Raw genomic sequence first — 230,686 nt, 5'->3', positions numbered from 1 at the left:
TAAAGAACTCGCTTTCAGTGAGGGTTGAATGTTGAAATTCAAGGTATGTTGATGGGTTCTCAAGCACCAAAGGTCGCTCTAAAAAATCCTGTACTTGATCAACACGGTTGATAACGTGTTGTAGGCTTTCGTCAGTTAACGGCATAGGTAGGAGGTCGTGACTATTCAAACCAGCAACGCCTGTCCAACACAAATGATCAGAAATAAGCTGTGGCTGAACAAACTCGCTTAGCGCTTTGAGTTTGCCTAAGTATTCAAAGTTAAGAGGGTCGCTGCTACCAATATTCATTGACACACCATGCATCACTAGCGGGTATTGTTCCTTTAACTGAGCGAGCACATGCCGACCATAGCCGTGATTATCTATATAGTTTTCACTGATGATTTCAAACCAGTCAACATCAAGCGATGCTCCGCGTTCCAATTGAGACATGATAAAGGGATAGTGCTGGCTTCTCAGGCCAACACCAAACCCTAAGTCGGTCAATTGTTCTATAGCGGACGCAGCAAGCTGCTGCGTCCGAATTGGATTTGTCATGCTATCTTTCCTATCAAGTTGATGGAGGAAGTGCTAGACGAATATCTGAAGGTTTTGGCTTCTCTTTAGGTTCGCCATCTTCGTTCAATAAACCATTGGCATTGCAGTATGCTTGCCAAGCAATATCGTATACGGCATCCCCTTGTTTATAAGGCATAAGCACATGATCTGCAGATTGATCTGTTGGGGCTTGTTGGCCTTTCGGATAAGTGTAATCAATAGCAGAGAAGGTGTTATCTTTTAAGTTAAACTTAAATAGTTGCATATCGTATTCTTGGTCTTCACCAGAAAGTTCAGGGAAGAGCTGAGAGGCTGATATAGGCACGGCACACCCACCCAAGTTATTACACTTATTATCAGCAGGGGCACTTTTTGGCCCTGTTGATACGCTACCACCACAGCTACCGCCGGGCGTTGTGCTATGAACAAAGCCGCAACCACCTTGTGCTTTACAATCATTACTGCCTTTACAACTGTGATATACCTCAGGAGGTGGTAAGTCATTCGAACCTATGTTGGTATAGCTCATTCCTTGGCAGGCATGATAAAGGGCGTTCGGATTTTGTGGGGCGATACCCGTTACTAAATCCGGCGCAATTCCCGTGGTTGCCCAGCAAATCGAGATCCTATCGCCAGAGCCACCCATCGCAGGGCCCGGAAATTCACTGGTTTTACCAGACCAATAACGATCAAGTGCAGTAGTTAGACCTTTAATTGTGCCTACCGCAGATTGACTGAATAATTGATGCGTATTGCCAATATTTGATGAGAGTTTAAGGTTGTTAAGCGCTTTTACTACACTGCTGACGCAAGGTAGATTTGGGTTTTGCTTAGCTGCTTCATCATCGCCGTTGGGGTCCAATAACGCCTCATTCCAGCTATTACCCTCAGCAAACCAAGTTGACCAAGTCATGTAACGTTCGTCTGGTTGACTTGAAGACTTCTCAAAGTCGACAATGAGCCTCATGGTATCGGTAAATATTTGAAAGTGATCTTTGTATTTATTAGTGATCCGCGCACACGCCGAACCGGAAATTGGACCCTCACCGCAGCTTGCGGGATAATCCGCCTTCAATGCTTCTGCACTAGGTTGAAACTTCTCTTCTACGGTGCTGAGGTGGGGATCATCCGCTTCATCCGCTTTCGCTGCTAGGAGGTTTTGTGCCCATTTCTCATCAGCCCAGCGTTTACAAATCATTTCTGCCACACCATCACCTTCACCTTGATCAGTAATGGCATTTACATTATTCATTAATGCTTCTTTTAATACAGTATGATCTTCTTTTACGTTGAGAGAGCCCTTAATACCTGGGAATTGTGGCTGATAATCTTTATTACCAGGGCGCTCATTAAAATAGTCGCGCTGAATGGTTGCATAGTCGAGCAAGCTTGTGCCATCGTCATACTGGATCTGGATATAATCCCAATAGCTGAGGTACATGTGTCCAATCGAGCCAAACAGCGGCAGGTTTTTCTCAGTGTAATCTGGTTTCCACCAGTCATAAGGTGCCTGCTCAAAATATTTTGGCCGTTTTGTGTCTTTGTTTGGTTCTAAATATTGCTCTTGGATAATTTTCTTTGCGTTTTCTTCCGTTTCTTCAATCAACATAAAGAGTAGTGTCTGCTCTTTGTTGAGTTCAGTGGCATTAACGCGTAGATCTTGTAACGTTTTACCTGGGAAAATTTGTTTGAAGTAAGCTTGAATCTCAGGGCTCAGTTGCGACAAGTCTTTGGTACAGTCAGCAAAGTCCAAAATATGTGGAATACCACTTTGGTTGTTGTAGCATTTCCAACCATAGTTTTCATCAATCAATGCCGGACTTGTAAAGCTTGGTGTGAGTCCCAACTTACTTGCCATATTGGAAGCAAGCTGTAAATGGAGCATTTCTTCAATGAAAACACTATATACGCCATTAAAAACTTGCTGATTGATAGTTAATCTAAACTTATCCGACAAATCGCTGGGTTTACTATCACTAACTAACGTATTTATATCGAATAACGGCGCGAGATCAACGTCATATTGACTACGGCGCTCTTCCGGGATATATCCAGCTGTTGGACCAAGTCCTGGCCAATAACGTCCTGGATAAAGGTTTGATGAATCAGCGATCGCATGGGTGCCTTGAATGGAATAAAGGCCTGTCATGTATAAAGGGATAGTGAATAATTCTACATTTATTGCGGCTTGTGCTATTGCCCTAAGGCAAGATAAATCAGCGTTCTTGTATTTGCTTGCGCGTGCTTTTATTTGCTTCTTTTGTGTACTGCTGAGGATGATGTTGGTGTTGAGCTCTTTGTTTATTTTTAAAGGCTGACTCTCTTTATTCTGCACATTCATAGCTTGCTCCTTGATGACGGTGGACTTGCTGCATTTTTTCGCCTAATAGCCTGTAGTATTGGATATATATGTCGAACTATTGCAATTCAGTTAATAAAGTTAAGTGATTGGTTCAGGTGAAAACACCACTCTCTTTAGAAAGTAGCTGTAAAAGTAAAAAAAGGCGATTACACAAGATTACGGGGTGGGGATTATATGTTGTGTCTAAACGTAGATCGTTATTAGAAGTGAGTAATCAATAATTACTCACTGAATTTAGCTAGCAAGTCTTACCGTTCGCAATAGTAACCAGGATCCGGTACTGGGAATTCAGGCAAACGTTCACAACCTTCAAACTGTACCTGTGGCGATTCGAAAAGAGGTGCACTTCGATACTTACCTTTGACTGAAAAGCTACTCGGTGCCGTAATTATCCGAGGTTTTGGAGCAAAGTTTATGTCGAAACCATCCGCCACCGCTTCATAGGTCATAGCCCAGTTTGAAAATAATTGAGGGCTATTCAACCTATACATCGAGTCAGCTTTATATACATCAAACCATTTACGAGCCAAAATACTTTGACCTGACTTCAAAATGATAAGAATACGGTTATCTTTAATATCATTTATATTATATAAATTATTTATTTCAAACTCTAACTTGGATGCATCCATATTTGAAAGGTTAATTCGACCATATTGATCGAAAATTTCTGGTGCAAAAGTTTGAATAATTGAGTTGGATGAAGAGGAACCACCAATAATAACTTGACATTGAATAGACACTCTGCCTTGAGCGTGCTCTGCATTCGCTGTCATTTTACATCCGGTTAGTGCAACTAATAAATTTGCAGCGATAATTGAGTTTCTAAATTTACAATTCATAAAATATCCTTTTTAATATGAAATTAGTACTGCAAGGAGGAGATTAGTTAATGTGTACAAAAAGATCAATTTTAATTGTTGTTTTATTTTTTCTTATTAGTTCTGGTTGCACTTCAATAGGTCGAAGTGTTATGAGTAAATCATTGAAATATGAGTTAAAACTAGTTATCGACACAGAGTTGATAAATGTCAAAAAAATTGAAAGGAAATTAAAAAAAGGTGAGTACACGTTGACTTATGACTTTTATCCAAGTGATATTTCAATCAAGGATGACATTGATATGAATGTTGAAATTAATGGTATCAGTGCCGGTTACAAAATAGTGAGAGAAGAGCAGGCTCGGGCTCTCGATTTGAGCGGGCAGCTAACTCTCTTGATCCCCGGTTTTGCCGTGGATAAATCACTACTGACTTCCTACGCGATTTGGTTTTCCTCATTGGGATCAGATGTCATTGTAATGGACTTGAAAAGCGTTGATGAAACTACATTTTCGTTTGGTAGTAAATTGGTCGACTACTATCCTGAATTATCGTCTAATTATAAGTCAGTCAATGTTATCGGATTTTCTATGGGTTTTCTACCGGCATTGCATATAGCTCAAAAGTATAACCCTAGTAATTTGATTGGTGTGGCACCATTTTTAATTAGGGAAGACTTAAATGTTGCTGCCTCAAAAACGGTTTCATATATTGAGTACTTGCCGCAAGGATTAATCGATAAGGTGATAGAGTCATATTTAATTGAAAATGATTTGCAAAAGTACTTCTCAGATGGACTTGAAGTTGTTAATTATTATGAAAATCTATTAGTAATTAATTCAGGTAAAGATGATGTACTTCCAGAGTCAAGCAAGTTGGTATTAAAAAATCACTGTGCACAACAGTTTTTTATACCTAATTATCAGCATCATTTACTTGCATCAACGCCGACAAATGAAACAACAAAGCTACTCGTACAATTTTTGGGAGATTTATCGCGTAGAGATAGGAATAAAGATTGTTCGAAAATATAAAAGGCTGATTGCTCAGCCTTTTATATTTTTATAGTAATTAGAACTTAGACGGCGCAGGAGGCACTGTCAGTGTTTTCTTCGGGCTATCTTTTAACTCTTTCAACAGCTCCTTCACTGCACGCTCGACAGAAGGGTCTTTACCGGCATGAACAAGCTCTGGTCTATCGATCACTTCGATATCAGGGCTCACACCCTCGTTTTCGATGATCCAATTGCCTTCGTTATCTAGAATTCGGAAGGTTGCAGCGATAACCTGACCTCCGTCAACAAGACTTGGATTACCCGAGATACCGATAAGGCCACCCCAAGTGCGAGTACCAATCAGTTTGCCAAGACCTGCCTGACGGAAGTAGTAAGGTAGGGCATCACCACCCGAACTTGAATAACCATTGATAAGCATGGCTTTTGGACCATCGTGGGCAAATTGTGGAGTTTTTGTTGGCTCAACACCACGGCGTTTCCAATAGTTAAGTGGCTTACGAGCAAGCCAAGTGATCATGTGCTCAGGGATAAAGCCGCCGCCGTTATAACGGTCGTCGATGATCAGCGCATCTTTGCTCGTTTGTGGCATAAAGTTCTTAAATAATGAACGGTTACCATCATAATGAGTATTTGGTAGGTGAACGTAGCCAATCTTACCGTTTGATAATTTATCCACGTAGTCAGCACGTGATTGAACCCATGCCATGTAACGCAAGCCTTGTTCGCTGGCAACAGGTTTTACCGTGGTTTTCCAGCTATCATCAGCGCTTGGTGATTTACTCAATACCAACTCAACTTGCTCGCCTTGGGTGTTTTCAAGTAGCTCGTAAAAGTTAACCACGTCTTTTACCGAGCGACCATTTACCGAGATGATGTAATCACCCTCATTGGCATTCACGCCGGTTTCATTGAGTGGTGAACGGTAGTCTTCATGCCAGTTCTCACCTTTGTAGATACGCTCAATTTTAACGTAGCCAGACTGATGAGCGCTTATTTCTGCGCCAAGTAAACCATGCTTTTTGCGCTCGGCTGTTGGCGCATCACCAGATTGTACGTAGATGTGACCTGCGTTGATTTCACCCGCAATTTCACTGAGTACATAGTCTAAGTCGCTACGGTGTGCGACAGCGCTGGCAAGTGGTTGATACTTCTCCAAGATAGCATCCCAATCTTGACCATGGTGATGTTCGTCGTAGAACCAGTCGCGTAATGTGCGCCAGCCTTCTACATACATTTGTTGCCATTCAACTTTCGGGTCGATTTTCAGTGTCATCTTAGATAAATCAAGCTGACTGGCTTTTAAATCTTGCTTTGGCTTTGGTGCAATTACACTGAAGTTGTTACCAGCGCGAGCGATCAGGTGCTTACCGCCAGCAGCAACCTTATAACTGCTTACGCCTTCGGCGACGGTTTCTAGTTTGCTATCTGGCTCTGTGCCGAGGAGCTTTAGTGCACCGCCTGTTAAGGTTAGTACGCCTCCTTCAACACCTGTAAGCGAACCGTAATTACCTGCTGGGGCTGAGAGTGATACAACCCGTGACATAAAGCCGTTGGCCTCAATGCGATTTGCTTGTTTGTCGCTGTCCTTTTTCGTTTCATCGTCTGATTGAATGCTTAACTCATCACTTTCAAAGGCATTAAGCGGCTTGATCTGACTATTCACCGCAACGCTATAAATGCGCGTGGCATTATTAAACATATAATCAAATTCATAGCTGCTAAAGGTGAGGTTATAGTCGCGCTCAGAAGTGAAATAAATGTAGTTACCGTCAGGAGAGAAAGTAGGGTTACGCTCACTGGTCATGTTGTCAGTCAGTCGAGTGACCTTTTTATCCTCAGTGTTATAGTGCCAAAGCGAGGCGTAGCGGTTTTCATTGTTTTTAACAAAAACAATATCTTCACTGTTTGGCGACCAAGTATATTCAGTTAGACCATCTTCGTCGTATTTGGCGGTGTCAATTTTATGCATATCGCCAGATTTCGCATCAACCCACCATAGCGTGTGGTTTTTATCTGCGAAGAGTAGTTTGCTGTTATCAGCGGACCAAATTGGTGTAAAGCGCCAGATGGTACCATTGTCAGTTAACTGGATGGTTTTGTTGTTATTTGCTCTATCTTTGAGATAGATCTCATATTCACCTGTTTTATCGCTCATGTAGGCAATATAACGGCCATTCGGTGACCAGCTTGCTTCAATTTCACGACCTTCTGGTGTGTAAGAGAGGTTACGAGTTGGACCCTGTTTTACTGGGACTGAGAATAACTCACCACGGGCAGTAAACAATGCACGCTTACCATCGTGTGATATATCCATAGAATCAATAAAGTCGCTAACGTTTTTACTATATGGCATGGCATATTGACGTACACCTGCTACATCGATTTTTAGCTTTTTAGTTGTTTTTGTCGCTTCGTCAAAGCGATATAAGTAACCGCCATTTTCGTAGACAATGGCATCTGGCCCGGCTGAAGGCCACAGCACGTCAAAGTCTTTGTGGTCAGTCATTTTAACCGGTGACTTGCCATCGCGATATTTATAAAGGTTGAGCGTGTAGTCGCGATCAGACACAAAGTAAATACTGTCATTCACCCAAGTTGGTTGTTGATCGGTGGCTTTGTCAGTGGTGAGTTGTTTGGACGTATTGTTTTCAAGGTCGTAAATCCATACATCCTGAGCTCGACCACCACGAGAGCGCTTCCAAGTTCTAAACTCTCTGTCGATTGGTGTGTAAACATACTTATTACCATCAGGGGAGAGCATACCACCACCCGTTTCTGGAATGGCCATCGGCTGCTCAAGTCCACCTTCTACTGGTACCATATACGGGCGACCCATACGTTTGCCCCATGGTGTGCGATTTGCTCTAAAAACGATATGTTTACCATCGGGTGTCCAGTCCATCACGCGATAGTCGAACCCACCGCGAGGAGGCATTTGACCAACATCGTTGTAGTAAGTGAGTTGCTTTAATCCTGAACCATCAGCATTGATCACATAGATTTGGCGGCTGCCATTATACTCGGCGGCAAAAGCGATTTTGCTGCCATCTGGAGAGAACTTAGGGAAGGTCTCAAAACCAATATGGCCTGTTAGACGCTGACTTTTACCTGTGTTGGTATCTGCAATATATATGTCGCCAGCATATACAAAAGTGACTTTATCTTTGTGGATATCTGGAAAGCGGAGTAGGCGAGTATCTTCGGTCTGATACGCCGAAACAAAAGGCGCGGCTGCCGCAGCAATGGCGAGCACGAGTGTTTTTATCTTCATCATAATATAGGCATTTCCGTTATTATTTTGATACATAATAACGATTGATAAGTGAAATGCACCCAATTTAGATGAGTAGCTTGTTTCAAAATGTGAAAAAACACCCCACCGCGGAGTGTGGTCGCGATGAGATGTTGAGTAGTTGGGGGAGGTACAGATGTACCTCAATCATGTGTTGATTTAGAACTGAGCAACAAAAGTTAGGTTGCTTGTTTCACCGCCGTCTGTGTCAACCACACTGCCTTTAAGGTAGTAAGTGTCGTTGAAGAAGTATTTAGCTTCTACTGCTAAGTCTGAATCATATGAACCTAGACCAAGCGCAAAGTTGCGAGTGAAGTAGTAGTTTGCAAGTACGTTTGTTACAGAGTCATCTTCAAAATCTGTATCAACACGGTTGTGCTCTACGTCGATTGTGAAGTAGCTTTCACCACCTACGTGCATGAAGTAACGTGCACTTAGGTTTAGATAATCAAATTCGTCTTCAGTTTCAACAGTGAAACCAATGTAATCTGTAGAATTTAGTTCGTGGTTGTACTCAGCTTTGAACCAAGTTACGTCACCAATTTCAAACTCTTCGTGGCGAACGCTTAGTTTTAGGCTGTCGTTGTATAGGTAACCAAAACCGATAGAGTAATGGTCGTCAGCTTCGCCAAGATCAGCGATGCTACCTGTTACAAACCATTCTTTAGTGATGAAGCCTTCACCACGCGCTGAGAAAGCATTTGAATAATCATCGTTAAAGTAACTTACGCCTACATTGCTGTCCGTATCAAGGTAGCCAAAGTCATCCCATACGCCTACTGATTCTTGAGGTGCGAAGAAATAGCGAGAAGAAAGCATCAGTGCGCTGTTGTCAGAGCCATCATAATCTGTATAACTAGCGGTGTTGAACCACTCTTTTTGTACGTTACCAGTGTTAGCCTGAGCTGCTGCTGAAACAAGTAGTGAAACAGCTGCGATAGATAGTAGTTTTTTCATAGTCATCCCTTTAATTTCCATATATTGAGCTACATCGACTCAACGGCGCGCATGGTAGTATTAGAAATCTGAACGGAAGCTGACAATAATGAAAAAAGTTTGGATATTGGCAAAAAAGCTGAGACTTAATTATGCTTTTTGTTTATGAGATAAACATAAAGGAAGTGAAAATGAAAAATTCATTTCACGGTATATCAATAGGCACTGAGCGCTTTGGAGATAATATTTATCTTACTCTTAAGCCTACAGGTAAACTCACTCATGAAGATTATGTTGTTATTACACCAATAATAGAGAGTGCACTGAAAGCCGTAACAACGCCTAAAATCTATGCATTTCTTGATGCAACTGATTTTGAAGGCTGGGAACCAAGGGCTATGTGGGATGACTTCCAACTCGCCTTTGAGCATAGCACTGAATTTGCCAAAGTAGCAATATATGGCGGTAAAAATTGGCATCGACTTGCTGCAACAATAGGTAACTGGTTTGTTACTGGTAAAGTGAAGTATTTTGATGATAAAGAAGATGCACTGAATTGGCTTCAAGAGCGAGACTGACTAAAGTTGAATTAAATTCATGATTTTTGCATTGTGGCTCGAGATGCTAGTCACATCTGCAAAAAGTGGATTATTCAACCTATCATCAGTATAGTGAATTAACACCATTGGCTTTTGTCATAACGGCTTAGGAGCTTCGACTGTGAAAAAAATACTGATCACTGGTGCAAACCGCGGTATTGGACTTGCGTTAACTAAAACCTATCTGCAGGCTGGCTGGCACGTATTAGCAACTTGTCGAGACCCGCTTACTGCTTCAGAACTTAACTCTCTTGCGCCAACTTTTCCTGAGCTCCAAGTGTTTGCCTTAGATGTGACCAATTACGACCAGATGGAAGAATTAAGCGAGAAACTGGCGCCTGTAGCTATAGATATCGTTATCAACAACGCGGGTATATATGGGCCGAAAGACTATGCGTTTGGTGAAACCGATATAGAAGCGTGGCGAGAAGTTATGGAGGTTAATGTCTTTTCCACCATGCGACTTGCTGAACTATTTTACACCCATCTTTGCAACGGTAATGAAAAGATTTTTGCGGCCATTTCCTCTAAGGTCGGCAGTCACACCATGAATACCAAAGGTGGCGGCTATATCTATCGCAGTTCGAAGGCTGCGCTAAACTCAGTGGTAAAAAGCTTGTCTAATGATTTACTGAGTGAGGGGATCCGAACTGTTGCGCTTCATCCTGGTTGGGTTCAAACGGAAATGGGGGGTCCCAACGCGTTAATTACCCCGGACGAGTCTGCAAATGGGATCTACTCCGTGTTATCACACTTTGTGGATGCACAAAGCGGTGGCTTTTACGACTATAGCGGTGACGCTATTCCTTGGTAATAAACTGACAACTAATCTGTGCTTACACGAGAAATAAAAAATTTTGGTTACTTAATGAGGAAGGTACGTTGCGTAGCGTCCACATAGTAGTAAAGGAATGTGCATACAGTGGTAGAAGTTCAAAGTTTAGTCTTCACGCGTCGTGATGGTGAAGTGAATCGAGCTGTATTAGATAAGCTTAGTCTCAGTATTGCTGCTAAAGAACAGGTCGCTATTGTTGGTGATAGCGGGTCGGGTAAAACGACACTTATCCATCTGATTGGTGGTTTGTTAAAGCCCGATAGCGGCAGTATTATTATTGATGGCCGGGATATTACTCAGTTTAATGATATTGAACAGGCGCTCTACCGTCGCAAGTTAGGGATGATATTTCAACACTATCAATTGCTTGCACCTTTATCCGTCTACGACAATATTGTTTTTCAAGCACAGCTCAATCAATTGAACCCAAAGCAAAGCGATGTTGATGCGCTGGCAGAGCGTTTGGGGATTTTACATAAATTAACGGCCTTGCCTCAGCAATTGTCAGGTGGTGAGCAGCAGCGAGTTGGTATCGCACGTGCCATGATCAACAAGCCTAAGTTATTGCTGGCCGATGAGCCGACGGGCAACTTAGATGCTGCGAAAAGCGAAGAAGTGGTATTACTTCTGCGTGAGCTGTGTGAAGAGCAAGGCGTTAACTTGCTTATGGTTACACACAGCCAACACCTTGCTGACAGCCTAGATAGAAAAATCACCATTCAAAATAACCGTGCTTATGGCTAAAACGATGGAACGGCTGAGCGCGTTATCAGAAATTAGGCTGGTACTCACGGTGTTTATGCAGTTCTATAAAAGGCATCTTTGGTTGTTTTTGTTATTCGTTTTTGGCTTATCTTTGGGTAGTGCTTTACTTGGCTCAATTCAAGGACTAAATCAAGAAGCAACGGATCGTTACCAGCAAACCAGCGCACTTATAAATAATCCAATTAGTCACTTTGTTCGGCCAAGCGTAGGCCGCGAGATGTTGACTGGAGATGTATGGACGGCGCTGCGAAACGCAGGAGTCGTATCCGCTGAGCCAGTTTTGGAAGGTGTGCTGGTCGTGCCCAGTGAGAACAGGCTTCGCATTAAAGGGGTTAATACTTTGAAATGGCTTTCTCTACCTAAAGTGCAATCACAGGGAGATAAGTCAGGCAATCAAACTGCACCATTACAATTCGGATTTAATACAATTTACGTATCTGAGGAGATGGCCCAACATTTGTCGCTCAGAAGGCATGAAGTGATCAAGCTTCTTGATACGGATGTGCATTTCGCTGTTTTATCGGAACTTACTGGCGATGTTGCAATAGCCGATATTGCATTAGTTGACCATTTACTGAATTCAGCAGGTCGAATTAGTTATATAGAGATCTCAAATGCAGTATTGGATGAGGCAAAAGTTAGGCAGATTATTGGTGATAAAGCACAGTTGCAAAGTGCACAAGCGCAGTCTTTCGACTCGTTGTCGAAGGCGTTTTTCTTCAACCTGCAAGCGCTTGCATTCCTAGGCTACGTGGTTGGCGCTTTTTTAAGTTTTAACGCTATAAAGCTTTGTCTGCACGCAAGAAAAAAACTACATCAGCAACTCACACTACTTGGATGTATTCAAGCAAATGTAGTCGCAGCGGTAGTCATTGAGGTGCTCGTCTTAAGCTTGATTGCTGCATTGGTGGGCGCAGGTGTGGCTTTCCTAGGGGCGAACTTATTGGTGAGCGAGATCTCTATGGCGTTAGAGAGCCTATTTGCATTAGATAGGCGTTTACCGGTTAATTTCAGTTGGTTAGTCGTGCTGCAAGCATTTGTGTTAAACCTTTTGGTACTTGCAAGTGTGGCATATTGCCAAGTAAAGCCTCTTACTTTTTATAAATCTTGGCAGAGTAAAATAGTGAGTGGAAGTCTATTGGTTACGGCCGCTGGGTATTTTTATCTTGGTAGCGAAGCGCCATTTCATGCGCTTGGGTTGTGCGTTTGCTTACTGTTGCTCTTTTTTATGATAACACCAGTGGCACTGTGGGCTGCGTTTAAAGGTATTCCAACTCAGCATCCATTAGTCAAATGGATGAAAGCAGACAGTGTCGAGCAGATCAGAGTACTTGCAATCAGTGTTTATGCTGTGTTGCTTGCGGTTGGCACTTCCGTAGGGTTGCAAATTATGGTGAGTAGTTTTAGCTCAGCTTTGCAGATCCATTTAGATGGTCGCCTTAGCGCAGATCTATATGTGCGGCCCAGTGAAGTCTCTGATGTGCAATATCAATGGCTCTTAAGCCAAAAGGATATTGAAAAGGCCGGTGTATTTTGGCGTGCAGAGATAAGTTATGGCCTGGGCTCACATCAACAAGGCACTCAATCAGCGAGCTTGATAAGCTTCGGTCGCTCTGGCGAACATCACTACAATCTTACGCTGCTTGCGGGAGCTGTACCTAATAACGAAGTGCTTTACTATGATGCGAATAAAAATGTGAGTGGGTGCCTTGCCAACGAGCCAAGCAAATTATTGTATGGCGTAAAGTTGGGTCAGCGTATTCGTTTGCAACAAGGCAAAAAGCATATTAACTGTGAGATAACGGGTTTTTATTACGATTATGGCGAACAGCGCGCGGTGTTCGTCGCTGTTAGTGACGCAATTGAAAACGCCGGGCTTAACTATGAAGCATATGGTTTTTCAATTGTTCTAAAGCCAGATATTGATACCGCTTTATTTAAGCAAAAGGTCATGCAGCAATTCCATTTAAACGACTCACAAGTGGTTCAAAATCAGCGCTTTAAACAATACGCTACGCGTTTGTTTGAACATACGTTTTACGCAACGCACGCGTTAAATTTAATGATAGTTGCTATCGCGCTATTTGGGTTGTGGGTATCATTACTGACTCTCGGCGCTAAGCAAATTCAACCTTTGGCCATCTTAAAAACATTAGGCGTTACCACTTGGCAATCATTTGCTATTAAATTAGGGCAGAGCGCTGTTATTCTGCTTGTGAGTTTAGTGTTGGCGACGATACTCGGGGGAATGCTCGGGTGGATATTACTTAAATTTGTGATGCCAATTGGCTTCGGTTGGACGATCCCTTTTCTATTACCTTATCTTGAGATCGCGGTCTTTATCACCCTCATTTTTAGTTTAGCTTTGCTGGTTAGTGTACTACCTCTACTCAAACTGAGTCGTCACGATACTGCGGATCTGTTGTATGAAGACTAATTATCTTATCGTTTTATTACTGTTAATGGTGGGAGTCGGCTGCACTCCGGAGCTGTCAGAAGCACCTGCTTCAAAACGTGATTTTTTCAATCTTCAGTTGGGCGATCCGGTCTCTCCCGTATATCAGTTAAGTTTTCCGCGTGATCACGGTAGCCATCCTGATCAAGGCATTGAATGGTGGTATGTTACTGCAAACTTAAAAAGTGATTCAGGGCAAGAATTTGGTGTTCAATGGACGTTATTTAGAACCTCAGTTGTCAGCGTTCAATATGTCAGTCCATGGTGGGATGGTGAGTTATACTTTGCGCATTTTGCAATTCAAGATAATACCAGACACCAATCCTTCGAACGATACGGAAGAGCAGGGCAAGTAAAAATTCAAGCTGACCCATTTATCACGCAATTAGATAACTGGTATTTGCGCAGCGCGACGGAAACATTTTTTCCGTTAACGCTTCATGCTGAGGAAGAAAAAAACAGTGTTAATTTAACACTGAGAAAAAGTCCGATAGTGCTACATGGGAACAATGGCTACAGTGAAAAAACGTCCGACGGCCACGCTTCCATGTACTACAGCTATCCTTTTTTAAGCGTCTCGGGTGAGCTTACTTTTCAAGGTGACACACATCAAGTCAGCGGTGACGCGTGGCTCGATAGGGAATGGTCTTCCTCGTTTATCAGTAAGGCACAAAGCGGCTGGGATTGGTTTAGTATTCGCGGTCAAGACAGATCGAACGGCGCACTAATGGTATTTTGCATTCGTGATAGCCAACAAGTCTACAGAGATTGCCGAGGCACTGAAATTACAGCTGAGGGTAGCACGACAGAAATAGCGCATAAGGATATTCAATTAAGTGTTTTGGAGCAGGTTTCGTTAGATGGAGTAAGCTATCCATTTAAATGGCAACTACGGCTAAAGCACAGTCCTGTTATTCTGATCGAAAGTATCAATCGTGATGCGAGAAACCGGCTGACTATCCCGTATTGGGAAGGAAGAGTAAAAGTGTCCGGTGGCTATACCGGTGAAGGGTACGCTGAGCTAGTCGGATACGAATAGCCCGCATTGGCTATACCGATTAACTTGTACCTATATTGTCTTTAAACTTCCTAGTGAGATAGTATTAGCCCACATTAAACATGAATTTATCCTGAAATCTTGTTTTAACAGCGATTTTTTCTGTCAAACTCAGTCCTAGAAAGCTAGACTCTAGGAATATCTTACTATCCGTGTTGCTATGTTAAATACGTTTTTTGTAACCGATCCCGCACCAGAGTTGCTACTCAACGGAACTTATGATGCTACGCTTGTAGCGTTATCTGTACTTGTGGCTGTTATCGCCTCATTTTTTACGCTTATCCAGATTGACTTTGCTGAGCAAAATCAAAATAGTCGTATAAATCGGCTTGCAAAATTTGGCGGTGCTGTAGCCATGTCTGGTGGTATTTGGAGTATGCACTTCATTGGCATGTTAGCGTTCTCACTTTGTGTTGAAGTGGATTACGATCCTTGGCTTACTGCGGCGTCCATCTTCCCCGCTTTCTTAGGTTGTTGGGTTTCGTTTGATTTGATAACTCGACCAAATGTCACACTTGCAGTAAAGGGGCTCGCCGCGGTCATTTTGGGGGCGGGCATTGGCACCATGCACTATAGCGGTATGGAAGCCATGCAGCTTGGCCCTATGCTGGGTTACGACCCCGCACTTTTTGGTTTATCAATTGTTGTCGCTGTGTCACTTGCCTTCATCGCAATTCAAGCAAGAAGTAAACTGCGTGATTATGTCAGTGATAACAATATCAGTGTTGTAAGATGGCTAGGCGCTTTGGCACTTGGGGCATCGGTGTCAGGAATGCATTACACGGGCATGCAGGCGGCAAAATTTGTATCTGACTCACCAATTATCAGCCAAGAAATGCAAGAGCAGCATACTCAATCGCTTGCATTGTTTATTGCTGCTGTCAGTATGATCATTAGCGCTTTATCTGCGCTTATTCATACCGCGAGCAAGTACCGCTCAGTGGCTGCAGACAAAGCCGCTAATGAATCTAGGCTTGCGGCTATCCTAGAAACAGCCGTTGATGGGATCATCACTATCAATGGTGATGGTATCATTAAAAGCTGTAACCCGTTAGTTGAACGAATTTTAGGATGGTCTGAGCGAGAAACGCTTGGTCGCAATGTTGCTGTGTTTTTACCTAAAGAAGCGCAAACGAAAGTATCATTCGACAGCACTTACCTTGAACAATTTAAGGGGGTTGGCCGTGAAATCAAGGCGCTACACAAGCACGGGCATCTGGTACCTATTCGGCTGGGAATAGGAGAGGTTGAGTTAAAAGACCAAAGCGCGTTTTATGTGGGTTTTATCACTGACTTAACAGCGCAAAAGCAAATGGAAGAAGCACTGATTGAGCAGGAATCGCGTCATCGGACGCTGCTAAATAACATGCCTGGCGTGGCATTTCGTTGCCGGATTGATAGCAAATGGACGATATCGTTCGTAAGTCCCATTGTCGAGCAGCTTACAGGCTACCGAGCAGAAGAATTTATTTCTGGGCAAGTTCATTTTGCCAGCTTGATTATTGAAGATGACAAAAGCTTAACGCACGATGTGGTTGAACAAGCACTGCAATGCGGCAAAGCGAGTTACTCGCAGGAATATCGAATATTACACAAATCAGGCCATACCAAGTGGGTGCTGGATAAAGGTTCATTTGAATACGATCAAGCGGGTAAAGTTGAGGGCATTGCGGGCGTATTACTTGATATTAGCGAGCGCAAGAACATGGAAGACGAACTACGTGGCGCAAAAAGCATTGCTGAAAGCGCAGCGGCGTCCAAGCAAGCGTTTTTAGCGAACATGAGTCATGAAATTCGCACACCGATGAATGCCATTTTAGGATTTAGTGAAGTACTGAGAGAGTCTGAGCTGAAACCTGATCAAAGTAAGCATGTAAATACGATACTTACGAGTGCAAAGGCGCTACTGCACTTGCTTAACGATATTTTAGACTCCGCTAAGCTGGACCAAGGCAAGCTCGACCTGATTGAGAATGATTTCTGTATTTCTGAGCTACTCGACAACGTGGTATCGACGTTTTGGTATCAAGCAAAGAAAAAGGGCTTAAAACTAGAGCTCACGATGAGTCACAGTTTGCATCAAACTTATCATGGTGCTTCCGACCGCTTACGGCAGGTATTGGTAAATTTATTGGGTAATGCCATTAAATTTACTGCACAGGGCCGTGTAGAGCTTAGCGTTGAGTCCTCTCATGACAATTATGTACTGTTTAAAATTGCGGACACAGGTATAGGGATTGCCAACGATAGACTAGATTCAATTTTCAATCCCTTTGAACAGGCCGATGAGAGCATGAGTCGCCGCTTTGGTGGTACAGGCCTTGGGACGACCATTAGTCGCCAGCTAGTCGAGTTAATGGGTGGAAAAATATGGGCTCACAGTGAGCTTGGAAAAGGGTCTACTTTCTACTTTACTGTGCCTCTTAAGAAAATCGCGGCATTCACAATAGCGCAAGATGTTCATGTCGAACTTCCCCCACTAAATATCTTGGTTGCCGATGATATTCAACAAAATACCGAATTGTTGAGCTTATTACTTGAAAAGCAAGGTCATAGTATAGAGGTCGCAGGAGATGGGCTTGAGGCCATCGAAAAAGCAAAAGCGCAACAATACGATCTTATTCTAATGGATATTCATATGCCGGGTTGTGATGGACTTGAGGCGACGCGCACTATCAAAGCATATGAACGAGAAAATAGGCAACAAGAGACACCGGTAATCGCACTCACCGCGAGTGTGTTAGGCGAGGATAGAGCGGCTGCAAAAGCTGCAGGGATGGCTGCATTTGCCTCAAAACCGGTGGTGATAGAAGATTTAACTCGCACTATTGCTGAGACACTCAATATCAATATTGCTCATACGGCGATTGGAGTAAGGCAAACCAGCAACAAGCAGCTTATAAATAGAGCTAGAGCGATAAATTTGTGGGGCAGTGAAGCTCGATTTTTAAAAGAATTGGCGCGTTTTTGGGACGGTAAAAGAGAAGAAGTGGTAGCGCTTTTTGCCCACGAAGGTCAGTTTACGAATGATGTACTACAGAGTATTCATACCATCAAAGGCGTTGCTGGAAACTTGGCGTTGGAGACACTTTTTGCTCTGCTTGAGCAGATAGAGGGTAAGAAGGAAATTGACGAGCGCTTGAGAGCTAAAATGGCGCTCATTATTGAAAAACTAGACGACGTGGTTGGACTGAGTGATGAAGAAGTTGTAACCAACGCGTTGAGTGAGGGGACGTTTTTTTGTTTAAGCAAAACTTGCCACAAGTAAAAGAGATGATAGATGAGGCGCAAGTCGAGGATGATGTGCTTGACGCATTGTTAGAGAGCGCGCCCCTTACGTACCGAAGCCAGGTAGAGGCGTTGAAACATGCATTGGATGATTTTGAATTTGAACGTGCGGAGGAAATTCTCGCACAATTAATGAGTACTGATGTGTAATGATAAATGACCACAAGCCTCTGATCCTAGCCGTTGACGATGAAGCAACGAATCTCCAAATTTTAAAGCAAACGCTGGGTAATCAGTATCGTATGAAGTTTGCAAAGTCTGGAAAATTGGCGCTGGAGCTAGTAGATAAGGAACTACCTAACTTAATTTTACTCGATGTTATGATGCCAGAAATGACAGGCTTTGAGGTTTGCTCCAAATTAAAAGAAGATCCTACCACTGCGAGGATCCCGGTGATTTTTGTGACCGCCTTGAGTGAAGAGTTTGACGAAGCTCGAGGCTTTGAGTTAGGTGGTGTTGATTACATCACAAAGCCTATCAGCCCTGCGATAACTAGAGCGCGAGTGAAGACGCACTTGTCTTTAGTCAGTGCTACTGAGCTTAAAAGTGCATACGTTGAACTGATGCAGCGGCTCGGTCAGGCGGCGGAATACAAAGATAATGAAACAGGCCAACATATTGCAAGAATGAGCCGCTACTGCTTTGTGCTTGCTAAAGCTTGCGGTTTACCGGAAGCGTATGCGGAAGATTTGATGCTCGCCGCCCCGATGCACGATATTGGCAAGGTCGGTATTGCCGACAGCATTTTGCTGAAACCTGGACGTTTAGATGCCGAAGAATATGAGGTGATGAAACAACATGCTGAGCTGGGTGCAAACATACTTGCGGACTCTGATTCAAAACTCGTCAAGCTTGCATATTTAATGGCGATGGAGCACCACGAGAAATTTGATGGAAGCGGTTATCCAAAAGGATTAAAAGGGGAAGAAATCTCACTTGAAGGACGGATCTGTGCGCTTGCGGACGTGTTTGATGCGCTTACTTCAAAGCGCCCATATAAAGAGGCTTGGCCTATCGAAAAGGCATTGGCCTTCATTCATTCTGAAAGTGGTAAGCACTTTGACCCAAAGTTAGTTGAATTGCTCGATGAAAACCTACCAGAAATCCTAAAGATTAAAGCACAGTATGACTAATCCCCGGTGCGTGGTAGACATTATTCTCAATTTCCCATTGATGAAATTGAAAACGGTGTTTACCAATCAGCGCCAGTCCCAGTTTTTCGTAAAATCGATTTGATTCGTTCTCGACCCAAGTATAGAGCCAGTACCGCTCGCCAAGTTTGTCTACCATATGAGAAAGTAACCGCCGACCTATCCCACATCCTTGAAACCGGCCTAGCACATAGAGTCTCTCTACTTCAAAGCCAAGATCTTGCTGGTGGTATCTCGAGTGACGGTTAGCTTGAATATAACCTTGTATCGCACCTTGATGCGTTGCGATGTAAATGCTGATCTCTTCTTGCTGTAGCAAAGATATAAAGTAGGTTTCTGTAAAGGTAGAAAGCGCATATTCTGCGTATTCTTGTCGGAGTCCTTGGACTGCATAGGTATCGAGCCAAACCTGAATCGATAGCGCGGCAAGCTTTAATGCATCAGAGGGTACAGCTGGGCGAATTGTGGCGTTGGGCATTACGTTACCTTATCCATTATTTGCGCATATTGGTAATACGCTAGTTGGCCCACTCTTCTTAATTGTGGCATTGGAAATTTAGGCAGCGGCTTTGTATAGATGGGTAAATCAGGCACTTTATGACCCATTAATTTTTCAGCAAGACGAATGCTTGCCTGAGCACTAAATGCCACACCTGAGCCACAATATCCGAGCACATATCCAGTGTTATTTTCACTGTAGATATGGGGGAGATCATCAAGTGCGGCGGCAATATAGCCACTCCAGAAGTAATGAACTTTAGCATTGAGGTTAGGAAAGCAATCGTTAAGCGCTGAACGCAAGTTGTGTTGGTATTTAGCGTTATCCTGATCGTGGCCAAACACCGCACCTCGTCCACCAAATAAAATGCGATTGTCGGGAAGGCGACGATAGTAGTATTTAAGCCGTCTGGTATCCATGACGACTTGCTCTGTCATTAAGCCATTGACAGCAAGTTGCTCATCGCTGAGTGGTTCAGTCACGATAATACTACTTAAAATAGGCAGGTAACGTCCTTGAGTTAATGGCGAAAAATGTCGTTGAGCGTAGGCATTTGCTGCGATCACGACTTTGTTCGCCGAGACTCTGTGGCCATTCACTTCTAGCTGGTGGTTGCCATTTTGGTTCTGGTAATGAGTGACCAAACTATTTTCATAAAGTTGCACACCAGCTTGCTGTGCTAAAGCCTTGTAACCTAGTAACAGCTTCAAAGGGTGAACACCAAACGCGTTGTCAAATCGCAATGCGCCAAACCCTTGCTGGTTGTGCATATAGGTTTCGGTCAGTTGTTGCTGAGACAGTAACTGATGGCTCTTGCTACCCATGGTTGCAGTGAGAAATTCGGACTGCGCTTTTAGTAGCGAAAATGCTTGCTGATTGTGTGCAACTTTCAAATAGCCAGATGCTTGCACATTGCAATCAATGTGATTGGCGTCGATATGTTCACGGACCAAAGCAACGGCGTTGTTGTACTCTTGATATATGGCTTTACTGACATCCAGACCATACTTTTTGGCCAGTTGCGCATAACCAAGCCGTCCCGTACTTGGTAGCACAAATCCCGCATTTCTCGCGCTCGCGCCAAAGCCAACTTGATTGGCTTCAAATAGGGCAACGCTTTGGTGATGAGTGGTTGCCAAATGGTAGGCGGTAAGTAAGCCCGTAAAACCACCACCGATCACAGCGATATCTACTTGTAATGATTTATCTAGCGAAGGGGTGGGGGTACCTATAGGGCAGGTTGCAGCCCAGTAGCTATTGGCAAAAGCTTGGCCTTGGCAATGTGGCTGAGTGAGTGGATCAAACCCTGACATCTTAAAACTCCAATACCATTTCTGCTGCTTGGCAATGGCATTCAGTACCACAAATAGTACAGACATAGCCGTGATAGATACAGTCGTCTAACCACTTATCATCATGGACTTTGATCAGTTTGCCACCGGCCTTAGTGAAGTATTTAACGGCACCGTTACCTGGGCTTTGTTTCCAAAGATGTGCAACGCCAGCTCTCGCGCCTTGTTGTGTTAATGCTGTTATTGCGTGTTTTAGTAATTGGGGTCCAATACCTTGGCCCTGTGCGTTCGGTGATACCGCGATACATTTAAAATATGCCATATCATTTTGATCAACAGGCCACAAAGACGGTGAACTCCACCTATCTATAGGCCATTGTCCGGCGCTATATGATGTTCTAAAACCGAGTAATTCGCCTTCATCGTTTAGGGCAACAAAGGAAGCATTAATACCGTTTTTACAGCCTTTTTGGTGCATTTGTTCAATGCTTGCGTCATCAAGATAATTATCACCATGAACGAGATTACCAAGTGCGATAACACGCTCGAAATGTTCTGGTTGTAAAGGAATAATTTTCATAGGCTGCTCTATTGTTGTTATTTACTGTGAGGCGTTTTGACTAGCATACCACGTTAGATTATGTACCAAAAACGCTAAGGTTCATCGATTTGAGTAAACGTTATTACATATGTTGTAAGAATAAAAAGTGAACAAAATTTGACAGCGATGTCATTTTGTTAATAATTGTTGAGTTGATGAGTCTCATTATTAACAACAACATGTAAAGGAAAAGTATGAATACTCTAAAACTAGCGACTGCAGTTTCGCTTGCCATAACTGCAAGTCAAGTAATGGCCATGAGTCCGCAGCCCGATCCACAAAACCCCAATGGTTATATTGTTTCTCGAATAGAATTGAAGAATGCCGAGAGCGCGAAAACCAACAACCCTATGTATGCTATTTGGTCTAAAGCACTGGAAACAAGAGACAATACAGTTGTAGAGGCAATTTCGCCGGGCCTTGCCAGTAACCCTGATAATGTAAAAAGAGCTGAACGGGTATTTGGTCAAACCCAGTGGCAATTTCTTACGCAAATGGCGGCACCTGAATACACCTACACGCGTTTTTTACGTGCCATTGGTAAATTTCCCGCATTTTGCGGCGACTATACTGATGGCCGAGACGCCGATGCAATTTGTAAACGCTCTATTGTGACTGCTTTTGCGCATTTTGCCCAAGAAACAGGGGGGCATATTGCCAAAGACAACATTTCTGATAACCCTCTCGGGTTAGAAGAGTGGCAACAAGCTTTGGTGCATGTGCGTGAAATGGGTTGGTCAGAAGGACAAGTAGGCTATACCACAGGGTGTGGACAAAATGACTGGCAAAATCGCCGCTGGCCATGTGGGGCGGGACAAGGATATTTTGGCCGAGGCGCTAAGCAGCTTTCATATCACTTCAACTACGGCGCGTTCAGTGAAGTCATGTTTAACGGTGATGCAACGGTGTTATTAAACAATCCGGGCTTAGTGGCTGACTCTTGGCTAAATTTAGCGTCTGCAATTTGGTTTTTCTTAACGCCGCAAGCGCCAAAACCTGCAATGTTACACGTTATTGATAGAACTTGGACGCCATCCTTGCGTGAAAGTGAGGCTGGGATTGGTTATGGCTTTGGTACCACGATTAATATTATCAATGGCGGTATTGAGTGTGGCGCGCAAAATAAAGACAAGGGTCAGCCCGTTAACCGCATTCGTTATTGGGAAGGGCTTTCGCATTATTACAACATCACGATTGAAGCCGATGAAGAAAATACCTGTTGGCAGCAAACACCATACGGAAGCTTAAATCTTGACGGCGCAACTGATGTCCTCTACACCAACTGGGAAGGTGATTGGGCTTATTATGCAGATCGCCCCGGAGGATATTCATTTGAGTGTAAACTCGTGGGGTATCAAACGGCTTATTCAGCGCTTGTACCAGGAGACTACGAGAAATGCGTGACAAACTTTTATCAATCACACGCAAGCTGGCCTGAAGTACGAGTTGTCGATGATTTACCAACCAATCCTACCGAACCGCCTGTTGACGGTGTACCCGCTTGGGATGCCGACAAGGTTTACTTAAAAGGTGATAGAGCGAGCTACAATGGTGTGATCTACGAAGCCAAGTGGTGGACTAAAGGCAATATACCTGCTGCCGATGGCTCTGGCCCTTGGTTGGCTGTTAACTAGATAGTGTTGGCGGGTTTCCCGCCTCTATTCTTAATAGATTTATTTTTTCCTAAAACTCACCTTGTATTACTTTTAGTTCTATTTATTTTTTAAAAACACCCCGTCTTATTACTACTGAAATTTTATTGTTATTTATTTAATTTTTTGTTTTTATTAATTGTTTTTTGATGGTTTTTGGTTTTTTTATAGTTTTTAATATTTAAAAAACTGTATGTTTTGTTTTTCAAGTTTTTGAAAAAAATTCCCAAATTTGTTCTTTGTTTCGCTTAATTGAGTTTTTATTGATGTACATTTTGTTGTTTTTTATATGTAACTTCGTTGTGGCTAAGGTGCTAGGATGGGATTCCCTTTTGCTCGCAGATTAACCAAAGAGTAACTCCGTCCTAAAATCACCTTTCCAATCTGTTCTTCTTCGTTTCGCAGCTAAACGGTCTTTTTACCTTGATGTTGCGCAACTTGTTGAAATAAGGCTAGCCCATTATCAACATCAAATGCACTAACCACATTTAGCGCATTGTACACATTGTCTTTCCAGCATCCTCGAAGCATCTATCAATTGCTATGTGTGGCTTTTGAGGTGCTTCTCGACGAGAATTAATCCATTTTAACAGTGCCTCGAGTAAAGTATCTGCATCTAATGCTCTGATTATATTAGCAACACAATGACGTTTTGGAATGTCATTTTCAAAGGAACAATGATGCCTTAGCCAATCCAGTTGCAGCTCACCAAACTTTTGAATTGATTTCCATCCGTCAGCGCCACTAAATATGGCAATCAAAGTTAATATGTCGACAAGACCATTACATCAGGTTCTTTAATATTAACATCAGTTCTAGGGTCTTCAATCCAGCCTAAATGTGCAATGATGCTCATTGTAACGACCTAAAAAATTGCGATGCTCAATCAGATCATAAAAGCCCAATACTCGTCAATTTACAGTTCGCTCCCGTCCTGAGTAGCTAATTAGGACTTTGTACTAATTTGTTACGTTATAGTGCCTGTTTGACAATCCATGATATAGTCTCTAAGAAAATTTTTGTTAATTTGTTATGGTTGAATATTTTGCTTAGTAGGCAAAATATAATGTATCGAGCACCATTCTAAGGATAGGTTTTATGGTTAAAATAACAGGTACTTTATTTGCCGTTTCGTCTTTGTTATTTATTTCTGGTTGCGGTGGAGGGAGTGATTCAAATGATCCTATACCGGATCCAATTAAACCGCCACCAGATCCAGTTATAGTTGAGCCCGATCCCAGTGTGTTTATGGACGCAATTGAACAGCAGGGCAAACAGTACGTCGCAGATGCAATCGAAGTAATGACCTCGCAAGGCATAAACTGTACAGATACGACAGCGACCCATGAAATGTGCGATATCGTTAATGTAAAGTTTAATGATGGTGTGTTTGATCAATCTCGGACAAAATCATCGCAAACATTGCTAGTTTTAGATTATGGAATGGACTTTCATACGGCGCTTAGATACCGCTCTCGAGTCAAGGCTGCGTTTAAATATGACCCTCAATCCAAAACTTTTATCGCGGATAATCCAGAGGTAAACCTTTCAAAGCTGGGAGTTAAACTATTAACAGAGGTCAATCAGTTTACCTTTACGAATGAAAAATTTGACTCTCCGCAGCCTGCATTTCTACCCGCCGCGTGGTTATCTGATCTCGCTATTAAATATAGGGCAGTAGTGCCTGCTGATAAAGCAGATAGAGTCACGAAGCGTAATTTTAATAGTCACGGCACTAAGGTATTTGGTTATCTTGCTCAGCATAACCCTGAGGCAGAGTTTGTTGCTATTGATACTGAGTCTTTCTCACCTTTTATTCAGCATAAAAACGCGCTCTGTGCGCAAGATGTCAGTGAATTTTCTCGTTTCATGACCAGTGCAGCAAGCTCGTTAACTGCTGATATTATTGAAGCGAACGAAGTTGAATTTATTAACTATTCGGGCGGCTTTACGCTACAAGATGTGTATATCGCATGGCAGCAGAATGCGTGTTCGGGAGAGCTGAATAACGCAAAAGCTACAGAGTTTTTATATGCTTTGAAGCCTGTTTATGAGGCAATATTTAGCTCACCCAACGCGCTTGCATTTCATGCTGGTAACATTGATGCTGTGACAAGCAATGATGACTTGGATCTCATGCAATTTAGCAATCGAATTCGGGTTTATCAGTATTCAACTTCAGCAAAAAACACGACAATTCAGCCATTTGGAAAGTCTGAGTGGCAACAGGTTTACGTAGAGCAGCCAGACAGTTTTGTCGGCAATGAAAGCATCGATTTGTATATTAATGTTGGTTATGACCCATACGACAGCACGGCAAAAAATAGTACGCCTAAAATGGAACCTGATGTGCTTGGTATGCGCTATGGTGTAGAGCAAGCTTTGTATGGCTCCTCTTGGACAACACCAGTTGCAACATCATACGCGATAAATGAGCAGGTCAAGCTTGCTACTGAAACGGGTGTGAGCACTTTTGACCCTCAGGTGTTAAAAACAAGACTACTACCAGACTCTTGTAATGATTCTGGCGGCTATCAAGGAAACGAGACGCTCGCTAAGTTTATTGAACAAGGGCAGGGGATCTGCCGTATTCAGGACCCATTGCGTCACCGAGCTGATGAGCTCAACCGTATTGGATATTTAAGCCGATAATCGACTCGCTGTAATAATGTAAAAATGAATCGAAGTCGCATATTGTTGTGTACTTCGATTCATTACCTTAATTTCAGCTAATATCATAAACTCCAATTGAAGCCCCTTGGTATGCGCGCTAAAATAGTGTTTTAGCAATAATCGAGACCATATCGTGTCTGTAACTCGCTCGTTAGTCCAAACTCTGTCTGAGTGCATTGAACATGTGCTAGATACTTCTCTTCATGCCGATAAAGCATTAACTCAATTACTACAGAACAACCCTCAGTGGAGCCTTGATGAAAGGCAGTATGTGGTGAGTAACTATTACCATATCTTCCGCTTTAAACGGTTACTGGCTTACCTACTTGAGCATGAAGAAATGCCGCTAGATGGCTTTGGCTATTGGCTAACTTGCCAAGTTGTTACAGCGCAGCCGCTACCTGAGTGGGTGGATACTGAGCGTTATAATCTGGAAAAGCTACAAAGTTTAATCGAGCAGGCGCCTCAAGCTGTTCGCTTATCTTTACCAGATTGGTTAAACGAGATTGCGAATGAGCAACTGGGTGAGCAGTGGCCAGCGGTTGCATCCGCGCTAAATCAAAGTGCTCAACAATATTTGCGAGTCAATAGCCTAAAAAGCGATATTGCGACAGTAACAGAGTCTCTGGCAAAAGAAGGGATCAAGGTTTCACAGGTTGCGCTTGATTCTCATGTCGCGCTAAAAGTTGAGTCCAATAGCCATCTGTTCCGCTCTCAAGCATTTCAGGCGGGTTGGTTTGAAATGCAAGATGCAGGTTCTCAGCAAATCGTGCCTTTTTTAGAAATACAGCCCGGTCATAAAGTGGTTGATGCCTGTGCAGGCGCTGGTGGTAAGAGTTTGCATATAGCGGCGCTAATGGAGAATAAAGGTCGCTTGTTGTCTATGGATATCCATGAACATAAGCTTGAAACGCTGAAACAACGAGCGAAACGTGCTGGTGTGCATGTTGCTGAAACGCGCGTTATTCAAAACAATAAAACCATTAAGCGCCAAAAAGAGAAGTTTGATCGCGTGCTATTGGATGTACCGTGCTCTGGTCTTGGTGTATTAAAGCGGAATCCAGATGCAAAGTGGCACTTGAATTCGCAAAATTTAGACACACTTATTGCTTTGCAAACCGATATTCTGGCGCGTTACAGTCAAATGTGTAAGGTGGGCGGCAAACTGGTGTATGCAACTTGCTCCATTCTTCCTTCTGAAAATGAGCAGCAGGTTGAACGCTTTTTGGCAAATAACCCCAATTGGCAGCTAGAAGACTCACTACATTTACTTCCAGGAGTAAATTCAGAATTTGACGGTTTTTACGCCGCACGATTAGTAAAAAATAGTTAGGAAACAAGATGAACCCAATCATTGCATTACTTAAAGAGCACAATATTTCGGATGAACAGATCCAAGCGGTATTTACCCAGCTGACTGAAAATCCAATGATGGCGATGGCGACTATTCAGCAACTCGGTATTCCACCCGAAAAACTTCAACAGTTGATGGCTTTGGTAATGCAAAATCCTGCACTGATCAAAGAAGCAGTTAACGAATTAGGTCTTGATTTTGAAAAGGTTGAGGCTGCAAAAGCACAGCTAAAACAGTAGTATTAATGGCTATGCCCTAGACAAGCTCAGACTTGTCTAGGGCATAGCTAAATAATTCACATGCAGATCAAATCTTGTGAGTAAAACCACTGTATACCCCAAATAAAAATGTAAGAATTGCAGAAAATAGTGTCGAGCCTATCGCATAGGCTAGGACTGCCTTACCCCAATTTCTCCACTTTACCAACTCATGTTCCGCCATTTTATAGTTAAGTATTATGCTGTACAAACCAGAAAATAAGAGCGAAAAAATTGCGTAAAGCTGCTCGCCGAAGATACCAAGCAGTAGTGGAATTGAGAATAGCAGGACGCTTAAGGTTAGAATGAGTAGGTGTCCTATAGCGTACTCCAGCATTGTGTAGGGCACAGAGCGATACACTAGCTTAGAGGCTAATCCGAGTAAAAATGCCAGGATAAAGACGCGATAAACATGAGTTGCCTCATAAAGTACGATTTCAGATTGCCATTTGAGCTGATCTTTCGATTCCAAAAGTTGACTGCTGGATATGAAACTGATTTCAAGTAGATGCGAGGCAAGCACGATCACGGTGAGTAGAATAAAACTAAACTTGAAGGGATTACCAAAGCGGCTTCTCTGCCCATTCAAATATCCAAGAATAGTCTTGAAAGGTCTAAGTAATAATCCAAAAAGCAACTTAAAAAAAGGGGATTCGAGTTCAAGCAGTGCGCTTTGAAGCAAAATGCGTAAGTGTTTAAAGGTCAGTCTTGAGGCTTTTTTCTGTCCACAACCTGAGCAGTACTCGCCAACAAGTTGAGTGTGACAATTTAAACAGTGCGATTGATTGTCAAAATTTGCGTGATCCATAGATGTATTTATTATATTTTTAATATCGATGAATGCTACCTTTTTTTGTCTCTAATAATCAAACAAAATAGGTGTTAAGGCCCACTTTTCCAGTACCCCATCTGAACTTATCGTCGTAAGTACATTACTATCGGAGATGTGTACATCATAAACGGTGCTGCCCAAATTCAGTTGTGCAATTGGCCAACTGACAATTTCTTTTCCCGACGTTAATTCCCATAGCGAAATATATTCCTTGGAAGAGGTGGTTAGCAGAAATTTGTCGTCAGCGACGAATTGCGCACTTCGAAAAAACTTGAAGCGCTGAGGATAGGATAGAGATAACACTGCTTGACCTGTGCGCGTATCAATGAATTTTTGGTCTTGCAGGGCGTCTGATACGAACAGCCAGTTTTCATTTTGCGATAATGCCAAACTGGTAATACGATGAGGCAGCTCATAATCTACAGTGACTTCTTTACTAGTTAACTCAAACCTTTTAGCGTGACCGTCTAAAGAGGCCGAGTAGAGCGAGGTTAAACTCCGGTTAAAAATCAAATGTGTAATGCTACTTTCATGAAGGTTTATTCTGGTGATGCTCTGCTTATCTAAACTTAAAAGTAGTATGCTGCCGTCATTGTAGCCAAGGGCGATAAACTGCTCGTCACTGGACCACAGAGCCTTGGTAACGCGATTGAATGAGTCAAGTTCAGGTAATGGATAACTGACAACTTCGTTTGAGTGTAATTGCCAGATGTTAAGTTGGGTGTCTGAAATACTGATAATACTGCGCTTGCTCGGCGCTATTAAAGCATCGCGAAAAGTAAGTTGGTATTTACTTCCTTCAATTTGTTTAATCAACTGTTGGCTTTGGTTATCCCATACTTGTAGCAAATGATCGTCAATGAGTAATAAGGTTAGCGCCGCGTCATTTGAAAGTTGGGCGAGGCTGACTGGCAACTGAGTCAATTGTATTTGCTCTGTTGGCTCTAGAGTTTGCCTTTTGCTACATCCGGTGAGGATAAGCAAAGCGACTATCATTGCGTAAAAAGCGAGTCTCATTCTATACCTTAAGTTTTAGCCTTTCCCTCTTTCTCAAAGAAAGTTAAACACATCCTAATGACAGTACCAAAAATGGCTTGTGCTGTATTTATATATCGGCGTAAGGTAAAGCTCCATTAATATTAACCTTGGAGTATGGAGTGAAAGGGTTTCTTGGTTTAGTGTTACTTGCCGCAATTTGGGGTGGCTCATTTTTATTTATGAAGGTGGCTGCCGGTGTCCTTGGTCCTGCTGTACTCATTGAATTTCGAGTCTTATTTGGTGCGTTAACGCTCGCCGCGGTTGCTTTAGTATTAAAGCGTAATTTACATTTTTGGCAGTACAAAAAGCACTTTTTAATCCTCGGACTGTTTAACTCAGCGTTACCTTTTATGTTATTCGCTTATGCCGTGCAAACGCTTGATGCTTCCATGCTCTCAATTTTAAATTCAACCGCACCATTTTGGGGGGTGTTAATCAGTGTGTTTTGGTTAAAAGTGCCGACTCAAAAGTCGGTGTGGCTAGGATGTGGATTTGGGATTGCAGGTGTTATCACACTAGTCGGGTTGGATAGCACTGTATTGGACGAGGGTGCATGGTTACCTATTATTGCAACCCTGTGTGCGACTCTGAGCTATGCGGTGGCCTCTCATTACACCAAAACGGCACCAAAAATGAGCGCATTCAATCATGCCCATGGGAACTTATGGGGCTCTGCGCTATTGGTATTGCCTTTTATTTGGTTTATGCCAATGAGAGAAACGCCTGACTCTACAGTGATAAGTGCGGTAGTTGGACTTGGCATATTATGTACGGGCGTTGCCTATATTCTCTATTTTAAGTTAGTCGAAGATCTCGGCGCGGCGTCTGCTTTATCTGTTACCTTTTTAATTCCTGTGTTTGGGATTTTATGGGGGCATCTCTTTTTACAAGAGCAAATCGGTGCTAACACAATCCTTGGCAGTATTTTAGTTTTGCTTGGGGTCAGTTTAGTAACTGGGTTACAAGAAAAGATATTCCCACCAAAAGCGATGAAGGAGCTGTAGGTGAGAAGTGACGGCCCCTCAACATGGTGCTGTCAAAAAAGCGTTTCTCAGAAACGATAAAAGGGCCTAAAAGGCCCTTTGGTGAAGTATCGTTCAAGTTAGTGTGGTCACTTTAACCCCTTAAAGCAACCAACCAATTGTTTTGCAACTGCGGCTTATCTCAATAAGTTTCTAAGCTAGCGAGAGGAAGAAACCTGCAATTGCTGCACTCATGAGGTTAGCCATAGACCCTGCTAACACTGCTCTGAGCCCTAGGCGAGCGATATCCTTTCTACGACTTGGGGCCATACCACCAAGTCCGCCTAGTAAGATGGCAATCGACGATAAGTTAGCAAATCCACATAAAGCAAATGTGACAATCGCTTGAGTGTGCGTGCTCAACGTATCGCGATAATTCATATAATCTAGGTAGGCAACAAACTCGTTAACTACCAATTTTTGGCCGATAAAACTACCTGCCGTCACGGCTTCCGACCAAGGTACCCCAAGTAGCCAAGCAACAGGGGCAAAGACGTAGCCTAAAATTTCTTGTAGCGTCAGTGTTGGGTAATCAAAAATTCCACCAATACTGCCTAGTAAACCGTTTAGTAGCGCAATAAGTGCCACAAACGCAAGTAGCATTGCACCTACGTTCAGTGCCAAGTGCATACCGCTTGATGCACCAGATGCTGCCGCATCAATTACGTTTACTGGTTTATCATCACCACTATCTACATCAGATAGGTTTTCGTGTGGCTTCTCGGTTTCTGGTACAATCATTTTTGCCATTAAGAAACCACCAGGAGCTGCCATAAAGCTCGCGGCAATGAGGTATTTAAGCTCAACACCAATCGCCACATAGCCCGCCATAACAGAGCCTGCCACCGTCGCCAAACCGCCCACCATAACTGCAAACAACTCTGATTGCGTCATTTTTGGAATAAACGGTTTTACGATCAAAGGGGCTTCCGTTTGGCCGACAAAAATATTTGCCGTAGCTGAAAGCGACTCTGGTCGTGACGTTTGTAGTAACTTTTGCAAGCCACCACCCAAAATTTTAATGATCCAGTTCATAATACCAAGGTGATACAACACAGCAACGAGCGCTGAGAAGAACACGATCACTGGTAATACCTGAATCGCAAAGATAAACCCTAGCGAGTCTTGTTTGGCTAATGGCCCGAACAAGAAACCGATACCGTCATTAGCATAGCTAATCACTTTGGCAACCGCGCTAGACATTGAAGCTAATACATTTTTACCCGCTTCAATAAAGAGTACAAAGCCACCAATAAGGACTTGCAGTAAAAATGCAACGCCTACGGTACGCTTATTAATAGCACTGCGATTTGTCGAACACGCAAATGCTACGCCTAGGAGCATCATCATGCCCACTAAGCTCATAATTGTTGTCATGCCAATTTCCCGTTATTCTTGTAGCAAATATTTTATTTTACTTTTAATAATATCAATCGCAACGCGATTCATACCGCCACGGGTCACAACCAAGTCGGCATTATGCTTGGATGGCTCGATAAACTGATAAAACATCGGTCTTACCGTCGCCTGATATTGTTCTACCACAGATGACAGACTTCTTCCTCTGTGCTCTATATCTCTTTGCATGCGACGCAGCAAACAAATATCCAAAGGTGTATCAATGAACACCTTGATATCAAACTCTTCACTTAATGCAGGATCGCTCAGTAGTAATATACCCTCGACGATTAGTATCTTAGCAGGGTTTACTATTCGGGTTTTATCACTACGTGTATGCTGTCCGTAATCGTAGGTAGGAACCTCTACGGATTCACCTAGGCGAAGCTTAGTTAAATGCTCGCGTAACAACTCGTGTTCAAACGCATCAGGATGATCATAATTCGTTTGAGTACGATGCTCTATAGGTAAATGCGATTGATCTTTATAATAGGCGTCCTCTTCGATTACCGCGATAGTGCCTGAGGCAAGCTCATTCACTAATTCGTTGTAGATCGTTTGACTAAAAAGAGACTTACCAGACGCAGATGCGCCAGCTATGGCTATAATAGTTCGTGTCACTAAAGTTCACACCCAGCAGTTGTTTATGTTGGAAGATCACAATAGCAAAAAAGACACGATTAATCTCTTTTGCCTCGCTTAATGAGCAAATTTAACGGGTTTAGCGGACTCAAAACAGGACTTATGTCCGCTTAAGGGCGACAGAGCCAAATTAGCAAGATCGCAGCTTTTCGTGAATTTTGTGACTATTTTATGACAGCGGACTTATGTCCTGTACGATTTTTTTAACCAAACATAAAGTAACCAACGCTTAAGGTAACCATGTATTTAAGAATAAATAACAGCCTGAGCAGTATAGAGAGGTATCTATGGCAAGAGCAATCATTTTAATGGCGGATAGCCTAGGCATTGGCGCAGCACCGGACGCAGAAAAGTTTGGTGACGTAGGCGCGAATACTCTCGCTCATTTATTACAGGCGTATAAAGAAGAAAAAGGACAAGCGTTAGACTTACCTAATCTTTCTAAACTAGGCCTTATTGCAGCATGTGAAGCTGCAGGTAAAGAAACCTGCGCCGTGGCGCAAACCATAGAGCCAAGTGCTGCTTGGGGATATGCAAAAGAATTATCGAGTGGTAAAGACACGCCGTCTGGCCACTGGGAAATGGCTGGGGTGCCAGTATTGTTTGAGTGGGGTTACTTCCCAAATACTAACCCATGCTTCCCACAAGAATTTATAGATGAGTTGTGCAAACGTGCAGACATCCCAGGTATTTTGGGTAACTGTTACGCGTCGGGCACAACGATTTTAGAACAGCTGGGTGAAGAACACATGCAAAGCGGTAAGCCGATTTGCTACACCTCAGTTGATAGCGTCTTTCAAATAGCCGCTCATGAACAATCGTTCGGACTTGACAAGCTTTATCAAGTATGTGAAATCGCACGGGCACTGCTTGATGAAATGAATATAGGACGAGTGATTGCGCGGCCATTTATAGGCACTTCAAGTGCCGACTTTATTCGTACAGGTAACCGCCGAGACTATTCGGTATTACCGCCTTCGCCGACTGTGCTAGATAAGCTAGCCAATGACGGTGGCGAAGTAATTAGTATTGGTAAAATTGCAGATATTTATGCGCATCAAGGGATCACGCAAAAGCACAAAGCGCCTGGTCTTTTGAATCTGCTAGCAAAGACAAGCGAAGTGATGGACACAGCACCAGACCATAGTCTTATCTTCACCAACTTAGTCGACTTCGATGAAAAGTTTGGTCACCGCAGAAATGCAGTGGGATATGCAGAAGCACTTGCTGAGTTTGACGCATTTTTACCGGAAATTATTGCCAAACTAAAAGCTGATGATTTGCTTTTAGTGACTGCCGACCATGGTTGTGACCCAACCGCAGAAGGCACAGATCATACGCGAGAGTACGTGCCTGTATTGGCGTATACACCGGGTATGAACAATACTCCGTTAGGAGAAAGACAAAGTTTTGCTGACATAGGTCAAACGCTTGCCCAGTGGTTTGATTTAGATGCAACGCAATACGGTGAAGGCTTTAAGGCCGAGATAAAAGCCTAACTAAAGGAAACAATATGAGCACTCCACACATTAGCGCAAAGCCAGGTGATTTTGCAGAAACGGTATTAATGCCGGGCGATCCACTAAGAGCAAAATACATTGCAGAAAACTTTTTGGAAGATGCTCGTCAGGTAACTGACGTTCGCAACATGTTTGGTTTTACTGGTACTTACAATGGTAAGCCAGTTAGCATTATGGGTTCAGGCATGGGTATTCCATCTATGTCAATCTACGCTCGTGAGCTTATTGTTAGCTTTGGTGTTAAGAACCTGATCCGCATCGGTACATGTGGTGGTATTAGTCAAGACATCAAGATCCGCGATGTGATCTTTGCACAAGGCGCAAGCACAGACTCAAATGTGAATCGTGCTCGTGTACGTGGCTATGACTTCGCTGCAATTGCTGATTTTGGTTTATTAGAAAATGGTGTAAACGCTGCTCGCCGTTTAGGTATTGAAGCAAAAGTTGGTAATGTTTTCACTACAGATACTTTCTATCAAGCCGATGGCGAATTTTATAGAGAATTAGACAAGCTAGGCGTAATGGCTGTTGATATGGAAACAGCAGGTTTATACGGTGTAGCGGCTGAATATGGTGCAAAAGCGATGGCACTATTCACAGTAAGTGACCATGTTATTACTGGTGAGGCAACGCCACCAGAAGAACGTCAAAGCACGTTCAATGAAATGGTTAAAATTGCGCTAGAGTCAATTTAATACGATTTGAAAAGTTCCTTGGTAACGTAATCGCAGAGTTTTGGAGACACGCCTAAAACAACGCGAATCACACCCAAAAAAGCCGCTTGAAGCGGCTTTTTTTTTGATCTTGGTCCATCCAAAATTCCCTCGACTAGTTTAAAGTACACAAAGGTGGTAGAGTTTTCTAATGATAAGGTATTGGTGTTAGGTGATGACGATTCTTGCTCTGGGCTTTTTTGCGTTGATGGCGAATGCCGAAGTTGACTTAGATGCATTTGAATCTCTGGTTAAAAACGCGCCAGATGAAGCGCTTAAGGTATACCAAAACGCGATTGCTCGGGAGGATCTTCCAGTTCAAGATTTATATCAACTTCATTATCTTGCGATTAGAGCGAGTGCCAGTACATTTAATAATGCCATTTTTATTAAAGCGCTAGATACGCTTAAAGCACCACCCTTTAAGACTTTGGCGGACGAAGACAGGGCGAAGATTCTGACTAATATTGGTGTTGGCTATCGTCGCCGTAACCAGAATGAACAAGCTATCTGGCATTATCGATGTGCAATGAACGCTCCAGCCAGCTTCCAGCATAAGTCTGCACTTAAAGTGAACATCGCGATTGCGTACACGCGCCTTGAACAACCCGCGATTGGCTACAATCTCTTAAAAAGCGTGGATAGAGAAATGTTACCAAGCTTTATGCAAGCAGGGCTGTTAACTGCGCTTGGCAATGCAACATTTGCAATGGGCGAAACCGATGAGGCGCTGAGCTACTTTGTTGATGCGGCGATCCATTACGCAGAAGATGAAAACTATAGAGCTGTGAAGCAGGTATCAATCAATAGTCTTGGGATATACGTACTTAACTCAGACTTCTCCAGCTATCGCAAAGCGCTTGCTAATATTGCAGCGGAACCTGCCCTAATAGAAGATAATCAGCTTTACCTTGGTTGGTTAAGGGAGCTGGTACAACAGCTAGAGCAAAACAAACAAGCCTTAACCGTGTCGACAACAATGAAAGCCTATTCGCTAGGCGCTGCGAATGCAGGATATGCGTCCATGGTGAATGCGCATATCGACAAGTTTAATCTGTCGCTGCCGAAAGTCACTTCACAGGTCATCGTCAGAGATCCGCTTCCTGTTGAATTGGGAAAACACTGGTGCCCGAAACTTTGACAAAGCCAATTTTTTTGCCATGGTTATGTTATCGTTAAATAAATACGGCTTGTGAGTTTTGGAGAAATAATGTCGCAATGGGTAAAAGGAGAAATCGTCGAAATCACACATTGGACGCCCACATTATTTAGTATCAAATTTGAAGCGGATATCGCACCGTTTAAGGCTGGTCAATATACTAAATTGAGTTTGCAACAAGGGGAAAAGCGCATCGCGCGAGCATATTCTTTTGTAAACCCGCCGTCAGAACCAATTCATGAAGTATTGTTAGTCGAAGTACCCGACGGAAACCTTTCTGTGCCTTTACATCAGCTACAAGTCGGTGATGAGCTCGATGTAACTTACCATGCAAACGGTTTTTTTACACTAGATGAGCTACCACCTTGCGATACGCTTTGGATGATAAGCACAGGTACAGCGGTTGGCCCATTTTTGTCTATGCTCAGAGAAGGTGAAGTATGGCAGAAGGTTAAGCGGGTGATCCTTATTCATGGTGTACGCCTAAATGCAGATTTGTGTTACCGTGAAGAGCTTGAGCAGTTGCAACAACAAAGAGACGGCTTTACTTATGTGCCGCTCGTCACACGGCAAAAACCAGAGCTCGGTTGTCAGGGCCGTGTCACCGAACTGATAGAAAATAAGCAATTATTAACTCACCTAGGCTATAAGCAGTTTCCTGATAGTAGCCATTTTATGCTCTGTGGTAACCCCGAAATGGTGAAACAATTAAGTGCTCAGTTGCAGAGTATGGGATATGAACGCCACAGGCGAGCCAAACCTGGACAGATCACCGTTGAGCAATATTGGTGAATCTATGCACGTTCGTGTTATTTATCTCTTGTGCTTGTTGCTGCTGGTAACCGCGAACACTGTGTCTGCAGAGCCTAAGGTCATTAGGGTCGTGGACGCAGCAGAAGAAAATGGCACGCCGCAGAACCAATATTTTTTGTCAGTCTTGCGGTTAGCATTGGATAAGTCACGCGAACGTTATGGCGAGTATTGGATAGAGCCGATTGATTTACCAATTAATCAATCACGACAATTTAAGGAATTGCTAAAGCACAATGTCGATGTGTTTTGGACGGTTTCAACAGCCGCTAGAGACACTCAGGCAAAGCCTGTGGCCATTCCCATAGCGTTTGGCAGCTTTGGTATAAGAGTACTGGCTATGAATGTGGCTGACAGCGGCAAGCTTAATGTGCATTTATCGTTATCAGAGCTACAAAAGTTCAACGTTGTTTTAGGGCAGGATTGGCCTGATGTTCATATTTTTGAAAAGGCAGGTTTTACGGTAGAAAAATATGTTGATGGCTTGGCAAGTTATCGAGTGCTCGCAAAGAGTGCCGGTAAGATCTTTCCACGAGGTGTCATTGAAGTAGTACCTGAGCTCAAGGCGTTCGATAACAAGCAAGTGACTTATGGCGAAAAGAACCTGTTGCTCTATCCTTCAATGGTGTACTTCTATGTCCGCAAAGAAGATATTAAACTTTATAAACGCCTAGAGTATGGTTTAACAAAAGTGCTTGAAGATGGCTCTTTGGCTGCCCTTTTTTACGACAGTACGATGATGACTGAGCTGAAAAAGCACTTTAATTTACAAGGTGCCGCCATCCATCAAATTGAAAATCCGTTGATTATCTCTAAAAAGCAGCTCGACGCGATTTCTCAATTACAAGTCGAGCTGCTAAAACAACTTAACTATTCACCAGCTCGTTAAAGCTTTGGTTGTCTGCAAGACTCGCAAACGCTGGCTCGTGTTGCAGCTCGTTCTTTAAGTTAGGCGCATATTCCAAAGCCATACGGATGTCGGCCATCGCATCTGCGTGCTTGTAAAGCATCGAGTAAGCACATGCTCGTTGCCAATAGGCATAACCATAGTCACTGTCTATTTCTAGCGCTTGATTACACAAAGCAATTGCCGTGTTGGTTTGACCAAGCTCTAATAAAGCATCAGCTTTGTAGGCAATTGCCTCTACATCTTCAGGTTTGCGATTTAGGATCTCATCGTAGATCTCAATTTTAGAGTTCATGTCACTCTCAAGATTTGCCCGCATCCACAGAGAGTGTACTTCATTCGTAATAGAGATTTTCTTCTGGTTATTGAGGATTTCTTCAGAGCGTTCGCGTAATTTTTCTTCAATAACCTGAAGGCGCTTTTCATATTCATCGGTGATCGTGCCAACGCGCAGGCTAACGATATCTTCTACTTTACTCTTAATATCTCTAAAAGAAGTCCAACCAACAACCACTAAGATGGACGCGGCCGCTGTGATCAAAAAGAGCACATTGTTGATGGTATCTGTGGTGTAGGTAATCGCGCGATCTGCAGTATCTAGCTGAGAGTGACTGATTTTCTTTTCAATATCAGCTCTTAAGCGCATTTGATCTTCTCTGACAGCTCTTAATTCATCAAGAATATAACGCTCAATTAAGGGCCTATACATGGGCTCTTGTAATTGCGACAAAGCCTGTTGTTGTTGGTTTTCTGTCGGCTTTTTTGACGTTGTTTGTTCATTCGCCATGCTAGTAAAACTGCAAGCGACGAGTAGGATAAATAGTACTATGCTTTTCATATTGATGTTCTAGAAACTTTATATTTTTAATATGGTGCATGAGTTAAGGTAGAATTGCAAAAAGCGGAGAAGAAATATTGGCTTATATAATAAAATTAGCGATTTATAGCCTGATTATACTCTCTTTAACGAGTTTAAGTGCCTCTGCAAAAGAGCTACTGGTGGTGACCGAAGAGTGGAAGCCATACAACTTCACCAATGACAAAGGCGAGGTTGTTGGGAGAGCAACAAAAAAGGTGAGGGAGGTGCTTGCAGAAGCCGAGGTTGACTACGAGATAAAAGTTTACCCTTGGGTACGGGCGATGAAAATTGCCAAAGAGCGACCAAACACAATGATTTATTCGATTTATCGTACTGCCGAGCGTGAAGCTGACTACGAATGGGCATGCCCTTTGATCCGCCCTGTAGGCGTGTATTTCTTCAAACTGAAAACGCGTAAAGATATTCAAGTTGCTTCATTGGAAGATGCCAAGCAGTACACGTCCGCAGTTGTGAAGGGAAATCTTTATTATGATTTCTTAATCCAACATGGCTTCGCTCAGGGAGAGCACTTGGTTGTTGCCGCAGATTCAAAAAGCTTTTACAAACTCTTTTTCAAAGGGCGGATAGATCTTGTAATGTCAACGGAATATATCATGAGTGAAGAACTTAAGGCGGCCGGGCTCAATTATGATGAGGTTGTACCTCTGATAGAAGTAACCAAAGCTACACAACAGCGTGGCTGTATGGCATTTAGCAAGGATACAGAACCTATGTTAATAGAGAGAATTAGGCGTGCGCTGGCGAAGCACAATCAAGAGTTTGTTGGGCCATAATGGGCAATCCTCAGGGAAAGGTTGCCCATAGTGATAGGGTACTAATCAATATTAGTAGCTAAGCTCAATTTGACCAACTGCCACGCTGCCTTTATCCCACGTTGTTCTGCACTTGAGGTCCAAAACAGCGCCACTTTCGTAGTTATTGTCTAAAGTGGTGGTATGGCTAACAAATTGCTCTTCTGTTACGTTTGGATCAGATATATCAGTCCAATAGAAACCTTTACCTGTCTCTCTAAACTTGAACCATTTATCGATACCGCCGTCGCTCACTTTACGAATTTTTGAAACCAAACAAAAGGCATTAGTACCAGTTAGTCCTTTAGTTGTTCCATGAACGGTTAGCGTAAATTGGCCTATATTAGCATTTAGCGGCACACTACAGTTGAAGTAACGCTCTGTTCTTAAGTAGGCAGGATTGAAAATAAAGTAGCCATTTCCCGTGGCACCCGCTTGTTCGCTGTGTTTTTGTGTTAACGCTTCTAAGTTACCAACCGCATTTGCATGTTTAGTGAAAGCAGCAGCCTCCAGTTTACTGTCTAAAGCACAGTTATTTGCACCTGAATACAACTCCACAGTAGCGTACGCTGAGTTCGCCGCGAATAATGAAGCGATAATCGCAAGTTTGGTTTTCATACTAATTCCTTGTTTTAGTTAGCGAAGTGGGTACGTTAACAGAGTGAACCGTTCATGTAAACTAAATGTTTTTTAAATATTTGTGAAAGTGTTTTTTAGGAGAGTAAAGAGAAAAGCGCACCACACGGTGCGCCTAATCAGTGCCATGGTGAAGGGGAAATTAACTAAAGGTGTTACACCAATCAAACCCTTCATAATGATAAACGAATGAGCAAAATAAAAAGATCATCATTTTTTAAAGTTTTGCAGCTTGCTGCACCACAATCGCGTGGCGCTTTGCTAATCTTTGGTGATCTTTATCGTATCCGCCACCAATCACGGTTGCGACAGGGACACCATGCTTTTGACATAACGTCAGCACCAGTGCATCTCGTTTCGCAATGCCAAGCCATGAGATATCTAATTTACCTAAGTTATCACCTTGCCATACATCGACACCAGCGTCGTACAGCACGATATCTGGATTTAGGTCAATCAATAATGACTCAAGCGTATGTGCAACAATTTCGAGGTAGTGTGTGTCACTGATCCCTATTTCTAAGCCAATATCTAAATCGCTAGCATGTTTACGGAATGGGAAGTTTTTCTCACAGTGGATTGAGCAGGTATAAACATACGGGTTGTGCTTCAACATGGCAGCGGTGCCGTCACCTTGATGAACATCCAAGTCAAAGATTAAGGCATTGGTGATCTGATTATTGTCGAGCAGATGTGTGGTCGTAAAGGCGAGATCGTTTACCATGCAAAAACCAGAGCCAAAATCATAATGTGCGTGGTGCGTGCCACCGGCTAAATGGCATGCAATACCGTGTTGAAGCGCAAGCTCTGCAGTTTTTAGCGTTCCAAGAGGCGCAGTAAAAGTACGTGCCATAAGCTGCTCTGACCAAGGTAGACCTATACGGCGCATCATTTTAGCGTCGAGTTGATTACGCCATAAGTCCCAAATATATTGCTCGCAGTGCACGCTTTCAAGTGGCGATGGGTTGCCGGGCTCTGGGCTATAAACATTGTTATGAATGAGCCTTAATGCATCTACTTCTTGGTATAGACGCGCAAATTTACTCATCACGAAGCGGTGTTTTGGATCAAAATTGAATGAGTAATTAGCGTGATAAACTAGTGGTAAATTTGGGTTGTTCAAAAACGGCTCCAAAAATGGCGATATGGCAGTGTAGCAATATCAATCTCCGAAGCCGAGCGCTTTAGCTTTTAATGTTGCTTGCGTTCTGTCTCGTACTTGCAGTTTTGCGAGCAAGCAAGAAACCGAGTTACGGATGGTACCTTCCGCTTTATATAACGTATTGGCGATTTCCTTATTGGAATATCCTTTCGCGATTAGTTTTAAAATATCCTTTTCTCGTGTGGTGAGCTTATCTAAAGTGGGGTCAGGTTTTAGTAGGGTCTCAGCAAGCTCGTCTTGGATGATGAGTTCACCTTGATGGACTTGTCGAACGGCATCAATTAACTCTTCTAAGTCCACGTCCTTAAGAAGGCAGCCTTTAGCACCAAGTTCTAGGGCTAATTTTAGCTTTGCAGTATCGTTGAAGGTAGTGAGGATAATGACTTTAAAGTTTATAGCCAAAGGCAAAAGCTCGGTGAGCACATCAACACCATCTAGCTCAGGCATTCGCATATCTAAAAGCACAATGTCAGCTGTAATTTGGTTTGATTGAACCTGTTGAATGAACTCACTGCCGCTGCCACAGCTTCCAGAACAAATAATGTCACCACTCAGCGAAAGGAGTGCTTGCATACCTTGGCGCACAAGCGCCTGATCATCGACTAGGTAAACTGATATTTTAGCCATTTGTCGTCCCAAAATGGATAGTTAATGTTACGCCTTGATGAGTTGACACATCAAGACTGCCGCCGAGTTCTTGGATCCGCTCCTGCATACCAGCCAGACCATTTCCAAATCGAATACTATTTAAGGTAATGCCGTTATCGCTTATTTGTACTTTTAATCCTTGTTGACAATACACTCGTACTTGCATTTTATCCGCCTTGGCGTGCTTCAAGGTATTAGTGATGGCCTCTTGGCAGCATTTTAGAATGCAATTGGCATAACTTAGTTTCTCGAGTAATGGGTGATGTTCATAGTCGAGTTCAATGTTAAGACGAGGGATAGATTCAGTAAGCCTCAGCAAAGCATCATGGAGATCGATATGCTCGTTGCTACGCTTGTCGCTGACTAAATCGCGAATACATTTTAGGGTGTCTTTAGCTTGCAAATAGCAGCTATCTAATAGCTCGGTCAATGGTGCCGCTGCAGTTCGTCTTGCGACATCTAAATTTACAATCAGACTGGTTATTTGATGTCCAACGTCGTCATGTAACTCTCGTGCTAATTGAAGCCGCTCTTGTTTAGCAATACTTTGGCTCAACAGAGACTGCGTTGCAGATAGCTGACTGTGGGCGAGTTGTAGCGCTTCTTTGGCCTCTTGTTCTTTTTGCATTCTTTTACACACCACGTACGCAAATAACTGAAAACAAGCAAATAACACAGCGTTGAGATATTCAAAACCATGTCCCCAAAAAAAGTATTGCGACGCAACATATAAGCAGGAGGTAACTAGGATATACCCAAGCGCAAAACTTAAAGGAACATAAAAAGCAAGGATCCCAACGAGTTTTACGTTGTAAATGAGATGAATTGCGGCCGGGGAGGTAAGGTTAATTGACTGGATCAAAAGTGCCAATACAAACAGCATTGAATACCTAACCTTGTAGCCATAGTATTTTTCGGATTCATTGATACATAAAAGTACGAGGATCAAAACACCGGTATGCTGTACCCAAGGCAGCCATTGTGCTTTTTGCTGAGCATAAATCAAACTTGGTATTGCAACGGCTAACCAAGTGAAAATGGTTGTTACCAACCAAGCCGTCGGATAGCGAAAAAACGCCGACATCTACTTACTCCGCTAAAAACCTGCTCTGCAGGTATTATTCCTTTATTCTCTTGCGAACCTATCCTAGCAGATATTTGTGACTCTGTGATGATGACGAATGTCATAAGTTTTACATTGTAAATCAAAGTGCAATAACGGTTTTTCACCCTTGATACTGCATTGATTTGTGGCACCACTATTCCTGTTCTATCTTTATGTAACAATCTTTTCATAATTAGGGATACTCAGAATGAAAAGTGTTAAGGCAAAACTTATTTCTGCGGTAACTGCGGGTTTAGTGGTAATGCTCATCGGGGCGATGGTTACTGTTTTGGTGATGAAACGCGTCGCGGAACAGTATGACAGCATGATAGACAATGAATTGGCTGCTCGCGAGCAAATAAACATAGTGCTCGATGATTTCAAAACCCAAGTACAAGAGTGGAAAAATGTACTCATTAGAGGAAGAGATCCTGCCCAGCTAAATAAATATTGGTCAAGATTTGAAACCAAAGAAGCTGAGGTACAAAAACAACTCAGTTCAATTGTTTCAGCCTATACGTTACCACCTACCCTAGAAAATAAGTTGCGTGAATATCAAAAAGAGCACCTCACCTTAGGACAAAAATATCGTGAAGCGGTGGATCTATTCAAAAGTTCAGGCTTTGATATTAACCTTGCTGATGCTTCAGTGAGTGGAATAGACCGCCAAGCAAGTGTGTACCTACTTGAAATTAATGAGCAAATTAACGCGTTAGTAGACACGAGAACGAGTGAAATTGTCGCAACAAAAAACCAACTTATCTTTTTTAGTACCCTAGGACTCATCGTTGTTGCGCTTGTGACTTTAGGATTACTGACTTGGTATATGCAGCATTTAATCACTCGTCCAATCCGCCGTGCATCTGATGTGGCAAAGGCAATTGCGAGTGGTCGATTAGACAACAAAGTCGTTGTACACAGTGACGATGAAATAGGTAACTTACTGACAAATCTACGGCAAATGCAAACTAGCTTACTTGATGCGACCCAAAAGCTAGAGCTACAAGCAAAAGAAAACTTACGGATCCGTTATGCGCTAAATAACGTGGCAGCGCCCGTGCTTTTATGTGATGACAGTAATCAAGTGATCTACGTAAACGCACAATGTGAGTCTTTGTTTGATCGTTACCGCACTGCGCTAAGCGTGCCTACTGAAATTGTTAATCATCCAATTCCCGAAGCTTTACTTCACAGCTCTAAAGCACTACACCAAGCCTCGGGTCAATTAGTACGCCAGTTAGAGTGGGAGTGGTGCGTAGGTGACATAATCATTGCGGCAACCGCCAACCCGGTCTCCGATCAAAATGGTAGGGTGTTAGGTACGGTATTTGAATTTAAGGATTTAAGTCAGACAAGGCGTGCGGAGCAACAGGTTGAACAGCTCATTAAATCAGCTTCCGATGGCAAACTAAGTGAACGTCTAAACCTTGAGGGATACGTTGGCTCCATGAAATTAATAGCCAGCGGACTTAACAAACTACTTGATGCTGTTGAGCAACCTATTAGTCAAACAAAACAATATCTTACTTCGCTTTCAAAAGGAGAAATTCCTGAGCAGATTAACGGTGAGTTTAAGGGCGAATTTGCGCAAATACATATGGCCTTACAACGTGCCACGTCTTCGCTTTCGTTACTTATTGAAGATACTTACAGTTTAGTTGCCGCCGCAGGAGAGGGGAGGCTTTCTACTCGGGCGGATGAGGCTAAACACCAAGGTGAATTTCGAAAAATCATTCGTGGTGTTAATGAAACACTTGACGCGGTCTCTAAACCCGTTGCACTTACAAGCGGATATCTAGAAAGTATCGCAAAAGGAGAGTTACCCGCCTTCACGAATGATGGTTATAAAGGAGAATTTGATAGCATCTATCAAAGCCTCTTCGCTTGTGTTGGTGCGATAAAATTGATGCTAACCGATGCCGAAAAGCTTGCTGAAGCGGCCAGTGAGGGAGACTTACAACATAGAGCTGATGCCAGTAAACACCACGGCGCATACGCCAGTATAATCACAGCCATGAATGAAACGCTGGACTCGATAGAAGCGCCGCTTAAGGAGTGCATGAATGTGATGGATGGGCTATCTCAAGGCAATTTAACTCGCCAAGTTGAAAAAAGCTATGCAGGTGATTTTGCGCTGTTGAAACAATCTGTGAATACCAGCGTTGGCAACTTAGCCAATATGATGCAAAAGCTGCTGGCCATGGCGGAATCCATCACTGTCTCGGTACAGCAGATCACCACAGGTATTGAAGAGTTAAGTGAGCGGTCCTCTTCTCAAGCCGCATCTATTGAAGAAACACGAGTATCAGTCGGTGAAATCACCGAAACCGTGCACTCAAACGCCAATAATGCGCAATCTGCTAATCAGTTGGCTATAGAAGTTAACCAGCAAGCACAGCAAGGTGGAAAGGTTGTTGAGTCAACGATTGAGGCAATGACCGAGATTAGTAAGAGTGCCAAAGAAATACTCACAGTCATTGAGGTTATTGATTCCATTGCATTTCAAACTAACTTATTAGCACTGAACGCCTCTGTTGAAGCTGCACGAGCGGGAGAAAAAGGAAAAGGTTTTGCGGTCGTTGCCTCAGAAGTAAGAAATTTAGCGCTGCGTAGTGCAAGTGCCTCAAAGGATATCTCTGAGCTGTTGGGAAGCAGTAACGTCAAAGTGAAGCAAGGGTCTAAGCTGGCTTCAGAATCCGGTGAAACGCTAAAAACCATTGTGGAAAGTGTATATGGGCTTGCATCGCAAGTGCAAACGATCGCTGAGGCTTGCAATACGCAATCGAGTGGTATTGAGCAAATTAATCTAGCGATTAAACAAATTGACGGTATTACGCAGCAAAACAATACCTTGGTAGAGATGACGAATGCATCGGGGCTGTCATTGTTGAGTAAAGCCAATGAATTGCGAGAGATGGTTGAGCAGTTTGATATCGGCAAGACTAAAGCGGAGTTGATGAAAGTGGTGAGCTAAAGGTCAGCAAAATCTAGGGCCTGCTGACCTTTATTGTTTTTAGGAACATCACGTGACATGATTGGCGTAATTAGATGGCTTTTTAGCCGCTAACAATGTTAAGGGATAAGGCATAAACCATGGTTACACCAATCATCATTATACTGTTACTTTGCGGCCCGTTATTGTTCGGTGTTATCTATTCAAAGATAAGAGACGTACAGGTAGAGATCACAACGCTTGCCTGTTGGGGTCTCGGTATCGCATTTATGTTCTTTTTTATTGGCCATATCGTAAAAGCACAAGAGATGGTAGAAATGTTACCTAGTAGGGTGCCGTATAGGCTTCCTTTGGTGTACTTCACTGGTGTCATCGAACTCGTAGTAGCGATTCTGTTATTTATACCAAAATACCAATTACCTGCAGCAAAAGCGGCAATTGCCATTTTTATGCTGTTTTTTCCCGCAAATGTGTATGCCGCGCTCAACAGCGTTGGCCTGGGAGGACATCAGTGGGGACCTGTTTATTTGCTAATTAGAGCACCACTGCAAATCATATTGATTGCTTGGGCATATTTTATGTGTGTAAAACCGCTATCAATGCCTGTGGCTGAAATTAAATAAAGCTCAGCTCAAGCAGAACATATAAACAGAAAGGGGTGTGAGATTTACCCGCTTCCCTTTCTGCATTTCGCGACTAGACTATTGGTCATTTGCTTTTTCATTCTCTAAGCAAGGTATACCAGCCAAATGATCAGCCAAAATTTGTGCTATTTTGTCGGTTAGCCAGCTCGGACCTTCGTCAGTCATGTCATTGTGTTTTGCGCTCGCTATCGTGACAACACAATCCTGATATTTGTGCTTTTCAGTACGACTTGGCAACACCCCTTTGTCCGCTGGAAAGTCACTTGCTCGTATCGACAATACCTTTACATCAAGGCTTCTCGGTAATGGCACTCTGCGATGATCTAGCGTAATGATTTGGTTTACAAATTTAGCCCCGTGATTGATTAACCATGCTGAAATGTCGCCGCCATTAGAATGGCCAATTAAGAGGATATGCTCAAAATCAAAGGTGGTGAACTTTGGCTTAAAGTAATCGTGAATAAACACCAGCGTATCAGCGCCTCGTTGCCAGTTTTCTGCGCGTGTTTCGTATAAGTTCCCCTCGACGGAAAGAGGAGGATCAGTTGCAAGCTCATGGCCTACAGTAATAACCAAATATCCAGCTCGGTTTAGCGTCTTGACCAAAAATTGATAGTCAGTATGTGAGACACCATAGCCGGCGCTTAGCAGTGCAACAGGACAAGGTGCCGCTTTTGAACAGGGGTTGGTGTCGGTTGGCAAATGAGTTTCTACTGGAATTGCTCTATCACGAGCTGGATCAATTACGGTTTCAGCGGCCAAAACGAATGGCAGACATAATAATAATAAAAGTGGGCGTAACATATTTATCCTAAAAAATAGTGGCGCTCGGCAAAAGCCAAAAGCGCCACAACTGGTTGGAGTCTTTTACAGATTATTCAAAAATTGATTGACTGAAGCTAGCTCTCTTTGCTTTTGCATGATGCAGGTATTTGTTGCCAGTTCCAGCTGCTTAAGTGATTTACTTAAACCTTCTACTTCTTTTTGCATCGGTTCAAAAAACTGCTGAGCTTGTTTTAATGCATCCGCGTCACAATACGTAAATAGGTAAAAAGGTAGCTGTGGCTTTGCAAAAGGAGGGAAGCGTTCCTTTAAGCGCTCAAAGTGCTGATAAAACCACTTTTGATAAAGCGCTTTTCGCTCATCGCCTTTACCATTCCCGCTTAATATGTAATTAAAGTCGGAGGCCGTTACATGCTCGCTTAGCGCATAATCTAGTACTTGTTGTTGCAGTTCTTGTGGACCAAAATAACCCATTGCAAGCAATAGATTAGTACGTTGAGTTGGGTTATTGGTGGTTTCAAATACTTTTTTGTATGACTTCAACAGCTCAGCATCACCGTAGTAAGCGGCAATTTGCAGGAAGCTTCTAGCCAAGTAGGGGTCAACTTTATCAGGTGACGTTAAATATAAACTCGCTTGCTTTTTTGCATGCTTAATAATGGTTTGATGCTTTGTCTCGAAAGCCAGTGCTCTAACCAATGCTGCACGTATTTCCGATGTGGCAGCTGGTTCATTTGCATTTGCCTCAAGTCCATATCGAGAAAACGCAGGCTCAACATAAGTGGTATAAAGTTTCTCCCAAAGTAACTTATTTGAATCGTCTTCATACTGTTTATGTTGTGATAGTAATTGAGTAAGAGCGGCCTTTGCTACTTTGGGATGAGTGTCGTTAATAAACTCACTGAGCGTTAACATCAACGCATTGGCGTTTATTTTTCCAGACTCCATTAGCGCGTCAACATTGCTTAGTAAGTCTAATCTCTCCCGCTCGTTTAGCTTGTTTGGGGCATGTGATATTAGGCTTGCGAGTTGAGACTCAGAAAGATCCCAGCGATAATAACCTGTCGCGTTGTCGTTTGGTAAGATCCACTCAGGCTCAAAGTCTAATTTAATCTGTTGCGCCTTGGAGTCTAGAAGTATTGTCTTAGTGGCTGTTTTGTCACCTCTACCATAGCGCAGTGTGATGGGGATATGCCAAGTTTGTGCTGCTGCTTCTTGTCCTTTTATTACAAAACGTTGTTGCGATACGGTGGCATTCTGGCCATCTAACTTAATCGTCAAAAGTGGAAATGAAGCTTGTGATACAAATGAGTCTAGCACTGTCGCTACATTTTTATTAGATACTTTACCCAGCTCATTCCATAGATCTTTGGCTTCTGCATTCTTATAAGCAAATTTACGGATATAATTGCGCATGCCTTGCTTAAATACCTCTTCCCCAAGCCACTGCTCAACCATGTAAAGTACCGCGCTACCTTTGCTGTACGCAAGACCTAAGCCGTCTGTTACATCAGACTCTGTAATAACCGGTTTACGGATCGGTGAGGTAGTTGCTTGAGCATCATAGGGCATTGCATTGTGTTGAGATAGGGATAAATTTGTTTCTAGTTCAGGAAATAGCTGCTGGGTGATCTTTGCAGCCATCCAAGTGGCAAACGCCTCGTTTAACCACAGGTCATTCCACCATTTCATCGTAACTAGGTTGCCATACCATTGGTGTGCAAGTTCGTGAGCGATAACATTCACATGTGAGGTTTGAGCTTGTTGGGTTGACGTTGCAGGGTCAATAAGTAGTATATCCTCACGATAAGTCACCAGGCCTGCATTCTCCATTGCGCCGAACGGAAATTCAGGGACTGCAACTTGGTCTAGTTTTTTATAGACATAGGGTAAGTCAAAATAGTCTTCAAGTGCTTTGAGTATCTTTGGCGTGTTTTCGATGGAATAAGCGGCAAGATTTGATTTCTTTTGTGGGGTAATAATGTTACCCGGAACCGACATCCCTTTAACATCAAGTACTTCGAATGGACCAACGGATAAGGCGACTAAGTAAGAAGGAAGAGGCGGCGTCTTGTCGAAGTAATGGGTGGTCATGCCATTCGACTTTTTGGTCTCTAAAACAGGCGTGTTGGCGAATACTTTTTGATCGTCAGGGGCTGTAATAGTGAGCTGAAATGGGATTTTATACTCAGGCTCATCAAATGTAGGCATTGCTCTTCTTGCATCACTCATCTGAAACTGTGTAAATAAGTAAGGCACGCCGTTATCTATGGTTTTGTAGAGACCGACGCTATTACGGTTGAAGGGGGCGGTATAGTCGATAGTAAGCGTGTAGCGACCGGGTTGCAGTGTTTTTTCGCAACTCAATCTCACTTTACCGGTTTCGAGCATTTTATCTCTGAGCTCACACGACGTTTTTCCGACTAGTTCAGCGGTATCTATCGCATAGTCTAATCCGTTGAGCTCAATAAATTGGGTGGCTTTGAGCACCTCAAGTTTTATAGTCGTGTGTCCTGAAAAACGCTCTTTAGAAGGGTCTAAGTTAAATGTGACCGCTTGCTCTATAGGTTTAGCCACGGTGGCTAGACGATGAAGTTCAGCATTTGGTTGGGCCTGAGCTGAAGCGCTGATAGACAGCAAAATAGCACTGCATATTAAAGACCTAGATAGCATAAAAATCCTTTATTCATTTTGTTATTGTTGATTTATCTTGCGAATCAATGCTCTGTATGTTGTCACTTGGTGTGATAAAAGCATAGATAGTTAGCGCAATGTTCCTTTTACTTTAACAAAACTTGTTGCAAAAAGAGTGGGGGTAAAGGTTTACTATCGGGCTAATATTTTAAATATTAAGTAATATCAATAAATTGAAGAGGTGGATTAGCCGACTTTTTGTGTAACAAAAATTGTAACAGACTCCACCGTACTTAATTAACCTGAGGTTTGGATAAGGAATGTTCCCACATATTGAAACTACTTATGTTTCACTATGTGTTCTAACTTCAGATAGGCCCCGATTATAGTTAACCAGTGTAATAACTGTGACTTTGGCTTTGGTTTACAATAATTCATTGTTGCTCCTGTCGTAGTAGTGAATAAACTGCGTTTAGGTTAAGTAATTTATGACTGTATCTTGGGTCAAAATATGGCAGGATACCAACGATAGTTAATTACAATTAATATAAGTTGAGCTTATGGATAAGAGGTTAAGGCACTTAAGTGCATTACGCTGTTTTGAGAGTGCAGCTCGGCTCCAAAGTTACACTCAAGCTGCACTCGAATTGAACATTACGCAAGCGGCAGTAAGCCAACAAATGCGGCAATTAGAAAATGCACTTGCAGTTAAGCTTTTTGTAAGAAAAGGCCGCAATATGCACTTAACTGAAGCCGGCGAAGTGTTGTTAATGTCTACTCAAAGTGCGTTTAAGCGCATTATTGGGGGATTGAACCAAATTCAAACACAAGAATTGGCTGGTAGCTTGACTATCACGTCAACCCAGTCTTTTTGCTCTTTATGGCTAATGCCTAACCTGTGCTCGTTTTACGAGTCTCATGACGACATCCAAATTCGCGTGCTTGGCTCTAATCGCTTTGAAGATATTCGTTTAAATCATATTGATATCGCGATCCGGTTTTCTACCAAGCGAGAGTTAGCCTGCCCCGCCGGACTTGAGCAGTTATATCTTGGGGAAGATAGCAACTACCCTGTTTGTTCACCAAGCTACAAAGAATCGCTGCAAATTAAGTCTCCGAATGATTTAGCAAGGTGTAATCTTATTCACCACGACGATGATAAAGTAAGCTGGGAGCAATGGTTTGAGTCTCAGGGGATATGCGGTTCAAGTATTTGTGCCAAAGGCCCACACACTCGAGTCTCTTCTAATGACATGGCATTGAGTGCAGCGCTTAAAGGCCAAGGTGTTGCAATCGTCTCCAAAGAGCTATTTTTAGACTTTCAACAAGCTGGCCTTATTGTGCAGCTTTTTGATACCCCTCACCCTGTGGTATGGCAACGCTATGTGTTATTTGATCCCTATTCACCAAAAAGAGCTCGGATCCAAGTATTTATTGATTGGCTTATCAATCACTTGCCATAAGGCCTCGTTATGGCTCATTTATTGAGCCACTTTCGTATTATTTCATGAATGCGGAAGTAAATGTGAACTTGAAATAAATATTAAACTAAAATTTAACATTGCCGGATTAGACTCCGTTCCCGCAAGGAAAACTAGCAAGGATGCCAACATTCAAATACCGAGGAAACGATGAAAACTTATACTCTCACGCCAGCCGTGTTGATGCTCATGAGCAGCGTCGCCAGTGCAGAACCTGAAGTTCACTACGAGTCTTGTAAATCCACCTTTAACTATCTAGCCGCACAGTATCAAGGGACAACGGATAAAAATAATTCAGGTTCCCAGTGGTGCTATTTAAAACAAAGCATCGAAGGCGCAACATGGGGTCATGTCAGAACAGAAACCATCCCAGAATTCAAAACGGTAACCGGAAAAGCATGTAAAACGCCATCTGAGTATCAAGGTGAAAAGTTTTATGGCTGTACAACCCGAAATCACACCGCACCTTGGTGTTATGTCGAAGAGGGCGGTTGGGAAGAATGTCAACCAGAAGCGCCGCCAACGCTTTTAGCTCACACTCAACCCCTACAAAGTAAACGATTAGATAGAGTTGCGTTAGGTTCATGTTTCAAAACCAAAGGAGATATGCCAGAAGCGCTCGCTAAGTTAATTGGCCAACAACCGGATCTGTTTCTTTGGTTAGGGGACAATATCTACGCAGATACCACTGATATGGCGGTGATGCGCCAGAAGTATGATGATAAAAAGAATAATAGTGAATATCGCAAGTTTTTAGAGGCTAAGATCCCTGTGATGGCGACTTGGGATGACCATGATTTTGGTTGGAACAATGAAGGCAAACATTATCCAGAGAGAGTAAACGCACAAAAAGAATATTTGCGTCACTTTGATGTCGATAAAACAGATCCAAGACTGAATGGTCAAGCTGGTATTTATGAAGCAAAAATGTTGGGGGGATCGGGCGAAACCACGCATGTGATCACATTAGATGCCCGTTACTTCCGCTCTCCAACCTTCTCAAGTTACGGAACGTGTGAGGGGGAAAGTAGCACTATATTGGGAGAGGCGCAGTGGCAATGGCTTGAGCAAGAGTTACAAAAGCCATCAGAAATCAAGCTCATTGCAAGCGGCATTCAAGTACTGCCTCCGCTGCATCAAGGCAGAAGTAAAACTAACTACTGTGCTTATGGAGACGGCAAAACATTTAATGCTGCCATCGCGTCATTAGAAGAAACAAATATGTCTGGTACTAGTTATGAGTCTTGGGCTGAAATGCCAGCACAAAGGGAACGTTTGCTTAGGTTAGTACAGAAATCAGTGAACGAAGGTAAGACTAAAGCCGTTGTGTTTTTGTCTGGCGATCAACATTGGGGAGAGCTTTTGCAAAAGACTATTCCCGCAAGCAGCACATATGGTCAAGCAGTTAACGTCTACGAAGTGACGGCATCGGGTTTTGGTCAAAACTGGCCTTATCATATTAAAAATCCATTAAGATTACCTATTTACGCAGACGACAAAGGGGATGGCAATTTTGCCAAAGCATGTCAGCTACCGTTCAAATATGCAGGCATTACCTATCAAGGTTGTATCACGCGAGACAATGATAAGCCTTGGTGTTATACCCAAGTGGATGATAACCAAAAAGGTATTGAGGGTGAATGGGGCAACTGTGCGCCAGCTGGTGCTAATATCCCAACGGGACGAGTTGGCGTAGTTAGCAAAGATATCGCAAAGTTGACAACATCTAACCGCCATTTGATTAATAAATCGGGAAGTAACTACGGCTTGATAGACATTGATTGGCAAAATCGTGAGCTGAAAATGTCTATTGAAACGGCAAACGAGGAAGCGGTTTCCACTATCATTAAATTTTGATATGTTCATATTAGCTGGGCGCTCGCTCAGCTAATATGGGGCTTACATAGTAACTCTTTGTAAATTATCGAAATAAATTGTATACTGCGTGCAATCTCTGAATAAATCAGTTAGACTTCATTATGGATTGTAGGTCACGCAAATTAAAAGGACATTAATTTGAAATTTATCATTTCTCTTTTACCCGCACTTTTTTTAACTAAATTAGTCTTTTACATCACTGATTTTGAATATTTACTTTTTGAAGAGCCATTCGATTTTGGCAAATTGCTAATTGATATCAGTGTGTTCGGATTCTTCTATTTTACTTCAGTTATCGTTTACGAATACTTTTTTGGTGAAAAGCTAGAGCTCAAACGTCAAGTGACGAGCAAGCGGACTAAAGGTTCAATGTAAACTTATTGGGAGCTGGAAGGCTTTTTATAAGGCTCAAGTAAGCGAAATACCATAAAGCCCACCGCGCTTAATACAATTGCGATTTCATATCGCTGGTATGCACTAGAGATCCCTATTGCCCCGGTTAACCAGATACCTGCAGCGGTTGCTGTGCCATGTGTGGAATTATCGTTTTTCACAATTGAACCGCCACCAATAAAACCAATTCCAGTAATGACACCGTACATGACTCTCGCTTGTGCTTCATGTGACTCAAATACATCCATACTTGTTAAAATAAAAGCACAACAGGAAATAGCGACTAATGGGAATGTTCTAAGCCCCGCGCTATCAGAGCGACTTTCTCTATTAATAGCTAAAGGTAATGTAAGTAAAAACGCAAAAACAATTTGGTAAAAGTGATACCAAATGAGTGCTAAATCAAGATTAATCCAATCTGGCATTTTTTATCTCCTATACTGTTATTGGGTTAATGCAAAAGGCATTCCTTTGAGTTGGCATAACCCATGCAGGATGAAAGCGTCTATAACTTTTAGGAGAGAACAATGGATTTATTGAGGATCATCATTGCAATTCTGCTTCCACCACTTGGTGTATTTTTACAAGTCGGTCTTGGCGGGGCTTTTTGGTTAAATATTTTGCTGACATTGTTGGGTTATATACCAGGAATTGTGCATGCAGTGTGGGTGATCGCCCGTCGGTAAAAAGCGGACAACAAGTAACAATAACACGGTAATCTTTGCAGGGTATTATCCTGCAAAGATCTCCAGCACAATTGGCATTACTGAAAGCACAAGTAATGCAGCCATCACAAAATTAAACCATCTACGACTTTGCTCATTTTTTAATACATGTTTCAGCGATGAACCAAACACCAACCAGATCCCAACACAAGGAAATGACACCAACAGAAAGACAATGGTGATCATCAAGTTTTGACTCATAAAATCTGCGTCAGCGGAGGTATAAGTTGAAATAGCACCTATAGCGACAATCCATGCTTTTGCGTTTACCCACTGAAATAACGCGCCTTTTAAAAACGAAAAAGGTTGAGGGGTTGAGTCTGCATCAGTCGTGGGTGAAGACATCGCGACAAGGTAGGCAAGATATAAAAGGTAAATGACGCCAATGCACTTTAAAATAAAGTGCAAACTAGGAAATAGCTCAAAAAGCTGTGCAAAACCCAAGCCGACCAGCAACAGCATGATCGAAAAGCCAACACAAATACCGCTTAACAGGGGGATGCTTCTCTGTAAGCCAAAATTAACGCCAGACGTCATTACCATAATATTGTTTGGCCCGGGCGTTACGGAAGACGCAATAGCAAATAAAGTGATAGCAACCAAATAGTCCATTAAGTAGTCCTTTTTATATAGCCGGAGTGTTACATCAAGGCATTTGTTATCTTGAGAGTGCCTTTTGTCTGGTAATGCCAAGTGGATTTCATACTTCACTATTGGGTTTGCGCGCAAAATAGTCAATAGGTGATTAGTCGAGGTGTTGTTTTTAGTTTTGTTATAAGATAACATATTTAAAGTTATGGTATAACATAAATAAAAATAGGATCTCTCTCATGGTATTAAAAGGTAAACTTTTGGCAGTTGCCATTTCCGCAATTCTTCTTTCTGCATGTGGTGGTACTGAGCACACAATTGTAAAAGTAGACCCGCCAGCACAAGATAATGGCAATGATGACGATGGTCATGATGATCATGATCATGGAGATGCGATCACAGACGCAAATGGTCGCCTGTTAGTCACTAGCGCAGAAAGTAACGTTGTGAATGTGTACTCAACGGCGGATAAATCACTTATCGACTCGATTGGCGTTACACACTATCCAAAATATGTATATAGCTCTGAAAATCACCGCTTTGCTGTCTTGGTACAACGTGACCAAGGTTTAGTGGAGTTTATTGACGGTGGTTTATATGAAGAGGAGCATGGCGACCATCACCATACTCACGAAGAGTCGCCTGCACTTGCTTCGTTCCATTTAGAATCAGTGAAGCCAACACACGTGACTGTCGGTGAGTCTGGTATTGCTGTGTTCTCAGATGGCGACAAAGACAGCCAACAAAATGCCAGTGCCGCGATGTTTAGTGAAGCGCATATTAGCGGCGAGCAAAGCGAAGTCGCTGCATTACATTACGACACTTACATGCACGGTGCGGCGCAAGCTCGAGGCGAATTTCTAATTAGCACGATCAGAGACCCTCAAACCGAAACTTCTCTACCCTCGCAAATTGGTTTGTATCATGCGCATGGTGACCATTTTCATCAAGAGCAGGTATTTAACGTAAGCTGTCCAGCACTTCACGGCAGCGCACAAAATGAAGAAGCAGTGGCATTTGGTTGTGGTGATGGTGTTGCGGTTATCACTCAGCAAGGCGAAAGCTTTAGTGCAGTAAAACTAGCTAATCCAGATTACTTTGCTGACGGGCAGCGAATTGGCACCCTCAAAGGCCACCATGATGCAGAGCAATTTATCGCATCAGCAGGTAATGATGTGCTGATGGTTGACCCAGAGCACGGCCATATCGAGAAGCTTGAATGGCAAGTAAGTGATAACTATCGCATTGCGAGTTTTGGATTTAGCTTTGCGGGTGAGCATGTTGTGGTGATGGATACCGCAGGTAAACTCAGCATTTTTGCCGGTCATGAGCATGATGGTGAACACCATTTTGAAGCTGCAGGTGAAGTACAAGTAAGTGATGCTGATTTAACTACGATGCCAGAAGGTCACGGCTTCCAAATTACATTTTCTCATTCAGAGCAAGCGGTATATGTGAGCGACCCAATCGCAAAACAAATTAAAAAGTTTGATTTAGAAGAAGCCAAACTGGTAGACACATTTGAGCTAGATTACGTACCAGAAAAACTAGTATGGCTTGGTATTACTGCAGAGGAATCTCACGACCATTAACACTTAACCTCATGTAGTCCCTGACAATTTTTAACACTGTAGATAGTGGCTTTGCCACCTTAGTTAAGCTAAGGTGGCTTTTTTTAAGGAAAAAATATGATAATTAGACCAGCCACCATCAACGACTTAACTACACTTCTAGGTTTAGAACAGCAAGTGATCGAAGCGGAGCGTCCGTATAACTCAACAATCAAATCACAAGACGCCAAATACTACGATTTTGAAAAATTACTCACTTGTTCGAATACGTTAGTGGTTGTTGGTGAAGTATCAGAGCAAATAGTGGCAACAGGGTATGTGCAAATAAGAGCATCTAAACAGCAGCTACAGCACACGCAGCATGGTTATCTTGGGTTTATGTATGTAACACCTGAGCATCGTGGTAAAGGTTTGAATCAAGCGATCATGGAGCACTTAATCGCTTGGTGTAAAACCCAAAACGTCAACGACTTTTACCTTGATGTATACAGTAGTAATGCCGCAGCAATTCGCGCTTATGAAAAAGCGGGATTTACACCTTGCCTGCTTGAAATGAAGCTACACCTCTAGATTAACCAAAGTTTACAGCCAACCTTTGTGTTTAAAGAATAAATAAGGCGCAAAACCAGAGAGCAGCATAATAGCAATGGCAAAAGGATAGCCCCATGCCCAGTTTAGCTCTGGCATATTATTAAAATTCATCCCATACACACTGGCAACCACAGTGGGCGGCAAAAATACGACAGAGGCAATGGAGAAGGTTTTAATAATTTGGTTTTGTTCGATATTGATAAAACCCTGCGTAGAGTCCATCAAAAAATTCACTTTATCGAAGAGAAAGGCGCAGTGCGACATTAGGGTTTCGATATCTCGTGTGACTTCCCGGAGCGTTTCTCGCTCCTCAGATTGCACCCCCACATGGCGCATTAAAAACGAGATATTGCGCTGCGTATCCATCAAACATAAGCGCACTTTACCGTTGGCATCTTCTAGCCTTGAAATACGACTAACAGCTTCTTCTAGATCTGAGTCTTCTTCCTCAAGCACATAGGCACTGAGCTTTTCAAGCTGGTGGTGCATATCCTCAAGCATGTCCGCATGGTTTTCGACTTTTTGGTCGAACAAAGTCACTAACAGCTGTTTTGGGTTATCGCACGCCACTTGCCCTTTACGCGCACGCAGTCGCAGCAACCTAAAATCCGCAAGCTCGTCATCACGAATGGTTAATAAGCAGTTTTTTTGTAATAAGCAGGCCACGGTCACCGTATTAAAACGCCCGTCATTGGGAGACATAAATAAAGCGTGTACATGCAGACCTTCGCTGTCGATAAAACAGCGCGAAGAGGCTTCGATTTCCTCTACGTCATCCGCACCAGGAAGGGTAATATTTAGCGTGTTTGCTAGAGCAACTCGCTCCTCCTCAGTGGGATTAATAGTATCTATCCAATGGGCGTTTTTGATTGCTATTTCAATCGGGGTGTCGGCGCTTGGTTCCATTTCGGAAATTACACCGTGTTCAATCGAAAAAAACCTCAGCATCTCATTACTCTACACGACGACTCTTTGGCAAAGTATAAGAGTGAATGTATTAATCAACAATGACAATCCAAGGATTATCCGCAGATTATTCAGCTTGATAGGTGTAGATATTACGCGCCGCAACCGAGTTATTCATAATTGTTGTGTAATTAGCAACCAATTTAAAGCCATGGCGCTGAAATAAATGATTCACTGCTAAGGCATCTACTCGACAACGAGTGTGGATAGGTTGGCGAGTAGCGGCTAAGGTGTCTTGTAGCAATTGCTTGCCAATTCCTTTGCCGCGAATATTCGCATCAACCATAAAGTTCGAAATATATAGGCCTGACGTAAGATCAAAGCGCGCCTTATCTTTAAAATGCGCGATTGGCACTAGCGACAAACTGCCTATAAGTTGCTTTGTTGAGTCATCAAAAATAACACGTACTTCGCCTTCTTCGATTTCCTTTTCCATAAGCAAGCGAATGGCTGCTTGGTCTATTTCTTCATTACGTGGCGGCGCTGAAAAGGTCGCGATGTATAGCTCAGTAAGCTGCTCAACAATATCGCGGGTTGGGGTAGAGATTATTTCAATCATGCAGATACGCTCCGTGTTTTTGGATCAGCTTGGTAACTTTCGAGTAAGTGCTCAATATTACGTTTAAACAACTCGCTGGCATGTTCTGTTAGTACCGTATTTTTCGCTATCGCATGGCCTAGATACAAGTTGTATAGCTCGTACGCCGCGCACTGCGCATCAAGCTCAGGATGAAAAATACCGCTTTCTATCCCTTGCACAATTTTATGCTTAATATAGCTAAATAATCGGTTATGTTGCTCGGTAACTTTGGTATGAATAGGGCTGTCTGTATGGCAATTAAATTCAACCAACGCTTTGATAAACGGGCAAGTTGAATGTGGCTCATTAAATAGTTCACGAGTCCAGTCTGCCCAAATAGAAAAGAGCATTTTGAGTTGCACTAGGGGATCTTGGTGTCGTGCCGGTGCGACGACATGCAGCATAAATTGATCTTCACAGTAATCGAGGATCGCCAACTGCATATCTTCTTTACTGTCAAAATGCGAGATAAGCCCGCTGCGAGACAAGCCACAAAGCTTTGCCATAGAACCAATAGTGACTTCTATTAAGCCATATTGGCTACTAAAGCGCATACCTTGCTCTAAAATGGTTTGTCTCGTTCTCTCGCCTTTATTCATCACTTATGCAGTTATTCTTTGAGTAATACGTTGAATAACGCCAGTATCGCCTAAAATGCGGCGATGTCCAAGGCCTGAGGTTTGGATTAAACGCTCAGGAGTGGCAGCGATAAGCGACTCTACGTGTTCAAATGGCGCAAATCGGTCCTCGGTATCGTGAATAAATGTCGGCTTAAACTTAAGTACACCGTCGTGGAATTTATCTCGGATCAAATGCCAATGCGTGCCATATCTTGTGGTGATAGCGCCTAACACTTGGTGCAGCATTTTTTCAGAAATACCCGCTCGCGCAACGCGCTCAAACATCAGCTCAAAAAACTGCACGGGAGTTGCAACATTTATAACCACACGATTTTCTAGGCGATAATCCGGTAAGTTCATCAGCGCCACAGCGCCCATAGAATGCCCCACCAAAGCCACGATATCATGGCGATCGGCTTCTAGCTTCTCAATCAGGGTATCCAGTGCTTCAACAAAAGCCAGCAAATGGGCTTGCTTACCATGAGATTGTCCATGACCAACATGATCAATCGCCACAACGCAAAATCCCGCTGCTACGAGTTCAGGGATCAAAGTATCAAAGCAACTGCTGTTATCGGCCCAACCATGACTTAACACAACGGTCTTCGGACCAAGGCCAAACACGTTTACATGAACGCGACCAAGCGAGGTAAGAATATTGAACTCACCATTGGGTTTTTTATTTTTAAACTGATATTGACGCTTACCATGCGGACTCATCAGTAGTACCTGACCTAACCTCGAAGTAATAGGTGGCGCAAGCGTGCACATAAGCCCTGTAACACCCCGACTTATCTTGGTAATAAGCGAGCCGTCTTTGTCGTTAAAGTAGCTGAATTTCATCCTGACCTCTAAAAAAGAACACTTGTACTTTTATTAAAATAGAACAGTTGTACTTTTTTGTAAAGCATAACAATCACCTTTTAATATTGCAGCTGGTTTACCGAGCGATACATCCCCATGTAGGATCTGGTTCACCCAGCGACACACCCCGCGTAGGAGCTGGTTTACCCAGCGATACACCTCCGCGTAGGAGCTGTTTTACCCAGCGATACACCCCGCGTAGGAGCTGGTTTACCCAGCGATACACCTCGCGTAGGAGCTGGTTTACCCAGCGATACACCTCCGCGTAGGAGCTGGTTTACCCAGCGATACACCTCGCGTAGGAGCTGTTTTACCCAGCGATACACCTCGCGTAGGAGCTGGTTCACCCAGCGATCTTTATAAGGCACCAACCGCTACACAAAGCACCTTATACGGACTCCACACCACCCGTAGGAGCTGGTTTACCCAGCGATCTTTTTAAAACGCCGGCTGCGGATTACTCACGGCTATGAGGGGCATACCCTCAATAAGGTTTATCTTTAAAGAACGGTTAAACGTGAAAAACGATGAAAATGTTTCAAATTACGTAAAGTTGGTGAAGTATTGAGTGCTTTATTGTTTTTTCATTGCAATTTATCGAGAGAAGCTTGTCTTTATATTTAACTAAATGTAATGTTTGGGTTAATTTCAAGGGAGCTAACGTAAAACAATGGTGGACAGATGCAAACGCCAGAGGAATATGAGGTAAGCCAGCGGATAGGTAGGTTAATACTTGGGTTAAAGCGTACCAGAGGTATGACCCGAGAAGATGTCTGTAAACGTTTAGGTATAGGCTCGCGCACGTTAGATAATTACCTAAACGGAGTGAGCTCATTTAAACTTGGGACATTGTTAAAGTTTGCGGATCTTTGCAAGGTAAAACTGGCTGATATTTTGGATGATACCGAGGCGCTGAAGCGCTTGTATCCTGAGAATATTAAAGACAAAGGCAATATCTTTTTGTTATTTACGGGCTATTTTGTCGGCGTTATGGTGCTTGAATTTACCTTATTTGCTTTTCTTATATTGTTATTGTTTTATGCGCGTAATGACAAGAATAGCCAAAGCATTGTTGCAATTTTTATATTTGCTTTTTCGTTAGAAATCGTTGTTGCATACTGGTTGAATTATGTCGTCTTCCCAGCTATTGAAAGCTATTACATTGAAAATATCTATGCTTTTGCAACTCAACTTTTACTGAGTTTACTGCTGGCGCTAATGATCAAATACAGAATGTTTTTAGGTGCGTGGTTTACCAAAGGGAATTCAGCCAGCATTTTTGAGAAGAACCAAGTAGATGCGCCGCTTTATGCACTCGCATGTACGTTAGCTTTGATTGATTTTGCGGCATTGATGGAAAACTTTATCCGTAACCTAGAGCGTTTAGGAATAAGTGAAGAAGTTGCCAAACCATTTTGGGAGCTAGCCTTTATTTATAATTACTTTGCTTATATCAAGGCCGTGCCTTATCTGCTCTGCATGTTTGTTTTATACGCAGGAATAACAGCGCGTAGTAAGCAGGTTTTAAATAAAGCAAATGCTGCGCCTACACAATAATGTGAAGATTTTCACATAAAAATAGAGAAGTTTGTGTGTTTTTAATTATTGATTTTAATGGTCTGCAAAACAACAAATAAGCAGGTTTAGCGAGGGTTGCTTAAATCGATTGATACCAAAAATTCAAATATAATGATAAGTTTGTTTCTGTTTTGGGTTGTTTTGCGAGTATGCACCTAAAAATAGTACTGTCATCTACTTGTCTTTATATTTAACTGAATGTAAACTTTTGGTTAATTTGGTTGGGGTGATTGAGAGATATGGTGGGGCGATGCAGACGCCAGAAGAATACGAGGTAAGCCAACGTATCGGCCGATTGATACGAGGGCTAAAGCGCAAAAAAGGGATGACCCGAGAAGAGGTTAGCCGGCGTTTAGGTGTGGGTGACAGGACCCTTGATAACTATTTAAATGGCTCTAGCTCCTTTAAGCTTGGGACATTGCTTCGGTTTGCTGAAATCTGTAAAGTAAAGTTATCAGATATTTTAGAAGATACAGATAAGCTCTCTGGCCTGTATGGAGAAAAAAGTGAGGAAAAGAACAATGAAGGCTGCACAGAAAAAACTAATAAAAATAGCCCTTAGTCACTCATTGTGTAAACAGATTTACGGTGGTATTGGTACTTCAAAAGGAGAGATTCCTAGGGGTGTAGAGGCGGAAGCTATTAAACCTGACTCCTAGACGATGTTTAAGTGAAGCCAGTAATTAGAGAGTAAGTATATATGAAAAGTTTATTTAGCCTGACTTCGCCAACGAATCAAAAGAAGCTCATAAACAAAGTTCTTAGTTATTCAAGGTGTAAATTGGTATGTGGCGCAACTGCTGTCAAAGGCGGAGGTCCAAGAGATCAACAAGTCGAAGCTACAAAACAAAGTTCTAGTGGTTAGGGTTGTTATTATGAGAAGTCTTTTTAGTTTATCGTTGATAACATGTATTATAGCGTTGCTATTTGCATCTGTTATAAAGTTTGGTGTACTTGAATCGATCATCTGCGCTATGCTCTTTTTACTGACCTGCTTTTCAAGAAAAGACGAAAATAGTCAATTGCTTACATTGATTTTTGCAGCAGTTTTTGTATTAGAAGTTTGTGTTGCAATTGGGTCTAGGTACTTTATTTTTCCAGCAGTAGAGAGTTTCTTTGTAGAAAACATATATGCATTTGGACTTCAACTTCTGGTCAATCTCCTATTGTTGTTTTTAGTAAAACATCGAATGACAATAGCTGTTTTGTTGACTAGGGGAAAATCCGCTTCCGTGTTCGAAAAAAATTATGCAGAGGGGCCTCTATATTTTCTAGTTATGGTGCTTGTGTTTATAGACTTTATGGCGTTAATGGAAAACTTTTTACGTAACTTAGATCGTATGGGAGTTAATGAGGAGACTGCTAAAATATTCTGGGAAGTCACGTTTTTTTATGACTATTTTGAATATCTTAAAGCAGTACCTACTTTTCTATGTATTACACTCTTGTATGTCGGTTTGGTTGTTCGAACTAAAAGACAACCAATCCAAAATTAGCTAAATCTTATGTAAACGCAGTAGCTTTCGAATACTGCGTTTCAATTTTATATTGCAAACACCTGCCACAGTTAGAAAGCATGAGCATTTTATTCTCCTAGTTATGTTTCAACCTCAATACCTATGCTGCTCTCATCTATTTAGAACATGTACTTGTCTTTATATTAAACAAAATGTAATGTTTGGGTTAATTTGGTGTTTTGGTTAAAGGGAAAGCGGGGCGATGCAAACGCCAGAAGAGTACGAAGTAAGTCAGCGTGTAGGGCTACTAATAAAGGGTCTTAAGCATAAACGCGGGATGTCGCGAGAAGATATATGTCGCCACCTCGGGATTGGCATGCGAACGCTAGACAACTACCTCAATGGTGTTAGTTCTTTTAAGCTTGGTACGTTAATGAAGTTTGCTGACTTATGTAAAGTCAAACTCGCTGATATTTTAGATGATACCGAAGCGCTCTCACGACTATATCCAGACAATATGAAGGACAAGGGTAGTATTCTTACATTGCTTTTTGGCTTAGGTACAACCGCTATGCTTTTCGAGTCTGTTTTCTTGCTTTTATTAATTGCGCTGCTTTGCTATTCATATAAGGACAAAAACAGTCAATGCATGGTCGCAATTTTTGTCACCGTTTATATGTTAACGAATATAGCTAACTACTGGCTGCATTTTGTTCTTTTTCCCGTGGTTACTAATGTCTTCTATCAAAATATTTATGCTTTCTCAACTAACTTGTCTTTAAGCTTACTTTTATTCATTTTACTTAAATATAGAATGAAATTTGCTGTATTTATCACGCGAGGCAAGTCTGAAGATGTCTTCGAGAAAAACCCTATAGAGGCACCTCTGTGCTTCCTAGCAATGATGATAGCGCTCATTGATTTTTGCGCATTGATGGAAAATTTTATTCGCAACTTAGAGCATATCGGTATGGATGAAGATTTCGCTAAGACATTCTGGGAATTAACTTTCTTTTATGATTATTACGAATACATTAAAGCCCCGCCGATCTTACTCAGTTTAGTACTCCTCTATGCAGGAATACTCGCACGGAAAAGAAATACGCAGCAGCCCCAAAGTACGTAGTAATAAGTCGATAAGTAAATCACGGAATAAGGAGACGGCGGGCTGATGCAAACGCCAGAAGAGTACGAAGTAAGCCAGCGCATAGGGCTGCTAATAAAAGGTCTAAAGCATAAACGCGGGATGTCACGAGAAGATATATGTCGCCACCTCGGGATTGGCATGCGAACGTTAGACAACTACCTTAATGGCGTTAGCTCCTTCAAGCTTGGTACGTTAATGAAATTTGCCGATCTCTGCAGAGTTAAACTCGCTGATATTTTGGATGATACCGAAGCGCTCTCACGACTGTATCCAGACAATATGAAGGACAAAGGTAGTATTCTAGCCTTGCTAATGACTACGGTAGTAAGTGCTACAGTTTTTGAGCCGATCACCTGTATTTTACTTTTTGTCTTAGTTTATTTATGTAAAGAAGATCAAAATAGCTTATCGCTAACTTTGATTTTTGCTGTTGTGCTTTCACTGGATGCAGTAATGGTATTTTACTTAAAAAATATTGTTTTTCCGGTGGTTGAAAGCTATTACATCGAGAATATTTATGCCTACGGTGGTCAGTTAATCTCAAGCCTACTGCTGTTATTTCTGCTCAAGTATCGAATGTCACTTTCAGTTTTTTTCACACGTGGTAAATCAGCCTCGGTATTCGAGAAAAATTACGCGGAAGGGCCATTGTATTTCTTAGCTTTAACGTTAGTGCTTATAGACTTCTTTGCATTGATGGAAAACTTTCTTCGTAATTTAGAGCGCCTAGGTATGGATGAGGAAGCTGCTAAAATATTCTGGGAAGTTACGTTCTTTTTTGACCACTTTGCGTATCTAAAAGCTTTTCCGACACTATTGTGCATTACTCTGTTGTATATTGGATTGCTCGCACGTAAGAAGAGCCGCCAGCAGCTATCACACTTTTAATAACAATAGATTAATTATTAGATTCAGGAAATGGTAGGTCGATGCAAACGCCAGAAGAATACGAAGTAAGCCAGCGCATAGGGCTATTGATAAAGGGCCTCAAGCATAAACGCGGGATGTCACGAGAAGATATATGCCGCCACCTCGGGATTGGCATGCGAACGCTAGACAACTACCTTAATGGCGTTAGCTCTTTTAAGCTTGGTACGTTAATGAAGTTTGCTGACCTCTGTAGAGTCAAGCTTGCCGATATTTTAGATGATACCGAAGCGCTCTCACGACTATATCCAGACAATATGAAGGACAAGGGCAGTATTCTTACGCTTATCTTGGGTTCGGCTTTTGGCGTAATTATTTTTGAGTCCATTTTATTTATCTTATTGTTGGTTTTGTTCTTTTACTCTTACAAAGACAAAAATAGTCAGCTGTTGACGTTATGTTTTGCAGTGCCTTACTTTCTTGCAATTGTAGCGATATACATGCTTCGCATCGCGATCTTCCCTGTTGTGGAAAGCTACTTTATAGAAAATATATTTGCGTTTTCAATTCAGTTTTCTCTCAGCCTACTGTTGCTCTTTTTACTCAAGCATCGTATCGAGATAGCTATTATTTTAACTCGGGGAAAGTCGGCTTCTGTCTTTGAAAAAAACTATGCTGAAGGGCCATTATATTTCCTAGCAATGGTTTTAGCTCTCGTTGACTTTCTGGCATTAATGGAAAACTTTCTTCGTAACCTAGATAGAATGGGTATAAACGAAGAAACCGCAAAGGTGTTCTGGGAAGTAACCTTTTTTTATGACTATTTTGCTTACTTAAAATCAGTGCCTATGTTGCTGTGTGTCGCAGTACTTTATATCGGTTATATCGCACGTAATCAAGTATCAAGATCGGCTGAACATGTTGAGTAATAATGGTAGTATTTGATGTCGATTATACTGATTTTTCGTTTATGAGTTGCTGCTATAGTTTGGTCTCCTCAACCCTTTGAGGATAGCGTTAAATCATAGATTACTTTGCAAAAGCACACAAAATCGTCTGCGGAAAAAATAAGTGACACCCATTACTATTAACATCAAAGCTGAGGAAGTGAAGTAAAAAAGTATAAAATTACTTCAATCATAATGGTCAAAAAAAATAAGTGACACCCATCATAATGGTCAAAAAAAAATAAGTGACACCCATCATAATTGCATTGATGTTAGGAATAGCTGGTTTGAAATTTGTGGTGGATGCCCTTGATTTTTTATTGGGAATAAATCACAGTGCTCGGCGCAGCCCCCTGTCAAAAGCCCAGATATGAACACCTAACCACACCAATAGTAATGCTAAAAATGGCTTGTAATTGGAAATGTCCATATGAGCGATATTGATTCTTTAGTAGAGTAGTTATTAAGTGCGTAGAACGTGCAAGACCAAACTCCTTTGATTTGGAGGTGTGGTCTTGCAGTGGCTTGTGGACACTGCAATGCCTGACCTGTGCAGCCCATTGAAAAACAGTAACTGTCTAAATCAGGCTTAAACTAGTGTACACTAGCACATCGTACTTTACTTCACTTCACACACTCTCCATAAAGATTCGTCTTTATAATTAAATTCAGCTGTTTGAACATATGTAGATCTGTACAAGCTCCCATGATATCTGTCTACGGAAGTTATTTGATATATTCCATCAGAATTAGCATCTTTAATAATCCAACGTGATCGTTCTGAAAAATCAACATCTTTTTTGACAGAGACAGCATCTCCCTTACCATTTGAGAACATTGCTCCTGCACTATTTAAGATCCCGAACTCTCCATCATTGTTTTTGTCTTGAAGAGTCCAAGTTTGGCTCGAACTACTTCTCATAACTAGCTTGCCATTCGATGCTGCAATCGAAGATTTTTTATCAACTGAATACAGTTTTATATTTGATCCTTTATTTCCGTACAAAGTACCTTTTAAACATTTTTCTGTTGGTTTAGGTTTGGGCTTTGGTGGTGGACATATCGCTTTTGTATAACGTGAGTAAGGCTTTTGCTCCCCTACTGTAGTTGGGCATAACTCATCAAAGCTAACAGTATATTCCGCCGACTGCCCTAGACTAGCAACAACATTGCAGTCTCTATCTCTTGAAAAATCACTGGTTCTTTTGGCATACGGAGGGATTTCAGACCCTTTACAAGCACGAAATACTCTTTCCGCTCCTTTCTCATTTAATGAGAAAGGCTCGATTTTGTTGGCAATACGTGGGCGAGTGGTGAGGTGAATTGAAGTCGTATCACAACTCCGAGCTCCCAGAGATGAAACATACCAATCGTAGTGAGGCCCATCACTATTAGCAAATTCAGATGTACCATGTTTGAAAGCATTCGGTACGTCCCCATAACACACTTCAATTGTTGAATCATTTGAATTTGAATCAACAACATGAATTTCATTATAATGAATTGAACCGTCCCAACATTGAGCTTCTATAGATTTACTCTCGATGTAATAGTTGGCTGGCATTGGAACGCTAGGAACATTGCATACTGGCCGCGCATACTCTATCGGCTGGGTAATATAAGACTTCCCATCACAAAAAATGCTCGTTCGGCTTATGTCTGTAACTACTTCGCCCAAAGGAATGTCTGCCGTTCGACAATAAGTACCTGCTTCAGCAAAACTACTGAACCCCATAGCGAATAAAATCGAGGGTATAAAAATAGCTGCAGAAGAATGGTTATAAGTTTTCATATATTGATTTTCCTTAAATATAGCTCTCGTGACAAATTAACAAAGCTGATGTTACGCCATTATACCACGAGCTTTACCTATATTTGTACCCTATATAGTTGGTTTATTCTTAAATCAATTGAATTACTTGATAAATCTAACCGATCTTTCTGCATTAAAATTGCAGATTTTTTAATCACACAACCAAAGTAGAAAATAAGAGAGAGTGAGAAAATAAGAGAGGGTTATCGTGAGAGAAAATAAAGGAAAGAAAATAAGAGTAAGAAAAGAAGTAAAAGAAGTAAAAAGAAAAAAAGTAAAGAAAAAAAGTGAAGAGTAAAAGAAGTGACACCCACCACTATTAACGTCAAAGCTGAGGAAGTGAAGTAAAAAGTATAAAAATACTTCAGTCGCTGGGTACAAAAACATTTTTCTATAGGCTAATTTTTAGCGCCCAAGCGTATCTCTACATCAAAACCGAGTTATCGTGCACGACAAAGCGCTGCAAATACATTAAAAGAAGTGACACCCACCACTATTAACGTCAAAGCTGAGGAAGTGAAGTAAAAAGTATAAAAATACTTCAGTCGCTGGGTACAAAAACATTTTTCTATAGGCTAATTTTTAGCGCCCAAGCGTATCTTTTCACCAAAACAGGTTTATCGCGCACAACAAAGCGCTGCAAATACAGCAGTAAGAAATTCTAGCGTTGAGAATGTGAGTTTTGCTAAGCCAACAAACGCTCGCAGTTTGTTAGGTTTGTCCGCCGTCTTTTTTGCAGTGTTTCACAGTAAGCGGTTATTGTCCGTTCTCGGCCCACTGCACCATGAAATACCCGAGAAAATTGCGTGGTGAGTTTTATCCAGTTCTCAGGTTCTATATTGAGTCGAGTAAGAATCGGTTGTGCTTCATTGATATACCCGCGTTTATCGACTCGAATACATTTGCCCGTGAGCTCAACTAATTCAATATAGGACTTGAATTCAAAGGGCAGGCCTTTAGGCATATGTTTTCGTGGGCTACCAGCAAAGCGTAGTAGGCTTTTTGGTTGTTTGCCCAGCTTAGCGTGGTCGATGCGTTTTTTGATGCTGGTGTAGTCTGAGGTTTCAGGCGTTGCTGCGATTTTGGCTCTAATGGGGTTTAAGTCTACGTAAGCGAGACAAGCTGCCAATGCGGCCTCATCCAGTAATGCTTGGGATTTAAACCGTCCTTCCCAAAAACGGCCTGTACAATTATCTTCTTTATTTGCTCGACGGGCGATGTCTTCGTTGAGTACTCGCATAAACCAGCTAATATCGGCTAGTCTTTCTCTGTACTTGGTGACATGCTCACCGAGTATCAATTGTTCCGACTCACTGAGTGGCTCACCTTCAATAAACTTTTGGCTTACCCAATTGCCTTTAAACAACTTGTGCCATCGAATAACAATCGCTTTATCAGACAGACGCTTAGCCTTTTTATCATCAACATATAAAACAATGTGGGTGTGATTACTCATCACGGCATAAGCACAGACATCAATACAAAACACAGACCCTAAGATCAGGAGCTTTTCTTCAACCCAATCCCGGCGGTGTTCATATGATTTTCCAGTAAATTTATCTTCACCGCACAGAAAGGCGCGCCTTACGCAGCGGGAGATACAGTGATAATATTTGGTGTCGGTTAAACTGATTTGTTTTTTACGAGCAGTTGCCATAGTTTGGTTTCCTCAATCCTTTGAGTGCAGAATTAAAGCGTAGGCGGTATCTTAGGAAGGTGCAAATTAAGTGGTGGGTGTCAGCGATTTGGTAACTAGCGATTTGATAATTCTTTCAATTCACAGATCCAAGAATGCCTAGCTTCTTAAAGGTGGCTTTGAATGCTGATGATGACGTAATGTAACAAGCCACCACACTCGGAAATTTCACTTACTCCGCTCCCAAAATTCCGGTGAGCGGAGTGTTGGTTACCTTATCAATATTACATGCTCAATTTACTGTACAAGTAGAATGGTGAAGACTATACTTGTTCCATTAAATGTACATGTAGAGGTTCTTATGAGAATTGTATCTTTTACTGAAGCTAGAAATAGTCTTAAAGCTGTTCTAGACGGTGTAGTTAATGACGCAGATACAACAGTCATTACACGTCGTGACTCTGAGGATGCTGTGGTTATGTCTTTAGATTACTACAATAGCCTTATGGAGACTGTCCACTTACTACGCTCTCCTCAAAACGCTGAACACTTAAATCGTTCGATTGCACAGTACCGTGCTGGTAAAACAACAGCACGAGAGTTAATTGATGAGTAGTAGTCAACGTTTACTGTCGTGGACTGATGACGCTTGGGATGACTATCTGTATTGGCAAACTCAAGATAAGAAAACACTCAAGCGCATCAACAAACTCATCAATGATGTTAAGCGCTCCCCATTTGAGGGCATCGGTAAACCAGAGCCGTTGAAAGAGAGTTTATCTGGTTTTTGGTCTCGTCGTATTGATGACACTAACAGGCTTGTTTATGCAGTTGATGATCAAGCGATAACGATAATTTCGTGTCGTTACCACTACTAAATTAGAGGCGGCGATAATACAGCAAGCGAATTAGGTGTATCGAACCTGTGTTCGGCAACATCATAGTGAATAAAGGAATGAATAAACTCACATTACGAGGGCAAGGGAAAGTGAATGCGCAATGGAAGTTGTATTGCTTGGTGCATAATCTAGAAAAGTTGCAAAAAATAATACACTAAGAAGTGTAGCTCATTTTAAACCTCAAAAAGCCACAGAGACCAGCCTTATAGCCTCATAAAACACAGTAAAAAAATGACAGTGACGTTTAGAGTAAACGATTGAATCAAATAAAGAACTCGGCTAAGGTTGATACCACTATGCAAAATGTATTAAGGATGGATTGGTGATACCCATCACTAATTGCATTGACGTTAGGAAAATGAAGGCTTGAAATTTGTGGTGGGTGTCAGTGATTTTTGTTAGGAAGGTGCAAATTAAGTGGTGGGTGTCAGCGATTTGAGCGATTTGGTAACTATGTTTGACTGGTAGCTTGCTAAAATTATTAAATAAAATTTTCTTGATGATTGCGATTTTATCTCTTGTGGATAAGTGAGATATTCAGAATTTACACTAGTAGGTTGTTATATGCTTAAATGGAATTTGAAAATGCGGTTACTTTTTTTACTCTACTTTCTTCCTTGTTTTGTTTCAGCTGAGATAAATTTGCCATTGCAAGCTCAACTCATTGAAATGGCAAAACAGGATCAGGCTGTACGAAAACAGTTAGGAGATGCCGGTTGGGATAAAGCTCCAAAAGAGCTTCATGCTAAATTATCATCAGTTGATCATCAGAATACTGAAAAACTCAAAGCAATATTAAGCAAACGACAATGGCTAACACATGCTGAGGTCGGAAAGGAGGGGGTTGGAGCAGCATTTCTTATAATACAGCACTCGTCAGATACTGAGTTTCAAGAAAGAATGCTTCCAATCTTAAAGAGAGCATATTTAAATAATGAAGGCGTATCAGGACAAGAAGTCGCATTATTGACCGATCGCGTACTTATACATAGGGGGCAAAAGCAACTGTACGGCACACAAGCAGATATTAAAAATGGTAAAGTCACTTTCATGCCAATCTCAGAAGTTGATAAAGTGGATGAAAGGAGGGCTGAAATGAATATGCCTCCATTAGAGTTTTATAAAAAGATAATGGAAGAAATGTATGGTATTAAAGATCACCCCGAAATAGAGCTGAATTAGAACGCATACAAGAGACTATGGCGTCAATGACTAAAGGATGGATTGGTGACACCCATCACTAATTGCATTGAAGTTAGGAAAATGAAGGCTTGAAATTTGTGGTGGGTGTCATTGATTTTTGCTTTGATTGATTGATTGATTGATTGATTGATTGATTGATTGATTGATTGATTGATTGATTGATTGATTGATTGATTTTGTTGATTTTTGCTTCTTGATTTTTGAGCTTGGGATATATGAAGCGTCATTCGACTTTGATTGTTTGATATGATATTAGCAATCTAATGATGACTCAGGCTCCTTGCAATGCTAGCTTCGTGTGTGGGTCATTCTGTCTATGTGCCTGAAAAACTCAGAGGACAACATGTCTAATAAAAGTCTTCGTGCTCGAATTCCAGCCTATAAAATGGCATTTGCAAGTGGCGAACTGCAGAGAACCTATAAGGATCTGGTCTCTATTGTTCAAAGTCTCAGAGCTGAATTCAGTAAGCAGTATAAAGGCCAGTTTACAGTCGCAAACGTGTTACACGGATATATTGACTTTACATACTTTTATCTGCAAAACGATTACCTTAAAAAACACAAGCTCAAATTGGCAGTTGTGTTGAACCATCAAGAAGTGCAATTCGAACTTTGGCTCCTTGGGCAAACAAAGGATGTTCAGATTGATTATTGGGCAAAGTTACAGGGGGTTAGGTGGGTGGCTCAAGATGTTATGCCCGAGTGGTCAATCTTTGAAATTTTAATGCTTGCTGACCCTGATTTCGATAATGTAAAAGCGCTATCTGAGCGGATCCACGGTGTGTTTGCAGAACTGTCCGAGGAAATCTTTACTACATTGAAGGTGTACCAATAGTACACCTAACACACATGAATTTTCGCAGGTTATCCGCGTCGTAAAGTATGTGCAGCTAATTTCTTTTCAAACTTTAAATCTGTTTAACTCTATTTCTAGCGAAAAAAAGAGTGCTAGTAGTAGCACTCTTGTCAATGCAAAACTCAACAGCAATAACCCGTAGTTGCTAGTCCATGCTTGGGGCGCTGGAATATACCAACTCAATTAGGTTATTCATCGTTCTTGATTTTTGCATATAAGCCTTTTCCATATGGGCAAGCTCTTGTAATTCAAATAAGGTCGTTTCTACGAGTGCCAGCCATTTTTCTGTGGTGTCTGGTACCGCTTCACTTTGCTTTGTTGCTTTTTTTAGTGCGTCGTAATAAATAGTTAAGTCACGATATTGGCTTTGATAGTCCATTGATGCTCCAACCCGTCTCTTTTAATTTACAGCAAGGTAACAGGAATTCTCAGCAGAAATCTGCGGAAAATAATTTTTTTACAACTTTTTAATTCGAAAGATAATTAATATTAGCAAAGGCGGAGATCACATCTTTTGCAAAAGCAATGCGTGGGTGTTTTAACGCGCCCTTTTTCCATACTAGATAGATATTGTTTTCAGGGCCTACAGGGCCAAGTTGGATCAGTTCACCTGCTTTTATGAGATCTCGGCAGAGATAATCGGGGAGGACGGAGTAACCTATTCCAGAGCGAATGATGTTAGCAATTGCTCTAATGTCTGGGCAAATAGCGATGACATTAGAGTTGCAGCTCGCATTAAATACACGGTCAAAGTATTGTCTAACCAAAGGTAAGTCTTGATCGTACGTGACGACATTATAGCTTGAGAGTAAGTCGGCGGTAATATCGCTGTCTTGAATTTCTCTGCCCTCTAAACGGTTCATCACTAGCCACAATTGCTCTTTGTCTAGAACTAAATAGTCAAAGCTTGTGGGATCTGGCGCAGAGGCGGCAATGGCGATGTCGGCGGTGTCGTTTATTAGTGCGTCGAAAATGTTAATTTTATTGCCAATATGAAGTACCACGTTAATGTTGCCCGCTTGCAATAAGTTGGCGATTTGTGGACCGGAGACAAAGCTTAAATACTCCGCGGGGCCAGCAATATTTAGTGTGCCAAACACCGCGTTGGAGCGCGCCCGAATTGAGGTGATCTTCTGCTCTAAAATATCGATATGACCAGATACCTGCAGCGCTAAGTCATGTGCTGTTGGCGTTGGCTTTACCCCTCTTGCTTGGCGTTCAAACAGGGCTTTTCCTACGACCGCTTCCATGGTTTGAATATGTGCCGTGACAGCTGGCTGCGACATCCCCAAGTTGGCCGCTGCTTTGGTGATATTTTTGCAGCGGTATACTTCCACAAAGGTTTTTAGTTGGGTGAGATGAGACATAAATTACTTAAGCCATAAATATTCTGATTGCTCCTACCAATTTATCCGAATTCTCCTGTGTCCGCAAATCGCCTAAACTCGTCGATATTGAACTGGTATGAGGAGCCGGGATGAAAAAGAGTATACTGAATACGATAGTGTGGGTGTCATCGTTGTTGGGTTCAGCACTTGCGCTTAGCGCTAATGCAAGTGAAGGTGAAGTATTAGTGTTACTTTCGAGCGAAACCTCGATGGAACTTGCCAGTGGTGAGACAATAGAAACAGGTTACTACCTCAATGAGTTCGGTATACCTGCAAAGGCTTTAGTGGATGCTGGATATAAACTGATATTAGCAACACCAAAAGGCAATGCCCCTGCTGTTGATCAAAAATCAGTGTCGGTTAATTACTTCGGCGGTGATGAGACTAAATTACAAAGCATCAAAAAATTTATTGCTAACCTGCCAGATCTTAATGATACCGCAAGTTTTAGCGAGATCCTTGCTGCGGGGCTAGACGAATTTGATGCGGTATTTATTCCAGGCGGACACGCACCGTTAATTGATTTGGCGAATAATCCGCAGGTGGGTGAAATTTTGCGCCATTTTAACCGCGAGAATAAACCAACAGCTGCGATTTGCCACGGCCCAATTACGTTGCTTTCGGCACAAAGTGAACCAAAAGCGTATTATCAGAGTTTAACAACACAGTCACCTGTTCAAGCGAAAAACTGGATTTATGACGGATATCAAATGACGATATTTTCGAACCCAGAAGAACAAGTATTTGAAAGCACGTTAAATGGCGAAAAACTCAACTTTTACCCAGCAGCCGCGATGTCTCAGGCTGGAGGAAAAATGCAGTTTGCAAATGCATGGCAGCCAAAAGTGGTTGTTGATAGAGAGCTAATTACAGGGCAAAACCCGTTTTCAGACACATTACTAGCAGAAAAGCTGCTAGAAATGTTAGCTGAAGAACCGAATATTAAACAGTAAGGAATTGAGCATGCTTAATTTTGTATTTAAAAATCAAACCGAAATTCTTTTTGGTAAAGGCCAAATGAGTGAAATCACCTCACGATTACCAGAGGCTGCAAAGGTGTTGCTACTGTACGGCGGCGGCTCGATTAAAAATAATGGTGTATACGACCAAGCAATGAATGCATTGACAGATGTTGAGGTTGTGGAATTTGGTGGTGTGGAGCCAAACCCAACATATGAAACGCTAATGCAAGCGGTCGCGACGGCAAAGCAAAATAATGTGAATTTTATTCTTGCGGTTGGCGGCGGCAGCGTTATCGACGGCGCAAAGTTTGTGGCGGCAGCCGTGAATTTTGACGGTGAGCCTTGGGACATTTTGGTAAAGGGCGCAAGCTTTAGCAATCCATTACCGATTGGTGCTGTGCTCACTTTACCTGCTACAGGCTCTGAGAGTAACGGCAACTCAGTGGTTACAAAAAAGGCAACTTCGCAAAAGCGTGCGTTTTCGTCACCAACTGTGCAGCCGCAGTTTGCGGTACTTGACCCAGAATACACCTATTCACTGCCGCCTCGCCAAGTGAGTAATGGGGTAGTGGATGCGTTTGTTCACGTGATTGAGCAGTATTTAACTTATTCAGTAAATGCGCCACTGCAAGACAGATTTGCAGAAGGTATTTTACAAACGCTTATCAGCGAAGGGCCAAAGGCATTAAGCGAGCCTAACAATTATGATGTAAGAGCAAACGTTATGTGGTCTGCAACTATGGCGCTAAATGGCCTTATTGGTCAAGGCGTACCACAGGATTGGTCAACCCATATGATTGGTCACGAGCTAACGGCATTGTATAACCTTGACCACGCGCAAACGCTTGCGATTGTATTACCTGCGGTGATGTATGTGCAACGAGACAAAAAAGCCGAGAAAATCAAGCAACTTGGTGAGCGTGTATTTGGTATTACAGCCGCAGACGAAGCGCAGCAAATTGACCAAACAATAAAAGCAGTTCAAGACTTTTTTGAGTCGATGGCGGTGCAAACCCGTTTAGCGGATTATCAATTAGACGAAAAAGCAGTACAAGAAGTTATCGCTAATCTAGAAAAGAACGGCATGACGGCACTAGGTGAGCACGGCGATATTGATTTAGCGAAGGCGAAAGAAATTTTAATGCTGGCGTTGTAAAACAAGTAATCAGTGGCAATGTGTTACCCTTTGATAACAAAAGTAAGATGGTTTAGAGGTAACTAAACCATCTTACTCCATCGGCTTTTTATAGGCTTCTTAGTTGATCAATAACAGCCTGAATTTTGTTAAATTTGGTTTGCCTGTATTCTGTTTCAGCTTGGGATTTTTTGCGATTCCAGTATTCAACATCATCTGGATATTGTGGCTCTACCACGTACGATGCTAAATAGTTACCATACGGGTCTTTAAGCCAGCATTTATATTCAACGATTTGAGAATAAGGGTCAGGTGCTTCACAGCCGCTTCTAAGTGGCAAGTCCGCCTGCTTTTTCTGTGCCAGCATTATGCTTAACTGATCCGCTAGATTTTTAGCTGCGGTAACGACGGTTGTTTTTGGCACCATGCCAGCCAAATAACGCTCAGTATACACTGCCACTACAACCGATGCTGCTAAGGCATAGGTGTCTGCAAGGTAGAAAAAGTCATCATTGTAGCTACTATTTAAAGCTCGGTGATTTATCAGATCGTTAGCTTTTAGTAATAATCCACCAAGTAATACAGGGTCTTCTCCATTGTATTTTACGGTATCGCCATAGTGTTTTAAGCTTGCTTCAACGCTTCTAAACTCAGAAAGAAAGTCGAACTCCGCATCACGTACAATTTCTTCTCTAACGCGCTCTTGTATTGCCTGCAGGCTCTCTTCGCTCAGCATAACGTATTGTGGTCCACCAGAACCAAATACAGCATCAGCTAAAAGTGAACCAAACCCCGATAGTAATTTACTTTTTACTTTATCTAAAATCTGCTCACCGATTGTCGCGGTTTTTTCTTCTTGTTCAGTAGCACCAACAGTAAATGTTGCACTACATAACGCTAAGCTTACTACTGCGGCGATTGAATGAAATTTCATAGAAATAATCCTTTTATATTAGAAAGTATGTTTTTATAGACCTTAGCACCCACAACCCACATCAAATACAGGCTTTTTACCTAGCTTTAGAATTGTTATGCTTACTGCTTTTGGATTGGTTTGATTTATAAACTTAGTTCCAAAGGCTGGGTCTTACCTATGTTAGGTGAGTTGTGTTAAAAAAAGATTAAATAAACGATGTTTTCTTTTACGATGTGGCTAAATTGGAAGGTGTTATTAGTTTGAAAACATTTTTCATACTGCAAATGGCTTAGTCCGGATATCGCAAAATACGTAGTTTACCTAGCTTATCTTCAGTGCTACTCTACGGTGATATTCAAAAAAAGTTTAAGGAGAATTTGATGATTGTTTTATTGAGCCACCCGGTAAAAGTTGTAGCTAGGTGTGATTAGTAGACTTTAACTTTCGTCTTTTCTAAATTTTTTACTCCTTTTACCCGGTGTGATGCCTAATGGGCTTATCCGGGGTCAATGATATTCATTAACCCTGCTTGATTTTTGCAGTCTTTCTGCATTTTTGAGATTTTATAATGAATACATCTTATTCGCCAACACTGCTTGGTTGGCAAGCATTTTTTCAACAGCAACTGACACTAACAGAACTAGAATCATCAAATCTTGGCCGCGTGATAGCGCACCACAGAAGTAATTATTTAATCCAGTTGCAATCACGACAAATTTCTTTAGCTACTCATGTATCACTGCCTAGTATGACGGTTGGTGATTGGGTTTTGTTGGATGAGAATTATCAATTTATTAGGCTATTATCCCGCAAATCGGTTATTTCAAGGAAAGCTGCGGGCAGTAAAGTCGCGGAGCAATTGATAGCCGCAAATATCGATAGCCTGTTTATTGTTTGCTCGCTAAATCAGGATTTTAATCTAAACCGGATCGAACGTTACTTAGCACTGGCTAACGAAGCTCAAGTGGAGCCAATTGTTGTTTTGACCAAGAAGGATTTGGTCGATTGTTGGCAACAGCAAGTACAACTCGTTCAGGAGTTGGATCCATTTTTGACAGTCGAAGCGATTAATGCGTTGGAGCCGAGCTCCGTTGAGTGCCTAAAAGCTTGGTGTAGCGTGGGAAAAACGTTGTCATTTGTAGGTTCTTCTGGTGTGGGTAAGTCCAGCTTGGTGAACACGCTGTTAGAGTGTAAAGAGCAGCTCACCGGTTCAATCCGTGAAGATGATGCAAAAGGGCGGCACACGACAACCTCTCGCTCGTTACATTTTATGGACAATGGCTCAGTGTTGCTCGACACACCAGGAATGAGGGAGATCCAACTAGCCGATTGCCAACAAGGGATCAGTAAAACATTTGCAGAAATTGAAGTGTTAGAAAGCGCTTGCCGCTTCAGTGATTGCTCACATCAAAATGAGCCCGGATGTGCTGTTCAGCAAGCGATAGAGAGTGGCGAACTTGAAGTTAGGCGCTTCAACAACTTCATAAAACTAAGAAGTGAACATCAAAGAAACAACGCCAGCCTAAAAGATAAGAGAGACAAGGAAAGAGCACTTGCAAAGAAATATCGTTTTGTACAAAGCGATACTAGAAGACTAAAAAAGGGCTACTGAGCAGTAATTGCTAGTTCTGTTTATCTTAAACCAAAGTGGACTCGCTCCACTTTGGTTTTTGCTTTTCTACGCTAAAGTACGGCTAAAGGGCAAGTACGGCTAAAGAGACACCCACTTATCTTTTTAGGTGATAAGTTAAAAAGACACCCATTTTTAAACTGTGACGCTAGAGTGGGTGTCTGCATATGCCAACATGAAATTGTATCGTTTCAGCAAAGCTCAGAAATAATTAATGACCAAATTTAATGCGGATCCCTGCATTGACCGTAAATCCGTCGTTACGAGACCAAATATCAGTTGTCCATCGTCCACTTGGAGCCTGTTGGGTTAGCAATATTGGCTCTTCTTTAGTTTGCCGAACATTGAGCAAGTTCTCTGCATTTAAGAAGTAACTTACGCTACCAAGAGTGATTTGACCAAGTAAGCCTAAGTGCCAGTAAGCGTCGCTTCTATCACGGTAAGGGTTATTTTCGAGATGCTGTGTACCAGTATAATAAGCTTCAAAACCTAGTAGGTGACTGCCATGCTTTTCCCACATAATTACTGCACCAGCAGAATGTGTTGGTGTTAGGGTTAAGGGAGTTCGGCCAGTGCCTAATCCGCTAAGTTTTGTTGCGTCAGTATATAAATAGCTTCCAGTTATTTTGATGTCATGCCAGCGGTATCGCAAAAGCAATTCTGCGCCACGAATTTCGGTCTGGCCTGGGTTATTCACTAATCGAACGTGGTTATTTGTATTCGGGCTTTGGGCTTCGATGATCTCAAGCTCAGTGACATTGTCGACATCCGAGGCAAACAGGGTGACACTTGTTTCAATGTCATCAAATATATAGCTGAGATCAATAGACGCTGTAGTCGCCAGTTCCTCCTTTAAGTTACTTAAAGGCTCAAGGCGAGACAGGCCACTGTCTTCAATATCTTCAATAAAAGGTGTCGGCGCAAAGAAGCCTTGACCGTAGGATCCGCGAATTGTCCAGCTGTTTGGATTGTACAAAATGGATGCGCGTGGACTAAACTGAGTGCCGTATTCACTGTGCCAATCGGTTCTGGCGCTCAATGATATTGAAACGTCTTTTTCTGTGTCATAGTCTATCTGTGAAAATAACCCAGGTACTTGATAGTTATAGTTAAACTCTGAAAAGTCATCAGACTCAAAGCGGTCAGACTGATAAGCTATTCCAACAAGCCAAGCAATAGCTTCACGATAACCCGATACACTAGATTCAAATAAGTAACTTTCATGGTTATCTGTTTCTTGAGTCAGCCCATAAACATGGTCATGCTCCTGATGCATAGCTGAACCACGAACACTGAGGTTTATTTCTTCACTAAGTGGTTGGTCGAAAATAAAACCGCTATCTAACCTTAATGAGTCTTGGTGTTGAGGAAATGATTCGCCAGTAGGTAATGTATCCGTTTGTTGCGTACCACCTTCACGATTTTCTTTCATCGCACCAAACGTCCAATAAAGGTTGGCACCGTCTTCATCTTCCCAATAAAAACGTGGGCGAACGGTCGCGCGCTCATAGCCTGCTATATCAAGCCAGCCATCCTCATCTAAATCTTGCTGAGCTTGATGATGAAGTCCCAGAGTAATTGACGCACGAGTACTTGGGGTCAGTGGGGTTGCAAAATAGGAGGTAATATCTTGACCACTTTTTGATGTTGCATTGAGTAGCACTTCACCTTCAAATTCATCCCCTGGTGTACGAGAGATAAGATTAATCACCCCGCCTAAGGCTGACCCACCATACAAAGAAGAAGCTGATCCTTTGATAATTTCAACATTGGCTAAGTCGGTTGGAGGGATTTGAAGCAACCCAATTGACGCAGTTTGTCCACCATATAATGGCAAACCATCACTAAGTAGCTGGGTATAGCGACCATACAGGCTTTGCAATCTTATGTTGGCACTGCCTAAAGCCGGAGAGGTATTTTGTACTCGTACACCGCCAGTTTCAGCAACTAGCATAGAAATATTTCCGGGCCGCATTAAGGCTTTTTCTTGGATTTCTTCATTATTGATAATTTCAGTTCTAGTTGCCGATTCGTTCACGATCCGACCAAGTCGTGACGCGGTTACTTGAATTCTCTCTATTTTATTCTGGTTATGTTCGTCATGATGTTGGTGTTCTCCTGCATAAGATACAGACGGGCCAAGTAAGATAGCCAGCGCCACCTTTGAATATTGATTAAGCATGTTTTACCTCAGGTAATGCAAAACACTGTGAAGTTTTTTATTAGTTTAATACCAGCTCAAATTGAGGAAAAAACCTGACGCGAGCTACGTTAAAGGCTTATTATTTAGAACGACTAAATAATAATATTTTCGTCTTGCCCACATGGGTGTAGATACCTTGGCGATAGCAGGGCGCGGTAGCTGTGTTATCGACAAGATTTTTTCGCCTCAAAATAAACCGCTTAATTAAGTCAATTGGTATAACTTTCGCAGCATATAAATTAAATTTTTAGTAAGAATTTAGTTTGGCTGTAGCCTAAGCGGTAAAATAGGAGGCCGATAGAATGAGGTCACAATACTATGAATATCTGGAGTCTGAGTCGATCGTACAGGACCACCAAAACGAATGAGTTCTGAGGCAATAGGGTTTATAGGAATGTATGCAAAGGTTGCACAGGCGTTTTCTGGGCAAATGCAATCGTTCTCACAGCAATCTGTGTCACAACAATCATCTGCACCTTGCTGGTATTCGTTTTGAGATTCAAGTGTGATTGATTGCGTGATAATAATGTCATCATCAGATACAAAAAAGGGTGATGCTAATGCTTGCCCAACAAAGGCAACCAAGATTGTCATCATAATAAGTAGTTTTGACATTCCCTTACACATAATAATCTCAACTCGAAACTGCTGCACATTGTAGGGAATAATTTTATATAAGTGAAGTGTATCGGAGACGATAAATGAGCGCTGATTATAAAAGCCTGTGGCGTAGCGATACTAAAAAGTTAAGAAAGGCTGTTTATTATCCAATATGAACTCAGGTTTTGGGTCAAGGTGGACTTATTCCACCTTTTTTGAAATACGTATAGCGACTTAAAAATTATGTAAACTAGAAAGTAAATTTCAGATCTTTAATAACTCTTGATTGGATACCTCTAATCAAGCTATTTTCTTTAAGTTCACCGTTAAAATGACCTGTTCTAACTCTCTGAATTTCCATGTCAAATTCACATGGTTTTGAAGTTGAAATCTGTTCTAGATCTATGAAGCCAGCGCTTTTTGCATTGAATGTATTGCTTGTCGAGCTTCCAAACTGTGTTGAGAAAGAGCCTGTCACTAACCCCCCCGTATTATTTGAACATGCATAGTTAACGATAAGAGATGTTTCACTAGCTGAGTCTATTCCATCAATATGAATTTCAATATTTTCATCATATCGAAAAGTTTTCTCTGCTTCGGGGGTAAGCACCAGAAAGCCTAAAGGAAGCTCAACAGACGCTGAAGCATTTGCTTCTTTCTTGCGATTTAACTGGATAGTATATAGGCTGTTACCAGTTACAACTGAGGATCTGCCCTCGTAATCAATATCAAGAATGTCAGTATCTTTAGCCAATTGGATCGTCTGGCCATTTACGATCGCTCTTAGCGTATCACCTTCGCTTAAGTTTACATTAGAGCCGAACGAGTCCCCGACGTTTAGCTCGGCCACAATTCGGGCTCTCTCCCCATTTGAAGTTATTGATATATCAGCACTAATTGCGTTTGTTTTCAACAGATCAGATTCTGTCTCAGATGTACAAGCCGTAAGAAATGTGCTGACACTGGCTGCGGTTATAAGTAACAGAGAAGATTTGGTTGATTTCATTTTTTACCCGTGCTTCATTTAAAAGCAGATTCTCCGATTTAGAAACAGGGATGACAAGTTAAAAAATGTAATAGGGTTGTACAGTAAAAGGAAATAATCACTGTTAATCGCAGGGGTATGTGTTTATCCAACTATGTTGCTCGTCGCTTTCCTCGGAGAGAAAACGTTAAAAAGACACCCATTATTAAACTGTGACGATAAAGTGGGTGTCTGCATATGCCAACAATACAGGCGCTACAGTTAGTTTGATGTTTGAAACTTAATTGTCGTCAAAGCAAACTTTTTACGGCCTCAATACGACAATAATATTTTAGTGTTTGAATAGGCCGATATATGAGAGTCATGAAAATCACACTGCTGGCAGCTCTGGTTACTGTGGCGAGCTGTGCAGAACAAAAGTTGAAAGCTGTAGCACCAGATTATGTAAATAAACAACGAGTATTCGAGCAGAGTATTCGCGAAATTAATGATAACGGGGTGAGTAGTGAAACAGCGAGTACACTTCAATCCAGAATGAGCACATACCGCGTCCCTGCTGTTAGCATTACTGTTTTTGATAATAATCATATTCTTTGGTCGAAAGGTTACGGCGTTACAGATGAGTACTCAAAAGTGAATGTAACGCCGGATACGCTGTTTCAGGCTGCTTCCATTTCTAAAGCTGTAACGAGCTTTGGTGCTTTTAAGATGATAGAGCTAGGTCGTTTTGGACTACATGAAGATGTAAACAGTAAGCTTACACGCTGGCAGGTCCCCAATAATAAATTTACTAAAGAAAATAAAGTGACACCCAGTCGAATTATGAGTCACACCTCAGGGCTCAATGTACAAGGGTTCGCTGGTTATGGCAGAAACCAAAAAACTCCTTCGCTCGTACAGGTTTTACAAGGGAGTGAGTTGAGTAATTCCCCATCAGTTAGAGTGTTTCAAACACCTGGGAAGTCTGAATTTTATTCAGGTGGTGGCATGACAGTTTTGCAACTGTTGATGGAAGATAGTAGTGGGCTGTCATTCTCTGAGTTAATGGAAAAGCAGGTATTAAAGCCCCTAAACATGAATAACAGCTCTTTTGAGTTAGCGTCGCTGAATCTGCCTCAATATAGAGTTGCTAAAGGTCATGATTTACAAGCAAATATGATCGCTGGAGGTTATCGTCTATATCCTGAAAAGGCAGCTGCGGGGTTATGGAGTACTCCTTCTGATTTAGCATTATTTATGATTGCTCTAGGTAAGTCCTATCGTGGTGATGAAGAAAGCTTATTATCTCCACATCTTGCGAAAGTCATGCTTACTAGAGTTCCCGGTGCTGGTGGTACAGGAATAGGACTCGATGGAGAAGGTAACGCTTATAGATTTAGACATAGTGGTGGGAATGCCGGGTATACTTGCTATGCTGTGTCTTTTGCTAGTGTTGGCCGAGGTTTTGTCGTTATGACAAACTCAGACAATGGCTTTCAATTAATCCATGAAATCTCTAGAGCCATTTCTGAAGTTTATGATTGGCCTGCATTATGGATGCATGAATAAGCAAGCTATATTGCTTCTCGCTAAGGTGCAATTGGTCTAGGCTCTCAATTATTAATTAATTTGATGATTAACCAAAAAGTGCTAAACAATTGGAGATATTCGAACGCCGTTGAATTGAGAGTGAATCACAATATTTTTGCTTTGCTGCTGAGCTACCTGCAGCTCCATGGATCACAGTACTAAATTGTGTTGTCAGGGTTATCCAGTTCTTAGAGGTTAGATTTAACCTGTCTAAAATCGGTTGTTTGTTTATAATGCAACCTATTTTGTCACTTCTTATGCAACGCCCTGTGAGTTCGACCAGTTCGAGATATGATGACAGCTCAAGCGGTATACCTTTAGGCATATGCTTTCTCGGATTGCCAGCAAATCGGAATAGTGAGCGAGGTTGCTTACCTTGTTTGGCTAATTCAATACGCTTTTTTACACTCGTGTATTTAGATTCTTCAGGTAGCTTAGCTAGGTTAGCGCGAATGGGATTTAGATCAACATAAGCCATGCACGCAGCAAGTGCAGCTTCATCAAGTAGTGCTTGTGATTTGAAGCGCCCTTCCCAAAACCGACCTGTGCATTGGTCTTCTCGATTTGCTCGTCGTGCAATATACTCATTAAGAGTTCTCATAAACCAGCTTATACAGGTTATGCGTGATCGATATATATTGATAGTGTTATCAAGTATTGATCTTTCCGCATCTGATAATGGCTCATTACGAATAAACTTATGTGTGAGCCAATTGCCTTTAAACTGCTTGTGCCAGCGAATGATAATAGCTTTGTCAGTTAGACGTTTGGCTTTTTGAATATCAACGTGCAGAACTATATGAGTGTGGTTATTCATAACCGCATATGCACAGACATCAATGCAAAACGTTTTTTTAAGGGCGAGTAGCTTTTCTTCGACCCAATCTCTGCGATGCTCGTAAGAACGCCCAGTGGCTATATCCTGACCGCAAAGGTAGGCTTGCCTAACACAGCGAGAAATACAGTGATAATATTTGGTTTCTGATAGACAAATTTGTCGGCAGCGTGCAGTGGCCATATTAGATACCTTCAATCCTTTGAATGTATCTTAAGAGTAGATTGCCTTAGCCAATTTAACAAATGAAATACTAAATAACCTGAGCTGTGGATAATTAATGCCTTTCTAGCAGCCAGTTTTAGTGCTAACTGCGTTGAATTCACTTCCAATAGCCAGCTATTGGCGCGTAAATTCGCCTTGCCTACAGGATGTAGGTACCTTAGCGAGAGCAGGACGCGGAAGCGGTGTTTTCCCTAAAACTCTCTGGCTAGACAAGGAAAAAACTAAGTTGTGCTTTAGCAACAATGAGTTGGAACATTCCTTATCCAAACCTCAGGTTAAATAGGTGGGTGTCTTTTTAAAAGCTTCTTTTTAAAAGCTGTTTTTAAAGTTTCTACTGAGCAGAATTTAATAAGACACCCATTTTAACCTTTAAGGATCACGGGTTTTGTTTGAGCTGCTCGATGCGTTGCTCAAAACTTGGGTGTGTGCTTAACCAACTATGCTGTTCATCGCTTTCCTTGGCGAGTTTTTCGAATATAGAGATCATTGCGTCACTATTACCATACAGCGCCATTAGCTTGTTATGCGCGTACAAATCAGCCTCGAGTTCAGCTTGCTGAGAGTAATTTTGGTTGATACCTAACATTGCGCCCTGCATCATAAGATCTGAGAGCGCAGAGATGTCACCCAATACGACACTCAAACTGACAAATACGATGGACGAGCTCACAAGAGATTCCATGACGTGATTATGCTCGACATGACCAATCTCGTGGAGTAATACTGCGCTAAGCTCTTGCTGAGTAGATGCCAGTTCGACCATGTTATCGGTGATCACAATGCTACCATCGGCCAATGCCATGGCGTTGGCTTTATCTTTCCACTGCCTAAATTCAAGTTTAAATTCACGTTCACTCGATGCATTGGTGCCAAGCAGTGAGACAAATAAAGCGCGAGTCTCTTGCTGTTTGATTTCACTTAGCTTTGACTCCGAGAATTCCGAGTTATCTAGCTCGTTTAGGCTTCCTTCGTCGATGATTTGGTAGATTTGTTTGGGCAATGAGGCCGAGATCTCTTCAGCGAAGTACGGCACGCCTTTGGTATAAAACTGATAACCACTAAATAAAACGACCACTACTGTGGCCGCTATAATCCAAAGCCACTGCGTTTCTTTAGATTGTTTGACTCTGTTGTGTATCTTTGAGCTCATCTAGTACTTCTCGCATTACATCGATGTTGTATTTTCTCACTATTTTTTGGCTGTTAAATAACTGAGGTAGCTCAATTAAACACACTAAAATTAGCAGAACCCAGCCATAAAAGAGAATAAATACAAGCCCCAATAGCATTAAGGTGAGGTTAATTACACCTCGTGCTGTTTTACCCAGATAAAAGTGATGTAAACCTGCGGCAAAAAAGTAATTGAGTACGGCGTAAGTATCAGGATCTTTTACTAGCTGTTCTTCAAGTTGGTAGTACTGCTTGCGCGCTTCAGGACTTAGCTGAGCAACTTGGTTTCTTAACGATTCTTCTTGTTCTCTTAATGCTATTTCGTCCATGCAAACTCCTAGGATTGGTCACGGTAGGGGGTCTGACTTTACTTCAATACAATCTGGGTCATTACAGCGCTTGATACGACAAAAGCCGATACGCACGCCTTTAAAGAAGCCGTATTTTTCGATTGCTTGATAGGTATATTCAGAGCATGACGGCGTAAAGTTACAACTTATATTGAAGTGGGTTTTTGCTCCACCATTCGCTTGATAGCGGCGAATGGCAGACAGAGCAAAGCGTTTAAGCACGTTTACGACCAAGTGTTAAGATCACGGCTTCACGGCTCCAAAATAGCAGAAAACGTTTGTTTTCGATAACTTGGAAAACAAGCTGCCAGCCATCTTGCGCTTCCATGTTTAAAGTTGCTTCAAGTTTTTTTAACGGTAATCCACTTGAGCCAAGTAACAGTGTGCCGCAGCCACCTTCAACTACATGGATAACTTTATATTCGTCGTATTGGGTCATAATACATCCCTGATTTAATTAGAATAAGTGAGATTTAATTCTATAGTAGCCAAGTAATCGCGACAATAGCGATTTCGTTGTTATTTTTTAATTACAACAAAATTTGATATTACTCATGAATAAAGCAAGATGTAGCCCCGAGTGACCACTCTACAACGGCTTCGGCATGAAGTTTGGTTGTGTCATAAAGAGGGACTTGAGTATGCACTTGTTGAACGAGCAAACCGATTTCTGTGCAACCTAAAATAACCCCTTCAGCCCCTTGTTGATAGAGTGCATCGATGATGTCTAGATAAGTTTGCCTTGAGCTCGCGTTGACTTCACCGCGACATAATTCGTCATAAATTATGTGGTGAACTAAAGCTTGTTGGTCCCCATCAGGTGTTATGACCTCAATGCCGTGAAGATCTTGTAATCGTGCTTTATAAAAGTCTTGCTGCATCGTAAATCTCGTACCTAACAGCGCAATGCGTTTTATGCCGTCATTTTTAAGTCGCTTCGCGGTTGCGTCGGCAATATGCAGTACAGGCAATCCTGACGCTGCGCTAATTTCATCTGAAATTTTATGCATGGTGTTGGTACAGATCACAATGGCATCTGAGCCGGCAAGCTTCAATGAAGTAGCAGCACCTGCCAAAATGGTCGTCATTTTCTGCCAATCACCAGCTGCTTGAAGCTCTGCAATTTCGGCAAAGTCGACGCTATACAAGCAAAGCTTAGCACTGTGTAGTCCGCCAAGCTTTGCTTTAACGGTTTGATTGATAAGCTGGTAGTAGCTTTGTGTTGACTCCCAACTCATACCACCAATTAGCCCAAGTTGTTTCATAGTGATTGCTCGTTATTTGCTGATAATAACGACAATAACGGATCTGGATTGAAACTTGAACCGTCAGCTTAGGGCGAGTTGCCGGTTTTTCTTACTCTTGGGTTTCTTACGCTTTCTTTGCCACCATAAATATAACCCAGTAAAGCCAAGCAATACGGGGGCGAGTCCCATAATGCACCAAATTATTTTACTGGTAAGCCCTGCAAAGTGGCCAAAGTGAAGTTTTCTAAAACTGTCGATTACCCTGTCTACAGTAGACGCCGTTCGAATATCGTAGGCAAAGGTTTGTATACCAGACTGCGCGTCAAAACTAACCGTTGCTGCATAGTTACTAATGAACGGGTTGGCATCGGCGACGCTACCAAAAATGGTAATGTTGGTTTGCTCTGGCTCAAATGGAAATAGCCAGTAGGTTGGTTTAAGTCCGTTAACCGCACGATGGCTTTGGGTCATCATGGCATCAAAATCTAATGAGTGATTAAACATTGCGTGGCTGACAATATGGTGCTCATCTTCTTGGTGTTCAAAAGCCTCGTGGTAATACTCCACTGCATTAAAGTAAACGCCAGTAATACCGAGCGCGAGCAATACTGGCGCACTCCAAATGCCAATTACCTTATGCAGGTCGCTCATCATGACGAGCTGAGGAGCTTGTCGCCTAAAGCTAAAGAATCGCCGCCAAAAGCGCCGATATATCACTAAACCGGAAACACCGAGCAGGGTAAAAAGTATAGCCACAGCTAAACCGATAACGACACCCATGTGTGGAAAGGTTTTACTCACATCATCGAGTAGTAAGGTGTAATGTAGGTGAAGAATAAAATCGGTAAAGTCGCTGTGAATACCCACAGGCTCGCTTAGCATTTTGCCTGCGTACGGATCTAGATACGTTTTAAACCACGTGTCTGTGCCATGCTTTAATAAATAGACTCTATCAGCTTCATAGCCATCATCGAATATTTCCCAGCTACCAATTTCATAATTTGGATGGGTGTCTGCGACATAATTAACGAGCACCTTCATGGGCTGACGTTGGACGTCTTGGTCTTGATAAGTCAATGTCGCTTGCTTTGGAAGTAAGAGGCTATCTATCTCGAATTTAAACACCAACATGCTACCTGTGACTGACATAACGGCGAGCGGCAGTATCGCGATTAATGCCATTGCACTGTGCCATTTAAATAGTGTTTTACGCATTGTTTTCCTTTGAGTTAAAGCTAAATGAGAATGAATAAAGGGATGAATAAACAGGCTGAATTAACAAGGACACCCACCTTAATGAATTAACAAGGACACCCACCTTAATGCTTGCAGGCGCGTTAAGGTGGGTGTCCGTTTAAATCTTTCAGTCTATGTCCTTCCGTAAATTCTCCTAGATGAGTGACTAAAAGCGGTAGTGAAGACCGATATCGGCTTTACGCTCAGCACCCATCCAGCAGTTACTTTCGTCATAGCATGCACCAACGTATCGCTTGTCACTGAGGTTACTAATGCTAAAGGTGAGCCTGGCTTGCTCGCTGAGTTCATAATCAAAGGCGATGTCGAATAAGGTATAGGATGGCACGGTATCTGAGTTGTATTTGCCAACATAACTCTCGCCAACATACCGAGCACCAACACTTACTTTAAGTGCGTCTAGCAGGCTTGGATAATAGTTCAACCAAAGCGATGCGGTGTTATCTGCAACCCACACTAAGCGTTTCCCCACCAAATCTTGATCTAATTCGTTTTTAGTGACTTTCTGGTCCAGATGCGTGGCATTGAACTGCACATCAACTTGTTCGTTAAAGGTGTGAGAAGCCTCAAGCTCAATACCTTTGGACTGGATTTCACCGGCTTGAGTTTTCGTGACAAAGTCTTTGCTGTTAATGATTTCGTTCTGCTTGGTGAGATCGAATAGCGCAAATGTTAGCTGTGTATCGCGAGATTGATATTTAACGCCAAGTTCCCATTGTTCTGCTTCAGTTGGTTTGAAGGCTTGTTGAGTTACGCTATCTTCTCCTGCAACGGGCTCAAATGACTGACTATAGCTTACGTAAGGTCGCCAACCAGAATCCAGCTGATAAAGTGCGGCAATCCTCCCGGTGAGTTGGGTGTCATCAATAGTTGATTCCGTTTGCCACTCGGTGCCAGCGTAGTTTTTATCAGCAGTAACATCACTTGTGAAACTGTCGTATCTAAGACCTGCCAAGAGGGTTAGCGCTGATATTGTCACTTCGTCTTGGACGTAAAACGCACGGTTACTCTGTTCAATATCGTGCGCTTCGGTATAGAAGTTAAGTGGCAAAGCGCCTACATCAAAGGCTGCATAATTGGGCGCTGCTAGATTAATGTTTGGTGTGCCTGTCCCGAGTGTATCCCAATACCCTACGGTTGAGCTTAAGGTTTTGTATTCAAAACCCAAGAGCAAGTGGTGTGATGAATTGCCAACGGTAAAGTGAGTAGACAATTGGTTGTCTAAAACATAGCCATGTTGCGTTTCATCGGTTTTATATGCTGCACGGGCAAGTATGGTATCGCTATCTGCAATTAAGTTTTGGTTGTAGGTATTTTGCTGTAGGCCTTCTGCATCGGTGTAACGCCAGTTGGCAAACAAAGCCCAATTGTCGGACAAATTGTGTTCCAACTTTAGCCCTGCCATTAGCGTTGTTCTATCAAAATTAGACCAATTGATATCGCCTGCAAATGCATCGGCATCTAGATAACCGTAACTTGCACGCGTGAGCGTACCAACGCTATGTAAGGGAGTGGACGGTATAGCTTTGGGATCGTCTTGGTAATAAAGCTGTGCAGTTAAAGCCGTATCATGGCTCGGTTGCCAGCGCAGTGATGGTGCAAATACAGTGCGTTCTTCTTCAGTTGTTTTTTGCTGGCCATCACTTGTTCTTGATAGCGCAATGGCACGATAGCTCAGCTCATCGGTGATCACACCTCCATGATCAACGCCGATTTCTTTGAGCGCTCTGCTACCGACTCTCAGGCGAACCTGTGTTTGCTCAGTGCCATTGGCAAGCTTTGCGATTTGATTCACCATGCCACCTGGCGGGGCTGAGCCGTAAAGTACTGACGCTGGTCCTTTTAGCACCTCAATGGTGTCGGTGGCAAAGGCATCAACTTGAGGATATAAATTCCAAAGGTTATTGGATTGTAGTTCTAGGCCATCGTAATAGTTTCGATAAGATTCAAAACCGCGAATAGTGTATTGGTCAAAAATGGTGACCGTGCTGCGGCTTTCTGGTGTGATACCAGAAACATAGCGTAACGCAGCATTGACCGAGTCAGCTTGGCGTAGTTGCAGGGTATCTTGATCTATATGAGAAATAGAAAAGGGCGCGTTGATTGGTGCTAAAGACGACTTTGTTCCGGTACTTTTATATTGACTGCCCTGAACTTCTATTCTTTCTAACTCATCTTTTTGGTTTTCATTGGCACTTGTGGTTTGAGAAAGCAGTGAGAGGCACACTGCAGCATAGAGCGTGTTAATTTTCATTGTTCTACTACTATGGATAATGAGAGTGATTCTTATTATATATATTTTGCACGGTTCAGTTTTGTCTAAGAGTGCACTCGTTGTGAAATTTGTTTGGGAGAAAGAGAAAATAAATGTTTAAAACGACGGCTGAAGTGCGCCTGATTTTTAAATCCGCTATCAATAGCAATTTGATTTAAGGATGCGGAACTATTGAGTAACTCAAAATAAGCGTGAGTGAGCCTAGTGCGGATCAGATATTCACTGGCACTCAGATCAGATGCGGCAAAGAGTTTGTGAATATAACGTTTTGACCAGCCAGAATGCTCACAAAGCATATCGATACAAAATGCTTCATCACTTGCATGTGTGGAGATGAGCCGTTTTAACTCCGCCAGCGGCGATGTTGGTAATTGAGTCGGCTGGCAAGCACTTAGATGCAGTACAATTTCATCTTCAAGCCATTTTGCCGCTGTTAAATTTAGCGTTGCGGCGGTTAAGGCGCTTTTGAGTAATGTTGTTAGACCAGAGGGAATTGTCAGTGCTTGTCCATGCAAAAGCCGCTTGCCCGTTCGAGATACGAGCCAATTGATTGGAAAGTTAAAGCTAACGGCGTGGTATTGTGTCGGAAGGTGAAACACATGTTTTTGATTTGCTTCAAGATAGATTAACTTCGTTAGATCAGCACGCTGCAAAGACTGCTCAGTCAGCCACCAACCATTTCCTTCAGTGATAAGGATTAAACTACCATAGTTTTCAGGCATCATCGCCGCAGTTTGCGCAGTGCGATGGTAAATAATGCCATCGAGCTTTACTTGCGAGATGCTACTGGAGATGAGTGGTACTTCGTTGTGTAATTCACCGTCAGATACATGGTCATAAAATCCTTGATGTAATAATTGGCTGTAGAGGTCTAGTACAATACTCATTAAAAACAAAAGTGGCGGCTCAAACGAACCACCACTGTACTTGTTTTTTCAATAAACCCCAAACGAAATGAGATTTATTTGTAATAAAGCCAATTAGTAGCTTGCAACAAGCGTTACGCCAGAGAAGCTAGAGTAGCCACGCAATTTGATGTAATAGGTTGCACCTTGACCTGAACTTAAACTACAAGACTCGTTATTACCATTTAAGAACGGACGACAGTCATAGGTTGATGTCGTAGGTGCTGCACCTTTACGAACATACAAGTCTGCATCGCCAGAGCCGCCAGAGCTCGCAACTGTCAAGGTTACATTTGCTGGAACATCAATGGTGTATAGTAACTCTTGGCCAGATGAACCGGCAAGACCACTTACTGGAATGCCATTTTCTAAGCAGTTGCTACTACAGCCACCAGGATCTGATGAGTAAGTGCCAGTGAGCGTTGCATTTGCATACGCAGAGTACCCATTTAGCATCACATACCAATCACCAGCAGTCGGATTAGTGAAATCGCATGATTCATTGTTACCGTTTTTGTAAGGGCGACAAGCGTAACTATTCAGCGTTGGCTGTGTGCCTTGCTGTACATACAGGTCGGCATCACCAGTGCCACCAGCAAGTGAGAAGTTCAGCGCGCTAGCGCCTGCTGGAACAACCAACTTATAGAAAGTTTGCTGACCAGATGCACCAGATGCACTGACGCCTTGGCCGTTAACTAGCTCTGTGATTGGATCTGGGTCCGGATCCGGATCAGTGCCATCAGCTAGTGTATAAAGTAGCTCGTTAGGTGAACCGCTTTGTGGGTTAGAGACTTTACCTTTTGATGAGCGTTGGCTCAGCAAGCTATCAATTTGTGACGGGCTTAGACTTGGGTTTTCATCCAAATATAGCGCAACAGCACCCGCAACGTGTGGAGCGGCCATCGATGTACCGCTGATGGTATTGGTTGATGTATCTGAGTTATACCAAGCTGAGGTGATGCTTGAACCCGGTGCATAAATGTCTAGACAGTTACCATAGTTTGAGAAACTAGAGCGGGCATCGCTGCTTGTGGTTGAACCCACAGTGATTGCATTGGCTGCACGTGCTGGTGAGTAATTACAGGCATTGCTATTGTCATTACCCGCCGCAACAACAAAGCTAACGCCCGAGGCAACTGCGTTATTTACTGCGTCATCAACAGCTTGAGAAACGCCACCACCCAAACTCATGTTAGCAACGGATGGGCCTGATGCATTGTTTTTAACCCAATCGATACCAGAGATAACGCCTGAATATGAACCCGAGCCGTTACAACCCAATACTCTTACGCCAACGATATTGACGTTTTTCGCTACCCCATATTCACCGCCACCAATTGTGCCTGCAACATGGGTACCATGACCGTTACAGTCTGTTGCATCATTGTCATTATCAACAAAGTCATAACCATGTGATGCACGGTTACCAAATTCATTGTGACTAATGCGAACACCCGTATCGATAACATAGGCCGTTACGCCAGTTCCATCAAAATCATAATGGTAGTTTGAGTTTAGCGGTAGATTACGTTGATCGACGCGATCTAGACCCCAAGTTGGATTAGCTTGGTCGCCGCTTGCTGTGATAGCTGGAGTCACTGTAACCACTTGGTCTTGTTCGATATAGTCAATATTTGGGTTATTAAGCAAACCTTTTAGTTGCTTTGCCGATGCATTAATGACCACACCGTTTAGCACGCCACCAAACTCTTTTGTAATGCTTACGTTATGTTTATTCTGTAACGCTTTAGCTTGCTTATTAGCGAAGGCTGCAACCGCTTTACTGTCTTTGACATTTAAAACAGAAGGTGTTGTGAATACCACAATATACTGATCATCGATTGCTTTGTTTGACTCTACGCTAAGTATTTTAGCGGCTTGTGCGTTGACTGAAGTCAAACCCGCTAATACTGCAAAACTAATAGCACTTAATTTACGCATTTTGTTGTTCCTTGCATGTTGTTTTGTTTAATTGTGTTTACCAATCTCAAGGTTATGAACTTATCTAGCTGCTGTAGACGCGTTATTCACCAAAGTTCAACGCTTGATTGCGTTTGTTTTGAGATAATGAGCAACGCCAGCTAAATAAAAATTGCACATAATTTCGACTGGTTACACTAGGATAGAAGTAAAGATTAAAAAATAAACAAAAAATACAAAAAAAATTTACAATGCGTATTTTAATGCATAGATTAGCAGACCAGATAAGCGAGAGGTTTGCTCCTGCTTTTTATATTTTACCAATAAATACATGTGGTTAATTTTTATTTTAGGGAGAGGTAATACTACAAGGAAAGGGGAATAAATAGGCTGTAAAAATTCCAAATGAGTATAGTGTATGTGATTTTTGTTAATTTACCTTTACATTTTGGTTTGGTTTTTGACTTTTGAATTGTTAACAAGGACAAAACCAACTAAGGTGAAAACCATGCTTATTATTAAACCTAGTTGATACAACTTTAGCTTCTCTTTGCTCCTCATTTTCTATGCCGATTTGTTGAATATCGCGGTTATATAGCAACTTTAAAGCCACTAAACCATCCCAAGTTAAGCCCTTTTTGCAGTAACTGCATCACCATTGCTGTGCCTTGTGCTAAATCATCACTTTGCTCGGCCGCGTATTCACAGACAAAACTAAACGGCAGTGCGTTCTTCATGCTTTGTAGACAAGCAAATTCGGCTTCCGTTAACGAGTGATACCCAGTGCGCATATCGCGCTCTCTGGCGAGTATCCAGTAGTTTGGTTTTGTGGATACTTCAGGGACAGGTGTACTGTTCTTTAACGCTTGCCAGCAGTCAACCGCATTATGTGTAAATCCCAATAAGTGAACGCTGGGGTGAAAAGTAAACTGCAAGTTTGGAAATTGTGCTGCTGCAATTTTTTGTAGGTGCACAAGTCCCAATTGAGGCGCATCTTCTGCGTCAAATGCACTGAGTAATGTACGTTCAAATTGTGCGATTTCAGTGAGAATAGGGTAGAGCTTAAATGGCTCAAATTGACTTAAATATTCAGGAAGCGCGTCGCCAAACTGGCGCAATGAGGTCGAACGTGAAGGAAAGTGCTCTAGATAGCCCGAAAACATCTCATCAAACAGGGCATCACCCAAATAAAAGCCAAGCATTTCGTGATCTTGTTCTAACACTTTTTTTAATCTGATGTGGTAAGCGTTAGTGTATATTTGCGCACGTTGCGCGACATTCAGGCCACTTTGATATTCAATTTCAGCCATTAATTGGCTGTTATCGCCTTTTAGCATTGCAATAAAGGCGTGCTGCAGCGCGGCGAGATCAGCCATATGTTCTCCAACTGCTAGGGGCTATTCCTTTGGCCAAGTTCAGCTCTTGTAACAATCCCGCGAGCTCAGGAAAGTTATCATCACGCTCAATCATGGTGTTAATGGGAGATCTGTTTTGAGTATATTGTCGATATAAACTCCATACCTCTTCGCAAATTGGTTGGTCGTGCGTATCAACAATATGGGTCCCAAAATCGCTATGGCCGGCCAAGTGGATTTGCGCGACTGCTTGTGTTGGTATGGCGTTTAGGTAAGTTATTGGATCGAATTGGTGATTGCGCGAGCTTACATATACATTGTTGATGTCGAGCAATAACTGGCATCCGGTACGCTGGTGTAATTCGCTCAAAAACGCCCACTCTGCCAGCTCAGATTGTTTGTAGTTTAAATAACTTGAGACATTTTCGAAGATCATTGGACGCTCAAGGTAATCTTGTACTTGATTGATTCTTGCGGTGAGATGTATCAGCGCTTCTTCAGTGTAAGGAAGTGGCAATAAATCATGGCTATTAAATTCGCCTAAGCTGCTAAAGCAGAGGTGATCTGACACCCATTCGGGTTCAACCCGTGCGATGGTGCGTTTAAGTTGCGCAAGGTAATTCATATCTAGGGGCGAAGTACTGCCTATTGACATCGATACTCCGTGCATCACAATGGGGTAGTGCTCTTTAATCTGCGAGAGGTAATACCAAGGCTTGCCGCCGTCGACAAAGTAATTCTCAGAGATAATCTCAAACCAATCTACTTGTGGCTGAGTGTCGATAATAGCGTCAAAATAACACGTGCGTAGGCCAAGACCAAAGCCCAGAAAGGGTACTGACATAATTGCGCTCTTTTAATGCATAGTGCGTGTTTATCTATTGCAATAATAAGCTTGATAGATAAACACGTGCCGAGGTTAAAGCTTATTAGCTTTCTGCTTTGCCACCAATGTCAGCACAGGCCTTTGCTGGCATGCTGACAAATCCAGTCCCTTTGCAAGAAGCGTGTCCCGCACAAGCATTACTGGCGGTTTTACAATCGTTATGGCCTCCGCAAACGTTGACATCGTGGCAGTGCACAAGGTCGGCCTTTGCGACACTGCCAACCCAAGCGTCTTTTTGATTGCCACCGACATCACTACACGCTTTGCTCGGCATGGCAACAAAGCCAGTGCCTTTGCAAGAAGCTTGTCCTGAGCAGGCATTACTCGCTGTTTTACAATCGTTATGTCCACCACAAACATTGACATCATAACAATGCACTAAATCTGTTTCAGCTGTCGCAGCTTGTACGCTTGTAGAATTGTTCTCTGTGCTATTACAACCGACCAAACCCGCTACCATCATCGCCATTGCAGCGCCCGTTAATGCTTTCATGTTTTTAATCCTCTTTGTTATCTATTAACGTGCTTAGCTTCGGCCTAGGATCGAAACGCAGTCACGTTATAAAAGACCTAGTAACCGCAAGATCCATTTCAGTGTAGAAGAAAAAATGGGGGATAAAGTTAAATCTTACGAAAATAGGAAGGCGTTAATCCCGTCCATCGCTTAAATGCACGGCGAAAATTAGTGATGTCGCTAAATTGTAAAGCGGTTGCAATTTGTTCATTGGAATAGCCTTGCTCGGTCACGTAAAACATGGCTTGTTGACGATGCAGTCTGTCTTTTTCGTTAATAAAAGTAGTCTGATGTAGCTTGAGTTTGCGTTTAAAAGTTGCAGCGCTCATGCCCATTATTTCGGCGATTTGCTCACTATGATATTTAGGATATTTTAACTGTAAGCGGTGCAGCTGGGCGAGAAATCCACGCTGTGGTGAGGGCAAGGCTTTTAACTGCCGAGCCACTAAATAAGGAAAAGTGCCAATTTGTTGCTGAGCTAAAGCTTGGTTACTCATTACTACGGCAAAATCACTGTGATCAAAGCTGTAATCTAGGTGTATATGGCTCAGGTATTGCGCGACTTGTTTTGGCTTTGTATACGGAAACTGCAATGTTAATGTGGTTTCTGGGCTGCGCCACTTAAGGTAGCCACAACAAAGGCTTGCCATTGTTTCACATAAAAATCGCGTGACCGCAGGCTTACCTTCTGCAATGGCGGGTGAGAACAGTAAATGGCAGCTTGTTTCTGTCTGGAGTTTTCTAACGTGGTAAAAAGGCAGTATATCCAAACCTTTAAGCAGAAGTACTTTGAGTAATTGCTGTATATTGTGGCAATTAAATAGCAGCTCGGCATGGTGACTGATTAGGGTATTAAGTAGGTATTGGCCGTAAATAAAACTGACTTCCTGACAGCTCGTCTGACTGACAAGGTTGCTTACTATTGTTTCAAACTGCTCATAACTAATGAAGGTTGGGTTAGCGTGCAGATCGGTATAAAACAACTTACTGCCTTTCAAAATGACGTCTGCATGTACACCGCGCTGGGAAGCCAACTCCACCAAGGGGAGTGCAAAATAGCGACTCGCAAGTTGTTTTGTTTGGCACTCAAAATAGGACATTAAGCCGCAGCTACCTTGGTCTGATTCAGCTCGTTCACAAGCGCTGCTATCAAAGGTTCAAATTCACAGTGTTTGTCATCAACTTCGATACAGCTCCATCTCACAGCACTATATTGCGGCTGGTTTTCACCGTCATCATAGTTGGCATGGCGGGCGATAAATTCGGCCGCACGGTTAGCAAAAGCTTGGGCTTGAATATGGTTGGTTTGCGGGTGAACGACCACAAATTTATCTGCTGCAAAACGACATAGCAGATCACTCTCTCGCATGCTCAAAGAGAGCATATCGGCAATATCGCGTAGTAACTGATTACTTTTTTGCATACCATGTTGGCGAGAATAAGCAGCAAAATCACATATATCGAATAGTGTTAAGCAAAATGGGCTATTGCCATTGGCAAGGCGGGATTGTTCGTGGCGAACTTGATTTTGCATATACTCTACGCTGTAGAGGCCGGTGACAAAGTCGGTCATGCTGTGGTCACGATAAAAACGCTCTTTTTTCATTAGGGTTTGATTGAATATGCTTTGTTCTTTGTACCAGTAATAGGCTGAAATACTCATCAGCACCATGCCAAAGCAAGCAGGGATCGCTTCAAAACTGGTTAAATAATGGGGCGTGAACACCACCATCTCATCCAAAAAATCCCACAGCATAGAAACATACATGGCACTCAACCCTGCAAACAGTAGGTTAGTGACGAGCCCTTTTGGTCGAGTGAGCAAGGTCACCGCAATCCAAATCAGTGTCATCAGCGTGAGGCCACCTTCACCAAGGCTATCGAGCCAATTGACGTCCGACAGTGGTCGCAGTACTGAGGTATAGGCCGTGATGGTAATGGCAACCAGTGTGAGTAGCACTAGTAGCAACCACCGCGATTGATGAAGTAAAAAAGGCTGAAGTTTCATGTTTGTTGTCTAGTCAAAATGTAGAGCGATATAGTAAAAATTTGCGCTGGGTGCTGATAGGGTCAATTTAGCTCAGTAAAGGCGATGTTTTTATGACAAAAACCGCAACATTTTTGCATAGCAGCAGCTAGCAAACCGATTGTTATTCAGAGTTCAGGTTAAATATCGTTGCCAAAATCCTAAGGGCTGGGGGTCATATCGGCTCAAATTCACGAGTTCGGCCGGCATAAACGCCCTGTTATAGGCTGCAGCGCACTCAAGTGAAATAAAAGCGTCACGTTTTCGCACTAGGGTAGCCGCGATGTTTTAGCGGGGCGCTAAAATTCTACTCAACCTGTGCGAGCAAATAATGAAAAAAAATCTACCGACAAGCTTTACGCTTTCTGCCGTTGCGATGATCTGTGCTGGACTGACGTTAAGCTCAGCTGCAAATGCTAACACCCTAACAGGGCAAGTTAGTTCCGTATCGCAAAAGAGCCACTTTCAAGGAGCAAAAGTGGTGATCAAAGAATTAGATAGAACCCTTATCTCTGAGCGCGATGGCCGCTTTACGGCAACTAATCTCCCCGCGGGTAATTATACGCTTGAGATAAGTTATCTTGGCGCTGAAACAGTGACTAAAAGCATCACAATTATTGATAACCAAGTCACCGATGTTCAAGTACAGCTTGGTTCTCAATCGGGCCAAATGGACGATATTATTGTTGTTGGGCAAAGAGCCGGACAAGCTGGAGCACTAAACCGACAAAAAAATGCTCTATCACTTAAGTCGATCGTCAGCGCGGATTCCATCGGTCAGTTGCCGGATCAAAACGCAGCAGAAGCACTACAACGTTTGCCTGGACTTTCTATTCAACGAGATCAAGGTGAAGGCCGTTTTGTGGCAATTCGTGGGATCGACCCAAATCTCAACAACGTGACCATCAATGGAGCCAACGTGCCTTCTCCTGAAGCGGGCGTGCGCTCTGTGGCGATGGATGTCATCCCAAGTGAACTGGTGCAAAGCCTAGAGGTGAGCAAAACGGTCACACCGGATATGGACGCATCAGCAGTGGGCGGTAGCATCGAAGTAAAAAGCCTCAGTGCTTTTGACCGAGAAGGGCAGAGCTACAGCGTGACGTTACAAGCGTCACACAATGAACAGGTGAGCGAGACCAGCCCAAAAGCGTCGTTTAGCTTCACCGATATTTATGCCGCAGGCAAAGAGGTGGAAGTTGGGGTTGCAACGGCGGTATCTTGGTTTGAGCGTGAGTTTGGTTCTCATAATATGGAAACCGATGGCGGCTGGATGGAACTAGAAATGGACGATGTGAACTCAGGAGAAGAAGTGAGCTTCTTTGGTGCTGAGGAAATGGAGCAGCGCCACTATCGTATTACGCGAGAGCGTTTAGGGGCGGCACTGAATCTTGATGTCCATCACAAAGGGTTTAACAAATACTACTTACGCACGCTCTACAGCAAGTTTTCTGACGATGAATTTCGTCAACGCAATGAGTACAAGTTTGACAAAGGCGATGTATTTGCCGATGAGCTAAGCCAAAATGCGGCCTATTTCTCAGGTGCAGAAATGGATAGAGATACCAAAGACAGATATGAAGAGCAAAGCATTTTATCTGTGGTTTTGGGCGGCGAAAACTTAGTGCAGGATTGGTTTATTGAATACAGCATTGGCTACTCGAAATCAGATGAAAGCGAGCCAAATCGATTGGATACCTCATTTGCTGGAGAAGATTTTGCGCTAGGGTATGTACTGGATGGTAAGACACCCACGCTTGCAGCGGATGAAGCTTCCCAGCAGCTTAGCAATTTTGAAATCGATGAAATTGTCTGGGAGAACAACCTAAGTGAAGATGAAAATACCAGCTTTAGACTGGACTTAACTAAAGACTTCACTTTACTTGGTCACAATGCGCAAATTAAATTTGGTGGTAAATATGCCGACCGTGAAAAGTTTAACCGCGTTGATGCCAAGCTATATGACGGCGGCTTTGATGACCTAACGGCGAAAGACTTTGCCGCCAATGAACCTGAGTATGAGCTTGGGGCCTTTGGTCCGGGTTTAAATCGCGGCCAGATCCGCGACTACTTCTACAGTAATCGCAGTGCCCTTGAGCTAAACCAGCTTGAAACTGACATTGAAACACAAGGTCGCTCATACACCAGTGAAGAAACTGTCACCGCGCTCTACGCCATGCTGACGGTCGACATTGATAAACTCAATGTTATTGCAGGCTTTAGATACGAAGACACAGATTATGCAACGAGTGGTAATCGTGTTGAACTCATTAATGATGAAGTGAATGACGTTGAGCGCGTCGAGATCAACCAATGGCAAGTTGAAGATAGCTACGACCATTTATTACCAAATTTAACATTACGCTATGAAATCAGCGATAAGCTGATCACCCGTTTTGCCTATACACAAACTCTTGCGCGTCCAAGCTTTGAAGATGCAGCAGCATTTCAAATCATAGAAACAGAGACCACAGAAGATGATGGCGAAATTGAAATTGAGCGTAAAGCCGAAGTCGGAAACCCAGACTTAGACCCATACAAGTCAACAAACTATGACTTCTCGGTAGAATATTACCCCGGTGCGATTGGCGTGTTATCTGCGGGCGTTTTTCACAAAAACATCGATAATTTTATTGCCAAAGCCGAGGTGCAAGATAACGGTCAGTGGCAAGGCTATAAAGAAGTTATTCAAAGTGTTAATGGCGGCGCCGCTGAACTAACAGGGGTAGAACTTGCGTACACGAAGAACTTTAAAAATGGTTTGATGCTCTCAGCTAATGGTACATTTATTGATGCTGATGACAATCTACCAAACCAATCCGACACCGTGGGCAACCTAATGTTTGGTTATGAAAATAGCCAAATAAGCGCAAGGTTGAGTGCGTCGTACAAGAGCAAAAGCTTTTTGTTTGAAGAGAACAAGCAGCGCGTTTTCCAAGACGACCATCTGCAACTCGATTTAAGCATGAAGTACTTTTATACCGAGCAAACTCAGCTTTATTTCAACGCGATCAATTTAACCGACGAGCCGATGAGCATTTATCAAGGCGACACTCGTTACAACTACCAATACGAAACCTATGGGCGTTCATTTGAGCTTGGAGTAACGGTAACGTCTTTCTAAGAGAGAAGTAGAGGTGGGTGTCCTTGTAAAAGCAAAAGGATTATTAAAAGGACAGCCACCGTATCGATCTAGGGTCTTAGGTATAGGATGTATTAAAAGGATATTAAAAGGACACCCACCTTATTTATATGCAGGAGGATGCAGTGGTAACACTGTGTCGGTAACAATGAAAATAACATCAATAGCATTACTATTCGCGCTTAGTAGCACAGCGCAAGCCGCAGAAAATATTAACTTTCTGGCCTTTGGAGATGGTGGCTATCACCCAGATTATCCAAAAACGAAGCACATTAAATCGCCTAAAAATAAGGCCGAGTTTATTGCTGCTGAAAAGGCGGATTGGTTAGAAGAGCATCGCCCGCTCGAAGAGTTTAATCATGCGCCTATCTATGTTTATCCGGGAACCGAAACCGCAACGGAGGAAACCGGTGCGTTGGTGGTTGGACAGGCAATGGCCTCTTTGTGTGAGAAAAAGCCATGCGACTTTGCTATTCAGCTTGGTGATAATATCTATCCTGATGGAGCGGCGGCTAACGATGGCAAGGACGACCAAAAGCGTATGGATGACTTGATTTTAGGGCCGCTAAAGCCGCTCCTTATTCAAAACCCAGAGTTGGTCGTGTACTCAGCATTAGGCAACCACGATTGGAAGACGTCTCGTCGCGGCGTGAAATTACAGACCGAGTGGATGGCTAAGCAAGCTAATTTTCACATGGATGGCAAAGGTTATTACAGCTACACCTTTGGTGAGACAGGCAATAATGTCGAGTTTTTTGTACTTGATACCAATATGTTGCTCTCTGGCCAGCATTATTACGAAATTCCACTAAAACCGGACGGTAGTGAACAGGGACTGGCGAGTGCACTGGCAAGCGGACAAGCTGAAGTGGAAGACATTGAGAAGCACGAGCAACCTGTCAATGGGGAAGATCACAGGCAATTGGCTTGGCTTGCAAATGGGCTTAAAAACTCAACCGCAAAATGGAAAATTGTATATGGACACCATGTACTTTGGTCGATTGGTGGCACCAAGTACGATGAAGCTCATGTGCTACGCCGCTTAATCTTACCCGAACTATGTGAGTACGCAGATGCATATATTGCAGGCCATGAGCATGATTTGGAGCTGTTAACGGACGACTGCTCGCGTGTACTTCCCGGAAACACAAAGCCTAAGTTACCACTTATTATCAGCGGCGCCGCATCAAAAATGCGCGGCACGCATACACCGCTTGCTAACTATCAAGAAAAGCGTTACCCAGAGTACGACCTAGTCTGGAATAAAGCTTTTACTTGGGGCTTTGCGTATATCGAATTAGACAACCAAAAAGACATGTTAAATGTGTCGTTTTACTCAACGCCAAACGATTTAAGCGGTCAGCTGGTGCCAGAGCAAAGCTTTAGCTTCGCTCACCGCAGTAAGTAACGGATCAGCAGGCGATAAACATGCGGTTTTAAGCATTTAAAAAGGGTGAAATACAGATTAAATGTAATGCTGTGTAATTGATAACTTCCGTTTTGATGAACTAGATTTAACAGGAGTTTTACATCTTAAGGAAAGCATCATGCTACCGTCATCAATTACACGCACTAAACTTCAACTACTTGGAATATCATTATTGCTTGCTACAAGTACATTGGCTGCGCCAAGTGCGCTTGCTTACTCGAATGATACTTCTTGTAAACCGAATAACGATTGGTTTGGCAGCCCTGTGCCAAATCCTCCTGAAGGTGCAAATAGTCCGTTTGCATTTAAAGATGGTAAAGATCTTTCGACAAACTGCGATTTTCATCAGTGGTCGTGGAATAAGTTTCTCTATTTAACGCAGCCTGACAAGCGTGCTCCTGGTGGCTTGTTGATGTTTGGTTCTGGGTTTTGGCAGGTTGATAATGCGCTAAAACCTTATTTTGCCCCTTGGAATGATTTATTAAATCCAACCGGACTTCGTCCCGCAAATGTGTTGATCCTTGAAGATATAAATCAAGCTGGATCAGATGGTGTTATTTACAGCAAGTTTGGTGGGACGCCCGTACATTATTCGATCCACGTTAACGATACTTATATGAAGTCAGCAACCTCCCACCCTAAAGCAGATAGCAAAGCTGAATTTGCTGTGGGGTCGGTTGAGTTAAAGGTTGCTTGGATGGATGTCAAAGCGCTGCAGCAAGTCTATCCAAAGCTTGATTTAGCTGAGCATTTTTATATTCGTAAAGCGGTTTACCAAAAAGACAATAAATATAGCGGTACGGGAGAAGTGGCGCTCGTTGGCATGCATGTTGTCGGTGTGGTTGAAAATCACCCAGAGTTTATTTGGGCGACGTTCGAGCATAAATTGAGTGCACCAGATTACTACAGCTCTGAGGGAAAGTTTAAGAAAAGCACGGCTTACTTACAGCAAGATAAAGTAGTGAGTAACAGTCATGATCTGCTATTTTATCGGGGCGGAACAGAAGTGCAAAATGCACATTTAACGTATCCAGCTTCTGAAACTACGACCAACACGTTTCGGTTATATCAATACGGCGTGCCAAACGGCAATCCATATATAGCTGGTAATAACCCTGAGCTGGTGGGGAGTCAGACACAACAAGCTCAAGATGAAACTAACTTCAATAATATTACTGAACTAAATAGCTTAGTGAATGTAAAACTGGAACAAAAGAATCCCGTTTGGAGTAACTACTTTTACTCCGGATCAATCTGGCTGAGCACGCAAGATTACGATTTTGCAAATGGCATTAGTGGCAATATCGTGGGTAAGGGAGCCAACGAGGCGTTACGCGGCTCATTGGCGGTTGCCAATATTACTATGGAAACTTATACCCAAACTTCCATCGATAGTGATGTAACAGGCAGTGAGCCACAAATTAAGTCGTCTAACTGCTTTAGTTGCCATGGTATAAGTGCAGGTAAATCAACGATGCAAGTAAGCCATATTTACAACAACTATTTAAAGTTAATGCAAAAGAGTCAGTAAATCAGGGTTCCTGAATGCGCACAGGCTCAAAATAATAAGCCACCGATTTTAGCGGTGGCTTATTACTTCAAGGAGTTTAATCAATTTGCTTTGTGGGTTGCTTTATCTTTTGCATTAGAAAGAACAAAAGTCCTATAAAAACGATATTGATGAACGCCATGATAAGGGCTACTTGATCCTCTGAGTGCCCGCGAAAGTCAGACAGCAAATCAGCAAAGATAAACAGGCTATAAAACGTACCTGCTACATTTAAGCCCCATCCTACAAAACGGGATGTCTTTACAAGCTGAGTGTAATCGCTAAGCTTTGCCATAATAAAGTGATACCCATACATCACACCAACGGCTGCCATCATTAAGCCGACTGCTGCATTGTCGCCTCGTTTATTTAAATAATATGCATCGAAACATAAAGCACCAACTGCAAAGATGCCTATCAAAATAACAATGGCTTTAATCAAAAATTCAGCGACTGGGTTGGGCTCTCGCTTTGTTGAAACTTGAGATCTTGTCATCGTAACTTGCTGACCATTCCGTATTACTTGTTGCGGCTGTTGTTGATAAGCTTGACCATATTTGGGTTGTTGATTTTGCACACTCACATCACTGATTGCACGAGTGGGCGTTCCTTCATCTAGAATATGCTCAACGCATTTCTTAATTAACTTTTTTATTGTCACAAAAACTCCTTGTTATAGAGATTAATTCGAGTATTACCAAAACTCTTTATCTAGTGGGCGGTTATTTTTTAGGTCATAAAAGGGGGCTTGTTTTACTAAATCTTCGCCTAATATTTGAATATGGTCTTGGTGGTCAAGATAGGGGCTTTCTATCGTTTCTTGCCAACCTTTATAAAACGAACTTGGTATGGGCTGAGTGGTATCCATAAAACGGTGGATTTCACTCCACAACTGCACGCTGCTGTCCATATCCTTTGGCTCCCAATCGGTTGAATAAAGTGTCTGGCGCTTAAGTGTTTTTGGGTATCGCAGTGGGGCTAAAAACGCCAAGTTATGCCTCACACCTTTACCCGAGGAGACCTTTACAATATACAGTTCAACTTCACCAAGTGTTAACGAGAAGCTCCCTTCATTATTGCCAATGGGAAATGTGACGAGGCCGGTATTTCGGAAGAAGTCGACCCGTAGCACTTCAGAAGTATAGTGTTTAATTCTGTGAACTCTATAAAAAACGAAGCTTGCAAACGCCACTAACCCAATCATAAGGTAAAGAATATGAGGCTCAGACTCTTTCAAGTATACGGGGAGGCAAACAAGCGCAAATATTGAGGCCATATAAGCAAAAACGACATTCGCAAGTTTCCCTGCTCGCGCAAAGTCAGCTCCGCCTAATGCGATACGTTGGTTCGATGAGAGCACGTTATTCTCTTGCAAGACAAAGTCTGCTTTACTATTTTCAGCCACCTTTTGCATGCCTTTACTAATGTTAAAGTCTCGTGGTATCGAGTCTTCTATTTTTAGCAGCGGTGTTTCTTCTATTGGCCGATCATGCACTACCTTATCTACGGGTGTCGAAGGAGTTAACATTTGCGTCTCCTTTTTGCCCTCGGTTTCCATAACCTTACTTACAATTTTTTGAAGACCTAAAGCGAGCAAGGCCACCACTTTTTTCCAACTGCGGTTATGGGTAGGGCTGACTTCCTTGTGGTGTGTTTTCATTGCTTTATTGCTACCAAAACACTTTATCTAACGGACGGTTATTTTTTAGGTCATAAAAGGGGGCTTGTTTTATTAAATCTTCACCTAATATTTGAATATGGTCTTGGTGGTCAAGATAGGGGCTCTCTATCGTTTCTTGCCAACCCTTATAAAACGAACTTGGTATGGGCTGAGTGGTATCCATAAAACGGTGGATTTCACTCCACAGCTGCACGCTGCCGTCCATATCCTTTGGCTCCCAATCGGTTGAATAAAGTGTCTGGCGCTTAAGTGTTTTTGGGTATCGCAGTGGGGCTAAAAACGCCAAGTTATGCCTCACACCTTTACCCGAGGAGACCTTTACAATATACAGTTCAACTTCACCAAGTGTTAACGAGAAGCTCCCTTCGTTATTGCCAATGGGAAATGTGACGAGGCCGGTATTTCGGAAGAAGTCTACCCGTAGTATTTCAGATGTATGGTGTTTAACACGGTAAACATAGACAAACAGGGGCAAAGCAAATGCTAGTAGTCCCGTGGTGAGCCATAAATACAAACTATCACCACTACCGAAATAAAAAATAATTGAAAGTAGCGCGATGATGGATGCCATATAGGCAAATACAATGTTTGCTAATTTACCAGTTCGTGAAAAATCGGCACCACCAAGCGCTACTCGCCTATTCGAAGAAAAGAGGTTATTTTGTTGGACTGGTTGAGTACGAGTAGATACCGCAGGACTCACTTTCAGCATCCCTTTACTAATGTTAAAGTCTCGTGGTGTCGAGTCCTCTATTTTTAGCAGCGGTGTTTCTTCTATTGGCCGATCATGCACTACCTTATCTACGGGTGCCGAAGGAGTTGACGTTTGCGTCTCCTTTTTACCCTCAGTTTCCATCACCATTTTTACTATTTTTTGCAGACCTAAAGCGAGCAAGGCCACCACTTTTTTCCAACTGCGGTTATGGGTAGGGCTGACTTCCTTGTGGTGTGCTTTCATTGTTTTATTGCTACCAAAACACTTTATCTAGTAGACGGTTATTTTTTAGGTCATAAAAAGGCGCTTGTTTTACTAAATCTTCGCCTAATATGATTATTTTATCTTGCTCCGTAAAGTCACTGCTTTCGATTACCTCTTGCCAGCCTTTGTAAAAGGATGCAGGTATAGGTTGTGTGTTATCCATAAAACGATGGATTTCACTCCACAGCTCCATGCTATCTTCTAAGTCTCTTGGCTCCCAGTCGACAGGGTATATAGGTTGATGGCGAAGGCGTTTGGGGTAGCGCTTTGGTACCAAATAGGCCATGTTAAACTGCACCCCTCTACCTGCAGAAACTTTACCGATGTACAAATCAACATCATCTAACGCTAACGAAAAGGTACTAACATTGTTACCAATGGGAAAGGTAACAAGGCCACTATGGCGAAAGAAATCAACACGGAGTACTTCAGCTGAAGTGCGTTTTACAAAGCCAACATGGATAAAAATAGGTATGGCGACCGTAAGCAAAACGGCTATCTTCCAAACAAAAAATTGATCGTGTGTAGCCAAATAAAAACACGCCGCAATCATTGCCCCTGCTAAAGCAATATACGCAAAAGCTGCATTTGAAAGCTTATCGATACGATCAAGGTCAACACTCATCAATTTTATATCTCTGCTGGAGGCCATTAGGTTATTTTGCGAAAGCAAGAATCGACTGTTTAGCTGAACTGGTACTCGCTTAAACCCCCCTTTTACTTTTTTACGTCTTGGTACTGAGTCTGCTATTGGTAGTAGTGGAGTTTCTTCCACCGGCCGACCAAAATCAAAGGGTGGTAAATTGTCTTCTGTATGCTCTTTTAGCTCTTTAGGTGCTTTGGGAGCTACCTCGGTTTCCATTACCTTACTTACTATTTTTCTGAGTAAAGTAGCAGATAGGGCTGTAAACGTTTTTAGATTTAATTTTTCTCTCATTATTTGGCCTTTTAGTTTAATAGCCTCTGTAGCAACCCTGCTGCACTTAAACCATAGTCATCGATCTCTACCTCTACGGCTTGTTCACTCCAAAGCCGTGCTTCTGAAATATTGCCATCTTGATCGCGCTCTGGAGCTGGTAGCCTAAACTCTTGACTCGAGTTTGGGCTAATGGTTTGCCCCTTACCAAGGGGGTATTTTGTACAGCGCATGCGCAGCTCTAACTTTGTGCAGTTTAGCTTGTCAAAATAAGGGTATAGCGCGGTTTCGTCGAATTGCAGCTGAAACCCGGTAAATTGAGGGCTAACGGTAATTTTGACATGTTCCCAGAAGTGGTCGATTGCGGTGGAGGCTTGGCCCTTTGCCGCTGTACTTAGCAATGATTGCCATGGTTTATTAGAGGCAACGGGCTTAATATCAAACTCTAGGTCTAAATAACCCTGTTGAGATGCAGGAATATGCCCTGGAACCTGCATATTAAAGTTTACGATATGAAATTTACCACGTTTTGATATTTTATCAGCAACACGTGAAAAGGTGTTGAGCTGCATCACCTGAGATTCAGCCATAATAGATGGGGCAAATAGCGCGTCGTAAAGTGCATGCAGAGCATATTCTGGGTGAGTTTGCCAAGAATAAGTTAAGTTGTCCCCCAGCATGTTCTTTTCGCCACCCTCAAAGGCGTTTTTACCCCAAGGGCAGACGGTTAACCAGTTTTTGAGCGGATCTTTATGGATTAAATAGAGAATACCGTAGCCTATAAGCACCGCTATCAGACCATAGATGCTCACTCTGCCAAATTGTAACATAACTGCGGCACGAGAATATTTGGCCAACACCATAGGCAGGCTGTCAATGGCCATCCCCGCAAAACCTGCTGTCACAAGTAAGTTTCCTGTGGTTGCCCACACATCTCCTCGCTTATAGGCATAGTAAGCATCAAAAGCAGATATGGTCGCACTATATGCTGAGGCGAATAAGTTTAACCTACTTGTCCATTTCATTAACGACGCTTTACTCGAAAAGGTTGGCCCATATTTTTGTTGTGCGCTATGACTTCCAAAAACACGCCTATGGTGTTCAAAGGCGGCATATTGTCGTGGACTTGGCAAACCTGATCGCATTTGTGTCACTGCGGACTGCACTGTTAAGTGAATTGCAGCAAGATCAGACACTACTCCTAGTGTATCAAAAGAGGCCCTAATACTTGGTTCTATATTTATTATTACCTGCCTCACATTTGCAATTTCAAAGATATATAAAGCGCCTAATACACCCACCATCCCTCTTTTTAGCGACTGGCTGGATGCGGCCTCGGTAACGACTTTATTTTGCCATTTCTCTAGGTTTGCTGTGCGCTCTGCGAGATTTTTGATAGTGGTGTGTTGGGTTTCTAACTCGGTTGAATAGTGTTTTGTATTTTGTACTGTGTCATCATAAATTTGTTTTGCCCTTGCTGCTGAGGCTTCAGCAGACAAATCGGCACCAGTTGCTTTAACCAAATAGGCAATGACTTTCTCTTTACTTTCAATAAAGGTGGTTGTTTGCGCTCTGTCTAACGATTGGGTTAGGAGTTCAAGGCGTTTATTCAAGTTCAAAACATCTTCCAAAGACACCTTATGGCTGGCGCCTCCGTATTTTATATTGACGTTTCGCTTTCTGTTAGCTCGTATCAGCTGGTTTAATTCTTTCACTTGCTTCTCGGCAGAAAGCTGGCGAGATTTGGGGTCAAGCGGCATGTAACCTTTAGGAAAGTTACCATTTATATAATCGGAGACCCTCATTTCGACTTCAACAAGGTGCCCAGGTGTTGAGATATCTACTAATCGCATCAGTGGCTGTAATACATCCGCTTTTGCATCAATCAATTTTGCAAAAGGGTATTTGTGCCATGCATTATTGACCTTTACGAAGGTAGATACTTGTTTTTGAGCTCGTGTAACCGACGCTTTTGCTGCTGCAAACTTGGTCTCAAGTCGTCGTAATCTTGCTCTTTCAACTTGTATCTTTGCGTCTAATTCTGCAGCTTTGAGCTGATGCTCTTCAGGAGTCAAACGCGATAGTTCAGACTTTTGTTGTTCATACTCAGCTTCTTTTTTTGTCAGCTCATCAAGCGCTTCATCTCTTGCAAGTTCGGCCTCTTTCAGTGCTTTTTGAGTTTGTTCATACTGCTGTTGAGTCGCGTTTGTGGCTGCTTGAGTCGCGGATTTTTGTTGGCCTAACGTCCCTTCGTGACTCGAAAGTTTATGGGCGATATCGGGGATCTCAAATACGCTAACGGCTAAACCAAAAATCACCTGAGAAAGCCGCCTGCCTAATTGTTCTCCTTCATTCCAATCTATTAATTCCTCTTGTTTATGGATCTTTTCGATTTTTGCGCTCGCAAGCTTAAGCTCAAAGCGGTTAAAGTCACGCTTTTCGTATTCACTTAGCTTATTTCCCGTAGGTTTTGGAAATAAAAACTGCGCAATTTCTTTTCCTGGTTTGCTTGGGTGTTGATCTAGACATTGCAGAATAAAGTCTTGTCCTCGGTGGCCGCTACTTAGCGTGTGCCAAAACTCTTTGTCTCTATTAATTTGGGCTATTTGTGCTGCCGGATGGGGCTTCAAAACCAAAAATAAATCGGTGAGTAAGTCATAGGCTTCAAAAAACCTTAAGTCAGTTTGATGCGCATAATCCTTAAAGCACTCGGTAAATCCAGCGGCTAAGGATTCTTGATCGAGAAAGTTAATGAGTTCATCAGTGAGCTCCGCTATATTTTCTGCAAGTTCTCGAAATGTTTTTTCCTGCAAAAACTCAAAAAAGGCCTCTTCATCTAAGCATTCTGTTCGCCATTCTTTAAGTTTGTTGGCAAAGTCGATGGCGTCTTCATCCGATTCGACTAGTTTTTCACCAGATGACTGTATTTCTATGTCTTTATCTAAAACGGCATCTGTTTGCAGATAGAAAGTTTGCAGCATGTAAACTGCAAGCTCGTATTTATTACGTTGCTGATAGTCGATTTCACCTGTTTCGCTGTTTACACCAGAGAGGTGGTTCATAAGCGCTTCAATTTCAACCACCAAATTTTGAATTTTCACCACATACATTCGAGCCACATGGATCCCGTCAAAAATCGGCACTTGGGCGATTTTATCGCGTTCTGGAAGGTGCAGTTTTTGATGGAGTGTCGGGGTGTTAACTACTTTGCCTTGGTCGTTATAGCCTGTGGCAAATTGCCCTAAGTTATCCAGCTTAGTCATGCGCTGTGCTCTGAGCGCTGCAGCATCTTCTGGGGCGGGGCAATGTCTTTCTTCGTCAGCGAGTGGCGTGCCGGTATTTAAGCGCGGATCCTGTTCATTAAAACCGCCAAACAACAAGATCTGTTCCCACGACCACTGTACTTCAGACCATGCGATTTCTACGCTTACTTCGTTGCCATTTAGTTTATGCGGGACGAGAATGCTGCTGATTGGCTTACAGGTTGCTGCACGCGTGCCTTGCGGTCGTGAGTTTGGCTTATTGGCCGACTTTTTCCAACTTAAAAAACCTTTTTGCCAATACAAATTCACATCTGAGAATAGCGCCGGAGCGTCAAAGTCTTCAGGTTCGATAACTTGTAGTTCACGCCATAAATAGCCATCGACATAAATATAGATAAACCCGCTGGTTACCGGAGAGGCCGATTGTAGTTGCTGTTCTGGCGTGTCGTATAAAAATGGATAAATGTGCACCAGCTCAATGTCGGCATCGCTGCTTTGTTGGTCTACCGTGTTTGAAGTGTAAAGGGGGACCTTATAATAGCCCTCTTTCGTGCCATCAACCGAGGTGTCTTTGAGCATCAAAGAGACCACTTCTTTGTCGCTTGCATAGCCCTCAAAAACAAGTTCTCTAAAATTACCGTTAGCATTGGTTTTGGTTGGTAAAGTGTGGCTCATCCTATCTTCACCTCTTCATCGCTAGGTTTGCTACTACCCGACACTTTTATATTGATCTTATTCGTACCGTCTTGGCTTAATGGCTCTGCGCCGATTACTACATCAAGGCCTGCAGGAGTGGCACCGCCGGGTTGGCTCAAAGGTGCGGGGGGCGTATTTTTATTATTAGATACCATTAAATCTCCCTGCCGAACCGCCGGTTTTCCCTCGATGTAAACATCAAAGCTGCCTTGCAGAAACTCCGCTTTTTTACCCAATGTTCGACTAGCGATACCTTTTTTATTACCGGGTTGGTCTCCCGTACTTTTTGAAAAGTTAGACTTGATATTGGCTGCACCGTTACCTTGAATTTTTACTGAGCTGGCAACGCTTGCGGCGTCTGATGAGCGGGCGATGTTGCCATAAGGAATAGGCACAACCACTTTGCCTATCTTAGTCAAACATACGTCTACTGTGCTTAACACACCGCCGCTGCCACTATGCACAGCGGTTCTACCGTTAATGAGAACATTGGTATTTGAAACGATAGCTGCTTGTCTGGCTTCGGCTTCAAAATCTCTGGCAACATCACTCTCAGTTCCTACTTGCCAACCCAGTTTAAGGGTTACCAAGTCTAAGAATGCTTGTGGATCGCTAATAGGCAGATTGACATCCATTCCCGTTATTGGCTCAATATGCGGTAGAACAGCCGTTTGGTTTTGTTCATCCCATTGTGGTGGGTCGATGATGTAGTCAGGAATAAACGCATTGACCATTTGGCCTAAGGTAAAATCGCCGTATTTGGCTCTTTCGATTTCTTCTAAAAAGGCTTGCTCTCCCGCAGCACGGTCGGGAAATATCGCAATACGGTAGGCTTGTCCCAGCGCTTGATTTCGCTTTGCACTAATATTCAATGGCAGTAAGGCTGGATTGTTGTGTCGCAAGAAGCTGAACCTGAGGTTCGTAATTTGGCAGTTTGCGCGTCGACATTGTATTGCACGCTCTGGGCTTCGTTGCCTGCACCGGCGCCGATAAAGCTCATTGTGTTGTCCTTAAATTATTCCTTTAGTCGCAGTTGTATTGGTTTTATCTAATACAAACGGCGTAATTGTTCCGCATTGTCTGCGCTTTGTCAAAGTGTGAATTATTGTGAGTGTTTATTAACGTGAGCTGTATAAAATAAGTGAGAGTGGCAATGAAGGTGGAAGTGAGTGGATAAACCACCTTACTAATGCAAAGTGGTTTGGGTCGACTTGGATTGATAAGTTCTGGGAGTTAGGCAAAGCTTTCGTTGATATAGCCTGCGTCGCCAATAATAGCGATAACGTCGTCTTCTCCTTTGGTGTGTAAATTCGCCGTGTTATCCCTAAAACTTACTGGCTAGGTGAGAAAGAAGTCATTATTTCTCTTAAAGGCAATGAGTTCATCTATTTCTTATCTAAACCTCAGGTTATTTATCTATGAAAACTCTTTTTTCTTCTGTTAGATAAATGAACAATTTTGTTTGACCTTACCATAAGGGTAAGGGTTAGTGTCCAACAATGAGAATGAACGCGTTTGCGGAGATAGAAATGGACAAGGTAATAAAATTTAATGTATCAGGCATGACATGCGCCTCGTGCGTTGGCCGAGTTGAGAAAGCCTTAGAGAAAATGTCCGGCGTTGTCAGTGCCAGTGTTAACTTAGCCTTGGAAGCGGTTTCGGTAGAGGGTAGTGCGGAGGTGTCGGCGTTGGTCAATGCGGTAAAAGATGCCGGCTACAAGGTCGATACCAGTGAAGTGCAATATCAAGTTAAAGGCATGACTTGTGCGTCTTGTGTAAGCCGAGTGGAAAAGGCGGCGCAAACATTACCGCAGGTAATTAAAGCCGAGGTCAATTTAGCGACTGAAAAGCTAACCTTAACTTTAGTGGCAGAGTTACCGTTCGCTGAAATCGAAGCCAAGCTTAACGACGCCGGTTACACTGTGGTACAGCCACAAGCAGACCCTGATGAGTCAAGCGAACAAGTGGCAGCAATTCCCTTTTATCGCGCTGATTGGTTCCCAGCAGCGGCGTCACTGACGCTCACCTTACCTATGGTGTTACCTATGTTTGCCATGCTGTTCAACCAAAACTGGATGCTCCCGGCTTGGATGCAATGGGCACTGGCCACGCCTGTTCAGTTTTATTTTGGTGCGCGTTTTTATCGTGCCGGATGGAGAGCAATAAAAGCGGGGACGGGGAATATGGATTTGCTGGTGGCCATCGGCACCAGTGCAGCGTATGGCCTGTCGCTTTATTTGTGGTGGACATTCAGCGGTGAGTATGGCGCTCCGCATTTATACTTCGAAAGCAGTAGTGCCGTGTTGAGTTTGGTACTGTTGGGTAAGTATCTTGAACACAGAGCCAAGCGACGTACAACCAGCGCCCTTAAAGCGCTTGAAAGCTTAAGGCCAACATCGGCTATGGTCTGGCGTGATAACAGTTGGCAAGAAGTCCCTGCTGGGGCAGTAAAAAGTGGCGAACGACTATTGATCAAACCTGGTGAGCGTATACCGGTTGACGGCGTTGTAGTTGAAGGTCACTCACAGGTAGATGAAGCGCTTATCAGCGGTGAAAGCGTGCCTGTTTATAAAGCACAAACAGATAAAGTTACTGGTGGTTCGGTGAATCTTGATGGCGTGCTTGAAGTGGATGCAACCAGTGTTGGTGCGGAATCGACACTAGCCAAAATTATTCGTTTGGTAGAACAAGCACAAGGTGCGAAAGCACCAGTGCAAGCGTTGGTGGATAAAGTGAGTGCGGTATTTGTACCTGCGGTATTGGTGATTGCGCTCATTACATTTTTTGCATGGGGGCTCAGTACAGGAGATTGGCCAACGGGTATTCTGAATGCGGTGGCGGTTCTTGTTATTGCTTGCCCGTGTGCGCTTGGTTTAGCAACACCTGCCGCGATTATGGCAGGTACAGGCACTGCCGCGCGCTATGGGATCTTAGTAAAGGATGCCGGTGCACTGGAGCAAGCAACTGCCATCGATATGGTGATTTTTGATAAAACGGGCACGCTTACGATGGGCAAACCTGAGCTTAGCAATATGCACACTTTTACGTATCATCAAGACGATGTGTTACAGCTGGCGGCATCGTTACAGCAATACAGCGAACACCCGCTTGCCAAGGCGGTGGTCAATAAAGCACAAGAAAAGCAATTGTCATTACTTCCTGTAAGCGACTTTAAAGTGGTAGCAGGTAGAGGCGTTAAAGCACAATACCAAGATCAAACAGTCTATTTGGGGAGCGGCTTTTGGATGCAAGAGTTAGGCTTAACTTTGCCTGCGCTATCAGAAGAAATACCCGGCGCTTCTTTATCTTGGTTAGTGAGCCAAAATAGTGAACTGAGCTGCGAGTTTTTGGCGCTATTCTACTTTACTGACGAGCTTAAAGCTCATGCCTATACCGCGGTCAAACAGCTTAGGCAGCAAGGGATTAAAGTTGCAATGTTGACTGGAGACAGCCAAAGTAGTGCACAGTACAACGCTAAATTGCTAGAACTGGACGATTATAAAGCGCAAGTTCTGCCAGAGCACAAAGCTGAGTATATTGCTAATGCCCAACAGCAAGGTTACTGTGTGGCTATGGTCGGCGACGGGATCAATGATGCCCCTGCGCTGGCACAGGCTGATCTGGGTATCGCAATGGCAACCGGTACGGAAGTGGCGGTAAGCGCATCGGCAATGACGCTGATGCGTGGCGAGCCAAGCTTAGTGGCATCTGCTTTAGCGATGGCAAAATTAACCTATCGCAAAATCAAGCAAAATCTATTTTGGGCATTTATCTTTAATGTCATTGGCATTCCATTGGCAGCACTGGGTTACCTTAGCCCTATTTTTGCAGGTGCGGCGATGGCGACCAGTAGTTTACTAGTCATTAGCAATGCGTTGTTATTGCAACGTTGGCAACCAAAGGAGTAAACGTCATGGAAAAACTGATCACAATCGGCGAAGCCGCGCAGCGTACAGGACTCTCGGCAAAAATGATCCGCCATTACGAAGCGAGCGGGCTACTAAAGTGCAGCAAAAGAAGTGAAGCAGGCTACCGGCTGTACGATTCACAACAATTACAATTGCTAGGTGTGATAAAGCAAGCACGAAAACTGGGGTTTCCTATTGCGCAGATCCAATCTTTGCTCGATTTGTTACAAAACCCAGATCGTACTAGCCGTGAAGTCAAATCGATAGCGCAGCATCATTTGAATGAGATTGAGCATAAAATCAATGAACTTCAGCAAATGCGTGAGACTTTGAAACAACTGTCGGACAACTGTAATGGTGACGAAAATGCAAACTGTCCAATTTTAGATGGGCTTTGCCAAAATAGCCTAAAGTAGCCGAAGGTTAGAATAAGCAAACGTTAAATAGCCAGTCTTCATCATTGAAGACTGGCTATTTTTGTAGTTGCTGTAATGTCTCTGTAATCGCTTGTAACTCGGTGTAATAGATAAAATCACGACCCTTAAATATGCTTTTAAAGTAATAGCTTAAAGGAGCATATTAAAATGAATAAAGAACTAGATATTGCCATTGTGGGTGGCGGTGTTTCAGGTGTCTATAGTGCATGGCGTCTTCAACAAGAGCTTGGTGATACACATCGCATAGGCTTATTTGAGTATAGCGATCGTATCGGTGGTCGTTTGTACAGTCGCACGCTTCCAGGGTTGCCCAACGTTGTGGCTGAGCTTGGTGGAATGCGCTTTATTCCTGACGATCATGTGATGGTGAGTACGCTGGTGGATGAGCTAAAACTCCAAACCAAAGACTTTCCTATGGGCTCAAAGCTGCCTTTATACCCCTCAAATGCAGAAAGCTCTCCTGAAGCAGGCAGTGAAAACAACCTCTTTTACCTGCGCGGACAATATTTTAGATATCGTGATTTCGCCGAGTGTCCAGATAAAATCCCATACCAGCTTGAAGAAACAGAGCGAGGCTATGGACCGGAAGATCTTCAAGTTAAGGTCATGAACCTCATCTGCCCGGGCTTTGCCGATATGTCTCTTGCAGAGCAGATGAAAGTCAAAGTGTTTGGCAAGGAAATCTGGCGCTTTGGCTTTTGGAACTTGCTTGAGCATGTGTTGAGTAACGAAGCATATCTTTTTATGAAAGAAGCGGGTGGCTACGATGCTAATGTGGCGAATGCCAGTGCGGTTACTCAGTTGCCTGCCACTGAATATAGCGATGATACGGTATTTAAGACCCTAAAAGATGGTTTTCAGGCGTTACCGCTGAAGTTATGTGAAGAGTTTGCTGCGGCACCGGGCTGCCTTGACCGCTGTAAGCGCGTTAACATGTTGCATCGACTTGCAAAAATTGAGCTGCACCATTGTGGCGAGTATCGTTATGAACTCACTTTTCAACCAACACAAGTGAATAGCAGTGGGAAAGTGGTTGATAAAGATGCTCCAGCGTACAGCGTTAAAGTGAAGCGGCTTATTTTGGCTATGCCAAGGCGCTCGCTTGAGCTAATTGAATCGCCGTTCTTTGACGACCCTTGGTTGAAAGAAAACATTCCATCTGTACTTATCCAAAAAGCGATTAAGATGTTTATGGCATACGAGCAACCTTGGTGGCGCAGTTTGGGCCTTGTTGCTGGTCGCTCTGTCACTGACTTACCAATCCGTCAAACTTATTACATGGGCACGGAATGCGATCAAAAAGCATGCCTTGAATACGAGACCAACGAAAAAGGCGGACAGGTATGTAAAGTAGAGCACACCTATGGTGAGCCCAATACCAACTCGCTGCTAATGGCTTCTTACAATGATATTGGCACTATTCCTTACTGGAAAGGTTTAGAAAAGGGCGAGCATTACCAAGGCTATATGCCAGCCTATGGTGCACAAGGTTATACCGAAAATGAGATAGTACCTAAAAACCAGTATCAAATTACCACCGGGATGGTTGAAGCGGCACATCGCCAAATTCAAGCGTTACATAATCAAAAAGCGCTCCCAATGCCATATTCTGCTATCTACCAAGAATGGGGAGATGACCCTTATGGCGGTGGTTGGCATGAGTGGAAAGCCAATTATCGTCTCGATGAGATCATGTGCAGAATGCGCCACCCGGTTGCGAGTGAAGAAATCTATATCGTTGGCGAAGCGTACTCCTATGAACAAGGCTGGGTTGAAGGAGCGTTAAATACGGCTGAATCAACATTGGCTGAGTTCTTTGCTTTACCAACGCCTAATTGGTTATCCAAAGACAAAGTCCAGTACGAACAGTGGCTTGAGTCACACCACAACTACTTACCAGTAGATTGCCGTAAAGGTGACTGCTCGTGTCAGCATTCAGCGCAACAACCAAATGCTAGCTCAGACACGCTAGACGAAGTCACTGAGTTCGCTTATCGAGGTATTAATCATGAGTACCGCTAATTTTACGGTTGCTGACCATTTACTGTGGCGGTTAAAGCAGTTGGGCCTTGATAAGGTGTTTCAAGTGCCTGGTGACTATGTGCAAGAATTTATGACCGCACTGGACAACTTTCCAGGTATTGGCGCTGTAGGCGATGTAACCGAACTAGGGGCAGGCTACGCGGCGGATGGATATGCAAGATACCGAGGTATTGGCGCGGTGTCTGTGCAATACGGCGTTGGCACGTTCAGCGTATTAAACGCCATCGCCGGCGCTTATGTCGAGCGTAATCCTGTTGTCGTTATATCGGCAAGCCCATCGGCTGAAAACCGTGTAGATATTGAAGAAACAGGCGTGTTATTTCATCACTCTACCGGCGACTATAGCGCTGATAAAAAGGTGTTTGAAAATGTCACTGTCGCCAGTGAAATTCTTTCGGATCCTGCTTCTGCTCCTGACATTATTGACAATGCGTTACGCCTTGCCATGAGTGAAAAGCGGCCTATTTATCTAGAAGCATGGCAAAACGTGTGGGGCGCAGCTTGTGATAAACCAGATGGCCATTTAGTGATCCCAAGACCTGCATCTAATCCTACGATGATGGCAAATTTACTCGATAAAGTAATCAACCGACTCAAAGAAGCTGAGAAGCCGTTGGTATTATTAGGCATAGAGATCACGCGACTTGGCATACAAAGGGAAGTCGAAAACTTGCTCTGTAATCTCAATATTCCGTATACCACGACCACGCTAGCCAAATCAGTATTAAGTGAGGCGCAAGGGCTCGGAAGGAGCTGTTTGTTGGCACCTATGCGGGTGAAGCGTCATGGCCTGAAACGTTTGACTTTGTTAGCAAACGAGATTGCATTTTAGCGTTGGGGGCAATATTCACTGATGACTACCTGACCATGTTAAAAACGCAAGACAACGAATTGATCCGCGTGAATATGGGCGAAGCAAGAATTGGTAACTGCGAGCGTTTTGATGGTATCGATTTAGCACAGTTCATTGATGATTTAACGGTGTATATTGAGCATTACCCGATGCAGCATCATGCGCTTTGCTCGTTGCCGGAAAACCCCTACTTGAAAAGTCCCGTACGAGATTGCGATACCATCAGCTACGAAAACTTCTTTTGCACATACCAAAAGCAGTTAGCCCAATGCCAAAAGGTGCGTGACTTCAACCTTATTTTAGGTGAAAGCTCTTCGCTTTATATGGCGGCTCGTTTAACTGGTATTGAAGAAAGTCGCTTTATTAGTGACGCGGCTTGGGGGTCGTTAGGTCATGAAACCGGTTGTTCACTCGGCACAGCTTTGGCTGACAATCGACGTAGTGTTGTGGTTGCAGGCGACGGTGGGTTTATGATGATGTGCCAAACACTGTCTACCATTAGCCATAATAAACTCAATACTGCGGTGTTTGTAATGAGTAACCAAGTGTATGCAATTGAGCAGTCGTTCGTTGATATCTGTGCGTTTACTCCTGCGGGCGCATTTGCACCATTTGATGATCTGCATCGTTGGGACTATAAATCATTAGCGAATGCGTATTCTGTTGAATATTTGCATGTAGAGACCGTCGCGGATCTAAATGGGGTTTTTGCTGCGCTTCATGAAAACCCATGCAAGCCGTACCTCATTAAAGTCAATATTGATAAAAAAGATCTCGCACCGGCGATACAAGATCTCGCCGAAGCCATTACGGGTAACAAAGTGGACGACTGTCCATGTGGAAATAGCACAGCGCAAGGAAACAACAATGCCTAAACAATCCAATAAACCAATCCCTGAATATCAGTTAGAAGAAGCACAAAAGCGTATCAACCGCTATTGGCGCGCGACACAAGGATTTATACTCGCGTTAGAAAGCAAGCATGGCTTTTCTGCAAAGCAGTTGCTTACTTTATTGCCAACGGGGGATACTTCGATGGAGCGCTTTAGAGAATATCAAGCTAAAGCACTTATCTTTAACACACGATTTCAGTTTTCGCCCTCGGTGATTGTGATGTGTAATAACACCGATGATGTAATGCGCGCCTATCAAGAGGCGATAGCGTTTAACTTACCCATTCGGGTGCGCTCTGGCGGCCATGATCACGAAGGGGAGTGTAGTGGCACAGATGTGGTGCTACTGGATTTAAGCGGTTTAAAAGACTTCTCCATTGAGAAAGAAGGCGATGACTATATTGCTCATATTGGCTCTGGATATCGCTTTTATCAATTAGTTCCAAAGCTTGCGGAATCTGGTTACAAGGATATTCCGCCGTTAACCATTCCGCACGGCACCTGTGCCACGGTTGGGTTAGCTGGGTATATTCAAGGCGGTGGCTGGGGCCCGTGGACGCGAGCAAAAGGGATGTGCTGTGAGTCACTCGTTGGTGCGACTGTTATTTTGCAAGATGGTTCGAGAGTTGAGGTATCTGAGACTGAAAATGAAGATCTCTTATGGGCACTACGCGGAGGCGGGGCGTTAAGTTATGGAATAGTGACGGAGTTTAGAGTCAAAGCTTTTGAGCTACCTGACGAAATCCACCGCTTTGAAATTAACTGGAATAATGAGGCGGTTGGTTCTACAGACTTAGCAACTTGGCAACTGCTCAGCCAGTGGGAAGGTGCGATTAACGATACAGGAAAGGATACCGAGAACTTAGTTGGTACTAACCTAAAAATCAACGCGATCCCAGATGTTAGCGAGTGTGAAAAATCATCTGGTTACGAAAAAGCGTTGGCGCACCCAAGCACTATGTACGGTTATTGGCAAGGCTCCGAAAAGGCGCTACTTCAGTTTGCTAAGCAGTATTTTCCCACTGCTAAAGTGCAGGTGACGGGCACGGACACCAAGCAGAATTATAGCGAAGCATTGATGTCTGACTGGTCGCGAAACTCTTTGGCTAATCTCAAAAAACTGGGGTTAAAAGGGACGCTTGCCGCAAGCCTTGATGGCGAACCATTTACACCAGACTTCGACGCCCCAGCGCCACACAAGATCACCTCGAAGCTAGTGCGTGAGTCTGGTCTTACCGAACAAGGCAAGTTGGCGCTATTGCGTTCACTCACATCGCCTTTACTGTTTGCACAAAATGCCCCACTTGGACTATTTAGTTATGTCACTCTAGGTGCCATTGCAGGTAAGTTTTATGCTAATGATACTTGGGATGATGCTAAGGAACGTGTTGCCTTTCCTTATACTACTGCGCAGTATACCATTCAATACCAAACTTGGTGGAATACTGAGTTAAAATATGACGGCAGTTATGACAGCAAACGCCTTGGTCAAGCAAATCCAGTATACCGTTATGTAAACCGTGCACTTGATTGGATTGAAGTTAGCCGCGACACCACCATAGAAGGGGCATACGGCGCGTTTATCAGCTTTAAAGACGCATCCATCCCGACGCAAACCTACTTCCAAGAGAATTACGAAAAACTCATTGAAATCAAAGAGGAGTATTCGGGTTTCACAGTTAAATTAGACTGTGGTAAAGAGGTTTACGTCAACTTTAATCGCCTAAGAACCCGTAAGACAATTATTTAACAGTGTTAAATGTGAAGAGCAAAAAGCCAGTATCGGCTTTTTGCTTGGTTTCACCTTGAGGTAGGAGATGTTTTACACAGCGACTTTGTTGTTTTTATATTGAATTTTTGGCTGGTGAGATGAGGGGGATTTTTCATCAAAAATTCGTTAGAAAACATAAACTGCTCGGCGAGTGAATCGCCTCCTACAAGCATGACTTCACTACAGGGTAGGAGCTGTTTTACACAGCGATTTTGTCGCTTTTATCATGTGCTTTACGCTGCGGCCTTGAAAGCATGTTAAATATCTAACACCACCACTTCCATTTGGTCTTGCGTATCATAAGGCTGGATCTGCATTTTTATTTGGCTCTCAGAAAGCAACTCCAGCTGACCTTCTGCGGCTTTGTATTTGCTGTGAACGACCTTTACTGCATGAATACCAAATCCGATTTCTCGCTCTAAGCGTAAAACTAAACCATATGAAGTGGTGGCTCCGCGGTCGGTTCGGTAAAGCACATAGTTATCGCCATTGACATTCAGTCGATTAAGTTCGGCAAAGGAGTTGTCAACGCCGCTTTGTTTGATCTCGGAATAATCACCAGCGGCAAAGATGAATACGATGAAACTCGGCACTGCTGCTGCCAAAGCGACTAAGAAGCCAGACACTTTGAGTAACTTGGTGCGTCGACATAACGACCACAGCAACACTGAAGCGGGCAAGATGATGGCCAGTATCATAACGAAAAGGTAATTATGCTGAGGAGCTGCAAATCTTAACTCCCAAGGCAAATTACTCATATTAAGGATGACCAGTAATACAACAATGACCAACGCAATACTTGAAAATCGTTTCATAAATTAAACCTAAACTACAACCAAAGTAAGTGATACCAAAAATAAACCTCAGGTTATTTAAACAAGCTGAATTTCCCTGTAAATTCTTTAAGCTCCGCGCTATCGCCAAACATGCAAATGCCAAAGTACTCTAAGTCTTGCTCTGGTGTTTCAGCGGTGGCGCTTACTTGCTGTTCGGATGTGCCAACAATCATGGTATTTGTAAAGTCGGTAAAGGGGATGTTACGAGCCACAAGCTCTGCTCGCACTTTTCTGATTTTATTACTGTTATCTGCTTTAAGCACAATAAAAGGGTAGTGCGAAATCGAAGGGTGAATGCCGCCATCTTTGTCTCGATACGGTAAAAAGCAGAGCTCATCAGTATTACCAATTTGGTCAATGAGCCCAGCGGTCATATGGCCAAGCGCATTAAAAAGTCGACCAAGTTCAACTTTTTTATTGAGCACAGCAACAAATCGCTTCGAGTTTTCGTCCGGTAAAACGGAAAAATCAGTCATAGACTTCCTTGAATAAGAAAAGAGACGCTTAACCATATCATAATAACACTATCACCGCGCCTAGATTTCGATAATTGATTGTAATTCCTTAAAAATTTCCTAAGGAGATACAGTAAATTTTGTTAGGCCAATCAGTTGTCCTGAACTGGTGACAACGTGCACCTCCCACTTACCTGTTGAGTCGGCGGGAAAGTTGCTCTTATGGCTCCAAGCTCGGTAGCCTTCCTCGCGTCCACCGCTAATATTTAAGGGGATTCGGTCAACCACTTGCTTGTTGTGTACCCACACGTGAAAGATCTTTTCGTTTAGTCCTCGTGGTGCTTTTACCGCGCTCCAACTATACAAGCCTTGTTCGTGAAGGGAATGGGTATTGAGGTGCTGGATACTGTTCAGCGGTTTTCGTTGCTGCCTATCAACTTCATAAGCCAGCGTAATGTCGGTGAGTCGTAAGGCCGCCGGGGGAACCCAGCTACGTAACTGCCACAAACCAGCGCTAAGCGCACTTAGCAGCAGAGCCAATAAGGGAAAACGCCACCACCTTGCATGTGGCATGACATTACCAAGACTCGGTAGGGTAAGAATAATGGCGGTGACTAGCGCTATTTGTATACTTTGGTCGGTTGTCAGGTGAAGCAAAATAGGTAGCGTAACTGAAATCACAACAAACAAAGCAAAATTGTGGAATACCATAAACAGCACATTGTGCCGGGCTAGCTTTTTGTAATATATCGGGTCTACAACGGAGATAAACGCGCAGAGTGCAATTAAGCAGGTAAACGCGGCCTGTGGATGATTCCATGTCGTGGCAGCCAAGAAAAAAGGCAGTGCGAAGAATAGGCTTTCCTGTTGCACCATTTGTAGGGCAAAGCGCATAAAGTTGGGTGACAACACAATACCAAAACGTTGCTCCACTTGGTCGCGAAGCCAGTTATCAATAATAAGCCACAGCCAACTGGTGAGTAAAAGCAGAGCGATGATCTGTGAAAACGACTCTTTACGTTCAACTAAAATAAAGCTCGCTATACCACTGCAAAAAGCCAACAGCGCCATTAGGCCGGGCCACTTCTGCATCATCAAAATAAATTTTGTTATTAGGTTTTTGAAATAACGCATTGAAATAGAAATTGCTTGCTGGTCTGTAAGATTCAAGCACTTCAACCATGAATGCAGTATGAGTTTAGTAATTAACACACATAACTAGCTAACATTGGTTTGGATGGCGTTAAATGTGTTTTGATTTTAGCGCGAATGTCACTCGACTGGTTTTGGCTTAACTTAAAAGCGCCATGCATCGTATTGATTTTAATCTTGAAAAAGTTAATGGCGTTAAACAGCGATTGGCGTTGATTAGCAGGCACGCTATCAAGTTGCCAATTACTATTTGAAAACTGCTCAAAATGCATTATCTGCGCTTGCATTGACGCGTATTTTTCATCATCAGTAGCAATAAGTGCGAGCTCACCTTCAACTACCACATTTGCGTACAACCACGTGGGGAGCTTAATGGCAGGGATAACCGTGGGTGAGAGGTAATGATCTTCACAGTGGAAAACTGCTTGAATAACACCACCTGTGTGAAAAATCGGGTTGTCTTTTGTAGCGTGTCCGAGCAAATAAGCATGGTCATCACTTAATGTTAGCGGTACAAAAACCGTCTTTATCTTGCCTTCCTGGATCACCGTCAGCGTGGCCAGCGGGTGTTTTGTGATCACAGAGCTGAGTATGTTTGGATTGCTTTCAATGTAGTAGTTTCTTGGGTAGCTCATAACTTTTCCTCCAACCTCGCTTTCACTTCAGGCCACATCTCGTCAGTGATGGCAAATCGTGCTGTATTACGGTAACTTCCGTCGGGCAGGCGTCTATCTTTTAACGACAAGCCTTCAAAATGGGCACCGAGTCGAGCGATGGCATTACGAGACTTATGATTACATTCATGCGTTTGAAATTGCACACGCACCAGTCCAATCGCTTCAAAGGCATATTTGAGCAACAGGTATTTGGCGTGGGTATTAACATGCGTACGTTGAAATTCAGTACCAATAAAAGTATGGCCGATTTCGGCACTTAAGTTGAGTTTATCAAGTCTAAACAAGCGGCTATTACCAGCCAGTTTACCTGAGTCTTTATCTATGATTGCAACAACAAGTTGTTCGCTTTCGTCAAATTGCGCAGAGCCGTAAAACCATTGCTCTATGGTTTTTTGATCGCGACAATAATTATTAAATACCCATTTCCAGATCTCAGTTTTTTTGCCTCGAGCCAATAACTCAGGTAAATGCGCGGCTTCAAGCGGAGTGAGCTTAACGCGATTGGATTCTAGCGTTTGTTTTGAAAGCATCAATTTTCCATTCATTCTGTGTTTTTAATGCTTGCATATTGCGCTGATTTTGGTTGATATAAAACAACCAGATTTAATAATTTAATTAGACCAGACTTGATTTCTATTAGCCCAAAAACACAGTCTCAAGATGCTAAACATAAACGCTTAGCAGATGTTTTACGCAGTGCCATTACTGAAGGTAAGCTCACACCCGGTGACAAACTTCCTTCTGCCCGAAAGCTGGCTGAGTTACATGGTATGAATCGGCACACGGTGATGAATGCGCTACAAAACTTGGTAGCTGAAGGCTGGCTGGTGGTTAAAGAGCGCAGCGGCTATCGAGTCAATACTGAACTACCTATTTTCAGTAGCCAACAGATAGACACAAAAGTGCCTGCTACACCACAAATCGTACCGCAATTTGCTAAAACACTGACCCCAGTAAGCAGCACTAAGCGTACGGCCTACCGCTATAGTTTTGCAGGGGCTTACCAGATCTTCATGCTTTTCCCTATGATGAGTTTAAGCGGTTTTTGGTAAAGGCGTGCCGCAAAACCAATGTCAGTCATTTTCACTATTCAGACATTGCGGGGTGCGAGTTACTGAAATCCCAAATTCAGGCGTATTTGCGCAGAGCGAGGGGACTGGTATGTGATGATTTACTGATTTGTAATGGCTCCCAAGAAGCGCTCTCATTGGTGGCAAATGCATTTATTAATCCAGGTGATGGTGTTGCCATCGAAATGCTTGGTTATCCGCCTGCGCGACACGCCTTTACTAATGCAGGGGCTGAAGTTTTTGCATTAGCACAAGATGCAGAAGGCATTAAAGTGGAGGCCTTGGCGCGCTGCCTTGAACAAAACAAGGTGAAGCTGTTGTATTTAACTCCTCTACATCAATACCCCACGACAGTGACTTTATCTGTACCGAGGCGCATGGCGATTTATCAGCTGTGCCAGCAGTATGGCGTGTTTATTATTGAAGACGATTACGACCATGAGTTTCATTATCTCTGCCCACCGTTACAGCCGATGGCGGCAAGCGATCCAAGTGGTATTGTGATTTATATTTCTACTTTCTCAAAAATCATGTTTGCCGGTGCTCGTGTGGGTTATATGAGTGCGCGGGCAGATGTGCTTGCGCAATTGGTGGCACGTAAGCAGCTACTTAATCACAAAAATGATGCCCTTACCCAGTTGGCTGTGGCTGACTGGATGGAAGAGGGCGGGTTTGAGCGCCATTTACGCCGCATGACCAAAGCCTATCAAGGACGCCATCAGGCGATGGCGCAGCATCTAAGCGAGCTTAAAGCCAAGTTAGATATTGACTTTGAAGTGCCACAAGGCGGCATGGCGTATTGGGTAAACAGCAAACGCGACGTCTCGAGATTATCTGAAAAAGCACTTGAAAAAGGGATTTACGTACAATGTGAGCCTGAATTTACTCTCGGTAAGGCTAGTAGTTTAAGTCATATTCGCTTAGGCTTTGCGGCGCAAGAAGTCGAGCAACAGCAAGCGGGGCTGAGTGAGTTATTTGCTTTGGTCGCAGAGCTGGAGAAAAATCATGAATAAGCAACAAGCACTGGCCGAGTTTGTTACATTCGGCCCACACAAAGAACAGGCATTAAATATATTATTGAGCGATAACAGTGCAGTATCGCTCGCTATCAGCAAGGCGATGTTAAGCGTGGTATTAGCAAAATATCTCAGCGGTGAAATTGACGAAGATGACCTCGAAAATTGGGCTGGGTTTGTTGAACTGCGTGACGAGATTGATTGCACCTTGATAGAAGATTACCTCTATGCGTTGAATAATCCAGAGCTGATGGGTGGAATTAACCTCGATTCCATCGGTAATATGTTGAAACTCATTAAAGGTTAAATACAAAAGGAAATATCATGAGATTGATAGCGGCTGCATTGTTTTTATTAAATTGCCAAATCGCGTTGGCGGGAGGAGATGTGTGTGAAAACCCTATCTCAACCATAGACATCAACGAGTGTGCAATGAGCGAGCTTAACGCGCGAACCGAAGCGCTTGAACGTTACTACCAAAAAAGCCTTGAGCATAATGCCTTTGATGTGCAACTGGTGGAAGCGATTAAAGCCTCGCAGTTGGCGTGGCAAAGCTATCTCGATGCCCACTGCGGCGCGGTATATACCCAATGGCGAGAAGGCACTATTCGTGGCGTGATGGCACTCGAATGTCGTAAGGAATTAGTAAAAACCAGAACTCATACACTTTGGGCTAACTTTTTAACTTATATGGATAGCACTCCACCAGTATTACCAGAACCAGAGTAAACGCGTGATTCTGGCAATAATTTTGCAGTTGCCCCTTGGAGATATTATCCAGCTGTGGTTATGCGCCTATGCTGGTGTTTCATCTCTCAATAACATCACACCTAATACGATAAACCATAGGATTTGCCCCAATCCGAAGATAGCAGTGGTCACGTCAAAAAATGGGTTTGCTGAGAAAGAAGAAAGGCCAGAAAACAATGTAAGGATTCCTGCAATACTGACCAACAACCCCCAATAATGCAACAGTGGACTAAAAACGTTATGTTTAATGCCAACATAGCTAACCGCTAGTACCCATATTGCACCGACCAACTCGATACCACCGCCAAGCGCATCTACCACTATCGAGATGGTGCGATTAACCGTTAGGGCAAGTGCTGGATCGATCTCATAAAATTTTGCAATTGCTGCAATGCTGGTTAAAAAAACCATGGTACTTGCAAGTACAATTGCGGCCCATATATAACCCACTATGCTAGCAAATTTCATCAGCTCAGGAGAGGCTTTACTCAAGCGCTGCTGCATGGCTTGTACCAATACGATAAGCGTGAAGCTGAAAATAATCCCAATGACCATATAGCCGAGGAAAAAGGTGTCGCGATTTTGGATGAAAAAATCTAGGTAAAGCGCTGGGGTATTATGTCCACTGGAGTCCAATACTCCAAAAAATAATACAAAGCCAAACAAATAAGTTGCCGCTTCTGTGAGTGCAGCGACTCCTCCCCATTTTTGTAATGACATGGCTACTCCAAAAACTTGATTATTATTGTTGTGCTCAGTTTAGCAACATATGGAGAGTCAGCGCCAAAACAGGGGGATTATTTGTAACAATAGTTTATCGATGTGGGTGTTTTGGGAACAATGCTATCCGCATTACTATTTCGCATCATAATCACAGTACAGGCTGCAGGTGGAGCCATTGAGATGCCAGACATGGGTTCTCATGCAATCTGGTGAAGGTAAACAGCATAGCGAAGCGTCGCTATGCTGTTGAAATGAGGTATGCAGGTTATGCAGGTGTTCTGCGTCTAACAAAAGCCAACAGCGTGCTTAGCATCGCTAGTAAAAAGCCGAAAGCACCACCGGAACTACCTTTATCTTCCTTATCGGTAGTCGTTGGATTAGAACTCGCTTTATACTGCGCTTTAACAACTAGTTCACTGGTGACGTTGTCAAAAGTCGTATCCCACCCAGTAAATGCGTAGCCATTTCGTTTTGGCTCTAGAGGCGGTGTTGCTGCTTGCCCATGAGAAATTTCCACGGCCTTGATGACTGTACCATTCCAATCTACGAACTTAACTTGATACATATTAATTTCAAATTGTGCAGTAATGATAAGGTCTTGCTCCACTTTGCTAAAATCTCCATTCCATCCAGAGAATGTGAAACCTTCTCTGGGCGGAACTTGAGGAGCATTCGCGGAAGTACTTTCTTCAATAGTTTGAGTAGCAAGCACGCCACCGTCCCAATTCTTAAACACGACATTAAACAGTTTTGGTTCGTAGCTTGTTACTTGAAACGCGGTTTTGTTGTCTGTGTAGTCTAATTCAGGGAATTCTGACGAGAAGCGGACGGTTGGCGTAAATACGCCTACTTCGCTGGGCGTTACATTAAACGAGACTTGAACTGATTTAATGTCAGCGCCATTGCTAAAACTACATATGTGACGGTTACTTAACGCTTCACAGCTAGTAGTATATTCGTTATCTACTGACTCGAAATCAAGCTTTAATGCGGCTTCAGAATCTAGGTAAAGATGAAATTGACTAGGTAAACTGGGTAGTGTGTTTTCAGCTATTTCTAACGTAACTGGGATGCTAGACCCCATTTTTACCTGCTTGGCTCCCGTTATATCCCTAACAGAAATTTTATTGATCTGTTCTTCATCAACAAAGATATAAGGCGTAGCGCCTAACGTTGTTAACTCTCGCGCTTTAGCACCTTGGCTATATATTCCCGCAGAGTCTATTTGAGTACTAGCGTCTAATTGCCAAACACCTTGACCTTGTTGCAAGTCATCGTTGCTGAAACTCAAACCTTTAGTACCAACAAACTTATTTTGACTATTGCCTTGTTGCCATTGCTCTATAGTGAAAAGCTTATCTTCCGCGTCAGAACCTTCTGGTGCTCTGAGAGCATAATAACCTTTGGCCATCCCCGATAGATCTGACGCTGTGACTGTTAGCGTTATGTTTTGCTCACCATTCGCTGATGCCAGTTGATTAGATGAAAAAGCGATATGGTCGATTCTGGGTGGTACTAGATCTAGTTCTGTTTCATTTTTTACAGTGATGACAGAAGGTAAGCCTAGTGTATTAAAGTGTCCTCGGTTGTAAACTCCCATATTTCCGTTGCTGTCAGTGAGCATAGCTGTGGCAACAAACCACTCACCTGGCAACGCCTTATCTGTAAAGGTAAACGAATAATTTGAGCGATACACCCCTTCGACGTCGGTTTCTAGCCAATCAGATGACTCAGCCTGTTTTATAGCAAGTGATTTATACTGGCTAGGTGGTGAAACCCTAATTACGCCTTTAGACATAGTCGACTGGTCGTAAGCTTCTACGGTTACGTTAACCGTCTTATCGCCTGTATTTACATCAACTTCAGTGCCTGAAATCACAATAGATTTGATCTCAGGATTAACTCCTTCAGAGACCTTATCATTTGAGACGACGATATGTGGGTTAAAGCCGGCGGCTTCAATTTCACTCTCGCGAAGCCAAAAACGAACCGCGTTATTTACGTCAGTTACGTGGCCTAAGGTTAAAAACCATTTACCATTGATGTCGGCATCAGTGAAAGTAAAACTGACTTTACTTTCATACACACCAGTCTCATCGATTTTCTGCCAATTAGAAGCTACTGCTGATTTGTTGCCACCCCAACTAAAGCCTGTTGGTGGTGATAAATAAACACGTGCGGATTTTACACCGCTTTCATCGTAAAATCTCAAGTTAATATCTACGGTTTTGTCACCGTCGTTGACATTAACTGAGTTTGAGGTCAAGTGGATTGCTCTTAGCTCAGGTGGGGTTCGTTCAGTTTCATTTGTAGTTTGTTGGTGTTGCTGGCAATGGGTATTGAGCACTTCTAACATAGTCTCAGCGGGCAATAAATTGTCACTTACGCCACTGGCAGCATTTGCCATCAGTAATTCAATTTTTGTATCACAACCTATTTGTGGATCGGTGATGGTATCTAAACTGAGCGGTTGGCTTGCTTGTGCATTCATTGCAGCTAGCCCAGAGACTAGTGTTGCCAGTGTGGTTTTCGTGAAGAGATTAAAACTCATTGTTAGTCCTTTAAAGTTATAGTATGTGGCTCTATTTTTAGCGAAATACTCTGTTAGCACGGTTTAGTACTACAAAGTTGAGTAAATATCCTAAATTAGCATGTGGCTCTAAATCTTTAGAGAATTTTTTGTACTTGAATTGTGAACAAATGTGAAAGCCATTCTTCTCTACTCTGTTGCTTTAAGGTGCTTTTTAAGGTGATCAATAAAAAGTTGAGTTTTATAGGGGGTGTAGTTTGCCTTCGGATAATACGCCCACAATTGTTTTGTTTCTGATTTCACTTCAGGTAAAACAGGTGTGAGCAAACCTTGGTCAAGCTCTCTTTTCACATAGCTAGGAGAAATAAACACCAGCCCCAAACCTTGCACGGCCGCAGTCAGCATTGCGTCTAACTGATCAGAGACGAAGTTGTAATTGTCAAATTGGAAGGTGTCTCCATTTTCAAGAATAATCCCACCTAGCTTATGGTAGTAACTGCTTAACAACATTTTATGTTGGCGGAGATCATCCAGAGATTCGATAGGGTTATGCTGTTTGAGATAGTGAGGAGCACCAAAGATTTGCATTTGGTAGTCAATGAGCTGGCTGCCTTTGTGAGAGGCTGAGTCAAACGCTTCATAGTAGCGTGTGATCACTAAATCGTGATTAAGATCTGGGTGTGCGCCAGGGGCGATGACATTAAGATGAATTTTTAGCTTGGGATATTTAGCTAAAAATGAGGCGATATTTGGCATCAAGATGGTGCTGCCTACCGCGAGAGTTGATGCGATTTTCAAGCTACCTGATGGCGTTTGATTCAGCGTTTGTCCGTGATCAGTTAAACATTCAAACTGCGCAAGCCATATTGAAGCTTTCGGCAAAAAGTGCTCCCCAGCCTCAGTGAGATTGACTTGGCGAGTAGTGCGAATAAATAGCGTTAAGCCTAGTTGTTGTTCTAGCCAGTCAATTCGTTTGCTCACTGCAGACGCTGAAACACCTTCTTCATCTGCGGCCCGGGTAAAACTGCCAAACTCTACAACTTTGCTAAAGCTCCGTACTCCGGTTAACCAATCCATTAATTGTTTCCTGATGGGAATAAGTGTTTTTATTATTACCTTGTTTTTTGGATATTAAAAGCTCGGTAAAATTACCCTCTATTAAGTTAAGAGGAGCTGACGTGTTTCAAGTGGTGTTTTTAGCTGTTTTGCTGATGTCTTGCTCTCAGATCGCAAGCCAAATCTACATCCCTGTTTTACCTAATATTACGGATTCCTTACAGCTTACGCCTAGTCAAGGACAAGCAGCAGTAATTAGCTATTTCACTACACTAGGAGCTGCGCAACTGCTGGTTGGGCCGCTACGAGATAAGTTTGGCGATAGGCCTTTATTTTTTAGTGGGCTGGGTATTTTACTGTTAGGTACGGTTTTTTGCTCAATAGCATCTAGCGCCGAGGTATTTTTTATCGGTCGAGTGTTGCAAGGCATTGGTGCTGCATCGCCGGTGTTAATTGGCAGAACGCTTCTTGCTGCAAGATTATCAGGTGCAGAACTTAAAAGCGCGATGGCGACACTGGCAATGTCGGTGAGTGTGACTGCTATTTGTAGTCCATTCTTGGCTGGGGTGTTATCTGGCTGGGTAGGGTGGCAGGGGATGTCATGGTTTGCATTCGCATACTATGTTTTGATTTTGGTGTATGGCTATAGAATTATGCAGCAGAGCAGTAAAACTACTTTGTCGTTACGGCCAAACGCGCTCTTTTATGAATATCAAAGTCTATTGCTAAACCGATCATTTATTTCCCTCGCGTCGCTCAAATGGTTACCTACTTTTTTGTATCTTACCATTCAGTTGTATCTGCCGTTTTTACTGGCAAGGCAGTTTGGCTTGGAATCCAAAGCAATAGGTCAGGCGATGATGATCCCCATGTTTGGCTTACTCATAGGGTCAATATTAACTAAGGTACTACAACGTAAGCGCTCCTATTTAGATATTGTAATTTGGACTTGGCCTGCATTAGTTGTCAGCGTGTTATTGCTGCTATTTGCAAGTGGTAGTGCGCTTGCTGTTCTGCTCGCTTATGCTGCGATTATGTTTGTATTTGGCGCGTATTTTCCAAGTTACATGCATCTAATTGGGGTTTTACATCCAGAAAAGGCAGGAACAGCGAATGCGCTGGTTGGGGCGGTTGAGCTGCTATTTTTTTCTTGCGTGGCATGGGTAGTTAATAAGTGGTTACTGAGTGGTGTAGAGTCTCTTGCGGTACTCGTTTTTGGCTGTGCACTGTTACTGTTTTTAACCTGGCGGCATTTATGCACTGTTTTTATGCCGGTTTGTAAAGAGTAATAAAATGCAGGGCTGCTTGCTACTACGGGGCGTTTATTTATGAGACTGGTGATTATGTGTGGTCTGCGAGTGAGGAAAAATACCAATGCAGTTTGAAACCGAACGTTTGTCCATGAGACGTATGACAATGGACGACCTTGATGCAGTTTATAGCCATCGGAAAAATCCAAATACGTCAAAATATATTGGTGCGCCTGCCACGTTCGAGTCGGCAAAAGAGCGGCTAGTTCAAGCATGCCAGCCTTGGAAAGGTGGGGTCGATGAGCGTTTGATCCTTGCGATCGTTAAAAAGCCACAAGCTCAACTTATTGGTGAACTCGTTTTTAAATATGTAGATGCAGGAAAACGGGTCGGTGAGATTGGCTTCCGATTAGCTGAGGCCGAAATTGGCAAGGGTTATGGGGAAGAAGCCGCAACAGCACTAATAAAGGAGGCTTTTCAAAGTCTCTCTGTAGATACCATTCAGGCCATATGCGCTGTAGGCAATCAACAATCGCAGGGGTTGATGCTGAAGCTAGGGATGAAACGCAAAAACCGTCTAAATGCCTTTTTGGATATAGGCGGTGAAAAGCACGATATCTATATTTATCAATTAACTAAGGCCTGTTATCTGGAATTGTAAAGGGAACAAAATACAGTTACTGTAAAAGTGGTTGATAATCCTTTGTCCGTATTATGTTTATTTGAGGAATTAAAATGGAATTTAAACTTTTAGCGCATCACAAAGCATTCATCCCAACCATTGCCAAGTGGTATTTTGATGAGTGGGGAAGCATTGTTGAGGAGGCCTCTGTAGAGCGTTTTGAGCAAAAGCTTTTAGACTACCTTAACGACTCTAGTATTCCTTGTGTAATCGTCGCGCTGGGTGGCGACACAATCGCAGGAGTCGTGCAGCTTAAATTTCATGAAATGAGTATCTACACAGATAAAGAGCACTGGATTGGTGGCGTTTATGTGGATAAGCCCTATCGTGGAAATAAACTAGCGTCACGCTTAGTCAAAGAAGCAGAGCGATTAGCCTCAATGTTTGGTGTTACCACGTTATATTTACAAACAGAGCATCCAGAAGGTGGACTCTATCGAAAACTCGGCTGGCAACCGCTCGAAAACGTCAATTACCGAGGCGTTGATGTCGTGGTGATGAGTAAAGCTTTGCTTTAGCTTTATACTGTAGCATAGATGCAAATTATGGTGGGTGTCGGTGTTAGCCGTACAGATTTCTATGATAATTTAAGAGAGTCAGATAAAGTAGCCTGACTTAAACAAACTAGTCTCCGATGAACTCGGAGCGATTCAATTTAGTAGTGATTCGCATACGTAGCATTTTTACTAAACGTTGGTTTTAGTGATAAAGATGGTGTGCAGATAGCAGACACCCACCATAACATAGATGCAAATTTATGGTGGGTGTCTGTGTTAGCCAGTTCTTTTTGCGACATAACAGAAATAAAATAAGGAATTATTATGAAAAAACACCTGCTACTTCTTTCCTTGATCAGCTCATACAGCTACGCCACACCTCAATATATCGACCTAAAGGAAGATACATTTCTCGATGGACAGCTTGACGCCGGATATACAATGTCTAGCTCTGAACTACTGAGAGTACAAGATGACTTTGTGCTCAAATCTGATAACAGTGTGACAAAGGGTCATTATCTTCACAATGACAATATGATCGAGTTCACCACAACAGACGGTAATATCAAGAAGCACTATCTTGGCAGGTTCATGTCTAATGGGTTATATCAGGGGACCTGGTATAACAATAACCTTGAATCTGGCGACTTCCAGCTAATGTTGCAATCGACAACTGGCGTTGCTGATCAGTCTTGTGACGAAGTAAAAATAAAAGATCCAGCAGCGCAATCAGGGATTTACACTGTTGAGCTTACTCAAAATGGTATCCCAACTTCTGTAGCCGTTTATTGCAATATGGAAGTTGCTCAAGGTGGATGGACTCTGGTTAACACCCGTGAGAAGAATGGTGGAGCATCACACACTCGCACCCAGGAACTGACAGATCCGATAACTCAAAAAAACCACTATATTGATGTGGCTGTGTGGCAAGCACTAAAATCGAATGCCACGCAGATAATGATTACGGATGGAAACAACGACAATTATGTAATGTTTGATTTTGCCCAGTTGGATACTGCAAATTGCCAGGTGCTGGTAGACGATCTGGCAAACACGCCTGTTTTTCACTCGGAACCAGGTTGCACTTATACAGGTTCTGACTATACCTACCTAAGCAATCCAAATAACGGAACTTATTTCACAACCGTTACTATTTACAATCTCGATTTTAAACCTACAGAACGCAGTGGTAAATATGGTACGGCAACGAGCGGTAACATGTTCTATTCACCGGAAAATATTCAAATTTACGTAAGATAAACTATTTCCAGTTTTAAGTGTGGGCAGTGAAGATTGCCCGCACTTTCACCTTCAGATATTAGCATATGTTTAAGCCGTTCCCAAAAAATAAGTGACATGTATGGACGCTCTGTGTAGTGGTCAACTAGTTCCGGACAGTGAATTAAGTTTTTCTTCTGCTACTGCTGGAGCTTGCATATCGTTATGACTATGAGGCCTTCTCCAGTTGTAATAGTTCATCAAGTAAAAGCTAACGTCTTGTTCAGCTTCTTTAAATGAACTGTAGCCTGTACTTGGAAGCCATTCTGTTTTGAGACTTCTAAATAAACGCTCCATCGGGGCATGAAAATAGCAGACACCCACCATAACATAAATGCAAATTATGGTGGGTGTCTGTGTTAGCCCAACATTACATATAAAACTTCATTTGAAAGTTAATTATTTTTCTTAACTAAGGCAACATCCATACCTTATTTATCATCCAAAAAAACTTAAATAAACTTTTTCCAATCTGATTTTGGAATTATCAACTCAGTAATCTTACGCAATATATCCAGCTCTTCTTTAGTGTAGCCACTGTTTTTCTTAGAAGCAATTAAAGCCAAGCCATAAGTTCCAAAATGATAGAATCCGTCATTAATAAGGTTATAACTACATTTCAGAGCTTCCAAGTAGTTAGCCATTTTTACATTTACCCTTAACCTTTCACGTTCTCGCAAGGGGTTGTCTTGAAGCGTTCTGTTTATACGAGCGAGTTCGCTATTGATATCGTTCTCATATAACCTCACAACTCCATCTAAAGAAGCTAGTTCACTAAGCTGATAAACATTAATTTTCCCTTTATTATTTTTAACAAATATAGAAGCTGATTCTAAAACTTCATTTTCATACCCACACTCAACTAGAGAAATGGTACTTCTGAAATCAGTTTTTAATTCTTCAATTTGACTTCTATTTTTACTACAATAAAAAGACTTACCACTATAATTCTTAATTTTTTGACCATTATGTAATTTTGAGTAGCTTACAATTTTTTCCGCTTGATCTATGTAACCATTTGACGCATAGGTATTATAAATTTCTCTTAGATATTCATTCCCATTTAGAATGTTTTTTAAGGGTTCTGACCCAATTTTTCTTTTAGCGACTTTAAAAGCTGATGATAGCCTATCAAGACCTTTCTTGACTCTCCCTTGGGAAAAGTCTACTTGTGCCAAAGAGATCTCTATAAATTCTGTCTTATCAAAGATAAAATCTGATTTCCTTGTGTTTTCAGTAAGAAGCTCATAAGCACTTCTCATCATCGGCTCTTGTCCAAGCTTATAGAATTCAACAACATAATTATAGAAATCTAATTTTCCTTTTATAAGACCTCCCCTATCACTTTTTATAAATTCAAAAGGTGTATATGGACCACTAATTTCTAATGACTCTAACAAAAGAGAATTTAAGTATTTATCATTTAAATCATTAAAAAAGCTATAGTCATTTTCCATCCTATCAAAAATAGAACGAACAAGCCTATGTGCTTCTGATTCTAAACCTCGCTCCTTTAATGTTTCAGCAATTGAAAAAGTTAAACTCACTTCACTATGATTACTTGTGGATTTATTTACGATAGACATTGCCTTATCTAAGTAAATTTTAGACTCGATTTTAACATCCTCATCACTGACCAAAAGAAACAACTTTGTTAAAAGCTTTAAATCAACAACATCTTTGTAGTCTACATCAACAATTAGTTTAACTAAGTCTTCTGCACTATTTTCTGCTCTTGCTAGCTTTTCCAGACTATCGCCTACATTCGATATATGGGAATAAGAAGTACCAGATATTTTTCGACTTCCCGATGTAACTTCGAATGCAATTTGAGTGCTTGGGTATTTGGTTAGTAGCTCATCTAAAGCTGCCGCAGCTTTAGATTGCAATTCCAAGTACTGTGAATAACTTAAGTCTTTCTGCTTGATTTCACCCATATACTTAGAGGCTGAAACGTATAAAGCCCGAGCGTCATTTTCTTTATTTCCTGAGCAACCAGACACCACCAGCATAATGATGATCATAAAGATGAAAAATTGATATTTCATAGATTTCCTTGCCCCAATTTCTATTTAAATAGCTATAAAATCATATTGTGAACGGTTTTTATAGAACATTTATTACACCAAAGACTAGTTAACAAACTATATACAAAACCATTTGGATGATAAAGCTATTATTTTATCACTCATAAATCAGAGCTTCGCTACCTTGATATAGTGCTCTGCATCTAACTTCAGACCGACAATAGTCATAACGCAAGGGGTTGTGATGAGTGAAAAATGATAGGTAACGCCGGTGCTTCCCGCACCTACTCCACTCTCTCTAAGGTACAACACCAAAACAACAAGATAACCCAGTAGACTACACTTAGATCCAATGCTGGCAGACCGACGTAAATATAAATTAAATAATAATTAATGAACTTAGCATTGTTGATTCTCCTTTTGTAGAATTCACTCCTACCGTATAGAGAAAAACCCTTCGATAGTGCACTTTGGCAAGAGCGCATTTCTTTTAGGGATAAATTAAGAGCGTCATCAGATTTAAGAGCTGAGTACTGTGTGTTAAAGCAGAGGTTAGCACAAGAATACAAAGATGACCGCGAGCAATATACTCAACAAAAGTGGCCGTTTATTCAGAAAGTGTTGGCGTCATTTTATAGCTGATATCAATCCAGCCTATCGTGGCAACATGAAACGGCGATAATCGGACATTTTATAGTTTCTAACTTAGAGAATAAGTGCCCTTTCTGAAAGTATGATTGGTGGCAATTAAAGTAAGTTAAAGGCCAAGAAAAACCCAAGAGCCTTGGCTCTTGGGTTTTAGATCAAAGCAGCAATTAATTCGCTTTTGTCGCTTTATATTTGATAGTTACATTGTAATAAGGGAATAGGCCGCGCAGGCGGAAATTCCATTTACCTTCTGCAGGCTCATCAAATACACAGCTTTCTTCACTACCCCAAAGGTATGGACGACAGTCGTACTTGAAGAAGTTTGGCATTTTCTTATGGCGCACATATAGGTCTGCTTCGCCTTGACCTGTGATTGACACTTCTAGTTTATCAAAGCCCGCTGGTAGCTCGATTGAGCGATGTTGCCACCAGAACCAGCCTGCAAGGCCTGTAAACTCGCCTTCAATAATCGTCGGCTCTTTAGCAAGGTTAAGGTCGATTACCACTGGGTCATGATCCGATGCGCGATAAGCGTGTGCTGCATAAAGACTTGCTTTGTGAGTATCTGATTTGTACTCAGTGTTGTAATCTAGCGCGACGGGTTCATCCGCATTGATATGCCAATCCGTCACTGACTTTACTTTTTCCATCATCGTGTTTGAAGCAAAGGCGTGATCTAGGCTACCGATACGTCCTTGATACACGTATGAATAATCTAAGCTACTGCCATGAAGTGTTTGCTTGATGTTGGCATAACCATTCTCGACATAGGTGTTGATTGGATCTTCCTGAGCGTAAGCATTCATGTCACCCAGAATTATTACATCATCTTCTGCAACCCCTGTCGGATTTGTGCCAAGCCAAGTTGCTAGGGTATTAACCGCTGTGACTCGAGTTTGGTTCCAACAACCTTGACCATCATTTTGGTCTTGATCTAAGCCCTCAGCCTTTGAACAACTGCCTTTAGAGCGTAAGTGAGCCATTACCACAGTGAAGACTTCGTCGCCGTTTGCCTCTTTGAAAGTTTGTACGACAGGAGGGCGGTTACCGTAATCAAATGGTACGGCTTCGGTAAATGCTGGCGTGCCTACTTCAGCTACTTTGTTACTACGATAGATGATACCGGATGTGATTGCGTCCCCACCTACTTGATCAACATTTAGGTTTACAAATGCGTAAGTATTAGCAGAATCTGCCGCATTTAAAGCGTTAACGAGATCGGCAATCGCACTAAACTCACCGAAACCGTCGTTCTCCACTTCTAGCAGACCGATAATATCGGCATCGAGTGCCGAAATTGCAGCAACCGTTTTTGCTTTTTGGCGTTCAAACTCTTCTAGATTGTCAGCGCCTCGTGACGTTGGGAAACCTGCGCCTTGACCGTCACCATTGAAATAGTTTAATACGTTGAAGCTAGCAATACGTAAATCTCCACGCACTTCTACCTGAGGTGCTTCTGTACGTAGATTAGTATGAACAAAGTTTGGTGTTGTCGTTGGGTGAATACGGTATTGGCTATAACCATATCCCATTACACCCTCAAGGCCCGTCACAGAATCGCCCAGTCGCAAGGTGTTATAGGCATCAAGTGTGGGTGATGGGTAAGGAATAACCTCAGGGTTTTGTACTGATGAACCATCATCAAGTAAAATTTCTTTGCGCTTGTTCTCTGCTTCTAGCTGGTTTGCTGCATCACCAGGAGTTGCTACTTGAGTGCTTTGGTATAAACGTTCAGTACCTAAGCGTACTTCGCCGTAGCGTGCAAGTCCGTATGTATCGTTAACGACCAACTCATTTGAAATCGAAACCAACATGCCTTCGTAGGCTTCAAGACCATTCTCTGCAGGTAAAGTAACGGTAGTCGCTGAAGCCGTTGCAGAACCGCATAGCTCAATTGCGTCGACGTTAATAAGTTGAGTTTGACCATACTTCTCTTCAACTTTACCACGTAATTTAACCACATCTCCTGTGCTTACTGGAGTTGCGGTATATACGACAAAAATACCTTCGGAAGTATTATTATCAGCATCATAGTCAGTGCTTTCTTCTTGAAGGAAGAAGCCGCCAAGCCCTGCATCTGATTGTAGGCTTGCAGTGACAACAGCTTGAACTTCAACCGTTTCTCCAGCCAATGGACTTGCATCGCCTGCGCCCTGAATGGCACTTATCAAGGTATTATTTTCGCCACAAATAACTGGCTCTGGCTCAGGTACGTCACCGCCATTAATGTGGATACCTAGGTTGCTAAAATCGTCTTTAGCGAGTGCGAGCCATTGTCCAGCGCCAACAAATGCAGAAGTTGCATCGGTGCGGCCAGTTGTTATTGCAGGATCTCTGACAAGCGTTTTATCTTTTGTTCTAATATCGCCATCAATCCATTCACTACCTGGGTCGACACCAACCTGACCTAGGCTATCAACAACTGCACCATTGAGCGTAAGCGTCACGGCATCATCACCATTAAACCAGCTACTTGTGTTTGTTAACTGTGCTTTTGCGATGATCTCTGCTGCTGAGTCAGCATGAGCAATAACATAAGTTGATTTAGCCGCAAGTTCACCACTTAGTTCTATATTCGTGCGAGCTTCTGTTGCGCCATTAAAGAAAAAGTTGACTGAGTAACCAGTTAGATTGACAGCTTCATCACTACCATTGTAGAGCTCAACGGCTTTGTTATAACTGCTACCTTCAACATACTCAGAGATAATCACCTCTGCTTGTGCATTTAGGCAAGCTAATGCAATAGCTGAAGCTAGGATAGATTTTTTAATCATTTTTTATTTTCCCGTGTATTAGAATTATCCGAATTTTTATTCGGACGCAGTATTTTAAGCGCTATTGATGACAATTCAATTAAACTTCACGGTTTGTTTACATTGGTTTACGCTAAATTGTGTGTTGAAGGACAAAAGTCGTTGAATTTTATGCCATATTCAAACGTTGCCAGTGAGCAAGTGTGTGTATATTTCGTGATGCAACGGTTGCGCTATACTCAATTAGGGTCGGAGCAAACATTTATAGCAAAGTTGTCAGCCAACTTAGTTTGAAGGTAAAAGTGGGAGAGAGTGGACATGGCGATAAAAAGTTTAAGACAGTCATGCCTCCTGCTTATTGCCCTGTCGTGCACATCATCTGCAAATGATGCCATAGTGGGGGCGCATAATGTTTGGCCTCCCTATGTCATTGATGAAGATTCTGGTTTTACTGTAGATTTAGTTCGTGCGGCATTTAAGGCAGAGAATCAAGATTTTGAAATGCTTATTACGCCTTTCAGTCGTGCCATGCGAATGGTAGAAAAAGGGCAGGTCGATATTATCCCCGCATTATGGCGTTCGGACAGTCGCGATGAACGTTTTATTTTTAGCAAAGCTTATTATAGTAACCGGCTGGTACTTATTTCACGTACAGAATCTGAGATTAACTTTGAGCACTTGGAAGATCTAAAGGGGTTGAGTGTATGCGCTATTCGGGGTTTTCGTTCTGAAATTGCGCTCGCGCAGATTTCGCAAATTCGTTTAGAAAAGCTCACAAATTTGACCTCTTGTTTATCACTCCTTAATAAGCAGCGAGTAGAAGCCGTAGTAAGCGATGAGCTTGCCTTTGCCTATTTACGGAGTCAACACACTGAATTTCATCACCTTAAAGTACATCAATCGACCATTGCACAATGGCCTCTTCATATCGGTATTAGCAAATCCCATCCAAAAGCAATGGAAGTTATTGAATTGTTCGATAAAGGCCTTTTACTACTACAGACTAATGGTATTTATAAAGCGACACTTAAAAAGTATCAATTAGATGAGTGAGTAATCGACTCTATCGCCACAGTGCTTTATCGCAAAAAGAAAGGGGTAATGAAGTGCAACTTCATTACCCCTTTCTAGTGTGGTTTTTAACCTGTTCAGGTCGTTAACGTGTTATAGCTTGCCACCGACGAATTACTACAAATGCAAGGCTGAGCCAAATCAACCATACCGGCATACTACCACTATCACTCTTGTTCGTGACGGTATCAGTAGGTGCTTTGTTGACTGTAATATTCACACTACCTTGAACACTCGCTTCACCATCTGTGATTGTGTAGGTAACGGTTTCACTGCCAACAAACCCAGCATTTGACTGATAGGTTAAGCTGTAATCAGCATTAACTGCGACACTACCGTGCTGTGCCGTTGCCTCAGTTACTTGCAGCGTATCGCCATCGCTATCACTGTCGTTTGCTAGAACATTAATGGTAATTGGCTTTCCAGAAACAACTGTTGCAACATCGGAAACCGTTATGGGAGCCGTATTGGCAACTACAGTAATTACTACGCTCGCTCCTGCGGTTCCTCCATTACCATCGGTTATGGCGTAACTCAGCGTATCTACTCCGACATACCCCGTGTTTGGTGTATAGTACAGAGTATTATCTGGATTAATTTGTACATCGCCAAAGCTTGCTGAAGCATTTGCTACGGTGAGCATATCTCCATCAGCATCAGTGTCATTCGCTAAAACATCGATAGTAATATTAGTGTTCCACTTCATACTAATTGTATCGTCTAGCGCTACAGGCATCTGATTATTAGATAGCAGTACACCGACACCACCTGGATCCACAATACTACCGTTTGCTTCACCATCGTCATCATTGATACCACCATCTTCTATCTGAAGTTGCACACACCAATGTCCTTCTGTCAGGCCCTCAGACCAGCTTTCATCTCCTGGAGGAGGACAAATGCCAGACTCACCTTCCGCACTAAAGACGAGGTTATTTGCGTCTTCCACAAAGTTCACCCAAAGACCTGAGGACGCTTTAAACTTACGATATACAGCATCTCTTGGGATAGGTAGGCGCTGTGGCATCACTAGCTGATATACTTGACCTGCTTTCGGTAGCCCGTAAGCAATAAAGTCAAACAAGCCGCCAGTGATTTGTGCATCATCATCGTTACCTAGTTGTGAATTACCCTCGTCATCTGTCATCAGTAGGCCACCGGTTTCACCACTAGCAGTAAACTCGCCCTTACGTAAACAGACTCCAGGGTTACCTTCGACTAAGAAGCCGTCCTGTGTCACTACTTCCTGAGGCATAACATTACACTCGGTGATAGCGTCTTGGAAATCAGGGATCCCGTCTCCATCGTCATCGGCGTAACCCTCTTGACTATCTGGGATAAGATCGCCATCCGTATCTTCCGTATCAGATAACTGTTGCAATGACTGGGTCACTTGAATAAATACGCTCTCACTATCTTGCGCACTACTAGAGTCAGTTGCTGTATGCGTGATCTTGTATGTTCCCGCTTGCAGTTCTTGAGGGTTAAAGCTTAGTTGCAGTGTGTCCTCCGTATATTGATCGGAAGTCATACCTGTTACTTTCCATGCGTTCGTCACTGTGTCACCAGCATTTGGATCGGCCACCGTTGCAACGACAGATACAGTTCCTTCATCTTGGCTAACGGTTAATCGGCTCTGGTTATTCTGAGTCACAACTAGCGAGACATCCGGCGCAATATTTTGCTCGCTCACTGTAATAGTGGTTTCCCGTTTTGCACCAAGGTTAATACCGTTATTCAAGCTGACCGTGATCGTCTCATCGCCCTCAAACTCACCATCTGCAACTGTTTGAATTGAAATGTTGGCTTTCGTGCCCGAGCTTATCGTCACCGAACCGCTACTCAAGTCATGATCAACACCTGATATTGCACTACCTGTTACGGTATAATCGACAGTTACAGGATATTGCGGAGCAGGGCCATTTAGTAGCACTTGAATATCTACCTTACTGCCTTCAGCAATGGTTTTATCTTTACTCAACGACACTAGCGGATTCACTCTCAACAACTGTTGATCTGTTCCTAAGTTACCGTCTGCGTCTGTTGCTTGCCAGTAGACGTTATGCTCTCCTGGTGCAAATATGGTTTTACCTTCTGTAAGCGTAACGGGTAAAGGCTCACCGCTGCTATTAATTGCTGTCGCAGTACCTAGGTTTACCTTGGTAAATAGCCCTGTCGCATTAATCTCTAGATCTGCTGGGGCGGTGACAACAGGAGGTTCACCATTGACTGCACCACTTATTTCTAATAGTGCATTTGCTTTAGCTCGACCACCATGACCATCACGAATGGCGTAGTTCAAAGTCACAGAGCCTGCGAAGTTACTTGGCGCAGTGTACTGTAGTGTATTGCCAACCACACTTGCGCTACCTAAACTTGCCTTTACGCCTTCAATAATGAGGGTATCTCCATCAACATCCGTATCATTGTCTAACACATTCAGGGTGAATGTATTGTTGGCGCTACCATCAAGCTGGAAGTTATCGTTGTTGGCAATAGGCAAGTCATTTACAGCTGTGATAGTTAATGCAACGGTATAGCTATCACTTTGCAGTTCTCCATCGCTCACTGAATAGGTAAAGCTATCTTCCCCATTGAAATCAGCTTCTGGTTGATATACCCAGCCTGTAGCATTATTGGTTAATGATCCATTTGTCGGCTGACTACCAATTGTCAGCGTTAAGGTATCATCTTCAGCATCTTGTAATGTCGGCTGAATAGTCAAAGAGGTATCTTCTTTAACAGTGAGCGAAAGGTTTTCACCTGTTGGTGCCGTATTCTCTGCAACCACTTCAAGGTTAAATGCTGGTAAACTCGCATTGTCAGTACCGTCACTAACGCTGATTTGAATACCGCTAGTCGTACCAATATCTGTCTCTGACGGAGTACCAGATAGCTCACCGGTTGATGCTGAGAATAGAGCCCAGCTTGGCTTATTAGTGATCGTAAAGCTTAATGTGTCCTCATCTTCATCCGTTGCAGCAGGTACAAAGCTATAGTTTTCTCCCACAGTGACTTTCACGCCGGGTGTACCACTGATAGTTGGCAAGCGATTGATGTTTATTACCCTTATTATGAAGCTTAGGTCGTCACTTTCTGTACCATCGGTGACACTAATAGTGATGATGTGTTGTTCGCCACCATCGCTAAAGGAGGGAGTACCAGATAGTGTACCCGTTGTACTACTAAACGTTGCCCAATCAGGCGCATTGGTAATGCTAAAGGTAAGATTATCATTATCCTCATCGGAGGCACTCGGGGTAAAGCTATAACTTACTCCTTCATTTACCGTGGGAGCAGGTGTTCCACTTATTGTAGGAGCTCGATTCACATCGTTTACGGTGATAGAAAATGTCAGGTTTTGAGTGGCACTACCATCACTTACAGTAATAACTATACCGCTGTAGTTACCTGATTGATTGAAGTCAGGAGTTCCAGTTAATGCTCCAGTAGTTGAACTAAATGATGCCCAGATCGGCTTATTGGCAATAGAGAAGCTTAGGTTGTCATTATCAGGGTCACTTGCGGTTGGTGTGAAATTATAAGTACCGCCTTCAAGCACTGAAGTGGATGGAGAGCCACTAATTGAGGGTGAACGGTTCACATTTACAACATTAATATTAAAGTTCAGCGTTTGTGTTGCACTGCCATCGCTAACTGTTACTACAATACCGTTGTAGTCGCCAGCATCAGTAAAGCTTGGCGTGCCGCTCAAGGCTCCTGTACTGGTACTGAAAGTGGCCCAACTTGGTTTATTGGTGATACTGAAAGTAAGCGTATCTCCATCAGGATCAGAGGCTGTTGGAGTAAAGCTATAACTGCTATTTTCATCAACACTAGTCGCTGGTGTCCCACTAATACTTGGTGTGCGGTTCACGTTGACGACAGTAATATCAAAATTTAAGGTATCACTGGCTGTGCCATCACTCACTGTAATAACAATACCATTGTATGCACCTGCATCGGTATAACTAGGTGTTCCCGTTAAACTGCCGGTTGAGGTGCTAAAGGTTGCCCAGCTTGGTTTATTGGTGATGCTAAATGTTAAGGTGTCGTTATCTTCGTCGGTTGCGGTAGGCGTAAAACTATATGCAACGTTTTCGTTGACGGTCGCCGCTGGAGTACCGCTGATAACCGGTGCTTTATTTAACTCAACAATAAAGCTAAATGTTTGATTGGTAATTGCGGTAACACCGTCTTCCAAGCCATCCTCTAGTGAAAAGACAAAACTGTCACTCGCATTTTGAGAGTCGTCGTGGGCATAAAATAAGTTGCCATTTTCAATATCAGCTTGTGTGAACGTACCATTGCTGCCGAGCGCTTCACCACTGTCTAAGCTGTCATTACTGTTGGCATCAACAAAGAGGCTTCCGTGACTTGGCAAGGTAGTTACTGTGTACGTTAAACCTGTACCACTGTCATCAACATCGCTTGCAGACAGAGCTGAACTCGTGATGTTTATTGTTGTACCACCATCTAAGGTTAAACCCGTGTTAGTTGCGACAACGGGCGCATCATTGACGTTTGTAACCGTAATGGTAAAGCATTGCTCGCTGGTTTCAGTACCGTCGGAAACAATTAAACAAATATAGTGATCGCCAACATCGTCATTGCTAGGCGTACCCGTCAACGTCGTCTCTGCCGGTGATATTTTTCGAATTCGATGGTTGCCGGTATCTGCAACATAAACGATGCCATTGCTGTCTACTGCAATACCAAAGGGTTGGCTGAAGCGTGCCACACTCGCTAAACCATCTGTACTTCCTGAGACTCCGGCACTTCCTGCAAAAGTGGTTACTACGCCTGCACTGGTTATCTTGCGAATAGTGTGGCCCGTTTGCTCGGATACATAAAGGTTATCGGCGCTGTCTAGTGCGATATCGTATGGCTTATTAAAGCTTGCTTGTGTTCCTGTACCATTAGCCGAACCCGCCGATCCCGTTCCTGCAAAAGTGGTTACAACACTTGCCGAGGTGACTTTACGAATAGCGTGATTGTTGCGGTCCGCTATAAATAGGTCGTTGTTGCTACTACTACCGCCATTATAGGGGAAGTTGAATTTTGCCGATGTTCCTGTTGCATCAGTAAACCCAGAAGACCCTTTACTACCCGCAAACGTGGTCACGACGCCTGCAGGGGTTATTTTACGAACGATATGAGGGTTCGTTTCTACGACAAATAGATTTCCGTTGCTGTCAATCGTGATACCTGTTGGTGCAGCAAAAGTGGCTGCTGTGCCGGTTCCGTCCGTGCTGCCAGGTGAACCACTACCTGCAAAGGTGGTTACGACTCCTGCCGGAGTAATCTTACGGATTTTATTGTTTGAAGAATCTGCAACATAAACATTGCCAGAAGCGTCAACCGTTACGGCTTTGGGAAAGTTAAATGAAGCAGCACTACCAGTGCCTTCATCAGAGCCTGCGGTTCCAGAACCTGCTAGTGTAGTGACAACGCCCTCAGGTGTAATTTTACGGATCACATGGTTACTGTAATCGGCAACATACACATTGTTGTTACTGTCGGTTGCAACGTCATAAGGAGATTTAAATGAGGCGGCAGTCCCAGTTCCATCGGCATAACCAGAGCTTTGACCTGCAAGTGTAGACACCGTTGCTTCTGTGCTTGTATTTAAGCTTAGCCAACTTGGAAGCGGGGTGCTAGCCGAGACAGAAACGGTGACATCATCTTTGTCAGGGTCGCTGGTGGCTATTGAATATTTGTACACTGAATCCTCAGTTGATGCAGTGACCGCTGTGGAAGTAAAGGTTGGCTTATCGTTGACTGCCGTGACGTTCACGGTGCTGGTTGCTGCATCACCATCAACGGTACCATCATTCGGCGTAACCGTGAGCGTCATTGCTGCTGTGTTGTCGGTTTCCGTGGTGATATTTAGCTTAGTCGTCACATCGAGATAGCTATTAAGCGCAGCCGCTGACCCACTTAATGTCATACTTGCAGTGCCACTTCCCGCCACTGTGACGCTGCTCACTGTGCCATTACCATCGGTGCTTGCGATGGTGCCACTGTCCAGAGCCAAGGTAACCGTTAAGTTGTCATCTTCGTTATCAGCTAAGACGACCGCTGATAGATCAACCGTTGTTGCGACATCTTCTGTCACAGTAAAGCTTGCTGGTAAGTTACTAATTGTAGGTGCGGTATTGGAAATATTGGCATCTAAATAGGCTGATTCATGCCATGCGACACAAATTAAATTCAGTGCGTTGTTACAGGGCACACTGCCTATTAAGGTATACCAACTGCCATTTTGGTTGGCAACACCTTTGACAGTATTAGAAGGTGAGGTTCCGCCCGAACAGTTATTCGCAGCGTTAAAAGTGCCTCCCGAATCGGAGAAACTCCAAAAATACTTAACGTTGCCCGAATTTTCTAGCATGTCGGACGCATTACTATTGAGGGCGCTAAGTGTGCCGTTGACAAAGTCATCCCAATTGGCGTCAGCAAGCTTAGTGCCTCCGCTATTAAAAACATTAACACTAGGTAGGCTGTAATTAGTGTCAAGGCTGGCGATGTCATCGGATGCAGAGAATGAAATTACAGCATGTGCTCTAACCGGTCCATTACTTACTGCTGTTGAAGCAGAACTATCAATAATATTGTTTAGACGGTTATGCTTGCGTAGAAATTTACTTTTGCATAGGGCATCTGCTGTGGTTCTTGCTTCTGCAGCCGTTGCTCCAAAGTAGCCATTGCCCAGCTCGCTGGTCTGATCTGCGTAATCAAATACAATGAGTTTATCAGAGGCTGGTAGCTCAGTGCCGTTACTAACGTAGTAGGCTTCGAACACTTCAGGTCTTATCGAGTTACTCGCAGGCAATAACGCAACGACGCCGTTGTAGCTGGCAAGGTCACCTCCAGAGAGCGTAACATGGTAAATTGAGCTGTTACCTGAGTCGACGGTGACTTGTGTGATTGATGCGGTTGTTTTACTACCTGTATCAATAGTTGTGTCGTTATTGGTGTCTTTTTCATCGCCCAGAATCGTAAAGTCACTGGCGGTTGGCGCAACGGTATGTGCGTTAACAAAGGTGACTTTAAAGACTAATTCATCTGCATTGGTAGTTTCGTCAGTTGGTGTGAGCCTTTCGACTTTTTGCCAATTTTCGAGTGCAAATGCGGATGAGGTTAAGGCGAAAAATATACTGCCAGCTATGCAGCTGCTAGAGACAATCTTACGAACACGGCTTAAAAGTGAGCGCTGTGTAATCATAATGACCCCTGAGTGGTTCAGTTACTAGGTTGATAACATTTATAGAACTGCTTCGGATGACATCTCTGTGGGTTTTTTATACAAAGATGTCATTTGAGTGTAGTTGATGTTTTGAAGCTTGGAATGACTCTTATAAAAATTCGTAACCTAAAACAGAAACTTAGGGAAATTCTTGTTTTATTTGTAACAATAGCTTTATGTCTATCAAAATAAAAAATAAGAAAAAAACACTATTTAATGTTGTTTTTTTGTATTTTAAAGCGCTTATTTATGTAATTATTTAATTGTTGTTGCTTTGTTAATTGCAATTTTCATGTTCTCGCATATCGCGAGCAAGGATTCAGTTGCTAGAGGAGTTCATTCATTGCTGAAGCTAAAATACTACTCGGTGTTTATGCTATTTCTTAGTAAGGCTACTTGTTAGTAAAACTAATGCATACGTATTCAGTAGATTGTTTAGCTAGGAATTCTATATTGTTAATCTTGTGTGAATAAGAGGCGCAATAATGAAAAATATAAAACTAAACCAAATTGCAGCGGGTGTGTTGTTAACATCCAGTTGCGTTACACCTGCACATGCAGCTGAAGGCGACCCAACAACATTCGTTCATTTATTCGAGTGGTCTTGGGCAGATGTTGCGACGGAGTGTGAAACATTTTTGGGGCCAAAAGGCTACGCGGCTGTGCAAGTATCGCCACCCAATGAGCATATCACAGGTGATCAATGGTGGACTCGTTATCAGCCAGTCAGTTATGAGATAGCGAGTCGTAGTGGTAGTCGAGCCGAATTTGCCGATATGGTCGCAAGGTGTAAATCTGCCGGAGTAGACATCTATGTTGATGCCGTTATAAACCACATGGCCCATGGCAGCGGCATCGGAGTTGCGGGTAACGCTTTTGGCAACAAACAATATCCTATCTATAGTCCACAAGATTTTCATAGCACCTGTGCAATAAACCCTGAAGACTACGGTAATAATGCATGGCGAGTACAGCACTGCGAACTCGTAGGGCTTCATGATTTAGACACTGATGCGAGCTACGTACAAAATATCCTAGCGGGCTTTTTAAACGATTTACAGTCTCTGGGCGTGGCAGGGTTTAGGTTAGATGCAAGCAAGCACATGCCTGCAAGTGATATTGGCGATGTGTTAGCCAAGTTAAATCAACCAGCGGTCGTTTTCCAAGAGGTGATTGATCAAGGAGGTGAGGCGGTTTCTGCTTCTGAATATCATCAAAATGGCTTAGTCACCGAGTTTAAATACAGCATTAAACTGAGTGAGACATTTAAGCAAGGCAAGTTGGCTTGGTTAAAAAGCTTTGGCGAAGCTTGGGGTATGATGCCAAGTTATAAAGCCGTGGTATTTACAGACAATCATGACAACCAACGCGGGCACGGTGGTGCAGGCTCTATCGTTACCTTTCATGATGATAAACTGTATGATTTAGCAAATGTATTTATGCTGGCATATCCTTATGGTTATCCTAAAGTGATGTCGAGTTACGAGTTTAATGGCGACACCGATGCTGGCGGCCCTTCGGTGCCTGTTCATCAAAACGCTAACCTCAACTGTACTAGTCAACTATGGCAGTGTGAGCATCGTCGCCCAATGATTGCAGGTGCGATGCAGTTTAGAAATCATACTAATGGCAATTGGACGGTGGCAAATTGGTGGGACAATGGTAATAACCAAATTGCATTTTCCCGAGGTGATTCAGGCTTTGTCGCTATTAACCGAGAATCTTCTAGTATGGTTCAAAGCCTGCAAACGGGGCTTGCAGCGGGCACCTATTGTGATGTGCTAAGTGGAGGTATCGGCCAAGGAGACTGCGCGGGTAGAAGCATCGAAGTTGATACCAATGGTTACGCACAAATTAATTTAGCTGCTATGGATGCCTTAGCCATTCATCATCAAAGTAAACTGGCAACACCACCAGAGATTGGTGATTGGCAACGCACATTAGTCTTTATTAAAGCAGAAACTCAATCTGGTCAGGATATGTTCGTCCGAGGTGGCCTTGATCATGCCGCAGCATTGCAGCGCGGGGTTGATTGTAGCGCCGACCCTACGCTTTGCTCTTTACCTGTCAAACATTTGAACATGCGAAACATGACAACTGCGTCTTGGAAAGTGGCTGATAACAGGCTGGATTGGCTAGCGGCTGAAGCAGGGCAGTCTAGTGATGCCCAAGGGAGTCCTCTGGATTGGACAACCAATATGTGGCCTGCTAGCTGGGGCGCGGAAAAGCGTTACGATAGCGATGGTTTTGGCGTCATGTCACTCAATCAATGGGGAGCACATTACTGGTTGCTGGAAGTAGAAATGGACTGTAGCAAAACATTCAACGGTTGGTTTGAAGTAAAAGCATTCGTTAAAAATGGTCAAGGCTGGGAAGGGGATATTAACCAACAAGACACGCCATACACGAGCAATAATCACTTTGCTCAATGCGGGAAATTGAACGTGTTTGAGTTTGGCACAAACTCAGCCTCTATCTCTTCATTATAATAAAGATGGACTAGGGCTAACCTAGTCCAGATTTACATTCCTCTGTTCTGTAAAGATTACATCCAATCAATACACTAATCTTTAATATTTATATATTTCATAAGGTTATATGATGGTATTGATTCTGCATAAGTATCCGCATCTACCTCTACACCAGCAACGTATTGAAGGAGAGAATGATGACGGAGTCAGACAATATTTCAGTCGCGATCTTAGCCACTGACGGGTTCGAACAAAGTGAGCTAATTAAACCTAAGCAGGCGCTTGAAAGCGCTGGATTTAATGTTGATATCATTTCATTAAAAAAGGGAGATATTACCGCTTGGGATGAAGACAATTGGGGTGAGAAAGTCGCCGTTGATTTAACCTTGGATGAAGCCATACCCAGTAAATATGCGGGGCTCGTTTTACCGGGCGGGTTATTCAACCCTGACAGACTAAGGCAGGAAAAATCTGCGGTTAAATTTATACAGGCCTTTTCACAGTTTGGAAATAAGCGTCCAATTGCGGCGATATGCCACGGCCCTTGGCTGTTAATCGAAGCCCAGTTGGTAGAGGGAAAAACGCTTACCTCTTTCCCAAGTATCAAAACCGATCTTAAAAATGCAGGTGCAGACTGGATTGACCTTAAAGTTGCGGTAGACGACAACTTGATCACAAGTCGCAATCCAAATGATCTTGATGCTTTTAATGAAGCAATTATTGAGGCTCTGCAACAAGATACTATCAATTAATCGAAAGAGTGGGTTTGTGCCGTTTCAAGCAGACGCTAATTGATATAAATAAGGAGAAGATAATGTCAGACATAAAGAAAACTTTTTGGGAAGCGCTAGACAGCAGCCCCAATGTGATGATTGGTTTGAGTGATGACAATAATCACCATGAGCTAATGCGAGCACAGTTGGATAAAGACGCCAACGGCGAGTTTTGGTTTTTTACCAGCAAAACAAATCGTATTGCTAAGTGTGGCAAAGCAACCGCACAATTTTCCAGTAAAGGGCATAATGTATTCGCTTGTATTCGCGGACACTTAATCGAAGAAACAAGACAAGACGTACTTGATGCCCATTGGTCAAGGCAGGCAGAGAGTTGGTTTGAAAAGGGTAAAGATGACCCAGAGCTTATCATGCTCCGTTTTGAACTGGACGATGCTGAAATTTGGCATGTTAGCCCTGACTTGAGCGGCTTATTAAAACTAGCCGTGGGCAAAAATGTGGAACCGGAAGAAATGGGTGAGCGAGAAACCATCCGCTTTAGGTAGCTATATCACCCAATGTAAAGAAACAACTAGGGCGCAAAGACGGTACTTGTTTTTGCGCCTTAATTGCTTCCATTCTCTCAAAAATGTTCCCAAACGTATTGTTAGTAGTTTAAATATTTAGGACTTAGGGGAATTCTCTGGACAACGGCTAACGCTGTGATAACAATGAATGTATTGATTTAAAAGTAAGCTGTTTTAGCGAATTCAGGAGTTTACATGGCCACCGAGGGTACCTTTGATAATTGGCAACACGCCTTATCTGCCAGTTACGAGCAATTAATCAATCAACTTGTGACTCATACGCCGCAACTATTGGGTGCGGCACTCATGCTGTTTGTCGGTTGGATAGTGGCCTGGCTATTGAGCAAGCTGACTATTTCGTTATTTAAGCTTTGCAATCGTGCATTGGCGGGTTTAAGTCAACGAGTGCAAACCGAACAAACGCTTCAGCTAAATCTAAAACACGCTCGATTAATAGGGAAAACCGTGTTTTGGGTCACGATGATGTTTTTTATCGCAGCGGCCACATCCAGCCTTGGCTTAAACTTCTTCAGTGATTGGATCTCCTCGCTACTCAGTTATTTACCAAATCTACTCGCTGGGATATTTATTATTGTTGGTGGTTATCTGCTTGGCAATTTGGCCAGTGCTATGGCAAGAGCCGGAGCGCAGTCCGTTGGGTTTGCGCGAGTTGAAGTCGCGGGTAACATAGCCAAGCTCGCGATTCTATTTACCGCAACGGTAATAGGTATTGAGCAATTAGGGATCAATATTCAATTCGTGACCAATATGGTGGTGGTGCTGACAGGCGTATTGTGTGCAGGAGTTGCGTTGGCCTTTGGTCTTGGGAGTCGAGAGCTAATCGCAAATACCGTTGCGGCAAAACAAGCGCTGCGTCACTGTCGAATTAACGATCAAATTGAAATTGCAGGCGTTTCAGGTACGCTCACCGAAATCACAGCAACGATGCTAGTGATTGAAACCCAAAAAGGGAGAACCCTAATACCGGCAAGGCAATTTTTAAAAGAATCGGCACATATTACCGCGACACACAGCCATTCAAGTAAGCAGTAGGGAGGCTCTATGTCAGCGTTAAACCTCAAAATTGCGCAACACTTTTTACAAGAGGAGCCGGCAGGCGCCGCGCGCTTACTTTCTTTGCAAACGCCAGATGTCGCTGCCAAGTTACTAAAAACGTTATCAAATGAAGTTGCTTTAAACGTGCTTAAAGTCATGCAGCCCCGCAGTGCAGCGGAAATTCTGATAACGCAAACGGATGTGGATATTGCGAGATGGCTTGGCAAAATGAAGTTGGCTGATATTGCTGCTATCTTTAGGCATTTACAGGATGAAGAACTTGCCCGTTTTCTTAACCTCATCTCAGTAAGACGACAAACACTCTGTAAGATGTTGATTAGCTACCCTGATTATACTGTGGGAGCATGGGTTGAAACGGACGTATTAATTCTTGAAGAAACAATGACAGTTGAGGAGTCACTGCTGCGCTTAAAAAAACGTGACTATATCGGGTTTACGCTAGTTTATGTGGTAAATCAGCATCGCCATGTGGTGGGTCAGCTATCACTAACTCATTTGCTTCGCAAAGCGCCGCAACAGAAAATTGCAGATTTAATGGATACTCACGTCGTTTCTCTAAGTGGTTATACCGAGTTGCATAGTGCATTGAAATCGCCCGTTTGGGCACAACAAGATCAGGTTGCGGTTGCTAATCGAAGTGGTGATTTTATTGGGGTATTGCCACATCACAGGGTGAGAAGTGCACTTGTCAGAATGGATGAAACACAAGACAAGCCAAGCGAATCTTTAGATTTGTTAGATGCCTACACCAGTTCGTTTGCCAGCATGTTAGATACATTAGTGCCAGTTAAGGTCAGGGGAAATAAGCGATGAGCGTAGCAAAAGATACATTAGATTCAGCGGTAGAGCAGCTCAGTGATGAGTTTTTAAGTAAGTTTCCGCTCAAAAGTGCGCAGCTCCTCGGCACTTTACCTCCAGACGAAGCCGCTGAATTATTACAACAGCAGGCACAACATATCATTTATCGTTTATGGAAATATTTGCCGCCGGGAGCCGCTGAACAAATTTTCCAGCAATTCCCTGTGGAATATCAAGCACAATTTATCGCGAGCCTAGATAGCCATATTGCGGTCGGGCTTTTGAATAAACAGTCGCAGGAGGCGCAGCAGGTACTACTTGCTAAATTAAAGGAGCAGCATTCAACCATAGCGAATGAACTTAGTGAGTTGCTGGTTTTTCCTGAAAATACCGCTGCGAGAATGATGAACAAAAAGGTGCAAGCGTTTTACTCAGATACAACACTACGTGAAGTGCTCGCGCAGCTGAAGCGATTAGACGGTAAAGTGCCAGACGTCATCTACGTATTAAACGAGCAGCAGGATTTAGTGGGCGAGACAACACTCAATATCTTAGTGGGAAGCTCCTTAAGTAAAACCCTAATGCAGGTTGCGACGCCGATCCGAGTCACGCTAAATGTAATGGATCATAAAGATCAGGTCGTGGAAGCGTTTGAAGGGCACAAAGTGCGAGCAATTCCAGTACTTGATGCGCAGCAACAGCTAGTTGGGCAGATCCGATTTTTTGATGCCTATCAGTCAACCAAAGAAGATTTAGCGAGTGATATGCAGACCATGGTAGGTGCGAGTAAAGACGAAAAAGCCCTATCAAGTAGTTGGTTTGCAGTAAAGAAACGGCTTCCGTGGTTACAAATTAACTTGTTAACCGCATTTGCAGCCGCTGCCGTAGTGGGGGCATTTGAGGGATTGATTGCTCAAGTTACCGCTTTAGCTATTTTGCTGCCAGTAGCGGCTGGGCAGTCGGGTAACGCAGGGGCTCAAGCTTTGGCTGTAACGATGCGAGGCTTAACACTACGAGAAATTTCAACGCGACACTGGTATCAGGTGATGCTAAAAGAAATGATGGTTGGGCTGTTAAATGGCATAGCAATAGCGGTTACTTGTGGCATTGGCGTATATTTGTGGAGTCAATCACTCGGCCTTGCACTTGTTATTGCGCTGGCGATGATATCGTCTCTTGTCATTGCGGGAAGCTCAGGTGCCATTGTACCAATAGCATTGAAAAAATTTGGACTCGACCCTGCGCAATCTTCATCAATTGTACTTACGACAATTACAGATATAGCGGGTTTTATGTCATTTTTGGGGATTGCGTTGTTACTGTCAGATATGTTGCCGAAAGGCTAAGTGAGGAGTGGTAAAATTCGTAGAGCTAGTGCCTGCACTAGCTCTGAGCAATACGTATTAGTTAACTACTACGTTGCTTGCTTGAGGACCTTTCTGGCCTTCTTCAACTGTGAAAGACACTGATTGGCCTTCAGTTAAAGTTTTGAAACCGTCAGAAACGATAGCACGGAAATGTACGAATACGTCTTTACCGCCGTTTTCTTGAGTGATGAAACCAAAACCTTTCTCTTCGTTGAACCACTTAACTGTGCCGTTTACTGTGTTAGACATAATTGAAACCTTTTTCAAAAAATTAAATATGTGGTGAAAATCACCGATAAAGCGATAGATAAAACTTAGCTAGTAACGCATTGGTATATCTATAAACGACTTTTTAAAAAAAAGAGTATCAAGAAAAAACAGTGCAGCAGTAGTAAGTGCTCTAAGTATCTAAAGCCTGCATATAGTATAGCGTTCTGACGGCGCTGTCCAATGAAGTTTGCAACTTTTTTGTTTAAAAAGTGAGCGAAAATGAATTTTGAGCGGATTTATTAGTGTAACTTTGATTGGAATGGACGAATTTAAGTTAAGTATGTGTTTGCCTGCCTAATCGAATAGAAGGACTTACTACATCATCTTTTAAAACATTACCAACTTTAATCTTACGTTAATTTTTGTACGTTTAGGCTTTTGATTCATTCTTGATTAAGGCAACGATTTTGTGTGCTACATCAGGAAACAAATAAAGACTAACAAGGAGTGTGTTATGAGCTTTATCGCGGCAGTAAAAGGTAAAGAACCAGATTCAATTCAGTACGATCAAGATGCCATGTCAGCAACGCTTCGAGTAGGTGGGAGCGTGTCGTGGCGACATAATAATCCTGCATTGTTAAAGCTTACTATCGCAGCGAAAAATAATGGTGCCATTGGCTGTGTAAATGGGATAGCCGTATTTCCTGACAAAGCCAGCGGTGAAAACGCATTTATAGACGAGATTGCGCGCGCTAAATATGGCGATATGATGTTGGGTGAAATGATAACCGAGTTTGTCAGTGACTATATTGTCCCACCGCCCAAGTGGAACGACGAAAAAAACGAGCCAATTTTACCTCATCTAGAGCCAGAAACTGGCATGGATATGCACATGCCCATTGACAACCCTCGGGCATTTTTAGATTTGGTTGAGCGCAAAATAGGATGGCAAGCTGGCACTGAGGAACAAATTGAAAAAGATGTAGATAGCGAAGCACAACAAGTCGGTATCGTAAGCGGCCAAAACGTATTAATTAATGGTCGCACCGCAGTCCATAAAGACAGTGGTGGCATGCTAAATACCATAGATGTGTGCTGGACTAAGATTGGTAAAGTTGTTGTGCCAATTCCTTATAGCAATCTCGCCAAATCAGGTGATGCAGCGAGCACGGCAAGCTCGGTAAAAATTAATGGCAACCCTGCAGCCAATATAAAAAGTAACTTTTCAAAAAGCACAGGTGACCAACCCGGTAAAAAGAAAGGCATTGCCAGTGGCACAATCAAAGGCAAAGCAGAGTTTATTACCAGCTCTTTTGATGTGTATATCGAAGGAAAACCCGCCGTTCGCCAAGGAGATCTTATGATCTCTAACAGTAAAAACACGCCACCTTCTCCCTTGAATCAACCGGGCGGTGCGACCCCTAGCTCACTGTCAGTGGCGAAAAGAGATGCAACGGGCACTGAACAAGATCCAATCCAAAGTGCCAGCGGGTTCAAGAACGAAGGCGGTTACAGCCTTATCTCACAAGGAAGCGCAGTTGTGAAACAAGGTGCAAGTAAACAGCAAAATAAGCTAGAGCAAGGAGGACAATAAAGCATGGGAACGCATATCTTAAAAACCGAACTCAGTGACGAGCATACTCCCTGTACTTTAGAGCAACAATTACCTGGGATTGATGGTAACGACTGTGTTATACCACTTGGTTTTGCTGAAATTCAACGGGCGTCAACACCCAAACCCATTGACCAGATCCCTTTTGCTGAGTCAGTCGAGCTACGTGTATTTTCAGACGCATCACTTGATATCAATAAAGCAAAGGCACCTGAATACGTGCCTATGTTTAAAGATCAAAAAGAATTTCAAGAAGATGAGCCGGTTGGTTACTACTACTTTTTTGTTAATGGTTATTTGTGGCGCGAAATAGCCGCTATTGCAGAGGGCTTGCTTAGTGAAGTTGACCTTCGCGAGCATCACGGTCAAAACTTCAGGCCCAACAACGGCATGTATATGCCAAGACTCATGATGCCAATTCGCGCAAAAGGCCTCTTCTCAGACGCAACTTCAGTTGAAACTATGACTTATCAAGTTGCCTTTTCACGCGTGCAATGGTCGTGGGATTACATCAGCGCACTGGGTGATATGAAGCCAGATGACAGCCGCTTTGATAAAAAGCCAATGACGTCAAAGTGCCCAAACGAAGGAAAAGCCTCGACCTATCGTAGCGAGCGCATGCAAACTATCGACTTTTCATCAGCCCCCAACTGGGACAATATTGAAAACCTAAAAGCCAATGAAGACGGTGAACCCTGTATTTATTTGCATGATGTTTTGGGGATAGCGCAAAAATATTATTTAGAAGGGGAAGCTGCATTACATAGCCTGAGAAATAGACAAACTGAGCTGTCTAAAAATGGGTTTCAAAAGTCAGCATTAATTGCTCATAAGCTCCTTTTTGATGAGTCACTCTATGAAATTGATTACACAAAAATGAGAAACAGACTCGCAACAAACTTATATGAACAGAATGACAGTACTTCTAAAGTGCTCAGAAAGGCAGCAGCCTTAGTATCTGAGGATAAGTTAGAGCAATATCTTCTAGGCGAAAAACCACAAGAAGTTGTTAACGAATTGCAGTCAATAATTGATGCTAGAAATAACTTGTATGATATCTACAATAGAAAAATTGAGGCTCAGAACACTACACTTTCTAATCTTTGTTCTAGAAATAATATTGCGAGCCCGCCTACCCAAAAGTCTGTACTAATCGATTTTAGTACACTTGAACAATCGGCTTTTGATGATGGACTAGGACTCACATCCGAACATTTTTTACTATTAACTATGCCAGATGATTCTATACCTTTATACATTGATTCAATGGTAAATAAAAAAGAGTTAACACGAATCAGAAAAGACCTACAGCTTCAACAGAGTAAAGCGCTAGAGTTTGTATGGCAAAATTTTGACAATGAGAGTAGCTTTTTTAATGTTCTATTTTGTGCTCATCCAGATGCTTACGGAGATATGCTCAAGAGCTCCATTTATGACGAAGAATTAATTTCCTCTGAGCTTGGCGAATTCACACCGAAAAAGTTTAAAAGTGATATCCAAGGTAATCAGCACATCAATATGGGAGGATCCATTTTTAATATTGCTAAAGGAGGAGTTGATATTTCACTAAAGGGTGTACAAGAGTACGTCGCACTTCAGCAACAGTTAGCTGTACTGAAATTTGAGAAGATCCCACCTAGTGAAAGACTATTACATATTGTTGGTGCAACGATAAAAGCGAGGTCTCCAAGTTGGTTTGGTGAACTAGAGATTCACTCTTTAGGAGCGATACCAAACGATAGAATCGCAATTACTAAAGAATTCGTTGATTTGCCTGTTTTGCAGAAACTTGTCACGGGCGAGGCAAAAAAACCTTTTCAGCGGATACTCAGACAGGCAAGTAACGGAAAGCAAGCAAATATAGCAAAAAGAGATCTTGAAGTTGTTGCTGGTGCATTAAAGCTAAAAATTAAAGGGCCTGGAAACAAACCTCACAATGCTGAAATGTTAAAAAAGACCAAAGAGGTTATTATAGCTTTAGCACTGAGAGTTTCAGATATTAAGGAGGTTCAAGACACTGTGCTCAGAGGTAAAAGTGCGCTTACCATGCCAAAAACGTCACTGTATAAAGGTGGATTTGCTTTTAATGTGGCACAAGAATTAGGCGGAGACTATTCCATTAATGGAATATCCTCTACAAAAGCAAACTTAGGTGCTCAGCTTATAAATAAATCTGTTGCCCATATTGTTTTTATGTTGGTTTCTTACAGTACCTACCTTGCTTATTCAGACTATAAAAAAAACTTTGAAGGCAAAGGGGAGAGTTATGAGAACGAAAAAAATGTCGCGATAATTGGGGCTCAAATAGCAGCATCCGCTTCTCTTTTTAATGCAATTAATCAGGTTAAAGAAGTTGAACATGCTATTAAAATTCGTAGCTCAATATTATTGTTTACAAAGCTTAGGTTGTTTAGTGGAGTTGTCGGGTTTGTAGGAACTGACATATTATTAAAAGACGCCTTGAAGCTTATAGAGAGGAATGACACTGTAGCGGGTACGACAATGTTGATAGCTTCTGGCGTGACATTCTCTTCGGCGATGTATGGTATATTTGCTGCCAAATTAGGTCCGGTAGGTTGGGCTTTACTCGTCGGAAGTATAATAACTACAATAGTAGCTGAGTCATTAATCGAGTCAAAGTTAGAAATTTGGGCTAAAAATGGTCCCTTCTCAAAGTCTGGTGAAAATCTACCAGCTTTTATAAACCCTGAAAAGTATCATAATTATGTCAACTCTATACTTTTTGAGCCGAAAGTCTCAATATCCAACTTAGGAGACAATGCTTATTTGGTTAAGGTGTTAACACCAAGGTTTGAGATTGGGGTGTCTGATTTGAGTCTAGTTGTTAATTATGAGTATCGACATAAAGTGACACTTAATAAGCATAAAGGAACATGGGTTTATGGAACTCAAGATTATACTCCTACTTTTTCTAAAGAAAATGAGCACGTTTCAGGTGACTTCTATTTCAAGATTCCAGATGATGTAACTAGCATTAGTATAAGTCCTAAGTTGATTTTAGATAATTATATGACTCTCCCTATAGATTATGAAAGTTATGAGACCGGTGGAGGTTACTGAAAGTGAGACGTACACGATATAATGGTTTTTTTAAAGAGTGTAATATACTGTACCTTATGGGGCCGAAAGAAAAGGGAGTAGCCTTACTTAATGATGAAACTGATGGAAAGATTTTTCAAACGATCCAGCGGGAAATGTGGCGATTTCACTTAGTGTTAGATGAAGGGGGGTTTAAACGGTTTTTGATGTTTTTACCTCTAGGTTTATGCGGTGGACTATGGTTTCTCTTGTTATTTAATATTGTGTTGTATTTTTTTTCGGAAGATATCACTAATGAAGGGTTAATTGAACTTTTTTCTGGGCGATTTTTATTTAACTTAGTTATTTCGCTTTTTTTACTGAATATTTATCCATACTTTTTGAGAATGTTGGGGCATAAATATGCCTACTTCGATAGAGTTAAACAAACCGTTAGTTTTAGTTTTGATGTTGGCTCAGACGAGCTGGATGAGTTTGGCAATCAGTGTTTTCCATGGCTGGATATAGAAGCGGAAATTTTTGAGCAAATTGGCGATATGGGAGTCCCACGTTTTTTTGTCCGTTTAGTGCACAAAGATCGTGATAAATACCCAAAGGTAAACCTTTGTATGGATGTTGTGGGAATACAAAACTCAGCTATGTACTGTCATTTAAGGTGGGAGTTGATTATCCGACATATGGATAATACTAAACCATTACCAGATATTCCTATTTATGAGCTTGATAGAAGCAAAGATGATTTGACGAGGGAGTTTGATAAGCAAAACAATCGACCAAAGCTTTTTTGGGCTGGGTTTAGTTTGGGAGAGCAGAGTCGATTAAAACGACTTTATGAAGAAGACGCTGCAGATTTTAACTTCACTTACGGCCCTGAACGTGAGGAAATTGTAAAGCCTTGGTTAAAGTGGAAACCAGATCTGACTCAAGAGCAGGTCAATAAAAAGCAAAGCTTTATAAAAGTCGCGTTAATACAGATTCTAACAGGGTTACCATAACGGTTGCTACAGCTTTTTCAGGGAGGAAAATAGTGAACATACTTCAGAAAAATAGTTTCTTTAATCGATTTTTTAGCGAGCATAGCTTTAAAGGTGGGGTGAATAGAGAGCGGTGTGGGCTAGCGTTTTATAAAAAGTTTTACGCTCCTAAGAGTGAAGTTTTCTTCAAGTTAAATTCTAGGTATTTATATAAAGCAAAGGGTGATGATATTCTTTTCTTTTTACTGTGTATACCAGGAGGGTTGTCTTTTTATTTTTGGTTTATCCTTGTTCTTAATTCACTTGTTGCATTATTTTCTGAAGAGGATTTTACGTGGTATATTGTCTGTCTAATTCCTATATATTCTTTCTTCGTGGTTAACTTATTGGGGCTGTTCTATGACCGAATGCCTATTAGAGGCGCTTATTTTGACCGTATAGAGCAAAAAGTAAGTTTTACATGGAAAATAGGAAATGCTGAAGAGCTTGAAGAGCTTGATGAGTTTGGCAATCCAATATTTGATTGGGATGACATAGAGTGCATAATTAAAAATGAGCTAGGTGCTTTAGGTTTGATGAAAGCGTTTATTGAAATCAGGCATAAAGATGTAGAACGTTACCCAAATGCGAAATTGACATTATCAGTTAATGGAGATACATCAAACCCAGTACGATGCTTTTTGGAATGGGAGTCGATTGTTAGGCATATGCAGCAAGATAAACCTTTACCTGATACACCGGAGTACGAGTTGTATCGAGAGTTGGATCCAACCACTAAGTCTTTTGATGAAAGCAATGGTCGACCAAAAGGCTTTTGGACACAATTCAGCCTTGAACAGCAAAGAGAAATTGAGGAGCAAATATTTCAGGAGGCTTTAAAGTTTGACTGGTCTGAGGGCAAAGTTCAACCAGAAATTACAAAACCGTGGGAAGTATGGACCCCTGACCCCAAACGGCCACCCAAGCCAAGAGGTATGTTCACCATGATAATGTTACAGCTAGTACTTTGCTATCCGGAATAGGGTTTATAGTTATAACTGGCTTCAGACTTGATGCCAATGACTGCCAAATTAATCGTATGGATGTATGGTAGGAATTAATCATAATAAGTGGTTCTTTGTTGACTAAAAAGTTAAGAAAATTAAGGAATTAAAAATATAAGGATATTAAAAAATTAAAAATATAAGGATATTAAAGAATTAAAAATATAAGGGCATTAAGGGATTAAAAGTATAAGGAGATTTATGCTTGATTCTTTTCATTACAATTACTACTTAAATGTTAATACTTTTGGGTTTTATAAAAAAAGAGCTGGAGTGTGCTTTACAGCAGATATGATAACGGGTATCAGTGGTAAGCGATTTAATAAGCCGCATCGTTTTAAAACCTGCACTAGCGGTAACTCGCTTGTTAGAGTGGTACTATTAAGCCCTTTTCTTATCTCATTAACATGTATGATTATATTTGTAGGTACAATGCTCGTCGCTCTCTTTTCGGGAGAGCTTCAAGCTTACCATTTGCAGCTAATAGCGCTACTAATGGTGATAAATTTAGTATTGGTTAATCTTACTCCATATTTGTCTACTTTCGTTGGAGAAAAATGCGTCTACTTCGACAGAGTAAATCAAAAAGTATCATTTACTTTGGATATACCTCATTGTACTGAGCGAGATGAGTTCGGGAATTGTTGCTTTGATTACTCAGAGATAAACTTACGCTATCAACGTGTTTATACCAATGAATATGGTGCAATGACATACGCACCAATAATCAGCCATAAAGATGGACAGAAGTTCCCAAAAGCCAAAATTACCGCCATCGTAAATGAAAATGGAAGGACGCCGATAGAATGCCTTATGTTATTTGAAGATATCCGCCGCTTTATGGATAAAAGTAAACCACTTCCTGAATCGCCAGAATATGAGGGGTTTAGGCATCTAGATCCAGTTACAGCGGAGCATGATAAAGTGATAGGAAGACCTGCGAGCTATTGGAGCGAGATGTCACTCGAACAGCAGTTAGAGATAGCGAATAAAATATATGAACCAATCTACGAGCTTAATGAGGAGTTTCCTAAAAAGCCACTGCCGGAGATGAAAGAGCCGTGGAAGCACTGGAAACCAGATGGTAAAAAAGGAGAGGGTGAAGGTTTGAAGCGTGAGTTCTTACTAATCGCCATGCAATTATTTACGGCAAAACCAATGTAAAAGCTGGTGATGATATTAGTATGAGAAGTACACGTTATAATGGTTTTTTTAGGACTTTCGACTTTAGGTTCTCTTCTAACAATGAAAACAATGGCTTGGCTTTTTTTAGTAACCCTGAGCATGATAAGGTATATTCAAAAGTAGAATCTGAAAAGTGGCGGTATCATATTGTTTTAAAAGAAAATGATGGGAGGAAGTTTTTTGATTTTCTTCCTCTTGCGTTGTGTCTCACTCTTTGGGGATATCTCGCATTCACCTTGATATTTAACATCTTTTCTTTTGAGGTTTCTAGAAAAGAGTACTTTGAAAGCTTCCTTCAACTTTTCTTCACTAATTTATTTTTTTCTCTCTTTTTCTTAAATGTTTACCCACTATTTTTAAATAAAATTGAACGTAGATACGCCTACTTCGATAGAGTTAAACAAACCGTTAGTTTTAGTTTTGATGTTGGCTCAGACGAGCTGGATGAGTTTGGCAATCAGTGTTTTCCATGGCTGGATATAGAAGCGGAAATTTTTGAGCAAATTGGCGATATGGGAGTCCCACGTTTTTTTGTCCGTTTAGTGCACAAAGATCGTGATAAATACCCAAAGGTAAACCTTTGTATGGATGTTGTGGGAATACAAAACTCAGCTATGTACTGTCATTTAAGGTGGGAGTTGATTATCCGACATATGGATAATACTAAACCATTACCAGATATTCCTATTTATGAGCTTGATAGAAGCAAAGATGATTTGACGAGGGAGTTTGATAAGCAAAACAATCGACCAAAGCTTTTTTGGGCTGGGTTTAGTTTGGGAGAGCAGAGTCGATTAAAACGACTTTATGAAGAAGACGCTGCAGATTTTAACTTCACTTACGGCCCTGAACGTGAGGAAATTGTAAAGCCTTGGTTAAAGTGGAAACCAGATCTGACTCAAGAGCAGGTCAATAAAAAGCAAAGCTTTATAAAAGTCGCGTTAATACAGATTCTAACAGGGTTACCATAACGGTTGCTACAGCTTTTTCAGGGAGGAAAATAGTGAACACACTTCAGAAAAATAGTTTCTTTAATCGGTTTTTTTGTGAAAATAGCTTTAAAGGTGGGCTAAGTAAAAATAGGCATGGTTTGGCAGTTTATAGAAAGTTTTACACTCCAAAATTGGATGTGTATTTAAATACTAATGAACGCTACTTTTATGAAGAAAAGCCTAGTAGCACAACCTTTTTTCTATTTTATTTACCATGCGGTATTTCCTTTGCTATTTGGGTCTTGCTACTTTTGAACTTTCTTGTTGTTATTTTTACTGACGGAAGTTTCTACTGGCCGATCCTATTGATAATTCCAATATACTCCTTTATAGCGGTTAATTTTTTAGGCTTAACATATGATCGTGTCAAGTTTAAAGGAGCTTATTTTGACCGCAAAGATCAAAAAGTCAGCTTTACGTGGAAGATAGAAAACGCTAGTGAATTTGATCGATTTGGTAATCCAACATTCGATTGGAAAGACATTGAATGTCACACTAAAAATGAATTTGCTGTTTTAGGTATTATGAAAGCGTTTATTGAAATTAGACATAAAAATTTAGATCTTTACCCTAATGCAAAACTTACAATAAATGCCTCTGGTGATACATCAAACCCAGTACGATGTTTTATGGAGTGGGAGTCGATTGTTAGGCATATGCAGCAAGATAAACCTTTACCTGATACACCGGAGTACGAGTTGTATCGAGAGTTGGATCCAATCACTAAGTCTTTTGATGAAAGCAATGGTCGACCAAAAGGCTTTTGGACACAATTCAGCCTTGAACAGCAAAGAGAAATTGAGGAGCAAATATTTCAGGAGGCTTTAAAGTTTGACTGGTCTGAGGGCAAAGTTCAACCAGAAATTACAAAACCGTGGGAAGTATGGACCCCTGATCCCAAACGGCCACCCAAGCCAAGAGGTATGTTCACCATGATAATGTTACAGCTAGTATTTTGCTATCCGGAATAGGTGTTGTGGATAGCTTTTAACTTCTGATGCTTTTATCGAGCCTTTAACTACTTGTACCTGTTGATCTCGACCCGGATCACCCCATCTTCGGGCGTTGAATTAAAATAGAAGGGGTGATCTTGCCAGCGTTCATCACTCCCAAATATTTCACCAACAGCCGCTGCGGTTTCGATTGGTTCGTCTTTATTGATATATATATCCACTCTACAGGCCGTTTCACGGCAATCAATATTAGTTACGCGCAGCTTGTTTAGGATTTCGTTTTCCATGAAAAAATAATGAATTTGATCGGAAAATTCGAATGCCCAGGTTTCGTCTACAGATTGCTCGTTAAACCCTTTATCTTTTGAAGGCGTGATTGTTCTTTCGTCACTTTCTTTAGGTGTTTTAATTTCAGTATATTGGTTAGTGCTATTCTCATCTGCAAACTTACCAGTAGGCTTTGGCTTGCTGATAGCTACTTCTTCTAGGTGGGGCTTTACATTGTCGGAAGCCTTAATGTTGCTGGAGAGAGCAGCGATACGCTCTTCCAAATTATCTCGCTCAAGCTCTAAGTCTGAGATTACCGTATTCAAATAGATAGAGTAAGCAGCTAATAAAATAGTCCCTATTGCTGTAAGGTATCGCATAGTAAATCCTTGTTTATTTTGTAATTATTGTATTTTTAATAGTTTTTATATCATTCAGTCATAGTAAACGGAACTGAGCTAATAGTGTTTTAGTTTCTAAACTATCAAATTGCCCACCAATATGCAGTATGTGTTGGCTAGATTTGTTAAAGATAAAAAGCTCATCAAAACTACGAGTGTTGTTGGTCAGCGATACGGCCAGCCAGTCTCCAGTGTTAAATATGGCAATGTCGTTAATAGAAGCTCATGGACTTGATAGGCAATATTGTAATCAATGGCTGGCTTATCTTTGTTTTTCAATGCGATAAAATAAGACGCAAGATCAAGTTCATACTTGCTATGTAGACCACCGGTAATATTCTCAGCCGTTTGTAACTGAAAAATGAGTTCGCCATGCTCCGTTGTAACGGTGAACGAGGGGTTTGGGCTTAACGCTGGCAATAGATGATAACTAGATACCTAACAACAAAAGCCATTACGGCTTTTGTTGTTGATCTGTTTTATGTATTACCTCATCGCTGTCATCTTCATCATCGTCTTCCTGTTCGGGCCGTTGATTTTCTACAAAAATGGTGGCGAGTAAGATAGTTACAACACAAGAAAGTAGAATACTTTTTGCGTAGGGGTAACTTTTGTAAACCCAATTCCAGCTCCAGAAGGGCTTAGCCGTTGCCTCTGAGACGCCAAAGATATAATCCATATTTCTCAGTAAGTGCTCACCTAAAACAAGTAAATCCACCACGATAAAAGCTAAGTAGACACCATATAAAAGGATATCTGCATGAGTGGTGTAAATGTATTGCCATTTCTTTGGTTGAAAACGTTTAACAAATTGAAGCGAAAATCGAACTCGGTATTTAAGAATGTAAAAAACGATAAGATCTAGAATGAGAGCTGATAGATATATTAGGCTATTTACCTGATATGGTTGTTCGCCTGTTTCCAGAGTCGCGGAAAAAGTCGAGAATGTGTAATATTCAATAAGGAGAGTTGTCGAAATTAGTGCAACCAAATGCTTCATGTTTTCTTGATACTTAATGAGCAATGTCACAAGCAGCAAAACTCCAATGATTGCAAAGTGAATATGGTCGACAAACTTAATGTGAACGTATGATAGAAGAATTGAAAATACGACCAAAAAAAGTAAAAAATAGTTTGAGATATTCATCATTAAACCTGTGTTGTGAGAGCTGTTGGCGTAGTGCGATACGAGTTATACATTTCAACATTTTCCCCCTCTGCTCTAGGATCTTTTACTTGCGCGCCAGTACTTCCCCCCACAATTTTTGCTAGCTGTGCGGCATTTAACTCCGCACCATACACAAATGGACTGGTAGCTCGGTTGGTTGAAGTCGCTGATGCGACTTGTTCTCCCTCAGTTCTAGGGTCTTTAAACAGTGCACCAGTACTCCCACCTACAATTTTTACCAGTTGTGTGGCATTTAAAGTATGTTGAGTCAATGCTGGAGCTGTTTTACCGCAGATTAGTTCTGCCGATCCAGATTGTTTTTGCTCCGCTCTTGGATCCTTTATCAGTGCACCAGTGCTTCCCCCTACAATTTTCGCCAGCTGTGTGGCATTTAAAGTATGTTGAGTCAATGCTGGAGCTGTTTTGCTGCGGATTAATTCACCGTTTTTTTCAACTCCGCGTGGATCATCGTATCGGTCCATACCAGAGCCACCGCTAACTTTGTGCTGCTCTTGTGCATTAAGTATTAAGGGAGTTGCATTGTTAATCCGCTCACCTCGTGGATCTTTATAATGGTCTAAACCCGAACCACCCACTATTCGGTACAGTTGTGACTCCGCCATAGTATTACCGTTGCGATGGCACTGAGTTGCTACAGCGCTTTGTTTGTTACGACTAGCGTGATTAAGTAAGCGCACGCGAGTGCCTTGTTTTATTTTACTCACAAGTTGTTTTATCGTGATAAAGCAAAAGGTTAGTATGCCTGCTGTCACATTTTTGAATAGCTGCATGTTGATTTCCCTTCAGGATTATTTTCGGTGTTTTGGTTAGCACTACTCTATCGCGAAACATCAAAAATGAGAATAACTTGTTGCTTATTTTGTAAACAAGTGAAACTAAAGATGTTGTATTAAAAGGTGGATGTTAACACACTAATCTTCCTGACCTTTTCGGTTTTTGCGTTTTTTTGCAGGAGAAGGGCTTTCTCGCCAGAGCTTTACGTCTTGCATCTTTGTGCGTAGGTCCATAAAGTAGTCTGTAATTGGATTAACATCCATACCACAGTATGTACTCCATTCTAAAAAGTACTCGAATGAAAATTTCCGAATACCTTTTTCATATTCTTCATAGGTTTGTCGCCGGATCCCTACTAAGTCAGCCATCTGCTGGGTGGTTTTATCAGCCGACATGCGCAGTCTTCGAAGATCATCACCTGTACACTTAAATCGGGTTCTGCCCACTCACTTAATCCTTTTTCACTCGGGCTCGCGGATATGCGAAAGTTAAATTTTAACGCCGTTACTGTTTCTATTTTGTAAAATTTGGATTGTAACCGCATGTACCAAATTTGCAAGCTTGTTTTGTTTTTATGTTGCTAAAATGATTTTATTAAAATGTAAGTTATTGAATGATGGTGTTTATTTAAATTTTTGTTGTGAATTTTTTTGTTCGACAGAATTTTCAGGCGAAGTTTTTGATAAGCTCAGCTTTATAGAATATCGGTTGGTGACAAAGGATTATTATATGGATTACTTACGTCAGTATAACGATCTTAATATTTATTATGAGGCGTTAAAAAAAGCAAGTAAGCAAGGCTCAGATGTGCCAGAGTCCACGGCTAAATGGTTAGCGTTAGTGGAGACCACACTATTTGAGCTACAAGAGCTTGCCTATATGGAGAAAGCATATATGCAAAAGTCTAAAACAATGAGTAATTTAGTCGACCTTGTTTATGCCAGTGCACCAACGATGGAGTAGTGTTTTTAAGCCAAGTATTTTCGGTGGAGGGGATGTGCATTACTGGCATCCCCTTTTTTAAAATAGGTTAGCAGTTTATTTTACTGGGGGCGATTTCAAACTGCGATAAAATAAAGTGGTAACGCGCTCTTCTGGTAGCCAATTAGCATAGTTAAGATTAAGTATTTGTAGCGGACGCGCGGCTACAACTTCTTCCAAGCTTGTATTATTTTTCATTGCATCTAGCATAATCGTTTTCGCTTTTTGTAATAGTGCCAGATAATCTTGTAAATTTTGTTTATCTGTTACAGGGCCATGGCCCGGTATGACGGTGGTCTTGTCGCCTATTTTCTCTATCACATCTTGTACTGCTGCAATTATCCCGTTTAAGGAGCCGCCGCTGTCGACATCGACAAAAGGTAAGCTGCCTAAATTAAAATAGATATCGCCCATATGTACGGCATTTGCTCGGTCAAAAAAGATCACTGCATCGCCATCGGTATGGGCGTGATGATAATGCCACAAGTGAGCATGCTCTTGGTTAAAGTGGAGCTTCATATCACTGCCAAATGTCAAGGTTGGCAAGTAGTCAGAACCGTTACCATGTTTTTGTTCTAACCGCTTGTATACATTGTGATGCGCGATAACATGGCTGCCCGCTTGTGCGAAATTTTCGTTGCCTCCTGTATGGTCGCCATGATGATGGGTATTAATAACAAACTCAGGTGCATTGGGTTGGATTGTTTTGATTTTTGCTTTAATTTGTTCACTGAGTTTAGCGAACTGATCATCGACGATATAAACGCCATCTGAGCCCGAACTTATGGCAATATTACCGCCTTGCCCAAATAGCACATGAAGGCCCCTTGCAACCTCTTGCAACTTAAACTCAACGTCATCAGCTTGTGCGTTTGAAATGTTTATCAATCCAAGCGCGATCGCAGTGAATGAATTTCTTACTAATTTAATCATGATCCATCCTTTTTGTTCTATTTTTTGTTTATTTCTATAAAGCAGTGGCTTAAGGTGTTTTATCATGCGTGCAGATTCATTCGTCTGCCGCTGCTGCGTTGTCTATTACCTGCCTCAATGCAGCATCCATCTTTAGGATAAAATCTTGTTTAAATGGATATTTTTCTTCAAACCCTTTCAAGTACCCAATGTGGGCAGTGCGACGCATTACTATTTTATCTTCAACAATATTACTGGTGTTTAAACTTGGTGTTATCTGCGACATTTTATTAATACCAAGTAAAGTGGAAAGTCGATCATTGACGTAACAATCAACGCGCCCACGTGCGAGCTTTTCGATATTTGAACGTGTGCTTTTGTTTTCCCAAAGTTGAATAAGTCCTTGTTTTTGCGCTTCCATTAGGCTTTCATCTAAGATGATATAACCGGCATTAATGCCAATATTAAGTACTCTTTCTGGTTTTACATGAGGCAAGTGCTTTAAGGTGATCCCTTGATTGCAAAAGGCAACCACCACCTCTTCTTGAAGGGGAATGGAATACGGCCAGATATAGGGGCGTTTTTTGATATGAATATAAGGTGGCATTAATGCCATTGCTTCGCCGGATGCCATTGAGGAAACGCCTCGCTTCCATGGTACCGCTTGCAAGTTAACTTGATATTCATGACTCAGCAAACGCGCTGCTTGCTTTACAATATCGACATAGATGCCATAAAGCTCGCCGTTAATTTGATAACTATAAGGCGGATAAGCATCGTCGACCAAAATGGTTACCTTGATAGGTGCTGAGTATTCAGGTTTATGGGGAACGGCGTTAGATAAGAGCGGCAGAAAAATACAGCAGCAAATAAAAACCAAGCGAAATAAATTCATTTTTCACTTATGTACGTAGTAGTCATTTTTTAAATATAGCCAACAAATAGCGAGTTTGTTAGGTGAAGGTACTAAACTTGTGTTATGGAGAGCTTAGGCTATAAATGCCTAATATTTACTTATTTAATATGCTTCATTGTTGCTTGATTGAAGTACTTAGGTATTGACACTGCTAAAGTATATTTAACCTGAGCTGCGGATAATTAATGCCTTTCTAGCAGCCAGTTTTAGCGCTAACTGCGTTGAATTCACTTCCAATAGCCAGCTATTGGTGCGTAAATTCGCCTTGCCTACAGGATGTAGGTACCTTAGCGAGAGCAGGACGCGGAAGCGGTGTTTTCCCTAAAACTCTCTGGCTAGACAAGGAAAAAACTAAGTTATGCTTTAGCAACAATGAGTTGGAACATTCCTTATCCAAACCTCAGGTTATTTAGATCTTTTTAGGGCAGATGTGTACTAAAGAAAGTTAGTTGAATAGTTTAGCAAGAGGTAGTCAAAGGAGGCTGAAGCCCCCTTGTATGATACGACCGATGACTACAGTTTATTTTCAGCGAGTGCGATAAAGAAACTATAACTTAATGCGACATCGTGGATACGCTTAAAGCGACCAGACGCACCACCGTGGCCGGCTTCCATATCAGTTTTTAGCAGCAGTAGATTATCATCTGTTTTGTATTCGCGTAGCTTAGCGACCCATTTCGCAGGCTCGAAGTACTGCACCTGAGAATCATGCAAACCCGTGGTTACAAGCAGGTTTGGATATGCTTGGGCTTTAACTTGATCGTAAGGTGAGTAAGACAGCATGTAATCAAAATACGTCTTCTCATTTGGGTTGCCCCATTCGTCGTACTCATTTGTGGTCAGCGGTAGCGTTTCGTCCAGCATGGTATTGATCACGTCAACAAATGGTACAGCTGCGTGTACACCATCATATAGTTCCGGCGCTTGGTTAATGACTGCACCCATTAATAGGCCACCTGCGCTGCCACCTCTGGCATAAATACGTGAAGCATCACCATATTTTTGCTCAACGAGTGCTTTTGTGACATCAACAAAGTCGTTAAAGGTGTTCTTTTTATTTAATTTTTTGCCGTTATCGTACCAAGGACGGCCAAGCGTTTCTGAACCACGAATATGCGCAATAGCATAGACAAAACCACGATCTAAAAGGCTTAAACGGCTTATAGAGAAAGTTGGCTCAACATTAGAACCGTATGAACCATAACCGTATTGTAGTAGCGGGTTAGAACCATCTTGCTTAAACTTATCTTTACGATAAACAATTGAAACTGGTACTTTTATGCCGTCACGTGCGGTGACAAAAATACGTTCAGATTGGTAGTTTTCAGGTGCAAAGTCACCCAATACTTTGTCTTGCTTTAATAGTGTTTTGTCTAAACTAGCAAGGTCGACATCATACACAGAAGCCGGGGTCGTCATACTCTGATAACCAATTCTTACTGCGCCTGCGTCTAAATTTGCATTACCAGTTAAATATACTGCGTAAGCCGGGTCGTTAAAGGTTAAACGCTTGCTTTCGTTATTATCTAAATTTAATACGGTGATTTGGCTAAGGCCATTTTCACGCGTTTCGTAAACAAGGTGCTGATTAAATAGCTCAAAGCTATCTAGTTTTGCATCGGCATTGTGCGGTACAACGGTTTGCCATTTTGAAATATCACTTGCATCACTGGCTTTAACGCGCATCAGCTTAAAGTTTACGGCACCTTTGTTGGTGTGGATATAGTACCAGTCGCCAAGTTTAGCAATGCTATATTCATGACCACTTTCTCTTGGAATAAAGCGCTCAGGAGTTGCTTTTGCATTATCTGCGTCTAGTAAAGATACACCTGATGCCTCGGTGCTGGAATGGTGAATGTATATTTTGCTCTTGTCTTTACTCTTTGAGATATAGGTGTAATAGCTGTTATCTTTTTCTTCGTAAATCAGTTCATCTGTGCTTTGCGCTGTGCCTAGAGTATGACGGAATACTTGATAACCGAGCAAAGTAACCGGATCTTTTTTGATGTAATAGATGGTCTTGTTATCGTTCGCCCAAACGATAGGGCCTGACGCACCTTCGATTGTATCGTCCAGTAACTTACCTGTTGTTAAATCTTTGATTCGGATAGTATAAATTCGACGACTTACTGTATCTTCAGCAAAAGCTAATAGATTTTCGTTGGTTGAAACGGAAATACCACCGACACCGTAGTAGTTTTGACCTTCAGCGCGGATATTCGCATCAAAGATAGCTTCCGCATTTTTACCATCTTTGTGTTCACTGCGGTAATAAGTGAAGTATTCTTTGTCACCCTCAGTGGCACTAAAATAATAATAACTGCCGTTTAGTACCGGCACGCTGCGGTCATCTTTAACCACTTTGTTCTTTATTTCTTCAAATAAGGTTTGTTGTAGTTGCTCTGTGTTTACGAGCTTGCTGTCGGTATAGGCATTTTCTTTGGTTAAGTGTGACAGCACCTTTTCATCGCTTCTAGTATCGTCTCGTAGCCAGTGATAATTATCGACAAGTTCTTGACCGTGAATGGTCGTCTTGTGTGGGATCTTTTCTGCAACTGGCGCCACAACGGCTGCGGACTGTTCTGCTTTAACGTCAGATGTTGCGTTTTGAGATGGCGCTTCTTGACAACCAAGTACAGCAACCAAAGATGCTGCTACTAATGTAAATTTAAATTTCTTCATTTTTATTCTTCTGTAATAAATCAATCCATCCATCGAGTCTATCTAGTTCTTATTATAAGGACAACTAATTGAGACGATATTTTATAACAATTGTAGAGACTGGGTTTAGCCATTCGAAACGTAAGCGACTTAATTAATATCAAAGCGGCCAACCAAACGCTCTAAGTCTTTGGCTAAGCTAACTAATTGGTCAGCACCTGCGTTTAATGCTGCCGTTTCTTCTCCGACTTGTCGTACGGAAACATCCACCGAGTCAATCAAACGTCTAGTGTGGCCTGCATTTTCTCCTTGTAATGAGGCTTGTGACGCTATATTTGAAACCGAAGTTTTAATTCTCGACACTGCCTGAGCGATATCAGTAAACGCTTGCTGAGCGCTTTGTGATTGTTTGATAGCTGTCTCAGACTCGCCTACGCTCGACGTCATTTGGGCCGATACCGTCCTCGTTTGTGCGATGAGGTTGGTTAACACTTGCTCTATTTCCTGTGTGGCGTCATGTGAGCGCTGCGCAAGCGTTCTTACCTCATCAGCAACCACTGCAAAGCCCCGACCTTGTTCACCTGCACGGGCAGCCTCAATCGCTGCATTTAATGCCAAAAGATTAGTTTGCTCTGCGATAGAACGGATCACCCCTAAAATATTAGTGATATCTTGGCTTTCACTTTCGAGTTGGTTCATGGCGTTGGCGGACTCAGCCAACGAATGATTAAGCCTCGCAACCTGCGATACGGTACTTTCTATTGTGCTGTTACCACGCTGAGCGTGATCGTCCGCAGTGACGACATCCTCTAAAGTATGACTGCAGCTTTCACTAATTTCGGTGGCAAGCTGCTCCACGGTTTCGGTAGTCGTAGTCGCGCTGGCGGAGTCTTCGGCCTGCGTATGGCATTGATTACGGATGTCGTTGATACTTTTTTGTGATCCTAACGCAGCATCATTCAATGTCGAGGCATTGCTTTGAATATCTTTTACGAGCGAGTTAATTGAGTCCAAAAATTTATTGAACCACGCGGCCAGCTCCCCAATTTCATCATGGGTGACGACTTTTAAACGTTTAGAAAGATTGCCTTCACCTTGTGCTATCTCTTTTAAGCCTTCAGACACCATTTCAATAGGTTCAACTATCTTATTGGCAAGCGTTATTGCAATGATAATAAACAGAATTACCATGATGAACGCGATAATAGTGATACTAATCGTCATATCGTAAGCTGAAGCCAAGATTTCATCTTCATCAATCACCGCGATAAATTGCCAGCCAAGGGTGTCGGAGCGATAAATCTTAGCGTCATAGGTTTTGTTATCAGTTTCAATGGTAAGGTAGGGTTCGTTTGTGGCGCTTCGTATAGCCTCGTAGAGTGGGCTAGTGAGATCTTTAATGTGTTTAAAGTTGTTATTTTTATTTTTAGGATCGGCAAGTACAGTGCCGTCGGCATCAAGGAGGATTAAATACCCAGACTCCCCAAGACGAATATTGCTAACAATATCGGTCAGTGTAGCGAGTGTTACATCTAATGATTGCACGCCAATCACTTTGCCATCATGCTTTATACCTGTGGCAACCGAGACCATGGCTTGCCCCGTTACCCCTTGATAAGGCTCGGTAAGGATAACTTTGCTTGGATCTTTTGAAGCATTTTGATACCAAGGGCGTTTTCTTGGATCGTAATCGCCAAGGGGCTCTGCAGGATACTGAATAAAACCACCGGAACCAGTGCCAAGATACACAAACAGTAATTCTTCATGGGTTTGCCCAAATGCGCGGTAAAGCTCAAAAATATTGGCTTCTGTTTGACCGTTTTGTAGCGGGGTCATGGGCTTCTCTGCACCAAAATAAGTAGTGGTATCTTGGCTTACTTGCTGCACGGCCTTAGACTCGGCGAGGAAGCGTGCATTTTTCTTCATCTGCTCAAAAAACAGTACAAAAGACTGTTCGGCTTGCCGTATCTCATTGCCGGAAGCATCAAGAAATTTATCGAGAGAGTCACTTTTGGTCTGAGAAATGCTGACCACAGAAATCGCTAAAATAGGAATGATCACAGTGAGAACAAAGCTAATAATGAGCTTTTTGCGCATTTTCATACAGACAACCCTTAACTATCCGAGTGTTTTTATTATGCTCCTAGGAGGAGCGCATATTCTCAGGGCAAAATCTGAGCCACGGGTGTGGCTCGTTCAAATCCGTATTATAAACACTTTGCAGTGGTAAATTTGACCAATCAACGCGCTTCAGAAATTAAAACTAATTTTACCCCTCTAATAGGTTTAGCATTGGATCTCATGTTTTTTAAGTAATTTGTAAAAATCAGAGCGATTACGTTGCGCAAGTTTTGCAGCTTCCGATACATTCCCTTCGCAAAGCGCCAGTACTTTTTGGATGTAGTCATACTCAAATTGGCGTTTTGCTTCATTTAACCCCGTAAACGCATTCTGCTCTTTATCCTTAGGCAGGGCTTTTTGTACGATATCTTCAGTGATCATTTTACCCGGAGTAATAGCAACACAGTGCTCTACGATATTATGGAGCTGACGGATGTTACCCGGCCAATGATAATTCAACAAATGCGTAATACTTTGTTGGTTAAATTGCTTTTCGCCATCGCTAAGTGCACTTAAGAAGCGTGATGCAAGTAGTGGAATATCTTCCAATCGCTCTCTTAAGCTTGGGATTTCAACAGATACCACGTTTAAGCGATAGTATAAATCTTCACGAAATTGCTTTTCGGCAACGGCGCTTTGAATGTTCTTATGGCTTGCAGAGACAAAACGAACATTGACCTTGTGCTCGGTTTGGCCGCCCACAGGGCGAACGGTGCGTTCTTGTAAAACACGCAGTAGCTTAACTTGCAAATCAAGCGGCATATCACCAATTTCGTCGAGGAATAGGGTGCCACCATCTGCTGCTTGTACTAAGCCTTCTTTGTCGCTCACCGCGCCGGTAAACGCGCCTTTTTTATGGCCGAATAGTTCAGACTCCAACAGGTGAGCGGGCATTGCGCCACAGTTAATTGCAATAAATGGGCCCTGCGCTTGGTTACTGGCCAAATGGATTGCTTTTGCTGTCACTTCTTTACCGGTACCGCTCTCGCCTTGGATAAGAATGTTTGCGTTGCTGCTGGCTAGCGCCTGAATTTGCTGTACCAATTGACGCATTGCGGCACTTTGGAATAACAATCCATGGAAGTTATTTGGATCCGAAGTTTGTGCGGTTCTTACTTTTCCTGCAAGCGCCTCATTGATGACATCGAGCATTTGCTGAGAGTCAATGGGTTTGGTTAAAAAGCTCACAAAGCCTTGCTGCATGGCGTCAACAGCGTCAGGAATAGAGCCGTGAGCGGTCATCATCACAACGGGCATGCCGGTATAATACTTCTTTATTTGCTCATTAAGTTCAAAGCCGTTCATGTGCGCCATTTTCAAGTCGGTGATGACCAAGTCGATAGGCATTTGCTTGAGGATATTTAACGCTTGCGTACCGCGATGAGCTACTTCAACGTCGTAGCCGTGGCTTTCTAAACGCATGGCCAGTAGCTCGGTTAAAGATGTATCGTCATCCACTAAAAGTAACTTTGCGCCCTGTTGTGTTTGACTCATAGTGAATCCTCCTCAAGTGATGGGTTTTCAGAAAGATCGGTTTCTAAACGTTGTTTTTCTATGTCGGCAAGCTTTTGTTTCAGCTCGGCAAGCTGCTTTTGGGTTTGTAACAATTGCTCTTGGTGCTGTTGCGCCTTATTGTCAGAGTAATAATTACTGATTTTTTGCTCACGAAGGCTTTGGGTATGCCAAGCTAACGACTCAAACCAAATGTTGTAATCTTCTGGCCAGTAATCTTGTAGTTTTACTTCTTCAATGGCTTTAAGTTGCTTGGTTGTTGAGTCTGTACCGCAATAGGTGTGAATAAAGCCTTGTAAGTGCAGCGCACCTTTATAGTAATCGTTAAATGTCACGTTATGTTTTTTAGCGCACTGGCTGACTAAGGCTTTGATCACCTCAGCTAAAGGCACAAATTTAGCGCTGGTTTCTGTTTTTACAGGGCCAATAAACTGCTTTGTTTGCTCGACCTTTTGCTCTGTTGTGGCACAACCACTGAGCAAAAATAGCGTGATACTTAATGCGATGTATTTCATTTTGGATCCCTTTTTGGAAAGGCGACTTGAATACTGGCGCCAGATTCTACTGATAGCCATTTCACATCGCCTTTTAATTGCTTCACACACTCAGAGACAATGGCTAAACCTAAGCCACTGCCATTATTATTTTTATTTTTCTCACCACGAACAAACGGTTGGAATAATGAATCGGCCTCATTGACGTCGATGCCATCACCATCGTCACGGACTATCAACAATACATCACCATTTTGCTCTTCAATTGAAATAGTGACATTGCTTTTAGCATGATCGATGGCATTGCTCACTAACTGAGTTAACACTAATTTGCACGGAAGATAAGGCACTTTTAGCTCATCATGATTTTGCCAGTTCACTATCACATCAGTCTTTCCTAGCTTATCGCCAAGATGCTTAGAGACTTCCTCTTGGATAAGATTCATTTCGGCGTCGTGATGTAGACTATCTGGGTGACTGGCTGCACTATAGCTGAGCAAATCATCGATCAATGAGCCAAGCTTTGCAACAGAGTTTTCCATAATGATGAGAATACGTTGTTGTTTTGGATTAACATCTCCTAGCAATCCACTATTTAATAAGCTGCTTCCTTCGTTTAGCGATGCTAAAGGGGTTTTAAGCTCATGAGTAACATGGCGCAAGAAGGTTTCTTTTTGTTGTTGAATACGCTTAAGTTCGAGCCTTAACCAATTTAGCCTGTCACCCAATTGCTGCAATTCATGACTGCCAGAGAGTTCAACCGACTTATCAAAATTACCTTTACCTACCTCAGATACCGCAGATTCTACCTGATTAAGTTGCTGACAAATCCGGTTGATCAAAAAGATGCTGATCACGATAAGGGTGGGTAGCAAGATAACGAGACCAAACATAAACCATGTTTGCAGCTGCACGAAATGGGATTCTTGATCTGATAAGCGCTTATTAAGTGTTTGTTGAAAGCTTTCCTCGAATTGATTAAGCACCTTAACCAATTGTTGGAACTCTTCAGCTTTTGAAGTGGCATTGATTTCATCTGGCGCGAATTGTCGCCATTTAGCAACAAACAGCGAGTCGGGTAGATTTATTTTTAATAATTGAATGCGTTTTTTGGTATTTTGCCACTTCTGCTCGATGCTTTCTTGCAGTGTTTCACTTTGCAGCAGCTGATTATTTTGCAGTGCTTTTTCAAGCGCACTGATATCTGCTTTCACAAAGTTGTATTCAAGAATAAGTTTTTGATTTTTATTATAAATATCCTGTGTTTTTTGTTGGTTTTTGGACAGTGCCTGGGCGTACCACAAAGTCAATGTGAGTATTGGAAGCACACCAATAAACATGGCAATAAGTGCCTGTTTTTGTAATGACTGAGAAAAAATTTTTTTCACGATGCTAAATCCTTTAAAAGGGTGCACAAATTTCAATCAAATGGTGTTGCGAGATTTGCAAAATTTTCTACCCAAAAATTTACCTGTTGCAAAGCTGCGACAATCTAACTTCAAGAAAAATAAAGACTTTTTATTTTTCGCTTTTTTAACTGTTGCCATTTAGCAACAGTCAGCCTTAATCCAACCTTAATCTTTTTAAGTGATTTAACTTAACTCATTGATAAACGGTATTTTTTCAATGTTGGCATCAAAGTTGGAATAGTTATCTCGAAAGCGAAAAACGAAACGCAAAAACAAATGCAAAATCAGTTTTAGCTTTAACAGCAAAATGTTTAACACAGAATTTAGTTTTTAATCTTACGAGGAAAGCACGATGAAAAATTTAGCAATCGCAGTATCAGCAGCAGTAATGACTTTGGCATCAGTAGGTGCACACGCAAACACGGATTTCGACAAATTAGACATGAATGGTGACGGTTACATCTCTATTGAAGAAGCAAAAGCAGATGAAGGCCTTCTTGCTCAATTCAACGAGCTCGACGCTGACCAAGACGGTCAACTAAGCCAAGCAGAATTTGATAACTACGAAGGTTAATTCGCCCAGTTATCGCATCACTTTAATCGTTTAGGAGAAGATCATGAAAAATTTACTAGCAGCACTTTCAATTACAGGTATGACATTAGTTTCAGCATCGGCAATGGCGATGGATGACTTCGAAAAGTACGACACAGATGGCAGCGGCACGATCAGCATGAGTGAGGCGCAGGTTAACCCTAAGTTAGCTGAGCAATTCAAGACACTTGATGTTGACGGTAACGGCGAGCTAAGCGAGTCAGAGTACGAGCACTTTGAAGGCTAATTTGAAAGTTTGGTATCGGTGAGTCTTCGGACTCTCCGCCAAGACTAAATTTTAAGGAGAATATGATGAAAAATCTATTCGTAGCAGTTTCCCTAGCGGGTCTATCAATGGCATCAGTTAATGCGATAGCTGGTGACGACTTCGCCAAATACGATGCCGATGGTAGTGGCACAATCAGCATGAGCGAAGCGAAAGTAAATCCCAATCTTGTTGAGCAATTTACTCAGCTAGACGGTAACGCTGACGGCGAGTTAAGTGAATCAGAATTCGCAAATTTTAAAGGCTAATCAATAGCCCTCCAATTTTATAAAACGAACAGTATTTAAATTTTTGAGGAATAAATGATGAAAAACGTACTAATTGCACTTTCAATCACAGGTTTATCTTTTGCTTCTGTTAATGCAATGGCGGGTGAAGACTTCGCAGCGCTAGATACAGATCAAAGCGGCACAATCAGCATGAGTGAAGCACAAGCGCATACTGCACTTGCAGAGCAATTTAAAGCGCTAGACGTTGATGCAAATGGCGAGCTAAGCGAAACAGAATTCGCAAACTTTAAAGGCTAAACAGTAGCCCTCCAATTTTATAAAACGAACAGTATTTAAATTTTTGAGGAATAAATGATGAAAAACGTACTAATTGCACTTTCAATCACAGGTTTATCTTTCGCGTCTGTTAATGCAATGGCGGGTGAAGACTTCGCAGCGCTAGATACAGACCAAAGCGGCACAATCAGCATGAGTGAAGCACAAGCGCATACTGCACTTGCAGAGCAATTTAAAGAACTAGACGTTGATGCAAACGGCGAGCTAAGCGAAACAGAATTCGCAAACTTTAAAGGCTAAACAGTAGCCCTCCAATTTTATAAAACGAACAGTATTTAAATTTTTGAGGAATAAATGATGAAAAACGTACTAATTGCACTTTCAATCACAGGTTTATCTTTTGCTTCTGTTAATGCAATGGCGGGTGAAGACTTCGCAGCGCTAGATACAGATCAAAGCGGCACAATCAGCATGAGTGAAGCACAAGCACACACTGCACTTGCAGAGCAATTTAAAGCGCTAGACGTTGATGCAAACGGCGAGCTAAGCGAAACAGAATTCGCAAACTTTAAAGGCTAATTAGAGCTGGAGAAGTAGATTTACCTGCGCAAGGGAGTGACAGAGGAAAAGGAACTGATGTCAGGGAGCAGGGAATAGAGTTCAAAGATTATGATTATTGTTGAGTTATTTGGCAACATTACTGATTTGTTCAACTAAGCGCCTTTTTCGGGCAAGTTTAAACAAACTGGTATAAAGGAATACTTACAGCGAGGCATCGCTATCAGAATCTTTGAGCTCCAAATTGAGAGTTTGGATGTCATTAGGGAAGTAAAGTGAAGGATCATAGTCGGTAAGAGTAAGGCGGTTATTCGCACCGCACCCAAAGCTTGGCTTAATAGCCAAGCTTTTTTTGTTTGTTTTTCAGGCTCTTCCGGTTTACTTAGCTGAACTTAAATCATTAATCATTTCTTGCTTATTTAAGCTTTTAGGTTCAGTGGTTGAAAAATTTAGGGCGACCGTGTGTTTACTCTTGGATCAAGTATATTGATCCAAGAGTAAAAACTGATTATTACAATGTTGGGTTGGGAGCAGTCTAGCTAAACCTCAACTTGCGGACGAACCCTGCTAGCAATAGCAGAGACAGTAAGTAAACGGGCATACTTCCGCCACTCTTGCTCTTTGGTTGCTCTTTATCAGTATTGTCTTTGTTGTCGTCAGCTTTTGTCGTGTCGACATTAAGGGTAACATTGCTTGGCTCTGAATAACTCACGCCATCAAACACTCGATACTGAAAGTTTACTTCATAAGTAGCATCATTTTCTGGGGTATAAGACATCAGCCCCGTATTACGGTTTATCTCGACCACACCTTTATTTGGTTGTGATACCAATTCGTAAATAAGCGGGTCTGAATCAGCATCCTGAGCTAAAAGCGTGACACTCATCACTCCAGACTGATTGACCTCGAACTCGACTGGCGGTGCCTGCGGTGTTGTATTCGTATGGTTTACAGTGATGACTTTCTCAATGTGTAGACCATGTTCATTACTCACATTCACGATAAGCATTGCAGGCTCTAACGTTGAAGTCGATGGTGTATATGTAAATTCACCCGTTGCTGTATTACTGAAGACAAACTCACCTGAAGCAGGTGCGCTAGTCACTCCGAACTGAAGAACAGTATTTTCGTCTATGCCTGATAATGACAATGTGCCATTAAGCGGAGTACGCCAGTGGGCAGAAAGTGAACTAGATTCAATAAGAAGTGGAGTTCCTTCAATATTAATAGAGACTAAGACGCTTTCGGTAGTTTTTCCTCCAACAGTCATGGAAAGTTCAAACTGGTCTAGTCCGACTTCGCCTGTTGTGGGTGTATAGTTGAAATGACCCAGCGCTCTATCTGAGAAAGAGATATTGCCTTTGCTCGGTGCTTTAGAAATATAAAAGCGATAGTTAAAAGCATCTTTTTCATCTAATAAGGCAAAATTTACGGGGGTAAATTTGTTGGTATTAAACTCAGCTGCACTCAGCTGAAAAGGCTGCTCAGTACTTTCTGAAATTTTATATAATTCTCTGCCATTATCATGTCGTACTAGCCAATAAGTATCCTGATCAATTATTTTAATATCTGCATGGGTTGCGACCACATCAAGGCTTACCAGCTTACTATATTGTTGGCTAGCCAACTTAAAGGTACCCAATTCATTTTCACAGGTAATATGGAGTTGGCCGTCAAGGTGTTGCTCGATATCAATTAATTTCGACGATGCACATAAGGTCGTGATTTCTTGTTTGCTTCCTTGTGCAGAAATGGACTGCAAAGTGCCATTTTGCGTTGTCCCGTAAAGCTTTTCTACCGCGTTATTGGTAAACGTGTGGAGTGATTTAAGATCGCCGAGGTCCAGTGATGAGTGGCTGTTTTGAACAAGGTTATAGATTGTCGTTTGATTTTTATGTTTGAATACTAACTCTTTAACACCATCACCATCAAAGTCTATTGATGCTGTTAATCCTGTCTTGTAGTTGGGCTCAGCAACCAGTGAAATGCTATATTTAGCCACGTCACTATTAAAGTCTTTGATTTCGAATGGCTTTGTAATGTCAAGTATTAAGTGATTATTTTGGCGAAGATACTCAGGGTTATTATCACCATCAATATCACCCAAGAACTGAAAATATCCAAGAATAGGTTTTGTAGTGTATGACGAGCCATCCATATTCATTATTTTAGTTTTATAAATATATTCGTCATATGGTTCACCTCTGGTCTGATATACAATTTTATCAACAAGGTTGCTTCCAAAAGAATCAACAGAAATTTTTGTCAACTCTGACCGTTGCGTTGTACCTTTGCCCGCAATTTCTTTTGCCCATAATTCACTTTGCGTGATAGGGGAAATATTGCTGAATGTTACAATATCATGGACTATAAACGCTGGGTCCGGAGTGCCCCAGGGAAAAGCGGCTGCTGTAATCTTTTTATTTACATCAATAATTCTTAATTCACCATCTTGGTTGGCTAAATACACATCACCATTGAATCCCAGTTCAGTTATTTCACCAAATAAAACTTCTTCGACGTGAAGTTTAGTCTTTTGCTCAATCTTTTCTTTTTTCTCATCACCATACAAGTCTAAATAGCTATAGATATGGTGATAGGTATTAGGTTGATAATCTCCACCTCCTTCTGTGAAACTTTTACCGATAACCTCTTTTTCTCGAGTTAGGTAGTTATAGTATTCTAAATCTAAAGCGTAACGATCATAGGGGTAACCGCGACCGCTAAAAACTTCCGCATTAAGTTGATATAAAGTGTTGTTGGACGTTGATGAACGACCATACTTTGAATAGCCAGGCTCCTGCTTACAACTTTCTAGAGAATTCCCTACAGGCCAAATAACACTGCCGTTTTTTACGTCGATCGTACAGTCCTTATTAACTACTTCATCTGTTCCATCATCGTTTATATCTTTAGTAAATAAATAGGTGCCTGTTACCGCAAGCGTACCAACTTGATTTATTTCATTATCTTGAATTCGGTAGATTTTACCGTCCCATGTCAGCATTTCATTGAGCAGACGATTGGTAAACTTCCCAACAACAAATTCATAGTGTGGTAAGTTGTAGTGCGCTTTGGTTTCTAGTGTGTGCATATCGAGTGTAGACATACTGTTTTCATTTATCAGCATGATTTCGACGTCACCATCGTTATCTATGTCTTTAAATTTAACGATATCAGCGGTTACATTTGGGAGCGCTTTTACATATTTTCTGGCAGTTAAATTGAGAAGGTGTACGTTTTGTACCTGACTTATAACAACAGCAAAGTGATTATCAGATCGCCTATCATAATAAATTTCGAAAGAATCTATTGATTCATTGTCGCTCTCGATTTTTATTGAATCAGTCAGTGTTGTTTTTATATCTTCATTTTCAGAAGGTGTATTTACAATATACAATCGTTGCTTGTCGTTATTAATCATTGCAACGATGTCTTTTTTATTATCATTATCAACATCGATGATTCTTATATTGCTCAAATCTCTAAAGCTTGAGAAATGCTTTATCTTCTCGACGTAAGCCTGTGATTGTTGGGTTGCTAATAGCAAGGTGAGAAGTGTTGACGTGATGAAAAATTTCATGCTATTCCTTTAAACTACTATAGTATCAAAGCACTTTGATACTGAAGTACTTTGATTAGGTTGTAGAAGGTAGGTTAGCATAGTTTACTTTGATCTGTAACTGAATTGGGGAAGGTAACGGAAAAAGCGAATGTTACCTTTTTAGCAGCTCTTAAAAAATAAGTATGTTACGACACTATGTTTGCTTGTTTTTAGGGTTGCTTTGCACCGCCAGCTCATACATTTTTTACAAACAAAAAAGTCGCCCGAGGGCGACTTGGAAACGTGACATCATGTAAAAACAGGGGGAAGTGATCTCAATCGATTATTTATTTTCGATGAGATTGCCTTTGCCAATTTCAATCTTTCTCGGCTTGAGTGCTTCTGGAATTTCGCGCTCAAGGTCGATGACTAACAGGCCGTTTTCAAGTCCTGCGCCAATCACTTTGACGTGATCGCCAAGTTGAAATTTACGCTCAAAGTTACGCTCTGCGATGCCTTGATGGATAAATTTACGCTCAGCTTTGTCTTCTTTGTTTTGCTTTTCGCCTTTCACTGTCAGAGTATTGTTTTCTGACTCAAGGCTAAGCTCTTGCTCGGTAAATCCGGCAACAGCCATGGTAATTTGGTATTTGTCTTCACCGGTGGCTTCAATGTTATATGGCGGAAAGCTTGGTTGCTTTTCGTTGCGTGATGCTGCATCCATTAACTGTGCTAAATGGTCAAAACCGATGAATGAACGATAAAGTGGAGATAGGTCTACTGTACGCATAATTTGTATCCTCATAAAGCGATAATTAAGCTATTTATTGCTTCTATTAAAGCCAATAAATAGCATATAAAACATTTACTTAGTTTGGGTTGGGACCCTGTCGGCGTCCTCACAATACTATCTATGGACGAGGCAAATATTTTTCAAGAAACTTTTTTAAAAAAGTTTTTATTTACCTGAATTTTATAAGATTCTTTTTCAAGAAAATTGTCTTTGCAGGTAAAGAAGCACCATCTGATGCCTCTTTTTTATTGCGTCATTTAGGACTTAAGTTTTGCTGTCTCAACATAGAGACTTGATCAAACCCTATTCCCCAGTCGTCAGTTTCAACTTCTTCTATAACGACAAAAGTAACATGTGGCGCTTTATCAAGGACATCCACCATAAGCTGAGTTGCACCTTTTATTAAGGCTTGCTTCTGAGCAGGTGTAACGCCTTCCTTCGTGATTTTAATATTGATGATTGGCATTGGTTATCTCCTACAGATCATCATACATTTTGTTGACGATACGCCATTGTCCATCTTCTTTAAGTAAACCAATAAAGTCGATATAGTGATGTTCAAACAGTGGGCAATACAGCTTGACCATTGCTTGATGGTTTACAACATCCACCGACAAAATACGGTAATTAAAAGCAGCGCTTTGGCTTTCGGGCGTTTGTCGAGATGAAACCAAATCTAGCCACTGTGATTTGGTGCGCCTCATTCCAGGAGCTTTGAGCACCGCGTCAACGTGGAAAACTGCATCCAACTTTTTAATATCTCCTTGGTGTAGCCCGTCAAAATATTGTTGAATAACCGCAGTTACTTTGTCTAAATCCTGTAGTTTGAAAATAGGCTTAGTCATATTAAGCTCATGCGTCTGTACTGTGTGCTTGTTCAGCTGCTATCGAGGCGATATAGCTGGGCCTTGCCTCAACTGCAGCTAACATTTTGCTGACTTTTTCTGGAATGATAATGTCGACTGGAAAATAGGTGCCCCAACGCGCATATACAGCCAGCATGATATCCGCAGTGGAAACCTGATCGCCGCCTAAAAATGATTGCTGCGCTAACTTTTTCTCGACTAACACCCATAATTCGTTGATGGCAACCGCTGCCGCTTCTAAAAATGGCTGGCGTGCATGCTCATCAGCGATTGCGCCTGTGGCAAAAAACAGACGATTGTAAGCCGGGTGCATAGTAGCATTGGCAAACAGAATGTTTTCTATCGCTTGTTGCTTTTGAAGAACATCAGCTTGAGGAAGAAGGTTATTTTCGTGTTTATTGAGTAGATAAAGTAGGATTGCAGCGCCTTCTACTAAGCAGTTTTCGCCATCGTTAAGAACCGGGATTTTACCTGTTGGGTTAATGGCTAAAAAGTTATCAACACCGCGTTTGTCAACCAGTTCGAAGGGTTGTTTTAATTCTCTTAATATGACTTGCGTTGCTAGCGCACAAGCACCTGGTAAGTAATATAACGTATACATAATGGTTTTCCTCATTTGCTTCTTGGCTAAAAGACAAGCTCAGTGTATAAACTAGGTGTTGTTTGATATATAGCTACAATGAGAACCAAGAGTTCACATAGTGGAAACAATAATCAAGGAAAGTATGAATAAGCTACGAGCGATAGAAATGTTTGTAAAACTGGCTGAGGTACGCAGTTTTACTCGTGTTGCAGAGCAATATAATACATCCAAATCCATGATCAGCAAGGAGATCAGCCGACTAGAAGCTGAGCTTGGTGCGCGGCTTATACATCGCACCACGCGCAATTTGCAGCTCACGCATGTGGGAGAAGGCTATTTGCAGCGTGCTAAGGATATTCTCAATAAGTTAGAGGATGCAGACACCTTCATACAAGAGTCGCAGCAAGCACCAAAAGGTAAGCTAAAGGTGAATGTGCCAATGGTGCTTGGGATCACTGACTTGGCAGCAATGTTCGCCGATTTTATGCAAGCGTATCCCGATGTCGACCTTGAAATACATTTAGGAGATGAGGATATCGACTTAGTAGAGCAGGGATTCGATTTAGGTTTTCGGGCTTCCAGTCGTCCGTTTGACTCAAGTTATATAGGAAAAGAAATTACTCAATTTAGCTATCATGTATGCGCCTCACCACAATATTTAGCGAGTCACCCTGCTATCGAATCAGCACCAGATTTAATTCATCATAATTGTTTTGAATACAGCTATTCAAAACGCAGGAACTTATGGCCATTAGACGAAGGTGTGCGAATAAAAGGCTCCCTTAAAGTGAACAATGTCCTTTTTATGTTGCAGGCAATTAAAAGCCATTTGGGAATAGGGGTTTTACCTGAATTTGCCTGTAGAGAAGCACTTGAAAAGGGTGAGATAGTCAGTATTTTGCAGCACGCTGACAAGCCAACGCTAGCCTTATATGCACTGTATCCCGCACGCCAATTTGTGCCAGCCGCGGTACTTCAATGTATCGAGTTTTTACAGGCTTGGTTTAAGCGTGACGGGCACTGATTGTTAAGCAAATAAGGTGGTTTACATTTCTTCATTACTTTGCCACATTAACTACTGGCTTAAATGATGGAACAATCAATGAAATGTGATAAACAAAATGCCAATCGAAAAATAGGTCTGGGGCTGGCTATCGGCGCAGGAATTGGCACAGCCGTGGGCGTTGCATCTGGGCAAATCATGTACACCTTACCTATCGGCATTGCGATGGGAATATTGATTGGACGTAAGTATTTTTAATCTAATGAGCTACTCGCTACGTATCTTTGCTTTTAATTAGGGGAAGGTTAAGCAAGTGCAATTTAGTGACTCAGAAATTTCCAGGATCATTGAAATGGCGTGGGAGGATAGGACGCCATTTGAAGCTATCGAACGACAGTTTGAGCTCAGTGAACCTGAAGTGATCAAATTGATGCGTTGTAGCCTAAAACCCAGCAGTTTTAGGCTATGGCGGCAACGAGTAAATGGCCGTAACACTAAGCATATTAAACTTAGAAGCAAAGCGGTCAATCGCGGATATTGCAAAACCCAATACAAACAAAGATAACGCGTTATCTAAACCTTTGGGTATTAGTCTTTGCTTTATTGAAGGTCGCTTGCAAGTAAGCCGAATAGTGCAGAGTCTGAGACTTCACCAGCAATTTCCCAGCGAGCACGTAAGTGACCTTCTTTAGTAAATCCAAGTTTTGTTAGCACTTTGGCTGAGCCGATATTAGCGGGATCAATTTCAGCTTCAATACGCCTCAACTGCAGTGTTGAAAAAGCATAGTTAATGAGTGCAGAGCCCGCTTCTTGAATGACACCTTGCCCCCAGTGAGATTTGGCAATACCAAAGCCAATTTCGGCGCGACGTGACTCTTTATCCCAGCTAAAAAGTAAACATTTACCAATTAATGTTTCATCACTTTTCGAAACAATGGCCAGTGTGATCGCTTGTTGCGTAGTCAAATCTTCATGTGATTGCTTGATAAATTGCGTTGCATCCTCAAGGCATTCCCAAGGTGGCGTGTTCCAATAGCGCATGACGTCTGCGTCTGAGAATATGGCAAATAGCGCTTCGGCGTCTTGTGAGGTTAGGGGTCTAAGTGTGAATCGCTCGGTGTCGAGTTGGATTGTAGTTAATTGCAATATCTTTTTTCCTTGATAAAAAAGGGCGCAAATTCGCGCCCCAAACAATAAGCTGCTTGCTTACTTATTTATTTGCGTCTTTAACGGCTTTTAGCTTCGCCGCGTGGTCAATTTCATAATCTGGCATGTCTTTTTTGCCTTCGATTAGGTAGTTGTCCATCCAGCGCATCAAGCGCAAGCTGTAGTCGTATTGAGCCGCAGCTTTGCGGTTACCGTGGCCTTCGCCTGGATAGTAAACTAGACGTACGTCTTTACCTTGCACTTTCATATAGCGATATAGCTCCATAGACTGTGCTGGGTGTACTCGCGGGTCATCTTTACCATGCATAATGAGTAATGGCGTCTTTGATTGACCAGCCCAGTAAATCGGACTGCGCTCTAGGTACCACTGCCACTTATCCCAAGGGTAAGAGCGAGCGTGCACTAAGTACATTTCGTTTGAGATATCGGTAGTACCAAACTTAGATAGTTGGTTCGTTACCCCAACAAACATCACGCTTGCTGCAAAGTGTTCGGTTAGTTTTGTAGCACCCCAAGCTGAGGCATAACCGCCGTAAGAGCCACCAGTAATACCAACACGCTTAGTGTCTACTAAACCGGTATTGACTAGGTATTCTTTCATATCTACTAAGTCGTCAAACTCTTTACCTGCGTAGTCGCCTTGGCCAAGTTTTGAGTAATTAACGCCTTTACCTGTCGAACCACGGTAGTTTGGATAGAATACCGCATAGCCGCGTGCTGCGCCCATTTGACCCGGATCTGAATAGCTCGTGAGCCAGCCATTCTTATCGTGGCTTTCAGGACCACCGTGCACCGACATGATCAGTGGATAACGTGTACCTTCTTGGTAATCAAGTGGATAAATTAATACGCCACCAATTTCAACGCCATCGCGGGCTTTGAAGTTAATAGCCTCTTGTTTTGCAAAACGTTTGTTGTCTAACCACGGGTTTGAGTTTGATAGACGAGTTGCCTTGCTTGAGCGGATCACAAACACTTCATTTGGGTGCTTAGCGGTATTTGCACGTAGGGCAATGGTTTTGTCTGAGTCAGAGATAGATAGATTCGATGCGATAAATTTACCTTCTTTGATAAGTTTCTTGTATTTGTTTGAGCCAACTTTAATTTGGCCAACAAAACTCTCAGCGCCGACGTTTGCGACAAAAGTCAGCTGGTTTTTGCGGTTTGACCACTCAAAATCACCGATGTGACCCATAAAGTTTGGGATCCACTCTTCTACTTTGCCGCTTTGTGCATCGGCAAGGTATAAGCGACCAGTTGCCGGGTCATGCTTGTCTTCAGCGCCTAAAATCGCGATGTATTTACCATCGTGAGAAAACTCTGCGGTACCAAGCTTACCTTCTGTTTTGAACGAAGTGGTAATTTGTTGTGTTTTTGCATCAAGTACATGCCATTGTGATTTCATGTACTTGTCATCAATAAGCGCTGTTGGCTGGGTTTTTACCAGTAATTTAGAGGCATCGTCAGCCCAGTTGATTTCACTAACATAACCTTCGATGTTTAGTGCCGCTGGGGTCAATGGTTTTTCTGACGCTGCAAGATCAATGATATGAAGCTGTTTGTTTTTTAAACCCAGTTCATACACTTCAGCCATAAAACCAAGCTTTTTCAGCTCTTTTTCTGACTTATCGGCAGCTGGCATTGCAAGGATTGCAACCTGTTTGCCATCAGGGCTTAGGCTATAAGCCGAGATCCCAGTTCCTTTTAGTGAAAGCACTTTCTGTGCTTCCCCACCGTTTACCGCGATGCGATAAAGGGCGCGTTGCTTGTCTTCTTTTTTCTTGGTTAGGAAATAAATGAACTGACCGTCGGCCGACCAAGAGATGCTTGAGATGCTCACTTTACCGGTGATAAATGGGCGCTCTACACCTTCGTCGTCAACCACATAAAGTTCACTGTAATTAGAACCATTTTGGTCAACGTAAAGCTCGCGCGGTACCGAGCGAGTAAAAGCAACGAGTTCGCCGTCAGGACTCACCGACGTTGAGCTTACCGATTGGATCTTTGGGATGTCTTCAATAGTGATGGTATCGCTTGCGAGGCTTGCAGCACTGGTGAAGCCCATTGCTAAAGCCAAAGCAGACTTAAGTAGTTTCATTATTTATCCTAAATTTTCATTCACTTGTTGTAACTTCAAGATGAAGTTTTTAGGCATTCTACTTGTCACCAGAATAAAAACCAATGTTTGCGATTAATTGTCGGTTAAGTCTGATAAAGCAAAACCGTTATCTTTTATAGGCCAAAATTCAGCGCGCCTGAATAATCAGCCTGAAACGGCATTAGGTGATTAAGTGCATACGAAATGTTGCCTTTGTCATCCATGATGTAGATAGAAGCACCACAGTGTTTGCAAAAACCATGCTCTTGGATGGTTTGAGCTTTCGAATGCGGCACCACAAATCGTTCGAGAGATTTACAAGGGTTTTCGATCAGACCGTGAGCCTGAATAAACTGCACACCAGTGCATATTTCGTTGGCTGTTGTCGTGGTGAAAATACGATAGTGGATCTGGCCGCAGTGGCACGACGTGGTGATCATGTTGATGTCCTTTGTTTTCTTTTGAGTTAAGTTTACTTTTTATTTTTAGTTAATATATATTCATTTGGTGTAAATACTTTTTCCTAAGAGGAAATAATGAGAAAGGAATACGATAAACTTCACTTACTTAAAATATTATGTTGTGTCGCTGAGCAACACTCCTTCAGTCGAGCTGCAGAGCAGCTCGGTACCACGACTTCAGCGGTGAGTAAATCGATAGCGCAGCTAGAGTCGTCTTATGGACAAGTACTTTTAAATCGAACAACCCGTAAACTCGCCTTGTCTGATGCCGGTAAGTTGGTTTATGAAAAAGGGAAAAAGATCCTTCGCGCGCTACGCGATTTGGAAGAGGAAGTTGAACAAGTTGGTGTGCATCAATCCGGGCATCTAAAAATAACCTTTCCAAATACGATAGGGCGTATGCTACTGAGCCAAATTTGTATCGATTTTCAAAAGCGCTATCCACAAATAAAGTTAGAGCTGATGTTTACTGCAGCAAATCAGGATTTAATCGAAGATGAGATTGATGTCGCTTTTAGGCTCTCTGCTGCACTTAAAGACAGTCAATTTTATGTCTTGAAATTAATCAATATAAACTCGACTTTTGTTGCTGCTCCCTGTTATTTGGCGGCGCATGGGAAGCCCGAGCAATTGGACGAACTGAGTAGGCATAACATGTTGTTATCAAAACTTAATCATGTTGAAGATAGTTGGCATGACGGAACTCGAAGTTATGCTTTGCAAGGTAATTTGATAGCGAACAGTCGCTTTCACATTCGAGAGGCGGTGTTGGCAGGATTGGGGATTGCCATGCTACCGTCTTATTTCTGCCAACGGGATATTGATTCGGGCGCTTTGGTTGAGCTGTTTCCCGAGCAAAATAGGCCTGAAGTTACTTTGCATGCCATATATAAAGTGAAACGAGAGCACTCTGCAAAGCTAGATTTATTCTTAGGGTTTGTACAGGCGCAATTATCATGCAAATCAGAATTGGTACCTTAGCCCCGCGTAGTAGCGCCGACCATTCACATATACCCCTGTTGGTGCGTACTCATTGCGGTCATAGGTATAGATTTGTTCGTCGGTTAAATTAATAAACTCAAATTGTGCATCAAGGTTATCACTTAATTTCACCGTGAGGCTGCCGTCTAACTGACCGTAGTTATCCATCATGGTCTCGCCTACACCGGTGGCAAACTGGGTTCGATAATTATAGCTAAGCCTTGCGCTAAATTGGTGGTTCTCGTAGTAAGCGGTGAGGTTAGCGCTGTGTTTTGAGGTGCCTGGCACTTTGTTCTGTAAGCCAACGTCAGCGTTGTCACGTTCTCCATCAACATAGGTGTAATTGGCGATTAACCCAAATCCGTACGCAAGTGTCTGCTGGTAGCTTAGTTCAACGCCACGGATACTGCCGCCAGCGCCATTACTGGGCCTATCGATAGACATCAAAATGCTTTCATGACGCTCAAGCTTTCGCTCAAACTCAATAAAAGACTCCACATCTTTGTTAAATAAGGCGATTGAGGCGAGTCCTGCATCGTCAAAGTACCACTCAAGGCTGGCATCAAACTGCGCCGCTCTATATGGATCTAAGCTGGCGTTACCACCTTGTCCTTGAGCTTGGGTCACGTTGTAATTGGTTGAGGGCATAAGGTGGTGAAATTGCGCTCGTGACATGACGCGCGCAACGGAAAAACGGCCAACCAGACTTTCGCTTAAATCAAACTTGATATTGGCGCTGGGTAGAATATCGATGTAATCCCGAGATTCTTCATGCCAAACATAGCTATCGGGCGCTTCGATGGGGGAGGCGACACGTTTAAATGCGGCAGAGTCTTGAAAGGTTTTGACCACCCGTACCCCAATGTTGGCTGCATAGGATTCACCAGCGAGTTGCATTTGACCGTAAGCGGCGGCGGTTTTTTCTGTAATATGAAAACGACTGGCTTTTTCTATCTCTTGTTCAAAATTGAGCGTATCGAAGTCTTTGGCGAGCAGTGTAATATCGGCATAACTGTAGTTTTTTAAGGTGTTTGCACTACCTACGCCGCGCAAATAATCATCCACAAAAGTGCCCGGATAGGCGGCCAGTGTAGTGCCAAGCTCGCCGGCTAGACCATCAAGCCCTCCATCTTTTGAGCGATAGCGCAAAAAGTCCCGTTGATGGTCCTTGAGTTTAATGCCAAACTTAATCGCGTCGACCTGTTTAAAGTCGATATCGTACGCAAAATCGGCTTGTGCGAAGTATGATTTATCTTTGCCATCTTGGCTGTCATTTCGAGCTTCGGTGATAAACCAACTCGCCGCATCTAACGGAGAAGCCCCATAACTTGCGAGGATGTTTTTTCGCATTGACGTATCAACATGAAAACGGGTGTTAGCAGAAAACTGTGACGTGACGTCTTCTTTGGTGCCACCTGAGCCGTGGCTTAGACCCACTTGAAATTGGCTCGACCAATAAATACCGTCATAGACTAAGTCTAGATGAGCACTTTTAGTGCTGATCTGCGAGTCTCGCCAAATGGCTTCCATGCTGGTATTGAACGGCGCTGCTGTGGGTAAATAGTGGGCGCTCACCAAAGTACCATCTTGTACTTGTAAATCGGTTACCCCGCCGCCTAGGTCAATAGACTTTGCACTTTGCCAGAGAAAGTTTTGATTGTTGTTGTCTGCGTTTAGATGAGAGTAAAGTAAGTGACTATTTAACCTAAGCCGTGGGGAAAGCTGAAATGCGGCATTGACTGTATAAGCTTGTAACTCTCTTTGCTGCTGAAAAATCGCGGAACCCCCACCTCCTGGAAACCACAACGTCTGGCTTTTGTCTTGTGGGGTCTGCTGGGTGGCATACCAAGTATCACCTTCACCTTGGTATAATGTTCTATCGTGCCACCCCCACGATTCTAGGCCGTCGCGTCTGAGGCTGCGATCTCGTCGTGTTGCGGTAAAAAGTACAGCATAGTCGCCACTTTCGCTATGGTAGTTATAAATTGCAGATAATTGTGGGTCGAGTTTATCGCTCAAGTCACTGTATTGGAACTGGGCCGTTACAACGCCATAGCCTGAAGGCGTAAGCAGAGGGTCGCGGGTTTTTATATTGATTGCACCACCTAATGACCCTTCATCCTGCATAGCTTGTGGTGTTTTGAACACCTCAAGGCTAGAGACGATTTCACTGGGTAATAAGGTAAAATTAAAGCCTCGGCTTGGCTGACTTGAGATCCACCAATCAGCGGAGGCGAGATATTGACCATTCAAATAGGTTCTATTTTGCTCGGGGGTTGTGCCTCGCACGCCGATCCGCTCACCTTCACCTTGTGCTCGAGAGAGTGAAATACCGGTGATCCGTTGCAGCGCCTCTGCGACGTTTTTATCTGGAAACTTACCTATGTCTTCAGCACTGATCGTATCTGAAACTTGTTGATTGTGACGTTTATTACTGAGAGACTTGACAACGCTGTCATGGAAGGCACGGATTTCGATGCGTTCTATGGTATTTTCAGCTGTCTGATTTTGCTCAACGGCATAACTTGCAGCTGTGATAAAGAATGCGCTACAAGAAACTGTTCGGATGAGAAATTCTGACATTGTGCTCAACTTATAATACGAGTAAGTTACCTTTAGTTGATACTCATAATACGCTTTTATTACGAGCCTAACCATAGTTTTACAAATTTTTAGTAGTTGATGGTTGAAAACCTAGAAAAACGTTTTTTAATCAATGAGATACTTGTCGACCTGAGTAATTTATCTGTGTGTGTTGACGGTTCTTGGAGAAGCATCGAAGCGAAGCATGCGGCATTATTGCGTCTATTGATTGCTAACAAGGGAGAGGTTGTTACCAGAGATGCCATCTTAGATATCGTATGGCCCGGTACTATCGTCAGTGATAACTCTGTTAGCCAGCTGGTGGTACAGCTACGTAAGCTGCTTGGTGACAGTTCAAACGAGCCAAAAATAATTAAAACGGTACCACGCCTAGGTTATCAATGTATTGCACAAATTGAAAAAGCCCCGACGCTACTTGAGCAAGTAGAGGAGCTGTCTCGTGGGCGTGGCGCACAATTTGCGCTGCTCGGGTTTTTTATGGGTCTTGTGGTGACTTTGCTTGGCGTTTTTATTACCAAGCAGTGGCAAAGTGACTTGCAACAGCAGCCCGTCACTGCAACTCGGATCACGTCCTCACCGGGTGCTGAAGTCTTTGTGCGCTTTTCTCCAAATGGTAACTATTTAGCCTACAGTTATTTAGCTGAGGGAGCCGATCAATTTGATTTGGCGGTCTATGATCTTGAGACTAAAACAACCCATACGATAAAAAGCAGCGGTTATAGTGAAGAGTCAGCAAGTTGGTCTTTAGATGGTAACTGGCTGATTTATTCGCGCTCGGATCCGGTTTCCTGTGAAGTACGGGCGTTACACGTTAAAGGTCCAATAGAAATGTGGCGACTAGCGCGCGATAGCGTGCTTGGCAGCTGTAATAGTGCACAAGACTCAGCGCCTTGGCTAGAATATCGAGCGGGCCATTTTATCACTAAGTCTTGGGATAAAGCTGGGACCTATTTGCAATCTGTAGCGGTCACTTTTGCGGATAATCAACCTAAAGTGCTCAACACCACGGCGTTGCCTATTCGCGATGTAACACATTATCAAGTTAACCAACAAACGCTGTTGTATCAGGTAAAAGAGCAGGGCGTTTATCGGCTTAATCTGGGGCAACTTGGGGACCTTGAAAGCCAAACCACCACACTCTCCAAGCAGTCTTTTTCGGCATTGAGTCATGGTTATGAGGACGATACGGTTATTATCGCCAAACAAAACTTGAGTGTACTTAAAGGTCGTGAGCAACAGTTATTATACTCCGGATTTGGTGCGATATCTGAGATTGATGTTAATGCGAACTTGCGTGCTTCGGCACACACTGAGGGCGTGGCTGAAATTAACTTTTATCAGCTTGCTGTAGACGCACAAAGCGAAGCACAGCAAAAGCAGTTGACGTCGCCCGCTCGAATGGACCTACTTGCCGCATTGTCTGATGATGGTGCACATTTTGTGTATGCCTCGGTGACAACCAAAAATAACGATGCGCCACAATTTGAGCTGTGGCATAAACATGCTTTTCGGCCGACGTCGAGTTTGCTTGGTACGATGCCGCTGGGAGAAGTGCCTATTTTGCTATTGCTGTCGCCTAATAACGAATATCTCGCCGTATTATCAAAGTCGCACAAAGTGTATTTAATAAGCTCTTTTACTAAAGAGGTGAAAAAAGTAGTTGATAACTTTGCCGAAATTGCCGACTTGCATTGGTCACGGGATGGTAGAAACCTGTATTATCGAGCGAAGCTCTCGGCGGAAGCAAAATGGCAGGCATGGCAATTTACCGTATCTCAAGGGCGCAGTGAGCAACAACCTCTGGTAACGCACTCACCTGATTTACCTCTTACTCAAAAGAACCCTAGCTTTGTGGGGTATAAAGAACAAGTTAGGGAATACCTAATTACTGCGCTCACTGAGACATTTGATGTAGAGCAGTTACGTGGGTCTTTATCTCTTTATCAGCCTGCAGTATATCGAGATGGGGTTTACTTTGTACTGAAAAGAGGCCACCAATTGGTGCTTTATCGTTATTTAAGTAGTGAAAACAAGGTCGAAGAAGTTCAACCAATTGGGTTACACCTTTACGCGGGGTTTACCGAGTTACAGGTATTATCAAGCTTTGATGGCAGTCAGGTAGTATTCAATCGGATCAACAACTATGAAAGTGACATAGTATTACTGGAGTACGGTGACCGATGAAGACATCAATGTTACGAAGCCCAGGTTGAGTACAGTTAGTTAGCTAGCTTTTGCTGGAATAAGCGTATTGCTTTACTACTCCAATTGCGCTGTGATGCCGACTTCAATGCTTGTGAGGCAAGCTTCTTGGCCTCTGCCTGATTATCTGTAAGCTTGGCAGACAGTAGCAGCAGTTCAGGGTGTTCGGGATCGATGGTGAGACCATGACGCAGCCAAGCCTTTGCCTGAGTTTTGTCGTTGAGACGAGTTAAATAAGTGTTTGCTAATAGAAGTGTGGAGCGCAAATGGCCGTTGTTCGAAGCTTCGGTAAGTACTTGTAGCGCACGTTGAGTATCTTGCAGCTCTGTGTTTGTAAGTAGTGATCGTGCTAAGCGATATTTTGCGATATCCATGGTTTGTGCTGCGTGTTCAAGCCAAAGTACACTAAGTCGATGCTCTCCCACATTGATAAGTTGAGTTGCTAAACGATATTGTGCCAAGTCCAAGCCATTTTTGGCTGCAGCTAAATATAATTCATTTTCTGGTTCTTCAGCGCGCCAGTGATAGCGCAGCAGCTGATACGCGTTGTAATCTTTCATACTCAACCAGTTAGCAATATAGTATTGTACTTGCGCCACACCACGTTCTGCAGCGTCGATATTCTGCTTTAGCTGTTTTTCATAGGCCTTCTTTTGAATGGCTAAGGTTTCGCGATATTGCTCGCCTTTATATGTCGCAAAATGGTAAATCAGCGTGTGTGCTTGCTTTGGTCCACTATATCGCCACTTCTCTACAGCATTTAACAGGCTAGCGGTGAATATGTGCTTGGGGTAGCTATCTACGACCTCAATATTGGTTGCCTTACCGCTTTGGTCGATATCAAACTCTAACCAAACCCAGCCCTCAACCCCTTGTCGTACGGCCTCATCAGGATAGTCAGGTAATACATCGTGAGTTTTACTCGGCGTAGAAACGATATTGGGTTGTTTGAGCCGGGCAAGTGTTGAATCAAGTAAGTAGGTGTCTGCCAAACGATTTTTTTGAAGTGTTACGAAATCTTTTAGGCCACTTTGGTCGTCGGACTGCTGCAAAACGAGTTGCGCAGTTTGAAAGGCTTCAGCAATACCGAACTCTTTAGCCAATGAAAACCAAGCAAAGGCATTTGCGGCACTTTGTTCGGTTCCTTGACCGTACAAATACATCACCCCAAGATTATACATGGCGTCTGCATTACCTAACTGAGCTAGGCGATTGAATTCAGAAAATGCAAGAGTGAATTCTTCATTCTGATAGGCGAGGGTAGCATCATAAAGATCGGCTTTTGTCTGCCAACTTATACTCAGAAAAAATGAAAAAATAAGCCCAGAAATGAGATTGTTGCGCATTTTATTGATTACTCATCCTCGGGCTGCTCTTTGGGGTTGCTGTGGCCATTTTTAATAGGCTATATAACCACAATATAAGGGAAATTTAAATAATAAAAGCTGATAGCAAACGCTATCAGCTTTTTGGAACTCCTGGCAGGGAGTTTACTAAGTCGAACCTGTGTTAGCTTGGAAGCGACTTAATTCGAGTCATGAAACTATTTCTTTACGACTAATAAGACCAGATTTAGCGGTAAAAGTTTCATTCGCTATTCGGTGTTAGAAGTTAAATCTAACCCCCGCGCTAAAACGCCTTCCATCGGCATAGACACCCGTTAGTGCTTGCTCAACTCCCTTTTCCTGATAGCTAAATGTATGTTCATCCGTCAAGTTGATGGCCTCAAGAATAAATGCCACATTCTCATTGTAGTTATAGGTAAGGTTAGCATCTACTTGACCATAATCGTCAATGTATCCTGGCCAGTCGCGACCTGTATCATACCCTGTTCTGAAGTTGTATGAGATACGGGCACTAATGAATTCGTTTTCATAATAAGAACTCAAGTTAACAGTATGCTCAGAGTTGCCTGGGATGGTGATGTCGTTACCTTCATCATCTTTGGCTTCACCATCTACATAGGTATAGTTAGCTGCAACGCCAAAACCTTCGTATAATTCTTGTTGATAACCCACTTCTAGGCCTTGAATGCGGCCTGCTTTCCCATTAACAGGGCGGCTGATCAGCACTTCTTTACCTTCGTGAGTTTCAAGTGCTGGTTGGCTCTCGATAAACGACTGAATATCTTTGTAGAAAAATACCGCAGAAAAAAGACCTGCGTCGCTAAAGTACCACTCGATACCGGTATCAAACTGCGTCGCTCGATATGGGTCGATGTCAGGGTTACCGCCAGTGCCTGTTTGTGTTTCTAGGTTGTATGAGGTTGATGCTGTCATATCGGCGTAATCTGGGCGAGACATAACTCGTGCCGCAGAAAAACGCATTAATAAATCGTCATCTAAGTCAATTGCCAAGTTAATGCTTGGAAGAATGTCGAAGTAGTCCTTTTCTTCCGTTGTCCATACCTCAGCACCGGACTCACCTGCAAACGCGGATGAGGTTTGTTTGGTATTTACAAGCCTTACGCCTAAATTACCGCGTAGACCATCTGCATCCAGATTCGCTTTAATGTAGCCTGCGGTAATTTTTTCATTGATATCGAAAGTACTGGCCTTCAATACTCGGTAATTCCAACCCAGCGCATCACCTTCTTGGCGTATTTTATCTGAATCAGTGATTGCATAGCTGCGCGTTGTGCCTGCTGAGCCTATGCCTGAAAGGTAATCAGAAGGCATGGCTTTAGAGTAATCAGCTAGACTCCAGTTTAAGTCGGTACGATTATCCGTTGTGTGTTTGGTATTAAAACGACTGTGATCACGATATTTAAAGCCTACTTTGATCTGGTTAAAGATAGCGACATCAATTGGGCGTTTAAAATCGGCTTGAAAATAAGTTTCATCATCTTTCGCATCATTGCTGTCATAACGTAAAAAGCCTAAATTCCATTTATCACCATCGTTTGGATCGGCAGCATAACTGGTCTTTACGTCTTCCTCTTGTGACGCATCAAAGCTGTGAACATAGTTGCCTTCCCAACCAACGGAGCGATCCGCTTGTGAACCACCCGAACCTTCTGTGTAACCTAAGTGATATGAAGATTCCCAAAGTTGCCCTTGATGTTCAACTTTTAAGTCGTACGATTTGGTTTTGAGCTCAGAGTTACGTACTTTGGTCTCATCCAGAATGTTATTACCATCTGGTGATAAGCCAAGCGTCCCGCCGACGGCCATCTTTCCAACTACGGGGTGGTCGATAACGGTAATGTCAGTATATTGTGAGCCGCCGTAACCGGGTAACCACAGGAAGTTTTGGTTTTCATTGTCGGCTTCAAGTGTAGAGTCTAACGCATTGAATACAATGTCCATATTTTCATTTGGACGATATTGCAAGGCGAGGTTTATACCCGTGCGCACGCGCTGCTGTGAGAACATTGCTGAGCCGCCACCGCCCGGGCTGTAGACATTGTCGACGACGGTACCGTCTTCAAGTGTGATATCACGATAGGTCCAAGACCACGCTTCAATACCATCACGACGTAAGTTGCGCTCTTGGCGCACGACAGAAATTAAGGCGCCAAAAGATTCATCATCGGTCTTAAAGTTGTACATAGCGGAAAGTTGCGGGTCGGTTTCACCTGACACTTCGCTGTGCTGTGCGATAATTGAACCTGCAATTTTATTTGCTTCTAAATCAAGCGGCTTACGTGTTCTAACAATCACGGTTCCACCAATAGAGCCTTCGTCAATATCGGCTTCTGGTGATTTGTAAACTTCAAGCCCAGAAATGATTTCAGAGGGTAACATTGTGTAGTTAAATCCACGGCTCGCCGCTGAGTTAGTCCACCAGTCCGCTGAGCCAACAGCTTGACCATTTAATAAGGTCCGGTTTTGGCTTTCACCTGTGCCTCGAATGCTAACGCGTTCACCTTCACCAAAACTACGCGTGATTGAAACACCGGTAATTCGTTGTAATGATTCGGCAACGTTTTGATCTGGAAATTTGCCAATGTCTTCGGCGGTTACTGCATCAACAATGGCGTCTGAGTATCTTTTTGTATTGAGTGATTGAACAACGCTGCCACGGATCCCTCTGACTTGAATAACTTCAACTTCACCATTTTTAGCTGCTTCTTGATTGTTGTTTTCTTCAGCGAGAGCTAGACCCGGTGCAAAAAGTACCGAGCCGAGCAAAGATTGGCTGATTAATACAGCCAGTTTTTTCTTGTTATTGCGAAACATAAATTCCCCTTGAGTGCTTACTTGTGGTTGACCTCGAGAAAGATTAAACACCAGCGGGGTTTGTTAAATCTTGAATTGAAATGAATAGTTATGAATTTGGTGGTTTTTTGCTTTAATTTTTCTTATTTTATTGAAATATATGGTTATAAAATAATTTTTTCTGGATTTTGTGCTGTTTAAATTAAGTTTACTAGAGTGATTTCGCTTTGTTTTTTGTTAACATTCATAACTACAAAGAACTGGAAAGTCGCCTTTCCAGTTCTTTTTGCGCGTTATAAGCTCTTTTTAGGTGGCAGTACAACGTTTGAGAAGATAAGGCCAGCGATAAGAGACATAAATATTAAAAAGGTTTGTTGGCCAATATGGTCCGCATGAACAAAGCTTTGGCCTTCAATTAAAGAATTAAGTCCAATATAGGTTTTAGAACCAGGGACCAACACAATCAAACCTTGCATTGCAACAATGGACGCAGGGGCATTTACCACACGGTTAAAGATATTACTAAAGACACCCACTGCAAATGCACCTACAAAAGTACCAAGTGCATAATCAAAGTAAACCGCAGAGCTGATACTGGCTGCGTAGGCGATAAAGCCTGATGCGAGTGACCAACTTGCATGGCGTAACTTTGTTCTAAAGATAATAACTAGGCTGCTACAAAGTAATAGCACTGCAAGCCAAGCCGTCCAACGTGGTAATGGTGATGGTTGTATAAAATCAACTTGTCCAAAAAACGCAAACCCTAAACTGATCCCCAAAAATGCACCGAAGTAGAGCTTAAAGAGCAACATAATAGAGTCCATGACTCTAGCGGTGCCTGACACTAGATGACGAGCCGATAATTCCGCAAACCCAAGCGCGAGCGCCAAGCCAGGTATAAACACGATAATGGCCGAAAGTACCACCAAACGGATGTTGACCTGCGGGTCAATGTACACAGACACAGCGCAGGCAGCAACCGCTGATACGATGGCGACCAAAGGCTCAAGCATATGTGTTACGCGTTTGGAAATACTCGCCCAAAGCACGAATAAGTAGACCACAAGCGATAGTAGCGCCGACCACCATACGTCATTCCAGCTCGTCCCCATCAGCATTGCAAACGCACCGCCTGAAGTTGCAAATGCAAGACCCGTCATTAACTTATTATACGGAGGCTTAGCGTGCAAAATGGCTTCGAGGCATTGTTCGGCTGCTTGGATTGAGAGCTCACCAGATAACACGCGTGTTGCGACGTCATCTGTATCTGCCAATGAACCTAAATCATGGTCGCCAGGATCAACACGCGCCACATGGGTATATTCTTCTTCATGACCTTCGGTCCAAATCACAAAAGTGACAGACGTCGGAGACATGACAAAGGAAGACTTTAACCCTAAGTGAGTGGCTACTTCCATTAAGTGTGCTTCGAGTCGATAGGCAGGGGTACCGTATTTGTGAAGCATTTTGCCTAACTTCACAATAAAGCGGCGTTTCTCTGTAAAGGTTGCGTTATTCAACGAAAGAGAACCTTAAATATGTAATGCCAATTCTACTGAATGAAGCGAATTGGCGAAAATGTTAAAAAAGTATGGTGTTTGAAATTAAAAAAATCAAACTGAGCTCATCATGGGTACGCGCTGCTAGTAAGGTACATATCATTGCTTTTACTAGATTTTAGTTATGTTTTTGCACACGAATTTGATATTCGCAACAGACTATTTGCATAGGTAAATTTGGCGGCCAAGATTGCTGCGAATTCTATCCAGATTCTCAGTAATGTCTATAGTTTTGGCCGCAAATATTTGCATTTTTTATAAACAGGTATCAGCGCTACATTTATTGCTAAGCGCTAAGAGTTACGATGATTCTCTGATCTGCAATGACACATCCACTAGGGTTCTAACGGCAGGTTGCGATTTGTTTAAAATTTCGGATAACGTATGGCATGTCCGCTTACCGATGTCGTCGGCATCAATTCTAACGCTCGTTAATGCGGGTTTCATCAGCTGGGAGTCTTGCAAGTCATCAAAACCGACAACTTTGATGTCTTCACCAGGTACCAGTCCATGTTCGCGCATGGCTTCAATTGCACCGTATGCAATGACGTCACTAAAGCAAACGATAGCTTTTATCTCTTTATGGTTAGTGATGAGAGTATTAAACGCTTCTCGGCCCCCTTGGCGATTGGTTGGAGCAGCGATCGCAGGTTGCGCTTCATTTAATCCATTGAGCTTTAGAGCGCTTTGGAAACCAGACAGTCGCTCATGGTAATCTGAAATTTCGGGAGTACCACCCAGAAAAGCAATGTCTTTTATGCCTTGCTCAATGAGGTGAGTCGTTGCTAGGTGAGTCCCTTTTTTATTGTCAGGTAGAATACAGGGGGCTTTCGCGAAAGCCACTTCACGCATAATGGTAATAACTGGAAATCCAGAGTCAGCCAATTGGTCCAGCCACTCTCGTGGAGTACTTGGTGCAGGCACCATAACAAAAGCACAAACGTTGTATTCTTTAAGTGTGTTAACCACTTGGCGTTGGCGATTAAAGTCTTCGCCTGTATTTACCAGCATAGGCACCATACCTAATGCGTAAATATGCTTTTCTAATCCAACAGCAAGCTGAGCAGAGTACGGGTTAGTTAAGTCGTTGATAACAACCGCAACAAGATTAGACTTTTTACTACGTAGCGCTGCTGCGTCGCGATTATAAACATACCCCAGCTTTTCGATGGCTTTTAGTACTTTCTCTTTGCTTTTATCGCTGACTTTATCGCTATGCGTTAGGACAAGGGATACTGTTGATTTAGAAACTTGTGCCTCTTCGGCAACATCAAAAATGGTAACCTTAGCGAGTTTTTTATCGTTGTTCATGCTAATTCGTATCAATTATGGCTGGTTAAGTGACTAAGTGTACATCAAGTTTTCATCGCATTAAATCGCAAATCTCTGCACATTTCCCGATAATCGTTATATGATCACCTGCTAAACGCCGAAGATAGGTAAATACAGTGAAATTATTAAAACAAATCACATTTATCATATTAATGACTACCGTATCATATACGGTATGTGCACAAGAGCAAGGCTACATGACACCTTCTCCAGAGCTGGCAAAGCTTGTTGATGCACCATTGATCCCAACCTCTAAATTGAGTGCAAATGGTAATTGGTTGGCATTGTTACAGCGCAATAGGGTACTCACGCTCGAAGAGCTTGGACAGCCAGAGCAAGCGCTTGCGGGGATAAAGTTCAATCCGCAAACCTTTATGCGGACCTCCAGCCGCCAATATAGCTCTATTGAGTTTAAACATGTCGCAACCGGTGCCTTAATTAAGGTGACAGGTCTACCTAAAGGCAAGATCAAGTCTCCAAGCTGGAGTGCAGATAGCCGCTATCTTGCGTTTATTCTTGAACAAGAAAATAGTGCTACGCTTTGGGCTTACGATATTGAGCAGCGCAATCTTAAACAGCTTACTCAATCAACATTAAATGGCGTGGTGACTTCAACGCCATACCAGTGGTTGCCAGACAGTACTGCAATTATCGCGAATATTGCTATTAATCATGGCAAACAGCCAAGCGCAAAAGATAAATCCAGCCTAACGCCAATAATACAAACCACATCTGGCAAAAAAGCATCAACACGCACTTATCAGAATTTATTGTCTAGTCCCTATGATATTCAGCTATTTAAGTTTTATTCTGAGGGGCAGTTAATTAAGCTAAATCTGAATGCCAGCGCGCAGCAAATTGGTAATCCAACGTATCTTAAACATTTCTCTGTTTCGCCAGACTCTACCAATCTAGTGGTTGGTATGATGGCAGATCCCTTCTCATTCCAAGTGCCTTACAGCCGTTTTCCAGCGGTATGGCAAGTGTGGGGAATGCGTGGCTATCCATTATTTGAAGTTGCAAGACAACCACTAGCCGACGCACTGCCTGCGGGCTTTGATAGCGTGAGAGAAGGGCCTCGAAAGATCCAATGGCGTGACGACCATGGCGCGACACTGATATGGGCCGAAGCGCAAGATGGTGGGGATATGAGTGTGGAGGTTGACTATCATGACCACCTTTATACGATTAGTTCGCCATTCAAAAAGGAACCTGAACTTTTCGCAAAAGTAGAGCGTCGTTTTTCAAGTATTGAATGGGCTGATAACAATGTTGCGATTTTGAATGAATGGCGCTTTGCCGATCGCAGTATTCGTTCTTCTGTATTTTCTCCGCGTAATCCAGAGCAAAATCGCATGGTGTTTTCAGAGCGCAGTTATAATGATGCATACAAAGATCCTGGCAACTTTGTATATGAAAATAGTGATTTAGGTTCAAGAGTATTGAAGTTAGTTGGAGGCAGGTATTTGTTTTTAACGGGCAACGGTGCATCTGAGAAAGGCAACATTCCTTTTTTAGATCGTTTTGACGTAAAAACCAATACTTCAACTCGTATTTGGCAGTCGAGCGAACCTTATTACGAAAGAGTGCGTGCAATGTTAGATGACGAAGGTATGCGCTTTATTACCGTGCGTGAGTCACGCCAAGAACAACCTAACTTTTTTGTCCGTGACTTACAGTTTGATACGTTGGAGCAGCTAACTAAGTTTGCGCATCCTTATCCTGCATTTAAAGGCGTTGTAAAAGAGCAAATCAAGTACAAACGTGATGATGGCGTTGAGTTATCCGGTAATCTTTATCTTCCTACAGATTATGACCCATCAAAAGGTCGTATACCTGTGCTGATGTGGGCTTATCCGCTTGAGTTTAAAGATAAAGCCGTTGCCTCGCAGGTGCGTGAATCGCCTTATCAATTCCCATATATTGGCTATTGGGGGCCAATGCCGTATTTAGCAAAAGGTATTGCTGTTTTTGATGATCCGACGATGCCGATTGTCGGGGCAGGCGACACACAACCAAATGATACATTTAGGCAGCAATTGGTTGCGAGTGCGAAAGCTGCTGTTGATACCTTAGTAGAAAAAGGTATAGCAGATCCTAAGCGCATTGCGATTGCAGGGCATTCTTATGGAGCATTTATGGTGGCTAACTTACTCGCCCATAGTGACTTGTTTGCCACTGGCATTGCACGAAGCGGGGCTTATAATCGCACCTTGACGCCATTTGGTTTCCAAGGTGAGCCGCGTAACTTCTGGGAAGCGCAAAACGTCTATGCCAGCATGTCGCCTTTCTTCCACGCGGAAAAAATCAATGAACCTATGTTGATGATCCATGGAGAGGAAGATCCAAACTCAGGTACTTTTCCTATGCAGTCTAAACGTATGTTTGCTGCAATGAATGGTTTAGGTGCCAATGCAAGGCTGGTGATGTTGCCAGAAGAAGGCCATGGGTATAAAGCACGAGAAAGTATTTTACATGTGCTTTGGGAGCAAGAGCAGTGGCTCGACAAGTATCTGTTTTCTGAGAAGGAAGACGCTGTTCTTGAAGGCGCATCAACAGAAGAAGTGATACCGCTCGTAACGGAAGCGACAGTTAACTAACATAAATCGATTCAATAGAGGGAGTAGTAGATCTACTCCCTCCATTTACCCTATTTCAGTTATACGAAAATTAAGCTATCTACTCTTTACTAGACACCGAACTGCCGACGGAAGCGGTAATTACCATAAAAATAGCAAGCCATTGCCAAACAGTCAGTAACTCTCCAAGAATTAAAAAGCCAGCCAACGCCGCAACCGCAGGTTCAACGCTCATTAAAATACTAAACCCTTGTGCGGGCATTTTTCGAAGCGCTACCATTTCTAGGCTATAAGGCAGGGCGCTGGATAACAAACCAATTGCGATACCCAATGGAATAAGTGACCAATTAAGGAGGGCTACACCTTGAGACATCACGCCAAACGGTACGATAGTAAGCGCGGCAACCGTCATGCCGATTGCCACAGTCACCCCGCCGGAGCTTTCGTTGCCTGAGCGCTTACCATAGAGAATATATCCTGCCCAACAAGCGCCAGCAACCAAGGCTAAAGCAACACCTACTGGGTCCAAACCATTGACATCGCCAAGATCTGGTAACAACAGCAAAATTCCTAAAATAGCAAATGCAACCCACAAATAATCACGTTTCCGTTTAGATGAAAATAGCGCTACGGCGAGTGGCCCGGTAAACTCTAAGGCCACACCAATGCCAATAGGGATACGTTCAATGGCATAGTAAAAGGTGATATTCATGCCGCCCAAACATAGGCCATAGACGATGAGTGGTCGCCAGTTTGTCGGTAAATGACGCCAAGGCTTGAACACCAAGCACAAAATAAGAGCTGAAAATCCTAGGCGATATGCTGTGGTGCCCTCAGGCCCAACAAATGGAAATAACTGCTTGGCAATAGAGGCTCCAGATTGGATGGTGATCATAGCGCAAAGCAGGCATAAAATCGCAATGACAAAGTCGCGGCTAAGTAGTGACATTGAGACCCCAACAAGATAAATAACAAGCTTAAAAGATGGCGATATAAGGCTAGTCTAATCGTGTCTAAATAATGGCTCAATTACTTTTGTATATTTTATGCCTTTATTGGTTTTTGAAATGGTTATTTGTTGATTTATTTACTTTTAATTTTCAGTATTTTCTTTTTGTTATCGTTCCAATTGTGCTTACGTATTCAGGTAGTTAAGCCAAGCACTTTCATGTCTTTGCATATTTTTATGCTTTTTCGAATTAAAGTGTGCAAGCCTATCGCGGTCATTGATAAAAGGGCCAGCCCTACAAATAGTACAGTAGTTATCACCCAAATAATCAGGTACTTTGAGTTTTTCTTTTATGGCGTGAGCTGGGTTAACAGACCAGTAATAGCTAATGCCGCTGGTGTCTTTTACATGTTTATCACGGTCGACATTGCGAATTTGATACTCTGGGAACTGTGAAATCTCAAACTGAGACTGACCGAGGTAATATTGTTCAAGTCCGTTGATCAGGCTGCCTTCTAGATCCCACTCTATATAAGGTTTTACGTCCTTAGAGGTAATGATCCCTAGCTGAGCGCCTTTAGGATCAAGTGCATGAGCCGCTGCGTTTATTAAGAATTCTCGCAGCAATTTCCGATTGAGGCTGTTAACGCTCAAAGTCTGGTTTTTGAAGCTTTCAAGCGAGTCAAACGCAGGAATGAGAGGAAACTGAAAAATTACCGCATCAAAGGCATGCGACGGCACTTTTTGCCAACAATGTGCCTCTGTGACATCAAATTGAGTCACTACATCAATCCCTAGAGTATGTAGTTTATCAAATGCATTATCTTGATATTTATGCTTAAGTTCACTTTCACTATCGTACACACTGGCAGTAAGATGGGCTGGAGCAAAATGTTTTGCTAATGAATATGAAAAGCTTAAATCGCCATCGCCAACGGTAAGAATACGCCAGTTTTTATCGAGTATCATGAAACAGTCTAAATCAGTAAAACGAGGAGTTTATCAAATCCGGCTATTATCTTGTAGCAATCGGCTCTTTTATTAGTTTAAAACCAACTAGACAAAATACAACAGTCAAAAACCAAACTCCTCCAGCCACAATTGCAAAACTGGTGGTTTTTTCAGGGAAAACTATGGCTAGCGGCAGTGTAATTGCTCCCCTTACTAAACATAACGTTGAAATAGTAAAGATGGCGGGGCGAAGCATAGTTAATGGTTGATCCTCTTGAGGGCGGAAAGTGCGTAGGCGGTCAAACGTACGCGAAGTCACTCTAAATATTTCCCCCAGTCTTGTGCCTGCCATAGCATTTTGTGCGGTTTGGATCGTTGGTTTATCTGTCCGTTTTGCTTGTCAGCTATAAGTTTTCGTTGTGTACCTTTTTGCTCACGTTGGCGATACGCTAACGCACATAATGGGCACTTAGTATCTTGATGCAGTCCAGAGAGACTAAAAAAAGAACACTTTCCAGATAAAATATAGATGAGTAATCGGAAGGATATAATTTCGATTGCGTCTTGGGTCTCAACGCGTAGCTTCATGGTGCTTAAATCAGTTGAACTCTCGGGCTCACCAATTTGCGTCATGCTTGTTTCAAACGTTTCAGTCTTACGTTTTCTCATGTTGCTGTCCTTTTTAATATGCTGAAAATGCCAAAAAGGAACGTGATGTGCGTAACGCATTGCTTTTTCAGTGTGCGTTACTTCAAGTACAGCGCCTTACTGTTCCTTCTAGTGTCAGATCTTACAAAGGTACGAGTCCAAAAGCTTAGACTGTTTCATATTTTCACACTTGACCGTTTCATTTGTTTAACACAAAATACACAAACAAGGCTCAGGCAGGACTATAGCGTTGTCATTGTTAGTAAAAGAATATTAATGGAGTACCCTAAGGGAAAAGATAAATGACAATTAAAGCAAGCAGTTTAGTACAGCAACTGAGGTTTGCCGCAGGATACTCTGTAATTCAGTTTGCAAAGAAGATGGGCGTTTCGAAACAAACCATCTACAACTGGGAGAGCGGCCTGACAACACCGGATTTAAACCAAGTAATTAGAATGTACATTGTTTGTGGATTGAACCCCAAGTCTTTACTACCAAAGCGAAAAAAAGCAGTAATGATGAACTTGGTGATACCGATACCAACCTCGATTAAATAGCGCAATTTGCAATCAAGATTGTTACACTATGCATACAAATGTTATTAACATAAGGAATACAAAGTGTATAAAAAAGAACCTAATTACATCTCAAAGCAACTACTTCCTGATGAACACTTAGGCAGTATTATCGGTTCGGGTGGTGTGGTCGGTGATTGCGCTCAAATTAACCGTAGGCAAGTAAGAGACAATATAGCGACCTCTGTAGTACAAGTCATTTCTCACAAGTACTTGCGACTAATTACGGGCTCTGGCGGTGTAGCTGGTGGTGGAGGCGGTCAAGTTGATCCTCAACAAGTGGAAGGTGCGATACAACGCCTTACTTTAAATCTAGCAACGAGAAATCATGAGTACGTTATATCAAGTCATAATGGAAAATAACCACCTAATCAATATTTCGATTTGGGTGGTTTTGATAATTTCAGTCTTTCTAAGTAAAGACAGCCCTAATGTTCAATGGTTAGCAGTCAATATTTTATTTGCACGCACATTAGACATTGCACTGTATGAACCTGCTTTAAAGCTGGGCGGATGGTTTTACTTTATAATGGCGACGCAAAATTTGCTTTTGATGGCGCTCATCATAAAACGCAAACAGATTGCAAACTATATAGCGCAGTTCAATTTAAGCTTTATCAGTCGCTTTGCACAAAAAAGCGCAAAAGACTTTTCCCTAACACCAAATGAGCTCACTTACATACTCATTTTAGCAAGTGCTGCTCTCATTCAAACTGCGTCCCTTATCGAGCGAGGGTTTAGAAAGCTAACTGACTTTAACCCAATGTTTATCTATAACGCGTACCCAAGCTTGATGCACATACTCACTATTCTTTCCGTGCTGGTTGTATTTTCATTAGTCATTGATGCTTATCGTGGTTTCTATACTCGTCGTGACTCTACAAGCCGCAGCTCAATGTGAGAGCATGGCTCGGAGTAAATTAGCTTTGTACTATCACATAACGTGCAGAGGTTACTTTTATTAAAATTGGAGAATTCTCATGATATTGTTACCCAATGATATAGCTAAAAAAATAACAGGAGCAGCAGGCGGTGGAGTAACTAGTCCTGACCTACCTGAGAGAAAAGAGTAAAGTTTGGGTGTAGATTGATTTATATACATGATAAAGTATTAGAAGTAGCCCATTACGTGTTCTAAGGAAATAGTACCGCGTATTGGTGGAACGGCTTTAACCAACAACAGTGGACATAAAAAATGCAAACAAGGATTGTGGTGTATGGTACTAACCATCCTGTACATGTCGTCGATTTTGAACTCACGACCTGTATCAATAGCGGCTTTTTACTCAAAGCGAACCTAGAATCCCAATTTGACCTGGCTGATGAATTACTCGTCGGCAATATGCTCACGTTTGAAATTGAGTCACCAGATGCAATATCAACATATTTCACTGGGACTTTGTTTGATATCCAATCTGGTTTTGTGTCTGAGCACACCTGTGGTGCAGAGGTGGTCTTAAAGCCTCGCCTTGAGTTACTTAAGCAAACAGAAAAAAGCCAAATCTTTGTACAAGCCAATGTCCAGTCTGTCCTCAATAAGCTGATACAAAAAGCCGGCTATTCACAAGACCGGATAAAATGGCGAGTCACTAAAGATTTACCCACGCTACCGCAGTGCGTACAAGCACTAGAAAACGACTACACCTTTTTCACCCGACTCTTAGCAAAGTACGGCTTAATTTATTGGTTTGAATGCCATGATTTTATTGAGTCGATAGTGATTGCCGAGGGAAATCTTGCAAGCCCCTATATTGAGCGAGGCTTGCTGTCGGTAACGGATAAAGATGGTCTGGTTCACGAACATGAAACCGGCTTTGTTGGGTTTACGCAGTGCCAAAGCCGCCATCGTTTTAGAATGGGTGGCTCACAAGTGCATATGAATGCCCATCCGCCAACTTCGGTCAGCTCGGCGCAGCGTAGCTATTTTGAGCCTGCTGCACAAAACCCTGCTGAGCAATTTGAGCGCACAGGTAATCTAGAGCTTGCCTATCAACAAGGTAAAAATGAAGTCACGCTGGTAGGGAACGTAGCCGAAGCCAATGCCGGTTATTCGTTTTCGTTAAATGGTAAATTGGGCACAGCGAAAGGTGGCGATTATACCTGTATTCGCAGTAAACAGGTGTATAAGCAAGGCAGTGCCAATGACCCTAAGCAAGTTGCATATCATAGCGAGTCGGTGTGTGTACCACGGGGTGAGCCAATACGTATCGCGCCCCCAGAGCATAGTCCCAAGCCGATGGTGTTTACCGCCACGGTACGTTCACTGTCGGGGTCAAAGACCAATCCTCATCTAGATACCCAAGGGCAATATGCCACGCAAGTACATTTTGATAGTCAGGTGACTGAATCGGTAAAGCGCCTCACACAATACGCCTGTCGTGGTCAAAAGCAACCGACAGGGTTACACTTTCCACTGCTGCCAGACAGTAATGTGCTCATCGGTTGTATGAACAACGACCCTGACCAAAGTTACCTGTTAGGGTTTGCGCTTAATGACACGCAACCATCTGTTGTTACTAGCGCCAATAACGCCCAAAACGTGTTGTGCTCTCGCGGCCAAAACCTGTTGATGTTTGATGACACCCCAAAAACCCCGCATATTGTGTTGCAAACCTTAGCGGGCAACCAGCACTTGGTGTTACATGGTGATAAAAAGCAGCCTTATATTCACTGGCTTGCGCAACTTGGCGCAATGAATATTTTTGCAGCCAAAGACATACAACTTGGCAGTGTTAAAAGCGCAATTCGACTACTCACCAATAAAACCTTTATTGCCAGCGCCAAACAACAATTGGCACTGGAGAGTAAAAAGTCGGTGATTGCTGATGCAGCAACCAACCTAGACGTCACCGCCAATCAAATTGACGCCAGCGCCAAACAAGATTTGACCCTTAAGGCGGGTCGCAGTCATCGCAGTGTTATCCAAAGTGATATCAACCTCAAGGCAGACAACAATCTCACCATCACCGCCCCGGCTGGAAGTCAAATCATTCAAAGCCAAGGCAATATCACAGTAAAAGGCAGTGGCTCTGGCAACCTCACCCTTGCCAATGGTGGCAGTGAAATCAGCATTGACTCAAGTGGTAACGTCAACATCTTTGCAGACAAGTTACTGACCTTAAAAGGCAAAGCCATGACCGTGTTTGACGGCAGCATGGAGCAAGATATTGGTGGTAAACAAAGCGCCACGATGCCGAGTGTACCGCAAATTCAAGCGCTCTCTGAGAATGCTCGACTCTCACTTGCCGCCGATGGCATTGCCACCATGATGAGCAGTACCATTGAGCTGTCTTATACCTATCAAGATGGCAGCCCAATTATGGGCGCACCTTATACCATTCGATTTGCAAACGGCACAGAGTTGACTGGTACCTTAGACGACAGCGGTAAAGCAAAAATTGAGAATGCGCCGCCCGGTCAATACACCGTGCAATATGGTGAGGATAAACGCGATTACCTGCCAGAAGATAATCGCCCTAAAAACCCTCTGTATGGACAAATCACCCCAGCGCAAGCGGCTGAAATGGTACGCAGCGGCAATACCGCACCACTGATAGAAGCCAATGGCATTGCAACCCAAGCAGGTGATTGGTTATGGGGCACACTACAAGGCGACTTTAATCAAAACCCCTCTACGTCACAAATCGTGGTAGGCACCTTGATTTCCATGATACCGATTATCGACCAAGTCATGGATTTACGAGATATCATTGCCAATGTCATGTTACTGACCGACGATGATGAAGCCAACGACACCGACGCTTGGCTTGCTTTTACCCTAACGGGTATTGGTTTAGTACCAGTTGTGGGCTCAGCAGTCAAAGGCGTAGGCAAGGTTATCTTAAAAAATACTGGAGAATCCCTCTCGGCTGCGCTTGCCGTACTACGCAAGCTCGGCAAAGGCGACCCAGTTAAATACCTAAGAGACATCAACTGGCAAGACCTAGGAAAACAATCCGCCACGGAAGTTAAAAACATCGTCAAAGGCCTACGCGATTCACTCGATGAAATGTCTAGCAGTTGGCACTACGACCTACTGCTTCCAGACGCCGCCATCGAAGGCATGCAAGCCACGGTTAAACGCCTAGACGAGGTCACCCCAAAAATCGACCAACATATGCAACAAGCCGCCCAAGAAATCGGACAGCGAGTTAATAAAGCACTGGATGAATATCAAGGCCAACCACCAATTCGAGGCGTTACCGACAAGCCCACCAAAGCCAAAGCCGATGAATTGGAGCCGCCAAAAGGGAATGAGCTGCCGGGGGCTAAGTCCGAGTTTAAAGGGCAATACAAAGGAAGTGAGCTACTATTAAAAAATATTTCAACTATAAATATCAACTACACTAAGCGGGATAGGGCTGAATATGCTGATTTACGTAAAGCATTCAATAATGGTATACGGAAAGACTTTTTAAAAAGCTTATCTAACAGGCCAGAATTAATTAAACAACTGAATAAGCTTGGAGTGAATGAGAGAGAAGTGGCAAAGCTCGCAGATGGCAAAGTTCCAAAAGGTTGGCAGGTTCATCATAAAATCCCATTGGATGATGGTGGAACTAATAGTTTCAATAATTTAGTTCTCATACGAAATAGCCCCGAACACTCAGTATTTACAACTTACCAAAAAAAAATGACGTCAAAAATGACGCACTATGAAACAATAAACGTCGATTGGCCAATTCCCGAAGGCTTGGTTTATCCTAAGTGAGATGATGATGAGCGTACTAATCAATTTGATCGAACAGAAAAACAAAATAGAAGAATCGCAATACCAAGAAGGTTTTTTACTTCCTCCTGCAACTGAGAAACAACTTATAAAGCTGCAAGAAAACTCATTAAGATTTTTTAAGGGGAAAATATCAGACCAGTTTATAGAATTATTAAAAATTTCAAATGGTTTTTCTGTAAATGGTTTAAACGTGTATGGTGCAAACACCATCGAAAGTCCAATTTATCTACCAGGTATAATTGAAGCCAATGAATCATTTTATGAAGAGTGCTCCCTGAAGCAATTTATTGCATATGCTGATGAAAACATGAGTCGTGTAGTTTTCAATTTGAACACCCGACTCTATGCTGTCATAGATAGAGTTACTTGGGAAATAATTGATGAGTATGAAACGTTTGAAGAAGCGTTACTTGCATTAATTGAGGAGAGTTGTGTGTTTGAATAATGCATACCTGTACCAGCTCAGGATTACATGAAATGTTACCCGCTTTCAATCGGTGACTGCCACTCTACGTGTTAAGCGGGTAAATTGAGAAGCCCTGTAGTGCTTCTTATCAATGCCCTAGTTGATCGAGTAAGTCCATTACTTCAACGCTGGCATGTTCCATTTGGTTAAGCTGTTTTACTGCGCCTTGAGAATCACCTGCTTTAAACTTTTTCATTGCTTCTACACCAGCTCTATGGACTTCTTTATGCGGAGCTTCTAGGCGTTTAAACGCATTGTGACCACCAAACTTTTGGGCGCCATCGCCACCAAACCACTTACCTAAGCGGCACATCGTATGATCGGCAAAGTCGCTGATATTTTTATGGCTATTGCCAATAATAACGTTGTATACGTCTCCTTTCCAAACGACATGATCGAGCTTTACTGTCTGGATAAAAGTTTGAGTGGTAGAAACCAAAATGGTGTCTTTCATTGAATCACAACAACTTACAATCCCTTCGTATTCATCGTTTAAGTGTCCAATACTGTCAGATAGCGTGATATTAGACGCTTGAATTTCTTCTACAGCACTCACGGTTGTGTGAGTTGTATCGATGATTTTTTTGACTAAATCGGAGACTTCGTTAGCGGATTCATTGGTATTGGTTGCCAGTGCGCGTACCTCATCGGCGACAACCGAAAAGCCACGGCCAGCTTCACCCGCTCGGGCTGCTTCAATAGCAGCATTAAGCGCTAGCAGATTCGTTTGATCTGAAATTTTTGAAATCGTCGTAACAAAGGTATTAATGCTATCTGCCATCTGCGATAGGCCAGAAATATTGGTGGTCATTCTGTCCATATTACCGCCGAGCTGCTCCATTCCCGTGAGTATTTTACGCAATGCGGTTTCAGATTTAGAAAAGGCGGAGTTTACTTGCTCAATTGAATGGCTTTCTTCTTCAATACTCATAAAGCTCGCAAGAACGGTTTCGCGGATCCCTTGCACTTGGTTTAACCCAGTCAATGCACACTGCAGTAGTTGATTGTCAGTATTATCATTGAGCGCAGCTTGTGAGCTTACAACTTCTTGTTTTAATGACTCATTTTCAGCAACTAATTGCGCATTCGCATGTTTTAAACTGGCAATCTCTTGTTGCGCGGCTAATAAGGCTTGTTGGGTTTCATTGTTTGTAAATAGTTTTGCAAACACGTTATTTTCCCTTGTAACTTGATATTAACGCAAGCTTAGCAATCATTGGAGAATAGTGCTACTTCTTTAGCTTTTAAAAAAGCTATAAATTTAGAGAAGTTAGCGTAGAATTGTGATTGGATTTTGGTGCGCTGAGCGTCATTGAAATTTAACCAATAAAACAGTGCTAAGTGTTATCCTCGAGCACTAGATCTGAGTGATTTACCGCGCTTATCGCCATACATATGCTCATCGGCTTCGTGGATGATGAGATCAGCTTGTTTAGCTGGGTCAACTTTGACCATTCCAATACTGACGTTAATTTTGTAATCGTGTAATCCCTTTAATAATGCCGCTCTTACTTCGTCTGTATCTGGAAGCACTGCATTAATATAGGCAATAAATTCGTCTCCCCCGATACGAAAGCTGTAATCTAAGCCAAAGTAATCTTTCATATTCTGCGTAAACTTAATCAAAACCTCGTCGCCAATATGATGGCCATAGTTGTCATTCACTTGCTTAAAATTATCTAAATCGAGGTAGAGTAGCCATTGATCATCAAAGCGATGTGTTTGCAAGCCTTCAAAACATGCGCGACGACTACCCACGCCTGTCATCGCATCATGGTCAGCTTCATACCGCATCCGCTCCTCTAACAATCTTCTTCTCTCTACTTCTTTTTTTAGCTCTGTAATGCTGGCTCTTTTATTGGTGATCATGCAGTAAAAACCAAAGCTGATGAGTAAAAAGCCGATATTTTTTAAAGAAGTGTCAAAGTTAAGTAAGGGAATGGAAAAACCGTCGGTGAAATTATCAATAATATCAAGGAGTAGGCCCGCACAATACACAAGTAGGGCAATGCGTAAGAACGAATTTGCGATTTCTCTGGTGATCAAATTGAATAAAGTGAAAGAAATGCCGAACCAGAACAACTCTTCGTAGCTCTCGTATTCGTAGTGACCAATATAGTACATGTAGCCACCAAAAAAGATGATGGCTATCCATATTACTAAGGGTGGTAACGCGCGTTTGATCAAAATACTTTGGCTTCTGGTGCTTCAGTTATCTTTAGTTATAGTTAATTGAGCTTCAGAAGCAAGCCACTTATGCGTTTAACTCAAGTGCTTGAGCAATCATAAATAGATGACTAACAAAAACGAGAGAAGTCAGCACCGTTCGCATTTTTTGATAGTCTTTATGATAGTCACCCCAGCGAGATGAACTGCGTTCTATAAAATATACGAGCCAATATGCGATAGCGAGATAGAGAAGCAACCATTGTGGTGCTGCAATACTAAGTAAGGGGTAAGGGATCACGACAATCACGGCCAGTATCGCTTGTTTGTAGGTTTGCTCTCCTGCACGCCATAAACTTCCGGCCATAAAAGCTAGAATCCCCAGACTGTAAAACTGAAAAGCATGAAGCACGTCACTCGATGCACCTGTCATTAGCGTCCAAGCGATACAAGCCAAAAAGGGAATAAAGCCAAAGTAACCAAGTTGAATATGATTGAAGTACGGGTGCATAGTCACGCTCTGCTGTAGTTAATTGCTGGGATCATACCGTAATTATCTTATTTTTATACTCTTATGCTGAATTAGTTGATCACTTATAAGAGAGCTATCAGTTTTTCCGATTACAGTGATTCAAACAATCCATTTTATTTAATCAGCACTTCCCCTTATCTTTGTACTCAAGCCAAGGCGAACAGTAATCGCCAACATTATTTAAACTAAACAACAGTGAGGAAAGCGATGAGCACTTCATTAATCAATACTAAAATTCAACCATTCAACGCAACTGCATACCATGGTGGCGACTTCGTAGAAGTTTCTGAGCAAGACCTACTAGGTAAATGGTCAATCGTATTCTTTTACCCTGCGGATTTCACATTTGTATGTCCAACGGAGCTTGGTGACTTAGCTGACTACTACGCACAGCTACAAGAAATGGGTGTAGAAGTTTACTCTGTATCGACAGACACGCACTTCACGCATAAAGCATGGCACGATGCGTCAGACACTATTAAGAAAATTCAATTCCCAATGATTGGTGACCCGACAGGCCGTATTACTCGTAACTTCGGTGTAATGATCGAGGAAGAAGGTCTTGCACTTCGTGGTACTTTTGTTATCAACCCAGAGGGTGAAATCAAAGTTATCGAAACGCATGACCTAGGTATTGGTCGCAGTGCTAAAGAGCTAGTACGTAAAGTACAAGCTGCTCAATACATCGCATCTCACGATGGTGAAGTATGTCCAGCTTCTTGGCAGCCAGGTGAAGAAACACTAGCACCTTCACTAGACCTTGTTGGCAAAATCTAATTTGTCTGGGGAGTGCGGCATGCACTCCCATCTCAACCATCTAGATGAATCAAATTCATCGTTTTTGCGAATTTTTACTGTAGTTTCTGCAGAGGGTTACCTTATATGTTAGACAACCAAATTAAAACTCAACTACAAAGCCATTTTAGCTCTCTACAACGTCCGATTGAACTCGTCATTACCGTTGATGACAGTAAAAAATCGCAAGAGCTAAAAGGGTTAGCACAAGACTTAGCGTCATTGAGCGACAAAATTACTTTATCTGAATCAATTGAAGGTGAACGTATCCCACAAATGGTGGTGCGTGGTGTTGAAACAAAGAGCGAAATTACGTTTGCTGGTGTTCCTATGGGACATGAGTTTACCAGTTTGGTACTTGCATTATTGCATTCAGGCGGTCATGCAACTAAAGCATCGGCAGACGATCTCGAACTGATCACAAATATAGATAACGCATTGAACTTTGAGGTTTACATCTCACTGAGTTGCCAAACTTGTCCGCAAGTAGTGCAGGCTTTGAATCTCATGGCGGCTGTTAACCCAAATATTACCACCACCATGATTGATGGTGCTTTGTTCCAAGAAGAAGTGGAGTCACGCAACATCATGGCCGTGCCAACCGTGTACTTAAATGGTGAGCAATTTAGCCAAGGCGCAGTGAGCTTAAGCGATATCTTATTAAAACTTGATAGTAAAGCTGGTGAAAAACAAGCGGCCTTACTTAACGAGAAAGACGTGTTTGATGTGCTCGTTGTAGGTGGCGGCCCTGCTGGTGCTTCAGCTGCAATCTATGCTGCTCGTAAAGGGTTAAATACAGGGGTAGTTGCGGAGCGTTTTGGCGGCCAAGTTGCCGATACTTTGGGTATTGAGAACTTTATTTCAGTGCAAAAGACTGAAGGCCCTAAGCTGGTTGCACAGTTAGAAGAGCATGTTAACCAGTATGGCGTTGATGTGATGAAGAACCAGCGTGCAGCGGCAATTAACAAAGGCGAAACCATTGATATCACGCTTGAAAGCGGTGCGGTATTAAGGGCCAAATCTTTAGTATTGGCTACAGGTGCACGATGGAGAAGCATGAATGTACCCGGCGAAACCGAGTACAAGGGTAGAGGCGTAGCATATTGTCCACATTGCGATGGTCCGTTATTTAAGGGGAAACCTGTCGCGGTTATTGGTGGCGGTAACTCGGGTATTGAAGCAGCTATCGACTTGGCAAATATTGTTGAACACGTCACGGTATTAGAATTTGCCGATACGCTTAGAGCTGACGAAGTGCTGATCAAAAAGGCGAAAAGCCTTGCCAACATCACCATTATTAAAAACGCACAAACTACTGAAGTAGTTGGAGATGGTAGCAAAGTAACGGGTCTTAATTACATAGAGAGAGTCAGCGGTGACACTCATTCGTTAGCACTGGCTGGCATTTTTGTACAAATTGGGCTTGTACCAAATACTGAATGGTTAAAGTCGAGTGAAGTTGCTCTTAGCCGCTTTGGTGAAATCGAAATTGACAGCAAAGGTGCGACAAGTCTAGCGGGCGTTTACGCCGCAGGCGATGCAACCACCACACCGTTTAAGCAAATTATCATTGCGATGGGTGGTGGGGCGACAGCAAGCTTAGGCGCTTTTGATTACCTAATTCGGCTAGGACAAGACGACGAGCAAGCTGCTTAACTTATCGCATTACTGGAAAGAATCATTGCAACAATACACCCATGCAATGCTCCCAAGCCACACTCCAGTAGTGTGGCTTTTTTTGCTTAGACTTCGAAGATCCATCGCTGCGTAAAGCAGCTCCTACTCTAACGTGTAGAGTGCCCTGTGGGAGGAGGCTTATCCGCCGAGCAGTTACTAGCTTAGCTAATAGGATTTTGGTTGAATAAGAAACACAAGATCGCTGCGTAAAGCAGCTCCTACTCTAACGTGTAGAGTGCCCTGTGGGAGACGGTTTACCCGGCGAGAGGTTACTAGCCTAGCAGAGTGACTTATCTTCCACACAAGATCGCTGTGTAAAACAGTTCCTTCAGTCCTACTCGCTACCAACGCGTTGTAATGGCGCTGCCGATATAAACTGCTCAAAATGTTCACACCAAATAATAGCGCTCTGAAACTGGGCCAGATCGACTTGGCGATATTTACGCTGCACGAACTGCGAAAATTGGTTTATGTTAGCAATTTCCACCACGGTGTGTTTTTGTGCTTTAAAGTCGGCTTCTGTCTCAATAAATGTTTTGGCGAGGTAAAGCCGATAATCAGGCCCTGGGGCTATCTCACCCACAAATGCAATATGATTATCCGTAAAATAAATTTCACCAGTGGCGTAGTGTAATGCGTCTGAATCTTTAAGCTCCTTCTTGAATTGGCCTTTGTATGTTGCGGCTTTACTGATCGCCAGTATTTCTGTGTGGCTAGCCGCCGGAGGTTGCGTCATTATCGGTAGAGTGTACACACCCATAATAAACCCTGTGATAAACACCACAATGAGCAATAGTAACGTAAATAGCGTCCGCAAAATCATTTCCAAGTGAGCAGCAAAGTCAAAGTATAGCCAAATTATAAGGCTCTAGTAGAAAAATTGACTGCTTAAAAAGGGTTGTTTTTAATTTTTTTGATAAGAATAAAGTGTTTTTATTAAATGTAATCTAGTACCCAATGTAGATAAAACTTTACACATAGTAGCTCCTTCTGATTGTTAATTATTAGGGAATAGAGTATTTCAATTGTTTTGGTTATTGTAATAGTCAAAGTAAACAGGTGTTTAGGCCAAAATTATGGTGTAAAGGTATTTTTAACTTAACCATAAAGTACTGAATGTAATTAATAATCTCAGCTATTGTTATTGATTTGTGCTTGAGTAAAATGCCTCGAATTCGAGTTGATTCTTACAATAAAATTAACTTGGATACTTTTCTATTACAAAAAATGAAGGCGAGCATGCCATGGACGTGCAAGAACTTATCAGTTGTTAAAAAATGACAGCGTTGTTTTTTACTGTCGAAACACAGTAGCGCGAACAAGATAAGTTGTGTTTATCAACGTGCGAAACCTAGGTGCACAGAACAAGGTTGAATTTCGTGTGGCAAGCATCGATAGACTCTCGCTCATTCTAATCTTAATCGAAGTGGCGGCGGCTACTTCTCTAAAACGAGTAGAAGAAAATGAAAAACTCAATGTTAACAGTCAGTATTGGCATGGCACTTGGTATGGCAGCATCGAACGCATTTGCACATGGTTATATGGATAGTCCAAAGGCAAGACAAGCAATTTGTGAAGAACAGGGGGGATTTTGGTGGCCAAAAGATGGAAGCAATATCCCGAACGCGGCATGTCGAGCAGCTTACCTAGCGTCTGAACATGTGCAGTTTGTTCAAAAGCATGAGTTTGCAGCGAATGTTCCCGATTATTTTAATTTGCAAGCTGTACAGGCTGCTGTTCCTGACGGACAACTTTGTGCGGGTGGCGATAGAAATAAAGCGGGCATGAATATCGCGTCGAGTGAGTGGCAAAGGACCGCGATAACGCCAAATGCTCAAAACCAAATTAAAGTGAGATTTCGTGCAACAACGCCTCACAACCCTAGCTTTTGGCAGTTTTATCTCACCAAACCGGAGGCGGATATTCAGTCAACGCCCCTAGCGTGGCAAGATTTAGAGCTAGTGCAAGAGTATGGCAATGTTGACTTCTTCGTTGCGCCAGATGGTAAACGCTATTATGAAATGCAGGTCGCGGTGCCGAGTAAATTTAGCGGAGATGCTATCTTGTATACGCGTTGGCAGCGTGATGATGTTGTAGGTGAAGGCTTTTACAATTGTAGCGACGTCACTATAGTGCGTGATACTACACCGACTGAGCCGGTAAGTTGGACGCCTGCTGGATTTTTAATTAAACCTGGCCAACAAGCCAATGTAGGCGATACGGTATGGCTACGTGTGTTTGATGGTGATGGCCAAGAATTGGTACAAGAAAAACTGTCGATAACACAAAGCAATATCACTCATTGGATTGCGCAACTTGCTAGCACACTAAATAATAATCATGCGAATACGCTGCAAATTGGCGTACAACAAAGTGACGGCAATATTGTATTTGATGCTGCGCAACTCGCTGCTAATCAGCTGTTTGTAAGTTTTCCCCAGTACACTTTTAACCTTTCAATTCTAGCTAAGCCACAAAACCGCGCCCCTGTGGTTCATACCCCTGCCGATATCACGCTAAAAGAAGTCTCAAGCACATCACTTCATGTTCATGCGTTTGATGATGACAAAGATCCGCTTACCTTTGCATGGCAGATCCCATCGCCACTGAGCTACAGCGGTAGCGGTGCAACTATCACGTTGACTGCGCCTGAGGTCCAGCAAAATACCGACTATCAAGGGCAAGTCACCGTTTCTGATGGCACATTTGAGAAAACTGTTAGCTTTACCATCACAGTGACTAACCAAACCGCACCACCAAGTGGTGACACATGGCGTGCCGATCAAGTTTATACCGCTGGCGATACCGCAGTGTATCAGGGCAAAAGCTATCGCGCTAAATGGTGGGTAAAAGGCCAAAAGCCCGATCAAAGTGATGCGTGGGAGCTGGTAGATAAGTCTGATGGCAGTAACTCATGGAGTGCTAATAAGGCATACACTGGCGGCGACAAAGTGAGTTATCTAGGCGTTGAATATCAGGCGCGCTGGTGGACGCGCGGTCAGCAACCTGGCACTGACTCAGTGTGGCGTAAGCTTTAATGTAAAGCACCTCTAACAAAGCACTGGCAGATATCGCTGTCAGTGAGATCAAGTTTTCAATGAGTTACATCATCTAACACTGAGCAAAATGTTACATCAGCTGTTGTGGTTTGATTTCAATATTAGCACTATCAGAGCTTACCCATACTTCGCCATCTTGAATGGTAATAGTGAGCTTGATACTACGATCTGCTAACTGAGCTAAAGCCTGAGTCGCACTATAATCCAAGCTGAAAATACTCAGGTTTTTAAAGTCGTATAATTTCGGCTGGTGTTTTTGCCACCAAATCGCCTGATTATTTTCGCCATAAGTATAGAGGACCACTTGCTTTGATTTATTACACGCTTTCTTAAGGCGCTTTTCGTCAGGCAGTCCTAGTTCAATCCAAAGCTCAATCTCTTCGCTGTAATTCTTAACCCATAGTTCAGGTTCATCATCAGCGCATAAGCCTTTAGTAAACTCAAGTCCCTCACACGCATTCAGTGCATAGGCAAGTAAACGGATCATTAACCGTTGTTCGTTTTCAGAAGGGTGTTGAGCTAGCGTTAAATTAAAGTCTTGGTAAACATGTCTGTCCATATCACTGAGTGATAGTTGGGCTTTAATGATGGTGGATTTGAGCGCCATAAATTTGCTTAAAAAATTTTTGCGCTAGTATAGCGGGTTGAAATAACAATTTACAGAAGGCTATTGTGGAAATAAACACAGCCTCGCAATGAGGCTGTGTTTATTTGAATTGCTTAGCGTTTTAGCTCTTAATTACAATTGCTCGATATATTCCAAAGATTGGGTAATGACTCTTTTAGTTTGCCTATTTGAGCACAGTCGATGTCTGGATTTCCCCATATGCTTAGGTATCGTAGATTGGTCAAACCGAATAGCGGTGACAGATCTGAAATGTTGCTATTGTCCAACTCTAAACGGATAAGCTTGGCGTAATTTTTAATTGCACCATAGTTTGTCAGCTTAGTATTATCCAGGTCCAAATAAGTTAAGGTTGTAGGCAAGCCAAAAAGCGCGAAGTCATATACGGTTTGGCTATTTGTATTTAACTCAAAGGAGATCAATGATTGAGGCAGTGTAGCTTTAGCTGTTAGTTCACCCGTGAGTCTATAGATATCTAGACTCCGTAAAGTGTGGAGTTGAGCTAAGCTAGGATCACGTAACAACGAACTGTCAACTGAGCCACTTAGTGTTAAAGTCTCAATTCCTTCAAACTGTGTAATTCCATTTAATGATTCAATTGCTGAGCCATCGCAAGAGAGTGAGTTAACACTGCCAGCATCTTGATACCTTCGGTCTAGCATACACTCTTTAAGTGCCGCATCTGTAATTAAGCTCAAATCGACCGGCTTTATAATACAGTAAGAGTCAGAAAGATTTGTTGTTACACCATCGAGAGATTTTAATAGCTCCTGATCATCACAATAAATGGCACTACTTTGTATTTCAAGTCTTTCCAGAGTGTTTAAACTGGCAAGCATATCTGCTCTAAAAAACGTAGAAAAGTTGCTTAGTGTTAATGACTTCAACTTGGTTAATGATGCGATGTCAGAGATGTCAGCCGCTAGAGAATAGTTAATAGAGAGAGTTTCTAAGTTTTCAAATTGAGATACATGGGTGATATCTTCTAGTTCAGTAAAGCCGCTGACCTTTAACGATTTCAGGCTCGTGTTTACACCTAAAGAGTCTAGTGTTGTGATTTTGGTTTCGTTACTATAATGGTATTCTTTTAATAACTCGGCTGATTCGAGCGCAGGAAAGTTAGTCAAGTTCACCATGTTTGAATATCGGTTACTTTTTACGTTTAATGTCTTTAAGTTCGGTAAAGTTGCCTCAGTTGAAGCCTCAAATAAACTAACCTCTAGGTTAAGTGTTTCTAATGCTTGCATTTTACTTAACGTATCTAGTGCAAAGTTTGAGTAATCGTTGTAGACGGTGAGGTCGCGCATATTTTCAAGCTCAGATAATGCGCTAAAATCTGTGCTATTATCCAATTCACGAATGTACAATTCGGTTAGGTTTGGTGTGAAACTTAGCCAACCTAGATCATTAACGCTGCGTAACTGATTGAGCTTCAATGATGTTAACTTCGGCATCGCTTGTAAAAAGCTAAGAGAAGAAAGGTTTAACCACTCCAAAGACAAGGATTGTAGTTCCGTAAAAGTTGATAGCTTGCTGACATTATCAACGGTTAAATTGTTTAATGACAAAGAGGTCAGCTTCGTATTACCACTGATGTCCGCGATATCAAACTCAGCATTACTATAATAACTACGAAGACCTAGTTTTTCCAACTCACTAAACTTTTCTAAGAATGAGAAATCTTCAATCTGCGTTCCGTTGAGTTCAAGTGTTGTCAGATTTGTTTTAGCTTCTATTGCCGTTGAGTCAGCGGCTTCGATAATATTAAGTGTTAATGCTGTGAGGTTAGGTATAGAGTTTAAAAATGACAGCGAGCTCAGATCTTGTATATATGTCAAAGATAAACTTTGCAAGTTACTAAAGCGTTTTAGAGTATTTTTATCATCAATGTTTAGAGTACTTAGAGCCAAACGAGTGAGCTTATCACTTGGAAGTTGACTAAGCTGTATAGTTTCATATTGGTTACTTTCGTTGTCTATTTCAAGCGTATGAAGCTGTGCAAAGCCTGATAAATCTAACAAAGAAAAATCTAGGCGCTTACTATAATTGTTACTTTCTTGGGCTTCAACAATAGACAACGACTCAAGTTTATTGAGCTTACTAATTTGTTCTAAATGTGCATCATTATTTGAGCTGTTCTGGGCTGCGGCAAACGCGTTATCGAGCTTTAACGCGGTGAGCGTAGAAATTTGAGCTAACTCTTCGAGATTATCCAATTCTGCGTTTTTAATAGACACCGTAGATAAACCACTAATACCAGAGAGCCCCGCTAATGTTGCAATTGGGTAGTCTGTGCATTCAACAACCGAAATACCTACGTCTTGATGTGTATCTGATAAACATTGCGCTAGCGCTGCGTCTGAAATCGTTAAGCTTGAAAGTGGAGCGTAAGCATTTAGGTTGACAGTTAATTCTTGTGAGCTTGCGCTTCCTTTATCGTCTGTCGCAGTTAACTTAAAAGTTAACGTGGTCGCTTCATTGATGTCAGGTGCACGAAATTCGAGCGTTTCGTTATTATCGTTGATCAGCTCGACAGTTGTTCCTGCCGTTTGCTCCCACAGCAAAGTATCAATCGCACCATCTTCATCTGTTACGGTGGCAACGGCTGTGATTGAGTCTCTTTCCATTGCTGTAATTGGTGCCATGCTTGCAATTACTGGGGCTTTGTTAGTAGGTGTGATTGGTTTGTCAGTTCCAGTATCATTGCTGTCGCTGCCACTTCCACCGCCACATGCGACTAAAGTTGATGCAAGCAATGAAGTTACGATTCCTTTGTATATAGCGCTTTTAATCATCTTGATATCTTGTTTTATTGAATAGTCAGAAAGCGCAGAAGTGTACTTTATTTAGATACTAGTTTCCAATAATTACACATGTTTTCTAGCAATGGTATAGCTCTGTGCTCTAGATATGGACTTTAAAAACGAAAAATCAATAGACTAAAAGGAAGCAGTACATTTTGCTAGAGCCATTATAACTCATTGATAATTAAAACGAGAAGCGAGGCTATATAGCCTCATTGGTTGGAGAACAAAATAATAAGGACGAGTGAATAACGGAATAAGCGTGTTGTTTAATCAACGTTTGCGATTGCCGATTCAATGCGGTTCTCGCATAGAGTCGTGCCAGGCAGAGTCGCACAGTATTCGCCAGCTTGCTCGAGCCCAATGCGCTGAGAATTGCGAGCTGTAATACGAGCTGTAAGCTGTTCGATTTCAAGCGGGTCTTCAGACACAGCTTTAAATGCACTCAACCTTTCTATTTCGTCATACACTAAATCTTGATAACTTCTGAGTCTGGCGGACAGTGCAATATAGCGGTTAGGTATTGCTGTTTGACCAGCATAGGCGAGATCATAATGGCCAGAGTCTTCATAGCTTTCGACTTCGTACTTTAAAACGTTTAAATGTTCGTCTTTAAGGTCGTCGACATAATCACCACCGTCTAGTAAGTAGCTAAATAGATTGTCGGCATATGTAATACAGGGAGTTAGGTTATCTGTTTTGCAGTGCATGGTGCCATTTTTACTGAGTCTAGCGAGTTCCGGCGTCATACCTCCATCGGTATTCACCTGAATCGTATAGACGGCATCTTTGGTTGCCTCTTGAAATACTTTGGTTTTAGTAAAAGTTTTACTGAAAAATAGAAACTTCACTTTGATTTTGGTCTGAAACCATTCGTATTTTGTGCGATCTTTAAAATGGAGCTTTGCGGTAATATAGATACGAGAACCAAGTTTGATATTGTGGATGAAGCTGTCACCACAGCGGTTTCTTACCTGAGTTGGATCTGTACTGAGCAGCTCGACAAAAGCGGGTTTGGTGGTTCGATTTTCAAAGTTATAACTTCCTTTTTCATAGGTTAACTCGACCGCTGAGGCAGCTGAATTTCTATTTTTGGTTACTTTCCTGCGCATGGAAAACTTGGCTGAGCCACCAAAAATAACTAAGTTGATACCAGCCTTTACACTACCTGTAATAGTATTGATCATGGTGTCGGAGTCAAAATCGCCACGATAAGCCAAGTCGCCCATGCTACCACCTTGAAATTGCCACTGACCATCGAGGCACGATTCAAGCGGTATGCCTAATTCCTGTTCAAATCCCTGTCCGAGTTGTTCATGCTCAGTATTTAAAGAGTAATAGGTATGTGCATTTGTATAGAAGCTTAACAGGCCACAGAGCACTATTAATATGGTTCTTAAGTGCATACATAAATTCCTGTAGATGGTTTACTGTGGAAAAGACGTGGAAGTAATAATTCAATATTCTACTGTTTATTACTTGCCACGCCTCAATTGGACTAATTGAGTCTTAGTGTTTTTACGACACACTAATTTTCAAAAGCGGTTCCATAAGTTGGCAGGGCTGATTTACATGGTAGCCAAACCATCACGCCCGCAGCAGGGTCATTTGCATCAACAAAAGAAGGCGCCCAGCCCAACTGTCTAAACCCAAGTGATACATGATTTTCTTCAACCCCAAAGTTTGCTGTTGCTTCTCGGGCATTTTCACATTTGAAGTATTGCGTCATGTTATCAGCTGGTATATTCAGATCGGCAAGCGTGTAGTTTTGTATGCAGCCGACGCCACTACCACTACAGGTATTTAGGTAATCGTTCCACGCATCTGTACAAGCTGTACCATAAGGATTATCGCGACAAACTCGAGCATATTGCTCATAAATCCATGCATTGTTGTAAGCCGCTTCTTGTACACCTTCTGCTTTTTGACGTTGTACATCCGTCATCCAACTAGCGTATTGCGCAAGTACACCACGCGCACGGTGTTCATGATTAACCGACTTTTTGAATTGATCTTCAAGCCATAAAGTACGGTAAGTGGTTTCAAAGCGAATATCTTTATTACCTGAATCTAAACGACGTACATCTTGTGAGCTGATCTCGTAAGGCGTAGCCTTGTAACGCACTACGTTGTAATCAGATAAT

Annotated in this window: 193 protein-coding genes and 6 pseudogenes (2 of these 199 cut by a window edge); 96 read left to right on the top strand and 103 right to left on the bottom strand. The window is 42.5% G+C overall.

The window, feature by feature from the left end:
- The 3 genes from GSF13_RS03325 to GSF13_RS03315 form a co-directional block, all read right to left on the bottom strand.
- A protein-coding gene (locus tag GSF13_RS03325; protein ID WP_211865134.1) for a DUF692 domain-containing protein crosses the window boundary here: on the bottom strand, positions 1-538 show its 5' portion. The gene continues 413 nt to the left of window position 1, outside the view; only the first 538 of its 951 coding nucleotides appear in the window; it begins with the start codon at positions 536-538; its stop codon lies off the left edge, out of view.
- A gap of 13 nt (positions 539-551) precedes the next feature.
- A complete protein-coding gene (locus GSF13_RS03320; RefSeq protein WP_206472514.1) occupies positions 552-2,879 on the bottom strand; it encodes a ferritin-like domain-containing protein in 2,328 nt (775 codons plus the stop codon).
- Between the two features lie 269 nt (positions 2,880-3,148).
- Positions 3,149-3,742, bottom strand: a complete 594-nt coding sequence (locus tag GSF13_RS03315) for a hypothetical protein (protein WP_249122624.1) — start codon at positions 3,740-3,742, stop codon at positions 3,149-3,151.
- Positions 3,743-3,873: 131 nt separating this feature from the next.
- On the opposite strand from GSF13_RS03315, the gene GSF13_RS03310 reads away from it, so the two are divergent.
- Positions 3,874-4,755: an alpha/beta hydrolase gene (locus GSF13_RS03310; protein ID WP_211865132.1), complete on the top strand. Its 882-nt coding sequence runs from the start codon at positions 3,874-3,876 to the stop codon at positions 4,753-4,755.
- A 37-nt stretch (positions 4,756-4,792) separates the two neighbouring features.
- On the opposite strand, the gene GSF13_RS03305 is transcribed toward GSF13_RS03310, so the two are convergent.
- Together GSF13_RS03305 and GSF13_RS03300 are read right to left on the bottom strand one after the other, a co-directional pair.
- Positions 4,793-8,044, bottom strand: coding sequence for a S41 family peptidase (locus GSF13_RS03305; protein ID WP_211865130.1), 3,252 nt, complete (start codon positions 8,042-8,044; stop codon positions 4,793-4,795).
- A gap of 144 nt (positions 8,045-8,188) precedes the next feature.
- Complete coding sequence (locus GSF13_RS03300; RefSeq protein WP_211865128.1) at positions 8,189-8,986, bottom strand: putative porin; 798 nt, start codon at positions 8,984-8,986, stop codon at positions 8,189-8,191.
- Between the two features lie 170 nt (positions 8,987-9,156).
- On the opposite strand from GSF13_RS03300, the gene GSF13_RS03295 reads away from it, so the two are divergent.
- The 8 genes from GSF13_RS03295 (at position 9,157) to GSF13_RS03265 (ending at position 19,097) form a co-directional block, all read left to right on the top strand.
- Positions 9,157-9,543 carry an STAS/SEC14 domain-containing protein gene (locus tag GSF13_RS03295; RefSeq protein ID WP_211865126.1) on the top strand — a complete coding sequence of 129 codons (387 nt, stop codon included), beginning with the start codon at positions 9,157-9,159 and terminating at the stop codon, positions 9,541-9,543.
- 142 nt (positions 9,544-9,685) lie between these two features.
- Positions 9,686-10,378, top strand: a complete 693-nt coding sequence (locus GSF13_RS03290) for an SDR family oxidoreductase (RefSeq protein WP_174169523.1) — start codon at positions 9,686-9,688, stop codon at positions 10,376-10,378.
- Between the two features lie 108 nt (positions 10,379-10,486).
- Entirely contained in the window at positions 10,487-11,143 is a 657-nt protein-coding gene (locus tag GSF13_RS03285) for an ABC transporter ATP-binding protein (protein ID WP_010603737.1), read from the top strand.
- Positions 11,136-13,601, top strand: coding sequence for an ABC transporter permease (locus tag GSF13_RS03280; protein WP_211865124.1), 2,466 nt, complete (start codon positions 11,136-11,138; stop codon positions 13,599-13,601). Before GSF13_RS03285 ends, GSF13_RS03280 begins: the two co-directional genes overlap by 8 nt.
- Complete coding sequence (locus tag GSF13_RS03275; protein ID WP_174169520.1) at positions 13,591-14,658, top strand: lipocalin-like domain-containing protein; 1,068 nt, start codon at positions 13,591-13,593, stop codon at positions 14,656-14,658. The genes GSF13_RS03280 and GSF13_RS03275 overlap by 11 nt, the downstream gene beginning before the upstream one ends.
- A gap of 178 nt (positions 14,659-14,836) precedes the next feature.
- Positions 14,837-17,944 (top strand): MHYT domain-containing protein, encoded by a 3,108-nt coding sequence (locus tag GSF13_RS03270; RefSeq protein ID WP_249122623.1) that lies wholly within the window; start codon positions 14,837-14,839, stop codon positions 17,942-17,944.
- On the top strand, positions 17,917-18,114 hold the full coding sequence (locus tag GSF13_RS24545; RefSeq protein WP_249122622.1) for a hypothetical protein: 198 nt from the start codon (positions 17,917-17,919) through the stop codon (positions 18,112-18,114). The genes GSF13_RS03270 and GSF13_RS24545 overlap by 28 nt, the downstream gene beginning before the upstream one ends.
- Positions 18,114-19,097: an HD domain-containing phosphohydrolase gene (locus GSF13_RS03265; RefSeq protein WP_017217673.1), complete on the top strand. Its 984-nt coding sequence runs from the start codon at positions 18,114-18,116 to the stop codon at positions 19,095-19,097. Before GSF13_RS24545 ends, GSF13_RS03265 begins: the two co-directional genes overlap by 1 nt.
- Here GSF13_RS03265 and GSF13_RS03260 read toward each other — a convergent pair.
- The 3 genes from GSF13_RS03260 to GSF13_RS03250 are packed head-to-tail and all read right to left on the bottom strand — an operon-like array spanning position 19,078 to position 21,486.
- Positions 19,078-19,593 carry a GNAT family N-acetyltransferase gene (locus tag GSF13_RS03260; protein WP_211865121.1) on the bottom strand — a complete coding sequence of 172 codons (516 nt, stop codon included), beginning with the start codon at positions 19,591-19,593 and terminating at the stop codon, positions 19,078-19,080. The two genes, GSF13_RS03265 and GSF13_RS03260, sit on opposite strands and share 20 nt — an antisense overlap.
- On the bottom strand, positions 19,593-20,927 hold the full coding sequence (locus tag GSF13_RS03255) for an FAD-dependent oxidoreductase (protein ID WP_206472497.1): 1,335 nt from the start codon (positions 20,925-20,927) through the stop codon (positions 19,593-19,595). Before GSF13_RS03255 ends, GSF13_RS03260 begins: the two co-directional genes overlap by 1 nt.
- A gap of 1 nt (position 20,928) precedes the next feature.
- Positions 20,929-21,486, bottom strand: a complete 558-nt coding sequence (locus GSF13_RS03250; RefSeq protein WP_102058401.1) for a GNAT family N-acetyltransferase — start codon at positions 21,484-21,486, stop codon at positions 20,929-20,931.
- A 215-nt stretch (positions 21,487-21,701) separates the two neighbouring features.
- Here GSF13_RS03250 and GSF13_RS03245 point away from each other — a divergent pair, with 215 nt between their 5' ends.
- Positions 21,702-23,141, top strand: a complete 1,440-nt coding sequence (locus GSF13_RS03245; RefSeq protein WP_174169516.1) for a chitinase — start codon at positions 21,702-21,704, stop codon at positions 23,139-23,141.
- A 423-nt stretch (positions 23,142-23,564) separates the two neighbouring features.
- Here the strand turns inward: GSF13_RS03245 and GSF13_RS24875 are convergent, their stop codons facing one another.
- Positions 23,565-23,690 (bottom strand): hypothetical protein, encoded by a 126-nt coding sequence (locus tag GSF13_RS24875; RefSeq protein WP_282961443.1) that lies wholly within the window; start codon positions 23,688-23,690, stop codon positions 23,565-23,567.
- A 567-nt stretch (positions 23,691-24,257) separates the two neighbouring features.
- Here GSF13_RS24875 and GSF13_RS03235 point away from each other — a divergent pair.
- The 3 genes from GSF13_RS03235 (at position 24,258) to GSF13_RS03225 (ending at position 27,425) form a co-directional block, all read left to right on the top strand.
- Positions 24,258-25,811, top strand: a complete 1,554-nt coding sequence (locus GSF13_RS03235) for a hypothetical protein (RefSeq protein ID WP_211865119.1) — start codon at positions 24,258-24,260, stop codon at positions 25,809-25,811.
- Between the two features lie 154 nt (positions 25,812-25,965).
- Positions 25,966-27,165 (top strand): RsmB/NOP family class I SAM-dependent RNA methyltransferase, encoded by a 1,200-nt coding sequence (locus tag GSF13_RS03230; protein WP_249122621.1) that lies wholly within the window; start codon positions 25,966-25,968, stop codon positions 27,163-27,165.
- An 8-nt stretch (positions 27,166-27,173) separates the two neighbouring features.
- A complete protein-coding gene (locus tag GSF13_RS03225) occupies positions 27,174-27,425 on the top strand; it encodes a DUF2999 family protein (RefSeq protein WP_039496508.1) in 252 nt (83 codons plus the stop codon).
- Between the two features lie 877 nt (positions 27,426-28,302).
- Here the strand turns inward: GSF13_RS03225 and GSF13_RS03215 are convergent.
- On the bottom strand, positions 28,303-29,292 hold the full coding sequence (locus GSF13_RS03215) for a hypothetical protein (protein WP_211865117.1): 990 nt from the start codon (positions 29,290-29,292) through the stop codon (positions 28,303-28,305).
- A 140-nt stretch (positions 29,293-29,432) separates the two neighbouring features.
- Here GSF13_RS03215 and GSF13_RS03210 point away from each other — a divergent pair, with 140 nt between their 5' ends.
- On the top strand, positions 29,433-30,317 hold the full coding sequence (locus GSF13_RS03210; protein WP_010603724.1) for a DMT family transporter: 885 nt from the start codon (positions 29,433-29,435) through the stop codon (positions 30,315-30,317).
- Between the two features lie 171 nt (positions 30,318-30,488).
- Here GSF13_RS03210 and GSF13_RS03205 read toward each other — a convergent pair whose 3' ends face one another.
- Both GSF13_RS03205 and udk read right to left on the bottom strand, forming a co-directional pair.
- Positions 30,489-31,712: a NupC/NupG family nucleoside CNT transporter gene (locus GSF13_RS03205; RefSeq protein WP_010369948.1), complete on the bottom strand. Its 1,224-nt coding sequence runs from the start codon at positions 31,710-31,712 to the stop codon at positions 30,489-30,491.
- Positions 31,713-31,724: 12 nt separating this feature from the next.
- Positions 31,725-32,354 (bottom strand): uridine kinase, encoded by a 630-nt coding sequence (gene udk / locus GSF13_RS03200; RefSeq protein ID WP_010603723.1) that lies wholly within the window; start codon positions 32,352-32,354, stop codon positions 31,725-31,727.
- 308 nt (positions 32,355-32,662) lie between these two features.
- Here udk and GSF13_RS03195 point away from each other — a divergent pair, with 308 nt between their 5' ends.
- From GSF13_RS03195 to GSF13_RS03175, 5 genes are all read left to right on the top strand, one after another.
- Positions 32,663-33,874, top strand: a complete 1,212-nt coding sequence (locus GSF13_RS03195; protein ID WP_174169512.1) for a phosphopentomutase — start codon at positions 32,663-32,665, stop codon at positions 33,872-33,874.
- 14 nt (positions 33,875-33,888) lie between these two features.
- Positions 33,889-34,590 (top strand): purine-nucleoside phosphorylase, encoded by a 702-nt coding sequence (gene deoD / locus GSF13_RS03190; RefSeq protein ID WP_102058407.1) that lies wholly within the window; start codon positions 33,889-33,891, stop codon positions 34,588-34,590.
- Between the two features lie 193 nt (positions 34,591-34,783).
- Positions 34,784-35,749 (top strand): hypothetical protein, encoded by a 966-nt coding sequence (locus tag GSF13_RS03185; protein WP_010603720.1) that lies wholly within the window; start codon positions 34,784-34,786, stop codon positions 35,747-35,749.
- A 69-nt stretch (positions 35,750-35,818) separates the two neighbouring features.
- Positions 35,819-36,559 carry a ferredoxin--NADP reductase gene (locus tag GSF13_RS03180; RefSeq protein WP_174169511.1) on the top strand — a complete coding sequence of 247 codons (741 nt, stop codon included), beginning with the start codon at positions 35,819-35,821 and terminating at the stop codon, positions 36,557-36,559.
- Positions 36,560-36,563: 4 nt separating this feature from the next.
- Positions 36,564-37,466: a hypothetical protein gene (locus tag GSF13_RS03175; RefSeq protein WP_211865115.1), complete on the top strand. Its 903-nt coding sequence runs from the start codon at positions 36,564-36,566 to the stop codon at positions 37,464-37,466.
- Here GSF13_RS03175 and GSF13_RS03170 read toward each other — a convergent pair.
- Positions 37,444-38,322 (bottom strand): tetratricopeptide repeat protein, encoded by an 879-nt coding sequence (locus GSF13_RS03170; RefSeq protein WP_102058410.1) that lies wholly within the window; start codon positions 38,320-38,322, stop codon positions 37,444-37,446. The genes GSF13_RS03175 and GSF13_RS03170 overlap by 23 nt on opposite strands.
- A gap of 77 nt (positions 38,323-38,399) precedes the next feature.
- Here GSF13_RS03170 and GSF13_RS03165 point away from each other — a divergent pair, with 77 nt between their 5' ends.
- Complete coding sequence (locus GSF13_RS03165) at positions 38,400-39,137, top strand: transporter substrate-binding domain-containing protein (RefSeq protein ID WP_211200921.1); 738 nt, start codon at positions 38,400-38,402, stop codon at positions 39,135-39,137.
- A gap of 51 nt (positions 39,138-39,188) precedes the next feature.
- Here the strand turns inward: GSF13_RS03165 and GSF13_RS03160 are convergent, their stop codons facing one another.
- The 4 genes from GSF13_RS03160 to GSF13_RS03145 all read right to left on the bottom strand — a co-directional run bounded on the left by GSF13_RS03160 (position 39,189) and on the right by GSF13_RS03145 (position 42,685).
- Positions 39,189-39,773, bottom strand: a complete 585-nt coding sequence (locus GSF13_RS03160) for a hypothetical protein (RefSeq protein ID WP_174169509.1) — start codon at positions 39,771-39,773, stop codon at positions 39,189-39,191.
- A 235-nt stretch (positions 39,774-40,008) separates the two neighbouring features.
- A complete protein-coding gene (locus tag GSF13_RS03155; protein ID WP_174169508.1) occupies positions 40,009-40,914 on the bottom strand; it encodes a histone deacetylase in 906 nt (301 codons plus the stop codon).
- A gap of 39 nt (positions 40,915-40,953) precedes the next feature.
- Positions 40,954-41,580 (bottom strand): response regulator transcription factor, encoded by a 627-nt coding sequence (locus GSF13_RS03150; protein WP_010603713.1) that lies wholly within the window; start codon positions 41,578-41,580, stop codon positions 40,954-40,956.
- Positions 41,573-42,685, bottom strand: a complete 1,113-nt coding sequence (locus GSF13_RS03145; protein WP_211865113.1) for a histidine kinase — start codon at positions 42,683-42,685, stop codon at positions 41,573-41,575. The genes GSF13_RS03150 and GSF13_RS03145 overlap by 8 nt, the downstream gene beginning before the upstream one ends.
- Positions 42,686-42,914: 229 nt before the next feature.
- Between GSF13_RS03145 and GSF13_RS03140 the strand changes: the two genes are divergently transcribed.
- A complete protein-coding gene (locus GSF13_RS03140) occupies positions 42,915-45,680 on the top strand; it encodes a methyl-accepting chemotaxis protein (protein WP_174169507.1) in 2,766 nt (921 codons plus the stop codon).
- Positions 45,681-45,799: 119 nt separating this feature from the next.
- Positions 45,800-46,282 carry a hypothetical protein gene (locus GSF13_RS03135; RefSeq protein ID WP_211865111.1) on the top strand — a complete coding sequence of 161 codons (483 nt, stop codon included), beginning with the start codon at positions 45,800-45,802 and terminating at the stop codon, positions 46,280-46,282.
- A 78-nt stretch (positions 46,283-46,360) separates the two neighbouring features.
- Here the strand turns inward: GSF13_RS03135 and GSF13_RS03130 are convergent, their stop codons facing one another.
- Both GSF13_RS03130 and GSF13_RS03125 read right to left on the bottom strand, forming a co-directional pair.
- Positions 46,361-47,107 carry an alpha/beta hydrolase gene (locus tag GSF13_RS03130; RefSeq protein WP_211865109.1) on the bottom strand — a complete coding sequence of 249 codons (747 nt, stop codon included), beginning with the start codon at positions 47,105-47,107 and terminating at the stop codon, positions 46,361-46,363.
- A 63-nt stretch (positions 47,108-47,170) separates the two neighbouring features.
- Positions 47,171-49,759: a M1 family metallopeptidase gene (locus GSF13_RS03125; protein WP_211865107.1), complete on the bottom strand. Its 2,589-nt coding sequence runs from the start codon at positions 49,757-49,759 to the stop codon at positions 47,171-47,173.
- A 521-nt stretch (positions 49,760-50,280) separates the two neighbouring features.
- Here GSF13_RS03125 and GSF13_RS03120 point away from each other — a divergent pair.
- The 3 genes from GSF13_RS03120 to GSF13_RS03110 all read left to right on the top strand — a co-directional run bounded on the left by GSF13_RS03120 (position 50,281) and on the right by GSF13_RS03110 (position 53,454).
- On the top strand, positions 50,281-51,183 hold the full coding sequence (locus GSF13_RS03120; RefSeq protein ID WP_010603707.1) for a LysR substrate-binding domain-containing protein: 903 nt from the start codon (positions 50,281-50,283) through the stop codon (positions 51,181-51,183).
- Positions 51,184-51,351: 168 nt separating this feature from the next.
- Positions 51,352-53,058 (top strand): alkaline phosphatase D family protein, encoded by a 1,707-nt coding sequence (locus tag GSF13_RS03115; RefSeq protein ID WP_211865106.1) that lies wholly within the window; start codon positions 51,352-51,354, stop codon positions 53,056-53,058.
- 159 nt (positions 53,059-53,217) lie between these two features.
- The gene (locus GSF13_RS03110; protein ID WP_010603705.1) at positions 53,218-53,454 is read left to right on the top strand and encodes a hypothetical protein; all 237 of its coding nucleotides are present in this window, start codon (positions 53,218-53,220) and stop codon (positions 53,452-53,454) included.
- A 2-nt stretch (positions 53,455-53,456) separates the two neighbouring features.
- On the opposite strand, the gene GSF13_RS03105 is transcribed toward GSF13_RS03110, so the two are convergent.
- Complete coding sequence (locus tag GSF13_RS03105; RefSeq protein ID WP_010603704.1) at positions 53,457-53,897, bottom strand: MgtC/SapB family protein; 441 nt, start codon at positions 53,895-53,897, stop codon at positions 53,457-53,459.
- Between the two features lie 102 nt (positions 53,898-53,999).
- Between GSF13_RS03105 and GSF13_RS03100 the strand changes: the two genes are divergently transcribed.
- Positions 54,000-54,158: a YqaE/Pmp3 family membrane protein gene (locus GSF13_RS03100; protein WP_010369885.1), complete on the top strand. Its 159-nt coding sequence runs from the start codon at positions 54,000-54,002 to the stop codon at positions 54,156-54,158.
- A gap of 45 nt (positions 54,159-54,203) precedes the next feature.
- Here GSF13_RS03100 and GSF13_RS03095 read toward each other — a convergent pair whose 3' ends face one another.
- Complete coding sequence (locus GSF13_RS03095; RefSeq protein WP_010603703.1) at positions 54,204-54,809, bottom strand: LysE family translocator; 606 nt, start codon at positions 54,807-54,809, stop codon at positions 54,204-54,206.
- A gap of 218 nt (positions 54,810-55,027) precedes the next feature.
- Between GSF13_RS03095 and GSF13_RS03090 the strand changes: the two genes are divergently transcribed.
- Complete coding sequence (locus tag GSF13_RS03090) at positions 55,028-56,380, top strand: hypothetical protein (protein ID WP_174169502.1); 1,353 nt, start codon at positions 55,028-55,030, stop codon at positions 56,378-56,380.
- 96 nt (positions 56,381-56,476) lie between these two features.
- Positions 56,477-56,929, top strand: coding sequence for a GNAT family N-acetyltransferase (locus tag GSF13_RS03085; RefSeq protein WP_211865105.1), 453 nt, complete (start codon positions 56,477-56,479; stop codon positions 56,927-56,929).
- Positions 56,930-56,941: 12 nt separating this feature from the next.
- Here GSF13_RS03085 and corA read toward each other — a convergent pair whose 3' ends face one another.
- From corA to GSF13_RS03065, 4 genes are all read right to left on the bottom strand, one after another.
- Positions 56,942-57,898: a magnesium/cobalt transporter CorA gene (gene corA, locus GSF13_RS03080; protein ID WP_010603700.1), complete on the bottom strand. Its 957-nt coding sequence runs from the start codon at positions 57,896-57,898 to the stop codon at positions 56,942-56,944.
- A gap of 85 nt (positions 57,899-57,983) precedes the next feature.
- Complete coding sequence (locus GSF13_RS03075; protein ID WP_102058424.1) at positions 57,984-58,475, bottom strand: GNAT family N-acetyltransferase; 492 nt, start codon at positions 58,473-58,475, stop codon at positions 57,984-57,986.
- The gene (locus GSF13_RS03070) at positions 58,472-59,095 is read right to left on the bottom strand and encodes a TetR/AcrR family transcriptional regulator (RefSeq protein WP_029215706.1); all 624 of its coding nucleotides are present in this window, start codon (positions 59,093-59,095) and stop codon (positions 58,472-58,474) included. The genes GSF13_RS03075 and GSF13_RS03070 overlap by 4 nt, the downstream gene beginning before the upstream one ends.
- Positions 59,096-59,098: 3 nt before the next feature.
- Positions 59,099-59,959 carry an alpha/beta fold hydrolase gene (locus tag GSF13_RS03065; protein WP_010603697.1) on the bottom strand — a complete coding sequence of 287 codons (861 nt, stop codon included), beginning with the start codon at positions 59,957-59,959 and terminating at the stop codon, positions 59,099-59,101.
- Positions 59,960-60,661: 702 nt separating this feature from the next.
- Here GSF13_RS03065 and GSF13_RS03060 point away from each other — a divergent pair.
- From GSF13_RS03060 to GSF13_RS03035, 6 genes and pseudogenes are all read left to right on the top strand, one after another.
- Positions 60,662-61,537, top strand: a complete 876-nt coding sequence (locus tag GSF13_RS03060) for a helix-turn-helix transcriptional regulator (RefSeq protein ID WP_211865104.1) — start codon at positions 60,662-60,664, stop codon at positions 61,535-61,537.
- 271 nt (positions 61,538-61,808) lie between these two features.
- Positions 61,809-62,075 (top strand): annotated as a pseudogene (locus GSF13_RS03055) (helix-turn-helix transcriptional regulator); the annotation flags it as partial.
- Positions 62,076-62,433: 358 nt separating this feature from the next.
- A complete protein-coding gene (locus tag GSF13_RS03050) occupies positions 62,434-63,054 on the top strand; it encodes a hypothetical protein (protein WP_099640846.1) in 621 nt (206 codons plus the stop codon).
- A gap of 223 nt (positions 63,055-63,277) precedes the next feature.
- Positions 63,278-64,141, top strand: a complete 864-nt coding sequence (locus GSF13_RS03045) for a helix-turn-helix transcriptional regulator (RefSeq protein ID WP_211865100.1) — start codon at positions 63,278-63,280, stop codon at positions 64,139-64,141.
- A 45-nt stretch (positions 64,142-64,186) separates the two neighbouring features.
- A complete protein-coding gene (locus tag GSF13_RS03040; RefSeq protein WP_211865098.1) occupies positions 64,187-65,050 on the top strand; it encodes a helix-turn-helix transcriptional regulator in 864 nt (287 codons plus the stop codon).
- Between the two features lie 41 nt (positions 65,051-65,091).
- A complete protein-coding gene (locus GSF13_RS03035; RefSeq protein WP_211865096.1) occupies positions 65,092-65,958 on the top strand; it encodes a helix-turn-helix transcriptional regulator in 867 nt (288 codons plus the stop codon).
- Between the two features lie 637 nt (positions 65,959-66,595).
- On the opposite strand, the gene GSF13_RS03030 is transcribed toward GSF13_RS03035, so the two are convergent.
- Positions 66,596-67,768, bottom strand: a complete 1,173-nt coding sequence (locus GSF13_RS03030; protein ID WP_211865094.1) for a hypothetical protein — start codon at positions 67,766-67,768, stop codon at positions 66,596-66,598.
- 706 nt (positions 67,769-68,474) lie between these two features.
- Positions 68,475-69,446, bottom strand: a complete 972-nt coding sequence (locus GSF13_RS03025) for a transposase (RefSeq protein ID WP_211865087.1) — start codon at positions 69,444-69,446, stop codon at positions 68,475-68,477.
- Positions 69,447-69,786: 340 nt separating this feature from the next.
- On the opposite strand from GSF13_RS03025, the gene GSF13_RS03020 reads away from it, so the two are divergent.
- The 5 genes from GSF13_RS03020 to GSF13_RS03000 all read left to right on the top strand — a co-directional run bounded on the left by GSF13_RS03020 (position 69,787) and on the right by GSF13_RS03000 (position 72,362).
- Positions 69,787-70,041 carry a type II toxin-antitoxin system prevent-host-death family antitoxin gene (locus GSF13_RS03020; RefSeq protein ID WP_053397282.1) on the top strand — a complete coding sequence of 85 codons (255 nt, stop codon included), beginning with the start codon at positions 69,787-69,789 and terminating at the stop codon, positions 70,039-70,041.
- Positions 70,034-70,303 (top strand): Txe/YoeB family addiction module toxin, encoded by a 270-nt coding sequence (locus tag GSF13_RS03015; RefSeq protein ID WP_010603677.1) that lies wholly within the window; start codon positions 70,034-70,036, stop codon positions 70,301-70,303. Before GSF13_RS03020 ends, GSF13_RS03015 begins: the two co-directional genes overlap by 8 nt.
- Before the next feature lie 77 nt (positions 70,304-70,380).
- The gene (locus GSF13_RS24540; protein WP_238536678.1) at positions 70,381-70,482 is read left to right on the top strand and encodes a transposase; all 102 of its coding nucleotides are present in this window, start codon (positions 70,381-70,383) and stop codon (positions 70,480-70,482) included.
- 406 nt (positions 70,483-70,888) lie between these two features.
- The gene (locus GSF13_RS03005) at positions 70,889-71,506 is read left to right on the top strand and encodes a DUF6624 domain-containing protein (protein ID WP_248298711.1); all 618 of its coding nucleotides are present in this window, start codon (positions 70,889-70,891) and stop codon (positions 71,504-71,506) included.
- A gap of 364 nt (positions 71,507-71,870) precedes the next feature.
- The gene (locus tag GSF13_RS03000) at positions 71,871-72,362 is read left to right on the top strand and encodes a hypothetical protein (RefSeq protein ID WP_211865085.1); all 492 of its coding nucleotides are present in this window, start codon (positions 71,871-71,873) and stop codon (positions 72,360-72,362) included.
- Between the two features lie 166 nt (positions 72,363-72,528).
- Here GSF13_RS03000 and GSF13_RS02995 read toward each other — a convergent pair whose 3' ends face one another.
- Together GSF13_RS02995 and GSF13_RS02990 are read right to left on the bottom strand one after the other, a co-directional pair.
- Positions 72,529-72,762 (bottom strand): hypothetical protein, encoded by a 234-nt coding sequence (locus GSF13_RS02995; protein WP_010369844.1) that lies wholly within the window; start codon positions 72,760-72,762, stop codon positions 72,529-72,531.
- Positions 72,763-72,850: 88 nt separating this feature from the next.
- The gene (locus tag GSF13_RS02990) at positions 72,851-73,750 is read right to left on the bottom strand and encodes a LysR family transcriptional regulator (RefSeq protein WP_211865084.1); all 900 of its coding nucleotides are present in this window, start codon (positions 73,748-73,750) and stop codon (positions 72,851-72,853) included.
- Positions 73,751-73,860: 110 nt separating this feature from the next.
- Between GSF13_RS02990 and GSF13_RS02985 the strand changes: the two genes are divergently transcribed.
- Both GSF13_RS02985 and GSF13_RS02980 read left to right on the top strand, forming a co-directional pair.
- Positions 73,861-74,724, top strand: a complete 864-nt coding sequence (locus tag GSF13_RS02985; RefSeq protein ID WP_206472452.1) for a type 1 glutamine amidotransferase domain-containing protein — start codon at positions 73,861-73,863, stop codon at positions 74,722-74,724.
- A 10-nt stretch (positions 74,725-74,734) separates the two neighbouring features.
- Positions 74,735-75,889: an iron-containing alcohol dehydrogenase gene (locus GSF13_RS02980; protein ID WP_174169490.1), complete on the top strand. Its 1,155-nt coding sequence runs from the start codon at positions 74,735-74,737 to the stop codon at positions 75,887-75,889.
- Between the two features lie 88 nt (positions 75,890-75,977).
- Here the strand turns inward: GSF13_RS02980 and GSF13_RS02975 are convergent, their stop codons facing one another.
- Positions 75,978-76,802 carry a hypothetical protein gene (locus GSF13_RS02975; protein ID WP_010603671.1) on the bottom strand — a complete coding sequence of 275 codons (825 nt, stop codon included), beginning with the start codon at positions 76,800-76,802 and terminating at the stop codon, positions 75,978-75,980.
- Positions 76,803-77,352: 550 nt separating this feature from the next.
- Between GSF13_RS02975 and rsgA the strand changes: the two genes are divergently transcribed.
- Entirely contained in the window at positions 77,353-78,396 is a 1,044-nt protein-coding gene (rsgA, locus tag GSF13_RS02970; protein WP_206472449.1) for a ribosome small subunit-dependent GTPase A, read from the top strand.
- Positions 78,397-78,625: 229 nt separating this feature from the next.
- Here the strand turns inward: rsgA and GSF13_RS02965 are convergent, their stop codons facing one another.
- The 3 genes from GSF13_RS02965 to GSF13_RS02955 all read right to left on the bottom strand — a co-directional run bounded on the left by GSF13_RS02965 (position 78,626) and on the right by GSF13_RS02955 (position 82,223).
- The gene (locus GSF13_RS02965; RefSeq protein ID WP_206472447.1) at positions 78,626-80,596 is read right to left on the bottom strand and encodes a TonB-dependent receptor; all 1,971 of its coding nucleotides are present in this window, start codon (positions 80,594-80,596) and stop codon (positions 78,626-78,628) included.
- Positions 80,597-80,875: 279 nt separating this feature from the next.
- Entirely contained in the window at positions 80,876-81,232 is a 357-nt protein-coding gene (locus GSF13_RS02960) for a hypothetical protein (protein WP_206472445.1), read from the bottom strand.
- 235 nt (positions 81,233-81,467) lie between these two features.
- Positions 81,468-82,223 carry a hypothetical protein gene (locus GSF13_RS02955; protein ID WP_206472443.1) on the bottom strand — a complete coding sequence of 252 codons (756 nt, stop codon included), beginning with the start codon at positions 82,221-82,223 and terminating at the stop codon, positions 81,468-81,470.
- A gap of 342 nt (positions 82,224-82,565) precedes the next feature.
- On the opposite strand from GSF13_RS02955, the gene GSF13_RS02950 reads away from it, so the two are divergent.
- Complete coding sequence (locus tag GSF13_RS02950) at positions 82,566-83,750, top strand: serine hydrolase domain-containing protein (RefSeq protein ID WP_248298710.1); 1,185 nt, start codon at positions 82,566-82,568, stop codon at positions 83,748-83,750.
- A 67-nt stretch (positions 83,751-83,817) separates the two neighbouring features.
- On the opposite strand, the gene GSF13_RS02945 is transcribed toward GSF13_RS02950, so the two are convergent.
- The 15 genes from GSF13_RS02945 to GSF13_RS02875 all read right to left on the bottom strand — a co-directional run bounded on the left by GSF13_RS02945 (position 83,818) and on the right by GSF13_RS02875 (position 98,715).
- Entirely contained in the window at positions 83,818-84,789 is a 972-nt protein-coding gene (locus GSF13_RS02945; protein WP_174169485.1) for a transposase, read from the bottom strand.
- A gap of 418 nt (positions 84,790-85,207) precedes the next feature.
- Entirely contained in the window at positions 85,208-85,981 is a 774-nt protein-coding gene (locus GSF13_RS02940; protein WP_010603667.1) for a M48 family metallopeptidase, read from the bottom strand.
- Positions 85,944-86,330 carry a TM2 domain-containing protein gene (locus GSF13_RS02935; protein WP_174169484.1) on the bottom strand — a complete coding sequence of 129 codons (387 nt, stop codon included), beginning with the start codon at positions 86,328-86,330 and terminating at the stop codon, positions 85,944-85,946. Before GSF13_RS02935 ends, GSF13_RS02940 begins: the two co-directional genes overlap by 38 nt.
- Positions 86,331-86,348: 18 nt before the next feature.
- Positions 86,349-86,573 (bottom strand): membrane protein insertion efficiency factor YidD, encoded by a 225-nt coding sequence (gene yidD / locus GSF13_RS02930; protein WP_095727766.1) that lies wholly within the window; start codon positions 86,571-86,573, stop codon positions 86,349-86,351.
- Positions 86,566-86,790, bottom strand: coding sequence for a DUF4177 domain-containing protein (locus tag GSF13_RS02925; RefSeq protein ID WP_010603664.1), 225 nt, complete (start codon positions 86,788-86,790; stop codon positions 86,566-86,568). Before GSF13_RS02925 ends, yidD begins: the two co-directional genes overlap by 8 nt.
- A gap of 109 nt (positions 86,791-86,899) precedes the next feature.
- Positions 86,900-87,616, bottom strand: a complete 717-nt coding sequence (locus GSF13_RS02920) for an aspartate/glutamate racemase family protein (RefSeq protein ID WP_174169483.1) — start codon at positions 87,614-87,616, stop codon at positions 86,900-86,902.
- Between the two features lie 63 nt (positions 87,617-87,679).
- Positions 87,680-88,813, bottom strand: a complete 1,134-nt coding sequence (locus GSF13_RS02915) for a PepSY-associated TM helix domain-containing protein (RefSeq protein WP_211865083.1) — start codon at positions 88,811-88,813, stop codon at positions 87,680-87,682.
- A 187-nt stretch (positions 88,814-89,000) separates the two neighbouring features.
- On the bottom strand, positions 89,001-91,106 hold the full coding sequence (locus GSF13_RS02910; RefSeq protein WP_206473144.1) for a TonB-dependent siderophore receptor: 2,106 nt from the start codon (positions 91,104-91,106) through the stop codon (positions 89,001-89,003).
- A gap of 65 nt (positions 91,107-91,171) precedes the next feature.
- On the bottom strand, positions 91,172-92,014 hold the full coding sequence (locus tag GSF13_RS02905) for a response regulator transcription factor (protein ID WP_211865082.1): 843 nt from the start codon (positions 92,012-92,014) through the stop codon (positions 91,172-91,174).
- A 93-nt stretch (positions 92,015-92,107) separates the two neighbouring features.
- Positions 92,108-93,973, bottom strand: coding sequence for a S8 family serine peptidase (locus tag GSF13_RS02900; protein WP_211865081.1), 1,866 nt, complete (start codon positions 93,971-93,973; stop codon positions 92,108-92,110).
- A 569-nt stretch (positions 93,974-94,542) separates the two neighbouring features.
- Positions 94,543-95,328 (bottom strand): DNA-binding domain-containing protein, encoded by a 786-nt coding sequence (locus GSF13_RS02895; RefSeq protein ID WP_211865080.1) that lies wholly within the window; start codon positions 95,326-95,328, stop codon positions 94,543-94,545.
- Entirely contained in the window at positions 95,321-96,151 is an 831-nt protein-coding gene (locus tag GSF13_RS02890) for a DUF692 domain-containing protein (RefSeq protein WP_211865079.1), read from the bottom strand. Before GSF13_RS02890 ends, GSF13_RS02895 begins: the two co-directional genes overlap by 8 nt.
- Positions 96,152-96,236: 85 nt before the next feature.
- Positions 96,237-96,686 carry a hypothetical protein gene (locus tag GSF13_RS02885; protein ID WP_039496601.1) on the bottom strand — a complete coding sequence of 150 codons (450 nt, stop codon included), beginning with the start codon at positions 96,684-96,686 and terminating at the stop codon, positions 96,237-96,239.
- A gap of 128 nt (positions 96,687-96,814) precedes the next feature.
- Positions 96,815-97,807: a helix-turn-helix domain-containing protein gene (locus GSF13_RS02880; RefSeq protein WP_211865077.1), complete on the bottom strand. Its 993-nt coding sequence runs from the start codon at positions 97,805-97,807 to the stop codon at positions 96,815-96,817.
- Complete coding sequence (locus tag GSF13_RS02875; protein ID WP_211865075.1) at positions 97,807-98,715, bottom strand: diguanylate cyclase; 909 nt, start codon at positions 98,713-98,715, stop codon at positions 97,807-97,809. The genes GSF13_RS02880 and GSF13_RS02875 overlap by 1 nt, the downstream gene beginning before the upstream one ends.
- 349 nt (positions 98,716-99,064) lie before the next feature.
- Between GSF13_RS02875 and GSF13_RS02870 the strand changes: the two genes are divergently transcribed.
- The 3 genes from GSF13_RS02870 (at position 99,065) to GSF13_RS02860 (ending at position 104,832) form a co-directional block, all read left to right on the top strand.
- Positions 99,065-101,854: a TonB-dependent receptor gene (locus GSF13_RS02870; protein ID WP_211865064.1), complete on the top strand. Its 2,790-nt coding sequence runs from the start codon at positions 99,065-99,067 to the stop codon at positions 101,852-101,854.
- Between the two features lie 166 nt (positions 101,855-102,020).
- Complete coding sequence (locus tag GSF13_RS02865) at positions 102,021-103,280, top strand: metallophosphoesterase (RefSeq protein WP_211865062.1); 1,260 nt, start codon at positions 102,021-102,023, stop codon at positions 103,278-103,280.
- A 139-nt stretch (positions 103,281-103,419) separates the two neighbouring features.
- Entirely contained in the window at positions 103,420-104,832 is a 1,413-nt protein-coding gene (locus GSF13_RS02860; RefSeq protein WP_211865060.1) for a hypothetical protein, read from the top strand.
- Positions 104,833-104,908: 76 nt separating this feature from the next.
- Here GSF13_RS02860 and GSF13_RS02855 read toward each other — a convergent pair whose 3' ends face one another.
- From GSF13_RS02855 to GSF13_RS02830, 6 genes and pseudogenes are all read right to left on the bottom strand, one after another.
- Positions 104,909-105,511 (bottom strand): hypothetical protein, encoded by a 603-nt coding sequence (locus GSF13_RS02855; protein WP_069020326.1) that lies wholly within the window; start codon positions 105,509-105,511, stop codon positions 104,909-104,911.
- A gap of 33 nt (positions 105,512-105,544) precedes the next feature.
- Complete coding sequence (locus tag GSF13_RS02850) at positions 105,545-106,510, bottom strand: hypothetical protein (protein ID WP_211865058.1); 966 nt, start codon at positions 106,508-106,510, stop codon at positions 105,545-105,547.
- 10 nt (positions 106,511-106,520) lie between these two features.
- The gene (locus GSF13_RS02845) at positions 106,521-107,489 is read right to left on the bottom strand and encodes a hypothetical protein (RefSeq protein ID WP_211865056.1); all 969 of its coding nucleotides are present in this window, start codon (positions 107,487-107,489) and stop codon (positions 106,521-106,523) included.
- Between the two features lie 10 nt (positions 107,490-107,499).
- Entirely contained in the window at positions 107,500-108,447 is a 948-nt protein-coding gene (locus tag GSF13_RS02840; protein ID WP_211865055.1) for a hypothetical protein, read from the bottom strand.
- A gap of 11 nt (positions 108,448-108,458) precedes the next feature.
- Positions 108,459-112,364 carry a hypothetical protein gene (locus GSF13_RS02835; protein WP_211865052.1) on the bottom strand — a complete coding sequence of 1,302 codons (3,906 nt, stop codon included), beginning with the start codon at positions 112,362-112,364 and terminating at the stop codon, positions 108,459-108,461.
- Positions 112,361-113,385: pseudogene (locus GSF13_RS02830) on the bottom strand (DUF4150 domain-containing protein). Before GSF13_RS02830 ends, GSF13_RS02835 begins: the two are co-directional and overlap by 4 nt.
- Positions 113,386-113,914: 529 nt before the next feature.
- Here GSF13_RS02830 and GSF13_RS02825 point away from each other — a divergent pair.
- The 6 genes from GSF13_RS02825 (at position 113,915) to GSF13_RS02805 (ending at position 122,269) form a co-directional block, all read left to right on the top strand.
- A complete protein-coding gene (locus tag GSF13_RS02825; RefSeq protein ID WP_211865050.1) occupies positions 113,915-116,293 on the top strand; it encodes a heavy metal translocating P-type ATPase in 2,379 nt (792 codons plus the stop codon).
- Between the two features lie 5 nt (positions 116,294-116,298).
- Positions 116,299-116,709, top strand: coding sequence for a Cu(I)-responsive transcriptional regulator (gene cueR / locus GSF13_RS02820; RefSeq protein ID WP_174169465.1), 411 nt, complete (start codon positions 116,299-116,301; stop codon positions 116,707-116,709).
- A gap of 168 nt (positions 116,710-116,877) precedes the next feature.
- Positions 116,878-118,752, top strand: a complete 1,875-nt coding sequence (locus GSF13_RS02815; protein ID WP_211865048.1) for an FAD-dependent oxidoreductase — start codon at positions 116,878-116,880, stop codon at positions 118,750-118,752.
- Positions 118,739-119,605 (top strand): thiamine pyrophosphate-binding protein, encoded by an 867-nt coding sequence (locus GSF13_RS24535; RefSeq protein WP_249122620.1) that lies wholly within the window; start codon positions 118,739-118,741, stop codon positions 119,603-119,605. The genes GSF13_RS02815 and GSF13_RS24535 overlap by 14 nt, the downstream gene beginning before the upstream one ends.
- Positions 119,606-119,640: 35 nt before the next feature.
- The gene (locus GSF13_RS24530; RefSeq protein ID WP_249122619.1) at positions 119,641-120,501 is read left to right on the top strand and encodes a thiamine pyrophosphate-dependent enzyme; all 861 of its coding nucleotides are present in this window, start codon (positions 119,641-119,643) and stop codon (positions 120,499-120,501) included.
- Positions 120,494-122,269, top strand: a complete 1,776-nt coding sequence (locus GSF13_RS02805; RefSeq protein WP_211865046.1) for an FAD-dependent oxidoreductase — start codon at positions 120,494-120,496, stop codon at positions 122,267-122,269. Before GSF13_RS24530 ends, GSF13_RS02805 begins: the two co-directional genes overlap by 8 nt.
- A gap of 278 nt (positions 122,270-122,547) precedes the next feature.
- On the opposite strand, the gene GSF13_RS02800 is transcribed toward GSF13_RS02805, so the two are convergent.
- From GSF13_RS02800 to GSF13_RS02780, 5 genes are all read right to left on the bottom strand, one after another.
- A complete protein-coding gene (locus GSF13_RS02800) occupies positions 122,548-123,105 on the bottom strand; it encodes a hypothetical protein (protein ID WP_211865044.1) in 558 nt (185 codons plus the stop codon).
- A gap of 53 nt (positions 123,106-123,158) precedes the next feature.
- A complete protein-coding gene (locus GSF13_RS02795; RefSeq protein ID WP_174169462.1) occupies positions 123,159-123,602 on the bottom strand; it encodes a DUF2000 domain-containing protein in 444 nt (147 codons plus the stop codon).
- A 99-nt stretch (positions 123,603-123,701) separates the two neighbouring features.
- Positions 123,702-124,715 carry a DUF5924 family protein gene (locus tag GSF13_RS02790; protein ID WP_211865948.1) on the bottom strand — a complete coding sequence of 338 codons (1,014 nt, stop codon included), beginning with the start codon at positions 124,713-124,715 and terminating at the stop codon, positions 123,702-123,704.
- A 71-nt stretch (positions 124,716-124,786) separates the two neighbouring features.
- Positions 124,787-125,368 (bottom strand): FMN-binding negative transcriptional regulator, encoded by a 582-nt coding sequence (locus GSF13_RS02785; RefSeq protein WP_206473109.1) that lies wholly within the window; start codon positions 125,366-125,368, stop codon positions 124,787-124,789.
- Entirely contained in the window at positions 125,365-125,940 is a 576-nt protein-coding gene (locus GSF13_RS02780) for a GNAT family protein (RefSeq protein WP_010603638.1), read from the bottom strand. Before GSF13_RS02780 ends, GSF13_RS02785 begins: the two co-directional genes overlap by 4 nt.
- 96 nt (positions 125,941-126,036) lie before the next feature.
- Here GSF13_RS02780 and GSF13_RS02775 point away from each other — a divergent pair.
- The 3 genes and pseudogenes from GSF13_RS02775 (at position 126,037) to GSF13_RS02765 (ending at position 128,225) form a co-directional block, all read left to right on the top strand.
- A pseudogene (locus tag GSF13_RS02775) lies at positions 126,037-127,493 on the top strand (PLP-dependent aminotransferase family protein).
- Positions 127,486-127,803: a hypothetical protein gene (locus GSF13_RS02770; protein ID WP_206473105.1), complete on the top strand. Its 318-nt coding sequence runs from the start codon at positions 127,486-127,488 to the stop codon at positions 127,801-127,803. The pseudogene GSF13_RS02775 and the gene GSF13_RS02770 overlap by 8 nt, the downstream one beginning before the upstream one ends.
- Positions 127,804-127,820: 17 nt before the next feature.
- Positions 127,821-128,225 (top strand): lysozyme inhibitor LprI family protein, encoded by a 405-nt coding sequence (locus GSF13_RS02765; RefSeq protein WP_174169458.1) that lies wholly within the window; start codon positions 127,821-127,823, stop codon positions 128,223-128,225.
- Between the two features lie 66 nt (positions 128,226-128,291).
- On the opposite strand, the gene GSF13_RS02760 is transcribed toward GSF13_RS02765, so the two are convergent.
- The 3 genes from GSF13_RS02760 to GSF13_RS02750 form a co-directional block, all read right to left on the bottom strand.
- Positions 128,292-128,966 carry a DUF4386 family protein gene (locus GSF13_RS02760; protein ID WP_211865042.1) on the bottom strand — a complete coding sequence of 225 codons (675 nt, stop codon included), beginning with the start codon at positions 128,964-128,966 and terminating at the stop codon, positions 128,292-128,294.
- A gap of 268 nt (positions 128,967-129,234) precedes the next feature.
- Positions 129,235-131,520 carry an InlB B-repeat-containing protein gene (locus GSF13_RS02755; RefSeq protein ID WP_211865040.1) on the bottom strand — a complete coding sequence of 762 codons (2,286 nt, stop codon included), beginning with the start codon at positions 131,518-131,520 and terminating at the stop codon, positions 129,235-129,237.
- 168 nt (positions 131,521-131,688) lie between these two features.
- Complete coding sequence (locus tag GSF13_RS02750) at positions 131,689-132,576, bottom strand: LysR family transcriptional regulator (protein WP_211865038.1); 888 nt, start codon at positions 132,574-132,576, stop codon at positions 131,689-131,691.
- A gap of 101 nt (positions 132,577-132,677) precedes the next feature.
- Between GSF13_RS02750 and GSF13_RS02745 the strand changes: the two genes are divergently transcribed.
- The 4 genes from GSF13_RS02745 (at position 132,678) to GSF13_RS02730 (ending at position 136,244) form a co-directional block, all read left to right on the top strand.
- Positions 132,678-133,844, top strand: a complete 1,167-nt coding sequence (locus GSF13_RS02745) for an MFS transporter (RefSeq protein WP_235368178.1) — start codon at positions 132,678-132,680, stop codon at positions 133,842-133,844.
- An 85-nt stretch (positions 133,845-133,929) separates the two neighbouring features.
- Entirely contained in the window at positions 133,930-134,466 is a 537-nt protein-coding gene (locus GSF13_RS02740; protein WP_211865036.1) for a GNAT family protein, read from the top strand.
- Between the two features lie 74 nt (positions 134,467-134,540).
- Positions 134,541-135,005 carry a GNAT family N-acetyltransferase gene (locus GSF13_RS02735; protein WP_211865034.1) on the top strand — a complete coding sequence of 155 codons (465 nt, stop codon included), beginning with the start codon at positions 134,541-134,543 and terminating at the stop codon, positions 135,003-135,005.
- Positions 135,006-135,308: 303 nt separating this feature from the next.
- Entirely contained in the window at positions 135,309-136,244 is a 936-nt protein-coding gene (locus GSF13_RS02730) for a fibrinogen-like YCDxxxxGGGW domain-containing protein (protein ID WP_211865033.1), read from the top strand.
- Between the two features lie 120 nt (positions 136,245-136,364).
- Here GSF13_RS02730 and GSF13_RS02725 read toward each other — a convergent pair.
- Positions 136,365-136,577, bottom strand: a pseudogene (locus tag GSF13_RS02725) (integrase core domain-containing protein); the annotation flags it as partial.
- 137 nt (positions 136,578-136,714) lie between these two features.
- Positions 136,715-138,310 carry a hypothetical protein gene (locus GSF13_RS02720; RefSeq protein ID WP_211865029.1) on the bottom strand — a complete coding sequence of 532 codons (1,596 nt, stop codon included), beginning with the start codon at positions 138,308-138,310 and terminating at the stop codon, positions 136,715-136,717.
- Positions 138,311-138,772: 462 nt separating this feature from the next.
- On the opposite strand from GSF13_RS02720, the gene GSF13_RS02715 reads away from it, so the two are divergent.
- Positions 138,773-138,931, top strand: coding sequence for a GrpB family protein (locus GSF13_RS02715; RefSeq protein ID WP_249122670.1), 159 nt, complete (start codon positions 138,773-138,775; stop codon positions 138,929-138,931).
- 173 nt (positions 138,932-139,104) lie between these two features.
- Here GSF13_RS02715 and GSF13_RS02710 read toward each other — a convergent pair whose 3' ends face one another.
- Positions 139,105-141,711: an ExeM/NucH family extracellular endonuclease gene (locus GSF13_RS02710; RefSeq protein ID WP_206473089.1), complete on the bottom strand. Its 2,607-nt coding sequence runs from the start codon at positions 141,709-141,711 to the stop codon at positions 139,105-139,107.
- 297 nt (positions 141,712-142,008) lie between these two features.
- On the opposite strand from GSF13_RS02710, the gene GSF13_RS02705 reads away from it, so the two are divergent.
- Complete coding sequence (locus GSF13_RS02705; protein ID WP_211865027.1) at positions 142,009-142,743, top strand: transporter substrate-binding domain-containing protein; 735 nt, start codon at positions 142,009-142,011, stop codon at positions 142,741-142,743.
- Between the two features lie 103 nt (positions 142,744-142,846).
- Here the strand turns inward: GSF13_RS02705 and GSF13_RS02700 are convergent, their stop codons facing one another.
- On the bottom strand, positions 142,847-149,989 hold the full coding sequence (locus tag GSF13_RS02700) for an Ig-like domain-containing protein (RefSeq protein ID WP_211865026.1): 7,143 nt from the start codon (positions 149,987-149,989) through the stop codon (positions 142,847-142,849).
- A 506-nt stretch (positions 149,990-150,495) separates the two neighbouring features.
- On the opposite strand from GSF13_RS02700, the gene GSF13_RS02695 reads away from it, so the two are divergent.
- From GSF13_RS02695 to GSF13_RS02670, 6 genes are all read left to right on the top strand, one after another.
- Positions 150,496-152,499 (top strand): alpha-amylase family protein, encoded by a 2,004-nt coding sequence (locus GSF13_RS02695; protein ID WP_211865024.1) that lies wholly within the window; start codon positions 150,496-150,498, stop codon positions 152,497-152,499.
- 179 nt (positions 152,500-152,678) lie between these two features.
- Entirely contained in the window at positions 152,679-153,233 is a 555-nt protein-coding gene (locus GSF13_RS02690) for a type 1 glutamine amidotransferase domain-containing protein (RefSeq protein ID WP_102058483.1), read from the top strand.
- Between the two features lie 62 nt (positions 153,234-153,295).
- A complete protein-coding gene (locus tag GSF13_RS02685; protein WP_211865022.1) occupies positions 153,296-153,760 on the top strand; it encodes a pyridoxamine 5'-phosphate oxidase family protein in 465 nt (154 codons plus the stop codon).
- Between the two features lie 216 nt (positions 153,761-153,976).
- Entirely contained in the window at positions 153,977-154,834 is an 858-nt protein-coding gene (locus tag GSF13_RS02680) for a mechanosensitive ion channel domain-containing protein (protein WP_102058484.1), read from the top strand.
- A 9-nt stretch (positions 154,835-154,843) separates the two neighbouring features.
- The gene (locus tag GSF13_RS02675) at positions 154,844-155,671 is read left to right on the top strand and encodes a magnesium transporter (RefSeq protein WP_174169440.1); all 828 of its coding nucleotides are present in this window, start codon (positions 154,844-154,846) and stop codon (positions 155,669-155,671) included.
- Entirely contained in the window at positions 155,668-157,002 is a 1,335-nt protein-coding gene (locus GSF13_RS02670) for a magnesium transporter (RefSeq protein WP_211865020.1), read from the top strand. Before GSF13_RS02675 ends, GSF13_RS02670 begins: the two co-directional genes overlap by 4 nt.
- A gap of 57 nt (positions 157,003-157,059) precedes the next feature.
- Here GSF13_RS02670 and GSF13_RS02665 read toward each other — a convergent pair whose 3' ends face one another.
- On the bottom strand, positions 157,060-157,272 hold the full coding sequence (locus GSF13_RS02665; RefSeq protein WP_010369631.1) for a cold-shock protein: 213 nt from the start codon (positions 157,270-157,272) through the stop codon (positions 157,060-157,062).
- 475 nt (positions 157,273-157,747) lie between these two features.
- Here GSF13_RS02665 and GSF13_RS02660 point away from each other — a divergent pair, with 475 nt between their 5' ends.
- From GSF13_RS02660 to GSF13_RS02630, 7 genes are all read left to right on the top strand, one after another.
- Positions 157,748-158,827, top strand: a complete 1,080-nt coding sequence (locus GSF13_RS02660) for a DUF4150 domain-containing protein (protein WP_211865018.1) — start codon at positions 157,748-157,750, stop codon at positions 158,825-158,827.
- Between the two features lie 3 nt (positions 158,828-158,830).
- Entirely contained in the window at positions 158,831-161,926 is a 3,096-nt protein-coding gene (locus GSF13_RS02655) for a hypothetical protein (protein WP_211865016.1), read from the top strand.
- A 56-nt stretch (positions 161,927-161,982) separates the two neighbouring features.
- A complete protein-coding gene (locus tag GSF13_RS02650) occupies positions 161,983-162,900 on the top strand; it encodes a hypothetical protein (RefSeq protein ID WP_211865015.1) in 918 nt (305 codons plus the stop codon).
- A gap of 32 nt (positions 162,901-162,932) precedes the next feature.
- Entirely contained in the window at positions 162,933-163,901 is a 969-nt protein-coding gene (locus GSF13_RS02645) for a hypothetical protein (protein WP_211865013.1), read from the top strand.
- 222 nt (positions 163,902-164,123) lie between these two features.
- The gene (locus GSF13_RS02640; RefSeq protein ID WP_211865012.1) at positions 164,124-165,086 is read left to right on the top strand and encodes a hypothetical protein; all 963 of its coding nucleotides are present in this window, start codon (positions 164,124-164,126) and stop codon (positions 165,084-165,086) included.
- A gap of 20 nt (positions 165,087-165,106) precedes the next feature.
- Positions 165,107-166,078: a hypothetical protein gene (locus GSF13_RS02635; protein ID WP_211865010.1), complete on the top strand. Its 972-nt coding sequence runs from the start codon at positions 165,107-165,109 to the stop codon at positions 166,076-166,078.
- A gap of 32 nt (positions 166,079-166,110) precedes the next feature.
- On the top strand, positions 166,111-167,070 hold the full coding sequence (locus tag GSF13_RS02630; RefSeq protein ID WP_211865009.1) for a hypothetical protein: 960 nt from the start codon (positions 166,111-166,113) through the stop codon (positions 167,068-167,070).
- Between the two features lie 47 nt (positions 167,071-167,117).
- Here GSF13_RS02630 and GSF13_RS02625 read toward each other — a convergent pair whose 3' ends face one another.
- The 5 genes from GSF13_RS02625 to GSF13_RS02605 all read right to left on the bottom strand — a co-directional run bounded on the left by GSF13_RS02625 (position 167,118) and on the right by GSF13_RS02605 (position 170,078).
- Positions 167,118-167,699, bottom strand: coding sequence for a hypothetical protein (locus GSF13_RS02625; RefSeq protein ID WP_211865008.1), 582 nt, complete (start codon positions 167,697-167,699; stop codon positions 167,118-167,120).
- Between the two features lie 186 nt (positions 167,700-167,885).
- Entirely contained in the window at positions 167,886-168,140 is a 255-nt protein-coding gene (locus GSF13_RS02620) for a hypothetical protein (protein WP_211865991.1), read from the bottom strand.
- Between the two features lie 34 nt (positions 168,141-168,174).
- On the bottom strand, positions 168,175-168,750 hold the full coding sequence (locus GSF13_RS02615; RefSeq protein WP_158299159.1) for a hypothetical protein: 576 nt from the start codon (positions 168,748-168,750) through the stop codon (positions 168,175-168,177).
- A gap of 119 nt (positions 168,751-168,869) precedes the next feature.
- Positions 168,870-169,679: a hypothetical protein gene (locus tag GSF13_RS02610; protein WP_211865006.1), complete on the bottom strand. Its 810-nt coding sequence runs from the start codon at positions 169,677-169,679 to the stop codon at positions 168,870-168,872.
- A 141-nt stretch (positions 169,680-169,820) separates the two neighbouring features.
- A complete protein-coding gene (locus GSF13_RS02605; protein WP_217448608.1) occupies positions 169,821-170,078 on the bottom strand; it encodes a helix-turn-helix transcriptional regulator in 258 nt (85 codons plus the stop codon).
- Positions 170,079-170,412: 334 nt separating this feature from the next.
- On the opposite strand from GSF13_RS02605, the gene GSF13_RS02600 reads away from it, so the two are divergent.
- Positions 170,413-170,646 (top strand): hypothetical protein, encoded by a 234-nt coding sequence (locus GSF13_RS02600; protein WP_010604282.1) that lies wholly within the window; start codon positions 170,413-170,415, stop codon positions 170,644-170,646.
- Between the two features lie 75 nt (positions 170,647-170,721).
- Here GSF13_RS02600 and GSF13_RS02595 read toward each other — a convergent pair whose 3' ends face one another.
- From GSF13_RS02595 to GSF13_RS02565, 7 genes are all read right to left on the bottom strand, one after another.
- Positions 170,722-171,597, bottom strand: coding sequence for an MBL fold metallo-hydrolase (locus tag GSF13_RS02595; RefSeq protein WP_211865004.1), 876 nt, complete (start codon positions 171,595-171,597; stop codon positions 170,722-170,724).
- A 76-nt stretch (positions 171,598-171,673) separates the two neighbouring features.
- Positions 171,674-172,471: a transporter substrate-binding domain-containing protein gene (locus tag GSF13_RS02590; protein WP_102058492.1), complete on the bottom strand. Its 798-nt coding sequence runs from the start codon at positions 172,469-172,471 to the stop codon at positions 171,674-171,676.
- 534 nt (positions 172,472-173,005) lie between these two features.
- On the bottom strand, positions 173,006-175,174 hold the full coding sequence (locus tag GSF13_RS02585; RefSeq protein ID WP_211865002.1) for a S9 family peptidase: 2,169 nt from the start codon (positions 175,172-175,174) through the stop codon (positions 173,006-173,008).
- A 129-nt stretch (positions 175,175-175,303) separates the two neighbouring features.
- Positions 175,304-177,256, bottom strand: a complete 1,953-nt coding sequence (locus GSF13_RS02580) for a methyl-accepting chemotaxis protein (protein WP_211865000.1) — start codon at positions 177,254-177,256, stop codon at positions 175,304-175,306.
- Positions 177,257-177,439: 183 nt separating this feature from the next.
- Positions 177,440-178,768: a sigma-54 dependent transcriptional regulator gene (locus GSF13_RS02575; RefSeq protein ID WP_102058495.1), complete on the bottom strand. Its 1,329-nt coding sequence runs from the start codon at positions 178,766-178,768 to the stop codon at positions 177,440-177,442.
- On the bottom strand, positions 178,765-179,301 hold the full coding sequence (locus GSF13_RS02570; protein WP_010604276.1) for a hypothetical protein: 537 nt from the start codon (positions 179,299-179,301) through the stop codon (positions 178,765-178,767). The genes GSF13_RS02575 and GSF13_RS02570 overlap by 4 nt, the downstream gene beginning before the upstream one ends.
- Positions 179,298-180,668, bottom strand: coding sequence for a sensor histidine kinase (locus GSF13_RS02565; RefSeq protein ID WP_174169422.1), 1,371 nt, complete (start codon positions 180,666-180,668; stop codon positions 179,298-179,300). The genes GSF13_RS02570 and GSF13_RS02565 overlap by 4 nt, the downstream gene beginning before the upstream one ends.
- Positions 180,669-181,041: 373 nt before the next feature.
- On the opposite strand from GSF13_RS02565, the gene GSF13_RS02560 reads away from it, so the two are divergent.
- The 6 genes from GSF13_RS02560 to GSF13_RS02535 all read left to right on the top strand — a co-directional run bounded on the left by GSF13_RS02560 (position 181,042) and on the right by GSF13_RS02535 (position 182,652).
- Positions 181,042-181,263, top strand: a complete 222-nt coding sequence (locus tag GSF13_RS02560) for an EF-hand domain-containing protein (protein ID WP_010369619.1) — start codon at positions 181,042-181,044, stop codon at positions 181,261-181,263.
- Positions 181,264-181,306: 43 nt separating this feature from the next.
- Entirely contained in the window at positions 181,307-181,528 is a 222-nt protein-coding gene (locus tag GSF13_RS02555; protein ID WP_010604274.1) for a calmodulin, read from the top strand.
- A 65-nt stretch (positions 181,529-181,593) separates the two neighbouring features.
- Entirely contained in the window at positions 181,594-181,815 is a 222-nt protein-coding gene (locus tag GSF13_RS02550) for an EF-hand domain-containing protein (RefSeq protein ID WP_211865946.1), read from the top strand.
- A gap of 57 nt (positions 181,816-181,872) precedes the next feature.
- Entirely contained in the window at positions 181,873-182,094 is a 222-nt protein-coding gene (locus tag GSF13_RS02545; protein ID WP_017217565.1) for an EF-hand domain-containing protein, read from the top strand.
- A 57-nt stretch (positions 182,095-182,151) separates the two neighbouring features.
- Complete coding sequence (locus GSF13_RS02540) at positions 182,152-182,373, top strand: EF-hand domain-containing protein (protein ID WP_010604271.1); 222 nt, start codon at positions 182,152-182,154, stop codon at positions 182,371-182,373.
- Positions 182,374-182,430: 57 nt separating this feature from the next.
- Complete coding sequence (locus tag GSF13_RS02535) at positions 182,431-182,652, top strand: EF-hand domain-containing protein (RefSeq protein WP_017217565.1); 222 nt, start codon at positions 182,431-182,433, stop codon at positions 182,650-182,652.
- A gap of 514 nt (positions 182,653-183,166) precedes the next feature.
- Here the strand turns inward: GSF13_RS02535 and GSF13_RS02530 are convergent.
- The 5 genes from GSF13_RS02530 to GSF13_RS02510 all read right to left on the bottom strand — a co-directional run bounded on the left by GSF13_RS02530 (position 183,167) and on the right by GSF13_RS02510 (position 188,435).
- Positions 183,167-186,214: an Ig-like domain-containing protein gene (locus tag GSF13_RS02530; RefSeq protein WP_211865921.1), complete on the bottom strand. Its 3,048-nt coding sequence runs from the start codon at positions 186,212-186,214 to the stop codon at positions 183,167-183,169.
- Positions 186,215-186,518: 304 nt separating this feature from the next.
- Entirely contained in the window at positions 186,519-186,965 is a 447-nt protein-coding gene (locus tag GSF13_RS02525) for an Hsp20 family protein (protein WP_010379331.1), read from the bottom strand.
- A gap of 256 nt (positions 186,966-187,221) precedes the next feature.
- A complete protein-coding gene (locus GSF13_RS02520; protein WP_095728319.1) occupies positions 187,222-187,434 on the bottom strand; it encodes a 4-oxalocrotonate tautomerase family protein in 213 nt (70 codons plus the stop codon).
- A 10-nt stretch (positions 187,435-187,444) separates the two neighbouring features.
- The gene (locus tag GSF13_RS02515; protein ID WP_174169420.1) at positions 187,445-187,813 is read right to left on the bottom strand and encodes a nuclear transport factor 2 family protein; all 369 of its coding nucleotides are present in this window, start codon (positions 187,811-187,813) and stop codon (positions 187,445-187,447) included.
- Between the two features lie 7 nt (positions 187,814-187,820).
- Positions 187,821-188,435 carry a glutathione S-transferase family protein gene (locus GSF13_RS02510; protein ID WP_211865919.1) on the bottom strand — a complete coding sequence of 205 codons (615 nt, stop codon included), beginning with the start codon at positions 188,433-188,435 and terminating at the stop codon, positions 187,821-187,823.
- Positions 188,436-188,559: 124 nt separating this feature from the next.
- On the opposite strand from GSF13_RS02510, the gene GSF13_RS02505 reads away from it, so the two are divergent.
- From GSF13_RS02505 to GSF13_RS02495, 3 genes are all read left to right on the top strand, one after another.
- Positions 188,560-189,441, top strand: a complete 882-nt coding sequence (locus tag GSF13_RS02505) for a LysR family transcriptional regulator (RefSeq protein ID WP_211865917.1) — start codon at positions 188,560-188,562, stop codon at positions 189,439-189,441.
- A gap of 78 nt (positions 189,442-189,519) precedes the next feature.
- The gene (locus GSF13_RS02500; protein WP_019647622.1) at positions 189,520-189,678 is read left to right on the top strand and encodes a hypothetical protein; all 159 of its coding nucleotides are present in this window, start codon (positions 189,520-189,522) and stop codon (positions 189,676-189,678) included.
- 94 nt (positions 189,679-189,772) lie between these two features.
- Positions 189,773-189,985: a TIGR03643 family protein gene (locus GSF13_RS02495; RefSeq protein ID WP_045988026.1), complete on the top strand. Its 213-nt coding sequence runs from the start codon at positions 189,773-189,775 to the stop codon at positions 189,983-189,985.
- A 35-nt stretch (positions 189,986-190,020) separates the two neighbouring features.
- On the opposite strand, the gene GSF13_RS02490 is transcribed toward GSF13_RS02495, so the two are convergent.
- From GSF13_RS02490 to GSF13_RS02480, 3 genes are all read right to left on the bottom strand, one after another.
- On the bottom strand, positions 190,021-190,566 hold the full coding sequence (locus tag GSF13_RS02490; protein ID WP_206472417.1) for a GNAT family N-acetyltransferase: 546 nt from the start codon (positions 190,564-190,566) through the stop codon (positions 190,021-190,023).
- A 64-nt stretch (positions 190,567-190,630) separates the two neighbouring features.
- Positions 190,631-192,685, bottom strand: a complete 2,055-nt coding sequence (locus tag GSF13_RS02485) for a S9 family peptidase (RefSeq protein ID WP_211865915.1) — start codon at positions 192,683-192,685, stop codon at positions 190,631-190,633.
- 134 nt (positions 192,686-192,819) lie between these two features.
- Complete coding sequence (locus tag GSF13_RS02480) at positions 192,820-193,125, bottom strand: hypothetical protein (protein WP_010604263.1); 306 nt, start codon at positions 193,123-193,125, stop codon at positions 192,820-192,822.
- A gap of 96 nt (positions 193,126-193,221) precedes the next feature.
- On the opposite strand from GSF13_RS02480, the gene GSF13_RS02475 reads away from it, so the two are divergent.
- Positions 193,222-194,127 carry a LysR family transcriptional regulator gene (locus tag GSF13_RS02475; RefSeq protein WP_174169416.1) on the top strand — a complete coding sequence of 302 codons (906 nt, stop codon included), beginning with the start codon at positions 193,222-193,224 and terminating at the stop codon, positions 194,125-194,127.
- Here GSF13_RS02475 and GSF13_RS02470 read toward each other — a convergent pair.
- A complete protein-coding gene (locus GSF13_RS02470) occupies positions 194,110-196,710 on the bottom strand; it encodes a TonB-dependent receptor (protein WP_211865913.1) in 2,601 nt (866 codons plus the stop codon). The two genes, GSF13_RS02475 and GSF13_RS02470, sit on opposite strands and share 18 nt — an antisense overlap.
- A gap of 99 nt (positions 196,711-196,809) precedes the next feature.
- Here GSF13_RS02470 and GSF13_RS02465 point away from each other — a divergent pair, with 99 nt between their 5' ends.
- Positions 196,810-198,915 (top strand): winged helix-turn-helix domain-containing protein, encoded by a 2,106-nt coding sequence (locus tag GSF13_RS02465; protein ID WP_211865911.1) that lies wholly within the window; start codon positions 196,810-196,812, stop codon positions 198,913-198,915.
- A gap of 35 nt (positions 198,916-198,950) precedes the next feature.
- Here GSF13_RS02465 and GSF13_RS02460 read toward each other — a convergent pair whose 3' ends face one another.
- From GSF13_RS02460 to GSF13_RS02445, 4 genes are all read right to left on the bottom strand, one after another.
- Entirely contained in the window at positions 198,951-200,279 is a 1,329-nt protein-coding gene (locus GSF13_RS02460) for a TonB family protein (protein WP_102058504.1), read from the bottom strand.
- Between the two features lie 258 nt (positions 200,280-200,537).
- Positions 200,538-203,114, bottom strand: coding sequence for a TonB-dependent receptor (locus tag GSF13_RS02455; RefSeq protein ID WP_174169412.1), 2,577 nt, complete (start codon positions 203,112-203,114; stop codon positions 200,538-200,540).
- A gap of 272 nt (positions 203,115-203,386) precedes the next feature.
- A complete protein-coding gene (locus tag GSF13_RS02450) occupies positions 203,387-204,613 on the bottom strand; it encodes a threonine/serine exporter family protein (RefSeq protein WP_010604257.1) in 1,227 nt (408 codons plus the stop codon).
- Positions 204,614-204,952: 339 nt separating this feature from the next.
- Positions 204,953-205,963: a LacI family DNA-binding transcriptional regulator gene (locus GSF13_RS02445; RefSeq protein WP_010604256.1), complete on the bottom strand. Its 1,011-nt coding sequence runs from the start codon at positions 205,961-205,963 to the stop codon at positions 204,953-204,955.
- Between the two features lie 137 nt (positions 205,964-206,100).
- On the opposite strand from GSF13_RS02445, the gene GSF13_RS02440 reads away from it, so the two are divergent.
- Complete coding sequence (locus GSF13_RS02440; RefSeq protein WP_174169411.1) at positions 206,101-208,584, top strand: prolyl oligopeptidase family serine peptidase; 2,484 nt, start codon at positions 206,101-206,103, stop codon at positions 208,582-208,584.
- 79 nt (positions 208,585-208,663) lie between these two features.
- On the opposite strand, the gene GSF13_RS02435 is transcribed toward GSF13_RS02440, so the two are convergent.
- The 3 genes from GSF13_RS02435 to GSF13_RS02425 form a co-directional block, all read right to left on the bottom strand.
- On the bottom strand, positions 208,664-209,512 hold the full coding sequence (locus tag GSF13_RS02435) for a DMT family transporter (RefSeq protein ID WP_010604254.1): 849 nt from the start codon (positions 209,510-209,512) through the stop codon (positions 208,664-208,666).
- 186 nt (positions 209,513-209,698) lie between these two features.
- Positions 209,699-210,481, bottom strand: coding sequence for a Rossmann-like fold-containing protein (locus tag GSF13_RS02430; RefSeq protein WP_211865909.1), 783 nt, complete (start codon positions 210,479-210,481; stop codon positions 209,699-209,701).
- 297 nt (positions 210,482-210,778) lie between these two features.
- Positions 210,779-211,132, bottom strand: a complete 354-nt coding sequence (locus GSF13_RS02425) for a hypothetical protein (protein ID WP_211865907.1) — start codon at positions 211,130-211,132, stop codon at positions 210,779-210,781.
- A gap of 281 nt (positions 211,133-211,413) precedes the next feature.
- Here GSF13_RS02425 and GSF13_RS02420 point away from each other — a divergent pair, with 281 nt between their 5' ends.
- The 6 genes and pseudogenes from GSF13_RS02420 (at position 211,414) to GSF13_RS02390 (ending at position 216,863) form a co-directional block, all read left to right on the top strand.
- Positions 211,414-211,668 (top strand): helix-turn-helix transcriptional regulator, encoded by a 255-nt coding sequence (locus GSF13_RS02420; protein ID WP_174169409.1) that lies wholly within the window; start codon positions 211,414-211,416, stop codon positions 211,666-211,668.
- Between the two features lie 63 nt (positions 211,669-211,731).
- On the top strand, positions 211,732-212,049 hold the full coding sequence (locus GSF13_RS02415) for a hypothetical protein (RefSeq protein ID WP_227387781.1): 318 nt from the start codon (positions 211,732-211,734) through the stop codon (positions 212,047-212,049).
- Positions 212,015-212,587 (top strand): hypothetical protein, encoded by a 573-nt coding sequence (locus tag GSF13_RS02410; protein ID WP_174169408.1) that lies wholly within the window; start codon positions 212,015-212,017, stop codon positions 212,585-212,587. Before GSF13_RS02415 ends, GSF13_RS02410 begins: the two co-directional genes overlap by 35 nt.
- A 294-nt stretch (positions 212,588-212,881) precedes the next feature.
- Positions 212,882-213,736 (top strand): annotated as a pseudogene (locus tag GSF13_RS24965) (phage late control D family protein); the annotation flags it as partial.
- A 1,959-nt stretch (positions 213,737-215,695) separates the two neighbouring features.
- Positions 215,696-215,956 (top strand): annotated as a pseudogene (locus tag GSF13_RS24960) (hypothetical protein); the annotation flags it as partial.
- A 448-nt stretch (positions 215,957-216,404) separates the two neighbouring features.
- A complete protein-coding gene (locus GSF13_RS02390) occupies positions 216,405-216,863 on the top strand; it encodes a YrhA family protein (RefSeq protein ID WP_223193770.1) in 459 nt (152 codons plus the stop codon).
- A gap of 109 nt (positions 216,864-216,972) precedes the next feature.
- Here GSF13_RS02390 and GSF13_RS02385 read toward each other — a convergent pair whose 3' ends face one another.
- The 3 genes from GSF13_RS02385 to GSF13_RS02375 all read right to left on the bottom strand — a co-directional run bounded on the left by GSF13_RS02385 (position 216,973) and on the right by GSF13_RS02375 (position 219,561).
- Positions 216,973-218,055 carry a methyl-accepting chemotaxis protein gene (locus GSF13_RS02385; protein WP_174170641.1) on the bottom strand — a complete coding sequence of 361 codons (1,083 nt, stop codon included), beginning with the start codon at positions 218,053-218,055 and terminating at the stop codon, positions 216,973-216,975.
- A gap of 173 nt (positions 218,056-218,228) precedes the next feature.
- Entirely contained in the window at positions 218,229-219,008 is a 780-nt protein-coding gene (locus tag GSF13_RS02380) for a GGDEF domain-containing protein (RefSeq protein ID WP_010607418.1), read from the bottom strand.
- A 130-nt stretch (positions 219,009-219,138) separates the two neighbouring features.
- Complete coding sequence (locus GSF13_RS02375) at positions 219,139-219,561, bottom strand: DUF3429 domain-containing protein (RefSeq protein ID WP_211865905.1); 423 nt, start codon at positions 219,559-219,561, stop codon at positions 219,139-219,141.
- Positions 219,562-219,789: 228 nt separating this feature from the next.
- Between GSF13_RS02375 and ahpC the strand changes: the two genes are divergently transcribed.
- Together ahpC and ahpF are read left to right on the top strand one after the other, a co-directional pair.
- The gene (gene ahpC, locus GSF13_RS02370; protein ID WP_010377859.1) at positions 219,790-220,359 is read left to right on the top strand and encodes an alkyl hydroperoxide reductase subunit C; all 570 of its coding nucleotides are present in this window, start codon (positions 219,790-219,792) and stop codon (positions 220,357-220,359) included.
- 105 nt (positions 220,360-220,464) lie between these two features.
- Positions 220,465-222,033, top strand: coding sequence for an alkyl hydroperoxide reductase subunit F (ahpF, locus tag GSF13_RS02365; RefSeq protein WP_211865903.1), 1,569 nt, complete (start codon positions 220,465-220,467; stop codon positions 222,031-222,033).
- Positions 222,034-222,388: 355 nt separating this feature from the next.
- Here the strand turns inward: ahpF and GSF13_RS02360 are convergent, their stop codons facing one another.
- Positions 222,389-222,877: a DM13 domain-containing protein gene (locus tag GSF13_RS02360; protein ID WP_211865944.1), complete on the bottom strand. Its 489-nt coding sequence runs from the start codon at positions 222,875-222,877 to the stop codon at positions 222,389-222,391.
- Positions 222,878-223,517: 640 nt separating this feature from the next.
- Here GSF13_RS02360 and GSF13_RS02355 point away from each other — a divergent pair.
- A complete protein-coding gene (locus GSF13_RS02355) occupies positions 223,518-225,092 on the top strand; it encodes a lytic polysaccharide monooxygenase (RefSeq protein WP_211865901.1) in 1,575 nt (524 codons plus the stop codon).
- A gap of 91 nt (positions 225,093-225,183) precedes the next feature.
- Here GSF13_RS02355 and GSF13_RS02350 read toward each other — a convergent pair whose 3' ends face one another.
- The 4 genes from GSF13_RS02350 to GSF13_RS02335 all read right to left on the bottom strand — a co-directional run.
- A complete protein-coding gene (locus GSF13_RS02350) occupies positions 225,184-225,720 on the bottom strand; it encodes a YaeQ family protein (RefSeq protein WP_010607423.1) in 537 nt (178 codons plus the stop codon).
- Positions 225,721-225,848: 128 nt separating this feature from the next.
- Positions 225,849-228,533, bottom strand: coding sequence for a hypothetical protein (locus GSF13_RS02345; protein WP_211865899.1), 2,685 nt, complete (start codon positions 228,531-228,533; stop codon positions 225,849-225,851).
- Between the two features lie 278 nt (positions 228,534-228,811).
- The gene (locus tag GSF13_RS02340) at positions 228,812-229,948 is read right to left on the bottom strand and encodes a hypothetical protein (protein WP_102058518.1); all 1,137 of its coding nucleotides are present in this window, start codon (positions 229,946-229,948) and stop codon (positions 228,812-228,814) included.
- A gap of 122 nt (positions 229,949-230,070) precedes the next feature.
- A protein-coding gene (locus GSF13_RS02335; RefSeq protein ID WP_174170648.1) for a hypothetical protein crosses the window boundary here: on the bottom strand, positions 230,071-230,686 show its 3' end. The gene runs 893 nt beyond the window's last position; only the last 616 of its 1,509 coding nucleotides appear in the window; the start codon falls outside the window, past its right edge — the gene reads right to left on this strand; the stop codon is at positions 230,071-230,073.

Source organism: Pseudoalteromonas sp. M8, assembly GCF_018141365.1.
Taxonomy (GTDB): domain Bacteria; phylum Pseudomonadota; class Gammaproteobacteria; order Enterobacterales; family Alteromonadaceae; genus Pseudoalteromonas.
Note: the sequence above shows the minus strand (reverse complement) of the source record. Positions and strands in the feature narration are given on the sequence as shown.

Bases quoted from the DNA above. Each gene is read 5' to 3' on its own strand.
- GSF13_RS03320 (WP_206472514.1), bottom strand. From the start codon at position 2,879: ATGAATGTGCAGAATAAAGAGAGTCAGCCTTTAAAAATAAACAAAGAG.
- GSF13_RS03315 (WP_249122624.1), bottom strand. From the start codon at position 3,742: ATGAATTGTAAATTTAGAAACTCAATTATCGCTGCAAATTTATTAGTT.
- GSF13_RS03310 (WP_211865132.1), top strand. From the start codon at position 3,874: ATGAGTAAATCATTGAAATATGAGTTAAAACTAGTTATCGACACAGAG.
- GSF13_RS03305 (WP_211865130.1), bottom strand. From the start codon at position 8,044: ATGTATCAAAATAATAACGGAAATGCCTATATTATGATGAAGATAAAA.
- GSF13_RS03300 (WP_211865128.1), bottom strand. From the start codon at position 8,986: ATGAAAAAACTACTATCTATCGCAGCTGTTTCACTACTTGTTTCAGCA.
- GSF13_RS03295 (WP_211865126.1), top strand. From the start codon at position 9,157: ATGAAAAATTCATTTCACGGTATATCAATAGGCACTGAGCGCTTTGGA.
- GSF13_RS03280 (WP_211865124.1), top strand. From the start codon at position 11,136: ATGGCTAAAACGATGGAACGGCTGAGCGCGTTATCAGAAATTAGGCTG.
- GSF13_RS03275 (WP_174169520.1), top strand. From the start codon at position 13,591: ATGAAGACTAATTATCTTATCGTTTTATTACTGTTAATGGTGGGAGTC.
- GSF13_RS03270 (WP_249122623.1), top strand. From the start codon at position 14,837: ATGTTAAATACGTTTTTTGTAACCGATCCCGCACCAGAGTTGCTACTC.
- GSF13_RS03265 (WP_017217673.1), top strand. From the start codon at position 18,114: ATGATAAATGACCACAAGCCTCTGATCCTAGCCGTTGACGATGAAGCA.
- GSF13_RS03260 (WP_211865121.1), bottom strand. From the start codon at position 19,593: ATGCCCAACGCCACAATTCGCCCAGCTGTACCCTCTGATGCATTAAAG.
- GSF13_RS03255 (WP_206472497.1), bottom strand. From the start codon at position 20,927: ATGTCAGGGTTTGATCCACTCACTCAGCCACATTGCCAAGGCCAAGCT.
- GSF13_RS03250 (WP_102058401.1), bottom strand. From the start codon at position 21,486: ATGAAAATTATTCCTTTACAACCAGAACATTTCGAGCGTGTTATCGCA.
- GSF13_RS03245 (WP_174169516.1), top strand. From the start codon at position 21,702: ATGAATACTCTAAAACTAGCGACTGCAGTTTCGCTTGCCATAACTGCA.
- GSF13_RS24875 (WP_282961443.1), bottom strand. From the start codon at position 23,690: ATGCTTCGAGGATGCTGGAAAGACAATGTGTACAATGCGCTAAATGTG.
- GSF13_RS03235 (WP_211865119.1), top strand. From the start codon at position 24,258: ATGGTTAAAATAACAGGTACTTTATTTGCCGTTTCGTCTTTGTTATTT.
- GSF13_RS03225 (WP_039496508.1), top strand. From the start codon at position 27,174: ATGAACCCAATCATTGCATTACTTAAAGAGCACAATATTTCGGATGAA.
- GSF13_RS03215 (WP_211865117.1), bottom strand. From the start codon at position 29,292: ATGAGACTCGCTTTTTACGCAATGATAGTCGCTTTGCTTATCCTCACC.
- GSF13_RS03205 (WP_010369948.1), bottom strand. From the start codon at position 31,712: ATGACAACAATTATGAGCTTAGTGGGCATGATGATGCTCCTAGGCGTA.
- GSF13_RS03195 (WP_174169512.1), top strand. From the start codon at position 32,663: ATGGCAAGAGCAATCATTTTAATGGCGGATAGCCTAGGCATTGGCGCA.
- deoD (WP_102058407.1), top strand. From the start codon at position 33,889: ATGAGCACTCCACACATTAGCGCAAAGCCAGGTGATTTTGCAGAAACG.
- GSF13_RS03185 (WP_010603720.1), top strand. From the start codon at position 34,784: ATGACGATTCTTGCTCTGGGCTTTTTTGCGTTGATGGCGAATGCCGAA.
- GSF13_RS03180 (WP_174169511.1), top strand. From the start codon at position 35,819: ATGTCGCAATGGGTAAAAGGAGAAATCGTCGAAATCACACATTGGACG.
- GSF13_RS03175 (WP_211865115.1), top strand. From the start codon at position 36,564: ATGCACGTTCGTGTTATTTATCTCTTGTGCTTGTTGCTGCTGGTAACC.
- GSF13_RS03170 (WP_102058410.1), bottom strand. From the start codon at position 38,322: ATGAAAAGCATAGTACTATTTATCCTACTCGTCGCTTGCAGTTTTACT.
- GSF13_RS03160 (WP_174169509.1), bottom strand. From the start codon at position 39,773: ATGAAAACCAAACTTGCGATTATCGCTTCATTATTCGCGGCGAACTCA.
- GSF13_RS03150 (WP_010603713.1), bottom strand. From the start codon at position 41,580: ATGGCTAAAATATCAGTTTACCTAGTCGATGATCAGGCGCTTGTGCGC.
- GSF13_RS03145 (WP_211865113.1), bottom strand. From the start codon at position 42,685: ATGTCGGCGTTTTTTCGCTATCCGACGGCTTGGTTGGTAACAACCATT.
- GSF13_RS03140 (WP_174169507.1), top strand. From the start codon at position 42,915: ATGAAAAGTGTTAAGGCAAAACTTATTTCTGCGGTAACTGCGGGTTTA.
- GSF13_RS03135 (WP_211865111.1), top strand. From the start codon at position 45,800: ATGGTTACACCAATCATCATTATACTGTTACTTTGCGGCCCGTTATTG.
- GSF13_RS03130 (WP_211865109.1), bottom strand. From the start codon at position 47,107: ATGTTACGCCCACTTTTATTATTATTATGTCTGCCATTCGTTTTGGCC.
- GSF13_RS03125 (WP_211865107.1), bottom strand. From the start codon at position 49,759: ATGCTATCTAGGTCTTTAATATGCAGTGCTATTTTGCTGTCTATCAGC.
- GSF13_RS03120 (WP_010603707.1), top strand. From the start codon at position 50,281: ATGGATAAGAGGTTAAGGCACTTAAGTGCATTACGCTGTTTTGAGAGT.
- GSF13_RS03115 (WP_211865106.1), top strand. From the start codon at position 51,352: ATGAAAACTTATACTCTCACGCCAGCCGTGTTGATGCTCATGAGCAGC.
- GSF13_RS03105 (WP_010603704.1), bottom strand. From the start codon at position 53,897: ATGCCAGATTGGATTAATCTTGATTTAGCACTCATTTGGTATCACTTT.
- GSF13_RS03100 (WP_010369885.1), top strand. From the start codon at position 54,000: ATGGATTTATTGAGGATCATCATTGCAATTCTGCTTCCACCACTTGGT.
- GSF13_RS03095 (WP_010603703.1), bottom strand. From the start codon at position 54,809: ATGGACTATTTGGTTGCTATCACTTTATTTGCTATTGCGTCTTCCGTA.
- GSF13_RS03090 (WP_174169502.1), top strand. From the start codon at position 55,028: ATGGTATTAAAAGGTAAACTTTTGGCAGTTGCCATTTCCGCAATTCTT.
- GSF13_RS03085 (WP_211865105.1), top strand. From the start codon at position 56,477: ATGATAATTAGACCAGCCACCATCAACGACTTAACTACACTTCTAGGT.
- corA (WP_010603700.1), bottom strand. From the start codon at position 57,898: ATGCTGAGGTTTTTTTCGATTGAACACGGTGTAATTTCCGAAATGGAA.
- GSF13_RS03075 (WP_102058424.1), bottom strand. From the start codon at position 58,475: ATGATTGAAATAATCTCTACCCCAACCCGCGATATTGTTGAGCAGCTT.
- GSF13_RS03070 (WP_029215706.1), bottom strand. From the start codon at position 59,095: ATGAATAAAGGCGAGAGAACGAGACAAACCATTTTAGAGCAAGGTATG.
- GSF13_RS03065 (WP_010603697.1), bottom strand. From the start codon at position 59,959: ATGAAATTCAGCTACTTTAACGACAAAGACGGCTCGCTTATTACCAAG.
- GSF13_RS03060 (WP_211865104.1), top strand. From the start codon at position 60,662: ATGCAAACGCCAGAGGAATATGAGGTAAGCCAGCGGATAGGTAGGTTA.
- GSF13_RS03050 (WP_099640846.1), top strand. From the start codon at position 62,434: ATGAGAAGTCTTTTTAGTTTATCGTTGATAACATGTATTATAGCGTTG.
- GSF13_RS03045 (WP_211865100.1), top strand. From the start codon at position 63,278: ATGCAAACGCCAGAAGAGTACGAAGTAAGTCAGCGTGTAGGGCTACTA.
- GSF13_RS03040 (WP_211865098.1), top strand. From the start codon at position 64,187: ATGCAAACGCCAGAAGAGTACGAAGTAAGCCAGCGCATAGGGCTGCTA.
- GSF13_RS03035 (WP_211865096.1), top strand. From the start codon at position 65,092: ATGCAAACGCCAGAAGAATACGAAGTAAGCCAGCGCATAGGGCTATTG.
- GSF13_RS03030 (WP_211865094.1), bottom strand. From the start codon at position 67,768: ATGAAAACTTATAACCATTCTTCTGCAGCTATTTTTATACCCTCGATT.
- GSF13_RS03025 (WP_211865087.1), bottom strand. From the start codon at position 69,446: ATGGCAACTGCTCGTAAAAAACAAATCAGTTTAACCGACACCAAATAT.
- GSF13_RS03020 (WP_053397282.1), top strand. From the start codon at position 69,787: ATGAGAATTGTATCTTTTACTGAAGCTAGAAATAGTCTTAAAGCTGTT.
- GSF13_RS03015 (WP_010603677.1), top strand. From the start codon at position 70,034: ATGAGTAGTAGTCAACGTTTACTGTCGTGGACTGATGACGCTTGGGAT.
- GSF13_RS24540 (WP_238536678.1), top strand. From the start codon at position 70,381: ATGAATAAACTCACATTACGAGGGCAAGGGAAAGTGAATGCGCAATGG.
- GSF13_RS03005 (WP_248298711.1), top strand. From the start codon at position 70,889: ATGCTTAAATGGAATTTGAAAATGCGGTTACTTTTTTTACTCTACTTT.
- GSF13_RS03000 (WP_211865085.1), top strand. From the start codon at position 71,871: ATGTCTAATAAAAGTCTTCGTGCTCGAATTCCAGCCTATAAAATGGCA.
- GSF13_RS02995 (WP_010369844.1), bottom strand. From the start codon at position 72,762: ATGGACTATCAAAGCCAATATCGTGACTTAACTATTTATTACGACGCA.
- GSF13_RS02990 (WP_211865084.1), bottom strand. From the start codon at position 73,750: ATGTCTCATCTCACCCAACTAAAAACCTTTGTGGAAGTATACCGCTGC.
- GSF13_RS02985 (WP_206472452.1), top strand. From the start codon at position 73,861: ATGAAAAAGAGTATACTGAATACGATAGTGTGGGTGTCATCGTTGTTG.
- GSF13_RS02980 (WP_174169490.1), top strand. From the start codon at position 74,735: ATGCTTAATTTTGTATTTAAAAATCAAACCGAAATTCTTTTTGGTAAA.
- GSF13_RS02975 (WP_010603671.1), bottom strand. From the start codon at position 76,802: ATGAAATTTCATTCAATCGCCGCAGTAGTAAGCTTAGCGTTATGTAGT.
- rsgA (WP_206472449.1), top strand. From the start codon at position 77,353: ATGAATACATCTTATTCGCCAACACTGCTTGGTTGGCAAGCATTTTTT.
- GSF13_RS02965 (WP_206472447.1), bottom strand. From the start codon at position 80,596: ATGCTTAATCAATATTCAAAGGTGGCGCTGGCTATCTTACTTGGCCCG.
- GSF13_RS02960 (WP_206472445.1), bottom strand. From the start codon at position 81,232: ATGTCAAAACTACTTATTATGATGACAATCTTGGTTGCCTTTGTTGGG.
- GSF13_RS02955 (WP_206472443.1), bottom strand. From the start codon at position 82,223: ATGAAATCAACCAAATCTTCTCTGTTACTTATAACCGCAGCCAGTGTC.
- GSF13_RS02950 (WP_248298710.1), top strand. From the start codon at position 82,566: ATGAAAATCACACTGCTGGCAGCTCTGGTTACTGTGGCGAGCTGTGCA.
- GSF13_RS02945 (WP_174169485.1), bottom strand. From the start codon at position 84,789: ATGGCCACTGCACGCTGCCGACAAATTTGTCTATCAGAAACCAAATAT.
- GSF13_RS02940 (WP_010603667.1), bottom strand. From the start codon at position 85,981: ATGAGCTCAAAGATACACAACAGAGTCAAACAATCTAAAGAAACGCAG.
- GSF13_RS02935 (WP_174169484.1), bottom strand. From the start codon at position 86,330: ATGGACGAAATAGCATTAAGAGAACAAGAAGAATCGTTAAGAAACCAA.
- GSF13_RS02925 (WP_010603664.1), bottom strand. From the start codon at position 86,790: ATGACCCAATACGACGAATATAAAGTTATCCATGTAGTTGAAGGTGGC.
- GSF13_RS02920 (WP_174169483.1), bottom strand. From the start codon at position 87,616: ATGAAACAACTTGGGCTAATTGGTGGTATGAGTTGGGAGTCAACACAA.
- GSF13_RS02915 (WP_211865083.1), bottom strand. From the start codon at position 88,813: ATGCGTAAAACACTATTTAAATGGCACAGTGCAATGGCATTAATCGCG.
- GSF13_RS02910 (WP_206473144.1), bottom strand. From the start codon at position 91,106: ATGAAAATTAACACGCTCTATGCTGCAGTGTGCCTCTCACTGCTTTCT.
- GSF13_RS02905 (WP_211865082.1), bottom strand. From the start codon at position 92,014: ATGAGTATTGTACTAGACCTCTACAGCCAATTATTACATCAAGGATTT.
- GSF13_RS02900 (WP_211865081.1), bottom strand. From the start codon at position 93,973: ATGCGTAAATTAAGTGCTATTAGTTTTGCAGTATTAGCGGGTTTGACT.
- GSF13_RS02895 (WP_211865080.1), bottom strand. From the start codon at position 95,328: ATGGCTGATCTCGCCGCGCTGCAGCACGCCTTTATTGCAATGCTAAAA.
- GSF13_RS02890 (WP_211865079.1), bottom strand. From the start codon at position 96,151: ATGTCAGTACCCTTTCTGGGCTTTGGTCTTGGCCTACGCACGTGTTAT.
- GSF13_RS02885 (WP_039496601.1), bottom strand. From the start codon at position 96,686: ATGAAAGCATTAACGGGCGCTGCAATGGCGATGATGGTAGCGGGTTTG.
- GSF13_RS02880 (WP_211865077.1), bottom strand. From the start codon at position 97,807: ATGTCCTATTTTGAGTGCCAAACAAAACAACTTGCGAGTCGCTATTTT.
- GSF13_RS02875 (WP_211865075.1), bottom strand. From the start codon at position 98,715: ATGAAACTTCAGCCTTTTTTACTTCATCAATCGCGGTGGTTGCTACTA.
- GSF13_RS02870 (WP_211865064.1), top strand. From the start codon at position 99,065: ATGAAAAAAAATCTACCGACAAGCTTTACGCTTTCTGCCGTTGCGATG.
- GSF13_RS02865 (WP_211865062.1), top strand. From the start codon at position 102,021: ATGAAAATAACATCAATAGCATTACTATTCGCGCTTAGTAGCACAGCG.
- GSF13_RS02860 (WP_211865060.1), top strand. From the start codon at position 103,420: ATGCTACCGTCATCAATTACACGCACTAAACTTCAACTACTTGGAATA.
- GSF13_RS02850 (WP_211865058.1), bottom strand. From the start codon at position 106,510: ATGAAAACACACCACAAGGAAGTCAGCCCTACCCATAACCGCAGTTGG.
- GSF13_RS02845 (WP_211865056.1), bottom strand. From the start codon at position 107,489: ATGAAAGCACACCACAAGGAAGTCAGCCCTACCCATAACCGCAGTTGG.
- GSF13_RS02840 (WP_211865055.1), bottom strand. From the start codon at position 108,447: ATGAGAGAAAAATTAAATCTAAAAACGTTTACAGCCCTATCTGCTACT.
- GSF13_RS02835 (WP_211865052.1), bottom strand. From the start codon at position 112,364: ATGAGCCACACTTTACCAACCAAAACCAATGCTAACGGTAATTTTAGA.
- GSF13_RS02825 (WP_211865050.1), top strand. From the start codon at position 113,915: ATGGACAAGGTAATAAAATTTAATGTATCAGGCATGACATGCGCCTCG.
- cueR (WP_174169465.1), top strand. From the start codon at position 116,299: ATGGAAAAACTGATCACAATCGGCGAAGCCGCGCAGCGTACAGGACTC.
- GSF13_RS02815 (WP_211865048.1), top strand. From the start codon at position 116,878: ATGAATAAAGAACTAGATATTGCCATTGTGGGTGGCGGTGTTTCAGGT.
- GSF13_RS24535 (WP_249122620.1), top strand. From the start codon at position 118,739: ATGAGTACCGCTAATTTTACGGTTGCTGACCATTTACTGTGGCGGTTA.
- GSF13_RS24530 (WP_249122619.1), top strand. From the start codon at position 119,641: ATGTTAAAAACGCAAGACAACGAATTGATCCGCGTGAATATGGGCGAA.
- GSF13_RS02805 (WP_211865046.1), top strand. From the start codon at position 120,494: ATGCCTAAACAATCCAATAAACCAATCCCTGAATATCAGTTAGAAGAA.
- GSF13_RS02800 (WP_211865044.1), bottom strand. From the start codon at position 123,105: ATGAAACGATTTTCAAGTATTGCGTTGGTCATTGTTGTATTACTGGTC.
- GSF13_RS02795 (WP_174169462.1), bottom strand. From the start codon at position 123,602: ATGACTGATTTTTCCGTTTTACCGGACGAAAACTCGAAGCGATTTGTT.
- GSF13_RS02790 (WP_211865948.1), bottom strand. From the start codon at position 124,715: ATGCGTTATTTCAAAAACCTAATAACAAAATTTATTTTGATGATGCAG.
- GSF13_RS02785 (WP_206473109.1), bottom strand. From the start codon at position 125,368: ATGAGCTACCCAAGAAACTACTACATTGAAAGCAATCCAAACATACTC.
- GSF13_RS02780 (WP_010603638.1), bottom strand. From the start codon at position 125,940: ATGCTTTCAAAACAAACGCTAGAATCCAATCGCGTTAAGCTCACTCCG.
- GSF13_RS02770 (WP_206473105.1), top strand. From the start codon at position 127,486: ATGAATAAGCAACAAGCACTGGCCGAGTTTGTTACATTCGGCCCACAC.
- GSF13_RS02765 (WP_174169458.1), top strand. From the start codon at position 127,821: ATGAGATTGATAGCGGCTGCATTGTTTTTATTAAATTGCCAAATCGCG.
- GSF13_RS02760 (WP_211865042.1), bottom strand. From the start codon at position 128,966: ATGTCATTACAAAAATGGGGAGGAGTCGCTGCACTCACAGAAGCGGCA.
- GSF13_RS02755 (WP_211865040.1), bottom strand. From the start codon at position 131,520: ATGAGTTTTAATCTCTTCACGAAAACCACACTGGCAACACTAGTCTCT.
- GSF13_RS02750 (WP_211865038.1), bottom strand. From the start codon at position 132,576: ATGGATTGGTTAACCGGAGTACGGAGCTTTAGCAAAGTTGTAGAGTTT.
- GSF13_RS02740 (WP_211865036.1), top strand. From the start codon at position 133,930: ATGCAGTTTGAAACCGAACGTTTGTCCATGAGACGTATGACAATGGAC.
- GSF13_RS02735 (WP_211865034.1), top strand. From the start codon at position 134,541: ATGGAATTTAAACTTTTAGCGCATCACAAAGCATTCATCCCAACCATT.
- GSF13_RS02730 (WP_211865033.1), top strand. From the start codon at position 135,309: ATGAAAAAACACCTGCTACTTCTTTCCTTGATCAGCTCATACAGCTAC.
- GSF13_RS02720 (WP_211865029.1), bottom strand. From the start codon at position 138,310: ATGAAATATCAATTTTTCATCTTTATGATCATCATTATGCTGGTGGTG.
- GSF13_RS02710 (WP_206473089.1), bottom strand. From the start codon at position 141,711: ATGATTAAAAAATCTATCCTAGCTTCAGCTATTGCATTAGCTTGCCTA.
- GSF13_RS02705 (WP_211865027.1), top strand. From the start codon at position 142,009: ATGGCGATAAAAAGTTTAAGACAGTCATGCCTCCTGCTTATTGCCCTG.
- GSF13_RS02700 (WP_211865026.1), bottom strand. From the start codon at position 149,989: ATGATTACACAGCGCTCACTTTTAAGCCGTGTTCGTAAGATTGTCTCT.
- GSF13_RS02695 (WP_211865024.1), top strand. From the start codon at position 150,496: ATGAAAAATATAAAACTAAACCAAATTGCAGCGGGTGTGTTGTTAACA.
- GSF13_RS02690 (WP_102058483.1), top strand. From the start codon at position 152,679: ATGACGGAGTCAGACAATATTTCAGTCGCGATCTTAGCCACTGACGGG.
- GSF13_RS02685 (WP_211865022.1), top strand. From the start codon at position 153,296: ATGTCAGACATAAAGAAAACTTTTTGGGAAGCGCTAGACAGCAGCCCC.
- GSF13_RS02680 (WP_102058484.1), top strand. From the start codon at position 153,977: ATGGCCACCGAGGGTACCTTTGATAATTGGCAACACGCCTTATCTGCC.
- GSF13_RS02675 (WP_174169440.1), top strand. From the start codon at position 154,844: ATGTCAGCGTTAAACCTCAAAATTGCGCAACACTTTTTACAAGAGGAG.
- GSF13_RS02670 (WP_211865020.1), top strand. From the start codon at position 155,668: ATGAGCGTAGCAAAAGATACATTAGATTCAGCGGTAGAGCAGCTCAGT.
- GSF13_RS02665 (WP_010369631.1), bottom strand. From the start codon at position 157,272: ATGTCTAACACAGTAAACGGCACAGTTAAGTGGTTCAACGAAGAGAAA.
- GSF13_RS02660 (WP_211865018.1), top strand. From the start codon at position 157,748: ATGAGCTTTATCGCGGCAGTAAAAGGTAAAGAACCAGATTCAATTCAG.
- GSF13_RS02655 (WP_211865016.1), top strand. From the start codon at position 158,831: ATGGGAACGCATATCTTAAAAACCGAACTCAGTGACGAGCATACTCCC.
- GSF13_RS02650 (WP_211865015.1), top strand. From the start codon at position 161,983: ATGGGGCCGAAAGAAAAGGGAGTAGCCTTACTTAATGATGAAACTGAT.
- GSF13_RS02640 (WP_211865012.1), top strand. From the start codon at position 164,124: ATGCTTGATTCTTTTCATTACAATTACTACTTAAATGTTAATACTTTT.
- GSF13_RS02635 (WP_211865010.1), top strand. From the start codon at position 165,107: ATGAGAAGTACACGTTATAATGGTTTTTTTAGGACTTTCGACTTTAGG.
- GSF13_RS02625 (WP_211865008.1), bottom strand. From the start codon at position 167,699: ATGCGATACCTTACAGCAATAGGGACTATTTTATTAGCTGCTTACTCT.
- GSF13_RS02610 (WP_211865006.1), bottom strand. From the start codon at position 169,679: ATGCAGCTATTCAAAAATGTGACAGCAGGCATACTAACCTTTTGCTTT.
- GSF13_RS02605 (WP_217448608.1), bottom strand. From the start codon at position 170,078: ATGTCGGCTGATAAAACCACCCAGCAGATGGCTGACTTAGTAGGGATC.
- GSF13_RS02600 (WP_010604282.1), top strand. From the start codon at position 170,413: ATGGATTACTTACGTCAGTATAACGATCTTAATATTTATTATGAGGCG.
- GSF13_RS02595 (WP_211865004.1), bottom strand. From the start codon at position 171,597: ATGATTAAATTAGTAAGAAATTCATTCACTGCGATCGCGCTTGGATTG.
- GSF13_RS02590 (WP_102058492.1), bottom strand. From the start codon at position 172,471: ATGAATTTATTTCGCTTGGTTTTTATTTGCTGCTGTATTTTTCTGCCG.
- GSF13_RS02585 (WP_211865002.1), bottom strand. From the start codon at position 175,174: ATGAAGAAATTTAAATTTACATTAGTAGCAGCATCTTTGGTTGCTGTA.
- GSF13_RS02580 (WP_211865000.1), bottom strand. From the start codon at position 177,256: ATGAAAATGCGCAAAAAGCTCATTATTAGCTTTGTTCTCACTGTGATC.
- GSF13_RS02575 (WP_102058495.1), bottom strand. From the start codon at position 178,768: ATGAGTCAAACACAACAGGGCGCAAAGTTACTTTTAGTGGATGACGAT.
- GSF13_RS02570 (WP_010604276.1), bottom strand. From the start codon at position 179,301: ATGAAATACATCGCATTAAGTATCACGCTATTTTTGCTCAGTGGTTGT.
- GSF13_RS02560 (WP_010369619.1), top strand. From the start codon at position 181,042: ATGAAAAATTTAGCAATCGCAGTATCAGCAGCAGTAATGACTTTGGCA.
- GSF13_RS02555 (WP_010604274.1), top strand. From the start codon at position 181,307: ATGAAAAATTTACTAGCAGCACTTTCAATTACAGGTATGACATTAGTT.
- GSF13_RS02550 (WP_211865946.1), top strand. From the start codon at position 181,594: ATGAAAAATCTATTCGTAGCAGTTTCCCTAGCGGGTCTATCAATGGCA.
- GSF13_RS02545 (WP_017217565.1), top strand. From the start codon at position 181,873: ATGAAAAACGTACTAATTGCACTTTCAATCACAGGTTTATCTTTTGCT.
- GSF13_RS02540 (WP_010604271.1), top strand. From the start codon at position 182,152: ATGAAAAACGTACTAATTGCACTTTCAATCACAGGTTTATCTTTCGCG.
- GSF13_RS02535 (WP_017217565.1), top strand. From the start codon at position 182,431: ATGAAAAACGTACTAATTGCACTTTCAATCACAGGTTTATCTTTTGCT.
- GSF13_RS02530 (WP_211865921.1), bottom strand. From the start codon at position 186,214: ATGAAATTTTTCATCACGTCAACACTTCTCACCTTGCTATTAGCAACC.
- GSF13_RS02525 (WP_010379331.1), bottom strand. From the start codon at position 186,965: ATGCGTACAGTAGACCTATCTCCACTTTATCGTTCATTCATCGGTTTT.
- GSF13_RS02520 (WP_095728319.1), bottom strand. From the start codon at position 187,434: ATGCCAATCATCAATATTAAAATCACGAAGGAAGGCGTTACACCTGCT.
- GSF13_RS02515 (WP_174169420.1), bottom strand. From the start codon at position 187,813: ATGACTAAGCCTATTTTCAAACTACAGGATTTAGACAAAGTAACTGCG.
- GSF13_RS02510 (WP_211865919.1), bottom strand. From the start codon at position 188,435: ATGTATACGTTATATTACTTACCAGGTGCTTGTGCGCTAGCAACGCAA.
- GSF13_RS02505 (WP_211865917.1), top strand. From the start codon at position 188,560: ATGAATAAGCTACGAGCGATAGAAATGTTTGTAAAACTGGCTGAGGTA.
- GSF13_RS02500 (WP_019647622.1), top strand. From the start codon at position 189,520: ATGAAATGTGATAAACAAAATGCCAATCGAAAAATAGGTCTGGGGCTG.
- GSF13_RS02495 (WP_045988026.1), top strand. From the start codon at position 189,773: ATGGCGTGGGAGGATAGGACGCCATTTGAAGCTATCGAACGACAGTTT.
- GSF13_RS02485 (WP_211865915.1), bottom strand. From the start codon at position 192,685: ATGAAACTACTTAAGTCTGCTTTGGCTTTAGCAATGGGCTTCACCAGT.
- GSF13_RS02480 (WP_010604263.1), bottom strand. From the start codon at position 193,125: ATGATCACCACGTCGTGCCACTGCGGCCAGATCCACTATCGTATTTTC.
- GSF13_RS02475 (WP_174169416.1), top strand. From the start codon at position 193,222: ATGAGAAAGGAATACGATAAACTTCACTTACTTAAAATATTATGTTGT.
- GSF13_RS02470 (WP_211865913.1), bottom strand. From the start codon at position 196,710: ATGTCAGAATTTCTCATCCGAACAGTTTCTTGTAGCGCATTCTTTATC.
- GSF13_RS02465 (WP_211865911.1), top strand. From the start codon at position 196,810: ATGGTTGAAAACCTAGAAAAACGTTTTTTAATCAATGAGATACTTGTC.
- GSF13_RS02460 (WP_102058504.1), bottom strand. From the start codon at position 200,279: ATGCGCAACAATCTCATTTCTGGGCTTATTTTTTCATTTTTTCTGAGT.
- GSF13_RS02455 (WP_174169412.1), bottom strand. From the start codon at position 203,114: ATGTTTCGCAATAACAAGAAAAAACTGGCTGTATTAATCAGCCAATCT.
- GSF13_RS02445 (WP_010604256.1), bottom strand. From the start codon at position 205,963: ATGAACAACGATAAAAAACTCGCTAAGGTTACCATTTTTGATGTTGCC.
- GSF13_RS02435 (WP_010604254.1), bottom strand. From the start codon at position 209,512: ATGTCACTACTTAGCCGCGACTTTGTCATTGCGATTTTATGCCTGCTT.
- GSF13_RS02430 (WP_211865909.1), bottom strand. From the start codon at position 210,481: ATGATACTCGATAAAAACTGGCGTATTCTTACCGTTGGCGATGGCGAT.
- GSF13_RS02425 (WP_211865907.1), bottom strand. From the start codon at position 211,132: ATGAGAAAACGTAAGACTGAAACGTTTGAAACAAGCATGACGCAAATT.
- GSF13_RS02420 (WP_174169409.1), top strand. From the start codon at position 211,414: ATGACAATTAAAGCAAGCAGTTTAGTACAGCAACTGAGGTTTGCCGCA.
- GSF13_RS02410 (WP_174169408.1), top strand. From the start codon at position 212,015: ATGAGTACGTTATATCAAGTCATAATGGAAAATAACCACCTAATCAAT.
- GSF13_RS02390 (WP_223193770.1), top strand. From the start codon at position 216,405: ATGAGCGTACTAATCAATTTGATCGAACAGAAAAACAAAATAGAAGAA.
- GSF13_RS02380 (WP_010607418.1), bottom strand. From the start codon at position 219,008: ATGTACTATATTGGTCACTACGAATACGAGAGCTACGAAGAGTTGTTC.
- GSF13_RS02375 (WP_211865905.1), bottom strand. From the start codon at position 219,561: ATGCACCCGTACTTCAATCATATTCAACTTGGTTACTTTGGCTTTATT.
- ahpC (WP_010377859.1), top strand. From the start codon at position 219,790: ATGAGCACTTCATTAATCAATACTAAAATTCAACCATTCAACGCAACT.
- ahpF (WP_211865903.1), top strand. From the start codon at position 220,465: ATGTTAGACAACCAAATTAAAACTCAACTACAAAGCCATTTTAGCTCT.
- GSF13_RS02360 (WP_211865944.1), bottom strand. From the start codon at position 222,877: ATGATTTTGCGGACGCTATTTACGTTACTATTGCTCATTGTGGTGTTT.
- GSF13_RS02355 (WP_211865901.1), top strand. From the start codon at position 223,518: ATGAAAAACTCAATGTTAACAGTCAGTATTGGCATGGCACTTGGTATG.
- GSF13_RS02350 (WP_010607423.1), bottom strand. From the start codon at position 225,720: ATGGCGCTCAAATCCACCATCATTAAAGCCCAACTATCACTCAGTGAT.
- GSF13_RS02345 (WP_211865899.1), bottom strand. From the start codon at position 228,533: ATGATTAAAAGCGCTATATACAAAGGAATCGTAACTTCATTGCTTGCA.
- GSF13_RS02340 (WP_102058518.1), bottom strand. From the start codon at position 229,948: ATGCACTTAAGAACCATATTAATAGTGCTCTGTGGCCTGTTAAGCTTC.